Source organism: Pseudomonas sp. Z4-7 (assembly GCF_051131965.1).
GTDB lineage: Bacteria > Pseudomonadota > Gammaproteobacteria > Pseudomonadales > Pseudomonadaceae > Aquipseudomonas.
Map to the genome: position 1 here is coordinate 2823935 of NZ_CP071642.1, position 230686 is coordinate 3054620.

A 230686-nucleotide genomic window follows, 5' to 3' on the forward strand; every position below is an offset into this window, starting at 1 on the left:
CGCTGAGCCTGCGTCAGGCCATGCAGGTACAAGGACAGGGCTGATCGCCCACAACCGAGTGGTTACTCAGGGAGTCAAAATGGAAAGTGTCCAGCCCCGTTCATCCTCCAGCGCAACCTTCACGCTGGAGCAGTTTCGCCAGCAAGCGCCGCGTGAACTGAACACCAACCCGTATCTGCAACGCCAGGCGGCCCGGGAGTCGAACGCCCGTTCTTACCCGCGGCGCATTCCGTTGGCCTTGCAAGAAGCCCATGGTCTTTATGTGCGCGATACCCAAGGCCAATTGTTCATGGACTGCCTCGCGGGTGCGGGGACATTGGCGCTGGGCCATAACCATCCGGTGGCCATCGCGGCCATGCGCCAGACACTCGATTCCGGTCTGCCCTTGCACACCCTGGACCTGACGACACCGGTCAAGGATCGTTTTGTCGAGGACCTGTTCAACGCCTTGCCGGAAAACTTCGCCCGTCACGCGCGCATCCAGTTCTGCGGACCGACCGGTGCCGACGGCATCGAGGCGGCCTTGAAGCTGGCGCGGATCGCCACCGGGCGCAAACCGATCCTGACGTTCTCCGGCGGTTACCACGGCATGACCCTGGGGACCCTGAGCCTGATGGGCAACCTGGGGCCAAAACAGGGGCTGGGCTCGTTGATGGCCGACGTGCAGTTCCTGCCGTACCCCTATGACTACCGCTGTCCGTTCGGCATCGGCGGCGAAGCCGGCATCGATGCCGGGCTGCACTTTATCGAACAACTGTTGAGCGACCCGGAGTCGGGTGTGCTACCACCGGCAGCGGTGGTCGTGGAAGTCGTGCAGGGCGAGGGTGGGGTGATTCCGGCACCGGTTCGTTGGCTCCAGGGCTTGCGCCAATTGACCCGCAAACACGGCGTGGCACTGATCATCGATGAAGTACAGACCGGCCTGGGACGTACCGGCAAGCTGTTCGCTTTCCAGCACGCCGACATCGAGCCGGACATTCTGGTCTTGTCCAAAGCTATCGGCGGCGGCCTGCCACTGGCGGTGATGGTGTATCGCGAAGAGCTGGACACCTGGAAACCCGGTGCCCATGCCGGCACGTTCCGTGGCAATCAGATGGCGATGGCAGCGGGCGCCGCGACGTTGCGCCATATCATCAGCGAACACCTGTCAGCGCACGCCGAGGTCATGGGGCAGCGCCTGATGGAACAGTTGCGTCAGTTGCAGGGCGAATACCCTTGCCTGGGCCAGGTGCGTGGTCGTGGCTTGATGGTGGGCGTAGAGGTTGTCAGCGATACGCCGAGCGATACCCGTGTGCCCGCCGCGGATACGGCACTGGCCCAGGCCATCCAGCGCCAGTGCCTGCGCTTGGGCGTCATCCTGGAGTTGGGCGGGCGCCATGGCGCCGTTGTGCGATTCCTGCCACCGCTGATCATCCAGGCTGAGGAAATCGATGTGCTGGTCGAGCTGTTCCGGGTGGCCTTGAACAATGCCATCGCCGAGACCAAGGGCAGGGCGTTGCACATCGCGTAAGCAGGCGCTGGCTGTTGACGTGAGGCAATCGACCCGTGGCGAGGGAGCTTGCTCCCGCTGGGCTGCGCAGCGGCCCCAGAAATCTTGCGGCTGCTACGCAACCGAGCGGGAGCAAGCTCCCTCGCCACGATCACGCGTCTCTGCTACTTGTAGCGCTGCTCGAACACCGCCAGTTGCTCAGGCTTGATCAACTGGAACGGCACCCAGACCTCCGGTTCAACCGGCTCGCCCTTGATCATCTTGAGCGCTGCCTGCACCGCGCTGGTCGCCTGGGCCTTGGGGTCCTGGAATACCGACGCGACTAGCATCCCGCGTTTGATCGCCGCCAGGCCATCAGGCAAACCGTCAATGCCGACAATCGAAATCTCGCCCTTGGCTTTGCCGGCTTGCTGCAAGGCCATGGCCGCACCGATGGCCATCTCGTCATTGTTGGCGACGATGGCATCGAAACGGCTGCCGGCGAGCAGCCAGTTGCTGGTCAGGTCCATCCCTTTGCTGCGCTGCCATTCGGCGCTCTGCTGCTCGACGATCCTGATGTCGGGAAAGTCCTTGAGCACCTGCTTGACCCCTTCGGTGCGGTCATGGGTGGCGTTTTGCGCGAGGTCGCCCATGATGATCGCGAGGTTGCCCTTGCCGCCGAGTTTTTCCGCCAGGTAGCGCATCTGCAGTTGGCCGGCCTCGATGTCGTTGGACGCCACCGTAACCACGCCTTTGGGCAAGGTGCGCTCGTCCGGGTGGCGATTGACGTAGACCAGCGGCGTCTTGGCTTCGACGGCGGCGCGGGTGATGTTGGCCGTGGCGGAAGTGTCTACCGGCAGGACAATGACCGCATCGACTTTCTGATTGATGAAGCCCTGGACCTGATTGAGCTGGCGGACCACGTCGCCCTGGGCATCCTCGAACTGGATCTGGACGTTATCCTTCCTGGCGGCCTCGTCCAGGCCGTTACGCACGTAGGTCATGAAGTTGTCGTCAACCCTGGCGATGCTGACGCCGATGCGATAATCGGCGGCGGCCCATTGGCTGAACAGCACGAGCAGTGTGGCGAAAAGCACTGTGCAACGACGCATGATGGTTTTCCTTTTGTTGTTATGGAGTGAACGTCATCAAGTGATGGAAATATTGCCGCGCGTCTGGAGTCCGCGAGGTGCTCACCCATCCAGGGTGAAAGCCTGTCTGAAACGCTCCAGTGCTGTTTCGCTGTCACCGCTGGCCCAGCCTTCAAGGCCGACGACACCGCTGTATCCCATGCCGAACAGCGCCCGGGCAATGGCCGGATAGTGAATTTCACCGGTGCCGGGCTCCATGCGACCCGGAACATCGGCGACCTGGATTTCGCCGATGGCGTCACCGGCGCGCTGGATCAGCTCGATCAGGTTTCCTTCGCCGATTTGCGCGTGATAAAGGTCCAGGTTCATTTTCAGGTGCGGGCTGCCCACGGCTTCGATCAGCGCCAGGGTATCGTCGGCGCGGGCGAACGGTGTGCCGGGATGGTCGACTTCGGTGTTGAGATTTTCCAGCAGGAACACCCGGCCGGCGTCTTCGCCCAGGCGGGCGATCTTTTCCAGGGTCTTGCAGGCGCTCAACCACATGCGTCCGGTGGTACGGGCAACCGGTTTGACCGGCAAGCCCTGATCACCCAGGCCGGTGCCGTGCAGGTTCAGGCTCGGGCAGTTCAACCGGGCTGCGACGGCCAAGGATTCCCCGGCGCTGTCGAGCAGTTGCCGGACGGCCTCGGGATCGGTCAGGTTGCCCGAGATGTAACCTGTCATCGAGGTGAAATCCGCGCCAGTCGCCGCGAGGGCCTGGATGTCCTTGCTCGACCAGTTCCATATCTCGACGCTGAAACCCTGCGCGTGGATGCGTTTGACCCGTTCGAGAAAGGGCAGGTCGAGAAAGACCATCTCGGCGCTGACCGCCAGCTTGAAGGGGATGAAACTCATGACGAGGCTCCTTGCACACGTACCGCTTTACCCTGCTGGAAGGACTCGATGCAAGCCCGTGCAATGGCCAGGGCGGCCCGGGCATCTTCACCGCTGGCCAGCGGTTTCTCGCCGCTGCGCACGCAACTGACGAAGTGATTGAGCTCGGCCACGTACGCATCACGCAGCAAGTCGGTGTCCAGGCGTTGGGTATCGGCCTGGACCCCATTGGCCAGATACCGCAGCAAGTCGGAGTCGTTGACGCTGCCCATGGTCAGCATGCCGGCACTGCCGAACACTTCGCCCCGGACGTCGTAGCCATAGACGGCCTGGAAGTTGGCCTCCGCGGTGGCAATGGCGCCATTGTCGAAACGGATCGTGACCACTGCCGTGTCGAGGAAGCCTTTCTCTTTGTAGGCGGGTGCAATCAAGGCATCGGCCATCACGAACACCTCGACCGCCTCGGCGCCCGGATTCAGGTAGCGCAGGGTATCGAAGTCATGGATCAGCGTTTCCAGGAAGATCACCCATTGCGGCGAGGCGGCGGGGCTGTTCAGCGCCGGGTCGCGGGTCAGCGAGCGCAGCAGTTGTGGGGTGCCGATCCGGCCGGCGACCACGTCCAGATGAGCTGTGCGGAAACTCCTGGCGAAGCGCCGGTTGAAACCGACCTGGAGCGTCACCCGGGCATCGGCAGTGGCGGCTATGGCGCGGTCGGCTTCGTCCAGCGTGATCGCCATGGGTTTTTCACAGAACACCCCTTTGCCGGCCCGGGCCGCGCTGATCACCAGCTCGGCATGGCTGCGTGCCGGGGCGGCGATCAGCACGGCGTCGATGTCCGGGTCCTCCAGCAGTTGCTGCGGGTCGGCGTAGGTCTTGCGCACATCCAGCTCCGCCGCCAGGCGCGCGGCCTGGCCGGGAGTAGGGTCGGCGATGGCGGCGAGGCAGGCGCCGGGGATGTGCCGGGCGGCGGTCAGGCCGTGAAAACTGCCCATGCGGCCAGCGCCGATAAGACCCAGGCGGATGGTTTTCGAGGTGCTCATGAAATGACTCCCTTTTATTGTTGTTCGCGACGCGATGGCTGGAACGCCGGTGTCGCTATACAGCGGGGAGCAACTGCTGTGCCAATATTCAACGAGCTGAATTTAAAGGTTTTTTTCTGCGATCTTGAAAGAGGGATGTTCATTTCATGGACATGTCTACACTGACATGTCGAAAACCTGAACATAGAGCCGACAATGAATGCACAAACCATGTCCCTGAGCGTTGAAGACCGGGACTATCTGACCGCCCTCGGCCCCGCGTCGTTGAATGGAGGATCAAACGCTGCGCTGGAAGAGGCCTGGCGAGCATGCCTGAACGCCAGCACCGAGCGTCCCGCCGGTGTCAGGCAAGTGATCTGGAATTCCTGGCGGCGCAGCGTCGATGCCAGGCTGGATCCGGAGGACGGCGAGTACCGTTTTGTCGCGCCCGCCGAGCTGACCGCCACGCTGACGGCGAATCGCCTGTTGATCGCCGCCGCCGCACAGGTCATGCGCGGCTTGCTCGCCTACAACCCCAACGGGCATATCAACCTGACCGATGCCGAAGGCACGACCCTGTATTTCTGCGGGCTGGACCTCACGCCCATCGGCAGCCGATTGCTCGAATCGGTGCAGGGCACCAATTGCACCGGGCTGGCGCTGGTCGAGGACCGGCTGGTGTATGTGCTGGCCGAGGAAAATTTCGGCATAGGCCTGCGCCAGCGGCGTATGCATTGTGCCGCCGCGCCTATCCGCGATGCTCATGGCCGGACCCTGGCGATGCTTACCCTGACCGCCGAGCCCGGCTGGTTTCACTTCCATACCCTGGGCACCGTCCAGGCCGCGGCTGAAGCGGTCTCCCGGCAAATGGCGCTGCAGGCACTGCTGGAAGAACAACAGACAGTGCTTGAAGTGCTCAACGAGGGCTTGGTGGTACTCGATGAAACGGGTTGCATCAAGGCCCTCAACCATTACGCCCGGCAATTGTTCCGCGTCGATCGTGACTGGTTGGGCAAGCCGTTCCAGAGCCTTGGGCAGACCGAGCAAAGCGGCCAGATCCTGCGCAGGGATGGCGAAGGGGCAAGGGACCTGGATTGCACCTTCGAGCTGCATGACCGCAGTCATCTGGCCTGCCTGGTGTCTGTCTGCCCTCTGGAGCAGGGCGGTCGTATCGTTTCGCTGCGCGAGAATCGGCGCATCCGTGAGATTACCCGGCGCATCATCGGCACCCAGGCCAGCTACACCTTCGAAATCATCCAGGGTCGTTCACGGGCCATTCAGGACGCCTTGCAACTGGGCCGGATCGCCAGTCGCAGTGACTCGACCACGCTGATTCTCGGTGAGAGTGGCACCGGAAAGGAGCTGTTTGCCCAGGCCATCCATAACGCCAGCGACCGCAGTGGCGGTCCGTTCGTGGCGGTCAATTGCGGGGCCATTCCCCGGGATCTGGTGCAGAGCGAACTGTTCGGCCATGTCGAAGGTGCGTTCACCGGATCGGCTCGCGGCGGCTCGGCGGGCAAATTCGAACTGGCCGATGGCGGGACGATCTTCCTCGACGAGATCGGTGATATGGCCTTTGATGCGCAGGTCAGCCTGCTGCGCGTCCTGCAGGAAGGCGAAGTGACGCGGGTGGGGGCGAAAAAATCGCTGCGGGTCAACGTGCGCATCATTGCCGCCACTCACCGCAACCTGAGCCAGGCCGTCGCCGACGGGGCCTTTCGCGAGGACCTTTATTACCGCCTCAATGTGCTGAGCCTGACGGTGCCGCCGCTGCGGATGCGGCGGGAGGATGTGCCCTTGCTGGCGCGGCATTTCCTCGCGCGGTGTGCCCGGTCGCTGCGAAAGCCGATACGAGACCTGTCACCACAGGCGCTGGAGGTTCTCGATGCCTATCATTGGCCGGGGAACGTCCGTGAGCTGGAAAACGTCATTGAGCGCGCGACCAACCTGGCAACCACCGAACTCATCCAGGCGAATGACCTGGCCCTGGAAGTCAGGAAGGGCGGACGGCCCTCGGCCCGCGAGGCTACTCCGGAACCCAGGGCGGCCGTTGATCTGGATACCCACGAAATAAATGCGATCATCGCCGCCCTGCGGGACACACGCGGCAATATCCGCCTGGCCGCCCGACAGTTGAATGTGTCCCGGGGCGGGCTGTACAACAAGATGAGCCGGTTCGGGCTCAACGTCGAAGCGTTCCGCTCGGCGCAGGACTGACCCGATCGCCTCGCTGTGCGGTCACCTGCGGTCACGCTCTCGACCCAATGCCACCAGGCACCCGCCAAGCAACAGCGCCGCGCCCGCCACCAGCACGGGCGATGGCCGTCGCGCAGGCTTGCGCCAGCCGCCTTCGATTTTACGCGGCCCGCTGGGCGGGTTGAACAGGTTGCCCGAGGATGAAGCCAACGCCGGACTGCGGTTCAGGGCCAGACGCGTCAACCAACCGGACAGTTGCGGGAAGCCGGGCAAGAGGACATGGGCGACTCTCGCCAGTACCGCCGCGCTGCCCACGGTGGTGCTGGGCTTGGGGTTGAGCGCACAGCTGACCATCGCTTCGGCAACCCGCTGCGGGTCGTAGACGGGAGGCGGTGGCTTGAGCGCATGGCCGGTGTAATTGGCGCCGTCGCGAAAGCCCGGCGTGTCGATGACGGCGGGGTAGATGTCGCAGACATGGATGTCCCGGTATTCGCCGAGTTCACCGCGCAAGGCTTCGGACAAGCCGCGCAAGCCGTATTTGCTTGCCGAGTAGGCAGCGGCATAGGGCTGGGCGACCCAACTGCCCAGCGACAGGGTGTTGATCAGGATCCCGCGCTTCTGCGCCTTGAAATAGGGCCATGCCACATAGGCGCCCCGCAGGTAGCCGAGCAGGTCGGTTTGCAGAACCTGTTCATGTACCTCAAGCGGCGTTTGCTCGAAACTGCCCACCGCGCCGACGCCGGCATTGTTGATCCAGATGTCGATGCGGCCGTCGCCAAACGCGGCGGCCTCGGCGGCTAGCGCCTGCATCTGTTCGCTGCGGGTGACATCGGTGCACACCGCCAATGCGGCGACGCCCTGGGCCTGGCATTCGTCGACAACTTCGGCGAGCGCCTCCCGATCACGTGCCGCCAGCACCAGGCGCGCCCGTTGCCGGGCAAACGCCAGGGCGGTGGCACGGCCGATTCCGCTGGACGCTCCGGTGATAACCACGAGTTTTTCCGCCAAGGGATACGACTTTGTCTGAGCGGAGGTAGCGGCGGGGCCCGTGGGCCGGTCGATGTCGGGCTGCAAGGGGGTCAGCTTGAGGCGCACGCCATCGGCCATTATCAGCGTCAGGTCCTCGATGGTGCCGGCCACTCTGCCGGGGTACACCGGCTCGCCCTCGGGGTCGAGCTGGTCGTAGAGGAAGGTCTGGCCTTCCAGCCAGCCCACTGCCGTATTCAATTCAGGGCCCAGGTAATACTTTCCATCAAGGAAAAAACCCGGGAAGTGAGGCGCGCGCTCGATGCTTTCAACGGCGTAACGCTCACCGTGCCGCATGCCGGTTGCTGGGGCAATCATGATCAACACCTCCGTCCTGTTGGTCCTGCGATAGAGAGCAGGGGTCAGGCAGGGGTTCCGTCGAGGTGAGGAAAGGCATTTCGAGTGAACCGCGCTCCACCTCGTTCTGTCACTCGTTGGTCAGGAACGACAAATGATGGAGCCGCCGATGCGACCACTGTATTTCCCCAGCCTGTCTCTCGCTGTCGTGCTGTGCACGGCCTGTTCAAGCCAACCTGCCGCCATATGGAGTTATGCCGACGCCCGGGACCGGGCCAATCAGCCGCCCGACCAGATGTACCCCGAACTGTTCGAAGCCGTGCAGCGTCAGCAGGTGTTCACCGACCAGAAGCATTTCGTCGATGCGTTGCCCAAGCGTGACCCGGCGAAGATCCGTGCCGATTACCTGGCCCGTCGGGAGGGCGCCGATTTCGATCTCGATGCCTTCATAAAGGACAACTTCATCGAATCCGGCCAGGCTGAAAGTCCTGCCCCCGAACCGGGTGCGCCGATCAAGGAGCACATCGATAATCTCTGGCCCGTGCTCAGCCGAACCTACACCCACGTGCCGCCCTACAGCAGCCTGCTGCCGTTGCCGCAACCGTATGTAGTTCCGGGCGGACGTTTCCGCGAAATGTATTACTGGGACTCGTATTTCACCATGCTCGGTCTGGAGCAAAGCGGCGACAAGGCGCAGGTTCGCCAGATGACCGACAATTTTGCCTACATGATCGACACCTACGGCCATATCCCCAATGGCAACCGCAGCTACTACCTGAGCCGCTCGCAGCCACCGTTCTTTGCTTACATGGTCGAGTTGCAGGCGCACATCGAAGGCGAGCAGGCCTACGGGCGCTACCTTCCCCAGCTGCAAAAGGAATATGCCTACTGGATGGACGGGGCGCAGGCCCTCAAGGCCGGTGAGGCGGTGCAGCATGTCGTCAAGCTCGCCGATGGCAGTGTGCTCAACCGTTATTGGGATGCCGACGCTACGCCTCGGCAGGAGTCATGGCTGCAAGACACGAAGACCGCCGAACAGGCGCCACAGCGACCCAAGGAGGAGGTCTGGCGCGACTTGCGCGCCGGGGCCGAAAGCGGCTGGGATTTCAGCTCCCGCTGGCTGGGGGACGGCAAGAACCTGGCGACCATCCGAACCACGTCGATTGTGCCGGTGGACCTCAACAGCCTGATGTTCCACCTGGAGCGCACCATCGCCAAGGCCTGTGAGACGGTGGCGAACACGCCTTGCGTCCAGGCCTATGGGCAGCGTGCCGAGCAACGCCAGCGCGCCATCGAGACGCACTTGTGGAACGCCGAGGGTGGTTATTACGTGGACTACGACTGGCAGCAGAACCGGCAACGGCCGGGATTGACTGCCGCAACGCTGTTCCCGCTGTACACCGGCCTGGCCTCTGCCGAACGCGCCGATCGTACCGCCGATGCGGTGCGTCGAGGTTTGTTGCGTCCGGGCGGCATCGCCACCACCCAAGTCAATAACGGCCAGCAGTGGGACGAGCCCAATGGCTGGGCGCCGTTGCAATGGGTGGCGGTCGAAGGATTGGACCGCTACGGACAAACGGAACTGGCCCGGGAAGTTGGCAACCGCTTTCTGAAGCAGGTCCAAGACCTTTATCTCAAAGAGGACAAATTGGTCGAGAAGTACGACGTGTCCGGACAGGGCGACGGCGGTGGGGGCGGCGAATACGAACTGCAGGACGGCTTCGGCTGGACGAACGGGGTAACACTGAAGCTGATGAATAAATACGACGGTTGAGCCGGGCGGGATCGATGCTATTCTTCGCAAAATCTGCGAAGAATAGCGCTGCCGTGGGGCTTATGAACACGAGTCGTGATCAGTTTCCATTACCGGAGGACCTGAAGGTCTTTCTCACCGTCGTTCGAAAAAACGGCTTTGCCAGTGCCGCGCAAGCGCTGGGTTATTCACCGGCCTATATCAGCAAGCGCATTTCGGTACTGGAAGCAACGCTCGCCACGCGCTTGCTGCACCGTACCACCCGGCGCATCGCCCTGACCGACGATGGCGAGCGCGTGCGGGTCTGGGCCGAAAAGCTATTGGGGGATTTCGAGGAGTTTGTCGGTGAAATCGCCCAGGCGCGACATCAGCCCAGCGGCGCTCTGCACATCTGCAGCAGTTTCGGTTTTGGCCGCAACCACGTCGCACCGGCCATCGGCAAACTGTCGCAGGCGTACCCACGGCTCGACATCCGCCTGGACGTATTCGACCGCGTCGTCGATATCGTCGGCGAAGGCTTCGACCTGGAGATCCGCGTCGGTGATGACCTGCCGGACCAACACCTGGGGCGCAAGCTGGCGAGCAATCGGCGGATACTCTGCGCAAGCCCGGAGTATCTGCAACGGCGGGGCATCCCGCATTCGCTGGAAGAGCTTGACGCCCATGATTGCCTGGTGCTCAAAGAGCGCAATAACGCGTTCGGCCTATGGACGCTGACCCGGGATGGCGAGGAGGCAACGGTACGCGTCGGCGGCCCGTTATCATCCAACAGTGGCGAGATCGTTCTGGAGTGGGCGTTGAGCGGCGGCGGGATCCTGCTGCGCTCGATGTGGGACGTCAAGCCGCTGCTGGAGCAGGGGCGGCTGGTCCAGGTGCTGCCAGACTATTCGCAAAGCGCCAATGTCTGGGCCGTATACCCGACCCGGCTCAGCCAGTCGGCCAAATTGCGGGTATGTGTCGAGTTTCTCGAGGAGTGCTTCCGGGATTTGTCGATTGGTCAGACATAGTGGCGTCCTCTGTGGGAGCGAGCCTGCTCGCGAAGGGGCCGGCTCATCCAACATCTTCAGCGGCTGACACGCCGCCTTCGCGAGCAGGCTCGCTCCCACACTGTAATATTCGACAGACACAGACCTCACGATATATACGGACCCCCTGTGGGAGCGAGCTTGCTCGCGATAGGGCCAGCCCATCCAACATCTTCAGTGGCTGACACGCCGCCATCGCGAGCAAGCTCGCTCCCACATTGGATTTTCGACAGACACAGACCTCACGTATACACGGACCCCCTGTGGGAGCGAGCCTGCTCGCGAAGGGGCCAGCCTAACCAACATCTTCAGCGGCTGACACGCCGCCTTCGCGAGCAGGCTCGCTCCCACATTGGATTTCGACAGGCGCAGATTTCTCAGCCCACAGGGGAAGCCCGGACCTACCAAAATCAGGTCAAACCCAACCCCTACAACCAGGGATTCTCCGCCAGATGCCGACGCTCGAACCGGCGAATCTGCTCGGCACGCTGGAGCGTTGCGCCAATGGCATCCAACCCCAGCAGCAACGACTCCTTGCGCAGTCTGTCGATCTCGAACGCCATAACGCTGCCGTCCGCCAGCTCAATGCGCTGCTCGGGAAGGTTGACGCTGATAGCGGCCGTATCCGCACGGCCAACGAGTTCGGCAATCTTTTTCCACTGGGCCTCGGCAAGCTCAATCAGCAGCACCCCGTTTCGCTGGCAATTGTCGTAGAAGATCCCGGCGAAACTCGTACCGATCAGCGCCCTGATCCCTACCTGCTTCAAGCCCCAAACCGCATGCTCACGGCTTGAGCCACAGCCGAAGTTTTCGCCCACCACCAGGAAGGTCGCATCGCGCCAGCCAGGTTGATTGAGCACGAAATCCGGATTGGCAACGCCAGGCTCGCGCCATCTCAGGTCAAAGAACAGGCCCCGGTCCAGCCCCTGGCGGTCGATGCCCTTGAGGAACTGCTTGGGCATGATGACGTCGGTGTCGATGTTGGCGGCCAGCAGCGGGGCGGCGATGCCGGTTACGGTGTCAAAGGGTTGCATCTTCAGGCCTCCGGGAGCAGTGAGCGGACGTCGGTCAGGTGACCGGTTATCGCGGCGGCGGCCACCATGGCCGGACTCATCAGGTGAGTGCGCGCGCCCGCGCCCTGGCGTCCTTCGAAATTGCGATTGGTGCTGGATGCGCAGCGATCACCTGGTGCAAGCACGTCGTCGTTCATCGCCAGGCACATCGAGCAGCCGGACTGGCGCCATTCGAAACCCGCGTCGCGGAAGATCGCAGCCAGTCCTTCCTCTTCGGCCTGGTCGCGCACCGCGGTGGAGCCGGGCACGATCATCGCCCGCACATGGGCCGCGACCCGCTTGCCGCGGACGACCCGTGCCGCGTCGCGCAGGTCTTCGATGCGCGCATTGGTGCAGGAGCCGATGAAGGCATGGCTGATCTGCACTTCGCCAAGGGGCATCCCTGGCGTCAGCCCCATGTAGTCCAGCGCCCGCTGCAGGCCCTGGCGCAGGATCGGGTCGGGCTGCGCCGCCGGATCCGGTACCTGGCCGCCAATCGGCGCTGCCTGGTCGGGGCTGGTGCCCCAGGTCACCATCGGCTCCAGCGCAGCGACATCGAGGCTCACTTCCCGATCGAATACCGCATCCTCATCGCTGCGCAGGTCTTGCCACTTGGCCACGGCCTGTTCCCACAGCTCGCCCCGAGGCGCACGGGGTTTGCTTTGCAAGTAGTTAAAGACTTTGTCATCGGGGGCCATGAACGCGCCTCTCGCACCCGCTTCCACGGCCATGTTGCAGATGGTCATCCGCGCTTCGACGCTCAGTGCGCTGATGACCGGGCCGGTGAATTCGATTGCGTAGCCCGTAGCGCCCGAGGCGCCGATTTTTTCGATCAGCGCCATGATGACGTCCTTGGCGGTGACGCCCGCGCCGAGGGCGCCATTGACCGTGACGCGCAGGGTTTTCAGACGCTTGTAGACCAGCGTCTGGGTGGCCAGCAAATGTTCGATTTCAGAAGTGCCGATGCCGAAACCGAACGCCCCGAGCGCACCGTAGGTGGTGGTATGGCTGTCGCCGGCGGCGATGACCATGCCCGGCAGGATGAAGCCTTGCTCGGGAGCGACGACGTGCTCGATGCCCTGGCGCTTGTCGAGCACATCCAACAGTTCGATGCCGAAGTCTCGGCAGTTTTCGGCGAAGTAGGACACCTGCCGGGCGCCGCCCGCATCCGGCATGGCCGCGATGCGTTGAGGCGTGGTCGGGTTGACGTGGTCAACCACCGCGAGGGTTGCGCTGGGGCGCCAGACGCTGCGGTGGGCTTCGCGCAGGCCGCTGAACGCTTGCGGGCTGGTGTATTCGTTGGCGACCTGACGGTCGATGTACAGCAGCACGTGGCCCTTATCATCCAGCGGGCAAACGGTATGGCTGTCGATATGTTTCTGATAAAGCGTTCTCGGGCTGTTCATTTTCGCGCGCTTCTTGTCCTGGCGGGGCTTGCTGTGAACAGCATATGCCCCGCCCTGAAAGCATCAAGCGGGCAAAAGTGAAGGCGTTGCACACGAGTCGTGATCAATCACCCAAGGGGCGGCCATCAACGTCGTCCAGTCCGGGTGCTGACGTCTACCCATACGGCCAGGACCAGAATGCTGCCTTTGACAATCATCTGCCAGTAGCTGTCGACGTCGAGCATCGACATGCCGTTGTCCAGGCTGGTGATGACCAGCGCGCCTAGCAGCGCACCGTAGACCGTCCCGGAGCCGCCGCGCATGGAGGTGCCGCCGATGAAACAGGCAGCGATGGCGTCCAGTTCGCCCATGTTGCCGGCCGAGGGGGAGCCGGCCGCCAGGCGCGCGGTGTTGACCATGCCGGCGAGGGCGCACATCACGCCCATGATGCCGAAGATCCAGAGTTTCACCGCTTGCACGTTGATGCCGGACAGGCGGGTGGCTTCCATGTTGCTGCCCACGGAATAGACGCGCCGGCCGAACACGGTCTGGCTGGTCACGTAGCTGAACACCCCCAGCAGGACCAACAGCAGCAGCACCGGAACCGGAATCCCGTCGTAGCTGTTCAACGTATAGACGAAACCGGCGAGCACTGCGCCGATCAACACCACCCGCACCACGTCGCGCACCAATGAATGGGCGGCCAGGCCGTGCAAGGCGCGATTGCGGCGTTGTTTCCAGGTCAGGAACAACGTCAGGGCAAACAGCACCACGCCAAGGCCCGTGCCGACCGCATGGGGCAGATAACCCTGGCCGACATAAACCAGCTCCGGCGATACCGGGGCGATGGTGGTGCCGCCGGTGATGCCCAGCAGAATTCCGCGAAACGCCAGCATGCCGCCCAAGCCGACGATGAACGAGGGGATGCGCAGGTAGGCGGTCATGTAGCCGTTGGCGAGGCCGATGACCAGCCCGCACAGGGCGACCAGGCTCAGGTTCGCCAGTAGCGGAATGTGATAGACCACATCGAGAATCGCCGCGAGCCCGCCGAGCAAGCCCAGCAGCGAGCCCACCGACAGGTCGATCTCGCCGCTGATGATCACCAGCACCATGCCGCAGGCCAGGATTCCGGTGATGGACATCTGCCGCAGCAGGTTGGAGAGGTTGCGCGGAGTCAGGAATCCGCCCTCGGTCTGCCAGCTGAAGAACAGCCAGATGACCGCCACGGCAATCACCAGGGCGAGCATTTTGTAGCGGGTGAACACTTGTTTGACCTGATTCATCTACGCGGATTTCCGATCATTGTTGTCAGGGGCTTCGGGATGGCTGAGCGCGGCCGCAAGCACCTGCTCCTGGGTCAGTTCACGATTGACGAAATCGCCGCGCAACTGGCCGTCGCCAATCACCAGCACGCGGTCGGACACCCCGAGCACTTCGGCCAGCTCCGAGGACACCATGATGATCGACACGCCTTCGGCCGCCAGCGCGCCCATCAGCTTGTAGATCTCGTACTTGGCACCCACATCCACGCCTCGGGTGGGCTCGTCGAGAATCAACACCCGTGGCTTGGTCAGGAGCATCTTCGCCAACACGGCTTTTTGCTGGTTGCCGCCGGACAGGCTGGTGATCGGCAGGAACGGGCTTGCGGTCTTCAGATGCATGCGCGAGATCTCCCGGTCGATGCTGCCCAGTTCGGCCTCGGCATCGATCCGGGTCATCTTCGAGAAGTTCTCCAGCACCGCCAGGGTGATGTTCTGGCCGACGCCCAGGTCCGGGATGATGCCTTGGCGCTTGCGGTCTTCGGGGACCATGCACAGGCCGGCGCGGATCGATTTGAGCGGTGTGCTGCTGTCGATCCGCTGGCCGTCCAGCCAGACCTCGCCTTCATGGCGTCCGGGGTAGGCGCCGAACAGGGCTGACACCAGTTCCGTGCGACCGGCGCCCACCAGCCCGGCGATGCCGAGGATTTCCCCGCGCTTGAGCGCAAACGAAATATCGTCGACCCGTTTGCGCCTGGGGTTGTCGACGTCGTAGCAGGTGATGTGGCGCGCCTCGAAAATCACCTCGCCGATCTCGTGGGGTTCGGTGGGGTAGAGGTTGCTCATTTCCCGCCCGACCATCTGCGTGATGATTTTCGGGATATCCATATCGGCCATGGCGGTGGTCGCGATGTGTTTGCCATCGCGGATGACGGAAATGGTGTCGCACACCGCCGCCACTTCATCGAGCTTGTGGGAGATGTACACGCAGGCCACGCCCTTGGCCTTGAGGTCGCGGATGATGTCCAGCAGCACCTCGATTTCCGAGCGGGTCAGGGCCGAGGAGGGCTCGTCGAGGATCAGCAGACGCGCCTGTTTATTCAGCGCCTTGGCGATCTCGACCAGTTGCTGGTAGCCACCGCCGTACTGCGAAACCGGCAGCGAGACGTTCATGTCCGGCACTTTGAGCTCACGCATCAGGGCTTCGGCGCGATGGATCATCGCCGGATAGTTCATGCGCCCGCCGGGCAGGGTCAGCTCGTGGCCCATGAAGATATTTTCGGCCACTGACAGGTCGGGGACCAGCGTCAGTTCCTGATGGATGATGACGATCCCGGCGGCCTCGGTTTCGCTGATCGATTGGGCTTTCAGCGGCTGGCCGTCCCAGAGGATTTCGCCCTCCCAGGTGCCATAGGGGTAGACCGCCGAGAGGACTTTCATCAACGTGGATTTGCCCGCGCCGTTTTCACCGCACAGGCCGACACATTCCCCGGGCCGGACCTTGATGTCGATGCCGTTGAGGGCTTTGACACCGCCAAAGGTCTTGACGATGCCGTTCATTTGCAACAGGTATTCGGACATGGCGAGGGCTCGTAAAAAAGGGCTCACAGGCAGCGTTGAGGAGCACCACCCAGCCCTGTGGGAGCGAGCTTGCTCGCGATGAGGCCGTCACATCCGACACCAATGTTGACTGTCAGGCCGCCATCGCGAGCAAGCTCGCTCCCACAGGGACTGTTTGGCAAAAAGTCCCGGGGTGCGCTTTGATCACTGCCCGGCAATCTGCGCCTTGGTGTAGAACCCGTCCTTTTCCAGCAGGTCGATGTTGTCCTTGGTCAGCGCGGTGGGCGTGAGCAGGATGGTGTCGACCTTCTTGTTGCCGTTGTCGTACTGCGAGCTGTAGGTGGGCTTCTCGTTGCGCGCCAGTTGTACCGAGAGCTTGGCGGCTTCGGAAGCGATCAGTTTCAGCGGCTTGTAGACCGTCATGGTCTGCGTGCCGTCGATCACGCGCTTGACCGCCGCCAGGTCGGCGTCCTGGCCCGAGATCGGTACCTTGCCGGCCAGCTTCTGCGCGGCCAGGGCCTGGATGGCGCCGCCGGCGGTGGCGTCGTTGGAGGCGACGATGCCATCGATCTTGTTGTTGTTCCGGGTCAGGGCGTTTTCAACGATGCTCAGGGCTTCGGTGGGGTTCCATTCCTTCACCCATTGCTGGCCGACAATCTTGATGTCGCCCTTGTCGATGGCCGGTTGCAGCACCTTCATCTGGCCTTCGCGCAGGATCTTGGCGTTGTTGTCCGTAGGGGCGCCGCCCAGCAGGAAGTAGTTACCCTTCGGCGCTGCCTTCAGGACACCGCCGGCCTGCATCTCGCCGACTTTTTCGTTATCGAAGGAAATGTAGGCGTCGATGTCGGCGTTGAGGATCAGCCGGTCATAGGACACCACCTTGATCCCGGCCTTCTTGGCTTCAGCGACGGCGTTGGTCAGCACGGTAGCGTTGAACGGCACGATGACGATCACATCGACGCCCCGGGAAATGAGGTTTTCGATCTGGGAAATCTGCTTCTGCTCGTTGGCGTCCGCCGATTGCACGTAGACCTTGGCGTCGAGTTTTTCCGCCGCCGCGACAAAGTAGTCACGGTCGCGCGACCAGCGTTCCAGGCGCAGGTCATCAATGGAAAAACCGATTTTCGGGTGGGTCGCGTCGGCCATGGCCGGAAGCGACAGCAGGGCGAGGGCGCCGGCGAGCAGGGTACGTTTGAAGGTTTTCATGGTGGTGCGTCCTTTTATTGTTTTTTGAAAGACACTGCCTGACGATGAACATGATGCCGGTAGAACTGTAGAGACTTGTTCGACGTTCCGGGCGCAGATTTGTCGCGCGAATGTAACAACCTCCCTGCGCCCACGGAGGTTGCCTGTGGTCAGGGGTAAATGAACCGGTTGACGACGTTTTCCAGCATCTCCTGCCGACCGCTGACGGCCTGCGGATTCAGCTCGTTGGTGAACGCATGCTCAGCCAGTGATTCGAGGCTGAAGTCCCCCGCCAGAACCGCTTTGCCGAACGGCTGCTGCCAGCCCGCGTAGCGCTGGTCCTTGAATTTCTGCAGTTGATCGTTCTGCACCATGGCCGCCGCGCGCTCCAGGGACAGGGCGAGCACGTCCATGGCGGCAACATGACCGTGGAACAGATCGACGTCGTCGACGCTCTGGCGGCGGACTTTGGAGTCGAAGTTGAACCCGCCGTTGCCGAAGCCCCCGGCCTTGAGGATTTCATAGGTGGCGAGGGTCATTTCCTCGACGCTGTTGGGAAACTGGTCGGTGTCCCAGCCGTTCTGCGGATCGCCACGGTTGGCATCGATGCTGCCGAAGATTCCCAGGGAGACCGCCGTGGCGATTTCATGATGGAAACTGTGCCCGGCCAGGGTCGCGTGGTTGGCCTCGATGTTGACCTTGATTTCGTTCTCCAGGCCGAACTGTTGCAGGAAGCCGAACACGGTGGCGCTGTCGTAGTCGTATTGGTGCTTGGTCGGCTCCTGGGGCTTGGGCTCGATCAGCAGGTCGCCCTTGAAGCCGATCTTGTGCTTGTGCTCGACCACCATGCGCATGAAGCGGCCCAACTGTTCGCGTTCGCGCGCAAGGTCGGTATTGAGCAGGGTTTCATAGCCTTCACGGCCGCCCCACAATACGTAGTTGGAACCCTTCAAACGCTGAGTGGCGTTCATGGCGCTGAACACCTGGGCGGCGGCGCAGGCGAAGACCTGTGGGTCCGGGTTGCTGGCGGCGCCGGCGGCAAAACGCGGGTTGCTGAAGCAATTGGCGGTGCCCCACAACAGCTTGATTCCGCTTTGTTCCTGATGGCGCTCCAGGTGATCGACCATCTGCGCGAAGTTGTTGCGGTACTCCTTCAACGATTGTCCTTCCGGCGCGACGTCGGTGTCGTGGAAGCAGTAGTAGTCGATGCCCAGCTTGGAGAAAAACTCGAACGCCGCCTCGGCCTTGCCGATCGCCAGTTCCAGCGGATCGCCGGCGTGCTGCCACGGGCGCTTGAAGGTCCCGGCACCGAACACATCGGACCCTGGCCAGACAAACGTATGCCAGTAGCAGACGGCCATGCGCAGGTGCTCGCGCATGGGTTTGCCGAGCACCAGTTTGTTGGCGTCGTAATGGCGGAAGGCGAGCGGCGAGTCGCTGCCGGGGCCTTCATAACGAATCGGCTCGACATCGGGGAAGTACGACATGGGCGGGTTTCCTTTTTATTCTTGGCGGTGTCCCGATACTACCGCCGGCCCGCAGGCTGCTGATTATGAAAATCACCAATCGGCAGTTCGATTTTGAGTATTGAGATTCGCCGTTCGCGCGCCTAGTCTGTGTCCATCGGCCCAGGGTAAAAACAATGAAAATCGTCCCGCCCGTTCACCGCATCGCCCTGCTGTTCAACGGCAGCAAGATCTACGACCGCGGCATCATCAGCGGCATCGGCAACTACCTGAGCAGCACGCGCGCGTCCTGGGACCTGTTTCTCGAGGAGGATTTTCACTGCCGGTTGAAAGGGATCGAGCGCTGGCAGGGCGATGGAATCATCGCCGACTTCGATGACCCGCTGATCGGCGAGGCGCTGGCCGGGATCAAGCTGCCCGTGGTGGCGGTGGGGGGCTCGTATCAGGACGAGCGCGCCTATCCGAAGGGTATTCCATATGTCGCTACGGATAATCACGCGCTGATCAAGTTGGCCTACGCGCATCTGATCGAAGCCGGGTTGACACAGTTCGCCTGTTTCAGCCTGCCCGAAGCCCAGGCCAATCGCTGGGCCCAGGAACGGGAAAAGGCCTTTCGTCAGTTGATGCAGCGCGATGGCCTGCCGGCGCAGGTGTACCGCGGCATGGGCACCAGCGCGCCGCTTTGGGACAGCGCGGTCGAGCAGCAGATCGCCTGGCTGCAGAGCCTGCCCAAACCCATCGGCATCATCGCTGTCAGCGACGCGCGGGCCCGGCAGTTGCTGCAAGCTTGCCTGACAGCCGGGATCGCCGTGCCGGAGCAAGTCGCGTTGATCGGCATCGACAACGACCCGCTGACCCGCAGCCTGACCCGGGTGCCGCTCAGTTCGGTGGTGCAGGGCACCGAAACCATGGGCCGGACCGCCGCGCGCCTGCTTCATCAGATGCTGCACGGCATGCCTTCCACCGGCACCCAGGTGTTGATACCGCCCGAGGCGATCAACGTGCAAGCGTCGAGCCTGCACCAGCCACTGGGCAATCCTTATGTCATGCAGGCTTTGTTGTTCATTCGCCAATACGCCTGCCAGGGCATCAAGACCGCGCAAGTGGCGGCGTATGTCGGCGTGTCGCGTTCATCCCTGGAGTCGCATTTTCGCAAGGAGCGTGGTTGCAGCGTTCACGACGAGATCCTGCGCTTCAAGCTGGCGGCGGCGGCCAGCGGGTTGGAGAACACCGAGCTGGCAATTGCCGATATCGCCCGCGATTGCGGCTTCAAGTCGGCGCAGTACCTGCACACGGTGTTTCGCCGCGAATTCGGCTGTACGCCTCGGGGATTTCGCCAGTCAGTCGGATAGCCAGGTACTCATCACCCGCCGATCCAGTTCCTCCCAGTCCGCCATGCCCAACACCCGGGTAGTGTTCAACCCGCGCAGGTAACCGCGCAGTTGATTGGCCGTGTCCCGCTTGAGCTGGGGGGCGATTTCGGCATTGCTCAACAGCACGCTTTCGTACTGGACCAGGTACTCAGCCACCCGCTCACGGAAGTCGGGCAGTACCGCGTCACGAATCAAGTCAAACGTTCTCATCCGTTCCTCATCATTCCGGCTTGCAACTATTGCTATGAGTAATAGTGACCATTAGCAAATGCAAGTTCTGCTTTGCGGGCAATCATTGGAAAATCAGCGCCATCGAGACGCAGCCCAACGTTTTTATTTTCAGGACCGATCCATGCGCCCTTTATTTCTACTGTCCCTGGCGTTTTCCCCGCTGTTATTGGCGGGATGTGCCTCGGCACCGAACGATCCGACCCTGACCTTGCAGACCAGCAAGACCCCGGCCGAATACGCTGAATGCGTCGTGCCGAAGTTGCAAGGCAGCGCTTTGCACCCGATGGTCTCGCAGAGCCAGCGCAGCTACCGCATCGTCGTGCCAAGCAAGATTTCGGCGGACAACGTGCTGGAAGCCTACAAGGCCGGCAGTGGCGGCAAGGTGTTTGTCTACGAGCGCCACCTGCTGGCGTCCAATCTCCTGCCTTCGAGTTTCGAGCGCGCCGCACAGGAGTGCATCTGACCGGCCCGTAAACGCTTTTCTCCGTGCTCCTTTGGTTGGCCGCAACCAACCAATTCCCTTGCCCCGCACCGTCTTCGGTCGCGGGGCTTTTTTTGTCCGGGGACCTCACATACCTTGGTGTGAGAGGATGGCGGACGCAAATCCGCCGCAGAAAAAAGGACCGAAATGACCATGCTCCCAGCGTACTCCGCGCCATTGGCCCTGGCGCTTGCAGCCTTTTGCGCACCGGCGCAGGCCGCGACGTGGCAGATCTGCGATATCCAGCTGCATGTCACCGAAGTGGTGAAACGGCCCACGCCGAAGCTCCAGGCCCAAGTCCTGAAGGCGCGCCCGGCCTCGCCCAGTGTGGAATGCCCGGAAGAGGGCGCGGTGATCAGCTTCATTCCGGAAACCGCCGACTACCAGGCCACGCTGCCACGCCGCAAATGGCCCGGGAAAGGCCAGGCGATACGGATCAAGTACCGCTATCTGGATGGAATCTGCAAGGGCGACGGCAACGACTATCCTTGCCGTATCGAGCATTATCCGTTTGTGGCTCGATGAAAAAGTCGCTCATGGACGTCCAGAACTACCGGGGCTGGATTAAAAGCGAATACCAATGATGCTGCCCGTTGGCCTCCGGCTGGGTAGGCTCCACCATAAAACCACAACGCTTGAGCACTTTCACCGAGCCGGCATTTTGTACATAGACATCGGCTAGCAACCGTTCGAGTCGCCAGTGTGACCGGGCCTGCTCGATCAAGTGCTTCACTGCCAGCGTCGCCAGTCCCTTGCCACAAGCGTGTTGGGCGATTCGATAGCCGACCTGCGCCGTTCGCTCGCTGGTGTCGATGTCCTTGAGGTTCGCTCGCCCGATAATCGCTCCGCCGGCGTCCTCTATGACAAACGGGTGCCAGGTCCCGGCGGCGAAGCCGGACAGGTAATCGCCGATGTGCTCGCTGACCCCCTGCAACGAATAAAACGCCGAGGCGCGCGCATCGATGTGCTGCTCGAACCACTGGCGATTATCCACTTCAAACGCCAGCAACGCCTCGGTGTCGGCGAGTTGCAGGGTACGAATCCTGATGGCTTCCTTGTCCACGTTTCCCATCCTTGTCAGTCGAAGCATTCACAACGCCAGGTCCGGGTCGGAATCGCTGTTTTTCTGCCCCACGGGATCGCTGTTGGTCGGGGCCTTCGATTCGGCGTTTCCACGGATGTCCGGCGGCGGCGCCAGTTTTAGCACATCGCTGGTGTATTTCCATTCCTCATAGACACGATCAGGATCATCGTTTAGCCGTGTGCCATAGCTGGGAACGATCTGGTGCAGTTTTTCCTGCCAGGCCGGCGAGGCCACCTTGTCCTTGAAGACCCGCTGCATCACTTCCAGCATGATCGGGGCTGCCGTCGAGGCACCAGGGGATGCGCCAAGCAGGCCGGCAATGCTGCCGTCCTGGGAGGCGACTACTTCGGTGCCCAGCTTGAGCACGCCACCTTTTTCCTCGTCGCGCTTGATAACCTGCACGCGCTGGCCGGCTTGCCAGAGGCGCCAGTCTTCCTTCCTGGCCTGGGGAAAATATTCCTGCAGGGCCTTGAACCGATCATCGTCGGAAAGCATCAGTTGGCCGGCCAGGTATTCAACCAGCGGGTATTGTTCGATGCCTACTTTGGTCATCGGCCAGATATTGTGCGGGGTCATGCTGGTGAAAAGGTCGAAGTACGAGCCTTCCTTGAGGAATTTGGTGGAGAAGGTCGCAAACGGACCAAAGAGGATGACGCGCTTGCCATCCAGTACGCGGGTGTCCAGGTGCGGCACCGACATCGGTGGCGCGCCAGTGGAAGCGATGCCGTACGCCTTGGCCATGTGTCGCTCGGCAATGCCTGGGTTCTCGGCGACCAGGAACGAGCCGCCGACCGGGAACCCGGCGTAGTCGTCTGCCTCCGGGATGCCCGATTCCTGTAGCAGATGCAGTGCGCCGCCGCCGGCGCCAATGAATACGAACCTGGCGTCGGTGGTGGTCGTTTCGCCGTCCTTGAGGTTCTTGTATTCAACGCGCCAGGTACCGTCGTCATTGCGGGTGATGTCGCGCACCTCGCTGGAAAGCTTCAGGCTGAAGTTGGGCCGGCTCTGCAAGTAGCTGACGTACTGGCGGGTGATTTCGCCAAAATTCACATCGGTGCCGATCGGCGTCCAGGTGGCCGCGAGCTTCTGGTTCGGATCGCGGCCTTCCATCATCAAGGGTACCCACTTCCTGATCTGCTCCGGGTCCTCTGAATACTGCATCGGCCGGAATAACGGGCTCGCTTGCAGCGCCTCGTAGCGTTTTTTCAGGAATTTGATGTTGTCGTCGCCCCAGACAAAACTCATGTGGGGGGTGGAATTGATGAATGAAGGCGGATTCTTCAACACGTTGTTGCGCACCTGCCAGGCCAGGAACTGGCGAGTGATCTGGAAGGCTTCGTTGATCTCGATGGCCTTGGAAATGTTGACGTTGCCCTGGTCATCCATCGGCGTGTAATTGAGCTCCGCCAGTGCCGAATGCCCGGTGCCGGCGTTGTTCCAGCCGTTGGAGCTTTCTTCGGCTACCGCATCCAGGCGTTCGACCATTTCCATCGACCAGCCAGGCTCAAGCTCGTTTAGCCAGATGCCCAGCGTCGAACTCATGATGCCGCCGCCTACCAGCAGCACGTCGACCTTCTTCGTTTCCGCCGCCTGGGCCCCGTTGACGCCTGATAAGAGCGCAGCGCCCAGCAGGACCGCGATAATGATTCTGTTCATAGTTCCATCCTCGGCGACCCGAGGAGTCGCTCGTTGACCAATTGACGCTACCGACCTTGTGTTGACCTGCATGAAGAAAAGACTGTTCAGCGACCTGGCGGCGGAGAGTGACGAAAGGCAGCCTTGCCCTTGGGCAACGTCGAGGGTTTGACGACCCGAGGGAGACGCGGCATATTGTGCTCGGTTGTGTATATTCATGCTCGTTTATGCAGGTTCAGCTGTCATGAGTGCTACCCACGAAGTGTTTCCCGGCGGACGCCAACGCTTGATCAGCGAGCGGCTTGCCCTGTATGGCCGGGTCATCGCGGCTGATCTGGCGATTGAATTCAACGTTTCTGAACATTCGATACGCCGAGACCTGGGCACATTGGCGGCGGCGGGCTTGTGCAAGCGCGTCTATGGCGGCGCGATTCGCCTGCCGGCCGCCGAAGCGCCGATTGATGTGCGGATCCACCAGGATCCTGCGCGCAAGGATAATCTTGGCCAGGCGGCAGCCGCGCTGCTTAGCGCAGGCCAGCATGTATTCCTGGATGCCGGCTCGACCAACCTGGCCATTGCCCGTGCCATCGACCCGGGGCTGCAATTGACGCTCAGCACCAACTCCCCGCTGATCGCGGTAGAGCTGATGAAGCTGCCCCGCGCCGAGGTCATCCTGCTCGGCGGTCGCATGAACCGCGTCGCGGGCGGGGCGATCGGTCTGGCCGCCGTCCAGCAATTGCGCCAGTTCAATTTCGACTTGTGCTTTGTCGGGGCCTGCGCCATCGACCCGGACAATGGTGTCACGGCGTTTGGCCTGGACGACGCCGAGTTCAAGCGCGCGGTGGTCGCGGCCAGCGGTCAGGTGGTGGTGGCGGTGACCAACCAGAAGCTGTCCAGCGTCGCTCATTATCAAGTGGCTTCTTGTGAAGAGGTGACCACGCTGGTGGTGGAGCAGGACGCGCCGCAAGAGCGACTCGGCCCCTTTTTCGAGCGAATCTCCAAAGTCGTGAGGGCGGTCGAACAGCAATAACGCAAGGCAAGGGGATTCGACCCATTGTCCGCCAGACGATTTACGTCTAGTTTGCTGGCCCATCATAAGTACAAAAGTCAGGAGTCATCGATGCAACCGATTCGTCTCGGCCTGGTGGGCTACGGCAAGATCGCCCAGGATCAACACGTTCCCGCCATCCAGGCCAACCCCGCGTTCGAACTGGTAGCGGTCGCCACGCAAGGCAAGCCCTGCGCCGGTGTGGAGAATTTCCAGTCCTTGGGTGAGTTGCTGGAAAACGGCCCGCACGTCGATGCAATTGCCTTTTGCACGCCGCCACAAGGGCGATTCGGTCTGGTCCGGCAGGCGCTGGCTGCCGGCAAGCATGTGCTGGTGGAGAAACCGCCCTGTGCCACCCTGGGCGAAGCGATGGCGCTGGTGGAGCAGGCGAGCGAGCAAGGCGTCAGCGGCCTGTTCGCCTGGCATTCGCGTTTCGCCCCGGGCATCGAGGTTGCCCGGGACTGGCTCGCCAGTCGCACGCTGCAAAGCGTCCGGATCGATTGGAAGGAAGACGTGCGCAAATGGCACCCCGGCCAGGCGTGGATCTGGCAACCGGGCGGCCTCGGGGTCTTTGATCCGGGCATCAATGCCCTGTCGATCGTCACCCATCTGCTGCCGCTGTCGCTGTTCGTCGAGTCGGCCGAGTTGCGCGTTCCCGACAATTGCCAGTCACCGATTGCCGCGAGCATCAGGATGTCGGATGCCCGCCATCTCGATATCCGCGCCGAATTCGATTTCGACCATGGTCATGATGAGCTCTGGAGCATCGAGATTTGCTGCGCCGAAGGCGTTTTGCGACTGGACAACGGTGGTGCGTTGTTGAGCATCGACGGCGTGCGCCAGTCAGTGTCGGAGGAGGGCGAGTACGCGGCGGTGTACCGGCACTTCCAGCAGTTGATCGGTAACAAGGCCAGTGACCTGGACCTGCAACCGCTGCGCCTGGTTGCGGACAGCTTTTTCGTCGGCAGCCGGACCTTGGTCGAGCCGTTCTACGACTGAATGGCGAGCGGGCCCATCTTCATGGGGGATGGGCCCGCGGCCTGCCTATTGATGTATTTCGGCAACCGACATGGTGAAGATCAGCTTCGACTTGCCGGCGTTGGAATACGTGTGTGCCACGTCGGTTTTCGCGACCGCCGAGCTACCGGCGGGGACGACCAGTTCCGTTTCTCCCACCACACATTTCAGTGTGCCTTTTTCTACATGGAACAGCTCAAGCGTGCCTTGAGGGTGTCCGGCCGAGGCGAAGGTTTCGCCGGGAAACATTTCCCAGCGCCACAGCTCGATCATGTTCGGGCCTGGCGTACCGGCCAGCAGGCGCGCGCTGCCTCCCAGCTCTCCGGTCCAGAGCGTGGGAATATCCTGGCTGTCGATGACATGGGCCGAGGGAGCTTCCGCCACGTTGACAATGTCGGCCACCGAAAGGCCCAGCGCCGCGGCGATCTTGCACAGGATGCCAATGCTCGGGTTGGCCGTGCATTTCTCGATTTCCACTACCATCCCTTTGCTCACGCCCGAGCGCCGGGACAGTTCGTCCAGCGTGATTTTCTGAGCCTTGCGCGCCTGCTTGAGCGTGCGCGCAACGGCCAGGCTCACCGCGTGGGCGTCCGCGCCAGGGACGGTCGATAGGGGGCTGTTCAGGGGCATCACCAAGGATCGCGACAAATGTGCCAGGGATTCTCGGCGTTTGCCGGGGACGGCGTCAATCGGCTCATCGCACTTTGCTGACTAAAAAGTCGATATATTGACTTTGGCGGTCGGCGGTGACTAGCATGAAAACCGATTTTGAATTGCTGGAGAATGCTGATGCTGTCGGTACAGCCGTTGATCGACCAAGCCGTTGCCGAGCTGGCGCCGGGGTTCAGGGCCCTGAGCATCGTCGCACAGGCTGCGCCGCTCACCGATCCCGACGTCGCCCGCGCGGCGCTGGAGCGGGCCTGTCAATCGGTGCTGGCGGGCGGGCCGGCCTGGGCGGAGGCCCATTTGCAGCAGTGGGCCCAAACGTTCCGACTGTTCGGTGCCAAGCCGCAACGCACACCTTGTTCAGCCGAAGCGTTGCGCAAGCGGGTGCTGCGCGACGGCGGTTTGCCGAGCCTTGATCCGGTCGTTGACCTCTACAACGCCATCAGTCTCGAATATGCGATCCCGGTGGGCGGGGAAAATATCGAGGCGTACACAGGCTCGCCGCGACTGGTGATTGCCGAGGGTGGCGAACCGTTCGATACGATGAAAGAGGGCGCGCCTGCCCATGAATATCCCGACGCCGGCGAAGTGGTCTGGCGCGACGACCAGGGCGTGACGTGCCGTCGCTGGAATTGGCGCCAGGGCGTCAGGACCCGCTTGGACGCGGAGGCCCGGCAGATGTGGTTCATCCTCGAAAGCTTGCCGGCGATGCCGCTCGAAGCGCTGACCGAAGCGGGCGACAGGCTGATAGAAGGGTTGCAGTCGATGATGCCCGGCGTGCAGATCGAGAGCGTGCTGATCGGGCCCGGAAGCTAACGCGCTGGCGAAAGCTCTCGTGGCGAGGGAGCTCGCTCCCGCTGGTCTGCGCAGCAGACCCAACCCAGCCAACGCAGTCATTCAGGCATATCGCATTGACCGGCTGACGACTGCTGCGCAGCCGAGCGGGAGCAAGCTCCCTCGCCACAGGAGGTTGCGCGCGTCATTCAGTCCAGGTCTTGCGCGCTATGCCGCTCTGGCACCTGGCTCGTTTCGTCGCCCCAGGTCCGGTTGACACGCTGTCCGCGCGCCACGGCGGGACGCTTGGCGATTTCCTCCGCCCAACGCTGCACGTGGGTGTATTCGTGGGCCGCCAGGAACTCGGCCGCCGAGTACACGTTGTTCCGCACCAACTGGCCATACCAGGGCCAAACCGCGATGTCGGCAATGGTGTACTGGTCGCCGGCCAGGTAGCGGTTTTCAGCCAGGCGACGATCCAGCACATCCAGTTGCCGCTTGGCTTCCATGGTGAAGCGATTGATCGGGTATTCCAGTTTCTCCGGCGCGTAGGCGTAGAAATGTCCGAAGCCGCCACCCAGGTAAGGCGCCGAGCCCATCTGCCAGAACAGCCAGTTCAAGGTTTCGGTGCGCCCGGCCGGATCGCTCGGCAGCAGCGCAGAAAATTTTTCCGCCAGGTACAGCAGGATCGAACCGGACTCGAACACCCGGATCGCAGGTTCGACGCTGCGGTCCAGCAGGGCCGGGATCTTGGAATTCGGATTGACCTCGACGAAACCGCTGGAGAACTGGTCGCCTTCGCCGATGCGAATCAGCCAGGCGTCGTATTCCGCGCCGGTGTGCCCGAGCGCCAGTAGCTCTTCGAGCAGGATGGTCACTTTCACGCCATTGGGCGTTGCCAGCGAATAGAGCTGCAACGGATGCTCGCCGATCGGCAGGGTTTTTTCATGGGTCGGCCCGGCGACAGGGCGGTTGATGCTGGCGAAATGGCCGCCCGAGGGGGCTTCGTGCTTCCAGACTTTGGGCGGGACGTAAGACGCTTGGCTCATGGGACGTACCTTATCGTTTGAATGCGCTGATCCTGAAGCGAAGCCATAGCACATTTGCGCTATGGCTCAGGTCGGGGACATGGACTCTAATCTATGGGCGCTCTGTCAGGCAGACAAGGGCCGTCGAAAATAATGCCGAGGGTCAACGGTCATTTCATTTGATGAAACAATGGATTTCAATCCGTGCGTATTCCTGCGCCAGCGCATTGGGCAGAAGATGACTCCACCCGCCCACACACCCAGTCAAAGGGGGTGACGGACGAACCCTGACCGTAGCGCACTGGCCCAGGCAGCGATGCCGCAGGCGCAAGGAGTGATCGATGAACGAAGCCTCGAAAGTAGCCCCTTCGCCCTGGCATGAAGGCGAGTTGGCCTTGCAGCGCACCGTCGGGGCAGTAGAAATGATGGCGGGTGTCGGCCAGCGGCAACTGGCGCGTAGCTGGATGCCGGATCAGCACCGCGAGTTCTACGCTCAGTTGCCTTTCGTGGTGCTGGGCGCGGTGGATCGCCAGGGTGATGTCTGGGCGACCCTGCGTACCGGGCAGCCCGGTTTCATGAATTCACCGGACCCGGAAACGCTGCACATCCACTTCGACCCGGAGCCCGAAGACCCGGCCCAGCAAGGCATGGGCGAGGGCGATGCCATCGGCATGCTCGGCATCGAGTTGCATACCCGTCGCCGCAACCGCATGAACGGCGTCGTGCGCCGCCGGCTTGAGCGCGGGCTGGAGATCTCGGTGAGCCAGGCCTATGGCAACTGCCCCCGCTACATCAACCTGCGCCAGTACCGTTTCGTCGATGAGCAACCCGCCGAATCGCGCCAACTGGTGGCGGCCGACCCGTTGGTCCGGCAGTTGGTCACCGCGGCCGATTCGTTCTACATCGCCACCTACGTGGTACGCGACGGCGAGCGGCAAGTCGATGCGTCCCATCGCGGCGGCAAGTCAGGTTTTGTGCGCATGGACGAGGACGGCACGCTGACCATTCCGGATTTTTCCGGAAACCTGTTCTTCAACACGCTGGGCAATATCCTGCTGAACCCGCGTGCGGGCCTGGTCTTCGTTGATTTCCAAACGGGCGATTTGCTGCAGATGAGCGGTTCGGCGCAAGTGTTGCTGGACGATCCGCAGATCGCCGCGTTCCAGGGCGCCGAGCGGCTGTTGCGTTTTACTCCGCAGCGCATTGTCCATCGTCCGGCGGCGCTGCCGTTGCGCTGGAAAGATCAGGAAGAGGGTGACTCGCCCAATTCATTGATGACCGGCAGTTGGGAGCAGACCGCCGAGCGCTTGCAGGCCGAGGCCCTGCGCAGCCAATGGCGGGCGCTGCAGGTCACCCGGGTGGTGGACGAAAGCCACGATATTCGATCCTTCTACCTGCAAACCAACGACGGCGTCGGTTTACCCCGGTTCGAAGCCGGGCAGCATCTACCCGTACGGATAACGCTGGAAGGACAGCAAGTGCCGTCGATCCGGACCTATAGCGTGTCCAGCGCACCGTCGGACGATTTTCTGCGCATCAGCGTCAAGCGTGACGGCGCGGTATCTTCGCACCTGCATGAGCAGATCCAGGCGCTCCACCAGATTGACGCCCGGGCGCCTCAGGGCCATTTCACGGTGAATCCGACTGAGCGCCGGCCTTTGGTACTGCTGGCGGCGGGCGTCGGTATCACACCGCTGTTGTCGATGCTGCGCGAAGTGGTCTATCAGGGGAAACGCATCAGCCGGATGCGCCCGGTCTGGCTGGTGCAAAGCGCTCGCCACGTGGCCGACCTGGCCTTTCGCGAGGAGATCGACGAATTGGTAGCCCGTGCCGATGACAAGTTGCGAGTGCTACGCATGGTCAGCCAGCCGCCCAGCGACGGGACGGTCGGGCAAGGCTACGACGTGGCCGGCAGAATCGAAGTGACGCTGCTCAAGCAACTGTTGCCCCTCGATGATTACGATTACTACCTGTGCGGGCCGGGCAGCTTTACCCAGGCGCTGTACGACGGCTTGCGCAAGCTGCGCATTCCCGATGATCGCATTCACGCCGAAACCTTCGGTCCGTCCACGCTGGTGCGCGACGTCGAAGTCAGCGTACCGGCGCCCGAGCAAGTGCCGGCGGCCACCGAAGCGGTAAAGGTGCTGTTCGCCGGTTCGGCCAAGGAGGCCCGCTGGGAACCGGAAAGCGGGACGCTGCTGGAATTGGCCGAGGCGCGGGGCCTGAATCCGGAGTTCAGTTGCCGCGGTGGATCCTGCGGCACCTGCAAGACCCGCATGACCCAGGGCCAGGCGCATTACCTGACCCAGCCGGCCGAGCCCGTGGCCGCCGGCGAGGTGCTGATCTGCTGCGCCGTACCGGCCCAGGGCAGCGAGCCTTTGGTGCTAGAGGTCTAGCGTGCGGCGCTGGCGCTTGTTCCTTCGCCAGCACATTCAATATCCTCACTGCCTGACACTCCGCCTTCGCGAGCAGGCTCGCTCCCACATGGGCCCTGCGGCGCATACACATCCAACGCCTGGCCCGTTCCAGTGTGGGAGCGAGCCTGCTCGCGAAGGGGCCTGTATGTTCAATACCCAGGACAGTGAGTTTATTCCTCAGCCGGTCTCATATGAAAAATGGTATAGGGCAGGATCAGCGTATCGGCGACGAAGCTGAGGGGTAGATCGATGACTGCAAACGGCGCCAGTGCGCGTGCGATGGTCGCGTTATCTTCGGTCGTCGCCTTGAGCACCTGGAGATCGACGGACACGCCGCAATAAGGATGAATACCGCAAAGCTGCCCGGTGCCAAAGGTTTCGTTGGCCGTCGCGCACCCTGTCAGCAGTGCGATGGTCAGAGCAATTCCCACGATGCGCATGGCGGTCCCTCGTAATTGGTGCGCGACTGTAGCACTATGATCGGGCTCAAATTGATTTATCCGCCCGACTCAGCGAACTCGCGATGACTCCTGCCGATTTTCAGTACGTCGCGTCTCTCGGCTTTCGTCACGCACCACCAGCCAGATCCCGATGGCGGAAACCGCCATCCCCAGTGCCATCTGCCATGAAAGCGGTTCGTCGAACATCGCCCAGGCCCACAGCATCGTGATCGGTGGGCTCAGGTACAGGACGCTGGCGACGCGGGTGGTGGACGCCCGGCGCAGACACAGCCAATAGAGCCCGTAACCGCCCATTGTCGACAAACCTGCCGTCCACAACACACTCAGCGCAAACCCCGTACTCGGTATCGGCGCCAGGCTGCCTTGCGTGCCCTCGATCACGGCGAATGCCAGGCCAGAGACGCCAGATTGCAGCCAGAGGTTAGGCAGCAGGCCGAGCGATTGCGAGGCAGGCAGCTGCTTTTGCCAGAGGGTCGCGATAGCCAGCGAAAACATTCCCAGCAATGGCAGCCCGTACGCCCACAGTGGCGCGTGGCCCCAAGCCAGCGCGCCGTGGGTGCCAAGCGCAACGCCGATCAGGCCGACCATCAGCCCGGCCCAGACTCGCGGCGCCAAGCGCTGTCCCAGCGCACCGGCGGCCAGCAACGCCAGGCCTATCGGCAACAGATCGGCGAACAACGCCGCCAGCCCGGCCGGCACGCCCAACGCGATGCCCTGGGTGATGCCAGCCAGGTACCCAGCCATCGCGAGCAGGCCGATGCCGGCGTTTTTCAACAAAGTGACCCGCGAGGCTCGCCGCAACTGCCCGGCGACAAAAGGAAACAGCACCAGTGTGACTACCAGGCAGCGCCAGAACACCACCAGCAATGGCGGCGCGTAATCAATGGAGAATCGCGCACCGACAAACCCGGAGCTCCAGGCCAGAAGCAGGGCGGCCTCCAGCAAAGGCAAGGGGATCAGCCAATAAACGCTGGACGGCAAAGGGCAAGTGATCGATTTGGGCAGGTTCATGGTCACAGGCTACGAAAGCAGCCTAATCTAATAAATCAAAATATCTTGCAGCATTCGTTCAGGAAAGATGAATCATGCCCGCCATTTTGGATATCGAGCTGATACGGACCTTTCACGCCGTCGCCCGCATCGGCAAATTCAGCGCCGCAGCCGAGCAGCTGCACAAAAGCCCGGCGGCGGTGAGCGTGCATATCCAGCGATTGGAAGCGGTCGCTGGCGGCCGTTTGCTGAACCGCGACAATCAGGCGGTATCCCTGACCGCACTGGGCAAACGCTTGCTGCTTTCCACCACCGAGTTGCTCACCACCCACGATCGGGTGCTGGCCGACCTGCACGGCACGCGGCTGGCGGGTCGCATCACGTTAGGCGTGCCGGACGAGTACGCCGACCACGTCATCCGCGACATCCTGCCGACATTCACCGCAGCCTGGCCTAACGTGATCCTCGAGCTCAGGACGGCCCCCAGTTATGCCCTGCGTGAGCAGGTGCAGCGCGGGAAACTGCAAGCGGCCGTGCTCGCTCAGCCGATGGATCAGCCAAGGGAGGAAACCGAGGTGTTGACTACCACGACGCCGGTCTGGGTCGGCGCGATTCACGCGATGGCCAACCCGGCGCAGCCGCTCGCGTTGGCTGTGCATGCAGCGCAGTGCCCTTATCGGCAAGCCATGATGCAGGCGCTCAGGGAGAGCGGTTACCGGCTGCGCGTAGTTCTGGAAAGCCCGTCCAACCAGGCCGTCAAGGCCTGTGTCGAGGCCGGCCTGGCGATCAGCCTGATCGACCGTGCTCGCGTGACCGAGCACATGCGGATCCTTGATGGCCTGCCGGTGATCGCCGACCATGCAGTGGTGTTCATGCGCTCCCAGGCATCACGCGGCAATGAAGCGGTAGACCTGCTTGGCCAGGCCATGCAGCAGCGTTTTCGACTGTAGGCGGGCTGTTTCAGGTGGCGTTGGCCTTGCAGGTCGAGGCCTGGTCGGGCTGCGCCGAAAGCGGAACATCAAACACCCGGTCGAATGCCCACTGAAAAACCAGGGCGTAGAAAAAGAAAAACACGAAGAGCCCCAGGTTTGTCGCCAAAGCCTGCCACAGGCTGATACCCAGCCACGCGGCAATCACTGGCGTGAGGATCAGCGTCAGGCCGCCTTCGAATCCCAGCGAATGCCACAGGCGCCGCCGCCAGTTGCGCTGGCGATTGTCCTGGCGCCGCTCCCAGGCTTCGAACAAACCATTGAACAGCATGTTCCAGGCCAGCGCGACGAAAGAAATCAGCAACGACAGCAGGGTCGAATAACCCATGCCCTGCTGGTAGATCAGCGCCAGTGCGGGGGCCACGAACAGCACGCCGCCGGCTTCGTAGAGGATGGCTTGAAGGATTTTTCGAGGTGCGCCTTGCATCGGTGGTCTCCTGGGAAGGGGGGCAGGACCACAGCCTGGCGAGTTGAGCGGCGGCGCACAATTGAGCTAAATTGAGCCTCGCTCAACCTGAGTAATGCTTGCCGCCATGTTTGCCAGACAGCCCCTGACCGCCTTGCGCGGCTTCGAGTCCGCCGCACGGCTGGGCAGCTTCAAGGCGGCGGCCCAAGAGCTGAGTATCAGCGCCGCGGCGATCTCCCATCAGGTCAAGAGCCTCGAAGCGTTTCTGGGTGTGCGGTTGTTCGAACGCTCCAGCCAGAGCGTACGCCTGAGCCTCGATGGCGAGCGGCTTTATCCGCATATCCACCGGGCCTTGGCGGAGATCCAGCACGGCTTGCAGACGTTGGCGCCGCCTTGTGTCGCGCAATCACTGGTGGTGAGCACGACGCCGGCCTTCGCCAGCCTGTGGCTGATCCCGCGGCTCGGTGATTTTTATCGAGCGCACCCGGACATCAGCGTCCGACTGCACAGCAGCAATGACGTCGTCGACCTGCAGCGTGACGCCAGCATCGACCTGGCGATTCGCGCCGTGTTCACCTCGGATCCGCAACTGTTCGAGCAGCCATTGCTGGATGAATATTTTGCCGTCTACTGCCACCCCGGCTGGCAGCCGCCCGCAATGGGGGCTCCCGTCGAGTTGATCGACGTGCCGTGGCTGAGCAGTTCCGATGTCGCGGTCGATTGGCCGGCCTGGTGCGCCCGGGCCGGCACTTCGGTCTGGCTGGATAATGCCCGCGTGCGGGGCTATGACGAAGAGCAACACGCGCTGCAGGCAGCAATCGTCGGCCACGGTCTGGTGCTCGCCAGCCAGGTCCTGGTTGCAGAGGCTGTGGCCCGTGGGCAGTTAGTGCCTTATCGGCCGGAGGTTCGCCTGGCGGGCGCGCGCTATACCCTGGTGTGCGTACCGGGACGGGAGCGGCAGCCAGCGGTGCGGGCATTCAGTGAATGGTTGCTGGGGCAGGGCGCCTGCTGAAACGAGGCGTCAAACGGCTGGGCCATGGAAAACCCGACTGGCGCGGGAACAGGTTCGAGGTCAAGGCTGTCCCTGAACTTTGGTCGAGACGAGACTCTCGTAACTTTCCGGATGCGGCGCCTCGGTGAAAATCACGTTGGAACGCTCGCTGCGGCACTTGAACTTCACGCCCTTGCGCGGCGTCATCTCCCTGGCCGTCTCAAGGCAGATCTGCCTTGAAGCGTAGGTCGGCCCCGGTCTGCGTTCTTCAACGCAGCCCTCGAAGCCACTGCAAATCGTCATAACGACAAAATATACGGTCATCATCCTTGTATTGCTCCGCTGGGCGATGCGATTGACTACCTCAGCGCCTGCCGCTGTTCAGTTGAACAGGCAGGGCCGATGAGGCGGATGATGAGCGCTTCATCGAACCTTCAGCAATGGCACGCCAGTGCCATTTGTCGGAATATTGTCGCTTTTTCGAATGTTTTTAAAACTGCCGTTTCTGTCGCCAATATATTGGCGAAAACGCCGTTATCGATAGTTTTTGCCAGGGGTCAAAAAGGCCTAGCTCCGCGCCGAGAAATACCATGCAACCAGCGCCGCTAGGCTGATGGAGGCGCCCAGTAAACTCACCGCCTGCCAGCCCCAAAGCGCATACACCTGAGTGGCAGCTGCCGCCCCCAGCGCGCTGCCGACCGAGTAGCAACACATGTACGCGCCAACCATGCGGCTCTGGGCGTCGGGCCGCGCGGCGAAAAGAAAACTCTGGTTGGTGACATGCACCGCCTGCACGGCGAAATCGAGCAGGATCACCCCCACGACCAGCGCGATCAACGACGACTCGGCAAAGGCGATGGGCAACCAGGAGAGCGCCAGCAGCCCCAGGGAAAGGCCGGTCACCCGTTGCCCCCAGCCTCGGTCAGCCCAACGGCCAGCCCTCCTGGCGGCGAGCGCTCCGGCAACGCCGGCCAGGCCGAACAGGCCGATAGCGCTGTGTGAAAGCGACAGCGGCGCGGCACTGAGGGGCAATACCATGGCGGTCCATAGCACGGAAAAAGCCGCGAAGATCAGCAGGGCGAACAGGCCTCTGCTGCGCAGGACCGGTTCAGTCCGGAACAGTTTGAACAGCGATCGAATGAGCCCTGGGTAGGTATGCTGGTTACGTAGCGGTTTGGCGGGTGGAGCTATTTTCCATAACACTGCCGCGATCGTCAGCATCAGTCCTGACGAAACGAAATAAACCGCACGCCAGCCCGCCAGGTCGGCGATCAGCCCTGAAGTGAACCGAGCCATGAGAATGCCCAGCACAATCGCGCTGGTCAGGGCTCCCACGGCCTGCCCGCGTTGGGCGGGTGGAGACAGCAGCGCGGCGTAGGCGACCAGTACCTGCACGACCACCGCCATCAAGCCCGTGAGGCTCATGGCTGCCAGCAGGACCAGCCAGTGCCGGGAAGCGCCGACGGCCGCCAGCGCCAGCACCGATAACGTCACGAGCGTCAGGATCAGCCGCCGGCTGTCGACCTTGTCGCCCAATGGCACGATGAACAGCAACCCCAGCGCGTATCCAGCCTGAATGGCCGTCACCACGATGCCGATCGATCCGGGCGTCACGCCGAGGCTTTGTGCGATGGAGGCGAGTAACGGCTGGGCAAAATAGACATTGGCAACGGCCAGTGCGCAAGTCACCGAAAACAATAACGTCAGCGTTTTGGACAAGCCTCGTTCCAGGGGGGTAAATGCGCTCATGTTCCTCTCCGTGGGCTATGCTGGTTTCAATTTAAAACCTGTCTGCGATTTATGCGGGATTGGGTTTTAAATTGCAACCACATGGGCGAGACTGACCGACGAGTAAACGGCGTACCGCAGCCCCGTCCGAAGGTAAACAAGATGGTTGAGAACGATGTGTCGCATAACCGCGAATGCCCCGTGGCACGCACGCTGGAAGTCATCGGCGATCGCTGGTCGCTGATGATCATCCGCGACGCCTTCGATGGGCTTCGCCGCTTCAGCGAGTTTCAGAAGAACCTGGGGGTGGCCAAGAACATCCTGGCGTCGCGACTCAAGGCCCTGGTCGGGGTCGGCGTGTTCGAGGTGCGGCCCGCCTCGGATGGGAGCGCCTACAAGGAGTACGTCCTGACGGAAAAAGGCCAGGCGACTTTTGCGCTGGTGGTCAGCTTGAGGCAGTGGGGCGAAAGGTTCCTGTTCACCCCGCAGGAGACAAGGTCGCTGTTGGTAGACAACGAGTCGGGGCAGCCGCTGATGCCGATCGAGGTTCGCTCATCAAGCGGCCGGAAACTCGAACCGTGGGATTGTCACCGGGTCAGGCGGGTTGCCGGCGCGTCGTGAAGCCGATGTGCTTCAGCGTTCGGCAGGTTGCTCGTAGCGTTGCTGGATGCGCGCCAGTTCACCGGACCGGCGCAGATGCTCAAGCGCGCTGGCCCACTTGGCAATCACCTGCTCGTCGCTGTCGACGCTGAAGGCGATGTACAGCGAGGAGCGGTAGAGTTCGATGGGAATCCTGCGCAATGTTCCGGCGGGTATTTTCAACTGGCGGCTGTAATACGCCACTCCCGCATCGGTATCGCCGACGATGATATTCGTCCGCCCGGCCAGCAACATGCGGTAGAGCAGCTTGCTCTCGGTGGCGCTCTTGTCCAGGTTGTTGAAGCCCAGCGATTTCAGCATCTGGGGCACCAGGCCGGCATGGCGGGTGGTGATTTGCGGGGCGCGCAGCAGTTGTTCCAGCGAAGTGATCGGCGGCGCGTCTGCCAATTGATAGGCGTGGATGGATTCTTCGACGATCGGCCCGACCCACTTGTACAACGGTTCGCGCTCCGGCGTGCGGAACAGCGAGTACATGATGGTCTTGGGCCGGGTCCGCAATATTTGCGTGGCCCGCATGCTGGGCTGCAGCACTACTTCGAAGTCGTCCCCGGTCTGGGCCATGATGGCTCGGACGATTTCCGTGGTCATACCGGTGAGCTGACTGTTTTCGACGTAGTTGTAGGGTGCCCATTCCTCGGTCACGACCTGATATGGCTCAGCCGCGGCCCCTGAACCGAGCAATATACATAGCAGCGCTGCGGCAGGCATCGAATGCTTCACATGTTCTCCTGATAGGCGGTTCGCCGTTCCTGAGCGAACCCAAGACAAGCATAGACCCAAACACGTGGCTGACGACGGCTGCGGCTCCGTTATGAGAACGATCCCTCAGTTGCGTGCCGTGCCGGGCCGGCTGCGCGAGGGTTCACAAGCCTGGCTGCCTCCGTCGCTGGTACAGTGTCGCGCCTGACCGTGGCTACAGACGCCGGGCCTGCCTGGCGAGAATAGGACTGGAAGTTTGAACGAACAGACATTATCCATGCGCCTGGAGCGCGTGGCAGCGCATGTGCCGGCGGGTGCCCGGCTTGCCGATATCGGCTCCGATCACGGCTACCTGCCGGTGGCATTGCTACGTCGTGGTGTGATCAGCGCCGCTGTGGCCGGGGAGGTGGCGTTGACGCCGTTCCGCTCGGCCGAACGCACGGTGTGCGAAAGCGGCCTGGAACACACGATTGCCGTGCGCCTGGCCAGCGGCCTGGGGGCGATCGAACCCGGCGACGACATAACGGCGATCAGCCTGTGCGGCATGGGGGGCGAGACGATTCGCGACATTCTCGAGGCCGGCAAGTCCCGCCTGAACGGCCGGGAACGGCTGATCCTGCAGCCCAACGGCGGCGAGCAGCCACTGCGCCAATGGTTGGTGGCCCACGACTACCGCATCCTTCATGAGGAAATGCTGCGGGAAAACCGCTTCTACTACGAAATCATCGTCGCCGAGCGCGATGGGCCGGTGACGTACAGCGCCGAGGAACTGTACTTCGGCCCGCTGCAGATGCAGGCTCGCAGCCCGGTATTCCTGGACAAGTGGGAGCGCATGCTGCGCTTCAAACACAAAAACCTGGCTAACCTCACCCGGGCGCAGCAGGGCGTAGCGCAGGAAAAGGTGCAGGAGATCGCACGGCAAATTCGCTGGATCAGCGAATTGTTGGCGTGAGCCGCTCGAGCTGTTCCGCGACTGGCTGACAAGGCGCATCCGCCGCCGTTACATCGAATGGCGGATGCGCTTTTACTTCAACGTTGCGCTGCACCGCGCTCGACCATCGCTCGCCATTGCTGGACGCTGGGTCTTGCCTGCATCTTCGAATGCCATGCCAGCAACGCCTGGCATTCCTCGGGCACTGGCAACTTGACCAGCGAGGCGAAGATCATGCCGCCCAGTACCGCGATGTCTGCCATCGAAAAACGCTCGCCTGCAACAAAAGGGCGTTGGCTCAGCAGGTCGTTGAAATAACGCATGCCCCTGACCGCCTTGTCGCGCATGCGCATGCCCCACTCAGCGTTCTGGTACAACTCGACTTCCGGCCCTAGACCCGGCGTCGCATGGTGGAAGTACACGCTGACCGCATCGAGGAATTCTATTTCGGCGCGCTTGGTCATCATCTGGATCAGGCCTTTCTCCAAAGGCGTTTCACCGGTCAGGGCAGGGGGGCCAACCAGGGCGTCCAGGTACTGCGTGATCGCCGTGCATTCGGCGATGAGCGTGCCGTCTTCCAGCTCCAATACCGGCAGCGTTCCCGAATAATTTATCGCGAGGAACGCCGGCTTCTTGTGTTCGCCTGTCCATAGATTGACCGAGACGAATTCGGTTTTCGAGAGTAGACCTTTCTCTGCCAGGGCGATGCGTACTCGCGCCGGATAGGGGCCGTCAAACCAGTCATGGATTTTCATCATTGGGAGTTCGGAAACGTCGTGGTGGGAGTGGGGAAGAGTCATGATCAAGTTACCTGCCTGTCAATTGGTAGGTAAAAGATTGGGCGACAATTCTTCGGCTGTCAACCCCTACCTGTCACTTGGCAGGTAAACTGGCTGCGGGTACAATCAGCCAGGTTTCAGCCATTCAGAATGAGGAACGGGACGTGAGCGAAAACGCTCGGGAAGCCATCCTGGCAGCCGCTAAAAGCGCTGCGCAGACCCATGGCTACAGCGGAATCAACTTTCGAAGCATTGCCGAAGCGGTGGGGATCAAGAACGCGAGTATCTACTACCACTTCCCCAGCAAGGCCGATCTGGGCGCGGCGGTAGCTGAACGCTACTGGCAGGACGCGGTCGCCGTTCTGAAGACGATCCGTGAGGAGAACCCCGACCCACATGGTTGCTTGCGGCTGTACCCCTCGATCTTTCGCAAGTCACTGGAAGACGGCAACAGACTCTGCCTGTCCAGCTTCATGGCGGCCGAACACGAAGACTTGCCTGAGCCGGTGAAGCGCGAGGTCAAGGCCTTCGCCGACGCCAACGTGGCGTGGCTGGCCGAGGTGCTGGCAGCCGCCGGCACGGGTAGCGTGGAAAAGTGTGAACGCCGCGCCCTGGCCATTTACACCGCGGTCGCCGGTGCCCAGTTGATTGCCCGGACGCGGCTCGACATCAACCTGTTCGACGAACTGATCCTCAGCTACCAGGAGGCCGGACTGATCCCGGCTTGAGCTACTGTTTCAGCACCAGTAATCGATAAGTGCCCGCTTCGCTTTCAATTCCATGGGTGTCATGGGTGAACCCGGGGAACGATCGGTCAAAGCTTTCCAGCGCCTTGAGGTAGGTCAGCACCGGTCCTTCCGATGGCCCTGCATTTTCTCCCGGCATCAGCAAGGGAATCCCTGGTGGGTACGGCACGATACCCGTCGCGGCGATGCGTCCGGCCGCTTCTTCGAGGGTGACTTGCTCGATCTCGTTCTTGACCAGTTTCTCGTACGCCTCCACCGGGCTGAAGTGCGCCTCAGGCAGTGTGCCGAACGCCTGGGCCATGGCGGCAGTGGTCCTGGTTTGTTTCATGGCGGCGAAAATTTCCTCGGCGAGGTCCTTGAGCCCCATGCCGGAATAACGTTGTTGGTTGGCGCTCAACAGGTCGGGCAGGCAGAGTTCCAGTTCCAGGTTGGCGTCGTAGTCGCGCTTGAAGTCGAGCAACGCGTTGACCAGCGTGCCCCACTTGCCCTTGGTGATGCCGATGGAAAACAGGAACAGGATGGTGAAGTCGGTGGTCTTTTCCACCACGATGCCTTGCGTGCCCAGGTAGGCACTGAGCACACACGCCGGAATACCGAAGTCCAGCAGGTTGCCGTCGTCGCCCATCCCGGGGCTGAGGATCGAGACCTTGATCGGGTCGAGCATGCAGTAGCCGTCTTCAATGTCACCGAAGCCGTGCCAGACCTCATTGGGGTGCAGGACCCAGCAGCCTGGATCGACCTTGAGCCTGGCCGGGTCGGCTTCGTGGAACGCAATCGACAACCCGTCGACCTGCACCGACGGCGGCTGCCAGCAGGAAAAGAACCAGTCGTCATGGCTGCGCATCTCGTTCTGCATATGCGAGATGACCTGACGGAAAGCGATGGCCTCCTCGATCGCCTCGCTGGTGAGGATCTGCCCGCTGGGCGCCTCCATCATCGCCGAGCTGACGTCGCAGGAGGCCATGATTGCGTAATTCGGCGAAGTCGAGGCGTGCATCATGTACGACTCGTTGAAGCGCCCGTGGGGGATCGGATTGCGGCCGTTGCGCACATGGATCATCGAGGCCTGGGACAGCGCCGCCAACAGCTTATGCGTGGACTGGGTGGCGAACACGGTCGGTTTCGACGGGTCGTGGTCGTCCGGGCTGCCATGCATCGCAAAGCGATCCTTGTACAGCGGATTAAAACGCGCGTAGCCATACCAGGCTTCGTCGAAATGCAGGCGGTCGACGCTTTGCCCCAACAACTCTTCGACGCGAGTGACGTTGTAGGTCAGGCCGTCATAGGTGGAGTTGGTGATGATCGCATGCACCGGCGTCGGGTCGATGTGACTCTTGACCAGCGGATTGCTCGCGATGGCGGCCTTCACCCCCTCGGCGCTGAGGGTCCGCGGCAGGATCGGGCCGATGATGCCGAAGCGGTTGCGGGTCGGCACCAGGTAGGTCGGAATGGCCCCGGAGAGGGTCATCGCATGCTCGGCGGATTTGTGGCAGTTGCGGTCGCAAAGTGCAATCTGGTCGCGGGTCACACTGGCCATCAGGATGACGCGGTTGGACATCGATGAGCCGTTGGTGACGTAATAGGTGCGGTGCGCGCCGAACACTTTGGCGGCATAACGCTCGCCCTGTCCGATGGGGCCGCTGTGGTCGAGCAAGGAACCCAGCTCGCCGACGGAAATCGACAGGTCCGAACGCAGCAGGTTCTCCCCGAAAAATTCATAGAATGCCCGGCCAGCGGTGCTTTTCAAGAACGCCGTGCCGCCCGCATGGCCCGGTGTGTGCCAGGAATATTCGTAGCTGCGGGCAAACTTCAGCAGCGCGCCGAACATCGGCGGCAGCACCGCCTGGCGATAGCGCTCGATAGCCGCCAGTATCCGCCCGCTGAGGAAACGGCTGGTGTCTTCAGGCAGCCAGATGAAGTCATCGGCATGTTGCATGACGATCAACGGCACATTGGACGCCGTGCTGCGATCACTGATCAGGAACACTGGTACGCGGGTGTTGCGCTCGCGTAGCGCGGTGAGCAGGTCGATGCATTCGCGGTGGTCGTCGCTGGTGTCGATTTCCCAACTGAGCAACACGCATTGGATGGCCGGGTCGGAACTCAGGATCGACTTGGCATCACTCAGGGTTTCGGAGGTCAGCACGCTCACGGCGCGGTCCTCCACGTCGCTGATCAGCTGGATCAGGGCACGACCGAATACGCTGCGTTTGTCGGGCGCATTGGAGACCAGCAAGGCCAGCATCCCCAACAGATTTCGATGTTCCGTCATGGCAAGGGCTCCAGGTTAGCTGCCTTCAGGTGGTTGACGGGAACGGGCTCGCCAACGATGTGCTGCGCCGCGACGGTCTGGGTCGGTACGCTGTTGTTCAACGCCTCCAGGCGGATCAGGCGGGTGTTGACGAAACCGAACAGCGTGTAGCCGACGATGACCGCCACGCCGCCGAGCATCAGCGCCTGTTCGCCTGAGCTGTAGAGCGCGAGGTAGCTGTAGGCCGCCGCGACGCCCGCGACGATGTTGGTGACCAGGGCTTTGTTCGCCGGGACATTCGAAACCTTTTGCAGGGTCACCAGTGTCGCCATGGAGAGAATGTAGGGAACCAGGTTGGTCACCACGGCGAGATTCACCAGCGTATCGAACTGCTTGGCCAGGTCCGGGCTGATGGTCAGCAGCGCCATGGTTGTCTGCATCGCCAGCAGGATCAGCATGCTGATGATCGGCACGCCATGTTTGTTGGCCTTGGCGAAGATCGGCAGGAAATAGCCGGTATCCGCCGAACTCTTGAAGACCTGTGCCACGGTGAATTGCCAGCCGAGCAACGAGCCGATGCAGGCCAGCACCATCAGGCCCATGACGATGTCACCCACCAGCGGCGTGAACATCTTGGCGAACACCAGGCCGAACGGCGCGGTGGAGGAGACCAGCTCGGCGTTGTCGACGATGCCGGCGATGACGTTGGTGGAAACAATGTAGATCACTGCGGCACCAAGGGTCCCGCCGAGGACCGCAATCGGCACGTTTTTTTCGGGATTCTCCACCGCGTCACCGTTGGCGCAGGCCGATTCGAGCCCGAGAAATGCCCAGAGCGTGATCGCCACCGAAGCGCCTGCCGCTTCGTACCAGGTCTTGTCGTGAGGGTTCCAGCCGGCGGCATAAACGCTGCTGTCGAACCAGAACCAACCGACGGTGGAAACCAGCACCACCGGGGCAATGACTCCCCACACCGTCACGGCGCCGATCTTGCCGGTGATGCCTGCGCCGCCGAAATTGGCGAAGGTGGTCAGCCACAACAAAGCGATGGTCGCCAGGCCGACTTGCAGGGAATCCAGCTTGATATCGAACAACGTCTGGATATAGCCGACCGCGGTAATGCTGATCGCCACGTTGGCAATCAACAGCGAAAGGCCGTAGGTGTAGTTGGTGATGTAGTTGCCGGATTTGCCGAAGGTATATTCGGCGTAACCGCCCATGCCGCCGGTCTTGCGGCTGAGCATGCCGCAGCGGGCGAACGCGTAGGCCAATGCCAGCGAGCCCGTGGCGGTGATCAGCCAGGACAGAATGGAGATGCCGCCGACTTCGGCGAGTTTGGTCGGCAGCAATATGATGCCGGACCCCAGCATGTTGACGGCGGTCAGCATGGTCAGCTGGCTCACACTCATCTTCTTGGCGACTGACATTCCCTTGCCTCACATGCATGAAGTGAAGGGCTTAAGCTATAGCAGAGGATTCGCAGTAAGCCAGAATATCGCAGCGGGATTTGGCGCCGCTGGTCAAGAATCGGATCGAAAACTGCCGGGGTGGCACGGGGGACGAATGTCCCCGGTGCCGTTGCTGGTAAAAAGCCCGGCCTGATCAGCCGTCGAGCAAGGTCATCACCTCGGCGCTGTAGCGTTCGCCGGCCACCGCGCCTCGGGCGCCGAAAATCGCATCCAGCTGAGCCAGCTCCTCGGCGCTCAGGAACACGCTGGCGGCAGCGACGTTGGTTTCCAAGTACTTGCGCTGCTTGGTGCCCGGGATCGGGATCACATTGCTGCCCTGGGCCAGGACCCAGCCCAAGGCCAGTTGCGAGGCGCTGATCTGCTTCTGCTCAGCCATCGCCTTGACCCGTTCGACCAAGGCCAGGTTGCGCTGGAAATTGTCGGCCAGGAAACGCGGGTTGAAGCGGCGGTAGTCGTCTTCGGCAAAATCGTCCGGGGTCTTCAGCTCCCCCGTCAGGAAGCCGCGGCCCAAGGGGCTGTAAGCGACAAAAGCGATCCCCAGGCGTCGGCACGTGTCGAGCACGCCGTTGTGTTCCGGCTCCCTGGACCACAGCGAGTATTCGCTTTGCACCGCTGCCAACGGATGCACGGCATGGGCCCGCTGGATGGTCTCGGCGCTGGCCTCCGAAATCCCGATGTGGCGGACCTTGCCGGCCTTGACCAGCTCGGCCATGGCGCCGATGGTTTCTTCGACGGGTACCTGTGGGTCGATACGATGCTGATAGTAGAGGTCGAGGTAATCGGTACCCAGGCGCTTGAGGCTGCCGTCGATCGACTGCCGAACGTATTCGGGGTGACCATTGACGCTCCGGGCATGCGGATCATCGCTGCGCACCAGGCCGAACTTGCTCGCCAGATAGATACCTTCACGCTTGCCGCGCAAGGCGCGTCCGAGCAGTTCTTCGTTGGTGTGCGGGCCGTACATGTCGGCCGTGTCGAACAGGGTCACGCCCAGCTCGACGGCGCGGTGGAGCGTGGCGATGGATTCGCGCTCGTCGGTGCCCGTGGTGTAGAAATCCGACATGCCCATGCAGCCCAGGCCGATGGCGCTGACGTGTGGACCTAGATGGCCAAGTTGACGAGTGATCATGACGTTGTTCCTTTGGGTTGAAGTGACGCGATCAGTCTCCGTAAAACGGTTTTCTGGATAAAGCCGCTGTTTTTGGTTTAACTATTCGTGATTTCTGAATAGTGAGTAAGAACCATGGATCGATTTCAGGCTATGCAGGTGTTCCGGCGCATCGTCGAACTGGGCGGTTTCGGCAAGGCGGCCGACGATCTGGGTTTGCCCCGGGCTACCGTCAGCCTGTTGATCCAGCAACTGGAGGGGCATCTGGGGGTGCAACTGCTACAGCGCACCACGCGGCAGGTGCGCGCAACCCTGGATGGCGAAGCCTATTACCAGCGCTGCGGCCAGTTGCTGGATGAACTGGACGACCTGGAAACCTCGCTGTCCGCGCAACGCAGCCAACCTCGCGGCACCCTGCGCGTTGACATGCCCATCGCCTTCGGCTGCACATGGATCGTGCCGAACCTGGCGGACTTCTATCGGCGCTATCCGCAATTGAAACTGGACCTGGGGTTTCATGACCGGTTGGTTCATCTGCAGCGTGAAGGCGTCGATTGCGCCATCCGGGCCGGCGTCATCAGCGACCAGGCGCTGGTTGCGAGACCGATCGTGCGGTTGTGCCAAGTGACTTGCGCCAGCCCTGGCTACCTGGCCCGTTCAGGTACGCCTGTGGCGCTGGAGGACCTGGCGGAGCACCGCGCCATCGGTTTCGCGTCCGGTAACGGTCGCTATTTCCCGTTCGAATTCGAAGTGGCAGGGCAGGTCCGAGAGCTGCAAATGTCATCCGAGCTGACCGTCAACAACGCCGACGGCTACGTGACGGCTTGCGAGGCGGGATTCGGCCTGATCCAGGCGCCGCGTTACCACGTGCAACGGCAACTCGCCGAGGGGCGGTTGGTCGAGGTATTGAGCGGTCATCCGGTGCCGTCATGGCCGATTTCAGTGGTCTACCCGCCTCATCGACAGTTGTCGCCGAGGGTGAGGGTGTTCATCGATTGGCTGATCGAGTTGCTGCATGGCGCGGCGGATGCGGACGAGGCCCTGATGGTGCGGGTTTAACACGAACCATCTCGAACACCGGTCCCCCGTGGTGGACTGACCCCAAAATGTTGGACGGTCTACTGCCACATGCCCACGGATTGAGTCCTGTATTCCACAGGGCTCAGTCCACCGAGCTTCGATTTGATCCGCTCATGATTGTAATAACTGATGTACTCGTCCAGCCCTACATTCAGCTCTTCCAGATTTTCAAAGCGTTTTAGGTAGAAAAACTCGGATTTCAGGGTGCCAAAAAAACTCTCCATCGCCGCGTTGTCGAGGCAATTTCCCTTACGTGACATGCTCTGCTTTATGCCGCGTTGCTTCAGTGCATGCTGATAGCGAGGTTGCTGATACTGCCAGCCCTGGTCAGAGTGCAGCAGCAGATGAGACGGCCCTTGCAGGCGCTCGAAGGCCTTTTCCAGCATTCCGGTCACCAAGGCAAAGCATGGGCGCGGGGCGGTTTCATAGGCGATGATCTCGCCGTTGTACAAATCCATTACCGGCGATAAATAGAGCTTCTTTGATCCGACTTTGAATTCGGTGACGTCCGTTACCCATTTCTGATTGGGCCGTTGCGCGACGAAATTACGCTCCAGAAGATTCGCCGCGACGGTTCCAACTTGCCCTCTATAAGATCGATACTTTTTTGGGCGCACCAAGGATTTAAGGCCCATGCGGTCCATCAGGCGCTGAATCATTTTTTCACTGACCGACTCTTTCTTTTGAAGTGCCAAAGCGATGCGGCGATAGCCAAATCGCCCTTCGTGCTGGTCGTAGAGGTCGCGGATCTTCGTTTTCAGCGAGGCATATTTGTCAGGTTTCTGAAGGGCGCTGACCTGGTAATAGAACGTGCTGCGGGCCAGGTTGGCTAACTTCAGCAGACTGTCCAGAGGAAACCTGGATCTCAACGCCATTACGGAGATGGTTTTTTCCCGGGGCGACTCCTCTTCGAAGCCTCCCTTACCTCTTCGAGCTTTTTTAGGTAAGCGTTCTCCATACGTAGGTATTCGAGTTCGGCCTTCAGTTGCTCTCGGCTCTTCGAATCGTCGTCCACGGGTTGGGAGTGATCAGGGACAGGCGTTTTTTTGGGCATGACAACAGCCTTTTTTCTCTTGGGTACGATCAGGGCAGGAAGACTGCCACTGTAGTACTGCCGCTCCCAAATGCCCACCTGCGAGGACTGACCGAGCCCGAACCGCGCGGCGACTTCCCGATGTGAGAGCCGCTCTTTTTGCATGCATTGGATGACTGAGCGTTTAAAGGCCGCGCTGTAATGGTGACCATGCGATTGCAGCCCAGCACTGCCTCGAGCCTGATAGGTGGCGACCCAGCGCCGAAGCAGGCTGCAGTCGATCAAGTAGCGGTGAGCTACCTTTCGAAAGCCTTCATTGCCATTGATATAAGCCTCAATCGCCGTAATTTTGAACTGAAGCGAAAATTTGCCCATGGAAACACCGCCAAAAGTCAGGTTGGTGTCCAACTTTTGGGGTGCAGTCCATGGCGAGGGAGCTTGCTCCCGCTGGATTGCGCAGCAATCCCAGAAAGGCTGTTCGGGATCAGTCTGGCACACCTTGGTGATTAGGCTTGGGGCCGCTACGCAGCCCAGCGGGAGCAAGCTCCCTCGCCACAGTTTGTATCGGCATACCCCGTACTCCTTGTCATTGGGAACTGCCGCCTTATCCCAAGCGAAAAATCGGAACTATCGCTTTGGCGGCACGATCATTTCCTAGGCGTTAATCAACGCGACCCCGACGGCCCGGATCTCATGGAATCCGCCACGGGACGCTGAACGATAAGGAGCTGTCATGACCGTTACCACCCATCCCCTCTACCGAAGCACGCCAGGTCCGCTTCACGCGGTCCTGCTCGCCGGCACCGTTCCGTTGTTTCTCGGGGCGCTGTTCAATGACATCGCGTACTACAAGACCTACCAGATCCAATGGAGCAATTTCGCCTCCTGGCTGATTGCCGGCGGACTGCTGTTCTGTGGGTTGGCATTGCTGTTTGCGCTGGTCAATCTGATCCGTGCGGAGCGCAAGGGCGGGCGTCCGGTGGTGTATTTCCTGCTATTGCTGGTGACCTGGGTACTCGGGCTGATCAATGCCTTCGAACATGCCAAGGACGCCTGGGCCATCATGCCCCAGGGCCTGGTTCTGTCGGTCGTCGTAACCGTGTTGGCCTGCGCTGCGGCGTGGGTCGGGCTGACCAATCTGCGTTCCGGAGGTGAGCAATGAAACCGCGCATCGCATTGACAGCCTTGAGCCTGGCGTTGTTGCTGAGCGCCTGCGGAGGAGAAGGGGACGCCACTCAGGCACGCGGTCCGGACCCCAAATTGCCGGAGCCCCAGCGCGGGTTGTTGCCCAGCATGAAAATCGCCGAGCCGGTGCCCTGGGGCGAGCAGAAACCGACGGTGCCGCAAGGCTACGACATCACCGCTATCGCCACCGACCTGAAGATTCCGCGCCAGACCCTGGTACTGCCCAACGGCGATATCCTGGTGGCCGAAGGCCGTGGCGGAAACGCTGCGAAGCTCAAGCCCAAGGACGTCATCGCCAGTGTCATCAAGGCCAAGGGCAACACCCAGGTCAAGGGCGGCAACCGCCTGACGCTGTTGCGCGACGCTGACGGTGACGGCACCTACGAGCTCAAGACGGTCTTCGCCGAAAACCTCAACGCACCCTATGGCCTGGCGTTTGCCGACGGCAAGCTGTACGTCGCCAACCAGGACGCACTGGTGCGCTTCGATTATGAAGAGGGCCAGACCAAGGCCAGCGGGTCACCCACGAAAGTCACCGACCTGCCGTCCGAGATCAACCACCACTGGACCAAGGCGCTGGCCATCAGTCCCGACGGACGCTCGCTGTACGTGGGCATCGGTTCGAACAGCAACGTCACCGAGCGCGGCATGGAAGTCGAAATCGACCGGGCCATGGTCTGGCAGATCGACGCCGAGACAGGCGCCCACAAACCCTATGCGACCGGTCTGCGCAACCCGACGGCGTTGAAGGTCGAGCCTGGCTCCGGACAGTTGTGGGCGGTGGTCAACGAGCGCGACGAGTTGGGTCCCGACCTGGTGCCGGATTACCTGACATCGGTGCGCGAAGGTGCGTTTTATGGCTGGCCCTATAGCTATTGGGGGCAAAACGTCGATCCGCGCGCACAACCGCAGGATCCGCAAAAAGTCGCCGCTGCGGTCAAACCCGACTACAGCCTCGGGTCCCACGTCGCGGCACTCGGTGTCGATTTCTCCATCCCGGCCATGGGCGAGCAATTTGCCGAAGGCGCCTTCGTGGGTGAGCACGGCAGTTGGAACCGCGACCAGCCGGTGGGCTACAAGGTCATTTTTGTGCCGTTTCGCAACGGTCGTCCCGCTGGTGAGCCGGTGGACTTCGCCACGGGTTTCCGCGGCGACGATGGCAAGACCCGTGGGCGGCCCGTGGGTGTGACCGTTGATCCGCGCGGTGCGTTGATCATCGCCGATGACCTGGCGAACACCGTGTGGCGGGTGACTCGCAAGCCATGAACCCGATGCCCGGGACGCGCTGCCGTCCCGGGTAATCCCGCCGGTTTTGCACGTTCGCGCAAAACCCCGACAGTCCCCGCAACATCACCAAAGCCCGGTAACCCTCGTTGCGCGACAGTGAAGCCGTCAATCACGACAGCGCACCGGCGAATGTCTCGTCGGTCGGTCAACGAGGAGAGCTACCATGAGCGATATCAAAAACAACATTCCCCACGAAGTCGAAGGCAAGGTCGCCCTGGTCACCGGCGCCGCCAGCGGTATCGGCAAGGCCATTTCCCTGTTGCTGCATGCCCGTGGCGCCAAGGTGATCGCCGAGGACATCAACCCCGCCGTCAATGAGCTGGCCCGCCCGGGACTGGTGCCGCTGGTGGCTGACATTACCGAGGACGGCGCCGCCGAGCGCGCGGTGGGCCTGGCGGTCGAGCAGTTCGGCCGGTTGGACATCCTGGTCAATAACGCCGGCATCATCATCAACAAACTGGTGGTCGACATGACGCGCCAGGATTGGGAACGCATCCAGGCCGTCAACGCCACCGCGGCGTTCCTGCACTCACGCGAAGCGGTCAAGGCGATGATGCCCAACAAGTCCGGGGCCATCGTCAACATCGCCTCCTATGCATCCTATTTCGCTTTCCCGACCATCGCCGCCTACACCGCGTCCAAGGGCGCCCTGGCGCAGTTGACCCGCACGCTGGCGCTGGAAGCCATCGAGCATGGCATCCGAGTCAATGCGGTCGGCGTTGGCGATGTGGTCACCAATATCCTCAATGACGTGGTCGAGGACGGCCCGCAGTTTCTCGCCCAGCACGGCGAAGCCGCCCCCATCGGCCGGGCCGCGAAACCTGAAGAAATCGCCGAGGTGGTCGCCTTCCTGGCCTCGGACCGCGCCAGCTTCATGGTCGGCTCGGTGGTCATGGCTGATGGCGGCATGACTGTCACCGCTGGCTGAGCCAACAGAGGAGAACCGTCATGAACAATCGTAAAACCTGGCTGGTCACCGGCTGTTCCACTGGTTTTGGTCGATACATTGCCGAGCATCTGCTCAAGCAGGGTGAGCGCGTAGTCGTCACCGCCCGCAAAGTCGAGCAAGTGCACGACCTGGGCCGCCTCGGCGAAGCCCTGGTGCTGCCGCTCGATGTCACTGACCCACAGCAGGCCCGCGACGCAGTGGCCGCCACCGAGCGAGTCTTTGGTACGGTCGACGTGTTGATCAACAACGCCGGTATCGGTTACTTCGCCGCGGTCGAGGAGACCGATCCGCAGGCAGCGCGTCGGCTGCTGGAGGTCAACCTGTTCGGTACCGCGAACATGATCCACGCGGTGCTGCCAGGCATGCGTCGGCGGCGGCAGGGGATGATCGTCAACCTGACGTCCATCGGCGGGCTCGCCGGCTTTCCTGCGGTGGGTTATTACTGCGCGAGCAAGTTTGCCGTGGAAGGGCTCAGCGATGCCTTGCGGGGCGAAGTCGAACCGCTCGGCATCCGAGTCATGACCGTGCAACCCAGCGCGTTTCGCACCGAGTGGGCCGGCTCGGCAGCCGAGGTAAGCGAGCCGATCGATGACTATGGCACCACCGCAGGCGCCGCCCGCCGCGCTTACCACGCCTCGGTCGGCAGGCAGGAAGGCGACCCGGCGCGTGCGGCCGCGGCGATCTATACCGCGGTCAATGCCGAGCAGCCGCCTCAGCGGTTGCTATTGGGCAATCGCGCGTTCGAAGTGGCGATGGCCAAGCTGTCCGCCATGGAGGAAGAGTTTCGCGCGTGGGAGGCCACGGCGCGTGGAGCTGATTTTCCTAGTCTGGAGCGCTGAGGTGGTTTACCTGTGGCTACTCTGGGGGCGAGCCTGGGTTCAGCAGTGCACGTGAATGTTATGTCCGCTGGAAATCATTGTGGGAGCGAGCTTGCTCGCGATGGCGGCAAGTCAGTTGATGAAGATGTCGGATGTACCGGCCCCTTCGCGAGCAAGCTCGCTCCCACATGGGTTCTGCAGTGCACGTGAATGTTATGTCCGCTGGAAATCATTGTGGGAGCGAGCTTGCTCGCGATGGCGGCAAGTCAGTTGATGAGGATGTCGGACGTACCGGCCCCTTCGCGAGCAGGCTCGCTCCCACATGGGTTCTGCAGTGCAGGTGAATTTTATGTCCGCTGGAAATCATTGTGGGAGCGAGCCTGCTCGCGATGGGGGCAAGACAGTCGATGAAGATATCGGACGTACCGGCCGCTTCGCGAGCAGGCTCGCTCCCACATGGGTTCTGCAGTGCATATGAATTTTTTGTCCGCTGGAAATCATTGTGGGAGCGAGCCTGCTCGCGATGGGGGCAAGACAGTCGATGAAGATATCGGACGTACCGGCCCCTTCGCGAGCAGGCTCGCTCCCACATGGGTTCTGCAGTGCATGTGAATTTTATGTCCGCTGGAAATCATTGTGGGAGCGAGCCTGCTCGCGATGGGGGCAAGTCAGTCGATGAAGATGTCGGACGTACCGGCCGCTTCGCGAGCAGGCTCGCTCCCACAGAGGGGGGCTTCAGAACGGCCCGAGCTTCAGCGGGTACTGGATGACGACGTACAGCCTGTCAATGTCATCGCCGGCCTGGGCGCTGTTGGCGCGGTGGGTGACGTGGGACAGTTGCAGCGACAGGTCCTTGGCCGGCCCTGATTGCACGACGTAATGCAGGTCCAGGTCGCGCTCCCAATGACGGCCGCCGTCCCCCTGCTGCGGGCTGTAGGTTCCGGTGTCGCTGTCGAACGGGTTGTAGGCGCCGCCCCGTGGCGCATGGCTGCCATCTATCCCGTCGCCGGTTACATAGCGGGCCATGAAACTCAAGCCGGGGATGCCCAACGTGCCCAGGTCGAGGTCATAACGAGCCTGCCAGGAGCGCTCTCCCGGGCCATTGAAATCAGCGTATTTGATCGAGTTGGCGAGGTAAATGGAGTCGCCACCGACGAAATCGAAAGGCGTGTCGCCGTTGATTTTCTGGTACGCCAAGGTGAATGCCTGGGCTTCATGTCGATATTTGCCGGACAGGCTGAAGGCCGTGTTGTCGATGGCGCCTGCGCTGGCCTGGCCATGGTCGCGGGTGTAGTAGACGTTACCGTCGAGGAACAGCTGGCCCAGCGTCGAATGCAGATTGGCGTAGTACTGGCGCCAGGTGTCGCTCAGCTCGGAAGCATAGAGCGCGCCGCCCACCGTGCGGCCGCTGAACAGGTCGGCGCCGATGAAGTCGATACTGCCGTGGCGGGTACTTGCGCCATATCCGGAGAAATCACCTTTGGCGGTGGAGGCATCCTGATTTTTGAAGGCGTTGAAATGACCCGCCTGCACATCGACCTCATCGAATTCGTGGCTCGACAGCCACACGCCGCTGGCGTATTCCGGTTGCAGGCGCTTGTCAGCCGTATCGAATACTGGTGTCGCCACGGCCATTTCGCCGAGCGCCAGGGTGGTTCGCGAGGTGTTGAATTTCAGCGCAGCGCCGGCGCTGGAGTATTCGTCCTCACTGCGCCCGTCGTCGTCCAGCGGCAGCAGTCCCGTCCCCGAGTGGCCCTTGCCGCCGTCCAGTTTCAAACCGACGAACCCATGGGCGTCGATACCTGCACCGACGATGCCGGGCGTGAAGCCGGACTCGAACGTGGCGATGAAGCCCTGGGCCCATTCCGCCTTGTAGCTCTTGCCCGCCGGGGTCGGGGACCGGTAGTCATTGTTGAGGTAGAAGTTGCGGCTCAACACCTCAAATGTTGCCCCTTGCAAGAAACCCTCGGCGGTTTGTCCTGCCAGCGCGGGTGCGCTTCCCGCTAGCAAAGCCAGCAGCCAGATCGGCTTCAGGGCGACCGGTGCTGGCCCGGGGACAATCATGTTTGTGAATGCGGGCGACATGCGTCTTTTCCGTGTGAACCAAGGCCTGGGCAGAGCGCCATTCTTGGTGAGGTCGCGCGCAGGGGCGAGTTAAACGTTGTTAATTGCGTAACGCGGGCCCGACCGCACTCCAGAAAGCGCGACCCGTGCCGATTCAAGGGAGATTGCCTATAGTTTCTGCAACACAGGGACACCCGCTGCCGCGACGGAACACTGATATGACCGCATCTTCTTCTCCTCAAACGTTCAAATCCCTTGGTTGCGCCGAGTGTCGCGACCATTCGGCGTTGGGATTTGATTTCACCATGGCGTTCCAACCGATCTTCAATGTCCGCACGCGCACGGCCTTTGCCTATGAGGCACTGGTCAGAGGCGTGAACGGCGAATCCGCAGGTTATATCCTCGGGCTTGTGAATGACGGCAACCGCTACCGGTTCGACCAGGCCTGCCGAGTGAAAGCGATCGAGGAGGCTGCCAGGCTGGGTATCCTCGACATCCCCGATTGCCTGCTCAGCATCAACTTCCTGCCCAACGCCGTGTACCGGGCCGAGACCTGTATACGGGCGACATTGGAGGCTGCGCGTCAAAGCCGCTTTCCGCCGGACAGGCTCATGTTCGAGGTCACGGAAGGCGAAAGGGTGGACGACCCCGAGCACCTCAAGTCGATCTTCCTGGAATACGAACGCCAGGGTTTCACTACCGCAATCGATGATTTCGGTTCTGGCTACTCGGGGCTCAATCTGCTGGCGCTGTTCCAGCCCCAGGTGCTGAAGATCGACATGGCGTTGACCCGAGGCATCGACCAGGATCCGGTCAGACGCGCGATTGTCGAGGGGATCATCCTGGTCGCCGGCCGGCTGGGGATTACCGTCATCGCCGAGGGCGTCGAGACGCGAGAAGAAAGCGCGACGCTGCTGGAGTTGGGCATCGAGCTGATGCAGGGGTATCTCTACGCGCGGCCCGAGACGGGGCGGCTTGCGGTGGGCAGGTTCGATTAGCCAGCAGCAGGCGCTGATGACGCAGGCCTCACAGCTATTGAAGCGGTGGGCCTGCTTTTTTGTTTCATGTACCCGCCGCGATCAGGCGCGTGGATGGTCACCAGACAACGGCGGAGTCCGCGGCGGGATCATCCGTTTCGAGCCCGTCGACTCGAATGCCGAGGCCAGTTGCAGCAGTTTCGAATCGTCATAGGCACGGCCCGCGAACGTCAGCCCGACCGGCATGCCGATGTCCGCCATGACGCCCATCGGCACGGTGACGGTTGGCACGCCGAGGTGGCGGATGGCGAGGTTGCCGTTGGCGACCCATACGCCATTGCTCCAGGCAATGTCGGCTGACTCCGGGTTGACGTCCGCGTCGGCGGGCCCGACGTCCGCCACGGTAGGGAAGATCACCGCATCCAGCCCGAGCCGCTCCATCCAGTCTTCAAGATCGATCCGGCGTGTCTCTTCGAGGCCGCGCAAGCCATCGGGCAACGTCGGGATCTGATCCCACGGCGTGATGCCGCGCTGGGCCATCTTCACGTATTCGTCCATGCCGGCGGCAAGATCATCCTCGCGATTAGGCAGGGTGCCCGGGTCGTGAGGGAAAATCAGCGGTCCGTCGACGTCGGCCAGGCGATTGAGTTTCGGATCGCCGTTGGCCCGCAGGAAATCGTCGAACGCCCAGGCCGACAGGTCCCAGAGTTCATGGTGCAGGAACTCCTTGGACACCAGGCCGCGGGTGAACACCGTCGGCGCGCCAGGACGATCGCCCTCGCAGTTGGATACCAGCGGGAAATCCACCTCGATCACTTCGGCGCCCTGGGCCTCCAAGGCTTTGCGCGCGGCTTCCCAGAGGGCAATGACCGACGGGCGAGTGATGATTCGTTGCCCGGTCGGGCCGCCAATGCCTGGTTTTTCAGCGGTGCCGGCCTCGGGGTCGGCATTGATGTACATGCGCGGCACGCCGAAACGGATGCCGGCCAGCGCTTCGGGTTTGGCGGCAAGGCTCCGGTACGAGGCGGGACGGACCGAATCGACGGACGGAATCGGCACCCAGGGTTGCAGGCGCCACAGGTCGCCACGAGGGTCGGGGTCGTTCGCCACCACCACGTCGAGCACTTCCAGCAGGTCGGCCATGGTCCTGGCATAGGGCACCACAACGTCCATCGTCGGCGTCAACGGCCAGTTGCCGCGCACCGAGATCACTCCGCGCGAGGGCGTGTAGGCACACAAGCCATTGTTGGAGGCCGGGCCGCGTCCGCTGGACCAGGTTTCTTCAGCAAGGCCGAAGACGGCGAAACTGGCAGCGGTGGCAGTGCCCGCGCCGTTCGACGAACCGGAGGCAAAAGGCGCGGTGAGGTAATCCGCGTTATAAGGGCTTTCGGCGCGGCCATAAACACCGCGCTGCATGCCGCCGTTCGCCATCGGCGGCATATTGGTCTTGCCCAGGCAGATCGCCCCGGCGGCACGCAGGCGTTCGATAGTGAAGGCGTCGCGATGGGCAACCAGGTCCTTGAAGGCCGGGCTTCCAGACGCAGCGGTCAGCCCCTTCACCAGATAACTGTCCTTGGCGGTATAAGGAATGCCATCGAGGGGGCCCAGAGTCTGGCCTTTGGCCCGCCGGGCATCGGACGCCTTGGCCTCGTCCAGCGCAGAAGGGTTGCGAACCACCACCGCGTTGAGGGCGGTAGGCGTGTCGGGACCGTCATAGGCGTCGATCCGGGCGAGATAGGCCTGGACCAGCTCGACCGCCGTGGTCTGGCCGGATTCCAGCGCAGCCCGGAGCTGGGCAATGGAGACTTCGGTGATTTCAATCATGCTGTTACCGCTTCGGCTGACGAAGAACATGAGGCACGGGTCTGTTCAAGCAAAATTCCCCGGACACCTGATGTCGTTCAAATTGGGGCTGATATCGGGTGCAGACTGTACTACGAGAGCGTGATCGGAACACTCTCCCTTCTGAAATAACAACGGACTCCGTGGCGAGGGAGCTTGCTCCCGCTGGGCCGGTCCGACGCTTCGGGCGTAGCGGCCCCAATCCCAGCAGACAGTTGTTACGCCTGCTGCGCAGCCGAGCGGGAGCAAGCTCCCTCGCCACGGGGGGCGCCACTTTCGATTTCCTCTTGTATTCGCAAACACATATATTCGACTGAACACCAATAGACGGCCCCTTCAAAATGACGATCAAAGTAGGCATCAACGGTTTCGGACGCATCGGTCGCCTCGCCTTGCGTGCGGCCTGGGGCTGGCCGGAATTCCAGTTCGTGCAGGTCAACGATCCGGCGGGCGACGCGGCGACCCATGCGCATCTGTTGAACTTCGATTCGGTGCATGGCCGCTGGAACCGCCAGGCCGACGCCGATGGCGCCAGCATGATCATCGAGGGGCAGCGCATCAAGGTCACAGCCAACAAAGCGATTGACGACACCGACTGGTCGGGCTGCGATGTGGTGATCGAGGCCAGCGGCAAGATGAAGACGGTCGCGGTGCTCCAGGCGTATCTCGATCAGGGCGTGAAGCGCGTGGTGGTCAGTGCCCCGGTGAAAGAGCAGGGCGCGTTGAATATCGTCATGGGCGTCAATCACCAGCAGTTCGAGCCGGACCGGCATCGCATCGTGACGGCGGCTTCCTGCACCACCAACTGCCTGGCTCCCGTGGTCAAGGTAATTCACGAAAAGCTCGGCATCCGTCACGGCTCGATCACCACCATTCATGACCTGACCAATACCCAGAGCATCCTCGACCAGCCGCACAAGGACCTGCGTCGCGCCCGGGCCTCGGGTATGAGTTTGATTCCCACCAGCACCGGATCGGCCACCGCCATCGCCGAAATTTTTCCCGAGCTGCGCGGGCGCCTCAATGGCCACGCCGTGCGGGTGCCGTTGGCCAATGCGTCGCTGACCGATTGCGTGTTCGAGGTCGAGCGAGCCACCACGGCGGAGCAAGTGAACCGTTTTCTCAAGGACGCAGCCGAGCACGAGCTCAAGGACATCCTCGGTTTCGAGGAGCGCCCTCTGGTGTCCATCGACTACCGCACCGATCCGCGCTCGTCGATCATCGATGCGCTGTCGACCCTGGTTGTCAACGGCACCCAGGTCAAGCTTTATGCCTGGTACGACAACGAATGGGGCTACGCCAACCGCACCGTCGAACTGGCCCGGATGGTTGGCCTGGCCGGCTGAGGAATCGTGATGAGTGCCTTGTCAGCCATAGCGCCGCAAGTGCGACAGTACCTGCTCGTCACCGGTAATTACTGGGCTTTTACCCTGACCGACGGCGCCCTGCGCATGCTGGTGGTGTTGCACTTCCACGCGTTGGGCTACAGCCCGTTGCAGATTGCCGCGCTGTTCCTGTTCTACGAACTCTTCGGCGTGATCACCAACCTGCTGGGCGGCTACCTCGGTGCCCGGCTGGGCCTGAATCGGACGATGAATATCGGCCTGGGCCTGCAAGTGGTGGCGCTGCTGATGCTGACCGTTCCGTCCGCCTGGCTGACCATCGCCTGGGTGATGATGGCCCAGGCGCTTTCGGGAATCGCCAAGGACCTGAACAAGATGAGCGCCAAGAGCTCCATCAAGCTCCTGGTGCCTGACGGTGAACAGGGCAGGCTTTATCGCTGGATAGCGATCCTCACCGGCTCGAAGAACGCGCTCAAGGGCGTCGGCTTTTTCCTCGGCGGGGCGTTGCTCGCATGGATCGGTTTCCAGGGCGCATTGTTGGCGATGGCTGTCGTGTTGGCACTGATCTGGGGCGGCAGCCTGATCCTGCTGAAGAAGGACCTGGGCAAGGCCAAGGCCAAACCCCGGTTTCGCGACATCCTTTCCAAGAGCCGGGCGATCAATATTTTGTCGGCCGCGCGAATGTTCCTGTTCGGCGCCCGGGATGTCTGGTTCGTGGTGGCCCTGCCGGTCTACCTGAGCAGTGTCTACGGCTGGAATTTCTCGACCGTGGGCGGATTTCTCGCCGCGTGGGTCATCGGCTACGGCATCGTGCAATCCCTGGCGCCGAACATGACCGGCAAGAAACGCGGGCAGGTGCCGGATGGACGCGCCGCGTTCCTCTGGGCGCTGGCGTTGGCGGGCTTGCCAGCGGCGATGGCCCTGGGGCTGTCACAACAGGCGATGCTGTTGGGCGGGCTGATGGTCTTTGGCGTGCTGTTCGCGGTGAATTCTTCCCTGCACAGTTATCTGATCGTGTCGTACGCCAAGGAGGACGGCGTGTCGCTGGACGTGGGTTTCTATTACATGTCCAACGCCATCGGCCGGCTGGCCGGGACGCTGCTTTCCGGTTGGGTCTACCAGGGGTACGGGCTGGCGGCGTGCCTGTGGATTTCCAGTGCATTCGTGTTGCTCGCTGCCCTGATTTCGTTGGCATTGCCTCGTCACGCAACGCACTGATTCGCTGCGCTTGCTGTTTCCGTTGGTCTGCAAAGTATCAGGCCCCGTCTTGACAATACGGCGGGTCGAAGCAAATACTCGGCTCAAATTCATATAGATGACTAGATAACAAGGTGAATATAGTCCTATGAACGCCCTGTCCAGCGACGCCCGCCTGCCGCTTTATCAACGTTTGCGTGACCAGTTGGCGGAGCAGATCGCCAACAATCGCTGGCGTCCGGGGGAGGCGATTCCCACCGAGGCGGCGTTGTCAGCCGAATACCAGCTGTCCACCGGAACCGTGCGCAAGGCAATTGATGCCTTGGTCAGCGAGGGCATCCTGGAGCGCCAGCAAGGGCGGGGCACCTTCATTCGTCGTCCCCAGTTCCAGTCATCGTTGTTTCGTTTCTTTCGCTTTCAGTCGGCGTCCGGTGAACGCCGGGTTCCGGAGAGTCGCATTCTGTCTGTCGAGCCGGTGGCGGCGCCATCGGCGGTCGCACAGGCCTTGGGGTTGCCGGTCGATGCGCCGGTGATCCGCATCGTCCGGGTGCGTCTGCTGGAAGTCGAGCCGGTGCTCGCCGAAGAAATCTGGCTGCCACGTGGCCGATTCCAGCCGTTGCTGGAGATCGACCTGAACCAGAAAGGGCCGTTGCTCTATCCCATCTACGAGGAAATCTGCGGGCAGGTGGTTGCCTATGCGCAGGAAACCCTCACGGCCGAATCGGTCAACGAGGTGCATGCGCGCTTGTTGCAGGTTCCGGTCCACAGCCCGGTGGTGGTGATCGAGCGCCTGGCCCGCGATTACGCCGGCAACCCGCTGGAATGGCGCCGTTCGCGCGGGCATGCCGAGCATTTCCGCTACAGCGTCGAAATCCGCTGACTTCGGCGGGCTAGCGGCGTCTCGAACGCCGCTGCCCTTGCCCTGTGTGTTTTTCCTGACTGGCCCTGTAGCGGCGCGGTTCGCTCTCGGCTGCCTTTTGTTCCACTCATAAGGATAAGAATCATGTTCAGTTGGTATCGCCAGATCACTTCGCGGGAGCGCAAGACGTTTTGGGCGTGTTTTGGCGGCTGGTCGCTCGACGCGCTGGAAGTCCAGATGTTCGGCCTGGCGATACCGGCGTTGATCGCCGCGTTCGCCTTGTCCAAGGGCGATGCGGGGCTGATCAGCGGCGTTACGCTGGTGACCTCGGCCCTGGGTGGCTGGGTCGGCGGGACGCTGTCCGACCGTTATGGCCGGGTGCGCACGCTGCAATGGATGATCCTGTGGTTCTCGTTCTTCACCTTCCTGTCGGCGTTCGTCACGGGCTTCCACCAACTGTTGATCGTCAAGGCATTGCAGGGCTTTGGCATTGGCGGAGAGTGGGCCGCCGGCGCGGTGCTGATGGCCGAGACGATCAACCCGAAATACCGCGGCAAGGTCATGGGCACGGTCCAGAGCGCCTGGGCGGTGGGTTGGGGGCTGGCTGTCGGGGTCTTTACGCTGATCTACTCCCTGGTGCCGCAGGACATGGCCTGGCGGGTAATGTTCATCGTCGGCCTGCTGCCATCGTTCCTGATCATCTGGGTGCGGCGTAACGTCGAGGAGCCGGACAGTTTCCAGCGCCTGCAAAAGGAACAGGCAATTGCGCAGAGCTTCTTCAAGTCCCTGGGCGGCATTTTTCGCCCGGAACTGATTCGCGTGACGCTGTTCGGCGGTTTGCTCGGGTTGGGTGCCCACGGCGGTTATCACGCGGTGATGACCTGGCTGCCGACCTTCCTCAAGACCGAGCGCAACCTGTCGGTGCTCAATTCCGGCGGCTACCTGGCGGTGATCATCTTTGCCTTCTGGTGCGGTTGTGTCGTCAGTGGCTTGCTGATCGATCGCATCGGCCGGCGCAAGAACATCCTGTTGTTCGCGCTGTGCTGTGTGGTGACCGTGCAGTGCTACGTATTCCTGCCGCTGAGCAATACGCAGATGTTGTTCCTGGGCTTCCCGCTCGGCTTTTTCGCAGCCGGCATTCCGGCCAGCCTCGGGGCGTTCTTCAACGAGTTGTACCCGGCGGATGTACGCGGTGCCGGCGTCGGTTTCTGCTACAACTTCGGCCGGGTGCTGTCGGCGGTATTCCCGTTCCTGGTGGGGCACATGAGCGATTCCATGTCCCTGGGATCAGCCATCGGCATCGACGCCGGCATCGCCTACGGCGTGGCTGTGCTCGCGGCGCTTTGCCTGCCGGAAACCCGCGGCCGTAGCCTTGAGGCATCTGCGTCACCGGCGCCCGCCGTGGCATCTGCCAGCGAGAGCGCCCGGGCCTGATCACTTTAATTTTGATAGATGAGAACCATGGTTGATTCCTGTACTACGTCGATGACCGGCATCGACTGCCATGCCCACGTGTTCAGCCGTGAGCTGGAGCTGGCTGCCGTGCGGCGTTACACACCGGACTATGACGCTACGCTTGCGCAATACCTGGACCATCTGCAGACCCATGGCTTGAGCCATGGGGTTCTGGTCCAGCCGAGCTTTCTCGGCACCGATAACCGCTACCTGCTCGCCGCGCTGGAACAGGCGCCGGAGCAACTGCGCGGGGTCGTGGTGGTGGAACCGGATATCAGCCGAGTCGAGCTGGAGGAGATGGCGCGGCTGGGCGTGGTCGGCGTTCGCTTGAACCTGATGGGCACGGCCTCGCCCGACTTTCGCGAAACCCTGTGGAAAGACTTCCTTGGCCACCTTGCCGAATTGGATTGGCATGTCGAATTGCATGCCCCGGTAGCACATCTGCCGGGACTGATTCGCCAGTTGATGCCGTTCGGCGTGCGCTTGGTGGTCGACCACTTCGGTCGCCCCGATGCCCGTTCGGGCCTTGATCAACCGGGATATCCCGAGCTGATGACGCTGGGCGCCAGTGGGCAAGTCTGGATGAAAGTTTCCGGCATCTATCGGCTGGCGGGCACCGAGCAGCAGAATCTGGCATTCGCCAGGTCCGCACTGGGCCTGCTGGAGCAGAGTTTCGGCGCCCATCGCCTGGTATGGGGCAGTGATTGGCCGCATACACAACACGAGGCAGTCATCGGCTTCGATACGGTGATGCGCCAGCTGCAGGATTTGCAGATTTCTTTGCCGTTTATGCGCGCGCTTATGGTAGAAACGCCCCGCGCGTTGTTCCGATTTTGAGACTGACGTGCCATGTCACCGAATTTTCCTGAACTCGCAGGATGAATAAGGATCTAGTATCCATTGCAGCTGCATGAAAAAATCCGCTCCGGCATGTAAAGGAATAGTCCGGGCTGGGATCGCCGACTCAGGGGATACCGGGTCGTTGTGTAGCAGGCGCATTCAGCCAGGCGGATTGGGGATAGAAATGTCGAATATTGAAGCGTTTCCCAGGGAGACGCGTACACCGAGCGAATATGAAGGGCTCTTGGCAATGGGCGCAAACGCGCTCGACGCCATTCCTGGCGCGGTGTATCTGTGTGATCACAACGGCTGGCTGGTCCGCTACAACAGCGAGGCGGCCACTTTGTGGGGACGAGCGCCGATATTGGGAGAGGGCGGCGACCGTTTCTGCGGTTCCTATCGCCTGTTCCTGGCCGACGGTACGCCGTTGGCATTGGAGGACTGCCCGATGGCCTGGGCGCTGGAGTCGGGTACGGCGACGCGCAACCAGGAAGTATTCATCGAGCGTCCGGACGGCTCGCGGATCGTCGCGCTGGTGAACATCCGGGCCCTGAGGGATGAGCAGGGCACTATCCAAGGGGCTATCAACTGTTTTCAGGACGTCTCGGCGCACCACGCGATGGCCGAAGAGCTACGGCGCAAGAATGCCGACCTGGAAGACTTCTTCGAAAACAGTGCGGTGGGCCTGCACATCGTCAGCGGCGAAGGCACTATTGTGCGTGCCAACAAGGCTGAGTTGGCCTTGCTCGGTTATTCGGCGCAGGAGTACATCGGCCGCCACATCACCGAGTTCCATGTCGATGAGCCGGTCATCGGCGACATCCTGAGCAAATTGAGCAACGGCGAATGCCTGGAAGACTATCCGGCTCGCCTTCGAGCCAAGGATGGTTCGATCAAGCATGTCACCATCACCTCCAACGGGCGGTTCGAGGACGGCAAGCTTTTCAACACCCGGTGCTTCACCGTGGACGTGACCTCGGTCCATGCGGCCGAGACGGCGCGCCAGGAGAGCGACGACCGGTTGTCCGCGACCTACGAGGCGGCGACGATCGGCATTGCCGAAGCCGGGGCGGATGGCCGTCTGTTGCGGGTCAACGATGCGCTCTGCAACATGCTCGGGCGCTCGCGCGAAGAACTGCTGAACATGACTTTCCTGGGGTATACCCACTCCGACAGCACAGACGAAGACGCCGCGCTGTATGCTCGCCAGGTGGCGGGCGAGCTTGATAACTACGTGCTGCGCAAACGCGCCTTCAAGCCTGACGGCGAAACCGTCTACCTGGACATCCACAGCTCATCGGTCCGGGACTCCCAAGGCGTGTTTCGTTATGGCGTGCGGGTTATCCAGGACGTCACGCAGGCGCGGCGCATGGAAAACCAGATCCTCGAAAGCGAACGGCACATGCGCAACCTGCTCGAGGCGCTGCCCGCGGCGGTCTATACCACGGACGCGCAAGGCCGGATCAATTTTTTCAACCGGGCAGCGGTCGAGTTGTCGGGGCGTACGCCTGAACTGGGCGACCTTTGGTGCGTGACCTGGAAACTGTTCACCACCGATGGCAATTTCCTGCCCCACGACCAGTGCCCGATGGCAGTGGCCTTGAAGGAAAACCGGCCGATACGCGGGGTCGAGGCAGTCGCGGAGCGTCCCGACGGCAGCCGGGTCCCGTTCGCGCCTTATCCCACGCCGCTACACGACGCGGAGGGCAACCTGGTTGGCGCCATCAACATGCTGGTGGACATCTCCGAGCGCAAGCAGGCCGAAGACCGGCAGAAAACCCTGATCGACGAGCTCAACCACCGGGTCAAGAATACCCTGGCCACGGTGCAATCCCTGGCAGCCCAGACCGCCCGCAACGCGGTGGATGCCAAGGACGGTTACAACCGTTTCGAAGCCCGGCTTCTCGCGTTGTCCCGCGCCCACGATCTGTTGACGAGGCGGCATTGGGGCCAGACCCCACTGGCCTCCCTGGCCCGGGAAGTGCTGGTGCCGATATTCGGGGCCGACCCTGGCCGTATCACCATCGAGGGTGATGCCATCGACGTCGATACCCGGGTCGCGCTCGGCCTGACCATGACCCTCAACGAACTGGCGATCAATGCGCTCAAGTACGGCGCGATGTCGGTCGAGACGGGCAGGCTTTCGCTGAACTGGAACGTCCAGCCGCAATCGAACGGCACCTTGCTGACCTTGGATTGGCGCGAGCAGGGCGGCCCCCCGGTGTTTCCGCCGGAACGGGAAGGGCTCGGTTCGCGGTTGATGAAGCGCTGTATCGAGCGCGATCTTGGCGGAATTTTTGTCCTGACTTTTGCACCTGAGGGCGTTCTCTGTCGCTTCTCGTTCATGGTCGTTGAGCAATCTGCATGACCCGGTTTGCTGGTATCAGGGTTCTGCTTGTCGAGGACGAAGGCGCGGTCGCCATGCTGATCGAGGAAATGCTCGAAGAGCTGGGCTGCACGGTGGTGGCGTCAGTCCCACGACTCGCCCAGGCTCGAGAAAAAGCGGACACCCTGGAGGTTGACCTGGCAATCCTGGACGTCAATCTGGCTGGTGAACGGGTGTTCCCGGTGGCTGATATCCTGCGCGCTCGTAACGTTCCTTTCCTGTTCAGCACCGGATACGGCGTCAGCGGCCTGCCCGCTGACTTCGCCCAGTGTCCGGTTCTGCACAAGCCCTTTTCCGAAAACGAATTGCAGCTGAAGATAGCGCTGACGCTGAAAAACTGAAGTATTTGCGAGGAGCAACCATGAGCTTGTACGGCCAATACGATCCGCAGAACATCTTTGCGCTGATTCTTCGCGGCGAAGCGCCCTGCTATAAAATCTACGAAGACGCTGATGTACTGGCCTTCCTCGATATTTTTCCGCAGTCGCGCGGTCATGTGCTCGTCATCCCGAAGGCGGCCCAGGCGCGCAACATTCTTGATGTCGACCCCGCGGTGCTGGGCAAGATGATGTCGGCGACGCAACGCCTCACTCGCATCCTCGTCGACGAGCTGCAGCCGGATGGCGTGCAGATCGCGCAGTTCAACGGCGCGCCCGCCGGGCAAACGGTCTTCCATATCCACGTCCACATCATCCCGCGCTGGAACGGCGAGGCGCCCGAGGCTCATGGACGGGGCAAGGCCGATCCGCAGGAGCTTGAAGCGTTGCAGGCGCGGCTGGTGGAGCGTATTCGTTCGCAAGAGTGATGGCTTAGACTTCCAAGGGGGCACCGAGTGTGCGCCCCACCGCAAAACCCATGACAAATCGTCACCAACCTCCAGTCCAGACGCTAATATCCGCGCCAATCCTTGGACATCGCGGACCCACCTTATGAAATTGCGCCTGCTGACCGCTGCCTTGTTTTTCATCTGCACCCTGGCTCAAGCCGAAGAACCGAAACCCATTCCGCAAGCCTTGGAGGCGCAGATCGGGCATCTGGTGGCGCTCCTCAAGGACAGCTATGCCACCGGCTACCCCGACGCGGCGCTGGTGCAAACGCTCGATACCGGCGAGGACAGCCAGGTCACGCTCGCGGTCTTCACTATCGAGGGCTTTGGGATGGGCAACAATTACAGTCAGTACCTGGCGGCCTTTACCCCTGAGGAGAACGAAGAGGGCGTGCCGCATTACAGCCTGCTGGATGTGATGCGAATCGGCGGAGACAGCTGGCGAGCGATCGATAAGATGGACGCCAGGCTGGTCAGCGACCCGGCGGGTGAGCAGACCCTGATCGACATCGCGGCAATGGAAAACACCGACGACGATGCGCCGAACTTCCCTAGCAGAGCGGCAGTTATTCATCTGTCCTTGGCTGGTGCACAATCCCTGCGGTTGGTAGAGATAAAGTAGGGCGCTTTCGGTAGCGGGCGTTTATCCGCTATTGCAGCGGGACATACACATCGGTTTGCCATTGATCCTGTGGCGTCTCGGGATAGGCGCTCAGGTAGTGGAAAAACAGTGGCTGATCACGCAGCTCCTCACCGCTCGCGGGGAGCCAGTCGCGGTAGATCGGGTAGATCGTCTCGCCGATATGATCGGGCGACCCCGCATGGCGTACCACGACGTAGCGGCCGCCGGGAATGACGAGTGGGCCTACGCCGAACTCATTCGGCGTCACGTCTTCGTGAATCTCACCGCAGATCGCAAATCGGAAGGCGTGCGCAGGTGTCGTATCGGGATTGCCATAAGGAATACCGAACGTGCGGCTTGATGCCACCGGCGACTGCCCGCTGCGCATCCGCCACTCGATGAACTGGCGGACGCTCGCATTGACGAGCCCGGGCGGCCCGCGGTGCTCAAGGGCCGCTACGTTGATTTCAGTGAGTTCGATAATGCGTACTTGCATGAGAAGAGTCCTGGAAAAATGTGGGACGGCGAATACCGTGTTCCAGACCTGCCAGTTTGCATTCTTCCTGAACGCGCTTGGCGCGGCGCCGAACGCCCGGCTGAACGCCCTGGAGAACGCCTCGGGGCTCCTGAAGCCCGCATCCAGCGCGGCGTCCAGTACCGAATAATCGGCAACTGCGACCAGGCGATGTGCCGCGCGTCGTAGCCGCATCAGCTGGACGTAGCGCGAAACAGGCACGCCCATGAACGCCGTGAACTGGCGATGGAAGTGAAACGCCGAGAAGTTCGCCACATGACTTAACGTCCTCACCGACAGATCATCTTCCAGATTGGCATCGATATACGCCAGTACAGCGTCGAAGCGTTTTTTGTAGGCGTAATCGTTTGGTAGCTCAGGCACGGGGGAAGGCTCTTGGAGGTGCGGTCGGCGTCAGAGTCGACTATACGCGCAGAGCATGCCTAGCCGCGTTTGCTCAAAAGCGCGCAGTCAGGCCCTGAATTGGGCTGACGCTCCGATGCCAATACACTCCCTCGCCACGGTTGATGCATTCGTCCGCGTAGATAGGGCCGCCCGCCGCTCTCGTACTGGCTTATTTATGTGATTTCGATATGAGTCCTATGTCATTGCCATGGTTTATCGATCAATGATGCCCGGGTAGTTTGCTTCTCAAGGATATCCATAGAGAGGCAAACCCAATGAAGGCAAGCACCTTTTATCTTGCGTTATGCGCGGCGGCGCCTTTTGCCGACGCCGCCGGCCCGGAAAGCGCCAGCGAGTCGCGCAATTCACAACAGATCAGCCGGGCGGGCAGCCAGGCTTCCGCCGTAGGACCGGCGGATTATTTCACCGGAAAAGTGCGTGTGGGCCCGCTGTTCCCAGCAACGGAAGAGATCAATGTGTCTGGCGCCTGCGTCACTTTCGAACCGGGCGCGCGCTCGGCCTGGCATACCCATCCCGCCGGTCAGCGATTGGTAGTGGTCTCCGGCGTGGGCCTGACGCAGGAATGGGGCAAGCCGGTGCAGCAAATCCATCCCGGCGACGTGGTCGTTTGTCCTGCGGGCGTCAAGCACTGGCATGGCGCGGCGCCGGACAGCGCCATGACTCATCTGGCCGTGACCGGCACGGTGGAGGGCAAGAATGTGCAGTGGTTGGAGAAGGTCAGCGAGGAGCAATACGGCGCCGGTGGAACGCTGACATCATCGGCCAAGCCAGATGCTGCGGCGGTTTCACAAACCCTGTCGGCCAAACAGCGAGCCATTCCGCTGATCGCCGCCGCCATGGCCACAAGCAACATGCCGGCTCTCGATAGCGCCTTGAATAAAGGGCTGGATGCGGGTCTCAGCGTCAGCGAGGCGAAGGAAATCCTGGTGCAGCTCTACGCTTACAGCGGGTTTCCCCGCAGCCTCAACGCGCTGGGCGAATTGATGAAAGTCGTGGAGGCCCGAAAGCAACGCGGCGTGCAGGATGCTCCGGGGCGCGCGCCGACTCGCCCGATTCCTACCGGCGATGCATTACTGGCGGCGGGCAAGGCCAACCAGACACGGATCGCCGGTGCGCCTGTCCAAGGGCCGCTGTTCGACTTCGCCCCGGTCATCAACCAATATCTACAGACGCACCTGTTCGGCGATATTTTCGAGCGCGACAACCTTGACTGGCAAAGCCGGGAGCTGGCGACGGTCGCCGCGCTGGCCGTGACCCCAGGGGTGGAGTCACAATTGCGTTCACACATGGCTGCGAGCTTGCGGGTCGGATTGAGCGCTGCGCAATTGCGCCAATTGATCCAGCTGCTGGACGAGCAGGGCGAGGCCGCTGCGGCCAAGCGTGCCGCTGAGGCACTGGATGCCAGTCAGTCCTCGTAACGCAAGGCTTCGCGCAGCAGCGTGAAGGCCGGAGAGGTCTGGCGGCGACTCGGGTAGTACAGATGATAGCCGAAGAACGGCTCGCACCAATCGTCCAGTACCCGGATCAGCCGGCCTTGCGCGACAGCATCCAGCACCAGATCTTCCGGCATGAAGGCCAACCCCAAACCCTGGAGCGTCGCCTCCAGGCGCATGGCGATCGTGTTGAAAACCAGTTGGCCTTCTACCCGGACTTGCAGTTCCTTACCGCTTTTTTCGAATTCCCAGACATACAGGCCGCCATGAGTCGGCATGCGCAAGTTGATGCAATTGTGCGCCGTCAGGTCGTTTGGAATCAGCGGCTTGGGATGTTGGGCGAAGTACGCCGGCGAGCCGACGACCGCCATGCGCATGTCGGGGCCAATGCGCATGGCGATCATGTCCTTGGCGACCTGCGGGCCCAGCCGCACGCCGGCATCGAACCCCTCAGCGACGATATCGGTAAAAGCGTAGTCTGCGATGATCTCGATGCTCAGGTCGGGATTGTCCGGCAACAGCTTGGCGAGAACCGGCTGGAGCACGGTGATTGCAGAATGCTCGCCAGCGGTGATGCGCAATTTTCCGGCCGGTTTGTCGCGAAACTCACTGAGCATCGCCATCTCCTGATCGATCTCTTCAAACCGCGGCGCAACCACCTGCAACAGGCGTTCGCCCGCTTGGGTCGGGGCAACACTTCGCGTGGTACGCGACAACAGCCGGACTCCCAGCCGTTCTTCCAGTTGTCGCATCGCCCGACTCAGTGCCGGTTGCGACATGCCAAGCCTGGCCGCCGCCCGAGTGAAGCTGCGCTCCTGGGCCACGACTGAGAAGATGGCGAGTTGGTCGTAGCGTTCGGTGGTCATTGAGCTGTCTCTGGATTTTTTCGGGGGACTGCTACTCGCGCCCAATCAAGACGCGATACCTGATATCCCGATCAAACGTGTCTTCCGGGTTCTCGTAGGCTTCAAGCAGTTCCAGAAACCCCGCGCGCTCAAGACTCGCCAGATCCTCCAGGGTCCAATCGGCAGGAAAGTCGCCGGAAAAATCCTTTCCTCGATGTTCAACCCATCGGAAAACCGGGAAGGGCATGTAACCGAGCCACTCAGAGCGATAGGTGATCTCGTCAGAATCGCTGGTTTCTACTGCGGCGCGGATCTTGTTCTTGATGGCTTCCTGGTGTTCATCCATGGTGTTTTGGTCCTGGTTGGATCATGCCGTGCCACTCGCCTGGGAGTCGAAAATGATGCGCACCTCCGAACTTTGAAGCAAGCTTTCCGGGGTGACGGTACGACGTTGCCAAGGAATTCGGCCGAAGAACCACAGCCGCCAGAAGGCGAGATTCGGCTCGGCGTTATCTTGTAGTAACGTCGCGAACGTTTCCACTTTACCGACTTGGATGTTCGCCCCTTCATCGATGACTTCACGAACGAAACGGGAGCAGAACTGGCGTCGCGAGGCCAGGTTGAAGCCTGTGTCATAAAATCGGCCCAGCCGATGATCAGCTGCATTCCTGAGCGCCTTGCGTTGCGTGTCGGTAAGAGGGTGCGTGAGCCTGGCGACGGCGCAGCGTCCCTGTTCGGAGCGCTTGAGGAAGCGGCTGAGCGAGGTGGTTCGTGAAAGCGGAAAGGTACTCTCTGCGATCAGCGGCTCATCGCCATGGTCGTCGACCACCACACCGACATGGTTCGTCCAAGAGTTTGTCGCGCTGGCAACCTCTCGGAAGGGCCGTGCGGGGACCCGGATGAACACCATATCGCCAATCCGCAGATCTCCGGCGAAGGATTCGCCTGCTGTTGGGGAAACGGGCGTCACGCTTTTGATAAACATGCTGAGCTCTCGGTTTTTTTGAGAGCCAAGCATGCGGAGCAGGTGGCGTGATTCGCAACGTCTTCGTCGATTTTTCGCTAAACTGATACCAAAGGTATCGGATATTAATACTCGTGAACCAGATTTCTCAACTCACTATCACCATTAAGCAACGTCTGAAAGCCGCCGGCCTGACCTATCGTGATGTTGCCCAGGCGCTTGATCTGTCAGAGCCTAGCGTGAAGCGCCTGCTGGCGAGCGGTCGCCTGACGGTCGAACGCCTTGCCCAGCTTTGTGAGTTGCTGGGCATGACGATGGCTGAATTGCTCCAGGAGGCGGAGCGTTTAACCCCGCGCTTGCACATGCTGACGCGTGAACAGGAAGCGCAACTGGTTTCAAACGAAAAGCTGTTGTTGGTAGCGGTGTGTGCGGTGAATCACTGGACGCTGGAAGACATTGTGTCTGCCTACTGCATATCGAAAGCCGAGTGCATCGGCCACTTGATCGTCCTGGAGCGGATGGGCCTGGCAGACCTGAAACCGGGAAATCGCATCAGGTTGCTGGTGGCGCGGGATTTCGACTGGCTACCGGACGGCCCTATCCGAGGGTTCTTCCTGAAACAGGGCCTGCCGGACTTCATGGCCAGTCGATTCGACCTTGCTGATGAAACCCTGCATTTCACCCATGGGATGCTGACCCAGGCCGCTTACGCCCAGTTGCAAGGCGAGATCCAAAAGCTGCGCAGCAAACTGGCGGCGCTCCACAACGAATCGTTGAGCGCGCCACTGTCCGAGAAGCGCGGTACTGCGCTGTTGCTGGCAATGCGAGTGTGGGAGCCGCTGGCGTTCAGCAAGCTTAAGCGGGGCTAGCCGACAAGGACGGTCGAGCAAATATCATCACTTCAGATTGCTCTTGAAGAAACTCGTCAACTTATCGAAAGGAATCAGATCGACCCGGTCATAAAGATCGACATGCCCGGCGCCTGGAATGATGACCAGTTCCTTGGGTTGACCGGCAAGCTTGTAGGCCTCTTCGCTGAACTCCCTGGAATGCGCATCGGCGCCGGCAATGAACAGCATCGGATGAGGCGAGATAGTCTCGATGTCATTGAGCGGATAGAAATTCATGAACTTGATGTTGCTGGTCAGCGTCGGGTGCGTGGTCAGGTCCCTGGAAGAGCTGGCGGGCGTGAATTCGCCGCGGGGTGTGCGGTAGAAATCGAAGAACTCACGCTGGATAGGATGGGTGTTTTCATCCAGTTGATGCACGGTGCCGCTGGTGTAGAGCGTTTCGCCACCGGCGAATTCGACATTACGCTGCTGGGTGGCTTGGGCGATGATGGCGCGGCGTTGGTCCAGCGTTTGGGAATGCTTCAATCCGTTGCGATTGACGCCGCCCATGTCGTACATGCTCACGGTAGCGATGGCTTTCATACGCGGATCGATCTTGGCGGCGCTGATCACGAAGCTGCCGCTGCCACAGATGCCGAGAGCGCCAATGCGTTCCTTGTCGACAAAGGGCTGGGCACTGAGAAAGTCCACCGCCGCGCTGAAGTCCTCGGCATAGATATCCGGCGAGACTGCATTGCGCGGTCGTCCCTCGCTTTCGCCCCAGAACGACAGATCCAGGGAAAGGGTCACGAAGCCTTTTTCCGCCAGCTTGGTGGCATACAGATTGGCGCTTTGCTCCTTCACCGCTCCCATCGGATGGCCGACGACGATCGCCGGATTGCGGGTCTTGCCATTGAGCTTTTTCGGAATGAACAGGTTGCCCGCCACGTTCATTTGATATTGGTTCCTGAAGCTGACCTTCTGTACGGTCACTTCATCACTGCTATAAAAATTGTCTGCGCCGTGGGACATATCGGCTCCTATCGCTGAGAGCGAACTGACGAGAAGGGTCAATAAAACGAGGATCTTTTTCATGGGGGGTCCTGTCGATGCGTTGGCATCAATCGTGGGAGAACGTTACTTGCACCGTCCCCAGGCCCAGCGCTTGAGCCAGTCTTGAGGTGTCGTTCACGTGGCCCAGGCGCGTGTACGCGTAGGTTGAGTTGAAGTCCTTGTAGAAGACGACCAGGGTGTCCTTGCCGTACAGCATCAGGTCGCCGTTGCGGATTGTTCCCGGCCGGCTCGCCTTGACGGGCAGCGCTCGGGGGAGGGTGGCGTATTTTTCGTTGCGGTTGAGATCGCTCATCTCCAGTGTCAGCGGGGCTAACGCGGCAAGCGATTGGGCTGCGGTGGCATCGGCCAGAGTGATGCCAAAGCGTTGTTCGCCGACGATCATCCACATGTCAGGTTTCTCCGCTGTCAAAGAGGCCGATGCGGCATCGCTCCCGGCCATGCAGCTGCCCAGCATGAGCAAAGAGGCAAGCAAACCAAGGCTGGCAGAGCGCATCGGGGTTCTGTGTCGGGTTCTGTTCATGGGGCCATGGTGACGCGCGAGCACTGATGCGACTAGCTAATGAGTACTTAACAAGGCTATAAGCCTGGCTAATCAATAGCTCTTGAAGTGCTTCGCCATGGTCAAACGCAATCTCAACGATCTGCTGTCTTTCGTCACCGTGGCGAGGGAGGGCAGTTTTACTCGTGCTGCCGGTGCATTAGGCGTCACCCAGTCGGCGCTGAGCCAGGCGATCAGTGGCCTGGAGGCGCGTTTGCAGATCCGCTTGCTGACGCGAACCACCCGCAGCGTATCGCCAACCATCGCTGGCGAACGGTTGCTGCAAGCCATCGGTAATCGTTTCGATGAAATAGAAACCGAGCTGGACAGGCTTACGGAAATGCGCGACAAGCCCGCTGGCACCGTGCGCATCACCTGTGGCGATCACGTATTACGCACGACCTTGCTCCCCAAGCTGACCGGATTGCTGCACGAGTACCCGGACATCAACGTCGAGTTCGATGTGTGTTACGGGTTCCGGGACATCGTCGCGGATCGCTTTGATGCGGGGGTGCGCCTGGGCGATACCATCGACAAAGACATGGTGGCCGTGCCGATAGGCCCTGCGTTGCGGATGGCGGCTGTCGCTTCACCTGAATACTTCGCCAGTCGCGCCATTCCGAAGAGCCCGCGCGACCTGCTCGGCCATCGCTGCATCAATCAGCGTATGCCGACGTCGGGCGGGCTATATGTCTGGGATTTCGAGCGGCGCGGCAAGGAAGTGAACGTCCGGGTGGATGGGCAGTTGATCTTCAACACATCGACCCACATCGTCGAAGCCGCGCTGGCCGGATTGGGGGTGGCGTACCTGCCTGAAGAAGAATTCGAACCGCACCTCCAGGCGGGCCGGCTGGTGCGCGTACTGGAGGATTGGTGCCCGCCGTTTCCCGGGTACTACCTTTATTACCCCAGCCGACGGCAACCGTCGCCCGCGTTTACCCTGGTTGCCAATGCATTGCGTAATATCAACTGACACTGGCAGGCGCTCGGGTCCGTCAGAGAGTCGTTGCATCGTCTATCTTGTCAGGAACGGTTTTTTCGAAAAGCAAGCTAACCAATAGTCGCTTTCAGGACACGTTTCGTCGTCCACGTGCAATCGCCGCCCCCCGGGAGTGGCAAGCTGTGAAGATGCCCCGGACCAGGTGCGTCAAAGACACCTGGCCGGAGAGCAGGAATGGCGATCGGATTTGCCACGCTACCGTGACGTGGGCCGCACGCCCTAGCCAAGACTCCGGACGACTACCGCCACGCGGCGGTGTCGTTCGAGATGCCGAGGTACGTTTATGCCTGATGAGACGCTTCACCTGCCTCTGATTCACAGCGTGCTGGCGCGCAAGAAGGACACCCCCGGTGCCTTGTTGCCCATCCTTCATGCCATCCAGGAAGGTTGCGGGTACATTCCCGACGCCGCGGTCCCTGAAATCGCCCATGCCCTCAATCTCAGCCAGGCTGAAGTGCGCGGGGTAATCAGCTTCTACCATGACTTTCGCACCACGCCTCCGGCGCGCCATACCCTGCGCCTGTGCCGGGCGGAGTCATGCCAGAGCATGGGGGCCGAAGGCCTGGCTGCGCAGTTGCGCGAACAACTGGCGCTGGACGATCACGGCACCAGTGCCGACGGGGCGATCAGCCTGCGACCGGTCTATTGCCTGGGCGCCTGCGTGTGCTCGCCGGCCCTGGAGCTGGATGGGGAGCTGCACGCACGGCTGACCCCAGAACGCCTGCGCCAGTTGGTGAACGGTTGCCTGGAGGATGGCCCATGCTGACCCTCTGCATTTCCCGTGATTCAGTGGCCCGCGCCGTCGGTGCGGACAAGGTGGCGGATGCGCTGGTGCGCGAGGCCGAGCGTCGTCAATTGCCGCTTGAGGTGCTGCGCACCAGCTCTCGCGGGCTGTATTGGCTGGAACCCCTGGTAGAGCTTGAAACGCCCGAAGGGCGGTTGGGGTTTGGCCCGGTCACCGCGCAAGACGTGCCAGGCCTGCTCGATGCACTTGGCCACGACCCGGGCGGGCATCCTTCAGCCTTGGGGCTGGTGGAGAACATTGCGTATCTGAAAAGCCAGCAGCGCCTGTTGTTTGCGCGTGCCGGCATCACCCGGCCCTTGTCCCTCGACGACTATCGGGCCAAAGGCGGGTTCCTCGGCCTGGCCCGGGCGATCCGGATGGACGGCGCCGAGGTGGTTGCCCAAGTACTCGATTCCGGCCTGCGCGGCCGGGGCGGCGCGGCGTTCCCGGCGGGCATCAAGTGGCGCACCGTGCGCGACGCGCAGGGCCCGCAAAAATACGTGGTCTGCAATGCCGACGAAGGCGACTCCGGCACGTTCGCCGACCGCATGCTGATGGAAGGCGATCCGTTCCTGCTGATCGAAGGCATGGTCATCGCCGGGATCTGCGTTGGCGCCACCATGGGCTACATCTATGTGCGCTCGGAATACCCGGACGCCGTCAGCACGCTGAACGAAGCGCTGCACATCGCCCGCGAGGCCGGTTACCTGGGCGCCGATGTCGGCGGCAGTGGCCGCGCCTTCGAGCTGGAAGTGCGAGTGGGCGCCGGCGCCTATATCTGTGGCGAAGAAACAGCGCTGCTGGAATCTCTCGAAGGCAAGCGCGGGATGGTGCGTGCCAAGCCGCCGCTGCCGGCGTTGCAGGGCCTGTTCGGCTTGCCGACGCTGGTTCATAACGTGGTGACCCTGGCCTCGGTGCCGGTAATTCTGGAGAAGGGCGCGCAGTTCTACCGCGACTTCGGCATGGGCCGTTCATTGGGCACCATGCCGTTCCAGCTGGCCGGCAACGTTCGTCGCGGCGGGCTGGTGGAGCGGGCATTTGGCCTGAGCCTGCGCGAGTTGGTGGAGGAGTATGGCGGCGGCACCGCCAGCGGTCGTCCATTGAAGGCCGCGCAAGTCGGCGGCCCGCTGGGCGCGTGGGTCCCACCCGCGCAGTTCGACACGCCGCTGGACTACGAAGCGTTCGCCGCCATGGGCGCGATGCTCGGGCACGGTGGCGTGGTGGTTGCCGACGACAGCCTGGACATGGCCCGGATGGCCCGGTTCGCCTTGCAATTCTGCGCCGAGGAATCCTGTGGCAAATGCACGCCGTGTCGCATCGGTTCGACCCGTGGCGTCGAGGTGGTGGATCGCTTGATCGCCAGCACCGATGCCAACGCGCGCCAGGAACAGGCGGCATTGCTGCAAGACCTTTGCGACACCCTGCAATACGGCTCGCTCTGTGCCCTCGGTGGGATGACGTCCTACCCCGTCGCCAGCGCCCTCAAGTACTTCCCCGTCGACTTCGGTCTGGCGACCACGGAGGCCGACCAATGATCAACATCTTCGATCCCGCCAGCGACATCGACCTGGGCACCCCGGCCCGAGTAAGCGACGTGCAGGTCAGCCTGACCATCGATGGCCGTGAAATCAGCGTTCCCTCCGGCACGTCGGTGATGCGCGCGGCGGCCTTGCTCGGTACCACCATCCCGAAACTGTGCGCCACCGACAGCATGGAAGCCTTCGGCTCCTGCCGTATGTGCCTGGTGGAGATCGACGGGATGCGCGGTTACCCGGCCTCGTGCACCACGCCGGTGACCGACGGCATGGTGGTCCGCACCCAGACCTCAAAGCTCGCCACTCTGCGTCGCGACGTGATGGAACTGTACATCTCCGATCACCCGCTGGACTGCCTGACATGCCCGGCCAACGGCAACTGCGAGTTGCAGACCGTGGCCGGGCAGGTGGGCTTGCGGGAGGTGCGCTACGGCTACGAAGGCGCCAATCACCTGGCCGAAGCCAAGGACGTGTCCAACCCTTATTTCGACTACGACCCGAGCAAATGCATCGTTTGCAGCCGCTGTGTGCGTGCCTGCGAGGAAATCCAGGGCACCTTCGCCCTGACCATCAGCGGACGCGGCTTTGATTCCCGTGTCGAAGCGGCCGGCGGTGACAACTTCCTCGACTCCGAATGCGTGTCCTGCGGCGCCTGCGTCCAGGCCTGCCCGACAGCGACGCTGATCGACAAGAGCGTCGTCGAAATCGGCCAGCCGGAGCGCAGCGTCGTCACCACCTGCGCCTATTGCGGCGTGGGCTGCTCGTTCCGCGCCGAGATGAAAGGCGAACAACTGGTGCGCATGGTCCCGGACAAGAACGGCCAGGCCAACCACGGCCACTCGTGCGTCAAGGGCCGCTTCGCCTGGGGCTACGCGACGCATCCGGACCGCATCACCAAGCCGATGATCCGCAAGCACATCAACGACCCGTGGCAGGAAGTCAGCTGGGAGGAGGCGGTCACCTACGCCGCCAGCGAACTGCGGCGCATCCAGCTCAAGTACGGGCGCGATTCCATCGGCGGTATCACCTCCAGCCGCTGCACCAACGAAGAAACCTACCTGGTGCAGAAACTGGTGCGCACGGCGTTCGGCAACAACAATGTCGACACCTGCGCGCGGGTCTGCCATTCGCCGACCGGTTATGGCCTCAAGCAAACGCTCGGCGAGTCGGCCGGTACGCAGAATTTCGACTCGGTGATGAAAGCCGACGTGATCATGGTGATGGGCGCCAACCCCACCGATGCGCACCCGGTGTTCGGCTCCCAGCTCAAGCGCCGCCTGCGCCAAGGCGCGCGGTTGATTGTCATCGACCCGCGGCGCATCGACCTGGTGAATTCGCCTCACGCCCGTGCCGAGCTGCATCTGCAGCTGCGTCCGGGCACCAACGTGGCGATGCTCAACGCGTTGGCCCACGTGATTGTCACCGAGGGGCTGGTTGACGAGCCTTTCGTCAAAGAGCGTTGCGAGGCGACAGATTTTGCCCGTTGGCGCGATTTCGTCAGCCTGCCGGAAAATGCGCCCGAGATCCTCGGCCCGGTGTGCGGCGTGCCCGCCGAGCAGATCCGCGCCGCCGCGCGGCTCTACGCCACCGGCGGCAACGCGGCCATCTACTACGGCCTCGGTGTCACCGAACACAGCCAGGGCAGCACCTCGGTGATGGGCATCGCCAACCTCGCCATGGCCACCGGCAATATCGGCCGCGAGGGCGTCGGGGTGAACCCGCTGCGTGGGCAGAACAACGTCCAGGGTTCCTGCGACATGGGCTCGTTCCCCCATGAGCTGCCGGGCTATCGGCACATCTCCAATGAAGCGGTGCGGGCCCAGTTCGAGCAGGCCTGGAACGTGACGTTGCAACCCGACCCGGGCCTGCGCATCCCGAACATGTTCGAGGCAGCGCTGGACGGCACCTTCAAGGCGCTTTACTGCCAGGGCGAGGACATCGCCCAGAGCGATCCCAACACCCAGCATGTGACAGCGGCGCTGACCGCTTTGGAATGCGTGATCGTGCAGGACATCTTCCTCAACGAAACGGCCAAGTTCGCCCACGTGTTCCTGCCGGGCAGCTCGTTCCTCGAGAAGGACGGCACATTCACCAACGCCGAACGCCGTATCTCCCGCGTTCGCAAGGTCATGGACCCGCTGGCCGGAAAGGCCGACTGGGAAGCCACCATTGCCCTGGCTGGCGCCCTGGGCTACCAGATGCACTACAACCACCCTTCGGAAATCATGGATGAAATCGCCCGCCTGACGCCGACCTTCAGTCGTGTCAGCTACGCTGAACTGGAGCGTCACGGCAGCTTGCAGTGGCCGTGCAACGATGCCGCGCCGGACGGCACGCCGACCATGCACATCGACCAATTTGTGCGCGGCAAAGGGCGCTTCATGCTCACCGGCTATGTGCCCACCGAGGAGAAGGTCAATGGCCGTTATCCGCTGCTGCTGACCACCGGACGGATACTCAGCCAGTACAACGTCGGCGCACAGACCCGGCGCACCGACAACGTGGCGTGGCACGAGGAGGATCGCCTGGAAATCCACCCGACCGACGCTGAGAATCGCGGCATCGCTGAGGACGATTGGGTCGGTATCAGCAGTCGCGCCGGGCAGACGGTGCTGCGCGCCAGGGTCACCGAGCGGGTGGCGCCGGGGGTGGTCTACACCACCTTCCACTTTCCCGAGTCCGGGGCCAACGTGATCACCACCGACAACTCGGACTGGGCCACCAACTGCCCGGAATACAAAGTCACGGCGGTGGAAATCGTGCGGGTCAGCCAGCCTTCGGAATGGCAGAAGCGTTATCAGGCCTTCAGCGATGAACAGCGGCGCCTGCTGAAGGAACGTCGTCACGCCGAGAAAGCCGAGGTGCGCCGATGAGCTCGCAGAACCTGATCAAGATGGCCAACGAGATTGCCCGCTACTTCGCCACGGAGCCTGATCAGTCGCTGGCGGTGAGCGGCATCCGCCAGCACATCAAGAACTTCTGGACGCCGGGCATGCGCAGGGATTTGCAGGGTTGGGAGGAGAAGCATCCGGATGCGGTTTTGCATCCGTTGGTGTTGGCGGCGTTGAAGGAGCCGGAGGGGGTTACCTGGTAGCCGACCTGGTTCTTGCTGTCGTACTCCGATCCAACTGTGGGAGCGAGCCTGCTCGCGAAGGCGCACTGTCAGCCAATTAAGATGCTGAATGTGCCGGCGCCTTCGCGAGCAGGCTCGCTCCCACAGGAATTCTATGTGTACCTTGAGATCTGTGTCTGTCGAAGATCCAGTGTGGGAGCGAGCTTGCTCGCGATGGCGGTATGTCAGGCAATGAAGATGTTGGATGGGCTGGCCTCTTCGCGGGCAAGCCCGCTCCCACAGGGTCCTATGTGTACCGTGAGATCTGTGTCTGTCGAAAATCCAGTGTGGGAGCGAGCTTGCTCGCGATAGCGGTCGTTCAGTGACGAAAGTGTCTGACTTGGCACCGTCATCGCGAGCAAGCTCGCTCCCACAATGGAATCAGCCTTCGAGACCGCGTCGTTCAATGACGCCGAACACGTCGGCCACGTCCTGCACGAGGATCCGGGCAACGTTGGTCAGAGTGTTGATATCACTGATGGATGAGTCCCGCAGGCTGGAGCAAGCCACCAGCGTCAGGTAATCGAGCGTGGCGTGCAGCCGCTCGCTGACGCAGGCGTGGAGCTCGGGCAGTGGCGCGTGAGTGTCGATCAGCAGGACAGGGTAGGTAGTGGCGATCGGGGTGAGGGGGGTGTAGCGGGAAGATGCATGATTAGCGGTCATAAGGTTACTTCCTTCAAGAAAAAAGAAATGCCACCTTTTCGCTGCGAAACAAACGGGTGGCAGTTGCGCGCGGGTTCGCAGACCGAGGAAGGAAAACCCGGCAGACCCGAAGATCTCCCGCGCGCAACCGCCATAAAATGAACGCGGGCAAGTTTGCCTGAATTTCATTCGACGGTGCATTTCCTTTGCAGTCGGGCTGCGAAACCCAGCCACCAGCCAAAACCAGTGACGACCCAACTATAGAAGTCGATCCCAGCCCTCACAACCGACCTGTAGGACGCACACCGACCCCGTGGCGAGGGAGCTTGCTCCTGCTCGGTGGCGAAGCCGCCGCAAAACCAGGCGATGCGGCGTGCCTGACGAAATGGTGTAGCTGATTTGGGTCTGCTTCGCAGCCCAGCGGGAGCAAGCTCCCTCGCCACGGGTAGTCATTTCCTACAGGATTTGCAGACGGTCTTTTAGCTCAGCGCAAATCCCGAAAAAACGCCCGAATATCCTCCGCCAGCAACTCCGGCTGCTCCAACGCAGCAAAGTGACCACCGCGCGGCATCGGCGTCCAGCGCTTGACGTTATAGCCACGCTCCACCCAACTGCGTGGCGGCAGCGGCAGTTCCCTGGGAAACAGCGCGACCCCAAGCGGTGGTTTCACCCGCTCGCCGCTGTTGAACAGCAAGGGCCGCTTGCTGCCTTCCACATACGGGCGAAACGACGAACCGATGCAGTTCGTCAGCCAATAGAGCGTCACATTGGTCAGCAGCCATTCATGACTGATGGCGGGGCTCGTATCGCACCACGAGAGAATCTTTTCTCCCATCCAGGCCAGCAACCCCGCCGGAGAGTCGCTGAGGCCCACGGCCAGGGTTTGCGGTTTGGTCCGTTGGATGTGCGCATAGGCGCCTTCGGCTTCGCTGAAGGCCGCGGCGCGTTGCAGGTAAGCGGTTTCTTCTTCGCTCAACGGCGGATCGGTTTCGCCCAGGGGCGGGCGGTAGGCGCCGGGAATGTAGTTGAGGTGGATGCCGGTCAGTCGCTCGGGAAAGCGCATGCCCAACCAACTGGTTACAGCCGCGCCGACATCGCCGCCCTGGGCTCCGAACCGCTCATAGCCGAGCCCCGTCATCAGCTCGCTCCACAAACCCGCCGCCTCGAAAGGCCCGCAACCCGCCTGTTTGAACGGCGCGGAAAAGGTGTAGCCGGGCAAGGACGGCACCACCACATCGAACGCATCGGCTGGATCACCGCCATGGCTGGCCGGATCCGTCAGCAGTTCGATGATGCGCTGCATCTCGATGAACGACCCGGGCCAGCCGTGGGTGAGCACAAGCGGCATCGGATTGGGCCCGACGCCGCGCTGATGGACGAAATGAACCTGCTGCTCGCCGAGCGTGGCGACAAATTGCGGCAGGCGATTGAGCGCGGCTTCCTGGGCACGCCAGTCGAAGGTTATTGACCACTGGCGGAGGAGTTCTCCAAGCACGTCCATGTCCATGCCTTCGCTCCAGCCCTGACCGGCCAGTGGCACCGGCAGCCGAGTGTTTTGCAGGCGATGGCGCAGGTCATCAAGTGCGCTTTCAGGAATGTCGATGGAAAAAGGTCTGGCGAACATTTCTTGCTCCCAAGTGGGTGGCAGCTGCCCGCCCAGTCATGGGCCTAGCGTAGGCGATTTGCCGGATTCGCGGCAATTGATCGCGCCTGGCCCAGCGCTCAACCTTCCTTCCTGATACAACTGCCCCGAACGCGTTGAATTTTTACCAAGGCCAGCGAGTCTTTGAGAAGGACATGGCGATGAATCGCAACCAATCGCTGCCGATCATGCTCACCCCTCGACAACTGACCCCAGCCAAGGACGCCCAATGACCTTCTTTATTTTCCTCCTCGCCTGCTGCGCTGCGGCAAGCACCGGTGTCATTTTCAAACCGGGCCAGTGGTACGAATCCCTCGTCAAACCCCGCTTCACACCCCCCAACTGGTTGTTTCCCGTGGCCTGGACTGTCATCTACCTGCTGCTTGCCTGGGCCGGATATCGCTTGAGCCTGATCCCGGGGAGCCAATTCGTATTGGCTTTATGGGCGGCGCAGATTGCGCTCAATACTCTGTGGACTCCGGTGTTTTTCGGCGCCCATCAGGTCCTGGCCGGTATGGTGGTGATCACGCTGCTCTGGCTGGTCGTGGCCGTGATGGTGGTGTTGGCGTTGCGCCTGGACGTGATCACCGGGTTGATTCTGTTTCCTTACCTGGCGTGGCTTTGCGTAGCCGCTGCCTTGAATTTCTCGATCCTGCGCAATAACCGCTGATGAGCAGTCGCCCGTTGAACACCGCAAAGCTATGGCCAGCGGACGAAAATGAGCTGGCGCAGGTGCGCAGTTTCAACAGGAAACTGGCGTGGCTGCCACGCTTTCGCATCCGCAATCGTGTCACCCCGCGCCTCATTCAAGCGCTGTTGCGTGCCAGTCAGATCAACGGCGACGGCAAGTTGAACAAGCATGGGCTGGTGGCTGAAAAACGCCGGATAGGCAAGGGCGACGTCGCGGTCCCAGTGCGGATAATCCGGCCGAAAGGAAAAGCCAGAGGCGTCGTGCTGGATTTCCACGGTGGCGGCTGGGTCATCGGCAATGCCCAGATGAATGACCCGTTCAACATCGCCATGGTCCAAGAATGCGGGGTCGCGGTGGTCTCGGTGGATTATCGGCTCGCGGTCAGCACACCGGTGGAAGGCCTGATGGAGGATTGCCTCTCAGCAGCACGTTGGCTGTTGGGCGAGCAGGAGGAATTCGCCGATCTGCCGGTGATCGTCGTGGGTGAATCGGCTGGAGGCCACTTGGCCGTGGCAACGCTGCTGGCGCTCAAGCAATGGCCGGATTTGCTTGGGCGCATACGCGGTGCGGTGCTGTACTACGGCGTCTACGATCTGGCCGGGACCCCCAGCGTCCACGCCGCCGGCGCTGAGACGCTGGTGTTGGACGGGCCCGGTATGGTCGATGCCTTGCGCCTGCTGACGCCGGGCCTGAGCGATGAGGAGCGACGCCAGGCGCCGCTGTCGCCGCTCTATGGTGACTTCACGGGGATGCCAGCGGCGCTGCTGTTCACTGGCGAGTTGGACCCGCTCAGGGACGACACGCTTGGCCTGGCTGAGTTGTGGGGCAAGGCCGCTACGGTTGAAGCGCATCTTCTACCATCCTGCCCCCACGGGTTCATTCATTTCCCGACGGCGATCGCCGAGCGCGTGCTCAAGCACAGTCGGGACTGGATCACGGCCCGGCTCAACGCTGCTTCGACCCCCCACCAATCTGCCAGACATACGGCGGCTCCGTCCCGTTGATCTCCCAGTCGCCAATGATGCGTTCCTTGTAGATCAGCGGGTTGTGCGAAGCCGCCGTCCGGGCGTTACGCCAGTGGCGGTCGAGGGCTTTGCTGGTGCTGGTGGCGGAAGCGCCCAGTGCGTTGAACAGGTCGCTGGTGGCGCGCAGTGTCAGGTCGGCGACCGCCACCTGGGCCTGGGCCGATTCCAGTTCGGCGAGGAGGTTAGCGGTGTGTTCCTTCTCGGCGTCCAGGTCGAAGCGACTTTGATAGGCCCGCTGCGAGGCATCGGCGGCGCGCAGGGTGGTGGCTTCGGCGGCGTAGACCTGGGCCGAGGCCCTGCCGATGACTTGCTGAACTTGCACATCCTGGCTCACTTCACTGGCGTTGCCGGTGCTGAACACCCGCGTGCGCTGGCGCACCTGTTCGCTGATGTCGCGGACGGCGGCGCGCCCGGCGCCGGTCTGCACGGCGAGCAATACCAACTGGTAAAACGCGGTCTGATATTTGAAGCGGGTGGAGAAGTCGATGAGGTTTTCGTCTTCTACCACTGCGTTCTCGAATACTGACGTGCCGCTGCCCGTGGTCCGTTGACCGAAACCATCCCAGTCATCGCTTTGCCTGACGCCCGGCTGATGGACGCTGACGGCGGCGATCACGTCGGCGCCGGTGTCGTCGCGTTGGGCATACAGGTCGATCCAGTCGGCAAAGATGCTGCCGGTGCTGTAGTACTTGGTGCCGTTGACCACCCATTGGTCACCCTGGCGGGAAACCCGGGTGATGACCTGGCCAAGTTTCACCGCGCCGATTTCGGTCCAGGCGTTGCCCACCAGGTCACCGTCGACGAAGCGCTTGAACCAGACATCCTGTGGGCGGGTGGCATGGGCGTTGAGGCGATCCTCGACAAAGGCGAAGTGTCCGCGCAGCGCCTGGGGCAGGTTGGAGTCGGCTTCGGCCAGTTCGATCAGCAGTTGCAACAATTGCGGCAGCGAGGCGCCTGCGCCGCCATATTCGACCGGCACCCTTACGGCGCCGAAGCCCGCTTCCTTTAGCCATTTCACTTGTTCGAAAGGCAGGCTGCGGGTCTGTTCGCGTTCCAGCGCCCCGGCGTGGATACGCGCGAAAATCGGCCGAAAGCGCTCGGCCAGGGCTTCGTAGTGGGTGCCGGTGGACAGGACATGCGGCAGGTATTGTTGCTGTGCGGTCATGGCGGTGTTCCTTCTGAGGAAATGAGGGCGGGCAAGGCCAAGGCCTGCCGTTGCCGACAGCCATTGCACGCTCCATGCCGCTGCTCGAAGCCAATGAAAACAAGGGGTTTGCCGGGTTTCCCGGCATAAATGCTGTCGTCCCGCGGGCAATCTGTCCGGCGGCTGTTCGGCAGGCAACAGTCCACCTTTTGCGCGGCAGTACGCCGGGTGTTGGCTGTGCAACAGCGATCCAGCAGCTTGCTCGCCGCACGACAGTGGCAAAACTTAGCAGGCGAATTAAGTGACTGGAAATAAAGGGAAAAACCAAGTGGCACGGTTGCTGCTCTAGCCGTTGTACAAAGGCGACGACGCCTATATCTCAACGAGCCGGGAGTACACGCAATGAGCCAGGACACGATCAAGTTTGCCTACTGGGTGCCCAACGTCAGCGGCGGGCTGGTGGTCAGCAAGATCCCGCAGCGCACCGACTGGGGGATCGATTACAACCGCAAGCTGGCGCAAATCGCCGAGGATGCCGGCTTCGACTATGCCCTGACCCAGATCCGTTTTACCGCCGGTTATGGCGCCGAATACCAGCACGAATCGGTGGCGTTCAGTCACGCGTTGCTGGCGGCCACCACGCGCCTGAAAGTCATCGCGGCGGTCTTGCCAGGGCCGTGGACGCCTTCGGTGCTGGGCAAGCAGATCGCAACCATCGACCAGCTCACCGGCGGCCGCGTGGCGATCAACGTGGTGTCCGGCTGGTTCAAGGGCGAATTCACCGCCATCGGCGAGCCCTGGCTGGAGCACGATGAACGCTATCGCCGTTCCGAGGAATTCATCACCACGCTCAAGGGCATCTGGACCACCGACAACTACACCTTCGCCGGTGATTTCTATCGCTTTCGCGACTACACGCTCAAGCCCAAGCCGCTGCAGCAGCATCCGGAAATTTTCCAGGGCGGCAGCTCACGGGCGGCGCGGGACATGGCTGCGCGGGTGTCCGACTGGTACTTCACCAACGGCAACACAGTGGAAGGGGTCAAGGCCCAGGTCGATGACCTGCGGACCAAAGCGGCGGCCAACAACCACAAGGTGAAGGTCGGCGTGAACGCCTTCATCATTGCCCGCGATACCGAGGAAGAGGCCCGCGCGGTGCTGGCCCAGATCATCGACCAGGCCGACCCGGAAGCCGTCAACGCTTTTGGCGACGCGGCAAAACAGGCCGGCAAGGCCAGCCCCGAAGGCGAGGGTAACTGGGCCAAGTCCAGCTTCGAAGACCTGGTGCAATACAACGACGGTTTCAAGACCAACCTGATCGGCACACCCCAGCAGATTGCCGAGCGCATCGTCGCCTTGAAAGCCGTGGGAGTGGACCTGGTACTGGCCGCGTTCCTGCATTTCCAGGAGGAAGTCGAGTATTTCGGCAAGCGGGTCCTGCCGCTGGTGCGTGAGCTGGAGCAGGGGAAATTGACGGTCAAGACGGCGGCGGTCGCTTAGGCGGGGAGGCAGCATGGGCACGCTCACTGAATCCTTCGACACGTTGCCTCATTGGCTGCATCGACAGGCGCTGGAGCACGGTACGGACGTCGCCCTGCGCCACAAGCACCTTGGCGTCTGGCAGGTGCGGACCTGGCGGCAGCTGGCCGATGAGGTGCAGCGCCTGGCGAGTGCTCTGCAAACTCGGGGATTCTCGGTGGGCGCGACCCTGACGATCAACAGTCGCCCGACACCACAGGCGATCGTGGCGGCGTTGGCGGCGCAATGGCTGGGTGGTACGGCGAGCCTGTTCGATCCGTTGGACGGAGTCGCGGGGCAGGTCGAACTGCTCGGCGAATTGCAGCCGGATTTTGTGCTGGCCGAGGGGTGCGACGAATTGTCGCGTCTAGGCGCGGCGCAGGTGGCCCCCGGCGTGGTGATTTACCTGGACAAGCGCGGACTGTCAGGCTCGGTCGCGTTTGATCAGGCGCTGGATTACGCCACGTTGATCGAGGCGAGGACGCTCGATGAACGCGTCCCGCTGGCACATGCGCAGCAAACGGCGTTCGTTTTCTATCGCCGGGGGCCACAAGCCATCGAGCAACAATGCATCAGCCACGCCGAGCTGTTGCAACACGGGCAGCAACTGGTACAGCGCGAAGGACTGCGACGGCAGGAGGAAGCATTGGCGGCGCGCGGTTTCGCCTCGGGCGACCAGGCGCGGTATCTGCTCGCGCCCTGGCTGATCGCCGGTTTTCGCTTGAACTTCCCGGAAAACCTGGCGACCCGTGACCGCGACCGACGTGAGTTGGGCCCGACGCTGGTGGCCGGTACCCCGGAAACCTACGAGCGTCTGCACGGCTATGTGCTGGAGCGCCTGCCGGCACCGGGCGATGGGGCACGCAGACTGGTGGATTGGGCCCTGGCGGCACGTCCGGGGCCGTTGCGAAGGTTCATCGGTCATTGGCTGGTGCGCCGGCCTCTGCGCGACGTGCTTGGGTTTTCACGAATCCACGCACCGTTGCTTGTGGGTGATGCGCTAAAGCCTGAGACCCAGGCATTTTTTGACGCCCTGGGTATCAACGTCCGCCAGTGGGAGGGTGCGGCCCATTGGGAGGTGCCGACGATTTCGCTGGCGTCCACTACCAACGAACGGGACGAACGCCAATCAAAACGCGCCTGGAAGGAGGCGACCACATGACCCGAACGGCCGCCACGCAGCTCCTGGAGCTGGACAACATTTCGCTCTCATTCAAAGGCGTCAAAGCGATCACCGACATCAGCTTCAGCGTTGCCGCCGGCGAGATCTGCGCCTTGATCGGTCCCAACGGCGCCGGCAAGAGTTCATTGCTCAACATCATCAGCGGGGTCTACCAACCCCAGCAAGGGCGCATACGTTTCGACAATCGCGAGCGCCGCGGCATGCGCGCCCACGACGTGGCGGTGCGGGGCGTCGCCCGGACGTTCCAGAACATCGCGCTGTTCAAGGGCATGAGCGTGCTCGACAACGTGCTCACCGGGCGCAACCTCAAGCGTCGCAGTACCTGGATCGAGCAGGCGTTGCGTATCGGGCGGGCCGGTAAGGAGGACGACAGCCAGCGCGAAGCGGCCGAGCGGGTCATTGAGTTCTTGCGTTTGCAGCCGTGGCGCGAAGCATGGGTGGGCACCTTGCCTTACGGTTTGCAGAAGCGCGTGGAGCTGGCCCGCGCCCTGGCGGCGGAGCCGCGGTTGTTGCTCCTCGACGAGCCCATGGCGGGCATGAACGCCGAGGAGAAACAGCTGATGAGCCGATTCATTGTCGACATCAACCGTGAGCTGGGCACTACGGTGGTGTTGATCGAGCACGACATCGGCGTGGTCATGGACATCAGCGACCACGTGGTGGTGCTCGATTACGGTCGCAAGATCGGCGACGGCGCCCCGGATGTGGTGCGGCAGAACCCCGAAGTCATTTCGGCTTACCTCGGCACCCGACACTGATTTTTGCAATTCGACGCCTTTCCGTCAGGAAGGGTCGGCAAGCTGCGCCCGCAAAACAGGAAACGCTATGGAATTTTTCTTTGAAGTATTGATTGGCGGGCTGCTGGCCGGGGTGATGTACGCCTTGGTGGCCATCGGTTTTGTGCTGATCTACAAGGCCTCCGGGGTGTTCAACTTCGCCCAGGGGGCGATGGTGCTGTTCTCGGCGCTGACCTTCGTCAGCCTGCTGGAGCGCGGCGTGCCGTTCTGGCTGGCGTTCCTCATCAGCCTGGCGGCCATGCTGCTGATCGCCGTGGCAGTGGAGCGTGTGGTGTTGCGCCCGTTGGTCAATCGATCGCCGATCACGCTGTTCATGGCCACCCTTGGGCTTTCCTATGTCATCGAAGGGTTCGCCCAGGGGCTGTGGGGTGCCCAGGTGCATGGCCTGGATCTGGGCATCAGTGATGAACCGTTGGAACTGGGCGGAATGCTGCTGTCGCAGTTCGATATTTTCGCCGCACTGACCGCCGCGTCACTGGTGGCGCTGCTGTCCTGGCTGTTCAACAAGACCCGCTTGGGCCTGGCGCTACGGGCGGTGGCGGATGACCCGCTGGCGGCGCTGGCCGTGGGTATTCGCTTGCAGCGGGTCTGGGTCGTGGTGTGGACGGTGGCGGGGTTCGTCGGGCTGGTCGCCGGCCTGCTCTGGGGCGCTCGCCTGGGGGTGCAGTTCTCGTTGTCGCTGGTGGTGCTCAAGGCCTTGCCGGTGTTGATCATCGGCGGGTTCACCTCGATCAGCGGGGCGATTGTCGGCGGGCTGATCATCGGCGCTTCGGAAAAATTGGCGGAGGTATATCTCGGGCCGTTCATCGGCAGCGGCATTGAAAACTGGTTTCCCTACGCACTGGCGCTGCTGTTCCTGCTGGTGCGTCCGGCCGGGCTGTTTGGCGAACGCGCCATCGAACGGGTCTAGGAGAACAGCATGTTTTATCGAGAAGCAGGCCAGTTCAACACCCGTTATGCCGAAGACCGCCGGATCTTTGCCTTGCGCCAGGATCGCCACGGGCTGGCGGCGCTGCTGTTGGTTGCATTCGTCGTGGTGCCGTGGCTGGGCAATGACTACTGGCTCAGCGCGATATTGATTCCGTTTCTGGTGCTGTCCCTGGCCGGGTTGGGGCTCAATCTGCTCACCGGTTACGCCGGGCAGTTGTCCCTGGGTTCTGCGGCGTTCATGGCCGTGGGGGCGTTCGCCACCTACAACCTTGAAGTGCGTGTCGGCGGTTTGCCGTTGTTGTTCAGCATTGCCTTGGGCGGGCTGACGGCGGCGCTGGTGTCGCTCCTGTTCGGCCTGCCGAGCCTGCGCATCAAGGGCTTCTATCTGCTGGTCTCGACATTGGCGGCGCAGTTCTTCGTGACCTGGACGCTGACCCGCTTTGGCTGGTTTTCCAACGACAGCGCGTCGGGGGTGATCAGCGCGCCGCGCCTGGATATTTTCGGCGTGAACCTGGACGCGCCGGCCGGCCGTTATCTGCTGACCCTGACGGTGGTGGTGGCGCTGTTCTGGCTGGGCAAGAACCTGGTAAGCAGTGAGTTGGGACGCCAGTGGATGGCCGTGCGCGACATGGACACGGCCGCGGCGGTGATCGGCATTCCCCTGGCGAAAACCAAGCTGCTGGCCTTTGCCATCAGCGGCTTTTACCTCGGCGTGGCCGGCGCGCTCTGGGCCTTCGCCTATCTGGGCACCGTCGAACCCCATGGCTTCGATCTCAATCGCTCATTCCAGATCCTGTTCATCATCATTATCGGCGGGCTCGGCAGCTTGCTGGGCAACTTCCTCGGGGCGGCCTTCATCGTGCTGTTTCCGGTGCTGCTTTCCAACCTGGTGTCGCTGCTGCCCGGCGGGCTGATCGATGCCGGCCAGGTGGAAAACCTGCAAAAAATGTTTTTCGGCGCGCTGATCATCCTGTTCCTGATCAAGGAACCGGAGGGCCTTGCGCGCCTCTGGCAGCGACTTCGCCAGCGTGCGCGGCTGTGGCCGCTGCGCTACTGAACAGCGCCACCGTTGACTTCTCTATGGCTTCATAACAAGGAAAATCCGATGTTCAAACGATCAATCGCCAGCACCCTCGCACTGGCCCTGAGCCTCACCGCCGCCGCGTTCACCGTGCAGGCGGACAACGAGCAATATTTCCCGCTGCAAAGCTATCGCGTCGGTCCCTATGCGGCCGGCGGCACGGGGTTTTTTGGCGGGTTCATCGACTACCTCAAGTACGTCAACGCCAACGGCGGCGTGAACGGGGTGAGGCTGACCTGGAGCGAATGCGAAACCGAGTACGTGGTAGAGAAGGGCGTCGAGTGCTACGAGCGCCTGAAGAAAGGTTTGAATGGCGCACCGGCGGCTGCGACCAACCCGCTGTCAGTGGGCATTGCCTACGCCACGCTGGAGCGCTCCACCGCCGACAAACTGCCGCTGATCACCATCAACCACGGCCGCACCGACTCCACCGATGGCAGCGTGTTTCCCTATGTCTTCCCGCTGCAATTGAACCCGTACTCCGAGGTGTCGGCGATCATCAACTACATCGGCCAGCGCGCCGGTGGGCTGGACAAGCTCAAGGGCCTGAAGATCGCCACCCTGTACCACGGCTCGCCGTACGGCAAGGAAACCAACGAGGTGTTGCAGACCCTGGCGGATAAATACGGTTTTGCGCTGACCTTGCTCGAAGTGCCGCATCCGGGCAACGAGCAACAGTCGCAGTGGCTGAATATCCGACGGGAAAAACCCGACTGGGTAATCCTGCGCGGCTGGGGCGTGATGAACCCGGTGGCGCTGAAAACCGCGCAGAAAGTCGGGTTCCCGGCCGATCACATCATCGGCAACATCTGGAGCAACTCCGAGGATGACGCCGCGCCGGCCGGTGCTGCGGCCAAGGGTTTCATCGCGATCACGACGCACCCGTCAGGCACCGGTTTCCCGGTGCTGCAAGGCATCAAGAAGGACGTGGTCGACGCCGGCCATGGCGACCTGGCTGATCCCAAGCGTTTCGGCACGGTGTATTACAACCTCGGCGTGGTCAACGGCATCCTCAACGTCGAGGCGCTGCGCATTGCCCAGCAGAAGTTCGGCCAGCAACCGTTGACCGGCGAGCAGGTGCGCTGGGGCTTCGAGAATCTCAAGCTCGATGATGCACGTCTCCAGGAGCTGGGGGCGCTGGGGTTGGTGCAGCCGTTGCAATTGTCCTGCTCGGACCACGAGGGCGGCGGCGCGGTGCGCTTCCAGCAGTGGGACGGCACGCAGTGGAAGCTGATCAGTGACTGGGTGCAGGCCGACCGCGCGTTGCTGCGGCCGATCATCGAAGCGTCTTCGCAGCAATACGCCAAGGAAAAAGGCATCACGCCGCGCGATTGCAGCAAGGAATCCTGACGACTTGGGTCGCTTTTTGCGAAAGCCGCCCGGCGTGGTGATGGCCTTTCGTCCAGACAGCGAACCCGTGGCGAGGGAGCTTGCTCCCGCTGGGGCGCATAGCGCCCCCAATGCAGCTGATTGAGTGGATCTGACATCACAGCGACAGGTTGGGGCTGCTTCGCAGCCCAGCGGGAGCAAGCTCCCTCGCCACAGGTGAACGTTGGCTCAGGTTGAAAGGTTGACCACCCGACCATCGCGCGTACTCAGCGCCGGGCGCCGTTTGTTGACCACCAGCTCGCCGATCCGGATCAGCAGGCTGCGGGTGACGTTGCGGCTCAGGCCCAACAGGCTTGCGGTGTGGACCTGGTTGCAACTGGCGTAGCGGTAGGCGGTGCGCAGCAGGGCCGCTTCGACTTTTTCATAGACATCGCCGTGCGCTTGCTCAAGCAGTTGCTCGAAGGCCTTTTCCAGCAGTGCCTCGGTGGTTTGCGGCGTGTTGTCCTGGGACGCGTCCTGGCGCTCGATGCGAAAGTTCGAAAGGTGCAGATCCTGCACGCCGATCACCTTGTTGCGGCAGATCAGCAAGGTGTGATGGATGACGTTTTCCAGTTCGCGAATATTGCCCGGCCACGAGTAGTCGAGCAGTTTGCGCTGGGCCTGGGCATCCAGCGTCACCTCGCCATGACCGAGCCTGCGGCTGTACTCGGCGACGAAATGGCGAATCAGCGGCAGGATGTCGCCGGGACGCTCGCGCAACGGCTTGAGCACCAGGCTGACCACACTCAGTCGGTAATACAGGTCTTCGCGAAAATGCCCGGCGTTGATGGCTTTTTCCAGTTGCACGTTGGTGGCCGCCAGCACCCGCACATTGATCCTGATAGGCTTGCGCGAGCCGAGGCGGACCACTTCGCGCTCCTGTAGAACGCGCAGCAGCTTGACCTGGATCGGCAATGGCAGGTCACCGATTTCATCGAGGAACAGCGTGCCGCCGTCGGCTTCTTCGAACCACCCGGCCTTGGCGGTCAAGGCGCCGGTGAACGCGCCTTTTTCATGGCCGAACAACTCGGCCTCCACCAGCGTCTCGGAAAACGCCCCGCAGTTCACCGCCACGAACGGTTTGTCGCGTCGAGCACTGAGGTTATGGACGTGGCGGGCGACCAGCTCCTTGCCAGTACCGGTCTGGCCAATGATCAACACGCTGGCGTCACTGGGCGCGACTTGCTGCAAGTGCGTCAGCAGTGCCTGGGAGCTGGGATCGGCGAACACTTGGGCCGTGGCGCGGATCGAGGTAGCCAGGCCGGGGGAGGGAGGAAGCGTAAGAAGCTGCATGACGGTGGCCCGTTTATGAGAGTGCGGTGATGATTGGGTGAGGACCAACGCTCCTTGGTGGTATCACCGTGCGAAGCCATTGGGCTTAAGGCTTAATCTAAATGATCTAAAAAAAATAAAACAAATAACATAGAGTTATATGCTTAAGGCGATGAGCCGCCTTCGTCGTCAGCCGCAGAGCCTTACGCAGGACCGGGTTTGGCGAGATCAGGCAAAAAGGCGGCGCTCACAGGTAACTAACTCGGGAGTGTAGGCGGGTAACGTGGCTCAACTTTACTGCAGAGCCCAATTCGCGAGGGACGGATCAGACATCCAGGGTGTGCCGCTTTGAGGAGGAGCGAAACCAGCAGCACCGACGGTCCCTCGACACGCCTCAATGTCGACAAGAGAATAAAAAACCATGACCAGCCCGAGCTTCAAGGATTCGAACGGCCACTTGGCGCAGGGCTTCAAGCCTCGTCACGTCACCATGCTTTCAATCGCCGGGATCATCGGCGCCGGCCTGTTTGTCGGCTCAGGCCATGCGATCGCCGCTGCCGGTCCGGCCGTCATGTTGGCCTATCTTTTTTCCGGTCTGCTGGTGGTGCTCGTCATGCGCATGCTTGGCGAAATGGCGGTAGCCCGGCCAGACACCGGCTCGTTCTCCACCTACGCCGACCAGGCGATCGGACGCTGGGCAGGCTTCACCATCGGTTGGCTGTACTGGTGGTTCTGGGTGCTGGTGATTCCCATCGAGGCGCTCGCCGCGGGTCATGTACTCAACCAGTGGTTTCCCTCCGTTGATGCCTGGCTGTTTGCCTCGGTGTCGATCATTGCCCTGGCCGTGACCAATCTGTTCAGCGTCTCCAAATACGGCGAGTTCGAGTTCTGGTTCGCCATGGCCAAGGTGATCGCGATCATCGGTTTCATCTCCCTGGGATTCGCCGTGCTGATGGGCTGGATTCCCGAGCGCGAAGCCAGCGGCTTGAGTCGCTTGATGGAGGAGCATGGCGGGTTCGCGCCCAATGGCTTTTCCGCCGTGGTCGGGGCATTCATCACCATCATGTTCAGTTTCATTGGCACGGAGGCGGTAACGATTGCCGCCGCCGAATCCAGCAACCCGGCACAGAACATCGCCAAGGCCACGCGCTCGGTGATCTGGCGCATCGGCGTGTTTTATCTGCTGTCGATCTTCGTGGTGATTTCCGTGGTGCCCTGGGACGATCCGCTCCTGGCCTCGGTGGGCTCCTACCAGCGGGCACTGGAGTTGATGAACATTCCCCACGCCAAATTCATGGTGGACGTGGTGGTATTGATTGCCGTGGCCAGTTGCATGAACTCCTCGATCTACATTGCTTCACGCATGCTCTATTCCCTCGGCCGGCGTGGTGATGCGCCGAGGGTGGTGGAAGTGACTTCGTCCGCTGGCGTGCCCCGGGCAGCGGTGATAGCCAGTACGGTACTGGGCTTGGGCATCACCTTGTTCAGCTACTTCATGCCGGCCGGGTTGTTCCAGTTCCTGCTCGCCAGCTCCGGCGCCATCGCCTTGCTGGTGTACCTGGCGATCGCCGTGTCCCAGTTGCGTATGCGCCGCAAGCTGCTTCGCCAAGGCGTCGAGCTGGGCTTTCGCATGTGGCTGTTTCCCTGGCTCACCTGGGCGGTGATCGTGTTCATCTGCGCGGCCCTGGCGGTGATGATGGTGACTCCCGAGCACCGCAGCGAAGTGAGCACCACCCTAGGCCTGGCCTTGGTCATTTCCTTTGTCGGCCTGGTGACTTCGCGGCAATCGCCGCAGCCTGAAGAGGCGGTTTCCCTCGGCTAGCGTCCCTAGACTCTCGGCCTAAGACATTCCCGTGGCGAGGGAGCTTGCTCCCGCTGGGCTGCGCAGCAGCCCCTTCCTTTACTGATCCCTAAAAACCCAAACTCCCTCCAGCAACTAACCCTTGCTTACGTTGTCAGTACTTGGCGCCCGTAGCGCCGACGTTCGCCACCGATGGCGACAATGTCAGCTACATGGCGCTTTTTTTCTGACGCCTCAAGGCAAATAGCTCGCAATGGATTGCGCCGGGACCGTTTATTCCTTTTGCGGGTTGATTCTCTATGGGTTTTTTTCTTGATCCTCGGCATGACATCGACGCCGCTTTGTTGAGTTATCGCCGGGTATTCTGGTCCCTGGCCCTCTTCAGCGGCGTGATCAATCTGCTGGTGCTGGTGCCATCGCTGTACATGATGCAGGTCTACGATCGGGTCCTCACCAGTCGCAACGAAACCACGCTGTTCATGCTCACCTTGATCGCTCTCGGGCTGTTCATGTTCAGCGCGTTGATCGAGTGGGTGCGTGGCGAAGTGATGATCCGCATGAGCGCCGGGCTGGACGATGCCTTGGGCGAGCGGATTTTCGATGCAGCGTTCGCCCGCAGCCTGCGCGAGCACAACGCCAACCCGGCGCAGGTGCTGAGTGACCTGGCCACCTTGCGCCAACTGATTACCGGCCAGGGGCTGATCGCCTTGCTCGATGCACCGTGGTTGCCGATTTTCCTGCTGGTGGCGTTCATCATCCACCCCTGGTTCGGCGTGCTGACCCTGATCCTTGCAGCGTTGCTGGTCGGCCTGGCACTGTGGGGCGAGCTGGCGACCCGCACGCGCCTGGGGGAGGCCAATCGGCTGGGCGTGCAATCGTCCATCTACGTCAACAGCACCCTGCAGAATGCCGAGGTCATCCAGGCCCTGGGCATGCTCGGGCCGCTGCGCCAGCGCTGGAGCCTGCTGCAGCAACGGATCATCGCGGCGCAGGCGCATGCCAGTGATCGCGGTGCGCGTATCACCTCGGCGACCCGTTTCGTGCGGATTTCCGGCCAGTCCCTGGCCTTGGGGCTGGGGGCGCTGCTGGTACTCGAAGGGCAATTGTCGGCGGGCATGATGATTGCCATGTCGTTGTTGCTGGGGCGTGCCCTGGCGCCGGTGGAAATCGCCATTGGTTCGTGGAAGCAATTCAACGCCGGTCGCCAGAGTTACCAGCGTCTGAGCCAGTTGCTCGCGCAACATCCTCGCGATCGCCTGCGCATGCCGTTGCCACCGCCAACGGGCGCGGTGCGCCTGGAGCAACTCTACGTGGGGCCACCCGGCGCGACGCAGCCGCTCCTGCGCGGCATCAATTTCAGCCTGGACAAGGGCGAGGTACTGGCGGTGGTCGGGCCCAGCGCCAGCGGCAAATCGACCCTGGCTCGGGCATTGGTTGGCGTGTGGCCGGCCATGGGTGGCTCGGTGCGGCTGGACGATGCCGAGATCAGCCAGTGGTCCCACGACGCCTTGGGCCCGTACCTCGGTTATCTGCCCCAGGACATCGAACTGTTCGATGGCAGTGTCGCCGACAATATCGCCCGTTTCGGCGAGCAGGACGCCGACAAGATCATCGCCGCCAGCCGTCACGCGGGCATTCACGAAATGATCCTGCGGTTCCCCAAGGGCTACGACACGCCGCTGGGTCCCGGCGGGCTTGGCCTGTCCGGCGGACAGAAGCAACGCCTGGGCCTGGCCCGTGCGCTTTATGGCAGCCCTTCGCTGATCGTCCTCGACGAGCCCAACTCGAACCTCGACGAAGCCGGCGAACTCGCGCTGGTGCAGGCCATCGGCGTGCTCAAGGCCGCCGGCAGCACGGTGGTGTTGATCACCCACCGGCCCAACGTTCTGGCGGTTGTGGATCACATTCTGGTGCTGAAGGACGGCACCCAGCAGGCGTTTGGCCCGCGCGACCGGGTGCTCAAGGCGCTGATGCCAGGCCCGAGGCCGACGGCCGTGCGGGAGGCGGGTAAAGATGCGTGATTTGAAACCGGCGACTCCGGCCCACGGCGACCACGGCTTGAGCGTGCTCAGCAGCAACACGCTACCCAGCGCCAGTACCGATGCCGGCGGCGCGGCGCGCTACGGCGTGGTCTTTCTGGCCCTGACCTTGGGCGGTTTCCTGCTTTGGGCGTGCCTGGCGCCGCTCGACCAGGGTGTGGTCGGCAGCGGCACCGTGGTGGTGGCGGGCGAGCGCAAGGCGGTGCAATCGCTGGTGGGCGGGGTCGTGGAAAAGCTGCTGGTCAGCGACGGCGACCGCGTCAGCCAGGGCCAGTTGTTGGTGCAGCTCAACACCGTGCAGGCCCAAGCGCAGTTGGACGTGACCCTGGGCAAGCTGCTCAATGACCGCAGCATCGAGGCGCGCTTGATGGCCGAGCGCCTCGGCGCCGAGGAAATCCAGTGGCCGGCGCAATTGCTGGAGCGCGCCGAGGAGCCGCGCGTCAAGGCGGCCATGGCGCTGCAGAAGCAACTGTTCCTGACACGCCGTGCCGAACTGGGCAGCCGCCTGCAGATCATCGAGCATGAAGTCGGCGCCTTGCAGCAACAGTTGCAGGGCTATGAAGGGGTCAAGCGCAACTACGACGCGCAGATGCGATTTCAGCAGCAAGAGCTTGAAGGTTTGCGCGAATTGGCCCGGGAAGGCTACGTGCCGCGCAACAAACTCTTCGAGGCCGAGCGCAACGCGGCGCAACTGGCCGGGCAGATCGCTTCCGGCATTGGCGATGTCGGCCGCACGCGCCAGGCAATCAACGAAAGCCGGCTCAAGGCCTTGCAGGCGCAGCAGGAATTCCGGCGCGATGCCGAAACCCAACTCAGCGAGGTTTCGGCCGAGGCCGCCGGTTATGCCGATCAGATCCGCGCCTTGCAGTTTGAGGTGGATAACGGGGCGATCCGCGCGCCGGTGGCGGGGCAGGTCATGGACGTGTCGATCCATACGGTCGGCGGGGTCGCCCAGGCTGGGCAGACGCTGATGCAGGTGGTGCCGCTGGATGCGCCGATGGCCATCACCGCGCGTTTTGATCCGCTGATGGCCAACAAGCTCAGCCCGGGGCTGCCGGTGCACGTGCATTTTACTGCGTTGCAACGGGTGGACACGCCGACGGTGACCGGCACGATCACCACCGTGTCGGCGGACCAGTTGATCGACCAGCAGACCCACCAGCCGTACTTCTCCGCCAAGGTCGAGATTCCCGCCGACACCGTCGTTTCGCTGCAGGGCGCCGGGCTGCTGGTGCGCCCCGGCATGCTTGCCGATGTCACCGTGGTGACCGGCGAGCGGACCTTGATGAACTACCTGATGAAACCTTTGCGCGAACGCTTGCTGGCGGCCTTCAAAGAGGAATGAGCATGACCGACCGTTGCCGTTATGGCGTCCGTGTGCTGTTGAGCCTGTGCACCAGTTGGGCGGTGATCGGCCCCGTCTGGGCGGCGGAGGGCGGGCTGAGCCTGATCGCCGCCTACGATGCCTCGCGCCTCAACGACCCGACCTTGCAGGCAGCGACCCACGCCTACGATGCGTCGCGGCAGGAGGAGGCGATCGGCCGTGGCGGTCTTTATCCGCAAGTGTCGCTGTCGTCGCGTTATGGCTATGGCGGGCGTACCGATGGCGGCGACGACAGCAGTTACGTCAACAGCAACGATTACCAGGCGAACAGTGTGACCCTGGCGGCGCAGCAGGCGCTGTATGACAAGGGGCGTTGGGCGGCTTATCAGGAAGGCAAGGCGCGGGGGGCGCTGGGTAGCCAGCAATTCGACGTGGCCGGCCAGACCCTGTTTGATCGGGTCGCCAAGGGCTATTTCGACGTGGCCCGGGCGGAGAACGAACTCAAGCTGATCGCCCAGCAGAAAACCGCTATCAGTGGCTTGGTCCTCCAGAGCAAAAAGCTCTATGAGGGCGGCCAGGGGGCGATCACCGATATCGACGAGGCCCAGGCCCGGCTCGATCTGGTCGAGGCTCAGGAAACCGAAGCCCAGGCCCGCCGCGTGGCTGCGCTGCGAGCACTGTCGGGGCGGGCCAGCGTGCCGATCGACGACATCCAGGCGATGCGCGAAGAACTCCCCGCCGGCAGCCCGATCCCGCCGGAGCAGGATCTGCCGTATTGGACAACCATTGCCCGTGAGGCCAGTCCGGAGCTGGCGGCGCGGTTGGCGGCGGTGAAAGTCGCCGAGGCCCAGGCCGACAGCCAGCGCGCCGGGCATTATCCGACGTTGTCGCTCACCACTCAGTTGACCCGTCGGGAAACCCGCCAGTACCAGGAGCTTGACCCGCGCCAGGACACTTACTACGTCGGGGTGCAGCTGGATATCCCGTTGTATCGCGGCGGCGCGGTGCGTGCATCGGTGGCCAAGGCCGAGGCCCAGCTGGCCGGGGCCCAGTCCGATTACGATGTGCAGCGTCAGGAACTGGCCGAGGCTATCGAAACCGACTACCTGGGCGTGGTGGCGGGCTTCGCCAAGAGCAAGGCGATGCTACGGGCGGTGGAATCCAACCAGCGGGCGCTGACGTCGACCGAGAAGGGTTTCCAGGGCGGCGTGCGCTCGACGGTCGACATCCTCGATGCTCAGCAACGCCTGTTCCAGGCACGCCGCGACCTGCTCGATACCAAGCTGGACATGCTCGAAAGTTATGTAAGCCTGCACACCCACACCGGCCAGATGAACCGCGCGGTGCTGGAACAGGTGCAAAGCCTGTTCTAAGGAACCGGCCGAGCCGCATCGCTTCTGTGGCGAGGGAGCTTGCTCCCGCTGGGCTGCGCAGCAGCCCCCAAAGCCAATCACCGCGCGGTGTCAGGCTGGACCCCATCAACCTTTTTGGGGCTGCTGCGCACCCCAGCGGGAGCAAGCTCCCTCGCCACGGATGTATTGGCAAGCGCCGTGTGGGAGCGAGCCTGCTCGCGATGACGGCAGTACATTCAATGTCGTTCAGCCTGGCACACCGCTTTCGCGAGCAGGCTCGCTCCCACAAGGGGCACTGCCCTGGGGCCCGATGCTTCCTGCCCACACGGTTTGCTTCATCAGTGCTGTTGTGGCGAGGGAGCTTGCTCCCGCTGGGCTGCGCAGCGCCCCCAAAGCCAATCACCGCGCTGTGTCAGGCTGGACCCCATCAACCTTTTTGGGGCTGCTGCGCACCCCAGCGGGAGCAAGCTCCCTCGCCACGGAAGCACCGTGTGGGAGCGAGCCTGCTCGCGATGACGGCAGTACATTCAATGTCGTTCAGCCTGGCACACCGCTTTCGCGAGCAGGCTCGCTCCCACAAGGGGCACTGCCCTGGGGCCCAATGCCTCCTGCCCACAAGGATTTGCTTCATCAGTGCTGTTGTGGCGAGGGAGCTTGCTCCCGCTGGGGTGCGAAGCGCCCCCAAAGCCAATCACCGCGCTGTGTCAGGCTGGACCCCATCAACCTTTTTGGGGCTGCTGCGCACCCCAGCGGGAGCAAGCTCCCTCGCCACGGATGTATTGGCATGCACCGTGTGGGAGCGAGCCTGCTCGCGATGACGGCAGTACATTCAATGTCGTTCAGCCTGGCACACCGCTTTCGCGAGCAGGCTCGCTCCCACAAGGGGCACTGCCCTGGGGCCCAATGCCTCCTGCCCACAAGGATTTGCTTCATCAGTGCTGTTGTGGCGAGGGAGCTTGCTCCCGCTGGGCTGCGCAGCAGCCCCCTCGTTCGCTCAGGCGGTGAAGTCGCTGGCGTGCAGCTCCTTGACGCCCACCAGTTCGAACTCGAACTCGGCGGTGGCGTCGGCATTGACGCTGCCGTAGAGGATGCCATCGACAAAACGCAGCTGGCCGGTGGCGTTGGTGGCGTCGAAGGCGTTGCTGCCGATGAAGGTAAAGGCATCGATGCTGGCGGTCAGCGGGTTGGCGTCCAGGCCGGTGAAGTCCAGTTTATCCAGCTCAGCCGTCTTGAAGCCGTTGATCACATCCCGCGCGGCGCCGACGCCCATGTCCGACAGCGCAGTAAACGCGTAGGTATCCGCGCCAGTACCGCCGGTGAGGTTATCAGTGCCGGCGCCGCCGATCAGCCGGTCATCGCCCGAGCCGCCCACCAGTGTGTCATTGCCGGCACCGCCGTTGAGGATGTTCCCGGCGCTGTTGCCCGACAGCGTATCAGCGTAGGCACTGCCGGTCAGGTTCTCGATGAACTTCAGCGTGTCGAGCCCGGAACCCACGGTGTTCTGTTGCGCGGACGTCGACAGGTTCACGGTCACCCCGGCCAGGGCCCGGTCGTAGGAGACAGTGTCGTTACCATCGCGTCCGTCCAGGATGTTGTCGCCCGTACCTGCGAACAGCGTGTTGTTCAGCGCATTGCCGATCCCGTTGGCGGCCCCGGCGCTGTCGATGTACAGATTCTCCACGTTGTTGCCCAGCGTGTAGGTAGCGAGGCTGCTGTGGACGCCGTCGATGCCGCCGGACACCGGGTTGCTGCTGGTCTCGATCACGGTATCGCTGGCGTTGTCGACGTAGTAGGTGTCGTTGCCGTCGCCGCCGCTCATGCTGTCCGCTCCCACCGCGCCATCGAGCACGTTGTTGGCGGCGTTACCGGTGATGAAGTTGCGCCGTTCGTTACCGGTGCCGTCGATGTCCGACACGCCGGTCAGCACCAGGTTTTCCAGGTTGGCGCCCAGGGTCCAACTGACCGAGGCCTGTACCGTATCGATCTGCGAAGTCGAGGTGTTGGTTTCCACCACGCTGTCGAACGCGTTGTCGACGACGTAGATGTCGTTACCATCGCCGCCGGTCAACGAGTCGGCACCCAGGTCACCGTCCAGTATGTCGTTGCCGGAACTGCCTACCAGGGTGTCGGCCTGGTCGGTGCCGGAAATCTTCCCGCCCTCATTCTGCGCGCCGTCGAAAATATCCTGCACGCTGTTGTTGTCGTTGGGGTTGCCCTGAAAGCCAAGGTCATTGGCGATGTAGTCCGCCAGGCGCTGGCCGACGATTTCCGCCGACTCCTCGTGCAGGTGCCAGACATCGTCGGGATACACCAACGGATCGACTTCATAACGCAAGGGCAGGTCGTTGTAGTCCACCGCCAGTTTCACATCGGCGCGCTCGGCGGCGATGGCTTCCTGGACGGCGCGGACGTAGCCCACACCCTCGACGATGGAAGCAATCTTTTCCTCCGAGTAACCACGGGCGCGCGCGGCGTCCTGCTCGTAGTGACCGGTTTCCATCAGGTACACGTTGAAATTGCCGAGTTGGGCGTGCAGGTAATCGAAGACTTTCAGCGTCGACGCCTTGTAGGCCGCCGCAGCCGCTGCCTTGTCGGTGGAGCGGGCGATTTCCTGGGCGGCTTCCTCGCCCTGGCCCCAGATGATCCCCATGGTCACGTTGTCGATGGCCTTGAGTTCCGTGAGCTGGTCGCGCAACAACGTCACGGCGCGCAGCAATGCCGGCCCGGGTTGGTTGGTGTCGGTCAGCCACCAGCACAACTTCAGCTCCTCGGCGCCGAGGGTCGACAAGCCGTTGACCGTGCTGCCACCCACTGCGATGTCAATGCCGTTGCCGTCGGCGTCGCTGAACTGGCTGCGCACGTCATAGGTGGTGTACTTGTTCAGGTCATTGACCAGCATCGAGGTGCCGGACTGATCGTCATCCTCGCTCATGCGCAGCAGGCGTGCGTTGGATTGGCCGAGCGTGGGCAGGTAGAGGATGTCTTGCTGGGCGCGTTCGCCGAAGACGAAATCATTGGCGGTCAGGGTGTTGAGGTAGTTGCCGTTCAGGGCGATCTCGAAACGGTTGCCATCGGCATCAGCCTGGCTGGACTTGACATAGGTCTTGTCGCCTGCCGCATTCAACGTCATGTAGAGCGTGCCGTTGCTACCGTCGCCGAGGCCGAGGAAACCCAGCCCGGAGACGTCGATCTTGTCGACGCCGACGGTGAAGTCATAAATCGTGTCCGTGGCCGTGACGCCACCGGTGTCGTAGTCCCGGTAGCTGTCGGACAGGTTGCTGTAGCGGAACGTGTCAGCGCCGTCGCCGCCATACAGCGAGTCCCTTCCGGCGCCACCGTCGATGATGTCGGCACCGGTCCCAGCCTTGATGGTGTCGTTGCCACCCAGGCCGAGGATCAGGTCGGCGCCTGCCGTACCGTTGAGGCTTTCGGCATTGGCCGTGCCGGTGATGGTGTTGGCGGGCGCATCGGCGACCACCAGGGCAAAGCTGTCGCTGACCGATGCGCCGGACGGATCGGTGGCCTTGACCAGCACGTCGTAGTTGCCGGATGCAGTGCTGGTGGGCGTGCCGCTGAAGGTCAGCGTGCTGGCGTTGAAGCTCAGCCACGAGGGCAGGGCGCTGCCATTGGCCAGGGTCGCGGTGTAGGTCAGTACGTCCTGGTTGGCGTCGCTGAAGCTGTTGTTCGCCACCGTGTAGCTGAACGGCGTGCTTTCGCTGGCGTTCTGGTCGAGCAGCGGAGTGACCACCACCGGCGCCACGTTGGTCGGGGTGTTCTGGTCGGCAAAGACAAAGTGATTGGCGGTCAGGCTGCTGACGAAATTTCCCGCCAAGGAGATTTCAAAGCGGTTGCCGTTGGCATCGACCGTGAGGTCCTTCAGGTACGTGCGGTTGGTTGACGAGCTGTAACTGACTTGCAGCGTCCCGTTGAGCCCGTTGCCCAGGCCGGTGTAGCCCAGCGCCGCGACATCGATCTTGTCGGCGGCCACGTCGAAATCGAGGATCTGGTCACTGGCGCTGGTGGAACCGGTGCGGTAGCTGTCGAGCTTGGAGGTGTAGCGAAACACATCGGCGCCCGTGCCGCCGGTGAGTTTGTCCACACCCGTGCCGCCCACCAGGATGTCGTTGCCCGCTGCGCCATTGAGGGTGTCGTTGCCCGCGCCGCCGAAAATCTGTTCGTTGGCGACGGTGCCGGTCAGCGTGTCGTTGTTTGGCGTGCCGTTGATTACCACCGAGCCGGGCACGTCCTGCACCGCCAGGGTAAAGCTGTCACTGACGGTCGCGTTGCTGCCGTCGGTCGCGGTGACGCGGATCGAGTAAGTGCCCGATGCCGTGTCGGGTGGCGTGCCGCTGAAGGTGCGCGTGGCGGCGTCGAACGTCAGCCAGCTGGGCAGGGCGCTGCCATCGGCCAGCTTGGCGGTGTAGCTGAGGCTGTCATTGTCCGGATCGGTGAAACTGGTGGCCGGCACCACGTAGCTGAAGGGCGTCTTTTCACTGGCGTTCTGGTCCAGCAATGGCGTGGCCAGCACCGGTGCCTGGTTGGTCGGCGATGTTGTCGCGAAGACGAAGTTGGCGCTGGTCAGGGTGTTGAGGTAATTGCCGTCCAGTGCCACTTCGAAGCGGTTGCCGTTGGCATCGGCCTCCAGGGATTTGATGTAGGTCTTGGTGCCGGCGCTGTTGAGCACAAGGTAGACGGTATTGTTCTTGCCGTCGCCCAGGCCGCTGAAGCCCATGGCGGAAAGGTCGATCTTGTCGGCAGCGATGTTGAAGTCGGTGATCAAATCGCCCAGGTTGGCGCCACCGGTGTTGTAGTTGCGGTAGCTGTCCAGCCGGTTGGCGAACACGAAGGTGTCCGCCCCGGCGCCGCCCGTGAGGGTGTCCATGCCGGCGCCACCGTCGAGCTTGTCGTCGCCCGCGCCACCGCTGAGGCTGTCGTTGCCGGCCAGGCCGAGCAAGGTATCGGCGGCGTCGCTGCCCAACAATGAGTCGCTGCCGGTGGTGCCTGTGATGACCCGATTGAAGATGAAGTTGCTCGCGGTCAGGGTGCTCGCCAGGTTGCCCGAGAGAATCAGTTCGAAGCGATTGCCGCTGGCATCGGCGTCGTAGTCCTTGATATAGGTGCGGTCGCTGCTGGCGTTGTAGCTGACTTGCAGGGTGCCGCCGCGACCGTTACCCAGGCCGGTGAAGCCGAGGCCGGCAAGATCGATCTTGTCCTGGGTCACGTCGAAATCGGTGATGGTGTCGTCGAAGCTTGCCGTTGCATTGCGATAGCTGTCGGACTGGCTGGTGAAGCGGAACGTATCGGCGCCCGTGCCACCGGTGAGTTTGTCGACGCCCGCGCCGCCCACCAGGATATCGCTCCCGGCCGCGCCATTGATGGTGTCGTTGCCGGCCGCGCCGTAGAAAATTTCGCTGGCGGCGGTGCCCGTGAGGACGTCGTTGCCCGCCGTGCCTTGCACGGTGGTCATCGGCACGGTGGCGCTGACATAGCTGCCATCGCCATAGACCAGCGTGGCGCCCTTGCTGGTGTGGCTGATGGTGTTGGCGATGATCGCGTTGCGATCGGTGCCGTCTTCGTTGCGCTCGGCGACGCCGTAGGTAGACAGGTTGCTGCCACTGATGACGTTGCCCTGGATCAGGTTGTCGCTGCCGTTGAAGTACTTGCCGGACACACCGAGGGTGTCGTCGTAGGACTGGATGATGATTTCCGGCACCGCGCCGCCCAACGAGTTGTTGTTGAGGGTGTTGTCGATGACCTCGACATGGTTGCTGCCGTAGATGCGGATCCCGGCGCTGGCGTTGTCATGGATATCGACGCCTGTAACGGTCACGTCGCTGGACAGCTTGACCAGCACGCCTTCGGCGCCGTTGCCGTAGACCTCGCCACCGGTGATGGTGATGTTGCTGGGAGAGGGAATATCTTCGCTGCCGCGCTGCACCACGATGCCGTTGCCGCCGTTGTTGTAGGCGACGTTGTTGGTCAGGGTGAAATCGTGGGTGCTGGTGACGACGTTGAAACCGTGGCGGTCGTTGTCGTAGGCAATATTGTTTTCGAAGGTGCTGTCGCTGAGGAAGTCGGCGACGAAGCCATCCAGGCCGTTGCCGTGGGACACGCTGTTCTTGATGACCATGTTGACGGTCTGCTCATGCGGGTCGAAGCCGTACCCGGAGCAGTCCTTGATCTCGACGCTGTCGAGGGTGACGTTGGAGTCGTAGCCTTCCTCGCCGGGAATATAACCGTTGAACCAGCCATCCACCTTGCCGGTGGTGGCGTCGCGGTTACCGTCGATGGTGAGGTTGCTGACGCCGAAGTCGTGGGTTTCCTCGCCATAGGCCGAGCGGATGATGCCGGTGATCTTGGTGTCCGATCCGTCGGCCAGCTTGACCGTGGTGTCGCCCATGCCGTCGCCGTACAGGTAGACGTTGCTTTTGAGCATCAGGCAGCCATCGGAGGGTTCCTCGCCTCCCGAAACGATGTAGGTGCCGGTGGGCATGTACACCTGGCCACCGCCTGCGGCCGCTGCCGCATCGATCGCGCTTTGAATGGCCGCCGTGTCGTCGGTGACGCCATCTCCTTTGGCGCCAAAATCTTGTACGTTGAAAATCATGGACTTATCTCCGTATCAGGCTAAAAACCTAAGTGACTGCCAATATTCCATCGGCGACCACCGTGTTATGACCCAGCGGAGCGAAAAAGTTGTGACCGCATATCGGTGAAGTGTCAAAAAACTGATAAACGGTTGTGTGTATTGTCGATGTGTAACGTTTCATTGACGCTTTTTGGAGCGAACGATGATCCCTGTGGGAGCGAGCCTGCTCGCGAAAAGCGGTATTCCATACCCTTCGATGCAAGCTGACAGACCGCTTTCGCGAGCAGGCTCGCTCCCACAGGCAGATGAGGCGCTAGCTGCGCCATGTGAAGAGTGCTTTCGTGGCGAGGGAGCTTGCTCCCGCTCGGTGGCGCAGCCGCCGCAAACCAGGCGCTGCGGTGTGTCTGGCGAAATGAAGTGATTGCCTGTGGGGCTGCTTTGCAGCCCAGCGGGAGCAAGCTCCCTCGCCACGGTTCATCGTGCGGGTTGCAGAGCTCTTTTCAGGAACGGCGCGGTACGGCTTTCGTCACAGTCCGCAACGACCTCTGGCGCACCGCACACCACCACGTTCCCGCCCTGTGTCCCGGCTCCCGGGCCGATGTCGATGACCCAGTCGCTCTGCGCCACCACGCGCATGTCGTGCTCCACCACAACCACCGTATGGCCTTCATCCACCAGGCGATTCAACTGCACCAGCAGGCGATCCACGTCCTGGGGGTGCAGACCGTTGGTAGGCTCATCCAATACATAAAGGGTCGCGCCCCGAGCCTTGCGTTGCAGCTCGGTGGCCAGCTTGATCCGCTGCGCCTCGCCGCCGGACAGCTCGGTGGCCGGTTGGCCAAGGCGCAGATAACCCAGGCCGATGTCTTGCAAGACTTGCAACGAGCGCCTGGCCGACGCTTGTTCGGCGAACACTTCCAGAGCCTGGTTCACCGTCAGTTGCAGCACTTGGGAAATGTCCAGCCCCTGCCAGGTCACGTCCAGGGTCTGCGGGTTGTAGCGGGCCCCATGACAGGTCGGGCAGGGCGCATACACGCTGGGCATGAACAACAGCTCGACGCTGACGAAGCCTTCGCCTTCACAGGTTTCACAACGACCCTTGGCGACGTTGAAGGAAAACCGTCCGGCATCGAATCCCAGCGCCTGCGCCTGTTCGGTGGCGGCGAAGAGTTTGCGTACGTGGTCGAACAGCCCCGTGTAGGTGGCGAGGTTGGAGCGCGGCGTGCGGCCGATGGGTTTCTGGTCGACCTGGACCAGTCGCTTGATTGCGTCGAGCCCGGCGGTGACGTGGCCGCCACTGGTTTGCGCCGGTTCGTCTTCCAGGCTCTGCTCCTCGGCTTCCGCGTTGGGGCTGGCCTGGCCCAGATGGGCACCGACCAGGTCCAGCAGGGCCTGGCTGACCAGGCTGGACTTGCCCGACCCGGAAATGCCGGTCACCGCCGTGAAGCAACCGAGTGGAAACGCTGCGCTCAGGTTGTCGAGGTTGTTGCGGGTGATGCCTACCAGGCGCAGCCAATCCTCGGGTTCGCGGGGGATGCGCGCGGTGGCGCGGTCTTCGCCGAACAGGTAGGCGCGGGTCCGGGACTCGGGCACTTGACCGAGGCCATCGGGTGGTCCGCTGTAGAGGACCTTGCCGCCCTGCTCACCGGCGTCCGGGCCGACGTCGATCAGCCAGTCGGCGCGACGCATGGTGTCGAGGTCGTGTTCGACCACGAACACGGAATTGCCTGCGGCCTTCAGGCGTTGCAAGGCGCCGAACAGCGCCTCGCTGTCGGCCGGGTGTAGGCCGGCGGAAGGTTCGTCCAGGACATAGATGACGCCGAACAGCTGGGAATTGAGCTGGGTGGCCAGGCGCAGGCGCTGCAATTCGCCGGAGGACAGCGTCGGCGTGCTGCGCTCCAGGGCCAGGTAGCCAAGGCCCAGGTCGATCAGCGTGACGATCCGCTCCAACAATTCGGCGGCGATGCGTTGGGCCGCCAGGCGCTTTTCCAGGGACAGGTTCGGCGTGTGGCGCGCATCCGGCCCGCCGGCGTGCGGGTTGTCGCCGCGGGCGGCGCGTTGCTCGCGGGCCTCTCGGGTCTGGCTGTGGGTGAGCACATCGCCCGGCTCTTCGGGTTGCTCCAGATAGTCGGGGGCCGCGACGGTCTTGAGCACTTCGGCCAGTTCCAGCAGCGTCAGGTTGGACAACTGCGCTATGTCCAGGCCCGCGAAGGTGACGGTCAATGCCTGACGCTTGAGGCGCTTGCCTTCGCACATCGGGCAGGGGCTGGCGCGCATGTATTGCGCCACGCGCTTGCGCATCTGCGCGCTTTGCGAATGCATGAAGGTGTGCAACAGATAGCGTCGGGCCCCGCTGAAGGTGCCTTGATAGCTGGGTTCGAGCTTGCGCTTGAGCGCTTCGCGGGTCTGGGCTGGGGTCAGCCCTGCATATACCGGGACGGTGGGGGTCTCTTCGGTAAACAGAATCCAGTCGCGCTGCTTTTTCGGCAGGTCGCGCCACGGAACGTCGACGTCATAACCCAGGGTCACCAGGATGTCGCGAAGGTTCTGGCCTTGCCAGGCCATGGGCCAGGCCGCCACGGCGCGTTCGCGGATGGTCAGCGACGGATCGGGGACCATGGACGCCTCGGTCACCTCATGGACCCGTCCCAGCCCGTGGCACTCCGGGCAGGCGCCCTGCGGGGTGTTGGGCGAGAAGTCCTCGGCGTACAGCATCGGCTGGTCCGCCGGGTAGCTGCCGGCGCGGGAGTAGAGCATGCGGATCAGGCTCGACAGCGTGGTGACGCTGCCCACCGAGGAACGTGCGCTGGGCGTGCCGCGTTGCTGTTGCAAGGCAACCGCCGGCGGCAAGCCCTCGATGCTGTCCACGTCCGGCACGCCCACCTGGTCGATCAAACGCCGCGCGTACGGCGCGACCGACTCGAAATAGCGGCGCTGGGCTTCGGCATAAACCGTGGAGAAGGCCAGCGATGACTTGCCGGAACCCGACACGCCGGTGAACACCACCAGGGCATCGCGGGGGATGTCCACGTCGACGTTCTTGAGGTTGTGTTCGCGGGCGCCACGCACCCGGACGAAACCGGTTCCCGCGGGCAAGGCAGCAACTGAAGCGGGGGCAGAGCGTGGCGGCATCGGGTATTCCTTGAGTATGTCGTGGTGCGCTTCGGGGCGTTGTGGTGTGGCGAGTGGGAGTGAGCTTGCTTGCGAAAAGCGCTGGCTCAGCTTGAACGATCAAGGAGAACCCCGTGGCGAGGGAGCTTGCTCCCGCTGGGCTGCGCAGCAGCCCCAAAAATCTTGCGGTCGCTGCGCAACCGAGCGGGAGCAAGCTCCCTCGCCACGCATCTTTAGAGCTTCGGCAACTGCCCGATCCGCCCCATCATCTCGGTCACGACCTGCAGGTCCAGCAGGAACTGCTCGACGGTCTTGAACTCGTTATCGTTGTGCCCGGTGTACTTGACGTCGGGCATGGCCAGGCCGAACTGTACGCCGTTGGGCAGATCATGAACCGAGGTGGCGCCGGCAGACGTGCCGAACTTGTGTTCCATGCCGAGATTCTCGGTGGCAACGGCGAGCAGCGCCTTGACCCATTCACCTTCGGGATTGCGGTACATCGGCTCATCGATGGAGTTTTCGAAGGCCACGGCAACCTTGGATTTCTTCGCCCAGGCCGAAAATCTGTCGTCAATTTCAGTCTTCAGCGCTTGCGTCGGCTTGCCCACGGGCACCCGCAGGTTGACCGCGAGCTTGAAGGCCTTGTCATCCATCCCGACGTAGGTCAGCGAGGCGGTCAGCGGACCCATGAACGCGTCGGAAAAACCGATGCCGAGTTTTTTCCCCAGGTAATCCAGGCCCCAGTTGTCGGCGGCATAGCGGGCGGCGTCGGTGATGTGATTGTGCTTGAGTCCAACGGTGCCGTTCAGGCCATTGATGAATATCAGCATCCTGGCGACCGGGTTGACGCCTGACTCGGGCTCGGAGGAGTGTGCCGAAACGCCGGTGAAGGTCAGCTTGACTGTGTTATCGACGACCTCGCTGGCCACTTGAAAGTCGCCGCCATTGGCCTTGGCAAAGTCCGTGCCCGCCTTGACCAGGCTGGCAGCCAGCTCGGCGGGCTTGTCCGTGGTAAAGGTTGCCACCGAAGTCGACGGGATCTGGTTGGTCGCCATGCCGCCCGTCAACGCCGTGATCTCGGCACCTTGACCCTGTGCCGCCCGGCGCGGGAAATTCGCCATGACCGTGCCATAGCCTTTCTCGGCAATCACCACCGGGTAGCTGCCGTCCAGCGCCAGGTTGTAGTTCGGGGTCGGGTTACGCTCGAAGTAATAAGGAATGGCGTCGCCGGTGGTTTCCTCGGTGGTATCGACCAGCAGCTTGAAGTCGCGCGCCAGTGGCAGTTTTTCTTCCTTGATGATCTTCATGGCGTAGAGCGCCACGACGATGCCGTTCTTGTCGTCTTCGGTGCCGCGGCCATACATGCGGTCACCCACCAAGGTGACCTTGAAGGGATCAAGCTTGGTGCCGTCCTTGAGCACCCAGTTTTCCGGCGTGACCGGCACTACATCGGCATGGGCGTGAATGCCCACTACTTCGTCACCCGAGCCTTCGAGGGATATCTCGTAGACGCGGTTGTCGATGTTGCGAAAGTTCAGGTTGAAGGACTCGGCCAGGCTCTTGATCTTGTCGGCGATCTTGAGAAATTCAGGGTTTTCATGCTGGGCAACGCCGTCCTTGCGATAGGTCGGGATTTCCACCAATTGGCGCAAGGTTTCGGTGGCGGCTTTGCCGTACTTTACCCGGGCGTAGATACCCAGCAGGCGATGAATTTCGTTCTGCTGTTCCGCCGAGAGGGTCTTGTTGCCCTGGAAGGCGCTGATGGCCGGGCCTAGGTTGGCGGTTTTTGCCACCTCGCTATTGGCGACGCTTGCGAGGAACTGGCGGAAATCGTTGACCGAGCTATCAGTGAAATTTTTGACCAGGGTCGCGCTCTGTTGCGCGGAAATGTTGGCGTAGGCCGACATCGAGAAAGACGACAGGCTGGACAGGACGAGGGTGGCGATAGCGAGACGCTTGAACGGGAAGTTCATGGTGGGAGGCATTCCTTTGCAGGGAAAAAGTGACGGTATGAAACAATCACTTACAACCTAGCATCATGAATGCGCGATAGGGGAGCCCTTTGAACAGAATCTGTCGCCCGACAAAGCGAAAACGGCGCAGAAATGAAAATCCCCTGTGGGAGCGTAACGCTGTTCACTTAAGAAAAAATGATGGACCTGTGGCGAGGGAGCTTGCTCCCGCTCGGCTGCGAAGCAGTCGTAAAGCCGGCGGGTGCGGTGTGTCTGATGCTCCGCATTTGGCAGGTTTTGGGGCCGCTTCGCGGCCCAGCGGGAGCAAGCTCCCTCGCCACGGGTTTGTGAACAGCGTTACTTGTGGGAGCGAGCCTGCTCGCGAAGAGGGACAGCACAGTCAATCGAGATCCATCTGGCTCAATGCGCTCCACGCACAATCGTCTTGAGCAAGTCTTCCGGACTGATATGACCGACCACCGGCTGCGCCGTGCTACCGGGCAACGGCAGGTCAAGGATGTGCCCCTTGATCTTGCCCACCACATGCATCTCGCAGGGTTTGCAGTCGAACTTCAGCGTCAGCACTTCATCACCATGGATCAACTGCATCGGCGCAACCTTGGTGCGTACGCCGGTGACGCCCTTGGCCTGCTTGGGGCAAAGGTTGAAGGAAAACCGCAGGCAGTGCTTGGTGATCATCACCGGGACTTCGCCGGTTTCCTCATGGGCTTCGAACGCCGCGTCGATCAGCTTGACCCCGTGGCGGTGGTAGAAGTCCCGGGCCTTCTGGTTGTAGACGTTGGCCAGGAATGACAAATGCGACTCCGGGTATACCGGCGGCGGCGTGGTCTCGGCCTTGCGTCCGCCCCGTGGGTGCGCCGCGACACGCGCTACGGTCAAAGCTTCGATGACTTCGCGGCGCAACGCCTTGAGCTGGGAGTTGGGAATGAAATAAGCCCGGGGCGCATCCAGTTTGATCGATGTTGCGTGGTATTCGGTGGTGCCCAACTGGCCGAGCAGGTCTTGCAATTGCTCCAGGGCCTGCTCCGGCTTGTTCGCCAGGCCGAAGGGACCGTCCAGGGCGACGCTGGCGCTGATGCCTTCTTCGCTGGTGGCGGTCAACTCCAGGCGTTCCTCGCTCAGACGAGCGACCCAGGCCAGGCCGACGCGACGCTCGGCGGAGGTCTTGAGCAGTGCTTGCTGCCAGTTGTGATCGAGGTTGCGGCTCAGCGCATGGTTGGGGCGCAACTGGTACAGGCCGGCCGGCATCTCGTTGGGCTCGACGCGGTAGCGGTAGCGCTGCTTGCCGTCCTCGTCGAGGAATTCACCCTTGGGTTCGGCGATGTTGGCCCGGAAGCCAACCACTTCGCGCTTGACCAGCACGTTGAGGCCGTCACCGTTGGACAGCGGATCAAAGGTCACCACTTGCAGGTCGCGCTTGCCGACTTTTTCCACCACGCCCACCGGCACGCCGGTGAACGTCGGGGAGTCGAAGGCGCCGATGTCGATCTTGCGCTCGCTGACGAAATAATCGGTGCTGCCACGGTGGAAGGTCTTGTCCGGGTCCGGCACGAAGAAATGCGCGGTGCGGCCGCTGGAGGCGCGGGCCAGGTCCGGGCGGTCTTCGAGGACATCGTCGAGGCGCTGGCGATAGTAGGCGGTGATGTTCTTCACATAGCCCATGTCCTTGTAGCGACCTTCGATCTTGAACGAGCGCACGCCCGCTTCGACCAGGGCGCGGATGTTCGCGCTCTGGTTGTTGTCCTTCATCGACAGCAGGTGTTTTTCATAGGCGACAACCCGGCCCTGGTCATCCTTGAGGGTGTAGGGCAGGCGGCAGGCCTGGGAGCAATCGCCGCGGTTGGCGCTGCGCCCGTTCTGGGCATGGGAAATGTTGCACTGGCCGGAAAACGCCACGCACAGCGCGCCGTGAATGAAGAACTCGATGGCCGCATCGGTCTCGTCGGCAATGGCGCGGATTTCCTGCAGGTTCAGCTCGCGGGCCAATACCAGCTGCGAGAAACCGGCCTGGTCGAGAAACTTTGCCCGGGCCAGGGTGCGGATGTCGGTCTGGGTGCTGGCGTGCAGCTCGATCGGTGGGATGTCCAGCTCCATCACGCCCAGGTCCTGGACGATCAGCGCATCGACGCCGGCGTCGTAGAGCTGATGGATCAACTGGCGGGCCGGCTCCAGCTCGTTGTCGTGCAGGATCGTATTGATCGTGGTGAACACCCGGGCATGGTAGCGATGGGCGAATTCCACCAGCCCGGCGATATTGCTCACCTCGTTGCAGGCGTTGTGACGCGCGCCGAAACTCGGGCCACCGATGTACACGGCATCGGCGCCATGCAGAATGGCCTCGCGGGCGATGGTTACGTCGCGGGCGGGGCTAAGCAATTCCAGATGATGTTTAGGCAAGGACATGTTTTTTTAGTCAGGCTGGTCACGGTCGAAGCGCGCATTGTAGCCGCCAGGCGCCGGATCGGCACCTGTGCAGGCCAGTGTTGGCTGAAATCAACCGATATGCGGTCAGGCCTGGGAGGCGCCGGCGCTGCACCAGCGGTTTCGCCCGGTGTTCTTCGCCAGGTACAGGAAGGCGTCGGCGGCCTTGATCAGCATCGCAGGGCTGACGTCCTCGCTGCTCGGCTGGCAGGTGGTGATGCCGGCACTGATCGTCACGATCCCCAGCGGGTGGTCACCGTGCTCAATGTTCAAGGCCCTGACGGATTCAAGGATTTGCTGCGCCACTTTGGCCGCACCTGCGCTGTCCGTGTTCGGTAGCAGCACGGTGAATTCTTCACCGCCGTAGCGGACGGCCAGGTCTCCCGGTCGCTTGATGGTCTGTCCGATCGCGCCGGCAATCGCCCGCAAGCAATCGTCGCCAGCGGCATGGCCGTACTTGTCGTTGTAGCGTTTGAAGTAATCGACGTCGAGCATGATCAGGGCCAGGGACGAGCCTTGGCGTTTGGCCAGGCGTAGCTCGTCGGCCAGGGCAATGTCCAGCCGCCGGCGATTGCCCAGCCCGGTCAGGCTGTCGGTCAACGCCATGTCACGCATGGCCTGGTGGGCGCTGCGAATCTGCGTTTCCATGGTCATGCGGTAGCGCAACTGGCTCAGGACGATGAGCCCGAAGCCGACCAGGATCGCGATCAGGAATACCAGTACCAGGCCGGTCTTGAGCAGGTCACGACGCCACGGGGCAATGATCGATTCCCGCGACAGGCCGGCTTCCACCACCAGCGGGTAGGTGGTCAGGGCCCGGTAGCCATACAGACGCTCGGTGTCGTCGACGACGGCCCTGGCTTCGGCGACGCCCTGGTTGGAAGTCGGCAGATGCTCCCGGAAGATCACGCTGTTGACGAGGCTCTTGCCGATCACCGCCGCGACGAAAGGCCGGCGGACCAGGATCGTACCGCTGCGCTTGGCCAGGACCAGCGCGCCTTTGCCGTCGATCTTGAAGTCGCCGTAGTAGTCGACGAAATAACTGACCTTGACCGTCCCGAGCATTACCCCGGCGAACGAGCCATCGGGGTTGTTCAAGCGGCGGGAGATGGGGATGATCAGGTCGTTGGTGGATCGGCTCTTGACCACATCGCCAATACGTACGCCTCGATCCTCGTGGGTGCGGTGGTACTGGAAGTAGTCGCGGTCGGCGTTGTTCGCCATTTCCGGAATCACTTCCTTGTCCGTCACCAGCCATTGGCCGTCCGGGCCGTAGATGAACAGTCCGTGCAACTGCGGCATGATCGCGGCCTGCTGCACCAGCAGCCGATGAATGCGCGGGATGTCCATGTTCTGCAGGCCGTCGCCTTCCACGCGTTCGGCGAGGGCGGCGGTGACCACGTCCACTTGTCGGATGGTGTCTTCGGCGTGTTGGGCCGTCGCCCGCGCCAGGTTCGTCACCGAATCGCGGGCAGATGCAAAAGCCGCCCGATAGTCTCGCCAGGTGCGCCAGCCTTCGACCGCGAGGAAAGCCACGATTACCACGAGCATGAAACTCACGGTCAGCCGAAATGCAGCCCCGGCCCGCACAGCTTGCGGGGAAAAGGCTTGATCGGGGCTTTCAATCCCGGGCTCCGGCCGTTTGCGTCCGAGCATTGATATATCCTTCTACACGACAGGGCTTGGCGCTTCAGCGCGCAGCCTATCCTATTCGATTTCAGCACGTTAGCTAACTGCGACGAGGCAGCTACAGCTGACGACACACCGTAGGGGAGGAAGGTTTCATGAAAGTGGGCGTGATTTCAGATACCCATGGCCTGCTGCGCCCCGAAGCAATGGCCGCGCTGCAAGGCTGCGAGCGGATTATTCATGCCGGTGATATCGGCAGCCCGGAGATCCTCGAGACGTTGGCCGCCATTGGCGAGCTGCACGTAGTGCGGGGCAACAACGACCTCGGCGCCGATTGGGCAGGGAATATCGCCGACAGCCTGCAATTCGAACTCGGCGGGTGGCAGGTGATGTTGATCCATGACATCGCCGATGTGCCGGCGCTGCTTGATGCCGATGTGAGGCTGGTGATCACCGGCCATTCGCACAAGCCCTTGATCGAATGGCGCGGCGAGCGGCTTTACCTCAACCCTGGCAGCGCCGGCCGGCGGCGGTTCAAGCTGCCGGTGACGCTGGCGTTGCTGGAGGTAAGCGAACAGGCGATCGAGCCGCGTATCGTGCCGTTGCTCGCCTGATCGGCCCGGACTACTTGAAGTACTTGTCCACGTACGCCTGGATTTCCTGGCGCATGAACCGCCCCGAGTCATCCGCGCGTTCTTCCCAGCCGAACACGCACGCTGTAACGATGCCGTCGAAGCCGGTCTTGGCCAACTCGCCGAAGAACAGGTCCCAGTCGATCTCGCCCTGGTGCATGTCCATGTGCTGGTGCACGGTCACTTTCGCCCCGGGCGGGTTGACGATGTAGCGCAGCCCCGACGAAGCCTTGTGGTTGTAGGTATCAGCGATGTGCACATGGGCGATCATCGATCCGGCTTCGGCGATCATGGCTTTCATGTCGTCGCCGAAATAGAACGTGTGCGGCGTGCAATAGAGGAACTTGACGTTGTCCGAGCCGAGGGTCTTGAGCATGTCCAGGGCCGGGTGCAGCGTCTCGCACCAGTCTTCCGGATGAGGCTCGACGTTTAATGTGACCCCCTCCGATTCCAGGATCGGCACCAATTCTTCCATGGAGCGCCACCAGGCCGCTTCGCTGGACTCATGGCTGTGTACGCCGCCGCAGCAACTGACCTTGTGCCCGCGATCCGGCGACGGTCCGCGCCCGAACTCCGAGTTCATCGTCGTGCACCCCATCTCCACGGCGACCTGGATCGCTTCCTTCCAGTAGTTCACTGCGGCCCGGCGCTCATCCTCGTGAGGGCTGGCCCAGCGGTACATCGGCAGCAGCGAAGCCAGTTGCAGATCATGGTCGCGCAAGGCTTTCTTGAATTCGGCGATGCGCTCCTTGTGGGCGCGTGGGCGGACCCACCACGGCAGGAAGTCTTCCCGGGGCGACAGTTCAAGGTATTCGAAGCCGAGCTCGGCGGTCTTGCGGCACAGGTCCGGCAGGCTCAGGTGACGGTGCATGTAGGGATCAAGGGCGATTTTCATTGTTGTTCTCCATGAGATAAAACCGGTTGCCCGTGGCGAGGGAGCTTGCTCCCGCTGGGCTGCGCAGCGGCCCTTTTTTTTGCGATTGCTGCGCAATCGAGCGGGAGCAAGCTCCCTCGCCACGGGGGGTTAATAGGCAACCCAGGCTGAATCCTGGTTGGCTGATTCCACGCAGCGTTCGACCCAGCGCACGCCGTCCACGCCGGCGTCGATGCCGGGGTAGCGCAGGGCGGCGAGCGCCTCGGCGTCGCCACGGTCGGCGGCGTCCATGGCCAGGGCGAACCGCCGATAAAGGTTCGACCAGGCCTCGAACAATCCTTCGGGATGGCCACCGCCGATACGGTCATCCAGCAGGGCATCGGGGTGCAGGTAGCCCATGCCGCGCTCCAGGGTTTGTGCGGGTTGGCCCTGGATCTCGAAGCTGAGCTGGTTGGGGCGTTCATCCCACCATTCCAGGCTCGCCCGCGAGCCGATCACGCGGATCTTCTGGCCGTGCATGGACCCGGCATTGACCGCGCTTGACCAGACCATGCCCATGGCGCCGCCTTCGTATTCCATCAAGGTGTAGGCGTTGTCTTCCAGCGGCGCGCGGCTGGCGACGAAGCTTTGCCGACTGCACATCAGGCGCTTGATCCTGAGCTCGGGCAGCATCACCTTCGCCAGGTACAGCGGATGAGTGCCGACATCCCCCAGCACATAGCTGGGCCCGGCCTGGCGCGGGTCGACGCGCCACTGGGTCGCCGGGTTCTGCGCCTCCACCGGTGCGCTGTGAAAACCGTGGGCGAACTGCATGTGCACCATGCGAATCTCACCCAGCTCCTGTGCGGCGATCAGCGCCCGGGCCTGTTCGATCAACTGGTGCCCGGCATAGCCATAGGTGAGGCCGACGATGCGTCCTCTGGATCGCGCCAGGGTTCGCAACGCTTCGGCCTCTTCCAGGGTAAAGCACAGCGGTTTCTCGCAGACCACATGCAAACCGGCTTCAAGCGCGGCGCGGGTGATGGCGTAATGCGTGCCGTTGGGTGTTGCGATCGATACCGCCTGAATGCCATCGGGCCGTTGCGCCTCAAGTTCGAACAGGCTCAGGTAGTCGGCGTAGCAGCGCGCTGGGTCGATGCCCAACTGTTCGCCAAAGGCCCGGCCACGGTCGGGGTCGATGTCCAGCGCGGCGGCAACCAGCTCGAAGTGGCGATCACGCAGGGCGGCCGAGCGGTGGATGTAGCCGATCTGGCTGTGCTCGCCGCCGCCGACCATGGCCCAGCGGATAGGCCGTGCAAGGGTTTTGCTGCCGTTGATCATGAGAGAAGTCCTTGTGCGGGTCAGAAGCCGATGTTGGCGAGATAGGCGCGACTGGCTGCCACGTCGTCCAGGCTGGCCGCGGCGTTGCGCGGGTCGCGTTCCTGTTCGACGGTGATGCAGCCGTGGTAACCCAGCTCTTGCACCAGGCTGTGCAACGCCGGGTAATCGATGACGCCACGCCCGATGGGGCACATCACGCCACGGGCGCAGGCGGCAAAAAAACGGATGTGTTCGTTCAGCACCTGATCGAAAACCGTCGGGTCGATATCCTTGAAGTGCAGGTAGTCCAGGCGATGGGCGTAGGTGCGCAGCGATGCGACCGGGTCCATCCCTGCGTAATAGAGATGACCGGTATCCAGGCACAGCCCGGCGGTTTCATGGGGAATGTCATCCACCAGGCGCGCCAGTTCATCGGCAAATTCGATATGGCCGCCAGCGTGAGGATGGATGACGGCACGGATGCCGTAGGTGTGCCAGGCGATCTCGGCGATGGCGCGAATGTGCGTCATCATTGCGCTCCAGCGGGCATCGTCCAGGCGGGGCGCGCGGTCCGAGTGGCCGGCGGCGTAGTCGCGGGCGTCGTGGCCCCAATCGATAATCACCAGGTAGGGACCGGCAAAGCGCTGGCCTGCTTGCTGCTTCATCGGCGGCAATTGTTTGAGCAGCGTGCAGATGCCATGGGTCTGGCGCAGCAGTTCGGGCAGGTTGGCCGGGCTCACCAGATCATCGAAAATCGTTCCCGCGACCACTTGCAGGCCAGTCTTGGACAAGGCTGGTTCGAGGATGCCGGCGTCCAGCGGCAGAAATCCGTAGGGCCCAAGCTCGATACCGCGATAACCGGCCTTGGCGGCCTCGTCGAGCACGCGTTGCCATGGCGGCAGGAACGGGTTGCTGACGTCGTCGACGCCCCAGCAGCAAGGCGCGGTGCAGATGTGGATCGTCATGGAGCACTCCGGCGACATTGTTTTTATTGGCTTGGCCCTGATGCTATTGGGTTGCCGGAAGGGCGGCCATGGGGGCGTGGCTTAATCTGTCAAAACCCCTCATGATGCCGGGCAGAGGTGTCAAGACATGTCAGAAAATCCACGGCGCAAACTGCGTCCCACCATGGCCGATGTCGCTCGCGAAGCCGGGGTCAGCCTGTCTACCGTCGATCGGGTGCTGAACCTGCGTGCCGATGTGCGGGCCGATACCGCCCAGCGCATCGCCACCGCCGCCGCACGACTGGGCTTCCATGCCAAGGGCGTGATCGAGCAGCGTGTGCTCAACGACCGTCCCACGTTGCGTCTGGGGTTCTTGTTGCAAAAAAGCGGCGTGCCCTTTTACCAGGGGCTGGCTCACGCGCTGTCAAACGCCGCCGCGACTTGCACCCGCGCGCGGATTCGCGTGGTCATCGGTTATCTCGACGATCTCGACCCGGTCAACGTGGCGCAACGCATCCTGGCGCTGCGCGATCAGGTGGACGGCCTGGGGGTGGTGGCAGTCGACCATCCTCGGGTACGCGAGGCCGTTGGCCAGCTGCGCGAGACGGGCATTGCGGTGGTTGCGCTGCTGTCGGAATTGTCGAGTACCGCCGGCACCGGTTATGCCGGTCTCGATAACCGCCTCACGGGCCGTACGGCGGGCTGGTTCATCAGCCGCCTCGCCAGGCAGCCCGGACCGGCGGTGGTCATGCTCAGCAGCCAGCGCTTCCAGTGCCAGGAACTCTGCGAGCTGAGCTTTCGCAGCTATCTGGTGGAGCATTCGAGCGAATGGGAACTGCTGGCCTCGCGCCTGACCCTGGAAGACGATGAGTTCGCCTATGGCAACACCCTCGACTTGCTCACGGCTGAGCCCGATCTGACGGGGCTTTATGTGGCGGGCGGCGGCATTGCCGGAGTGCTGCGGGCTTTGCGCAGCTTCCAGGCACAGCAACAGCGCCTGCCCGTCGTGGTGTGTCATGACCTCACGCCGCTCACGCGCGAAGCGTTGAAAACCGGCTTGGTCCAGGCAGTGTTGTCCCACCCGGTGGTGACGCTGGCCGAACAGGCTGTCGATGCCTTGGTCGATGCCTTGGTCGAGGCCGCAACGACCGCGCCGACAGGGCCGGTGACCAGGAGAGTGGTTCCGCTTCAGGTTGATGTGCAGGAAAGCGTTTAGCGAAGCGTCCTGCAATTTTTATACAGTATCTGTACAAGTTGTGCATTTTGTACAATTATCGGAGGCCTCTGAGAATCCGGAAATTCGTCAATGCACAGCTTTTTCGCAGCCGACAGAGGGCTGCTCGCTATCGTAAGTCTCGCCTTGGCGTTGTGCGCCAACCACGCCGCCGCGGATTGGCGGGCTGAGTTGCCCCAAGCCCGTCTGGTCGGTGAGGCGGAGTTTCGCTGGTATGGTTTTGATCTCTATCAGGCCCGGCTCTGGAGCGCGGCGCCTACTCCGAGCCTGGACACTCCTTTTGCCTTGGAACTGGTTTACCGACGCACGATCCCCCGGCACGCCCTGGTTGAAACCAGTCTCGAAGAAATCCAGCGCGTCAGCGCTACGCCCTTCGGGGCGCAGCGCCTGGACGCCTGGGCGGCGCATATGCGGCGGGCCTTTGTCGACGTCAAGCCTGGCACCCGAATCACCGGGCTGAACCTGCCTGGAAAAGGGGCACGCTTTTATGTCGATGGGCGCCTATCTCACGAGGTCAACGATCCGCTGTTTGCCCGACATTTTTTTGCCATCTGGCTTGATCCTCGTACCCGTGAACCCGAACTGCGTCAGCGTTTGCTCGGGCTTGATCCAACCCGCGCCAGGAGCAGTACGCCATGACCCTGAAGGATCTGGTTGCGCTGGCTGTGGAGGGGCGAGTCGTCGGGCTGGAGCTGCTGTCGCTGGAGGGCGGCATCTACCTGCTGCGAGCTCAGCTGGATGGACAAACACGCACATTGCTCGATGAGTCGGGGCGTACGTTGCATGTGCGCTCCACGACGCATCTGCGCGAGCTGCTGCGTGACGTTCCACGCTTGCCTTGCATGCTGGTGCAGCAGGTCGTCCATGATGAAATGTGCGGCCAGCGTGAAGAGCCGATCGCGCCGTTACGGTTGCCGATTTTCCTCGATGAGCCTTGGTAAGAACCGCCGCGCCGGATCAGCGCGGGTCGGCCAGACGCACGGCCAATGGCAGCCACATCGCCCATAACGGTGCCAGGATCAACGCGGTGCCGGTTACGCCCAGCGGCAGCGTCACGCCAGCCAGCGGAGCGCCGGCACAATAGGCGAGAGGGCCACCGAGCATGCCCGCCAGGGCGCCACGCCATACGGGTCTTCCTGCCCAGGCCAGGCTATGCCGTAAACCCGTGGCGAAGACCAGCCAGAGCAGGGCCAGCCACAAGGGCAAGGGGCTCTCGTTGAACCCGAACAGGCCCAGGGCGCCGAGGCTCCCGTCCAACAGCATCCCGCTCGCCCCGACACGCAACAGCGCCTGGCACTCGCTTTTCGGATCGGGACACAACCCAAGGTGGACGCCTAACCCGGCGACGACCGCCAGCAGCCATGCGGGCTGTTGCGCACCCAATACACAGCCCCACCAGCCCAATTGCAGCCAGAGCGCATTGCCTATCAACCAGCTGCGGCTCTTCATCCTTGCAGGTGTTCCTGCAAGGGCACCGGGCGAGCCGCTGGCGCAGCGAACAGCAGTTGCGCGACACCGATCGCACGCTCCTGGAATCCGCCTTCGCAGTAGCACAGGTAGAACTCCCACAGGCGCTGGAACGTCTCGTCATAACCCAGCTCCAGCAAGGCCTGGCGCGATTGCCGGAAGTTGTCGTGCCAGTGCCGTAGCGTGCGCGCGTAGTGCTCGCCGAAGTCCTCCAGGTGCAACAGGTTGAGCGGCGTCTGGGAGCTGGCGGTTTGCAACAACACCGACAGCGAGGGCAACGCGCCCCCTGGAAAAATGTGGCGCTGGATGAAATCCACCGAGCGGCGGGCCTGCTCGTAGCGTTGGTCACGGATGGTGATGGCTTGCAACAGCATCAACCCGTCGTCCTTGAGTAGCGCGGCGCAGCAGCGGAAGTATTCGGGCAGGTAGCGATGGCCGACCGCTTCGATCATCTCGATCGACACCAGTTTGTCGAAGCGTCCCTCCAGGTCGCGGTAGTCCTTGCGCAGCACTTCGATGCGCTGTTGCAGGCCGAGCGCCTCGACACGTTGGCACGTGTGCGCGTACTGCTCCTCGGAAAGCGTCGTGGTGGTGACCCGACAGCCATAGTGGGTGGCGGCATGGATAGCCAGGCTGCCCCAACCGGTGCCGATCTCCAACAGATGGTCACCTGGGCGCAGGTCGAGCTTGCGGCAAATGCGTTGGAGTTTGTTGATCTGCGCCTGTTCGAGGCTCTGGTCGGGATTTTCGAACATGGCCGCCGAATACATCATGGTCGGGTCGAGCAAGCGTTCGAACAGGCTGTTGCCCAGGTCGTAGTGGGCCATGATGTTGCGCCGCGAGCCTTTGCGACTGTTGCGGTTGAGCCAGTGCAACCCGCGCAGCAACGGCCGCCCCAGGCGAGCGAGGCCGCTGTCCATCGCGTCGAGCACGCTGAGATTGGCGACGAACAGGCGAGTGACGGCAGTCAAGTCATTGCTGCGCCAGTAACCCTGAATGTAAGCCTCGGCGGCACCGATCGAACCGTTGCCAGCGACCATGCCCCAAACGGCGTTGTCGAGTATCTCGATGTCGGCCACCAATGGGCTGGTCGCGTCGCCGAAGCTCAGGGGCTCGCCCTCCAGCATCAGGCGCAGGTGGCCATGACGCAAACGGCGCAGTTGCGCGAGTACGGCCTGTTTGAACAGACCGCCGCTCAATGGGCAGGTACCGCCGGCCTTAGTGACGCTCAGGGTGGGTTCGGACATCGTCAGGATCCTCATGGACAGGTTCGCCGACACTCAGGTCGCCATGGCTGGCCTGGTGGTCGTGCAGGGGCGTGCGTTTGAAAAGCAGGCGCAGCGCCTGCCAGTAAATGGCGCTAACGGTGCGCAGGCTCATCCACGGGAAGGCCAGGAAATAACGACGCAATGCCGGCGCGTCCAGGGGCGCACGTTGCAAGGCAAGGTCGGCCTCGAACACCTTGTTGCCGGCACGCCAGTTCTCCATGCGTACAAGGATGCAGGTGTCCTGGATCAAAAAGCGCATGCGGTAATCCATGTCCCGTGGCAGGAAGGGTGAAACATGGAACGCCTTGGCGACCTGGAACGCATGGGCCTCGCCAGGGCTTGCCGGCAACACATAATGGTGGCGCTCGCGCCAGGGGGTGTTGCGCACTTCGCAGAGAATTGCCGCCAGGCGCCCGTCGGCTTCGTGGCAGAAATAGAAGCTCACCGGGTTGAACGACAGGCCCCAGCTGCGCGGTTGGGTCAGCAGGTGGATCGCGCCTTTGGGAGCCGATCCCAGAGCCTGCTCGATGATCGTCCGCACCGCTTGGATCAGCGGAATACCTTCACGGGTCAGGGCCGGCAGGTAATCACGTTCACGCCAGCACAATGGGGCCATGCGCCACGGGCGCAGCAAGCGCGACAGGCCGAGCACCTGTTCCTGCTCGGCGAGGTCCAGGTAAAGCATGCCGATCGGGTAGCGGAACGCGTGCACCCGTGGCGTCTGGCGCCGGTGGCCGATCCAGCCGTGACACAGACTGCTGTTCAAAGGGTTTCTCCGAAATGCCGCGCCACGGCAAGCGCGCTGACCACGCCATCCTCATGAAAACCGTTGGCCCAGTAGGCACCGCAGAAATAGCTGTGCTGGCGTCCTTGCAGATCGCCCTGGCGTGCCTGTGCGGCCACGCCGGCGAGGCTGTATTGGGGATGGGCGTAGTCGAAGCGCGCGAGTACCTGGGCCGGGTCCACCGACTCGCTTTGGTTGAGGCTCACGCAAAACGTCACGGGGGCATCCAGGCCCTGGAGGATGTTCATGTTGTAGGTCAGCGCGGCCGGCGCCTCGGGCGGGCCGCCAAGCCGATAGTTCCAGCTCGCCCAGGCATTTCGGCGCTGCGGCAACAGGCGGGTATCGGTATGCAGCAGCACCTCGTTGCGGGCGTAGGCCAGCGCACCGAGCACCTCGGCTTCAGCGACGCTGGCTGTTTCCAGCAAAGCCAGGGCCTGGTCGCTGTGGCAGGCGAATACCACCTTGTCGAACCGTTCGATACCACGACGGCTGTGCACGGTGACCCCATCGGCGTCGCGGCTTACCCGGCGCACCGGGCAATCGAGGTGGATATGCTCGCGAAAACCCGCGCACAACGGCTCGATATAGCCGCGCGAGCCGCCTTCGATCACCCGCCATTGCGGACGCTGATCAACCGACAGCAGGCCGTGGTTGTGACAGAAACGCAGGAAAAACTGCAGCGGGAATTCCATCATCCCAGCCGGTGACATCGACCAGATCGCCGATCCCATGGGTAGGATGTATTGCTCGATGAAACGTCCGCCGTAACCTTGCGCGTGCAGGTAATCTCCCAGCCGGGTCGAGGCATCGATGCGCTGCGCCAGCAGGTCTGCGGTCGCCTGCCGGTTGAACCTGAGGATATCCAGGAGCATGCCCCAGAACCCCGGCGACAGCAGGTTGCGTCGTTGGGCAAACAGGCTGCCCAGGGTGTGGCCCTTGTATTCCAGGCCGCTGGCCGGGTCATGCACCGAAAAGCTCATCTCCGTCGGGCGCGAAGCCACGCCCAACTGGTCCATCAGGCGAATGAAGTTGCGGTAGGTCCAGTCGTTGTACACGATGAAGCCGGTGTCTACGCCATAGCGCTGGCCCGCCCATTCGACATCCACCGTATGGGTATGCCCGCCGATCCGGTTGTCGGCTTCGAACAGGCTGACCTGATGCTGGCGAGACAATAGATAGGCGCAGGTGAGGCCCGAGATACCGCTGCCGATAATTGCGATGCGCATGCTTCAAGCCTCCCCGGATTTGCGCGCCAGGCGCCGGCCGAGCGCCAGCCGCCAGCGTGCGGGCAGATGCCCGAGCAGACGCATGACCACGATGAACAACCCCGGAAACGCGATTTCCAGTGGGCGGGCAGGCAGTCGCCGTGCGATGTGCCGGGCCGCGCGTTCGGCCGGCCAGCACATGGGCATCGCGAAGTCATTGCGCTGGGTCAGCGGCGTATCAACGAATCCGGGGCTCACCAGCGTGACGTCGATGCCCTCGTCGGCCAGGTCGATGCGCAACGATTCAAACAGGTAGCGCAACGCGGCCTTGGATGCGCCGTAGGCACCGGCGCGCGGCAGGGCCAGCCAGGTCACTGCGCTGCACACCGCGACCAGATGCGGGTTCTGGCCTCGACGCAACAAGGGCAGGGCGACGTCCAGGCAGTGGCAGGTGCCGAGCAGGTTGGTATTGAGCACCCGTTCCACCAGGCGCGCGTCGAAGTGTCCCGGCTCCAGGTATTCGCACGTGCCGGCGTTGAGAATCACCTGATCGAGGGCGCCCCATTCCCGGTCGATGTGCTGGATGATCGCGACTACCTGATCCCGGTCGGTCAAGTCGCCCGGGAGCACCAGGACCTGATCCTGATAGCGGTCGGCCAATGCTTGCAGCGGGCCGGCTTGCCGCGCGCTCAACGCCAGGCGATGACCTTGTTCAAGCAACACCTTCGCCAGTTCGGCACCGATGCCGCTGCTGGCGCCGGTCAGCCAGATGCGGCTCATGCCAGCCTCCGCTTGAGCCAGCGAATGAGCGGCCCGAACACGGGCAAGTGCTCGTAGAGCAGGGCGCCGGCATCAAAGAAGTCCCGGTGCGAATAGACCCGATCATTCCAGCGCAGGTAGCTGCAGCCGGGCAATTCAACCGGCGCGCCGGCGTTCAAGCGTGGGTGCCGAAAGCGCAGGGTCCAGCGCAGGTAACCTTCGCCGGGAGCGGTTTCGTCATATCCATGGAAGTCGTAGTGCAGGTCGCTGACATTGGCGTAGAGCTGGGCGAAATATTCGCGCAGGGCAGGCAGGCCTTCGATCCGGTGCAACGGATCCTGGAACAGCACGTCGGCGCTGTAGAGCCTGTCGAGCTGGTCCAGGCGACTGGCGTCCAATGCGGCGAAGGCGTGGGCGAAACCCTTGAGAAATGCAGACATGTCAGGCTCCGAAAGTTGTACATAATGTTGTTCGTGTACAAGTTTTTCGGAGCGTACTGCATGGATTGTACGAGTTAAAGCATTTTGTATAAGTATTTTGCGATTTTGTACAATTTGCTCAGGCGTGGCTGGATACCTAGCCGTTCAACGCCAACACGAGAAACCGAGCTCAAGGCGTTTGCGGCTCGACCGGTCTGAATGCACCGTTAAAGCGCTTTTATCTGCCCGTTTTTTTGCCCGCGCCGCCCTTGCTTGGCGCAGTTTTTTGCCTGCCAGTTTTTTCCTTCCCAGCCGCAATAAAAAGCCTCGTTTCGCAAATCCCCACCTGCCAACACAATCGCCTCGACAGCTCGTTTCGAACAACAAGAAACCAGAACCCGAGGCGGCGCCATGCCGACCTGAACCAGACCCTCTGCCGGAAGTGCCCAGACATGCCCGTTGAAACCCTACTTATCGATACGCTTGTAATAGGCGCCGGCCAGGCCGGTGTCGCCATGAGTGAACATTTGAGCCGCCAGGGCGTGCCGCATCTGGTGGTGGAGCGCAACCGCATTGCCGAAGCCTGGCGCACGGCGCGCTGGGATTCGCTGGTTGCCAATGGCCCGGCCTGGCATGACCGCTTTCCAGGACTGGAATTCGAAGGGCTCGATCCGGACGCCTTTGCTTCCAAGGACCAGGTGGCCGAGTACTTCGAAGCCTATGCGCGCAAATTCGACGCACCGATCCGCACCGGCGTGGAGGTGCGCAGCGTCGAGCGCAATGCCGGTCGCCCGGGCTTCGCCATTGAAACGTCGGACGGCCGGATCGAGGCTACCAACGTGGTGGTCGCCACCGGGCCATTTCAGCGGCCCGTCATCCCGCCCATCGCGCCTGACATGGCCACGGTGACGCAGATCCATTCGGCGCAATATCGCAACCCCGCGCAGTTGGCCGAAGGCGCTGTGCTGGTGGTCGGCGCCGGGTCGTCGGGGGTGCAGATCGCCGATGAATTGCAGCGCGCCGGCAAGCGGGTCTACCTCTCGGTGGGCGCCCATGATCGTCCGCCGCGGGCCTATCGCAACCGCGATTTCTGCTGGTGGCTGGGGGTGCTGGGCGAGTGGGACGCCGAAGCGGTCAAGCCGGGCAAGGAGCACGTGACCATCGCCGTGAGTGGCGCGCGGGGCGGGCAAACCGTGGATTTCCGGCGGCTGGCCCATGAGGGCATCACGCTGGTGGGACTCACCCGCGCGTTCAACGGCAGCACGGTGAGTTTTGAACCCAACCTCAATGAAAACATTGCCCGTGGCGATGAAAACTACCTGGCACTGCTTGACGCCGCCGATGCCTACATCGCGCGCAACGGCCTGGACCTGCCGCCCGAGCCCGAGGCACGTCGGTTGTTGCCCGACCCCGAATGCATGACCCAGCCGATCCTGGAACTGGATCTGATCGAGGCGGGCATCAGCACCATCATCTGGGCCACCGGGTATTCGGTGGATTACAGCTGGCTGAAAGTCGATGCGTTCAAAGCCGACGGCAAGCCACGGCATCAGCGCGGGGTCTGCAGCGAGCCGGGCCTCTATTTTGTCGGCCTGCCATGGCTGTCGCGGCGGGGCTCGGCGTTTATCTGGGGCGTATGGCACGACGCCCGGCACATCAGCGACCACATCATCAAGCAGCGCACGTATCTCGATTACCGGGATGCCTCCCAGCGCCAGTCGCAACCTTCGAAAACCAGCCTCATGGGAGTCCGTTGATGCCTACTCATACTCGCATCCGCATGTTCAACACCAAAGACACCTATCCGAACCAGACGCTGGACAACGACCTGTGCCAAGCGGTTCGCGCCGGCAATACCGTGTACGTGCGCGGTCAGGTCGGCACCGACTTCAACGGCCAACTGGTGGGCCTCGGCGACCCACGGGCCCAGGCCGAACAGGCCATGCGCAACGTCAAGCAACTGCTGGAGGAAGCCGGCAGCGACCTGAGCCATATCGTCAAGACCACCACCTACCTGATCGACCCGCGCTACCGCGAGCCGGTGTACCAGGAGGTCGGCAAATGGCTCAAGGGCGTGTTCCCGATTTCCACCGGGCTGGTGGTCAGCGCCCTCGGCCAGCCGCAGTGGCTGATGGAAATCGACGTGATTGCGGTCATTCCCGAATGAGGAGCACGACATGACGTTTTCCATCGTTGGGCGCTGCGCCGAGACCGGCCAGCTGGGCATCGCCATCAGCTCATCGAGCATCGCCGTCGGCGCCCGTTGCCCCTGGCTGCGGGCCGGTGCCGGTGCCGTGTCGAGCCAGAACATCACTTTGCCGGCCCTGGGGCCGCTGATTCTTGATGAACTGGCCGCCGGCCAGACGGCGCAAGAGGCGCTGGATCATGCCTTGGCGCGTAACGGCTATAGCGAATATCGCCAGGTCGCGGTGGTGGATGCCCAGGGACGTACGGCGGTCTTCAGCGGTCGCCACGCGTTGGGTATTCACGGCGCCCAGCCAGGTGAGCAGTGTGTGGCGGCCGGCAATCTGCTGGCGAGCGACGGGGTCATCGCGGCCATGGTCGCGGCGTTCGAGCAGGGCGAGGGCAGTCTCGCGTCACGCCTGCTTGGGGCGTTGCAGGCTGGGCAGGCCGCAGGTGGAGAGGCCGGTGCGGTGCATTCGGCAGCGCTGTCGGTGGTGGATGACCTGACCTGGCCCATCGTCGATCTGCGGGTGGACTGGGCCGACGAAAATCCCATCGGCGAACTGGAAAAACTCTGGCTCGCCTATCAACCGCAACTGCAGGACTACCTGACCCGCGCGCTCAACCCGACCCTGGCACCAAGCTACGGGGTGCCGGGCGATGAGTGAGTTGCGCAGTCGCGCATTGCTCGCCGAGCTGGTGGGCTTTGCCACGGTCAGTCGTGATTCGAACCTGGCGCTGATCGAGTTCGTGGGCAATTACCTGCAAGGCCTGGGGGTAAGCAGCGAGCTGATCTACAACGCCGAGCGCACCAAGGCCAACCTGTTGGCGAGCATCGGCCCGTCGGTGCCTGGCGGTGTGGTGTTGTCCGGGCATACCGACGTGGTGCCGGTGGACGGCCAGGCCTGGACGGTTGATCCGTTCTGCCTGAGCGAGATGGACGGCAAGCTGTTCGGGCGCGGTACGGCGGACATGAAAGGCTACCTGGCCTCGATGCTGGCGGCGGTGCCGACATTCCTGTCCAGCCCGCTCAGACGCCCGCTGCACCTGGCGTTTTCCTATGACGAAGAAGTTGGGTGCCTGGGCGTGCGCAGTCTGCTGGAGGTGCTGCCGCAACGCATCCCGCAACCGGCCTTGTGCCTGATCGGTGAGCCCACCGAGCTGCAACCGGTGCTCGGTCATAAAGGCAAATTGGCGATGCGTTGCCACGTCCGAGGCGCACCGTGTCACTCGGCCTACGCGCCTTATGGGGTCAACGCCATCGAGCAGGCGGCGCGCCTGATCGGTCGGCTGGGAGAGATCGGCGCAGAGCTGGCCGAACCGTCGCGACACGATGGGCGCTTTGATCCGGCTTACTCGACCGTGCAGGTCGGCGTGATCCAGGGCGGGACCGCATTGAACATCGTTCCGGCCGACTGCCGCTTCGATTTCGAGGTGCGCGCCTTGCCGGATTTTGCCCCGCAGGGGGTGGTCGAGAAATTGCAGGATTACGCCGAACAGGCGCTGCTGCCGAGGATGCGCGCGGTTAGCGCCGACACCGCGATTCGTTTCGAACACCTGTCCGCCTACCCGGGCCTGGCGACTGCGCCGGACAGCGAAGCCGCGCGTCTCATAGCCCGGCTGTGCGGCAGCGAGGCCTTCGGCACCGTGGCGTTCGGCACCGAAGGTGGGCTGTTTGATCAGGCCGGTATCCCGACGGTGGTTTGCGGGCCCGGCAGCATGGACCAGGGGCACAAGCCCGACGAATACGTGAGCGTTGAGCAAATGGCTGCCTGCGACCGGTTGATGGACCGCCTGGCGATTTACCTCAGCGAACCCAATGACGTTTGATCCAAGGAATTACCCGTGAACGAATTTAATGACTGGAAGGCTCGGGCCGCCCAACTGCGTCTGCGTGACAAGGCGCTGATTGACGGCGTACCGCACGAAGCTATCGGCGGTGGACGGTTCGAGGTGATCAACCCGGCCAATGGCGCGCTGCTGGCGACGGTCGCCGCCTGCGCCGAGGCGGACGTCGACCTTGCGGTACTCAGTGCACGCAAGGCATTCGAGCAAGGCCCTTGGACGCGCATGGCGCCGAGCGAGCGCAAAGCGGTGCTTCTGCGTCTATCGCAACTGATGCTCGCCCATCGCGAGGAATTGGCGCTGCTCGACTCCGTCAGCATGGGCAAGCCGGTGATGGACGCGTGGAATATCGACGTGCCTGGCGCCGCCCATGTGTTCGCCTGGTATGGCGAAAGCCTCGACAAACTCTACGATCAGGTGGCTCCCTCGGCGTCGAATGTCCTGGCCACCATTACCCGCGTACCGCTTGGCGTGATCGCGGCGGTAGTGCCATGGAATTTTCCGTTGGACATGGCCGCCTGGAAGCTTGCGCCGGCTCTGGCAGCGGGCAATAGCGTGGTGCTCAAGCCCGCCGAGCAGTCACCTTTTTCGGCCTTGCGCCTGGCTGAACTGGCCCTTGAAGCGGGAGTGCCGCCGGGGGTTCTCAACGTCTTGCCGGGCCTGGGCGAGCAGGCGGGAAGGGCACTCGGCTTGCATCCGGACGTGGATTCGCTGGTGTTCACCGGCTCCACGGAGGTCGGCAAGTGCTTCATGCAGTACTCGGCGCAATCGAACCTCAAGCAAGTCTGGCTGGAGTGTGGTGGCAAGAGCCCGAACCTGGTGTTCGCCGATTGCCAGGACCTGGATCTGGCCGCGCAAAAAGCCGCGTTTGGCATCTTTTTCAACCAGGGCGAAGTCTGTTCGGCCAATTCGCGGCTGCTGGTGGAACGGTCGATTCACGACGAATTCGTCGAGCGCCTGATCGATCAGGCGCGGCAGTGGCACCCCGGCAACCCCCTCGATCCCGCGAGCCGCGCCGGGGCCATCGTAGATACGCGCCAGACCGCGCGAATCATGCAATACATCCAGCAGGCCCAGGCTGATGGGGCAAAGCTGGTTTGCGGCGGACGCCAGTTGAGTATCGACGGCTCGCGCAATTTCATTGAGCCGACAATTTTTACCCACGTGCAACCCGCCATGCAGCTGGCCCGGGAGGAAGTGTTCGGGCCGGTGCTGGCGATCAGCGTATTCGATGACGAAGAGCAGGCCATCGCCCTGGCCAACCAACATATCTATGGGCTGGCAGCCTCGGTGTGGACCGACGATCTGAACCGCGCCCATCGCGTAGCGCGACGCTTGAACGCCGGCACTGTTTCGGTGAACACGGTGGATGCGCTGGACGTCAGCGTGCCCTTTGGCGGCGGCAAACAGTCGGGCTTTGGCCGTGATCTGTCGTTGCATGCTTTCGACAAGTACACGCAACTCAAGACCACCTGGATCCAGTTGCGCGATTGACCGCACCCAGGTCTCCAGCGCAATCGATTTGTTCTTCCTAAAAACAACAAAACGGAGCAACCGATGGACAGTTCCTCGAGCGTGCCGCTACACACCGTTACTCCCGCCGTGACCGGCCCGCGCAAACGGCTGGGCCTGAGTGCCCTGCTGGCGGTGGCCGTGGGCCTGGTGGTTTCCCAAGGCGTCATGGTGCTGATGTTGCAGGGCGCCGGGATCGCCGGCTTGGGGTTTGTGATCCCGTTGACCCTGGCCTGGCTGCTGGCCCTGAGTTACGCCTGCTCGTTTTCCGAACTGGCGCTGATGATCCCTCGCGCTGGCAGCCTGAGCAGCTACACCGAAGTCGCCATCGGCCAGTTCCCGGCCATTCTGGCGACCTTCTCCGGGTATGTGGTGGTGGCGATGTTTGCTTTGTCGGCAGAGCTGCTGCTGATGGAGTTCATCATTGACAAGGTCTACCCGCATTCGATGCCGTCGCTGAGTGTCGCGCTTGGCGTTTTATGTCTGTTCACCGTGCTCAACCTGTTCAACATCGACATTTTCTCGCGGCTGCAGACCGTTCTGGCGCTGGTCATGACCGTGATGTTGTTGGTGATGGGGCTCGGCGCCCTGACAAGTGACGGTGCCAGCAGCGTGTCTACGCTGGTCGCGCCTTCCGGCTGGAATCCCATGGGCCTCGGGGTAATTGCCCTGGCGGCGATGGCGGTGTGGGGCTTCGTCGGGGCGGAGTTCGTCTGTCCGCTGGTGGAGGATACGCGGCGTCCGGAGCGCAACATTCCTGCTTCGATGATGATCGGCCTCACCGTGATCTTCGTCGTCATTTGCTTGTACTGCCTGGGGGCGCTGCTCACTGTTCCCCAGGCTGAGCTGGCCAGTAACGGGCTGCCACATTACCTGTTCGCGACCAGCGTTTTCGGCGAGGCTGGACAGGTGTTCCTGGTGACCGCCGCCATCACTGCGACGTGCAGCACGCTCAACAGTTCACTTGCCGCCATCCCACGTATGTTGCTGGGCATGGCCCGTAGCGGCCAGGCGTTCGGCGTCTTCAAACGCCAGGGCAAACGCAGCGGCGCGCCCTGGGTCGCGGTGCTGTTCGTGGCGCTGGTTACCGGCTTGCCGTTGTTGCTGATGCACGACAGCCCCGACGCCATCAACCTTCTGCTACTGGCTGCCGCCCTGGCCTGGCTGCTGGCTTACATCATCACCCACATCAACGTGATCGCCCTTCGTCGCCGCTATCCCGATGCGCATCGGCCGTTCCGTACGCCGTTTTACCCGCTGCCCCAACTGTTCGGCATCGCCGGCATGCTCTTCGCCATCTGGCATGTATCTCCCAGCCCCGAGATGACGATTCCGATCTTTACCAGCGCCGGCGTGGTGCTGGGCATCGTTTCGTTGATCGCGGTGGTTTGGATCAAGTGCGTGATGGGCAAACCACTGTTCAAGCCCGAGCCGTTGGCATCTGCCCAAGGCATCGCAACCGACAAGATCAACAAGCAAGGAGACCTTCAATGAACGCGCCACTGAACCCAACCCGCAGCACCCGCGAATATCAGGCGCTGGATGCGGCGCACCACATTCACGCGTTTCTCGACCAGAAAGCCCTCAATGCCGAAGGGCCGCGGGTGATCGTCCGCGGTGAAGGCCTGGCGCTTTGGGACAACGACGGCAAGCGTTACCTGGACGGCATGTCGGGCCTTTGGTGCACCAACCTCGGGTACGGCCGCAAGGACCTGGCGGCCGCGGCCAGCCGTCAGTTGGAGCAATTGCCGTACTACAACATGTTCTTCCACACCACCCATCCGGCGGTGGTGGAACTGTCCGAGTTGCTGTTCAGCCTGCTGCCGGATCACTACAGCCACGCCATCTACACCAACTCCGGCTCCGAGGCCAACGAGGTGCTGATTCGGACCGTGCGCCGTTACTGGCAGATTCTTGGCAAGTCGCAGAAAAAAATCATGATCGGTCGCTGGAATGGCTATCACGGTTCGACCCTGGGCGCCTCGGCCCTGGGCGGCATGAAATTCATGCACGAGATGGGCGGGGTGATTCCGGATGTGGCGCATATCGATGAGCCTTACTGGTTCGCCCATGAAGGTAACCTGACGCCCGCCGAATTCGGCCTGCGCGCGGCCCGGCAGCTGGAAGAAAAAATCCTTGAGCTGGGCGCCGAAAATGTCGCGGCGTTCGTGGCCGAACCGTTCCAGGGCGCCGGCGGGATGATCTTTCCGCCAGAAAGCTACTGGCCGGAAATCCAGCGCATCTGTCGTCAATACGATGTGCTGTTGTGCGCCGACGAGGTGATCGGCGGCTTCGGTCGAACCGGCGAATGGTTTGCCCATGAATACTTCGGCTTCCAGCCCGACACCTTGTCCATCGCCAAGGGCCTCACCAGCGGCTACATCCCCATGGGCGGCCTGATCCTGTCCAGACGCATGGCCGAGGTGCTGGTCGAGCAGGGCGGGGTGTTTGCCCACGGCTTGACCTATTCCGGGCACCCGGTGGCGGCGGCGGTGGCGATAGCCAACCTCAAGGCCCTGCGCGACGAAGGCATCGTTGCCCAGGTCAAGGAAGACACCGGCCCGTACTTGCAGCGTTGTTTGCGGGAAATCTTCGATGGCCATCCGCTGATTGGCGAGATCCAGGGCGCCGGCCTGGTCGCGGCCCTGCAACTGGCCGAAGACAAGGCCAGCCGCAAGCGCTTCGCCAATGAAAACGAAATGGCCTGGCAATGTCGCACCTTCGGTTTCGAGGAAGGCCTGATCATCCGCTCCACCCTGGGCCGGATGATCATGGCGCCGGCGCTGGTGGCCAGCCATGCCGACATCAATGAACTGGTCGACAAGACCCGTATTGCTGTAGACCGCACCGCCCGCGCTTACGGTCGCCTCTGAGCCCCATCGCCGGCTCGTGCGGGCGAGCCGGCATTTTCGAGGAACCGCTTCATGTCCATATCCTTGCGTTGCAACATTGCGTGTGCCCTGGCGTTGCTGAGCAGCAGCGTCCTGGCCGCGCCACCAAGCCTGACCGTGATCTCATTCGGCGGCGCCACCAAGTTGGCCCAGGACAAGGCCTACTTCCAACCCTTCAACGCCAGCGGTGCAGGAAACATCGTCGCCGGCGAATATAACGGCGAGTTGTCGAAGATTAAGGCCATGGTCGCGGCCGGGCACACCAGTTGGGATGTGGTCGAGGTGGAAAGTCCCGAGCTGCTGCGCGGTTGTGAGGAAGGTCTGTTCGAAAAACTCGACCCGGCGGCGATCGGAAAAGCTGCGGATTTTGTTCCGGGTGCGCTTACTGAATGCGGCGTGGCGACGTATGTCTGGTCGATGGTCCTGGCCTACGACCAGAGCAAACTCGCCAAGGCGCCCCAATCCTGGGCGGATTTCTGGAACGTGAGCGAGTACCCGGGTAAACGCGGATTGCGCAAGGGTGCCAAGTACACCCTGGAAATCGCCTTGCTGGCGGATGGCGTCAAGTCCGAGGACCTGTACAAGGTGTTGAACACCCCTGAAGGGGTAACACGTGCATTCGCCAAGCTCGACCAGATCAAGCCGAACATCCAGTGGTGGGAGGCGGGTGCGCAGCCGGCGCAATGGCTGGTGGCCGGGGACGTTGCCATGAGCGCCGCCTACAACGGGCGCATCGCCTCGGCACAGAAGGAAGGCATGAAACTGAGCATCGTCTGGCCGCAAAGCCTGTATGACCCAGAGTACTGGGCGGTGGTCAAAGGTACGCCGAACAAGGCCCTGGCCGAGAAATTCATTGCCTTTGCCAGCCAGCCGCAGACGCAGAAAGTCTTCTCGGAAAACATTCCCTACGGACCGGTGCATCGCCAGACGCTGGCCTTGCTGCCCGCCGAAATACGCGAGCAACTGCCCACCGCCGAGGCCAACCTGGCGCAAGCGCGAGCGGTGGATGCCGAGTTCTGGGTGGACCATGGTGAAGAGCTTGAGCAGCGCTTCAATGCCTGGGCGGCTCGCTAGGCACTGAAACCCCTGGCGAACCGCTCTTGTGGCGAGGGAGCTTGCTCCCGCTGGGGTGCGCAGCAGCCCCTTTGTTTGAGCCTGTGGTGTAACAGGTGGACCCTGTCAGGCTTTTTTGGGGCTGCTTCGCAGCCCAGCGGGAGCAAGCTCCCTCGCCACGGGGGAGCGGCTGGGCGCAAGGGTGGGCTACGCCAGCCACTCGCCGAACTGCTCCTTGCAATAATCCACGAACAGCTGCGCCGGCTTGGTCAAGTGCGCGCGCTTGAGCCAGCCGGCCACCAGCGCTGAACCTGTCACGTCCTCGGCGATGTTGACGCACACCACTCGCTGCCCGTCGTAGGTGCAGCTCGATTGCGGTCGCGTGACCAGCACGGCGAAGCCGAATCCCTGGCCGACCATGCCGCGCACCATCTCGATGGAGGGCGAACTGAAGACAATGTTCGGCGTCAGGCCCAGTTCTTCGAAGATACTCACGAAATAGGTCCGGCTGGGCTGCACGTCCAACAGGATCATCGGTTCGAGCGCCAGGTCCCGCAACGACACCTGGCCTTGATCGGCGAAGCGATGCCCCTCCGGCAGCAACGCATAGGGCCGCTGCGGCGCGGTGAGCGCTTCGGTTTCGATGGTGCTGTCCAGATCGTGCTCATAAAAAATCGCCAGGTCGAAACGTCCCCCCGTCAAGCCCTGGACCAGCTCCTGTTGCTCGCCATCCTGCACGCGGATTTCCACCCCGGGAAAACGCTCCCGGAACCCGGCGATCAGCCGTGGCAAGTAGAGCGGGGCGACGGTCTCGAAGCAGCCGATGTCGATCTGCCCGCTGACCACATCGTTGTCCGCCAGCGCGTTCTGTTCGAATTCCCGGGCCATGCGCAGCAGTTCCTGGGCCTTGCGATAGAAACGCGCACCGGCGGGCGTCAGCGAGACGCCCTGGGCGTGATGGCGGATCAGCAATTGCACGCCGAAACTGTCCTCCAGGCCTTTTACCGCCGTGGCAATCGATGGCTGGGCGATGTACAGCTTGCGCGAGGCTTCGGCGACGCTGCCGCATTCCACGGTGGTCACGAAGTACTTCAACTGACGCAGGGAGTAGGACGCCACGACACACCTCGATCCGGATTTTTGCCTACCTTACCGTGTGTCGCTCATGCAGGGCGATGGACGTTGCAACGGATTTTGCTGGGCAGTGGCGATATCCAGGCTGGCTTGCCGCGCGGGTAGAAAAAACGCCCGCCGAAAAAACCTTGGCAGGCGTCTGGGAAAGACCGGCGCGGAAGATGGACTGGCCGGGCCGGGCGCGTGAATCAGGCGAAAGGAGTCAGGCTACCGGAATCGATGGATCGGCCGCCGCCAGGGCGGTTGCCCGATCGGCGGCGGGCGGGTAGATCCACACCGAGTTGATCTGGGTCTTGAGCTCCTTGGCTTCCTCGCCAACCAATTTGAGCTGGCGGTCCCAGCCTTCGGTGTACACCGCGCCCCAGGCGCCCAGGTCCAGGCACGTCACGTACTTGGGCTGGCTGTAGGTCATCGGCGCGACGCCGAGCAGGTCGGCGGCAACGTTGTTGCCCGCATAACGACCCAGGGCGATGGCATGCTGGCAGGACATGACCGCGTAGTTGCCCAAGTCGTCGGTGGCGGCATAGGCCACATCGCCGCTGGCGTAGATATCGTTCTGCCCGAGCACCTTCAAATGCCCGTCGACATGCAGACGGCCCTGGCGGTCGCGGGTTGCGGGCACCTGTTCGGTGAGAGGGCTCGCGCGAAAGCCTACGGTCCAGATGACGGTGTTGGACTCGATACGCTGGCCATCCGAGAGGATGACGCCGCCGGCATCCACCGACTCGACCGAGGCATCGAGGACCCACTCGATGCCCAGGTGATCGGACGCTTCGATGATCGAAGGGCTGATTCCCTCGCCCAGTGCCGCACCGATTTTCGGCCCGCGGTCGACCACGATCACGCGGATATTGGCATCGCTGCCGAGGACGGCGCGCAGGCGGGCGGGCATTTCGGTGGCGGTTTCGATGCCGGTGAAACCGCCGCCGGCGACGACAACGGTATTGCGTGCGGGACTGTCCGGCAGGTTCCCGAGTGAATTGAGGTGGGCTTCGAGGCGTGTTGCCTGTTCGATCTCATCGACATCGAACGCGTGTTCAAGCATGCCTTGCAGGTCAGGGCGAACCAGCTTGCTGCCCGCGGCCAGTACCAGTCGGTCGTAGCCCAGCGTCGCGAGGCTGCCGGACACGTCGCGGTAGCTGATCTGCTTGCGGCTGACATCGATGTTCTCGGCCACGCCCTGGACGAAGTTCACGCCGACCGCATCGAACAGCGTGCCCAACGGCGCCATCATGGTATGGACGTTCGGCTCGTAGAACCGCGGGCGGATACGCAGTTCCGGCTGGGGGGCCAGGACGCTGATCTGTACGTCGTTGCGATCATGCTGGTCGAGCAGGCGGGCGGCGCTGAGTGCGCTCCATACGCCGCCGAAACCGGCGCCGACAATCAAGATGTGCTGTTTCATGATGAGCTCCCGAAGCGAAAATCGATACGTTGAATTGTTTGAGGTTTCAGCGTGACCGTGTTGCGAGGTACCCGAAGCTGTGGGGCCTGATGGTTGAAATCATCGGGCGCATTCAGCTTCGGTTCGCTGTGGGAGATGGTAGGGGGTGGCTTTGGGTTCGACACTTCTACATAGGGTCAGTGGGGGTATGCGTGGGTGTGAGGGGGGTATACGGAGGTATGTGTGTATATCCGTTCTCGCAGTCGCGGCCACTTAGGGTTCCGCCCTTACGGCGGCTCACTTTTGGAGGAGCGCCAAAAGTAAGCAAAAGCGCTTTGCCCCACCACTCGGTGCCTCGCCTAGGCTCGGCATGCCCTCACTCCGGCATTGCTCCGTGGGCCGCCGCGAAGGGCCATCCATGGCCCAGCGCGGCTAACCCGGCATCCATGCCGGGTTACCCACTGCGCAATGCCTGCGTTCGGCCAGCGTGGTTAATGGGGCGCTGAGATCAAAGTCAAAAGCAGAGCAAGAGCGAGAGCAAGAGCAAGAGCAAGAGCAAGAGCAAGAGCAAGAGCAAGAGCGGGGCACATGCTGGCACTTATGCAACTGACCCATCGCCTTCGCGAGCAGGCTCGCTCCCACATTGGATTTTCGGCAGGCGCTGATTCATGGCATACAGAGAACCCCTGTGGGAGCGAGCTTGCTCGCGAAGAGGCCAGCCCATCAACATCTCGATTGGCTGACCCACCGCCATCGCGAGCAAGCTCGCTCCCACATTGGATTTTCGGCAGGCGCTGATTTCATGGCATACAGAGAACCCCTGTGGGAGCGAGCCTGCTCGCGAAGGGGCCAGCCCATCCAACATCTTCATTGGCTGACCTACTGCCATCGCGGGGATATACACACCAATCTAAACCGACCGTTCAAGAATCGACTCGATGCAAGCAACCAACTCCCCGCACCTGAACGGCTTGGGGAAAACCGCCACGGGACCGCATCCCCCCGGTATGGCCAGCGCGGGCACAACAGGCAGGCCCGTGATGAAAACAAGCGGAATGTCGATTCCTCGGGCATAGAGCTCATCGCACAACTGAATGCCCGTCATGCCCGGCATCTGTATGTCCGACAGCACGCACGCGGTGTTTTCAAACCCGGCTGAAGACAGGAAGGCGACGGCACTGGCATAAGTCCTGACGCGATACCCGTGAGAGCGCAGCAAACCATCCAATGCAACTCGAACCGATTCATCGTCATCGATAACAGAAATAATTGCGCTGTCGGACATTTCGAAACCTGGCAGTAATATCAGGTCGCTATTAAAGCGCCCCTATCACTGCAAGATACGCGGTCCAAAAGCCGCGCCTAGTATACGTGGGTATGAACTCTCAACGATCGCGGCTCGGTTCCAGGGCTTGGGCCATGCGCACCAGGTCGGCAAACGAACGCGCAGCCATCTTGCGCATGGCCTGGCCTCGGTGGATCTTGACGGTGATCTCGCTCAGGCCTATTTGCCCGGCGATCTGTTTGTTCATCAGGCCCGACGCTGCCAGTGCCATTACCTGGCGCTCCCGGGCGGTCAACGTGGCGTAACGGTCCTGAAGCGCCCGCTGGCCACGCTCGGCCTCGCGGCGCAGTCGGTCGCGCTGATGGGCGGCGGACACCGCATCGATCAGGTCCTGTTCGCGAAACGGCTTGGTCAGGAAATCCACCGCACCGGCCTTCATGGCCCGCACGGTCATGGCAATGTCGCCATACCCGGTCATGAATACGATCGGCAGATGAATTCCGGCGTTCGCCAACTGCTGCTGGAAGTCCAGCCCGCTGGTGCCGCGAAGGCGCACATCGAGCAACAGGCAACTGGGCGCGTCGGGACGTGGATGGCCCATGAAATCCGTCACCGAGTCGAACAGTTCGACCAACAGGCCAATGGACCGCAGCAGACTGCGAAGGGCTTCGCGTAACGATGCGTCGTCGTCGACCACGTAGACAACCGGTTCATGGGCGAGGGCAGGGGGCATGGCGTGGCTTGGGTTCATGGCAGGGGTCCGCACAGGTCAGGCTTTGGCTAACAACGGCAACGAAAAGGTGAACGAGGTGCCTTGGCCTGCCTCGCTGGTAGCCCAGATCCTGCCGTCATGGAAATCGATGATCGAGCGACAGATCGACAGGCCTATGCCAAGGCCGTTTTCCCTGGTGGTAAAAAACGGGTTGAACAATGAGGGCAGTGTCTCGGCCTTGATGCCGATTCCCCGGTCCGTCACCGCCAGCAGCACCTCGTGCGCGTGCGTCCAGGTGCGCACGTAAAGGATTCGGTCGCGCACCGGGAGCGTTTCCATGGCGTGGCAAGCGTTGGAGACCAGGTTGATGATCACCTGCTGCAGCTGGACCCGATCAGCGTCGACCAGGCTTGCCGCCGTCAGGTCCACCTTCAAGCTGACTTGGTGCTGAGCCAACTGATGGCGCACCAGATCCAGTGCTTCACTGACAATTTCGTCCAGTCGCTCGGGCCGGCGTAGAGGGTCGCATTTGCGCGCCATCGCCCGGGTCCGATTGATGACTTCACTGGCGCGGCACGCGTTGGCGACGATCCGGTCCAGCGAGTCGAGGGCCTCCTTGAGGTCGGGCACCGGACGGTCCAGCCAGCGGCGACAGGCTTCGCCGCTGCTGGTAATGGCCGTCAACGGCTGGTTCACTTCATGGGCGATGGAGGCGGCCATTTCCCCCAGGGACGTCAGCCGCGTGGCATGGGCCAACTGCGCCTGGGCTTCGATCAGGTAGGCCTGGTTATGCCGCAGGCGGTCCGAGGCATGCTTGCTGCGCAGTGCGAGAAACGCGATGGCTGACAGGGCCGTCAGGCAACGGAAGAACCCGGTGATCGATTCCCAGCGGTGGTAACCGCCGTTGTACAGGAACATCGCCGTCAGCAGGAACATGCACAGCAGCGCAACGGTGATCACCAGGTTGATTGAAAACAGGTTGGCCGCCATCAGCAGCAAGGTGATGTACAGCAGCGTCGGTGCCAGGTCGGAATGGGTTTCGGAATTAATGATGACAATCCCGCAGGCCACGACGAGGCCGACCGCCCAGCCCAGGGCGTTGACCAGCGGGTGAGGGCTGATGCCCATAGAAGGTCTCGACGCCTTCGGGGATGGCTGATACCGAAGGCTGTCGTAGATGCTTTTGAACATCATGGCGGGTGTGGGCACGCTGCAACCTTTCTTTTGTCTTGTCGGTCCGGTCCCGGTGGCGGTGGACACGGGGGCATCGTCTTGAATCTTAAAAGCTGCCCCTTGCCTCGGGGTAGGACATAAAACCCTGAAATCCTGCCAGACCCTGGCACTCGTCCTGTATACCCAGGTATCAATCGGTGGACCCAAAGCGTCAACGCAGCGTCCTCCCGTACGACAGACGCCGGTTAGGCCGTGGCATAACCTTCCAGGCACGCCGTCGCTGTCGAGCCGCGCAAAGCGGCCCAGGCACGACGTTTCTTTCCCGCCTCATTGGCCCTGCGCCTGGAATGGCTACCATGATGAACAGAAATGACCTGCGTCGTGCTGACATCAATCTGCTGGTTGTCTTCGAAACCATGATGCATGAGCGAAATGTCACCCGTGTCAGCGAGAAGCTGTTTCTTGGCCAACCGACCGTCAGCGCCGCCCTGGCGCGGTTGCGCCTGATGTTCGACGACCCCTTGTTCATCCGCGCGGGCCGGGTGATGGAACCGACCTCCCGGGCGCAGGAAATCTTTTCCAACCTGTCGCCGGCGCTGGATGGCATCGCGGCTGCCTTGAGCCGCTGCCAGGCGTTCGATCCCGCCACCAGCGACGCGACGTTCCACATCGGCCTGTCCGATGACGTCGAATACGCGCTGCTGCCAGACCTGCTGCACCGACTGCGTATCGAGGCGCCGGGCACGACTCTGGTGGTGCGCCGGGCCGATCAATGGCAGATGTGCCAACTGCTTGCGAGCGGCGAAATTACCATCGGTATCAGCCATACCCTGGAGCTTCCGGCCAATGCCCGGCGCAAGGCGCTGCGTCCGATCCGGCCGATGTTGCTGCGCGCCGATTCGCGTCCGGGCGAGCTGACATTGGATGAATTTTGCCGCCGCCCGCATGCGGTGGTTTCATCCATGGGGCATGTTATCGATGATTCCGATCGGGCCCTGAGCCAGATGGAGCGGCAACGGCGTGTGGTCCTGAGCGTGCCGCAATTCAGCGCCTTGCCGGTGTTGTTGGCGCGCAGCGAGATGATCGCCATCGTGCCCGACTACGTCGCTCGGGCAATGGCCCAAACGACCGGCTTGCGCGCGGAACCGGCGCCGCTCCGGTTGCCCGAGCGCGAGCTGTCGATGGTCTGGCGAGGGACTTCCCATAATGACCCGGGAGAACGCTGGCTCCGTTCACGCTGCTGTGCGTTCATCGGCGAGCAGGCCGAAGCACAGGCTCAAGCCAGGCGCGTAGCCTGACGCGACAGCGCGGTTCAAGCTCAGCGGGAGAACCGGTTGCGATAGTCCCGTGGTGAAATCGAGAGGTGGCGTTGGAAGGTGTAGCGCATCCGTTCCTCGTCGCCGAAACCGCACGAACGGGCAATCTGATCGATGTTGCGCTCGGAGTCCTCCAGCAGTCGTCTGGCCGCTTCGAGCCGGAACATCTCGACGGCCTTGGCCGGGGTGCGTCCGGTCTGGCGCTTGTAGACCCGGGCGAAGTTGCGCGGGCTCATGCGCGCTTGCCGGGCCAGGCGTTCGATGCTCAGGTCGGCCTCATCCAGGTGCTCGGCGAGCCAGGCGTGCAGTTCATCGAATCCGGCGCTGTCCTGGGTCTGTGCCAGCAGCAACTGGCTGAACTGCGCCTGCCCCCCGGGGCGCTTGAGAAACACCACCAGTTCCCGGGCCACTTGCAGCGCGACATCGCGACCACAATCGGCTTCCACCAAGGCCAGGGCCATGTCGATGCCGGCGCTGACGCCCGCCGAGGTCCAGACACTGTCCTGCTGGATAAAAATCGCGTCGAGGTCCACTTCGATCAAGGGGAAGCCACTCTTGAGCATTTCGCACATGGCCCAATGCGTGGCGGCGCGGCGGCCGTCGAGCAAGCCGGCCTGGGCCATGAGGAAGGTCCCGCTGCACACCGAAGCGGTGCGGCGCGCCTTGGTCGAGGCCGCGCGCAGCCAGTCCACCAGCTCGACGCAGTCGATCATCGCCTGACGGATGTTCGGCGCGCCAGGCACGATCAGCGTGTCGATGACGGCATTGTCGAACTCGCCCAGGGCGCAGGTTTGCACGACCAGCCCTTCGGCGGTCTGCATCAGGCCGCCTTCAAGGCTGGCGGTGTGCATCCGGTAGCCGGGCAGGCCACGTTCGGTCATGGCTTTGGTGGCCGCCCAGAACACCGTCTGGGCGCCGGTCAGGTCGAGCAGGCCCATCTGCGGATAGGCGAGGAATACCAGCGCGCGTGGTTGGGATACGGACTCGGCGGCAACGCGGATGTCACAGGTCATCTCGTTCATGGTCGCGCGGCTCGTTTCAAGAATGGGCGGGTTCGGAGGGGGCAGCGGCTGCGCCTCGGTGTCCCTGGGTGATTAATCCTCCGCCCGGACAATGTCAAGTCGGCCGCGTTGAATCTTCAGGTGCTATGTTTATGCGATACAGGTATTTAAATTTTATTTTTTATAGCTTTAAAGTCGGCGCCTGAATTTATCCATAAGAGGCCACGGCCATGGCGTTCAAGCGTCCCGTACTTTTTCTTTCCCTGGCGGCGAGCCTGCTGGTCGGGCCGCTGGCCCATGCCGAAGGCAAGATCAGCATCGCCCAGCAATTCGGCATTGGTTATCTAATCCTGGACGTCGTGCGTGACCAGCAGCTCATCGAGAAACATGGCAAGGCCCAGGGCCTGGATATCAAAGTGGACTGGAACAGCATCTCCGGCGCCACCGCCATGAACGAAGCGTTGCTGACCGGCGCCCTCGACGTGGTGTCGGCCGGGGTGCCGCCGATGCTGACGATCTGGGATCGGACCCGGGGCAAGCAGAACGTCAAGGCCATCGCCTCGCTGGGCTCGATGCCCAACTACCTGTTGACCAACAACCCCGAGATCAAGACGCTCAAGGACTTCACCGACAAGGACCGGATCGCGGTCCCGGCGGCGGGTGTCGGCTTCCAGTCGCGCACATTGCAGATCGAGACGGCCAAGGTGTTCGGCAACGAGCGCTACAAGAAATTCGACGACATCTCGGTCAGCCTCCCGCACCCGGACGCCACGGCCGCGTTGATTGCGGGCAAGTCGGAAATCAATTCGCACTTTTCCAGCCCGCCGTTCCAGTACCAGGCGTTGCAGAACCCCAACGTGCATAAAGTCCTCAGCTCCTATGACGTGCTCGGCGGGCCGGCCACGTTCAACGTGCTCTACACCACGGAGAAATTCCACGACGAAAACCCGAAGACCTACAAGGCGTTCTACGCCGCGCTGGTTGAAGCCCAGAACATCATCAAGGCCGACAAACCTGCCGCCGCCCAGACGTATATCCGGGTAGAGCAATCCAAGCTGCCATTGCCCCTGGTGGAGAAGATTGTCAGCGACCCGGAAATCGATTTCACCGTGGTGCCGCAACGCACCTATATCTACGCCGACAAACTGCATGAGCTGGGTGTGTTGAAGAACAAGGCCGACAGCTGGAAGGACTACTTCTTTGAAGAAGCCCACGGCGGCGCAGGCAGCTGACTAGCCGTTTTCGGCACAATCGAGCGAGTCACCCGGGAGACGGAATGGAACTTGCCTGATCTTCGATCCATAACCCTGGAATCAGCGAAGGTCGGGTGAATGAACGACGACATGGCGGACGGGTTGCCGACGCGGCCGATCAATCGGTTCCGCACCGGCGACATCGACGAGCACGCGCGGAACATGGGCGGCTGGCAAGTGAGCTACGACCAACTGACGCCAGGACGCTTCGAAGGCGAGTTGATCGAGTTCCGTGCAGATTGGATGCAACTGGTGCGCGACCGCTCTAATCAGGCCATGACCAAGCGCGGCATGGCGTGGGAGGGCGCGATTACCTTCAGCGTACCGTTGCGCGCTGACGGGCCGGTGTTCTGCTGCGGGCACCCGATTGTCGAGCCGAGCCTGATGGTCGCCCACGGCCGCAACCTGCCGGACCTGCGCACACCCCAGCACTTGGACCTGCTCGGCGTCGCCGTCAAGGAGCAGGCCCTGGAGCACCTGCTGGAGCGCCAGGGCAGCGACTTTCGAATTACCGATCTTCCCAAGTGTTACCGTCTCGGCGATTCGACCTTGCCCGCTGAGCTGGCGGCACTCTTCGACGAACTCGAAGGGGGCGGCCAGGGGCATGAGTCATTGTTGGGCTTCGAGTCGATCCGCCGTGGCCTGCGCGATACGGTGATGCTGCACCTGCTGGAGCTGGTGGCGCCCGACCAGGCGCCGCCGCTGACCCCGACGGCCCGCAAGCGCATGGTCGACCGGGCCCGGGAATATGCCCTGGCCCATGTCGACGAGCCGCTGTCGATTCTCGACCTGTGCAACCACATTGGCGCCAGCCGGCGTAAATTGCAGTACTGCTTCCAGGAAACCCTGGGCATCAACCCGGTGGCCTATTTAAGGGCGCTGCGCCTCAATGCCGTGCGCCGGGAGCTGCGCGCTGGCGACCAGGCCAGGGGCGTGCAGGAGGTGGCGGCACGCTGGGGCTTCTGGCACCTGAGCCGTTTCTCCAGCGACTATCGGACCCTGTTCGGCGAAACCCCTTCACAAACCCTGCGGCGCACGCATCTGTGCTGAAAACGGATAACGGCTGGCGGACCGGCTCCCTAGGATGACCCCATCACCACATGGTTGGGATGGGGCATTCGATGAATCAGAATAAAAAGAAAAACCTGCGGCATTTTACGTGGCTCACCCTGGGGCTTTTCGGCGCCTGCGCCGTGGCCAACGCTACCGAGAACGGTGCGCCGACCACTGCGTTTGGCGTCTACGACTTCGGTGCCGGCATGATGCCGCCGGCCACGCCCTTCGGGACGGTCGGGCTGCGTACTGCGTTCTATTCGGCCAATGTGCAGAAAGACCGTCATGGTCGCTCGGTGGACAACAACCTGTCCCTCGATGTGCTGTCGATCGGCGTCGCCTACATGCACATGACCGATTACACCGTGCTCGGCGCCAAGTACGGCTATGGCGCGGTAGTGCCGTTCTTCCAGATGGACGCCTCGGTAAGGGTGCAGACGCCGGTCGGTCCGCTGAACCTCGAAGCCGATCCGTTTCGCATGGCCGACATCCAGGTATTGCCCATCATCCTGCAATGGACGTTGTCGCCAAACCTGTTCGTCAACGCGCAATTCCAGATCCAGACCCCGACCGGCGATTACGACGAGGACCGGCTGATCTCGCCGGGCCTGAACCACTGGACGTTCTCGCCGATCCTCAACGCGACCTATATCTCAGACACCGGCTTCGAGGTGTCCTCCAGCTTCGAAGTCGATGTGAACACTCGCAACCCTGCCACCGACTACAAAAGCGGCGTCGAGTATCGCCATGAATTCGCCGTCGGCCAGCATGTCGGCCCCTGGACGCTGGGTGTGGGCGGCTACTACTACCGCCAGTTCACCGACGACGATGCTCCAGGGCTTGAGGCGGGCAATCGAGCCCGGGTACTCGCGGTCGGGCCGGCGGTGAGTTATTTCAAGCCCGGCGTGCCGCCGATCTGGCTGCACGTCTACAAGGAATTCGACGCGCGAAACCGCGCCGAGGGCTACACCACGGCCCTGCGCATTTCTCACAGTTTCTGAAGGGGGCGTCATGAACTCATCAAATTCCATTTCAACGGCGTCGCCGCGTCAGGCAGTTAGCCGGCGCGAAGGCTTGGTGCTGATGCTCGGCAGCAGCCTGACCATCATGGGCTCGGTAATGGTCACGCCGATTCTTCCTCGGCTGGCCGCCGAGTTCGGCCCCGTCGAGCCTCGCGCCGATTTGTTGGTGCCGCTGGCAATCACCGGGCCGGCCCTGGCGATTGCCCTCTGCGCGCCGTTGGCCGGCTGGTTGGCCGACCGGGTCGGGCGCAAGGCCTTGCTGGTGATCGCCACCTTGCTCTATGCGGTGCTCGGCGCGTTGCCGGCGCTGCTCGACAACTTGCCGACGATTGTCGGCGCGCGCTTGCTGTTTGGCTGCGCGGAGGCGGCGGTGATGACCTGCTGCGCGACTTTGATTGCCGACTATTGGCATGGCGAGGAACGCTTGCGCTACGTCAACCGGCAAGTGGTAACGATAGGCCTGGTGGGGGCGCTGTTCTTCGTCGTCGGCGGGGCCCTCGGGGAACATTCGTGGCGCTCGCCGTTCCTGCTGTACCTGCTGCCGTTGTTGCTGGTGCCGGCCATGATGAAAATCCTCTGGGAGCCGCCGGTGGCCAAGCTGCGGACGGTCGACGCGCGCCCCGATGAATCGGCGCCGGGCAAAGTCGCGTTGCTGCAGCTGGTGGTGGGCTACCTGATGATCGTGAGCGGCATGGTCCTGACCTTCGTCATGCCGATCCAGGCCCCCACGCTGTTGGTCGGCCTGGGCGTGACCTCCAGCACTCTGATCGGCCTGGCGGCGGGGTTGAGCCTGTTGGCGACACTCGTTGGCTCGTTGACGTGGCCGTTGCTGCGCCGACGCTTGGGCATTGCCGGTTGCAACGCGCTGTTGCTCGCCCTGATGGGCCTCGGGCTGTGCTTGCTGGTGCGCGCGCAAAGCTACAACGCGGTGCTGTTGGCGGTGTTTGTCCAGGGGTTAGGCGCCGGGTTGCTGGTGCCCAACGTGATGGCGCCGGTGATGAATGCGCTGACCGCCACCACCCGTGGCCGAGGCCTGGGCGGGTTCACCTCGTTTCTCTACATCGGCCAGTTCATCAGTCCGTTGGTGGTGGCATTCGTCGGTGCCTTTGCCGGTGACCTTCGTCAGTCCATCCAATGGCTGGCCTTCGCCAGTCTCGCGGCGGCACTGCTCTGGGTGGCGGTCGGTTTACGCACGCGCGGCCATCGACAGGCGGACGTCGCCGGATCTCGTCAATCGTCATGAACAAGGAATCTGAAACCATGAGTCTGCAAGACATCCACCAATTGATGGACAGTGAAGACGGTACCGCCCTGGCCGAGTGGGTCAGGCGCGGTGAGGTCCAGCCCGGCGAGCTGCTGGAGACGGCTATCGAGCGCCTGGAACGGGTCGAACCGCAGCTTAACGCCGTGGCGGAACGGCTTTACGATTCGGCCCGGGAGGCGGCGCGTGCGCCTCAGGCCGGGCAGGGCCTGTTTGCCGGCGTTCCAACCTTGATCAAGGATCTGTTTTCGCCGGTCCAGGGCGCGGCGATGACCAACGGCTCCCGCTCGCTGGGCGCCTGCCGCGCGGATTTTGAATCGGAAGTGGTGACGCGCCTGAGAAATGCCGGATGCCAGGTGTTGGGGACCAGCACGTCGCCTGAGTTCGGCACGTCTTACTCCACCGAATCGGCGCGCTTCGGCGCCACGCGCAACCCGTGGAATACCGAGCGCAGCGCCGGCGGCTCCAGCGGCGGTGCGGCCGCATTGGTGGCGGCCCGGGTCGTGCCGTTCGCCCACGGCAACGATGGCGGCGGTTCGTTGCGGGTGCCGGCGTCGTGCTGCGGGGTGTTCGGCTTCAAGCCCAGCCGCGGATTGCTGCCGTCGGGGCCGATGATCGGCGAAGGCTGGGCAGGGATGGGCACGCCCCATGCAATCACCCTGTCGGTGCGCGACAGCGCTGCGTTGCTGGATTCCACCGCCGGGATTGATCCGGGCGCGCCGTATGCCGCGCCGGTCCAGGCGCAGCCTTACGTGACGGCGCTGCAGCGCGATCCGAAGCCGTTGCGCATTGCCCTGGTCGAGCAATTCGGCCCCTGGGCCACCTCCGCGCAAAGCCTACAGGCGGTGGGCGAGGTCGCCAGGTTGTGTGAAACCTTGGGCCATCGCGTCGAACCGGTGAGCTTGCCAGTGGTGTTGCCGGAGTTTCTTGATCAGGTCTTCACCATCATTGGTGCGAGTACCCGCCATTACGTCGACCTGCTCGGCCAGATGCGCGGGGCCGCGGTGCAGGCGGAGGAACTGGAAGTGCGCACCCGGATCATCCTGCGGGACAAAGGCAACGTCAGCGGCGCCCAGTACGTCGGCGCAGTGGAATGGATTCATGCGCTGGGCCGCCAGTTGGCGGTGTTCATGCAGGATTACGACGTGATCCTTTCTCCGGTCCTGACCCGCGAACCGGTGATGATTGGCGAGCTCAACGTTGAGGACGTCTGCATGAGCCTTGAAGCGCTCATCGAGCGATTCCACAGCTACTCACCGTTCACGGCGCTGTTCAATGCCAGCGGCCAGCCGGCGATGTCGGTACCGTTGTCCTGGAGCGCAAACGGCCTGCCGCTGGGCGCGCATTTTGCCGGGCGGTTCGGCGAAGAAAGCACCTTGCTGGCCCTGGCCGCCCAACTGGAACGCGCCCAGCCATGGCGCGGGCGTGTACCGCCGGTCAATGCTCACCGAATAAAAACCTGACGCAAAATCTACCGTGGCGAGGGAGCTTGCTCCCGCTGGACTGCGCAGCAGGCCCAAGCTTGCGGTCGCTACGCAACCGAGCGGGAGCAAGCTCCCTCGCCACGGGTATATGCGTCTGTTGGGCGCCGGATTCTATCCGGTGCCCAACATACTCAATACCGAATCATTACCGACTTCAGCTCTGTGTAGTCATCGATGAACGCGCTGCCGAACTCCCTGCCGATACCCGAAGACTTGCTCCCGCCGAATGGCACGGCGGGGTCGAGCAGGGTGTGCATGTTCACCCAGACGGTGCCGGCTTCAATGGCGGGCACCATGCGCAGGGCCTTGCCCAGGTCGTTGGTCCAAAGGCTGGCGCTCAGCCCGTAGGGCGAGTCGTTCATCAGGTCGAGCAGTTCCTCCTCGGTGTCGTAGGGCAGGAAGGTGGCGATCGGGCCGAAGGTTTCTTCATTGAGCAGCGCATCATCTCGATGGTTGGCGAGGATGATGGTCGGCTCGACATAGCAGCCAGGCCTGTCGATCAGCTTGCCACCATGAACAATCCTGTTGTTCTGTGCCCGCGCCCTGGCGAAATACTCGCCGAGTTTCTGCTGATGCTGACGGTTGGTCACCGGGCCGAATTGCGTGGCTTCATCCAGCGGCGAGCCGATGCTGAGCTGACTCAGGCGTTCGGCGAGCTTGCGCATGATCGGTTCGATCTGCGAGCGGTGGACAAAGAACCGCTCGGCCGCCGCGCAAATCTGCCCGGAGTGCAGGAAACCCGCCTCGATGATGCCATTGACCGCCACCTCGGGATCCACATCTGGCAGGAATCCCGCAGCATTCTTGCCACCCAGTTCCAGTGTCGTCCGGGTCAGTCCGGCGCCCATCGCCGCCTGGCCCACGGCGATGCCGGTAGGCACCGAGCCGGTGAACGACACCTTGTTGGTGCCTGGATGCTCGATCAAGCCCTTGCCCACCAGGCCGCCACCCGTCACCACGTTCAACGCGCCAGCCGGCAGACCGGCCTCCATGGCCAGTTCAGCGATGCGCAGGATAGTCAGGGGAGTGAACTCGCTGGGCTTGATGATAATGCTGCAACCGGTCACCAAGGCCGAGGCGAGTTTCCAGATGGCGATCATCGTCGAAAAATTCCACGGCACGATGCCGACCACCACGCCCACCGGTTCGCGCAGGGTGAACGCCGTGTAGCGTTCACCGGCGAAGGAGGGCAGCGACGGGGTGATGGTCTGGCCGCTGATCTTGGTCGCCCAGCCGGCGTAGTAACGCAAGAAGTGCGCAGCCTGGTCGACTTCGAAGGCGCGGGAGATATGGATGATCTTGCCGGATTGGCAGGTTTCGATCTGTGCCAGCTCCTCGCGGTGTTGCTCCATCAGGTCCGCCAGTTTCAGCAATACATGCCCGCGGACCGCCGGGGCGGCCTGGGACCACTGCTTGAAACCGCGCCGGGACGACTCGACCGCCGCATCGATATCGCCAGGAACGGCGTCACAGACCTGGGCGATGACCTGGCCCGTGGCCGGGTTGATCACGTCCAGGGTCTGTCGGCTCTGGCTTTCGACATAAGCACCGTCGATGAATAGCGCGTGGTGTCGGCCAAGGAAGGCTTGGACCTCGGGCAGCAGGGCAATATCGCTCATGGGAAGTTCCTGTTCGCAGGCAAGGGAAAGCCCCGAGACTAACCCTTGGGAGGCCGGGCGGGCTTGACCGTGCCTGCCGCGTCGCATGTCTGTGGCTGCCAATTCCGGGGCTGATGCTCAGAACGGAACCGCCACCACCAACTGGCTGTAGATGTCCATGCCGTCGCGTTGTTTCTGGAAGTCACTGGCGTAGTGCTCATCCACGTCGATGCCATGGATGTAGGTCAGCCCGAGGGTGCCGCGTGCTGCGGTGTATTCCAGGGTGGCGGCGGCCATCTCGGTATCGGCCTGGGCGCGATTGTCGGACTTGAACCACAACAGGCTCCCATGCACGCCGTCCTTGTCGCCCAGGCGCAGCACCGCGGTCTTGTCGAAGGCGTGCCGGGCGGCGAGGTAATAGGCGCCGCCGCGATTGAGTTCGCCATCGGCCACGCCCTTGCCGACGTTCAGGCCGTCGTCGTTGATGATGAAACCGTCGCCAAGGGTAATCACCTGGCGACCGAAGGACAGGTCGACGCCATCCTTGCCCAACAGCGGGAACAGATCGCCGGAGCGCCAACCGGCGAAGGCCTCGTCGAATTTCGTGGTGCGTTCTGAGCCGTCGCTCAGGCCCGCCGCATCGCCATCGCCCCAGGTGCCGGAGCTGACCAGGTTGGCGGTCCCGTAGAGGTTCCCGCGGCCGTCGAGTGTCTGCTCGATACTCAGGCCATACTTGATGAAACCTTCGCGTCAGCTCGAACCGCCGGCGCTGCCGTCGTAGTTCTTGCGGCTGTTGAACAGACCGTAGACCGCGAGGAAGTTGCCGGTGACGGTGGTGTCATCGTCGGCATAAAGCTCGAAGGCCTGGGCCGATGAGCCTGCCGCCAGCAAGGCGATGCCCAGGCCGATGGCCTGGCGTGGCAGGCGTGATTGACGAGTGTGCTGCATGGTGTTTTCCCCAGTGCGATAGGACAGCGGAGCGCGCATTAGGGAGAGCCTGGGCTGCGAAGTCTTTCACCAGCCTGCCAAGGTATTGACCCTGGCCGCCATGGCTGTGGCAGTGGCAGGCAGCTACAAGACCGGCGGCAGGCATGGGCAAGACGCTCGGGGCGAGGCGGCGCACAGTGATCCTGCACGCAACGCCGTTTCAATCAGGGACTGGCTGGGGAAGGCTTGAACGCCAGTGCCCGGACGGCGGTAGCAACCATACTAAAAGTCCGTTTTTCGAGGATCCGCACCATGTCGATCAATGACAGGCTCACCGAGCATCTGAACCGGGGTACGGTGGGTTTTCCCACTGCGTTGGCCAGCACCATTGGCCTGATCATGGCCAGCCCGGTCATCCTGACCGCCACCATGGGGTTCGGCATCGGTGGCAGCGCCTTCGCCATGGCGATGCTGATCGCGGTGGTGATGATGCTGGCCCAGGCGACGACGTTCGCCGAAGCCGCATCGATCTTGCCGACCACCGGCTCGGTCTACGATTACATCAACTGCGGCATGGGGCGCTTCTTCGCGATTACCGGCACTTTGTCGGCGTACCTGATTGTCCATGTGTTTGCCGGAACGGCGGAAACCATCCTGGCCGGGGTCATGGCCCTGGTGAACTTCGAACACCTCAATACCCTGGTCGAATCGGCCGGTGGTTCCTGGCTGCTGGGCGTGGGTTTCGTGGTGGTGTTTGGTGTACTCAACGCATTCGGCGTCAGTGCTTTTGGCCGGGCCGAAATCATCCTGACCTTCGGCATGTGGACCACCCTGATGGTGTTCGGCGTGTTGGGGCTGATCGCCGCGCCGGCGGTAGAACTCGAGGGCTGGTTCGGCGCGTCCGTGGTCGGGACCGACCTGGTCACGGTGCTGTCGCTGGTGGGCATGGCAATGTTCATGTTCGTCGGATGCGAATTTGTCACGCCACTGGCGCCGGACCTGCGCCAGTCAGCCAGGACCATGCCTAGAGCGATGATGCTGGGCCTGTTCAGCGTCGCGGCCTGCATGTTCATTTATGGCGCGGCGATGAAGCGCCAGGTGGAAAACGTGCTGCTAGATGCCACCAGCGGGGTTCACCTGCTGGACACGCCCATGGCGATTCCGCGCTTCGCCGAGCAGGTGATGGGCGACATCGGGCCGATGTGGCTGGGGATCGGCTTCCTGTTTGCCGGCGCCGCGACCATCAATACGCTGATGGCCGGGGTGCCGCGCATTCTCTACGGCATGGCGGTGGATGGCGCGCTGCCCAAGGTCTTCACCTACCTGCATCCCCGTTTCAAGACGCCGTTGCTGTGCATCCTGGTGGCGATGCTGATCCCTTGCCTGCATGCGCTGTGGCTCGGCGGTAACACCGATAACATCATGCATCTGGTACTGGCGGCGGTGTGCGCCTGGAGTTTTGCCTATCTGCTGGTGACGATTTCGGTGATCAGCCTGCGCGTCCGCCGTCCCGATCTGCCCCGGGCCTACCGCTCGCCGTTTTTCCCGCTGCCACAGATCCTGTCCAGCGTCGGCATCGTCCTGGGCATGTGGTTCATCACGCCGCCGGGCATGAATCCGGCGGACATTTATGTGCCCTTCGCCGTGATGCTTGGCGGTACCGCGGCCTACGCCCTGTTCTGGACCCTGGTGGTGCAGAAGGTCAATCCATTCAAGCCGGCGACCGTCGAAGACGTGCTGGCCAAGGAGTTTTCCCATGAGCCAGGGCAACCTGTCGGCGGGTTTATCGAGCCTGCTGCAAAAGCTGTCTGAGCTGTTCAGCGCCCGTCGCGCCCCGGCCGGTTATCGACCCGGGGTAACGCTGGAGCATTTGCGACGCAACCTCGCACTCGCGCGGTTTGCGGTGTCGATGCCGGGGGCGGCGACGGTGGTCACCGACGATGGCGGCCTGCAACTGGAGATCGTCGAGCGCACCGAGTCGCAGTTGTTGATGCACGTGGTAACGACCGAGTTCGTGTTGCACGTGCCTGCGTCGAGCAAGGGCAACGCGCGCCTGCAATTGCACCACGGCGGAGCCATTCGGCGCAGCGGCATTCGTTGCCGCCAGTTGAAGGGAGATGACGCGTTGTCGGTTCGGCTGCGGACGGCCATCGAAGGTGATCGTGCGCTTTACGCCGCCCTGATGCCGCTGGACTTCAAGCGCCTGGACATCGAATTGCAAGGCCGGCAATGGTCTGTGCGACTGGAGCATGTGGGCGGCAGCGAGGTGGTCAACCGGATGCCCGCGTTCCGCCGCTACATCGCGCTGAGCCCATTGCAGCGCGAGGCCTTGTTCGCAACGCTGGGTGGGCTGCGGAGGGTACTCTCGACGTTCTGAGTTTTCGTTTTGCCTGGCATCATTCCTGCTACTGCTCTGGCGATCAGGTACTTGTTGCGCGCATTTAGATAACATGTTAACTATTGCCGCACAAAAACAATAAGCCATTGTGGAGAGCGCCATGAGCATGCAACAGGCTGGGCAAGGCGGGCTGGACACCTGGAATCGGGACCTGCGTGCGACATGCGGCCATTTCGAGACGGAGCTGGCCTTCAATCGCGCGTTGTTCATTGGCGAAGTGTCGACCTTTCAGCGCGGCGGCCTCTCACTCGCTAACCTGCGCACCAATGCCGGTTCCATCCGGCGCCAGCTATGCAAACCGGATCACGATGATGACCAGGACTGTTTCCTGGTCAGCCAGCGCAGCGGTTATTCGCGTATCACCCAAAATGGCACGAGTATCCAGCTGGCTCCCGGCGAGCTGTTGCTGATGGATTCGGTGGGTTCTCTTGAAATCAGCCCGTTCGGCCTGATCGAGCATGCCGTGTTGTCTTTATCTCGGCGCGACGTCGCCAGGCGACTGGGCGGCGACAGCAAGACCTTCGGCAAGATTTCTTCAAGCAAGGCTTGCGGAAGAATGCTGCATGTATTGGTGGACCAGCTCTGCAAGGACACCCCGGAGGGCGAAAGCAGCGCCGGGGAGGGCGAAGCCCTGCAAAACGCCTTTGTCTCGCTGTTGGGATCGGCGCTGGAGCATGAAACCGACCTGTGCGGCGACAGCGTCGGGTTGCAAGGCAGTCATCTGCGCAGCTACGTACAGAAAGTCATTGATGAATGCCTGACCCAACCCGGTCTCAGCCCGGTCGGCCTGGCCAATCGCTTGAACATCTCGGTGCGACACCTGTACCGCTTGTTCGAAGAGCAGGATGACAGCGTGTGCCGCTACATCCAGCGCGCCCGCCTCAAGCGCAGCGCCGATGACCTGGCCAATCCTTTCTTGCGGGACGAGTCGATCACCTCGATTGCCTACAAATGGGGCTTCACCGATTCGGCACACTTCAGCCGTTCGTTCAAGAAACAATTCGAACAGTCGCCCAAGGCGTTCCGCTCCAGCCAGTTGCAGCAGGCGCAAGGGGTGGCCTGATCCACCGCCTTCGCGAGCAGGCTCGCTCCCACAGGTGACCGGGTTGACTCCGGATCAGGTGAACGACACATAACAGTGTGGGAGCGAGCCTGCTCGCGAAGGCGGCGGTTGATTCGGCAACGATGCCAGCTGACCCACCGCTATCGCGAACAGGGCTCAAACCTCCGGCAAGGTTGAGCCGCCATCGACGATCAGGGTCTGGCCGGTGATGTAGGCGGCCAGGTCCGAGGCCAGGAACAGCATGGCTGCGGCGATGTCCGACGGTTTGCCGAGTCGCCCCAGCGGTACTCGGCGGGCGATGTCGTGGTTGACTTGGGCGTCCCCCAGGTTGGCCATGGCCGGTGTTGCGATCATCCCCGGCTCGACGCCATTGACGCGGATATTTTCCGCCGCCAGCTCCAGCGCCGCATTGCGGATGAAGCCGTTGACCCCGGCCTTGGACGCCGCATAGTGGCTGAGGCCCGGGTAGGCTACGCGCGGGCCGGTCACCGAAGAGGTCACCAGCACGCAGCCCTGACCCTGGCGACGGAACATCGGCAGTGCGGCCTGGGTCAGCCAGAACAACGCTGACAGATTCACCGCCAGCGTTCGCTCCAGCACCGCTGGCGTGATTTCGGCGAAGGGCGTCAGGGGGAAATAGCCGGCGTTGTGCACCAGCACATCCAGCCTGCCGGTGCGTTGTTCCAGCTCGGCGATCATTTGCGTAATGGCCGTGGCGTCGGCCAGGTCGACGCCCATGGCATCCACCGGGTAAGCGCTGGCGCGCAGGTCGCTGGATACAGCCTTGGCCCCCGCCAGATCCAGGTCGGCGATGACCACTCGCGCCCCACGCCAGGCAAACCCTTCGACGATGGCCCGGCCGATGCCTTGCGCGCCGCCGGTCACCAGCACTGTCTTGCCGGAGAAATGCAGATCATCAGGCATTTGCTTGCTCCATTCGGCTGAAGGCTAGTGTCGGCACATCGACGATGCTGGATCCGCCATCGGCCACCAGCGTCGCGCCAGTGATGATCGAAGCATCCGGCGAGGCCAGGAAACGACAAACCCGGGCGATTTCCTCGGCGCTGGCGGGCCTGCCCAATGGCACATCGGCGCAGGCCCGGGCATAGGCCTGTTGCAGATTCTCACCGTGGAACTGCATCAAGGCCTGCATCTCTTCATCGGCCATCGGCGTGCGTACCCAACCAGGGCAAACCGCGTTGACGCGCATACCGCGTGGTCCGTAGTCCCGCGCCAGCGAGCGACTGAGGCCGAGCAGCGCATGTTTGGCGGTGGTGTAGCCGCAGACCTGCGGTCCGGCTGCCAGGGAGGCGATGGAGGCGACGAACACGATATTGCCGACGCTCTCCATCAGCAGCGGCAGGCAGGCACGAGCGCTGTAAAAGGCGCTGTCCAGGTTGCTGCGTAGCGCCGCTTCCCACGCCGACGGGCTGGTGTCGGTGGCGCTGCCCTGGCCCAGCCCGCCGGCGCAAGCCAGCAGCACGTCAAGTCGGCCAAAGCGTTGGCGTATCTGTGCGACGAAACCGTCCCACGTCGCCGGGCACGCCGCGTCGCCCACCAGCACCAGGCCGCCGATTTCCTCTGACAGTTGCTCCAGCGGCTCGCGGCGCCGGCCGATCAGCACCAGGTTGGCACCCTCGGCGGCGTACAGGCGGGCGCAAGCGGCACCGATGCCGGTGCCGGCACCCGTGATTACGACGGTGCTTGGCTCAGGCATCGGGGTACTCCGTCTGGTTGAGTACCTGGCAATAGGAGCTGACCGGGAAATTCGAGAACTCGTCGAAGGATGTGCCGGCGTAACCGAAAATCTTGCCGTCGCTACGGTGCTGCTGCAGGTCGATCAGCACCAGGCCCAGGGTCGGGATGATCTTCTCCCGCCAAACGAACAGGTACAGCTGATCGGCAATCTTGTAGGTGTCGCAGCGGTCGGTGTCGCACAGGCCTTGTTCAACGCCCTTGAGGCACTGCCAGGAATAAAACCGCTGATTGAGGTAGATGTGTTCGTAGACTTCACTCGGGCTGTAGCGATACAGGTTGCGCAGCCCCACCAGTTCGCTCGTCGGTGCGTGAGGGCAGAGGCCCGGTTGCCATGGACGATCCAGCGTGCCGTGGAGGAACTCGACTTCCACCGAGGTCAATGGTTTGCCGGCCAATGCGCGGCTGTAGAGGCCTTCGCGCGTTTGCGCCTCGGCGGGCATGCGCCCGATCACGGCGGTGAACGCAGCACTGACGGTATCGAGCACCAGGCTCACCGGCCACGTCTGGCCATCTTCGCGCTTGATGAAGTCGACGAGGTACAGGCCCGGACGCACCGACGTGGCTCGATACGGCGCGGTGCCGGTGGAATGCCCATCGGCTGCTTTCCAGCTCAGCGCGTCCTGTTCGAAGCGATGTTCGATCTGCCAGCCATTGGCAAAGTGCAGGGTAAAGGTCTTGCCGTCCAGGTCGGCGAGGTTCGGCAGGATGAAGGCTTCGGGGGCAAAGCCATCGGCCAGGGCGCCGACGGTGATCCAGTCTGAAGAAGTACTCATTGCAAGGCTCCGGTGGTTGTATGTGCCACTCGGATCATGGCGCCTAGCAGAGCGTCGGCCTATCAACCAAAGGGTTGAGCAAAGCTCTTGTGGCGAGGGAGCTTGCTCCCGCTGGGCCGCGCAGCGGTCCTGAAATCGGTTATCGCGATTTTTCAGAGAGACCGAGTCGCCTTTTCTGGGGCCGCTGCGCAGCCCAGCGGGAGCAAGCTCCCTCGCCACGGGGCGGTGCCACAGGCTCGGTGTTACAGGAAAAGGCTGCTGACCAGCTCGGTACGATTGCTCACGCCGGTCTTGCGGAACAGGTTGATCAGGTGGGTCTTGACCGTCGGCAGGCCGATGTCGAGTGCTCGGGCCAGTTGTTTGTTACTGGCGCCCTCGCGCAGCAACAGCGCAATCTGCCGCTCCTTGGGCGTCAGCTGGCCGAGACCGTCGTCCGCGCAGGGCAACTGGGCCACCGCCAGATGCAGCAACGTTTGCAGCGCGCTGAGCTGGCTCAATTGCTGGCCGGTGAACGCGCCTTGTTCGGCGGTGCGCAGCATTGAAATCGCCGCTTGCGGCTGGCCGGCGCGGTGGACGAACACTTCCACGACATCCACCACGCCATAGCGCTGCAGGAAACGCTGGTAGCAATGATTGTCGCGGACCGGTTGGCGGGCCATGGCCAGGCTCAGCGGGACGACGCTCGGACTGGAGAGACAGTTTCGCGGGCGCAGCGGATCGAACGCGCAGTAATGGTCGAGATAGTCCTGGTGCATCTCGCCACTCATGCCGTGCAAGCTGAAGTCGTAGGCCTGCAAATGCCGGTCTACGCGATAGAACGCCGCCCGGCTGGCGGGAATGAGTTGCGTGAAGGCGTTCAGGCAATGACTTGCGATGTCTTGTACAGCGATGACATTCATTTTCCAGACTCCGCCAGGAGGCTGCCGACGGGGGCCGACAGCCGGAATCGGTCAGGCTACCGCGAAGTAGTGTTTCACGAAACTTTCGCTGACCACTTCCCACAGGACGGGCGTGCCCTTGGTCACGAACCAGCTGTCGCCGGCCTTGTAGCGGGTGCTCAGGCCGGTGGCTTCGTCGGTGAGGACCACTTCGCCGGTGACCACAGTGGCCTGTTCGGCGAACGGATAGACCATGCGGAACTTGCCTTGGGTGGTGCCGAAGTAGGCGCTGCTGACCGGGTCGGTGGGCGCACCGAAGGTCATCTTGCCGAAGGCTTTGACTTCGCCTTCGAGAATCTGCGAACCGAGGTCGGCAACGGTGCCCCAGGCGTCCAGGTCGGACAGTTGGATGTTTTTTTCGAGGGTGGTAAGCGGCATGGGATATCTCCTGATAAAAGTCGGGGTGTATGTTCAATCCGGGTCAAGCGTGCCCTCTGTGGGAGCGAGCCTGCTCGCGAAAGCGTTGAGTCAGGCAACATCAATGTCGACTGTCGTACTGTTTTCGCGAGCAGGCTCGCTCCCACAGTGGCTGTATCAGGGTGTTGTCAACGACGACCATTCCAGTAACCCGACAACTGATGCCAGGACTTGCCGGCGGTCAGCAATAGCGGACGGATCGCGTCCTTGCCGATGATGGTCGGACGGTTGATCGAGCTGACCAGGTCGTAGCGCGCCGAGCCTTCGCTCATGCCTTCGGCCAGCACCTTGCAGATGATGTGGCTCGGCGTGACGCCAAAACCCGAGTAGCCCTGGACGAAAAACGCATTGCTGCGACCGGGCAGGGTGCCGACCTGGGGGAACAGGTTCGGACTGCACGCCATGGGGCCGCCCCAGGCCAGGTCGATCTTCACATCCTTCAGATAAGGGAAAATCTTCAGCATCAGGCGCCGGTTCCACGCCTTCAGATCCTGCGGGATATGCTCGACCAACGGCGTTGCCGCGCCGAACAGCAGGCGGTTCTCGTTGGTAACGCGGTAGTAGTCGATCACCGGCCGGATGTCGCTGTAGGCGCCGCGAATCGGGCTGATGCGCTGGATCAGCTCATCCGACAGCGGCTCGGTCATCATCTGGAACGCGTAGGTGTTGATGGTCGAGCGATGCAGCTCCGGTTCCAGCTTGTTCAGGAAACTGTCGCAGGCCCACAACAGCTTGCTGGCCCTGACCGAGCCACGGCCGGTGCGCACGGTGATGCGTTCGCCATAACTGACCTCCAGCGCCGGGCTGTTCTCGAAGATCCGCACGCCGTGGCTGACGAGTGCCTTGGCTTCGCCCAACAGCAGGTTCAGCGAGTGCACATGCCCACCGCCCATGTGCAGCAATGCGCTGCCGTACGCGTTGGACCCAATGATCTGCTGGACGTCGGAGCCGCCGAGAAAGCGGATCTCGTGCTTGCTGTTGATCGACTTGAAATCTTTTTCCCAGGCCCGCAGGGTCTTTTCCTGGCGGGCGTTGAAACCCATGTAGCCATAGCCATGGCAGAAGTCCGCATCGATATCGTATTTGGCAATGCGGTCCTTGATGATGTCGGCGCCCAGGTCGCTGACTTCGAAGACCTGGCGCAGACCCTCTTCACCGACGTCCTTCTTGATTTTTTCCAGGTCATGACCAATGCCGGCCATGATCTGGCCGCCGTTGCGTCCGGTGCCGCCGAAGCCCAGGTAACGCGCCTCCAGCACCACGATGTTGGTAATGCCTTTCTCCGCCAGCTCCAACGCGGTGTTGATGCCGGAGAAACCGCCACCGATGACCACAACGTCGGCTTCCACGTCCTGTTCCAGGGTCGCAAAACTGAGGTTGTACTTCTTGGTGGCCGTGTAATAGGTGGGCGTTTCGATATTGATCATGACGCAACCTGACAAAGTGAAGGAAAGCTCCGCTTGCAGGGCCTGAGCCAGGCGCTGCGAGGGATGGCTCTATTAAGGGGCCTGGCGGGGGTGGCTGTCTTGATCATCCGTGCCGGTTATTTGACCGAGCGCGCCATCGCGGTATCGCGCACCATGAAAAGTACAATCTTGGATCTGGAAGGTGCATTTTTCAGCGGCTCCGGTGAACCCATACTGGACCGGCCTTAATCATTGATCCCGCTGTTTGTGCAACCGCCTGGCCGGCGGGCAAGGGCGGGATCGGCAGACGCCAGATAATAAAAGAGCCCGTCCATGAAAAAGCCAAACCCGCTGCTCGAAGACCTCAAGCCAATCCTGCCGGTCATCGCCGCCAACGCCTTCCAGGCCGAGAAGGACCGTACCGTTCCCGTCGAGAACATTGCCCTGCTCAAGAGCATAGGCATGCACCGGGCCTTCCAGCCGAAAAAATACGGTGGCATGGAGATTTCCCTGCCGCAGTTCGCCGATTGCATCGCTTTGCTGGCCGGCGCTTGCGCAAGCACCGCCTGGGCCATGAGCCTGTTGTGCACCCACAGTCATCAGTTGGCATTGTTTCCGGCCCAGACCCAGGAGGAGGTCTGGGGTGACGACCCCGACGCCACCGCCAGCAGCAGCATCGCGCCTTTCGGCCGCACCGAGGAAGTCGAGGGCGGCGTGACGTTCAGCGGCGAAATGGGCTGGAGCAGCGGTTGCGACCGCGCCGAATGGGCTATTGTCGGTTTCCGCCGAAAGAATGCCGAAGGCACCCAGGATTACTGCTTTGCGGTGTTGCCTCGCCGCGATTATGAGATCCGCGATGACTGGTACGCGGTCGGCATGCGCGGCAGCGGCAGCAAGACTCTGATCATCAATAACGCCTTAGTGCCGGAACACCGGATCCAGAAAGCCAAGGACATGATGGAAGGCACGTCCGGCGGCTTTGGCCTATACCCCGACAGCAAGATTTTCTACGCGCCGTATCGTCCGTATTTCGCCAGCGGCTTTTCTACCGTCAGCCTGGGCGTCGCCGAGCGCATGCTGGAGGTCTTTCGCGAGAAGACCCGGACCCGCGTGCGGGCCTACACCGGTGCCGCGGTCGGCGCCGCCACGCCAGCGCTGATGCGCCTGGCCGAGTCCACCCACCAGGTGGCCGCGGCTCGGGCTTTCCTCGAAAAAACCTGGGAAGACCACGCCGAGCACAGCGAGCGGCATCAATACCCGAGCCGCGAGACCCTGGCGTTCTGGCGGACCAACCAGGGTTATGCGACCAGGATGTGCATCCAGGCGGTGGATCGCCTGATGGAAGCCGCGGGCGGCGGCGCGTGGTTCGAAACCAATGAACTGCAACGGCTGTTCCGCGATGCGCACCTGACCGGCGCCCATGCCTACACCGACTATGACGTCTGCGCGCAGATCCTGGGCCGGGAGTTGATGGGTCTTGAGCCCGATCCCAGCATGGTCTGATCGTCTGCCCGGCAAACCCGGTTCCAATAACAACAATCGAGGCCGTCGACTGAGGCGGCCGGGAGTCTTGCATGTCCGATATCTGTGAAACTGCTTTCGACACCCGCGCGTTCCGCCGGGCCCTGGGCAACTTTGCCACCGGCGTGACCGTGGTCACCGCCGCGACCGAGGATGGGCGCAAGGTCGGCGTGACGGCCAACAGCTTCAATTCGGTATCCCTCGACCCGCCGCTGATTCTCTGGAGCATCGACAAGCGTTCCAGCAGCCACGGCGTATTCGAAGCCGCGAGCCATTTCGCCGTCAACGTGCTGGCCGCCGACCAGATCGACCTGTCGAACAACTTCGCCCGGCCCAAGGATGACCGCTTCGCCGAAATCCAGTTCGAGGCCGGGGAAGGGGGCGCGCCGGTGTTCATCGATTGCTCGGCGCGTTTCCATTGCGAGAAGTTCCAGCAGGTCGATGGCGGTGATCATTGGATCATGATCGGCAAAGTCGTCGCGTTCGATGATTTCGGGCGCTCGCCGTTGCTCTACCATCAGGGCGCCTATTCGATGGTCCTGCCGCATACGCGCATGACCCAGCGCGGCGAAGGCCAGCCGCCGAGCAGTCATTTCCAGGGTCGCTTGAGTCATAACCTGTATTACCTGATGACCCAGGCTCTACGGGCCTACCAGGCCAGTTACCAGCCGCGTCAGTTGTCCACCGGACTGCGCACCAGCGAGGCGCGGATGTTGATGGTGCTGGAGAACGACGCCGGCCTGAACATGGCCGATCTGCAGCGCGAAGTGGCGATGCCGGTGCGTGAGATTGAAGAGGCGGTGGCCAATCTGCGACGCAAGGGGCTGGTTACCGATGAAGGCGATCGCGTGCGCCTTACCGTCAAGGGCATCGATGAAACCGAAGGCCTCTGGGCGATTGCCAAGGAGCAGCAGGAAAAGGTGTTCGGCCAGTTCAGCGATAAACAACTCGAGAGTTTCAAGACGGTGCTCAAGGGCATCATCCAGGGCGCCTGAGCTGCACCGGGCCAAAAGCCCGGCACAGTCGCGGCGGCGGTCAGTCTTTCAACGGGATCAGCACCGCTTCGTCCTTGCCCATCACCATGAACACCAACAGCTTCGCCGGTTGGGTGGCGCTGGCGTTCTTCGACACCAGGTGCTCGGAGCCGGCGGCTTCGTACCAGAACTCACCGGCCTTGTAGGTGATCGCCGGTTCGCCCTTGACCTGGGAGGTGATGGCGCCCTCAAGCACATAGGCCATGGCCGTGCCGTCATGCTTGTGGGCGATGGAAGACTGGCCCGGCGCATAGTCGACGGCCAGCATCATGGCTTTTTTGTCGGGCAGGTTTTTCAGCAGTTTCTCTTGCAACACCTGGATCTTTTCCGCAGGCGCGGTTTCATGAGCGTAGAGCGGGGCGACGGGAAGCAGGCCAAGGGCAGCGATCAAGTAGAGGGTTTTCATCGAGGCGGGACCTTTGTGGTGGGAGTGGGTTCGCGCTGTGGCGATGGCTCCACCCTAAGCCCCGAGACGTTGCGGACAAACGTCCAATCTTTCGGAAGACAGGTAGACCAATGAGTGCCACACGCGGAGGGCCCCCTGTGGCGAGGGAGCTTGCTCCCGCTGGACTGCGAAGCAGGCCCAGGTTTTTTGGCACAATGCGAAAAGCTGGGGGCCGCTGCGCGACCCAGCGGGAGCAAGCTCCCTCGCCACGAAAGCTTTCAGTGCCACAGGGAGAAGGGATTCACACCAGCGGAAAACTGTTGAAGTCGACGCTGCGAGCCAGGCGGCTTTCGATCAGGCTGATGAAACCCTGGACTTCGGGGCAATTGAAATGGGCCTGCATGGCCGCCTCCGATTGCCAGCGGGCGCTGACGTTCCAACGGTCGCTGTGCTCCGGGCAACGGTCGACCATGTAAGCATCGCAGCCCGGCAAGGCGCGCAGGGTTTCGACGATTTGCTGCAACTGCCGGCCGAGTTCTTCCGAGCGCCCGGCGGCGGCTTGCAGCTGTACGGTGTTGATCACTTGGCGAGACATTGTCCTGGCTCCTGAATCAAGTCGAACGGGAGTGCTTCCGATACGCGATGACACCCGAGCAGAATAGGCCTGCCGGCACCCGGCTAAAACAGCCAATGGGCGGATAAATCCTAGTCCAATCGATCAGGCGACCTGCTGGAGAATGTCGCGCAAACGGTCGAGGGCGACGTCGATGTCGAGCAGTTCGATGGCGCCAAAGCCCAGCATCAGGCCGGAGCGTACCGGTGCGGCATGAAAAAAACCGTCGAGGCTGTAGAGCCCGACCTCGGCTTTTTTCGCCAGCTCGATCACCAGCGGCAGGTCGATTAGCACTTTGCACAACACCGCCATATGGAAACCCGCGGTGGTCGGCACGGCCTCGAACCAAGGCGCCAGATCGTCGCCCATGCGGGCCAGGATTCGCTCGCGCCGGCCTGCGTACAGGGCGTGGCAACGGCGGATGTGCTTGAGCAGGCAGCCCTCGGCAATGAATTTGGCCAGCGCCCATTGGGGCAGGGTGGAGGTGTGCTGGTCGGTGAGGCGCTTGGCGAGGATCACTGCTTCGAGGATCGCCGGTGGCAGGATTGCATAACCGAGCCGCAGCTCCGGCAACAAGGTCTTGGAGAACGTCCCGACGTAGGCGACGATCCCGCGCTCATCCATGCTTTGCAGCGAGTCGGTGGGCCGGCCTTCATAGCGAAATTCACTGTCGTAGTCGTCTTCGATGATGATCGCCCCCAGTTCATAGGCCCGCGACAGCAAGGCCTCGCGCCGGGGCTGACTCATGGGCATGCCTAGGGGGAACTGGTGGGAGGGTGTCACGTAGATCAGCCGTGTGCCATCGGGAATCAAGTCCACGCGCATGCCTTGCTCATCCACCGGCACCCCGGCCACCGTGGCGCCATGGGAACCAAAGAGCAGGCGTGCCGGCGGATACCCGGGATCTTCCATGGCCACCAGGCTGCCGGGGCGGGTCAGCACCCGTGAAATCAGATCCAGCGCCTGCTGCGCGCCGTTGCACACCACCACGTCCTCGTCCTGGCAGTTGACCCCACGAGAGAACGCGATATGCCGGGCGATGGCATTGCGCAGCGCCGCCAACCCTTCGGGCTGGCTGTAGAAACCCTTGGCGTTGGCGAACTGACGCAGGGCATGGGCCGTACACCGGCGCCAGTCATCCAGGGGAAACTGGCCCTTGCCGGTAGCGCCGCCGATGAAGTCATAGCGCAACGCACTTTCGGGGAGCGGGTGACGCAGCAGGTCCGGCATGTTGCGCCAGGTCTCGACGACGTCCGCCCCGGCGAGCTCGCGGTGGCTTTGCTTGCGCACGATGTTGGCCGGCCGGGCGTTGACATAGGTGCCCTTGCCAATGACGCCGGTGAGGAAGTTTTCGTAGGTCAGCTGGGCGTAGGTGTCGGAGACCGTCTTGCGCGAGATGCCCAGTTGCTCGGCCAGCAGACGGCTGGGCGGCAGCTGCGTGCCGGCCGCCAGGCGACCACCTTCGATGGCGCTGCGAAGTTGTCGGTACAACTGGCCCGTCAGGTCCTTGCGGCCGTTGATGACGACATGAAGTTCCATACCCGCGGGCTCCTGGGTGATCGTTTGCGGCAAGGGGAGAACGCGAGATTACTCGCAATGCGCTGTGGCGGAGAAGTTGCGTGGACGTTTTTCGGCGGATTGGACCTGTCACGCGCGGCCTCGACGGCCTACGGTGGATGCATCGATCACTACGGAGCCCGCCATGAGCCCGCGTCTGGATTACTACAGTGCGTCCCCCACGGCCATGAGAGCCATGATTGGCCTGGAGGCGCTGACCAGCCGGCTGAGTATAGAACCGGCGTTATTGCAACTGATCAGGATCCGCGCCTCGCAGCTCAACGGCTGCGCGTTCTGTACCGACATGCATTCGGTGGATGCCCGTCGCCAGGGCGAGACCGAGCGGCGTCTCTACGCGGTGGCGGTGTGGCGCGACAGCGGGTTTTTCAACCCGCGCGAACGAGCCGCCCTGGCCTGGACCGAAGCCGTCACGCTGCTGGCCGAAAGCCAAGTGCCAGACGACGTCTACGCCCTGGCCCGCGCCAGTTTCAGCGAAGAAGAATTGGTGGACCTGACCCTCGCGATCAGCACCATCAACAGCTGGAACCGCCTCGCGGTGAGCTTTCGCCAGAGCCCCGAAGGTTAAAAGGCTATTCATGCGGCGGCCGTCAGACCGCCTTCGCGAGCAGGCTCGCTCCCACCCTGATCACCGGTATTCATTGCATCTGCATACGCAACAAAGCCCCCTGTGGGAGCGAGCCTGCTCGCGAAAGCGGTGGGTCAGTTTGCATCAGCATTGAATGTGCCGACGCCATCGCGAGCAAGCTCGCTCCCACCCTGATCACCGGTATTCACTGCATCTGCATACGCAACAAAGCCCCCTGTGGGAGCGAGCCTGCTCGCGAAAGCGCTGGGTCAGTTTACATCAGTCGTGGATGTGCCGTCGCCTTCGCGAGCAGGCTCGCTCCCACCCTGACCACCGGTATTCATTGCATCTGCATACGCAACAAAGCCCCCTGTGGGAGCGAGCCTGCTCGCGAAAGCGGTGGGTCAGTTTGCATCAGTCGTGAATGTGCCGCCGCCATCGCGAGCAGGCTCGCTCCCACAGAGGCATTCCCAATGCTACAGCCAGCGAGGCGTGGTAAAGAATGAGGCCATTTCCGAGCGGGCCAGGGCTGCGCCGAAATACGGGCCTTGCACATGATCGCAAGCGACGCTGCGCAATTGGCTGAACTGCACGGCGTTCTCGATACCTTCGGCCGTCACCATCAACCCGACGCTGCGACTCAACCGAATCATTGCCAGCACGCCTTCCTTGTCATGTTCCAGGCCCAGTTGCGCCAGGATATTACGATCGAAGCGGATGCCGTCGAATGGCTGGTCAAGCACTTCCCGGAGGGACGCTATGTTGGTGCCGAACTTGTCGATATTGATCCGCACGCCCAGCGCCTTCAAGGCATGAAGGGTTCTGGCGAGCGTCTTATGGTCAGTCAGCAGGACGCCTTCGGCCACTTCCAGGGTCAGCCGTTGGGCGGGCAGGCCGCTTGTTTCCAAAGCCTTGTGCACCTGATTGAACAGGAAACTGCTGCTGAACCAGCGAGGCGAAACAGCGATGGAGACATTGAGCGGGGTGGGCCAACTCATCGCCTCGTCACAGGCGTTGATCAGCATCCAGCTGCCCAGGTCCTCCAGTTGACCGGATGCTTCGGCGACCGGGATGAAGTCGATCCCGCCCAGCTCACCGCGCTCAGGATGGTGCCAGAAGGCCTGTGCTTCAAAACCATACAACTGCTCGGCGCCCACATCGAAACGGGGCAGGTAACGCAATTCGAGCTGGCCCTGCTGCATCGCATCGCGCAACTGCTGCTCATAGCGTCGACGGTCGCGGGCCACATTGCCCATGGCCTCTTCGTATACGCGCCAGGTATTGCGTCCCGCGGCCTTGGCCGCGTACAGGGCGATGTCGGCCTGGCGCAACAGCTCTTCGGCACGCTGCTCAGCGGGCTGCGACCAGGCAACCCCGATACTCACGCCCAGGTACAGCGTATTGCCGTCCAGGTGCATAGGCCGTTGCATGCATTCGATCAGGCGCGAGCACAATTGGTTGAGATCATCGGCGCCGCCCGGGCTCGGCAGGATGATGACGAATTCATCGCCACCCAGGCGCGCCACCAGGTCGCTGCCGCGCACGTTCTGTTGCAGGATATGGGCAACTTCCTTCAGCACCTTGTCGCCGACGGCATGGCCCAGGGAGTCGTTGACCGGTTTGAACCGGTCCATGTCCAGGTTCAGTATTGCCAGTGGCGTATCTCGCGCCTGGTCGAGGTGTTGGCTGAGGCAATCGAACAGGCGGTTGCGGTTGGCCAGCCCGGTCAGCGGATCGTGCAGCGACAGGTGCTTGATCTGCGCCAGCGCCCGCAACTCTTCGGTTATGTCGGTGGCGGTGCCACGAAAGCCCAGGGCGCCGGCTTCAATGGCCCGTACCGAGAGTTTGCAGGTGCGTATGCGCTGGTTGCGCGCGGTGTATTCGCAAAGGAGCGGCGCAGAGCAAGCGCTGTCGGCACCGGCGAGCAGCCAATGGGCGATCGAGATCGATCCGTTGTGCGGATGCAACAGTCGATGCAACGGCTTGCCCAACCACTCGCTGGGGTTGAAGCCCGTGACCTGTTCGAAGCGTTCCGACAGATAGGTCAATGTTCCGTTCGAGTCGACCTCCCACAGCCAGTCGGACGAGACCTCGGCGATGTCCCGGAAGCGCTCCTCGCTGCGCTCCAACGCCTTGCGGTGGGCGAGAAGGCTGGCGTATTGCTGCTCCTGGGCGCGGAGCATGATCAGCGCATGACGCAACACCGCCAGGGCCATGATGGCAAGAAACAGCAATGCGAGCGCTAGCAAGGGCAGCAGCACTTTGCGCAGATCCTTGCCGGGAGTCGCGGGGCGCCAGGCCAAAGCTTCGCGGGTCAGGTCGTTGAGCAAGACCTGGGCGGTGTCCTTGGGTCCTGGCGTGCGGGCAATATGCGCGTCGGGCAGGGCGAAGTCCCGGGACAGGCTTTGCAGCGCGCCACGATCCAGGACTTTGACAAATAAGAGCAGGCTGGGCGGCCCCGGAATTTCGGCCACGCTGTTGTCGGTGCCGGTGGTAATCGCCGAGACGGCGACGAAGGCGGGCGCGTCCTCGTGATGCAACAGCTCGACGATCACTTCATCGCGGTTTTCCGCCGCCCTGGCCTTGCTGGCGAGTGCGCGCAGGTCACCTGTCAACCACGTGTCGGCCGCCATCTGGCTCATCTCGCCATCGATGACCGAATAAACCGTCTTGCCGGCTGGAGAAATGACGAACACGGCCTGGTAGCCATAGAGTGAAAACACGCTGCTGCCGACATTTTCCTGGTCGTAGGCCCAGTCTTTGTCGACCTTTACGTGCAGATGGCGATAAGCGTCGCTCCATTTGGAGTAGTCGCTCAGATCACGACCGATGCCCGTGCGCATGCCTTCGATGGCCCGCTGGGCAAAAAACACGCTTTGTTCTCGGGCCTGCTCGTCCTGGGTCTGGGTAACGTTGAGCAGCACCGCGATGGCCAAAGCGGACATGATGAACAGCAACAGCATGATGGCCGGGAAAGTGCGGCGGGTGAAACTTCGGGTTGGCCGCTCGCCGGAAATCACGGAGGAGCCATTGCCAGCATCTTCAATCATAAAAACAAGCCATCTGCTGAACGCGAGAATACCCCGCACTGGCTTTGTATCGGCTGACTGCCTGATTAACTTAATAAAAGTGAGAAAATGCTGACCAGTTGCACCATTTTTCCGAGGACCGGTCCCTTTCACGTGCTGGCTTTCTTGCGCAGTGCCCATTCCAAGGCAAAGTCCCGTTGCTGGAAATAGTTGACCGCGGCGGCGGCCACCAACGTCAAGCACGCGGCCAAGCCCGCCAGCGCCATGTCCTTTTGCGAGTCCCACGGGTCCTGTTGCGCGCCGACGAAGGCCTTGGCGGTGTCGCCGCCCATATAGGCGCCGCCGATCCATTCGATCAGCTCATAGATGGCCGATGACGACAGGATCAGGTTCCACGCCAGGAAATAACCCGCGAAACCACGGGCCGGGATTACCCGCAGCAGCGCCTCGCGTACCGGATAGGCCAGCAGGAGGCCATAGCTGAAGTGCACCAGGCGATCGAACTGGTTGCGTTGGAAACCCAGGAGCTGGTCCAGCGGCTGGCCACCGGTCAGGGCTTGCCACCATTGGTTGTAGGGGACTTTTGCGTAGGTGTAGTGAGCGCGCCGACCTCATGGATGCAGAGGAAAACGAACACCAGCGTCGCCGACAGACGCGAGAAGCTGAACCGCCGATGGACCGCCACCAGGACGATCAGCAGCGCAAACACCAGCAGATTCTCCGCCAGCCAGTCGCTGCGCTTGACCGGCGCGATGGCCAGCCCCGTCCATAGGGCGATAAAACTTCCCAGCAGGATCAGCTCGTAACGGCTTGCTCGGATCTGCATGCTTACTCTTTGTCCTTGCGCTGGCCGGGCAGCAGTGCGCCCAGCACCTGTTTGGCGGTCTCGACCACGATGCCTCGTTCGTTCGGGTCGCCCTGGAGCAGGGTCGAGGCAAATTTTTTCGCCTGTTCCAGCTTGATGTGTGGCGGCAGCGGCGGCACGTCGGGATCAGTACGGAATTCGATCAGCACCGGGCGTTCGGCGGCAAGTGCCTGTTCCCAGGCGCTGGCCACGTCGCTTTCCTGATCGACGAGGATGCCCTTGAGGCCAATGGATTCGGCGAACAGGTGGTAGGGCACGTCGGGAATGTTCTGCGAGGCCTCGAATTTCGGATCGCCCTCCATGACCCGCTGTTCCCAGGTCACCTGGTTCAAATCCTGATTATTGAACACCGCGCAGATCCAGGTGCTGTCCGTCCAGTTGCGCCAATACTTGGCGACGGTAATCAGCTCGGCCATGTTGTTCATCTGCATGGCACCGTCGCCCACCAGGGCGATGACCGGCCGATCCTGATGGCAGAACTTGGCCGCAATGGCGTAGGGCACGGCGGCGCCCATGGAGGCGAGGCCACCGGACAGCGAACACAGCATGCCCCGACGGATCTGCAGGTCCCGGGCATACCAGTTGGCGCAGGAGCCGGAATCACAGGTGATGATGGCGCGGTCCGGCAACCGTGGCGACAGTTCGAACGTGACCCGTTGCGGATTGATCGGCTTGGCCGAGACCAGCGCGCGTTTTTCCAGGGTCTTGTCCCAGTCCGCACGCCAGTGTTCGATTTTCTTGCGCCAGGCGCGGTCGGTCTTTTCTTCGATCAGCGGCAACAAGGCTCGCAGGGTGTCGGCGCTGTCACCCTGCAGGTTGACTTCCATGGGGTAGCGCAGGCTGAGCATGTCGGGCTGCAGGTCGATCTGCACGCCACGCGCATGGCCCTCCCGGGGCAGGAACTCGGCATAGGGGAAGCCGGACCCGATCATCAGCAGCGTGTCGCAACCGGCCATCAGGTTGTCACTGGGTTCGGTGCCCAACAGGCCGATGGCGCCGGTGACCCACGGCAACTCGTCGGGCACCGCGGCTTTGCCAAGCAAGGCCTTGGCGACGCCGGCACCGAGCTTGTCAGCGATGGCAATCACTTCATCCGTGGCATGCAGCGCCCCGGCGCCCACCAGGATGGCGACCTTCTTGCCAGCGTTGAGGACTTCGGCGGCCCGCTGCAGGTCTTCCTCGTAAGGCACTACCTTGGGTTTGCGATAACCGACGCCAGAATGCAGAGTGCCGTGCTTGTGGGGCGGCGCCGTGTATTCCATGTCCTGCAAATCGTTGGGCAGGATCAGCGCGGTGACCCGGCGCTCGCCCACCGCCGTGCGCACGGCGCGGTCGAGCAGATGGCGCACCTGCGCCGGTGCGCTGGCTTGTTGGACGAACGCGCCGGCTACATCCTTGAACAGGCTGACCAGGTCGAGTTCCTGCTGGTAATGGCCGCCAAGCGCATTTCGCGCTTGTTGGCCGCAGATGGCCAGGACCGGCATGTGGTCCATTCGCGCGTCATACAGGCCGGTGATCAGGTGCGACGCCCCTGGCCCGGAAGTGGCGATACAGACCCCCAGCTCGCCGGTGAACTTGGCATGGGCGCAGGCCATGAACGCGGCCATTTCCTCGTGACGCGCCTGAATGAACTGGATCTTGCCCTTGGCCCGGTTCAAGGCGCCAAACACGCCGTTGATGCCATCGCCCGGGTAGCCGTAGATACGGCGAACCCCCCACTCGTAAAGGCGCTCAACCAGAAAATCGCCGACGGTCATGCTCATGTCTGTTCCTCGTCCTGATGGGCTGTCTTGTCGGGCTGCGACCCTGGGCAGCGGTACGCAGCGCCGTGGCTCATACAGGACTGGACCGACGCAAGCCGCTCAAGGTTTCGATTTTTTTATCGATTGCAGCTTCCTCAGCAAGCCATCCACACTCAATTTTCCGGCGCCCTGCAACAGCAACGGCAGGAGCGCCACCAGGTAAATCAATGGCAGCTTGAAGTTGCCAAAGCCTTTGTTGGTGATGGCGTATCCCTGGGCCAGTTCGCTCAGGCTCGACCACTCCGCCGGCCAGTGCACGGCCGCCGTGGCGACCACCGTGACGATCATCAGCACCAGCGCCGAAACACGTGTGCCCAGGCCCACCAGCAGGGCGATGGCGCAGATCAGCTCCGCCCACATCGACAGTTCCCAGTTCCAACTGGCCGGTACATGGTTGAAAGGGAACGGGAAGGCTGCCTGGATTTCGGCGAACCAGTTCTGGCCGTGCCATTTTTCCAGGCCCGACTCGAAGAACTCCCAGGCCAGGAACAGGCGCAGCCCCAGCGGTGCGAGCCATGAGCCGGCGTGGTCGAGGTTGAGGTGCAGGCCGTTCAAGGCTTTCGAAAAAGACGCGTACATGTTTGATCTCCCTTACTCAGGCTGCACGTTGCAGGGCGTGGCGCTTGTTGGCCTGGGCGAGCTTGCCCACCAGGCGGACCGCCGTGGCGGCGCAGATCAGGCCGAAGGGCAGCACGTACCAGGCGCTCATCGGAATGCGCTTGAAGTTGGAGTAGGCAAAGATCGCCGCCAATACCCACATGCCGGTGGTGTGCAGGCGTTTCCAGGCGGTGGCGCCGATCAGCCGCGTGGTGCTTTTGAACGAGGTCAGGGCCAGTAGCAGGATGAACACGTAGCCCACGCTGCCGGGCAGATTGCCGACGGCGGTGCGGCCCGGCCAGAACTCTGTGTTGAGCTGGCCGTACCAATAGATCAATACCGCGTGAACCAGGTGGGAAAAGGCAAAAGCCAAGCCGATGAAGCGCCGTTCGCGCACCAGGGACTTGCTCAAGGGCGAGGGCACCAGTACGGCAAACGCCGAAGCGGTGAAGGCCAGCAGGAACAGGGCAAAGGATGACCGGGCGGTGGCGCGAATGGCGCTGCGCACGCCTTCGGTGAGGTCCGGGTTGACTGCCAGGGTCAGCGCGGTCATCAATAGCACCAGGGCGGCAATCAGGCTGAACAGCGACCAGCCCTGGAAACGGAAAGCAGGTGGCGTTGCGGTGGTGGCAGGCATGGGTAGGCTCCTTGGATTCATGGCCCGGCCGTCAGGGTGGCCGGGGACACAAGGAGTCTTTCAAGCGGGTGTAAGCGGGGTGTGTCGGGAATGACGCTGGTGTGCAAGTTTGTGTATGTCATGTGCCTGCTGACACACTGATATACAAACCCAACATCAAGCCGAATGCCGAACCCTGTGGGAGCGAGCCTGCTCGCGAAGGCGTCAGGTCAGCCAACAGTGATGTCGACTGTCAAAGCGCTTTCGCGAGCAGGCTCGCTCCCACAGGTTAATGCTGCTCACTTAAGGCAACCCAAAAGGGCCTGATCAGCTTCCTGATGGGGTATTGCAAGCCAACCGCAACTCGGCACACAACCCGCCGCCATCGCGATTGCTCAAGGTCAGCGAGCCGCCCATGGCACTCGCCAGTTGTTGGGCAATGGCCAGTCCCAGGCCTGTGCCGCCGGTTTCCCGATTGCGCGAGCTCTCCACCCGGTAGAACGGCTTGAGCACTTCGGCCAGTTCTGCCTCGCTGATGCCGGGCCCGCGATCCAGCACCTGGATCGCCAGTTGCCCATGGGTGGCAGGCTGGACCTGGATCTGCGCCGCGCCGCCGAATTTCAGCGCGTTGTCCACCAGGTTGACCAACACCCGCCGCAGCGCATGGGGACGGGTGTCGATCACGGCGGCGTTCTTGCCCGACAACTGCACGTCCTGGCCGGTGTCCTGGTAGTCGAACACCAAACTGTCGAGAAACGCATCCAGGCTGATCCGGCAACTGGCCTCGGTGGCGCCATGGATGCTGCGAGCGTAGGCCACGCCCTCACGCACGAGGTGTTCCATCTCGCTCAGATCGCTGCACAATTTGTCCTTTTCGATGCCGTCGTCCATGAATTCGGCGCGCAGTTTCATGCGGGTGATGGGCGTCTGCAAGTCATGGGAAATCGCCGCCAGCAGTTGCATGCGCTCCTTGAGGTAGGCGGCAATGCGGTCCTGCATGGCATTGAACGCCTTTGCCGCGTGTACCACTTCGGTCGGGCCTTTTTCGTCCAGGCGCACGCCGTGGGCGTTGGGGTCGAGGGTTTCCACGGCCTGGGCCAGCCGGGTCAGCGGGCTGACGGCGATGCGCACGGCCAGCCATGTGCAGCCGATCAACAGCGCCAGTTGCCCGAGCAGCACCGCGGGCAGCCAGGGCGAAAGCGGTGCCATGGCCGGACGTACATCAATGGTCAGCGGGTTGCCGTCTTTCAGCCGCAGGTGCGCTTGGTAGTGCATCTTCGGGCCAGGGATCTGGTTATAGGTCAGCGCATAGGCTTCGCCCAGGGCCTGCTGGATCGAACTGACCGATATCGGTGCGTTGTCGGGCAACATCGGCATGCCAGGTTCGCCTTCGTCGAGCACGTAGCCATAGTTGCGCCGGGCCAGTTTCGGCAGCCAGGCCTCTCGCTCGGCGGCTGGCAGGCGATCGAGGATGGCGACGGACGTCGAGACGTCGGTTTCGAGGTTGCCGAGCATGGTGTTCTTCGCGCTCTCGTAGCGTTCGTAATACTGGACGCCAAACGACAGGCCTTGGGCCAGGACCAGGCCGATCAGGAAGATCAACGACAAGCGCGAGGCGAGGGTACGAGGCCAGCGCAGCGACAGCTTCATACCGACGCCTCGAGGATCTCCACCGGCAGCGAGAACACGTAGCCTTCGCTGCGTACGGTCTTGATGTAGGCCGGCTCACGGGCATCGTCCAGCAGGCGCTGGCGCAAGCGGCTGACCAGCAGGTCGATGGAGCGATCGAACAGATCTGCGTCACGGCCTTGGGTCAGGTTCAGCAACTGGTCGCGGTTGAGGACGCGCTGCGGATGATCGAGGAACACCCGCAACAGACGGTACTCCGCGCCGCTCAGGGCGACCATGGTGCCGTCGCTGTCCAGCAGGTGGCGGGCGGTGGTGTCCAGCCGCCAGCGACCGAACGCCAGCAGGCGTCCGCTCTCGGTGACCACCAGATTGGGCGGCAACATCCGGGTGCGGCGCAGCACGGCGTTGATTCGGGCGAGCAGCTCGCGAGCGGCGAAAGGCTTGACCAGATAGTCGTCGGCGCCCATTTCCAGGCCGATGATGCGGTCGGTTTCGTCGTTGCGGGCGGTGAGCATCAGCACCGGCGTGGCCTTGTGCTTGCCGGCGCGCAGTTCCCGACACAACACCAGGCCATCATCGCCGGGCATCATGATATCCAGCACGATCAGGTCCACCGGGGTGGTTTCCAGGAAGGCCCGCATCTGCCGGCCATCGGCGACCACGGTGGTGCGCAGGCCGTTCTTTTTCAGGTAGTTGCCCACCAGCTCTCGAATCTCGCGATCGTCATCGACGATCAACACATGATCGACATGATCCATGCTGTTCTGCCCCTTGGCGTTTTGTTGTTGGCCAGTCTACAGGCACCAGCCGGCCTGGCCCGCGACGGTTTGTATTGCAGTGTATCTGGCGCGCGGCGGATACACAGCGATGCAAAAAGCCCCCTGGCCCGATACAGGCGCGATACCAGGGCGGCATTCAATGGCATCCATCGAGGCAACACAACGGGCCTCTGCGATAAACCATTGAATCGAGGACATCGTCATGAACACCAAAGCCATCTACGCCGCCTGCCTGTTTGCCGCGCTGAACATCTGCACCTTGTCGGCCCGGGCCGAAAGCAACGTTCAGCCGCAGGCCTATAGCTACAGCAGCCACCTGGACGTGCGCAAAGTGCTGTCCCTGACCGAAGACCCGCAACCGGCCTGTGGCGTGGTCAATGCCCACATGACCTATCTGGATTCCGCGGGACACGAGCAGGCGCTGGACTATCGCAAGTTTTCTGATCACTGCACCAACCAGAACTGACGTTCTCTCGTAGCGAGGGAGCTTGCTCCCGCTGGGCCGCGAAGCGGCCCCAAAAACGCATTGACCATTCGGTGTGTCAGGCAGAAACGAGGGGGCGCTCCGCGCCCAGCGGGAGCAAGCTCCCTCGCCACGGGTTCTTCCGCCAACTTTCATTTTGAGGTGTTGCCATGCTTCTGATCGCTTTTCTCGGCGGGGTCCTGACGATCCTCAGCCCTTGCATCCTGCCCGTGGTGCCGTTCCTGTTCGCCCGCGCCAATCAATCGCGTGGCTCGGTGCTGCTGACTCTGGCCGGCATGGTGCTGACCTTCGCCCTGGTGTCGAGCCTGGCGGTGGTCAGCAGCGAGTGGGTCATCCGCGCCAGCAGCGTCGGCCGGCAAGTCGCCCTGGTGGTGATGGTGCTGTTTGCCTTGTCGCTGATGTTCAGCCGGGTCGGCACCTGGCTCGCGCGACCGCTGGTCAGCCTGGGCAATCGCCTCGACGCCGGAGCCGGACGGATGGCTGGGCCGCTGGCGTCGCTGCTGATCGGCGTCGCCACGGGGCTGCTCTGGGCGCCGTGCGCCGGGCCGGTCCTTGGGGTGATCCTGACCGGGGCGATGCTCCAAGGTGCCAGCGCGCAGACCAGCCTGCTGTTGCTTGCTTACGGCCTGGGTAGCGCCTTGTCGCTGGGTACGCTGATTCTGGCCGGGCGTGGCCTGATCGGTCGGCTGAAACCGTCGCTGCCAATCACCGCGTGGCTGCGTCGGGCGACGGGCGGGCTGGTGTTGCTGGCGGCCGTGGCGATCGGCAGCGGGGCAGATGACCGGTTGTTGGCGGCGACGTCCTCCGAACAGTCCGCCAGCCTGGAAAAAAGCCTGCTGGAGAACGTGCCCAAGGCCATCGATTACGTGGTCAGCAAGGCTGACGCCAGCAGCCTGCCGCCCCTGGATGCTCAGGGCGCGATGCCTTCGCTGGCAGGCGCGGTGCAATGGCTCAACTCGCCACCGCTGAACAGCGAGTCACTGCGGGGCAAAGTGGTGCTGGTGGATTTCTGGACCTACGACTGCATCAACTGCCAGCACACGCTGCCGTACGTGAATGGTTGGGCGAAGAAATACGAGAAGGACGGGTTGGTGGTGATCGGCGTGCATACGCCGGAATACGGCTACGAGAAGATCATCGATAACGTCCGCGAACAGGTGCGCAAGCTCGACATCCATTACCCGGTGGCCATCGACAACCAGTATTCGATCTGGCGCGCCTTCAACAACCAGTACTGGCCGGCCCATTACTTCATCGATGCCAAGGGGCAGGTGCGCTACAGCCACTTTGGCGAAGGGCGTTATGCAGAGCAGGAGCAAGTGATTCAACAACTGCTGCAAGAAGCGAAGGCCAGCAACTGACCCGTGGTGAGGGAGCTTGCTGTGGCGAGGGAATAAATCCCCTCGCCACGCTAGAAAGTTGTTTAAAAATAATTGGTTAAAACATGATCCTGCCGGTATTTCCAGGTTACGTCGCAAAGGCCGGGAGCAAAGTGAAAATGCTGGCCCCTTGCTCATCCACACCAAGTCAAACTTCTTTCATTTCAGAGTGTTGGACGACAAACCTATGCGCGTTTCTATATGGATCGCGGCGGCCATGTTGCTGACCGCTGTCTCGCTTGAAGCCCAGGCCAGGGCGCTTACCTCGAACCAGCAGTCGGTGTGTCGCTGGGGTTCGGACATCGCGGCGGGCGCCCAGGCGTCGAAGCTGTCCGGTGTCAGCCTGTATGGGGCGCGCAAGAAGCTGCAAGTGCGCAAGTTTGCGCGGCCATGGATGCGCATGACTGCCCTGGGCATTACCGAGCAGACCTACAACAGCGCATCGCGGCTCAAGCCTGCCGCCGTCAAGCAGACCTATTACGAACAATGCGTGCGTCACGAACTGGCCCGACGATAAGGGTTCAGCCGGGGCTTCTGCCGGGCATTTCGATGCCATGCTGATGCACCCGGCGATACAGCGTCGCACGGGAAATACCCAGGGCCCGGGCCGCCGGGGTGGGTTTCCAGCGGTGACGCACCAGGGCATCGAGCAGCGCCTGGCGTTCCGGGCTGGCGCTGGGTTCTGGCCCCCGAACAGCGGTTTCGCGGCCGTGCAGTGACTCCGGTAAATGACTGAGCTGGACCACGCTCCCTTCGCAGACCGCACAGGCATAACGCAGTACATGTCGCAACTGGCGCACATTGCCCGGCCAGTGGTAACCGAGCAGGCATTCCAGCGCTGGGCCACTCAGCTGCACCGCGCCCCCGCACAGGGTGGATTCCTCGTCGAGGATGCGGATGATCAACGCCAGCCGGTCGGTGCGCTCACGTAACGGCGGCAATTGAAACCGGGCACCGCCGAGGCGGAAGTACAGATCCTCGCGAAACTCGCCGGTCGCCACCAGGGTTTCCAGGTCACGGTGGGTAGCGCAGATCACCTGGATGTCCACCGCCTTGCGCCGCGCGGCCCCCAGCGGCGCCACTTCGCCTTCGGCCAGTACCCGCAACAGGCGGGTCTGCAGGGTCAGGGGCATGTCGCCGATTTCGTCGAGAAACAGTGTGCCGCCATCGGCTTGTTGCAGCAGGCCCTGCATGCCTTTGGCCGAAGCGCCGGTAAAGGCGCCGGCGACATAACCGAACAATTCGCTTTCGATCAGGCTTTCCGGAATCGCCGCGCAGTTCAGGGCCACGAAAGGTCGGTCTCGACGTTGGCTGGCCTGATGCAACTGGCGGGCAAAGACTTCCTTGCCGGAACCGGTCTCGCCCTGGATCAGCACCGGCAGGTTGCGATCCTTGACCCGCACCGCCAGGTTCAGGCTGTCGGCCAGGCGTGGATCGAGCTCGGTCGGGGTCATCGTGGCGCGCTTGCGTGGGGTCGCCCGGCGTCGCGGCGCGCTCAGGCGGCCGTGCAGGAATGGGTCGAGCGGGTAGAGGCTTTCGTCACGGGCGCGGTGCAACAGCTGCGGGTCGAAGACCTGGCTGATATGCCGGGGCATCTGGCCGTAGCGCTCCAGCAGGTAATGGCGCGCCGCCGGGTTAAGCGCTTGCAGGCAACCATCGTCATCCCAGGCGAACAGGAAATCCGGCTGGCTGTCGACGTAGCCGGCGTTGCGATGGGCGCGCAAGACCCAGTAGCCCTGGGCACTGCTCATGAAAAACGCCTGTTCGATCTCCCGTGCGCTTTGCACCACCATTTGCCGGATCAGGTGCTGGGAACGTCGATCGTCTGGCGAACGCACCGCCGAGACGTCCAGCACCCCGAGCAGTTCTCCTTGCGGATCGAAGACCGGCGCGGCGGAGCAGGTCAGGCCGATGAACGCGGCGCGAAAATGGTCGCGCTTGTGTACCGTCACCGCCGTCCTGGCGGTGAGCACGGCCGCCACGCCGCAAGTGCCTTCTTCACCCTCCGACCAGCAGGTGCCCAGGTACAACCCGGCCTTGCGGCATTCGTTGCGCAGGGTGGTTTCCACCCGATAGTCGATGGTCTGGCCCTGGGCATCGGTCAGCAGCACGCAATAGTCGGCATCGCGCACCCGGCCATGCAGGCGCGCCACTTCATCGCTGGCGATGTTGAGAAACAGTTCCGAGCGCTCGCGACATTGCTTGAGCACTTCGTGGGAAAGGATGCGCGGGCCCTGCAATGAACCTGGGTCCAGGTGATGTTGCTCCATGGAGCGGCGCCAGGAGTCGAATATCAGGTCCGGCACCGGCAGTTGCGGCAGCTGCGCGGCGTTCTTCAGCACGCGGCTGACGCAATCCACATGCGCCCGGGAGTGAGCGGAAAGCATTGGGGCCTCCGGTTCAGCTTCTTGTCGTTGTGCGCACATTAAGCGCTGATCACCGGGCGCCGGCAAGCCCGGCGCAGCGCCGGCGTCGAGGTGAGACGCAACGTCTCAGCGTCTCGCCGTCGTCCCGTGCAGGCTGATATGTGGCGTCTCACCAAGCACCGTCCCGGCGCACCCGAATTTACGTTTGAAGCGCTCTATATCGAGGCTTTCCAGCATTCAGCGGGTAACTGGCACCGGCTTTGCTCTTGGGCTAGGACCCACATCAGGTGGGCTTCCAAGAATAAGAAAGAGGTGCCTATGTCTATCTGCCCAGGTCATTTGCCTGTCTACCCCGTGGTGACGACATGAGTCGCCGTCCGCTCACCGTCGGCATCATCGCCAACCCCGCCTCGGGCCGCGACGTACGCCGCCTGACCGCCAACGCCGGGCTGTTTTCCAGTACCGACAAAGTCTCGGTGATCCAGCGCCTGCTGGCCGCGTTCGGCGCCACCGGCATCGAACGGGTGCTGATGCCGACCGACATGATCGGCATGGCCGCCGCCGTGCTGAAGAACAGCCACAGTCGTCAGGCCCGTAGCAGCCGTTGGCCGGCCCTGGAGTTTCTCGACCTGACCCTGCGCCAGACCGTCGAAGACACCCGCCGGGCCGCGCGCCTGATGGCCGAGCGCGAAGTGGCGCTGATCGCGGTGCTCGGCGGTGACGGTACCCACAAGGCAGTGGCCGCCGAAGTCGGTGATATTCCATTGCTGACCCTTTCCACCGGCACCAACAACGCCTTCCCGGAACTGCGCGAGGCCACCAGTGCCGGGCTGGCCGGCGGGTTGTACGCCAGCGGGCGGATTCCAGACCTGATCGGCTTGCGTCGCAACAAACGCCTGCTGGTCTGCGACGCCGGGCGTGGCTTGCGGGAAGTTGCGCTGGTGGATGTCGCCGTGTCGCCGCTGCGCTTTGTCGGCGCCCGGGCCATCAGCCGGGCGCAGGACCTGGCCGAAGTCTTCGTGACCTTTGCCGAACCGCAATCCATCGGCCTGTCAGCGCTGTGCGGCTTGTGGTTGCCGGTGTCCCGCCAGGCCCCGGGCGGCGCCTGGATGCGCCTGGATCCGCAATCGCCCGAAGCGCTGCTGGTGCCACTGGCCCCCGGTCTGCTGCAGGGCTGTGGCGTGCTTGCCGCCGGCCCTTTGGAGCCAGGCGTTGCCCACGGCTTGTCGCTGTCCAGCGGCACGCTGGCCCTGGACGGCGAGCGGGAAATCGAATTCAACGCCCATGACCGACCCACCATAACCCTCGATGCCGGCGGCCCGCTGAGCATCGACGTCAACGCGGTGCTCAGCTACGCCGCGCAACAACGCTTGTTGGCCATCGGTCGCGAGCACCCGCAACACCCCTTGAACCTTCAAGAAGACACCCCTGGAGAATAAAAATGTCGACACCGCTCACCCACGATCAATTGCTGCACGCCTATCAAGTGATGCGCACCATCCGCGCCTTCGAAGAGCGCTTGCACGTGGAGTTCGCCACCGGCGAGATCCCCGGTTTTGTTCACCTTTACGCAGGCGAAGAGGCTTCGGCCGCTGGCGTCATGGCCCATCTGGGCGATGACGATTGCATCGCCTCCAACCACCGGGGCCATGGCCATTGCATTGCCAAGGGCGTCGATGTCTACGGGATGATGGCCGAGATCTACGGCAAGAAAACCGGCGTCTGCCAAGGCAAGGGCGGCTCGATGCACATTGCCGATTTCGAGAAAGGCATGCTCGGTGCCAACGGCATCGTCGGCGCCGGTGCGCCGCTGGTGGTCGGCGCCGCCCTGGCGGCGCGGCTCAAGGGCACCGACAGCGTCGCCGTGGTGTTTTTCGGCGACGGCGGCTCCAACGAAGGCGCGGTTTTCGAAGCCATGAACATGGCCTCGGTGTGGAACCTGCCGTGTCTGTTCATCGCGGAAAACAATGGCTACGCCGAAGCCACCGCGTCGAACTGGTCGGTGGCCTGCGATCACATCGCCGACCGCGCCGCCGGCTTCGGCATGCCCGGGGTGACGGTCGACGGCTTTGACTTCTTCGCCGTGCATGAAGCCGCCGGTGCCGCCGTCGAGCGCGCCCGGGCCGGGGAAGGGCCGTCGCTGATCGAGGTCAAGCTGACCCGCTACTACGGCCACTTCGAGGGCGACGCCCAGACCTATCGAGCGCCGGATGAGGTCAAGCATTTTCGCGAGAACCAGGACTGCCTGATGCAGTTCCGCGAGCGCACGACGCGGGCCGGCCTGCTCACGGTCGAGCAGTTGGACCAGGTCGACAAGGAAGTCGAGCTGTTGATCGAAAACGCCGTGTACAAGGCCAAGTCCGATCCCAAGCCCGCGGCTGCCGACCTGCTGACCGACGTCTACGTCAGCTATCCCTGAATTCCCCTGAAAACAAGAACAGAGAATCCCATCATGGCGAGAAAAATCAGCTATCAGCAGGCAATCAACGAAGCCCTGGCCCAGGAAATGCGCCGCGACTCCAGCGTGTTCATCATGGGCGAGGACGTCGCTGGCGGCGCCGGTGCACCCGGTGAAAACGACGCCTGGGGCGGCGTGCTCGGCGTCACCAAGGGGCTTTACGACCAGTTTCCCGGACGCGTGCTGGATACGCCGCTCTCCGAGATCGGCTACGTCGGCGCGGCGGTCGGCGCGGCCACCTGCGGTGTGCGCCCGGTGTGCGAGCTGATGTTCGTCGACTTCGCCGGGTGCTGCCTGGACCAGATCCTCAACCAGGCGGCGAAATTTCGCTACATGTTCGGCGGCAAGGCCTCCACGCCCCTGGTAATCCGCACCATGGTCGGGGCGGGCCTGCGCGCCGCCGCCCAGCACTCGCAGATGCTCACGTCCTTATGGACGCACATTCCCGGGCTGAAAGTGGTGTGCCCGTCATCGCCGTACGACGCCAAGGGCCTGCTGATCCAGGCGATTCGCGACAACGACCCGGTGATCTTCTGCGAGCACAAGTTGCTCTACAGCATGCAAGGCGAGGTGCCGGAGGAGCTCTACACCGTGCCGTTCGGCGAAGCCAACTTCCTGCGCGACGGCAAAGACATCACGCTGGTGTCCTATGGCCGGCTGGTCAACACCGCGCTGGACGCGGCGCGCAACCTCGCCGGGCGCGGCATCGATTGCGAGGTGATCGACCTGCGCACCACCAGCCCGATGGACGAGGACAGCATCCTTGAAAGTGTCGAGAAGACCGGCCGCCTGGTGGTGATCGACGAGGCCAACCCGCGCTGCTCGATGGCCACCGATATCTCGGCGCTGGTCGCGCAAAAAGCCTTCGGTGCGCTCAAGGCGCCGATTGAAATGGTCACCGCGCCGCATACCCCGGTGCCGTTCTCCGATTCCCTGGAAGACCTGTACATCCCCGACGCGGCGAAGATCGAACAAGCCGTGCTCAACGTGATCGAGTGGAGCAAGCGCTGATGAGCCAGATTTTTACTCTGACCATGCCCAAGTGGGGCCTGTCGATGACCGAGGGCCGGGTCGATGCCTGGCTCAAGGAAGAGGGGCAGGCCATCACCAAGGGCGATGAAGTGATGGACGTCGAGACCGACAAGATCTCCAGCAGCGTGGAGGCGCCGTTTTCCGGCATCCTGCGTCGGCAGGTCGCCCGTCAGGACGAAACCCTGCCGGTCGGCGCCTTGCTCGGTGTCGTCGTCGAAGGCGAGGCCAGCGACGCCGAGATCGATGCGGTTATCGAGCAGTTCCAATCCAATTTCGTGCCGGGCGACGCCGCCGATGAGGACAGCGGTCCGAAACCGCAAAAAATCGAGTTGGACGGGCGGTTGATCCGTTACTTCGAGCGCGGTGAGGGCGCTACGCCCCTGGTGCTGATACATGGTTTTGGCGGCGACCTGAACAACTGGCTGTTCAACCATGAAGCCCTGGCCGCCGGACGGCGGGTCATTGCCCTGGACCTGCCGGGCCATGGTGAATCGGCGAAAACCCTGCAACGCGGCGATCTCGATGAATTGAGTGGCGTGGTGCTGGCCTTGCTCGATCACCTGGATATCAACGCGGCTCACCTGGTGGGGCATTCGATGGGCGGGGCGGTGGCGTTGAACGTCGCACGACTGATGCCGCAACGCTTGCGCTCGCTGACCCTGATCGGCAGCGCCGGCCTGGGCGCGGAGATCAATGGCAGCTACCTGCAGGGCTTCGTCGACGCCGCCAACCGCAATGCCCTCAAGCCGCAGCTCGTGCAACTGTTCTCGAATGCCGAGCTGGTCAACCGCCAGATGCTCGACGACATGCTCAAGTACAAGCGCCTCGAAGGCGTGGACGCGGCCCTGCGCCAACTGGCCGGGAGTGTTTTCAGGGACGGCCGCCAACAGGTGGACCTGCGCGAAGTGGTCCAGGCCGGCCACGTTCCAACCCTGGTGATCTGGGGCAGTGACGACGCGATCATCCCGGCGGCTCATGCCGACGGCTTGGCGGCGCGGGTCGAGGTGCTGCCAGGCCAGGGGCATATGGTGCAGATGGAAGCAGCCGAGCAGGTCAATCGATTGATCCTGGATTTCATTCAGCAGCACTGATCGAGCGGGCGGCGACTGATTCGCCGCCCCGCCAGAATGGGAGACACCGCTATGAACGTTTCAATCAAGCCGCCCCGCAGCATGCGCGCCGCCGTCTGGCATGGCCGCAACGACATCCGCGTCGAAGACGTGCCACTACCTGTTCCACCGCCCGCCGGTTGGGTGCAGATCCGCGTGCAATGGTGCGGCATCTGCGGCTCGGACCTGCACGAATACGTGGCTGGGCCAGTGTTCATCCCGGTGGACGCGCCGCACCCGCTGACCGGCATCAAGGGCCAGTGCATCCTCGGTCATGAATTCTGTGGCGAAATCGTCGAATTGGGCGCCGGCGTCGAAGGCTTCAGCGTCGGCGAGCCGGTGGCGGCCGATGCCTGCCAGCATTGCGGCACCTGTTATTACTGCACTCATGGGCTGTACAACATCTGTGAGAACCTGGCGTTCACCGGATTGATGAACAACGGTGCGTTCGCTGAATTGGTCAACGTCCCGGCCAACCTGATCTACAAGCTACCGGCGAACTTCCCCGCCGAGGCCGGCGCGCTGATCGAGCCGCTGGCGGTGGGCATGCACGCGGTGAAGAAGGCCGGTAGCCTGCTGGGTCAGAACGTGGTGGTGGTCGGCGCCGGCACCATCGGCCTGTGCACCATCATGTGCGCCAAGGCCGCCGGCGCGGCCCAGGTGATCGCTCTGGAAATGTCCGGCGCGCGCAAGGCCAAGGCCCTGGAAGTCGGCGCCAGCCACGTCATCGATCCCAACCAGTGCGATGCCCTGGCCGAAGTACGCCGCCTGACCGGCGGCCTGGGGGCTGACGTCAGTTTCGAATGCATCGGCAACAAGCACACCGCCAAGTTCGCCATCGACCTGATCCGCAAGGCCGGCAAATGCGTGTTGGTGGGCATATTCGAAGAAGCGAGCGAGTTCAACTTCTTCGAGCTGGTGTCCACCGAGAAGCAGGTGCTCGGCGCGCTGGCCTATAACGGCGAGTTCGCCGACGTGATCGCGTTCATCGCTGACGGGCGCCTGGACATTTCACCGCTGGTAACCGGGCGCATCCAGCTGGAGCAGATCGTCGGGCAGGGTTTCGAGGAGTTGGTCAATAACAAGGAGCACAACGTCAAGATTATCGTGTCTCCGGCACGGATCTGAGGGCGCCTGAGATGGGCGATTGGCGATGGCCGGCAGCGGCCGTCGTCTTGTTTTCAGGTATGGCTCAGGTATGGCTCAGGTGTAGGCCAGCAGTCGACCGCAGAGAATCACCGCGATCCATAGCGCGATCGATACCAGTGCCTGGACACGTGCCAGCCCGGGGGCCTTCTGACCGGTATTCCATTGTTCGACCGAACGGTGAGTTCCGACATGAAACAGCAGGGCGTTGATGCCCGCCGCCGCAATCAGACCGAGCTTGAGGATAAAGACGTTATTCCCGGCGAAATCCTGCGGGTGCGCGCTGAACATCATCAGCCCGGCCGGTACGATCAGCAGCAGGGCCCCGACGGCCCAGGTCAGCAGGTGCCGGGCGAGGGCGGTCACGGCGATGGCCTTGGACAGGCCGAGGACGCGCAAGTCGAACATCACCACCGCGCCCACCAGTACTGAAAAGCCGATGATGTGCAGCACCTCCACCAGTGGGTACAGCCACAGCTCGTCGCGCATGGCCAATGCCAGCGACGAGTCGGCTAGCCGGTCCATCCAGCCTTGCGCGGCCGGACCCGCGGCCTGCATCAGCGCAACTCGGTGGTCTTGTCATCAATGGTGATGCGCTCGGCGCGCAGTTCATCGGGTTTGTTGCGGTTGGCATAGCCGACCACGGTGGCTGAGTTACCCGCCTTGAGCATGTCCTTGGTCAGCCCGCGGCTTTCCATGCGTGAGGGCGGCGCCAGCACTACGGTCCAGGTCTTGTCGGTGGTTTGCAGGCGCACGGTGCCGTGGGGATGGGAATAACCGGATTGCTTTATCGTGCCTTCCAGCGTCAAGGGGTTGCTGGCGTCGTATTCGCTCCAGCCATGGTGGGCAAACGCCGCCGTGGCGACCAGCAGCGACGATAAACCAATGCAGCGAAGGGTGAGGTTCATGACAAGCTCTCCGGTTCAATTGGGATGATATTCGCTCCAGACCCGCTGCCCGTCGAGTTGGAGCAGCTGTTCCTCGACCTCGCGGAAACGTCGGTCGCAGTCGAGAAAGAATTCATCGAGTTGCGGCGGCTCGACGTGGGTGGCGCTGAGCATGGTATGGACTTGGCCGCGGTGGTGGATCTGGTGCTCGAACAGGTGCAACAGCAACCGGTCGATCCGCTCGCATACCCTGCCGTCGGAGCGCACCAGGTCGATGGAGCGGGCAAGGTCCGTTTCCCGCAGGGTTTCGCAGAAAGCCACCAGCCGCTGGTCGGTCTTGCCCTGGTTTTCCTTGAGCTCAGCGAAAGCCAGGGTCTGGTAGAAATCCCGTTCCTGGCCGTCAACATCGCCTTCCAGGGCAGTCAGGTAATAACGGTCAACCTCAAGGATGTGGCACAGCGTGGCTTGGATGGAGGGGAAAAAACTGGTGCGGTAGGCTTCGTATTCGGCCGTGTTCAGTTGCGTGCAGGCGCCCAGCAGCCGGTGGTTGGCCCATTGGTTGTTCAGGGCCTGGGCCAGGAAATAGTTCATGGAACGCCTCCCGTTCGCGTCGTTGCGCCGGGCGAAAGCGTAGCAAAGACTGGCGGTGGCGACGTGTTGCTGGTCGGTTGGCCCTACGAACAGAGGGCAACCTTTGTGGGAGCGAGCCTGCTCGCGAAGACGGCGGCACATCCAGCACCTTCGAATCAGGCAGACCGCTTTCGCGAGCAGGCTCGCTCCCACAGGGTTTTCATCGGCTGCGGCTTTACAGCCCCACATCCGGCAACGCCGGCCGATTGGCCAGGGCCTTGGCCATGATCTGCTCCACGTACACGCGGTCTTCTTCCGGCAAGGCCAGGCGCGGTGGGCGGGTGAGGGCGCTGCCGCGACCGGCGATGGCTTCGCACAGCTTGATGCATTGGACCAGGTCGGCGCGGGCGTCCAGGTGCAGGATCGGCATCAGCCATTCGTAGATCGGCATGGCTTCGGCGAACCGTCCGGCGCGGGCCAGGCGGAAGATGGTTTCGCCTTCTTTCGGGAACACGTTGGACATGCCCGAGACCCAGCCCTCGGCGCCGACGGCGAGGCTTTCCAGGACCACGTCATCGAGACCGGCAAACAGCACGAAGCGATCACCGACTTCGTTGCGCACATCGATGAAGCGGCGGGTGTCGCCGGAGGAATCCTTGAAACACACCACGTTGTCGCAGTCGGCCAGGGAAATCAGGATGTCCGGGGTGACATCGTTCTTGTAGATCGGCGGGTTGTTGTAGACCATCAGCGGCACGTCGGCATGCCGGGCCACGTAGCGGAAATGTTCGGCGGTCTCGAACGGCTTGGAGCCGTAGACCAGCGCCGGCATCAGCATGACCCCGTCGACACCGACCTTGCGCACTGCGTTGGCGACCTTGGCGGCCTGCACGCTGGTGAACTCGGCCACGCCGCAGATCACCGGCACCCGGCCACGGGAGGCGTCCACCGCCACTTCGGTCACGGCGATTTTTTCCTCGGCGCTCAGGGATGTGTTTTCCCCCACGGATCCACAGACCACCAGGCCGGAAACGCCATCGCGGATGACGTTGGAAATGACCTGGTGGGTTTTTTCCAGGTTGATGGAAAAGTCGTCGTTGAATTGGGTGGTGACAGCGGGGAATACGCCGCTCCAGTTGATGCGTTTGCTCATGGGTGTCTCCTTTTGGTATTTCGTATACGGATATATGTGGTTGCTTTTGTGGCGAGGGAGCTTGCTCCCGCTGGGTCGCGAAGCGGCCCCCAGGATCTGACTGACACACCGAGTTGTCAGCCTTCAGGACTGCTTCGCAGTCCAGCGGGAGCAAGCTCCCTCGCCACAAGGGTTTTGGGTGAAGCTGGAAATCATGCCCCCGGCCAGGTATCCGAAAGCCGATAGCCCTGCGGCCACGGATCGCTTGGGTCGAGCAACAACTGGTGGGTACCGGTAATCCACGCCCGTCCGGCGATGCACGGGTAGATCGCCGGGCGTCCGGCCACGTCGGTCAGTGAATCGATCCGGCAATGAAATTCGGAGCCGATGATCGAGCGGCCGATAAACCGCTCGCCCAGTTGCATCAAGCCTTTGGCGTGCAGCACCGCCATGCGCGCCGAGCAGCCGGTGCCAGTGGGGGAGCGGTCGATCTTGCCGGGCTGGATGACGACGGCGTTGGCGCCGGTGGCGATGCCGTTTTCCGTCACAAGGGGTGCGGCGATCTGGCAGAAAGATATGTGCGACCAGTCGGCGTTCAACGGGTGCACGAAGCCCAATTGCTCGTTCGCCGCGCGGGTGATTTTCAGCCCCACGGCCACCAGCTCGGCCGCCTCGTCAGGCCGGATGGCGAAGCCCAGGCGCTGGGCGTCGACGATGACGAAGCTATCGCCGCCGTAGGCCGTGTCCACTTGCAGCGAACCCAGGCCTTCGACTTCGATCCAGGCATCGAGGCGGTCGGCGAACGAGGGCACATTCTTGATCTCGACCCGCTGCACCTTGCCGTCGCGGCAGTCGGCCACGGCTTCGATCAGGCCACCCGGTGCTTCCAGCACCAACCGCGTCTGGGGTTCGCTCATCGGCAGGATGCCGCTGTCCAGCAGCACGGTGGCGACGCACAGCGAGTTGGAGCCGGACATCGGCGGCGTGTCGGCCGGCTCCATGATGATCCAGGCCATTTGCGCCCGCGGGTCCTTGGCCGGCACCAGCAGATTGACGTGGCGAAACACACCGCCCCGGGGTTCGTTGAGGACGAAGTTGCGCAGGGTCTGGTCCTGGGCGATCCAGCGTGACTGTTCCCAAACGGTGGCGCCGGGTGGCGGCGCGACGCCGCCGACGATCACATCGCCGACTTCGCCTTCGGCGTGGCAGCTGACTACATGGATGATTTTTGATGAGCGCATGGATCAGATCCTTGTGTTGTCTGGTCGGGCCTCTTCGCGAGCAGGCTCGCTCCCACAGGGTTCAATGGTGTACACGAGTCCGGGTGGGAGCGAGCTTGCTCGCGAAAGGGCCAGTCGCTATTTCACCGATTTCAGAAACGCCGCCGTCTCCGGCTGCTGCGGATTGCCGATCACCTGGTCCGGCGGCCCGATCTCATGAACTCGACCATTGCAAAAGAACGCCACCCGGTCGGAGACGTCGCGGGCGAAGCGGATCTCGTGCGTCACCAGCACCATGGTCATGCCGTCCTCGGCGAGCATGCGCATGGTGTCCAGCACCTCACCCACCAGTTGCGGGTCCAGCGCCGAGGTGGCTTCGTCGAACAGCATGTAGTCGGGTGACATCGCCAGCGCCCGGGCGATGGCCATGCGTTGTTGCTGGCCGCCGGACAGCTTGCCGGGGAAGGCCTTGAGCTTGTCGCCCAGGCCGACGTGCTCAAGCTGCCGCACCGCCAGCGCTTCGGCGTCCTGTTTGCTCTTGCCCAGTACCTTGCGCGGCGCGAGCATGACGTTTTCCAGCACGGTGAGGTGGGGAAAGGCGTTCCATTGCTGGAAGACAATGCCGATCTTCTGTCGCAAGCGATTGAGGTCGGTGGCGCTGTCGTGGACCTCCACGCCGTCCACGCGGATACTGCCTTTCTGGATCGGCTCCAGGCCATTGATGCACATCAGCAGGGTCGATTTGCCGGAGCCGGAGCCGCCGATGATCGAGACGACTTCGCCCTTGTCCACCGTCAGGCTGACACCCTTGACCACCTCCAGGTTGCCGAATGATTTGTGCACGTTTTCGATCTCAATCATTTTCCTGCCACCTTCTTTCCAGGCGCGCGCCGAGGCGGGCGACCACCAGGCTCATGACGTAGTAGATGAGGCCCGCGATGCACAGCACCAGCAGGGGTTCTTGAATCCGCGTGACAATGGTCTGCGAGGCGCGGAGCAATTCGACAATGCCGATCCACATCACCAGGGCGGTGTCTTTCATCACCCCCAGCACCAGGTTCAACCTGCTCCAGCACGGCGCGACCGCAGGTGATCGCCACTGCCACGTCGGGGTGCCTGGTTCGTCCCGCACAAATGTTCGCCAGGGTGGCGAATTCGCTCAGGGAGAAGTGCGGGTTACCCAGGGAAACCACATCCACATGGCTGTGCCGGGCGCTGTTGAGTTCGCGCCAACTGGCGAGCAGTCCCGTCGCGTCCACGGTTTTCACCGATAACACGGCGTCGTGATCCAGGACCTGGGCCGGGTCCATGGCCTCCGGCGTCACCCCAGCGATGTGGAACAACGGTGCCGCGCTGGTGGTGGCGAACGCGGCGCCGAAGGCTTTCAGGTCGTCCAGGGTCGGCGCGGCGTCTTCCAGGCCTCGGATCAGCGGGATGCGCCGCCCCGTTAGGCCGCCAACGTGATAGCCGAGCAGCGGATAGAAGCTGTCGTCTGCTGATTCGATCCTTGGCACCTCGACGATCAGGGCGGCCTTGCGCTGGTCGTCGAGATGACAACCGGCCAGCGGCGCGCGGCCACACAAGGCAATGCAGATATCGAGGAAGTCCGGGTATTTCTGCGTCCGCGCACCGAGCACGCTGTTGGCGTAGACCACCGCGTTGGACTCGGCCCAGACGATTTGTTCACCCGCCGTCGGCGCGGTGTCGAGCAGGTAGGGCGCGCAAGTGAAGCTCAATTGCGCGCCCATCGCCATGTAGGCGTCGCCCAAGGCACTGGCCGGCTCGCCCAGGGCCGGATCGACGCCGAGCTCACGCCAGCGGCGCTGGTCCACGGAAATCGAATTGAGGGTGGTGGGCACGCATACCTTTGCGCCCCACTGCACCAGTTGTTCGGCAAAACGCAGGCTGGCCGGGCCGGTATAAATGCAGCCGTCGATGTGGGCCTGGGTGATGTCCAGCAATTGTTCGGCGCCCTGGATGTCGGCCATGCGCAAGACGATTTGCATCGCCACCTGGGCAGCCTTGCCATGGACCCCGTCAAGCAGCGCCTGGTCCCGTTCGTTCAAACGGACAGTGGAGGGCTGGAACGGCTGCGCGCAAGTATTTTCCCCACGCCATTGGTCGTTGGGCCGACGCCCGGACAAGGTCAGGCGGTTGCCCTCGACACGCCCGAAGCCCTGGCCGCGCAAAGCGCTGAATGCTTCGCTGCCGATGCACAGCACCGGCAGGGAGCGCCGGAAAACCACCTCGGCGACAAGCACGCCCAGGGTCAGGATTTCATCGGCTTCGGCCAGCACCAGTGCCGCCGGTGCATGGCCGTTGCTGATCAGTTCCATCAACACGCTGCTGCCGGTGCAAGAGCCACGCCCGCTGGGAATCGCCAGCACGCGCCCGGCCAGGCGCTCGCCACTGAGCGGGTGGTGTCGGTCGATGACTTCGCCCGTGGCCGGATCAACCCCGCCCCAAAAGCTCAGGCCGACATCGGCGAACAACAGGCTGCCCTCGGCGGCACCCTCGACCAGGCTGCGGCCCTGCAGGCGGATAGGCGTGCTCGGCATGCCGCGATCCTCAGTAATAAACCTGCGGCACGGTCAGGTTGGCCGGCGGTATGTCGCTGCCGACCCACTTCACGAAGAGCTCCTTGTAGCGGCCGGTCCGCACCTGCTGGTTGACGAACAGGTTGAGGTAATTGAGCAGGCCGTATTCGTTGCGTTTGGCGCCGAGGGATACGTAGTCGATGACGTAAGGCGCGTCTCCGGCGATCTTCAGGCCCTTGTACTTGCCCGATTTTATGGTCGCGGCAGCGACGGTGTTGGTCACCACGGTGGCATCGATGTGGCCCTGGGCGACGGCCAGCAGTGTGTCGTTCTGCGATTGATAGGCGCGGAAACTGCCGCTGCCCCAGCTCTTCTGGTCTTTCTCCAGGGCAATGGCTTCATAGGTGCTGCTGGTGTTGCCGAGCTTCTTGCCCTTGAGGTCGGCGTAGCCGTTGATGCCGGTGTCGTCGCGGGTCAGCACGACCATCTGGAAAGCGAAGTAGGGCACGGTCAGGCCGACGGTTTTGGCCCGCTCCAGGGTGTCGGAAGTGGAGGCGACGATGACATCGGCGCGGCCCGAGAGCAGCGCGGGGATTCGGTCGGAGAATGGCGTTTCCACAACCTCCGCGTCGACGCCGAGAACCTTCGCCAGATCGTGGCAATAGTCCACGTCGAATCCTGCCGGTTTATTGCTTTCATCACGAAAGCCCATCGGAGGGAAGTCCAGTGTCACGGCGCAACGCAGTTTCCCCGAGCCGATGATGTCGTCGAGTTTGTCGGCGTGGGCGGGAAGGATGAGCAGGGGAAACAGGGCCACGCCGAGGGCTACGGCCAATGCAGGGTTTTTCATAAATGCCTCGCTGTCGAATAAGTGCTGGGAAATATCGTATTGAGGATTTCGTATACGATATTAAATAAGCAATCGACGTGCCTGTTTTTGTTTTCCCGATAAATCGTCAGTAAGCGCTTGATATACCGAGGGTTGCCGATGCTGCTTGCTGACGTTGGCGAGCAGGCGTGTCAGGTGCGGTGTTACAGATAGGAGCAGTGGTACTCGCGCACGCCCGATAAAGGAACAGCAATCAGCGCTGGTTTTCCCGGTATTGGCTGGGAGACAGGCTGGTCAGGGCGCGGAACTGGCGACTGAACGCACTGTGATCGGTGTAGCCGCAGCGCAGGGCGATCTCGGTGATGGGCAAGTCCTGCTCCAGCAGCAAGCGTGAGGCTTCTTCCAGGCGCGCCTTGTGAATCATTTGCCGGGGCGTGAGCTGGAAGATGCGCTTGCAGTGTCGCTCCAGTTGCGCCACCGACACCCCGGCGATGGCGGTCAGCTCGGCCAGGCTGATGGTACGGGCGAAGTGGCGCTTGATGTGTGCATCCACCGCCGCCAGCTTCTGGAACGCCGGATGGCTCGATTGTGGCAGTTGCAGGTCACGGGAGATTCCGGCCAGGCCGACGATCCGGCCAGTGAGGTCGTGCAGGGCCAGTTTGTGGGTGAGGCACCACACTGGCTGGTTGCCGTAATACAGGTGCAGTTCGAGTTGGTCGGCCAGTTCTCTTCCGCTGGCGAGCACTCGGCGGTCCTGTTCGGTGTACAGCGGGCCGAAGCGTTCCGGGAATACCTGTTCTGCGGTGAGGCCGAGCAGGTCGTTGCGCTCTTTGAAACCGCAGCGTCGGGCCAGGGTCTGGTTGACGAAGGCATAACGGGCCTGGTTGTCCTTGATGAAGAACACTGTGTCGGTGAGGGTGTCGAGCAGCGGCGCGATGGGTTGCAGGCTCTGGAGCAGGGTGTCGAGGTCGCAGGGGGGCAGGGAGGCGAGTGAGGGGTACATGGGCGGTGTCGTTTTTTTGTGAGGCAGGGAGTGTCGGATGGAAGTGATGCGATTGTCACGTGCTCCGTCGTCGGTCTGGCTTTATCTGTCTCGGGCTGTCTATTGGTGTATATCCGTTGCTGTGGTAACGGCCACTTAGGGTTCCGCCCTTACGGCGGCTCACTTTTGGAGGAGCGCCAAAAGTAAGCAAAAGCGCTTTGCCCCACCACTCGGTGCCCTCGCCTAGGCTCGGCATGCCCTCACTCCGGCATTGCTCCGTGGGCCGCCGCGAAGGGCCATCCATGGCCCAGCGCGGCTAACCCGGCATCCATGCCGGGTTACCCACTGCGCAATGCCTGCGTTCGGCCAGCGTGGTTAATGGGGCGCTGCGATCAAAGTCAAAAGCAGAGCAAGAGCAAGAGCAAGAGCAAGAGCAAGAGCAAGAGCAAGAGCCGGGCACATACTGGCACTCACGCGACTGTCCTACCGCCTTCGCGAGCAGGCTCGCTCCCACATTGGATTTTCGGCAAACGCAGATTTCATGGCATACAGAGAACCCCTGTGGGAGCGAGCCTGCTCGCGAAGAGGCCAGCCCATCCAACATCTTCATTGGCTGGCAGTCCGCCATCGCGAGCAAGCTCGCTCCCACAGGGAAACGCGAACCAACCGAAACCAGGTCGGCTACTAGGCCGCCTCGCGGCGGCCCACGGAGCAAGGTCTGCCTTCAGTCATTTGGATCCAAAGAACCTTCGGTCCATTGCTTTGAACTCAGCCACGGCGATCCCTTCTAGATGCACCTCAATCAAGCCGAGGAACCCCCTGCGCAATGCCCAGAATCCTGACTTACCCTACGCCCGAAGAAGATCTGACCGAGCACAATGCCAAGCTGTTTGGCTCACCCAAGGAGCGGCTGGATTTCTACCGGCGGGAAATCCAGTACGAAACCAGTATTCTCGCCAATCGAACCGACGCGTATCTGGCCGCACAGTCTTTCCTGGTGATTGCCTTCGCGTCGTGCATGGCCAACCTGAATCCGGAGTGGGGCAAGCTCTTCACGCTGATCGTGCCGCCATTTCTGGCGCTGCTCGGTTTCCTAAGTTCGCTCAACGCCTGGCCGGGGATTCGGGCTGCCTACGAGATCATCGACCATTGGCATTTCAAACAAAGCGAACTGCTGCGCAGTGAACCGTTGATGGGCCTGGCCTACGATGATTCGCCGCTGTTCAGCGAGCGCGAGTCGACCCACAAGGGCTATCGCAAGTCGCTGCTGTTTTCGGTGCGCACACCGTGGATCTTTGCGGCGTTCTGGGTGTTGCTGGGAGTGTATTCGGTGTTCATCCAAGTGACCGACCCGGGTGGCTGACGGTCACTTTTTTCGGCGCTCATACCACGCCAGTGCGGGTTGGGTGCTCACGCCGTGCACCAGGACGCTCAGTGCCACCACTGACAGCGTAAGATCGATGCACAGCTGCGCCACTTCGGGTTGCAGGTGATGGTTCAAGGCGTAGAACAGGTAAAACAGGCTGCCGATGCCGCGTATGCCGAACCAGCCGATCAATAACCGTTGCGGCCCATCCAGCAATCTCCCCCAAGGCATCGCCAACACGCTCAACGGCCGGATCACCGCGAACAGCAAGGCACCGATGGCCAAGGCCCGCCAATCCCAGTGATGGGCAAGGACCACGCCGAGCAGTGTGACCAGGAACACTTCCATGGAGCGCTCCACCAGGCTGCCGAACGCCAGCATGTCGCTCATCATCACCCCGGCCGCCACCTGGCCGTCGTCCAGGGCCTGGGTGTCGCCGTGCACGGCCTGCTCCGGTTCTACCGCTTCATGGCCCACCAGCGGTTGCACCAGATGCTCGGCCGGCGGCGCGTTTTCATCGGTAGACTCGACTTCCGCCTGACGCAATCCCAGGCCGGCGGCGAACACCGAAAGAAAGCCATAAGCCTGCACCGACTCCGCCGCCACGTAGGCCAGGGCGATCAGGGCCAGGGCCAGGTAATCGTTTGGCGACAGGGTACTGTCGGCGTTCCTGATGCGCATCGACAAGGTCAGCCGGCCGATGCCACGCCCCAGCCAGTAACCGATCAACAGCCCCGCCGGTACGGCCCACAAGACGTTGCGCAAGGCCCACTCGCCGAGGAATCCGCTGCCGTCTTCCTGCAGCATGAGCAAGCCAAGGATGACAAAGGGAAATGCAGTGCCGTCGTTCAGCCCGGCTTCCCCGGACAGGCCGAACCGCACGCGATCATCGTCGCGGGCATCATTGACCTGCACCAGTGCCGCCAGCACCGGGTCGGTGGGTGCGAGCATCGCGCCGATCAGCATGGACACGCCCCATCCGAGCCCAAACAGGTAGTGCAAGGTCAGGCACAGGCCGACGATGGTCAGGATCATCACCGGACCGGCCAGCCCGTAGGCCACGCGCCAGCTGCGGTTCTTCAATGGCAGGCGCAGCTTGAGGCCGCTGACGAACAGCGAGAACACCACGGCAACTTCGGTCAGATGCTCCATCCAGCCTGACGAATCGTCGACCCCCAGCCGCAGCAGTCCCAGCCCCGCCGGACCAATGGCGACGCCCAGCACCAGGCACACGGCCGAGGTGGTGACCGGCATCCAGCGCAGGTAGGACGACGTCAGGGCCAGGGTCAGCAAAACGGCACCGAGCACCGCTACCCACACTGTGAAAATCATCGTTGCTCCTTGGGTTGGGGTCACTCATTTCCTTGTGGCGAGGGAGCTTGCTCCCGCTGGCCGCGCAGCGGCCTTTCTTTGGGGGCCGCTGCGCACTGGAGCGCCAGCCCGACCCAGCGGGAGCAAGCTCCCTCGCCACGAAAAGCAGCCTTGCCTTGCGTTCGAGGGTGTTAGCGAAGCGAGGGTTCCCCGGCATATCGGCAGGCTCCCGTTTATCCGGGCGCTTTTCGATCCAGGGGAATTTTTTCCCGTGCGCGAGGCTCTGCAATGGAAGAGACGTGCTGATCGAGCGTCCCGTCGAGAAACCCAAGAGGCCTTTATGACTGCGCTGACATCCCTCCAATCCAGGCCTGCCACCGCGCAGCCATTCACCACTGCGGGCAACGTTCGTCAATGCTACGAGCGGCTGCTGCAGGGCCCCGACGACAGCGACAAGCAAGCCGATGCCCAAGCCTTTCTCCAGCCTTTGCTGGAGCAGGCCGCGGCGTTGCCCCAGGAGATGCCCGACGATCCGGCGGCGCTGCTTGCCTGGGTAGAACAGCACAGCGCCGGCGTGGCCCGGCAGTACGCCGACTACCTGGAACGACGCAAGAGTGGCGGTCGTCGGGAGTTCTTCCACAGCAAGGCCCAGGCGTTGTACTTCCTGCAGGCCGTGGCGCCGACCAAACTGGTGGATGGCGCCTGGTTGTACGGCGTGCTCAGGCATTGGCATGACCACCGTTTCGAAGGGCTGCTGTGTACCTATCTGGAAGAGCTCGGCGATGGCGTGCCGGCCCAGAACCATGTGGTGCTCTACCGCAAGCTGCTGGCCGAACATGGCCTGTCGGACATGCCCGACATCCACGATGACCGCTACCTGCAAGGTGCGGTGCAACTGGCTTTGGGTTATGCCGGCGACGAGTATCTGCCCGAGGTCATCGGCTACAACCTTGGCTACGAACAACTGCCACTGCATTTGCTGATCAGCGCCTATGAGCTGAGCGAACTCGACATCGACCCGTATTACTTCACGCTCCATGTGACCATCGACAACGCCAGCACCGGCCATGCCCACAAGGCTGTGCAATCGCTGCTGCAACTGATGCCGATGGAGGCGGATCGCGAATCCTTCTGGCGTCGGGTCACCCTGGGCTATCGCCTCAACGACCTGGGGCAGGGCAGCCGGGCGGTCATCGAGTCGTTTGACCTGGAACGCGAGGTCCTCGACATGCTCGAGCGCAAGCGCCCGTTTGGCCAACACATGCATTCCGATTACTGCAAATTCGAAGGCAAGACCGTCAACCAATGGCTGGCGGAGCCGGGGCAGCTGGAAGGTTTCCTCAAGGCCATGCAAGGCAAAGGCTGGATCCGGCGCCACGAAGATCCGCAGAACAGCCGCTTCTGGACCCTCATCGAAGGCGCAGGCGCGGCGATGTTCGGGGTCTTCAGCCCTTTCGAAAAGCAGCTGTTGCACGATTGGATCGCCGGCGACTGGTTGGAGGAGCGCGGTCGCTCCGGTGCCCGCCGCAGCCTTGGCGCGGCGCAGGATACCCAGGCACCGACGCAGGATCCGGACGTGCAGAACCTGCAGCAATTGCTGCGGGGCAAGGCGCCCGATGCGCAGATGCAGATCCTCATGCCCTGGCTTTCGCCGCGCGCCCATAGCCATCCGGCCGGGCTGCTGGCGACCCGCCGGTTCATCGAACTCAAATCCGCCCTTCGTTAGGAGCCCTGCATGAATCAGGAAGATCGCCTGTCAGAACCCGACCTGGCGCTGCTGCAACTGGGTCGCCGCCTGCACGCCGACGGCTACCGTTTCATCACCCCGACACCGTTGACCCATGAGCGGGTCAATAAACGGCCCGGCAACGAGCGCTCGAAGACCCTGCGGGACGTTTTCGGCTGGTCGCGGCCGTTCGCGCCTGGGCTGATTTCCGCCGATGAGCAGCGTCAGTTGCAGGAGGCGCAGGTGCTGGAGGAACGTGACGGCCTGTTATACAGCCGCGTGCGCTGGTCGAGCCTGGACGGGATGCTGTTCGCCCATTCGCAGTTTCCCACCCAGGCCAATGACGCAGTATTTTTCGGCCCGGACAGCTATCGGTTCGCCCATCTTATCCATACCCACCTGCAACAGAACTTCACCGCGGTGCATCGGGCCGTGGACATCGGCTGCGGTGCCGGTGTCGGGGCCATGGTGATTGCCCGCGCCCGGCGCGAGGCCGAGGTGCTCGCCGTGGACATCAATCCCCTGGCCCTGCGCCTGTGCGCGGTCAACGCCGCGCTGGCCGAGGTCGCCAACGTCGAGGTCGCCCACAGTGATGTTCTCGGGGACGTCGAGGGCAGCTTTGACCTGATCGTTGCCAACCCACCGTACATGGCCGACCCGGCCGAGCGTGCCTATCGCCATGGCGGCGGCGCGCTGGGCGCCGGCCTGTCGCTGCGTATCGTCGAGCAGGCGTTGCCCCGGCTTACGCCTGGTGGCTCGCTGGTGCTCTACACCGGCGTGGCGATGGTCGACGGTCGCGATCCGTTCTTGGAGGCGCTTGGCCCTTGGCGCGATTCGGCGCAGTACGCCTGGACTTACCGGGAACTGGACCCGGATGTCTTCGGCGAGGAATTGCTGACCCCGGGTTATCAGGACGTGGAACGGATCGCCGTGGTGGCGTTGGTTGTCACCCGCACGGGTGCGGGTATCGGAGGGAACATCGATGAACAGGCGTCTGAAGTTCGGCATTGAAGAGGAATATTTCGTCACCGACCTGCAAACCCGGCACATGCCCGACCAGCCGCCCGCGGCGGCGATTGCGGCATGCCGGGAGGAGCTGGGTGAGCATTTCGCCCACGAGATGTTTCTGAGCCAGGTGGAGATGGCTTCGCCCATCTTCCAGAACCTGGCGGAGGCCGCCGATTACCTGGCCCAGGTGCGTAGCGGCCTGACGCGGCGCCTGGCACCCCACGGCCTGGGATTGTTGAGCGCCGGTTCACATCCGATGACCACGGTCGGCTTGCAGCCCACCGACGAGCTGCACTTCCAGCAATTGTTCGACGACTACCAGCGAGTGGCGCGCCGCAGCGTGTTATCGGGCCTGCATGTACACGTGGAAGTACCGGGTGATCAGGACCGGGTCAAGGTCATGAACGAAGTGTTGCCGTGGCTGCCGATGTTGTTGGCGCTGAGTGCATCTTCGCCGTTCTGGAACGGCGGCTACAGCGGCTTCAGCAGTTATCGCCAGGTGGCCTGCGATGAATGGCCGCGGATGGGCGTGCCGGAGTTCTTCGCCGACGAGGCCGCGTTCAACGGCTACGTCGACATGCTCACGCGCACCGGCTCCATTCGCCAGCCCAGCGATTGCTGGTGGGTGCTCAGGCCGTCGTCGCGTTACCCGACGCTGGAGCTGCGCATCTGCGATGCCTGCCCGCGGATCGACGACGTCCTGTGCCTGGTTTCGCTGTTTCGCCTGATGGTTGCCCATGCCTGCGCCCAGCCCAAGCCTGGGGCCAATTACAGCCTGATGTCGCAGTGGATCCTCAAGGAAAACCGCTACCGGGCCAAGCGCCACGGCATCCTGGCGGAGTTCATCATTGAGGGGCAGGAACAACCCATGCTCATTGGCGAATGGCTGAACCTGGCCGAGCAGACCTTCGCCGACACCGCCACAGCGCTGGGTGTACAGGACGTGTTCAAGCAGGCCCGCCGGATCGTTCAGGAGGGCACCAGTGCTGATCGCCAGGTCGTGCTGTATGAACAAGGCTTGCTGCTGGGGGACTCCATCGAACAGGCCTTGATGCGGGTGGTTGATCAGTTGCTGTCGGAAACCGCCGGCATGCCCGTGGCCGATCCTACCCTTGCGCAAGTTGCAGGTGGCCCATGACCAGTAAAACTCTTGAAGATTACAACCGCATGCGCGACTTCGCCGCCACCCCGGAACCGGCGGCGAAACGCTCGCGCAAAGCGGCGAAAACCGCCCATGCCTTGCAGTACTGCATCCAGAAGCACGACGCCACGCGGCTGCATTACGATTTTCGCCTGGAGCTGGACGGCGCGCTCAAGAGCTGGGCAGTGCCCAAGGGACCGTCCCTGGATCCGAAGGTCAAGCGCCTGGCCGTGCATGTCGAAGACCATCCGCTCGATTACGCGACCTTCGAGGGCAGCATTCCCGAAGGGCATTACGGCGCCGGTGATGTCATTGTCTGGGACCGGGGCGTGTGGATTCCCCAGGGCGACGTACACGAAGCCTATGAGAAGGGCCGGCTCAAGTTCGAACTGCGCGGAGAGAAACTCGCCGGCCTGTGGAACCTGGTGCGCACCCATATGCCCGGTAAACAGGAGCAATGGTTCCTGATCAAACACCAGGACGACGCGGCCCGTCCGGAGAGCGAGTACGACGTGGTCCAGGCCGAGCCGGACAGCGTGCTCAGCGACCGCACGATCGTGCCCAAGCGTCGAGGCAAGGCCGCTGCCGCCAAAGCGGTAAAACAACCGGAAAAAGCCGCGCCGCCGAAGTCGTCGAAAAAAAATGCGAAGACCACCCTCAGCGGCGCCGTTGCCGGCCCGATTCCCGAGACCCTCAAGCCGGAACTGGCGACGCTGGTGGACAGCGCGCCCGATGGCGACTGGCTCTACGAAATCAAGTTCGACGGCTACCGGGTCATGGCGCGTATCGACGACGGCGATGTGCGCTTGATCACCCGCAACGGCCATGACTGGACCCACAAACTGCCGAAACAGGCCGAGGCCTTGGCCGGGCTCGGATTGGAATCGGCCTGGCTCGACGGTGAAATGGTCGTCGCCAATGAGCAAGGCGTGCCGGACTTCCAGGCCTTGCAGAATGCCTTTGATGTCGGCAGCAGCGGCAAGATCGCCTATTACCTGTTCGATTTGCCCTACCTCAACGGCATGGATCTGCGCAAAGTGCCGGTGGAGGAGCGTCGGGCCGCGCTGGCAGCGGTGCTTGAAGCGAATGAAGATCCGTTGCTGCGTTTTTCCGACGCCTTCGAGGAAACCCCCGAAGCACTGCTCAACAGCGCTTGCCAGATGCGCATGGAAGGATTGATCGGCAAACGCCAGGGCAGCGCCTATGTGTCCCGGCGCAGCAGCGACTGGATCAAGCTCAAATGCAAGAATCGCCAGGAGTTTGTCGTGGTCGGCTTCAGCGAGCCCAAGGGCTCGCGCAGCGCGTTCGGTGCCTTGTTGCTGGGCCTGCATGACGTAGACAGCGGTGAGCTGCGGTATGCCGGCAAGGTCGGCACCGGTTTCAACGAGACGACGCTCAAAAGCATCTACCAGCAGCTGTTGCCCCTGGAAACGAAAAAAGCCGCCGTGGTCAACCCCCCCACTGGTTACGAGGCCAAGGGCGTGCACTGGCTCAAGCCGGAATTACTGGCCGAGGTGGCATTTGCTGAAATGACCAAGGAAGGTTCGGTACGCCACGCGGTGTTCCATGGCTTGCGCAACGACAAGCCGGCCAAGGCGATTACCCAGGAACTGCCGAAACCGATAGAGAAGCCCGCCAGGAAAAAAACCGCCGCCAAGGAGGAGCCGGCACCGGCCAAGCCCAAGACGAAAGCCAAGGCCAAGACCACCCAGGCACCGACTCTGGACGGCAAGGTGCGCATTACCCACCCGGACCGGATCATCGATGCCAGCAGTGGCACGACCAAGATGCAACTGGCCGAATACTACGCCAGCGTTGCCGAGTTCATCCTGCCGGAACTGGCCGACCGTCCGGTGGCCCTGGTGCGCGCGCCGGATGGCATCGCCGGCGAGCTGTTCTTCCAGAAGAACCCCGAGCGCCTGGCGATTCCCGGCATCACCAGCCTGGACAAGGACCTGACCGGGCAACCGGTGATGATCATCAACAACGCCGAAGCGCTCATCGGTGCGGTGCAGATGAGTACCGTGGAGCTGCACACCTGGAACGCCACTTCGGTAGACCTGGACAAGCCCGACCGTTTTGTCCTCGACCTTGACCCGGACCCGGCGCTGCCGTGGAAAAGCATGGTGGAAGCCACCCAACTGACCTTGTCGGTGCTGGATGAACTGGGCCTGAAGGCGTTTCTCAAGACCAGCGGCGGCAAGGGTATCCACGTGGTGGTGCCGCTGACCCGCAAGTTGGGCTGGGACGAGGTCAAGGGCTTCAGCCACGCCATTGTCAGCCACATGGCCAAGCTGTTGCCCGATCGCTTCTCGGCGGTATCGGGACCGAAAAACCGGGTGGGGCGGATTTTCATCGATTACCTGCGCAACGGCCTGGGCGCCACGACCATTTGTGCCTATGCCGCCCGCACCCGTGAAGGGCTGCCAGTGTCGGTACCGATTTATCGCGAAGAAGTGGCCGAGCTCAAGGGCGCCAACCTGTGGAATGTGCACAACGTGCATGAGCGCCTGGCCGAGGTGGGGCATGAGCCTTGGGCGGACCTGAAGAAAACCCGCCAGGGCATCACGGCCGATATGCGTCGGCGGATTGGGATGAAGACCACCGCCAAGTAGCTGAAGGCGGACTCATTATCTGGAGCTGGACTGCCTTCGTGGCGAGGGAGCTTGCTCCCGCTGGGGTGCGCAGCAGCCCTGAGCTTTTTGCGGTCGCTGCGCAACCGAGCGGGAGCAAGCTCCCTCGCCACAAAAGCAGTTGCCACTGGAGAGCGCCTCTAGCCACAAAAAGGCCATTTCCACTAGAGGCATCTCTGATACAAAAGGGATTATCCTGCTGGAAGTCCCATCCCTGGCCGGCCATCTGCCTAGTAAACCCGCGCCCGCCGCAATTGCTCGATCGCTTCGATCAATTCGTCATAAGACACCGGTTTGCCGATGTGCTGGTCAAAACCCGACTGCTGCGACTTGTGCATGTCGACAGACGCACCGTACCCGGTCAGGGCGATGGCCGGGATGTTTTTGATGTGGGGTAACTCGCGCAACGCCTGCATCAGTTCATGGCCATTCATCACCGGCATGCCCAGGTCCGAGATCACCACGTCGTAACGGGCGTCCCGGGCCGCTTCCAGCGCTTGCAACGGTTGATCGAATGCAACGACGTTGGCGTCTTCCATTTCCAGCAGCAGCTTGAGGGTATCGAGCACGTCGGGGGAATCGTCCACCAACAACACCGTCAAGCCGCTCAGGCGTCCGGATTGCTCTTCGCAGGCTTGCGGCTTGGGCGCCAGCTCGGCGCTGCTCAAGGGCAGGCGGATGGTGAACGTACAGCCTTTGCCCAGCCCTTCGGACTTGACCTCGACGCTGCCGCCGTGGGCTTCGGTCAACTGCCGTACCAGCGACAGGCCGATTCCCAGCCCTTCGCGCTGATGGGTCGCATGCTGGGTCTCGGCCTGGCCGAACAGATCGAACACTTCGCTCAAGTGTTCCGCGGCAATACCGACGCCTGAATCCTTGACGTCCAGGCGAGCCATGCGCCCGTCCTGGCTGGCGATCAACTGCACGCGGCCCCCGTTCGGGGTGAATTTCAGCGCGTTGTTCACCAGGTTCCAGATGATCTGCTCCAGCCGGGTCGGATCGGCGTTGACAATCAGCTCGCTGCCGGGCCCTTCGGGCAGTTCCAGAGTGACCTTGTTCGGGTGATTGTCGTTGATCACCACGGTGTAGATGTCTTGCAGCACGCGACCCAGATCGACCGCCAGGCGCTTGAGCTTGAGCTTGCCGGTGCGTACCCGGGCTACGTCCAGCAGGTCGTCGATGATACGCGCCTGGCTGGTGACAGCGTCGCAGATGGTGTTGACCGCCCTGGCAGCCGCAGTGACGCTCTTGGTCACCGGCAGGCGGCGCAGCAATTCGGCGTTGAGCTGGATCAGATTCAGCGGGTGCTTCAGTTCGTGGGACATGACCGCGAAGAACTCATCCTTCAAGTGGCTGTTGTTCTGGGTTTCCATGAGCCGCTGGGTCTGTTCTTCGTGCAGGCGCTTATGCCCGGTGAGATCACGGGCAATCTTCACGTAGCCCTGCAAGTAGTCGCCACTGAGCAGCGTGACCTCGCCGCTGCAGAAGAAGCGGCTGCCGTCCTTGCGTTGATGCCAGCGCTCGTCTTCGCAACGGCCTTTGGCACGAGCGGTGCTCAGTTCGGTTTCAGGAGCGCCGTAGCTACGGTCTTCCGGGGTAAAGAGGAAGTCGTAATAAGCGCCTTCGGCTTCGGCCTTGGTATGGCCGAAAATCAGCTGCGCGCCGGTGTTCCAACTGGTGATCACGCCATGTTCGTCGAGCAGGATGATCGCGTAGTCGCGGGTGCTTTCGGCCACCAGGCGCATGCGCTCTTCGCCCAGGCGCAACTCTTCTTCAGCGGCCCGGCGCTTGGTAATGTCGATAAAGGTCAACACCGTGCCGTCGATGTGGTCTTCGCTGGAGCGATAGGGCAGCAGGCGGGCGATGTACCAGCGGTCATCCTTGCTGCTGACTTCGCGCTCGATCATGTTCAGCGACTCGAACACCTGGGTGGCGTCCGCAGCCATCTCCGCATAGTCCAGGCGGTGAGTGATGTCGAGCAGTGAACGGCCGGTGTCCACCGGGAGCATGCTGAAGATTTCCGTGGCCCGCGGGGTGAACCATTTGATGCGCATGCTGCGGTCGACGAATACCGTGGCGATGTCGGTGGAGGCGATCAGGTTGGTGAGGTAGTCGTTGATCTTGTCGGTTTCCTCGACCTTGGTCTTGAGCTCGTAGTTGACCGTCAGCAACTCTTCGTTGATCGATTGCAGCTCTTCCTTGCTGGTTTCCAGCTCCTCGGTGGCCGAGCGCAGTTCCTCGTTGATGGCCTGCATTTCTTCATTGGAGGCCTTGAGCTCCTCGCTGGAGACCTCGGCCTGCTCGATGGTGTCCTGCAGGTGCGACTTGGTCCGCTGCAGCTCGCGCTCCAGATTGGCCAGCACCTGGTTTTCGGTCTGGCTGGTGATGGCGGTAACCTGCTGGCTGGGGTCGACTTCCTCCTCCTCGAACACGACAAGGACAAAATCGCCATCGGATTCGTCGTCGCGATACGGCTGGACCAGCAGGTCCACCAGGAAGCGTTTGCCATCGCGCTCCATATTGACCTGGCGGGACTTGACCGGCTGGCCGTTCTGGTTCACCTGGAACAAGGCGGTGCGGATTTCCAGGCGCAGCTGCGGGTTGATCAGCGTCAGCAGGTTACGCGACATCTCGCCGCCAACGTGGCGCAGATAGCGGCCGGCGGTTTCGATCATGTGCAGGATGTCGCCATTGCTGTCGACAATTATGCTCGGTGGCGCGGCCCGTTCGATGGCACGCAAGTGGATATCGGCAAACGACACCTTGCGCGGCGCGATGATTTGCGGCGCGGCCAGGGACGAGGTGCTGCGCACGTAACCGCCACGGGGCATGGTCGGGGTTCGGCGGCTGGCGGCAGTGCCATATTTGGCGCGGAAGATCCGGTTGCGCTTGTCCACCGGGCTGAACAGCTCGCTGCAGGCATCGGCCGACTCCGACGAACCGAGGAACAGGTAGCCTCCCGGGCGCAGGGCAAAGTGGAACATCTGCAGGATTTCCCGCTGCACCTCGCGGTCGAGGTAGATCAGCAGGTTGCGGCAGACGATCAGGTCGATCTGCGAGAAGGGCGGGTCCGACAGCAGGCTGTGTTTGGCAAACAGCACGCGCTCGCGGATTTCCTTGCGCACACGGTACGTCGTGCTTTCCTTCAGGAAATATTGGCGCAGGCGAGTGGGCGGCACGTCGGTAATGATCGCTTCCGGGTAGGCGCCGCCGCGCCCCACGGTAATGGCGCGTTCGTCGATGTCGGTGGCGAATATCTGCAGCTTGGCGTTGCTCGAATCGTGCTGTAACTGATCGCTGAGCAACATGGCCAGGGTATAGGCCTCTTCGCCGGTGGAGCAGCCGGCCGACCAGACCCTGATTTCCTCAGGCGGCACGCTACCCGGCTCGACCGGCTTAAACAGGTTGGGCAGGACGTCGCGCTCCAGGGCTTCGAAGGCTTCGCGATCGCGGAAGAAATTGGTCACCCCGATCAGCAGGTCGCCCAGCAGCGCCTTGGTTTCTTCGGGGTGATTCTGCAGATACGCGTAGTAGGCGCCCAGATCTGGCTGGGCGGTGACCTGCATGCGCCGTTCGATACGCCGCAGCACGGTGGCCCGCTTGTAATGCTTGAAGTCATGCCCGGTGCCAGCGCGCAGCTGCACCAGGATGTCATGCAGCGATTGCTCGGCGGCGACTGCTTCGCGTTCGGAGGTTGGCGGTTGGGTCTTGATTTCCGGGTCGTTGGCCGTCGGCAGACGAATATTCTGAGAATTTCGCCACAGCTCCAAGAGCTTTTGCGGCATCTCCACCACGGGAAGCACCAGGTCGACCATCTGGGTGTCGATGGCGGCTTGGGGCATGCCGTCGAATTCGGCGTCCTGGGGCGATTGGGCGATGGTCACGCCGCCCTGTTCCTTGATGCGCGACAGGCCCACGGCTCCGTCGGAGCCGGTGCCCGACAGCACCAGGCAGAATGCCCGCTCCTTGTGTACGTCGGCCAGGTCACGGAAAAACAGGTCGATAGCCACATGCCCGCCGAGGCGCGGCTCGGCCGGCTTGACCTTCAGATATCCGTCGTTCATCGACAAATGATGGGCGGGGGAAATGACATAGACATGGTTTTTCTGGATAGCGACCGTCTCGCTCACCTGGAGCACCGGCATCTTGGTCGATTCCTGGATGATCTTGTCGGCGATGCTTTGATGGTCTGGAGCCAGGTGCAGGACGATCACGAACGCCATGCCATTGTCCTTGGGCATGTGCTCGAAAAATTGCTTGATGGCCTGCAAGCCGCCCGCGGAGGCGCCGATTCCTACTACCGGAAAATCGAGGTTGCTGGGGCTCAACTCTCGTCGCTGTGGCACGTTGGGAGAGCGTTTGCTTGATGAAGACATATGACATTGGCCTTAGGAAGGGCGGCGCAGCGGTCCAGCGCTGTCGCCTCGATATTCAGGGTGCAAAAACTCGCAGGATAGTCGGGTTAGGCGAAGATTGCGAAGTGGATGTTCGCCTGACCGCGGCTTCCGTCATTGTGCGCCTCGACGCGGGCTCAGCCCACCGGCACGCGAAGGTATTCCGGTTGCAGGTAGTTGAACCACAGCAGGATCATTTCCACCAGGATCGTGACCAGCACCAGTAAACCGACGCCCCAGACGCTCGCTGAATACAATAGCCCTTGTTCTTTCTTCAGGCCCATGAACTTGGGTAGACCGACGAACAGCAGGAATGTCGAGTAGACCGAGGCGAGCAACAGGACCACCACCGCCAGCCAGCGGCTGGGGTACAGCCCGAAGATGCCGGCCAGGAAGTACGGGGTTGCGGTGTAGGCGGCAAAACCGATGCACTGGTTGATCGTGGGCCGAGCCTCGAAGGTGCGCGACATCCAGCGGATGAACAGCCCCATCAGCGAGACGCCGATCACGATTGTCAGGTAGAGCAGGGCGCACAGTTGCAAGGCGCTGGCCTGACTCAACCTCACGGTCTCGTTTTCGGCCAGGCTCCAGCCGGTCCAGGTGGTGCCGACGAACAGGCACACCGCCGGAATCAGCGCGAGCAACAGCAGATGGGCCAGGTAATGGTGAGGGTGAGCCTGCTCCTGCTCGCGAATGTCCCCCCAGGCAAATTCCGGATGGGTGAACAGCTTGACGAAAAGCACAGACATGACGACCTCCTGATCAGGACAGCCTCTGCATGAGGCTCATACCGTTATGAGGTACAGGATCGGCCAGGGGTTTCATTTATTTGGCGTGTCCGGGCGACGGCGCGATAAAGGGAATGATTCGAAACCGGGGGGGTCAACCCATCAGCATCCATGAAGGACTGAATGCCATGACTGTTGCCCAATCCCTGGTTGATTATCTGCAAGACCATGAACTGCGCCTGACCACCGCCGAGTCCTGCACCGCCGGGCTGATCGTCACCCTGTTGGCGGAAGTGCCGGGCAGTGGCTCGCTGATCGAAAGCGGCTATGTGGTGTATTCCCCCGAAGCCAAGCAGCGCTTGCTCGGCGTCAAGCCGCGCACCATCGATACCTTCAATCTCACCAGCCGCGAAGTCGCCGAGGAAATGGCCCTGGGCGCGCTGCGCGACGCCAACGCCAACGTCGCGGTCGCTACCACCGGCCTGCTCGGGCCGGACGACAAGGACGGCATACCTGCTGGCACGGTCTGTTTTGCCTGGGCGTTCGAGGTAAACGGCCAGCGTGCGCTGTTCAGCCGCCAGGAGCGATTCTTTGGCGACCGGCGCCAGGTGCAGTTGCTCTCCAGCGAGTACGCCTTGCGGCAATTGCCCGGCTATCACCAGCGTGCTTTGGCCGGTGAACTTCGATAGGAGCGGCCCCATGATCGATCAGCGTGAACAAGACGACCACCGCAGCCGCCAGTTCCCGGTGGAAGAGGACATGGCATTCCAGCACAAGGTCTGGCGCTTCGAGCGGGTCGGCTGGTACGTATTGGTGCTGTTGGTGATCCTGACCCTGCTCGGGCTGTTTTCCCGTGGTCCGCTGAGCAGCCGCGAAGCGCAAAGCGCGGACGGCAGCATTGGCGTCGAATACGAGATGTTCCATCGCAACGGCTCGGTCAATCCGCTGGTCATCCGTCTGCAAGGCGCGTCCAACGCCGTGCTGGAGGTGGAGCTCGGCGGCGATTGGCTGGAGGGGTTCGATGTGCAGAGCGTGCAACCGCAGCCAGTGCGTTCGGCCGCCGCGGGGCAGGGTATGAAGGTCTGGGTCCGGGCCGACGGGCAGGGGCGGGCCAACCTGCACCTGTCACTGCTCGGTGAAGGCCTCGGTAACTATAAAAGCCGCATCGCAACGCCCAATGGCGCCGAGGTCAGGTTCAATCAATTCATCTTTCCATAGGTGACGTATGGATTCGGTATTGCGAGCCGCCGCTATGTACGCGGTATTGTTGGTGTTGTTCAAGATCGCCGGGCGACGTTCGCTGGCGGAGATCACCACCTTCGATTTCGTCCTGTTGATGATCATCGGCGAGGCTACCCAGCAGGCATTGCTGGGGGACGATTTCTCGATGACCAATTCGTTCATGGTCATCGTCACGCTGATTGCCATCGATGTCGGGTTTTCGCTGCTCAAGCTGCGCTCCGACTGGGTTTCGCGGCTGATCGATGGTGGCCCGACCGTCATCGTCGAGGATGGGCGTATCTTGCAGGGACGCATGCGTCACGCTCGGCTGATAGAGGCAGACATCATGGAAGCGGCGCGCTCGAGCCAGGGCATCGAGACCCTGGATCGGATCAAGTTCGCGATCATCGAACGCAACGGGAAGATTTCGGTGATTGCCAAGGAGTGATCCTTGGTAGTGGCGGGGCTTTTGTGGCGAGGGAGCTTGCTCCCGCTGGGCTGCGAAGCGGCCCTGAAATCTTGCGGTCGCTACGCAACCGAGCGGGAGCAAGCTCCCTCGCCACAGAGTCAAAAGCCCGGAGCCCGGAGCCCGGAGCCCGGAGCCCGGGGACCACAGGTCCGCGGGATTGCGACGAGCTTTAAAGGATCGGCTTGCCCCCGGTCACCGCATACCGCGAGCCGGAGATGTAGCTGGACTCATCCGAGGCCAGCAGCACGAAGATCGGCGCCACTTCCACGGGCTGGCCGGGGCGCCCCAGTGGTGTCTGCGAACCGAAGTTCTGCACTTCTTCCTCGGGCATGGTGGCAACGATCAGCGGTGTCCAGATCGGCCCTGGCGCGACGCTGTTCACCCGGATGCCCTTGGGTCCGAGCATCTGCGCCAGGCCACCGGTGAAGTTGGCGATGGCGCCTTTGGTCGTGGCATAGGCCAGCAACGTCGGCTTGGGCATGTCCGAGTTGACCGAGGTGGTGTTGATGATCGATCCCCCGGCCTGCATGTGCGGCACCGCGGCCTGGCAGATCCTGAACATTGCGGTGATGTTGATATCGAACGTGCGCACCCATTCTTCGTCCGGAATCTCTTCCAGGGTTTCGTGAGTCATCTGGAACGCGGCGTTGTTGACGAGGACGTCGATGCGGCCGAAGCGCGCCACGGTTTCATCGACGACCTTGCGGCATTGGGCCTTGTCCGCCAGGTCACCGGGCAGCAACAGGCATTGCCGGCCGGCCTGTTCGACCCAGCGAGCGGTCTCCTTGGCATCCTCGTGCTCGTTCAGGTAGGAAATGGCCACGTCGGCGCCTTCGCGGGCGAAGGCGATGGCTACCGCTCGCCCGATGCCGCTGTCGGCGCCGGTGATCAGGGCAATCTTGTTCGCCAGGCGACCGGAACCCTTGTAGCTTTGTTCACCGCAGTCTGGATACGGGTCCATCTTCTGCTGGCTGCCTGGGACGGGCTGGCTTTGTTTGGGGAAGGGTGGGGTTGGGTAATCGGCCATTTTCATTCTCCATGGCAGGTGGTTGCGATGGAGGGTGGACTGTGGCGTTTCAGGCAGAGTTCGGTCGGACTTTCCCATCGGTCGATGAGCGAGCGTTTTGTCGACCGTGTTCATGTTCGGCTGAACGGGGACACGGTCATGCTCTCCAATGACAACAACGCTTCATAAGGAGAAGGGCATGTTCAGTCACATTCAGATTGGTGCGCGGGATCTACCGAAAATGGTCGCGTTCTACGATGCCGTCCTGGGGTGCCTGGGGTTGGTGCGCATGGACAGCGAAGACGACTCGGGCCCGCCCGGGGAAGGCTGGCATCAACCCGGCAGGCATTGGCCGCAGGTGTTCGTCCAGGTGCCGATCAATGGCCTGCCCGCAACCTGGGGCAATGGCATGCAAGTGAGCTTCGCCGCCGATTCGCCGCAGACCGTGCGCGCCGCCTGGGACATGGCCCTGGCGATGGGCGGTTTCGACGAAGGCGCGCCGGGGCCGAGGCCCCAGTATTCTAAGGATTACTTCGGGGCTTATTGCCGGGACCCGGAGGGCAACAAGTTGTGCTTTGTGCATACGCCGGATATGTGACCTCGGTCTTGAGGTGACCTGCTCTTGATGTGACCCGCTCTTGAGGTGATCCGCTGTTGTGGCGAGGGAGCTTGCTCCCGCTGGGCTGCGTAGCAGCCCCAAAATCTTGCGGTCGCTACGCAACCGAGCGGGAGCAAGCTCCCTCGCCACAAGGGGACCTGGTCAGTTCCGGGTCTTCAGGCTCCGCTCCATCCGCGCAAGACCCTCCTCCAGCAGGGCCCTCGGGCAACCGAAGTTCAGCCTCACGAATTGCCCGGCATCATCGCCAAAATCCATCCCGGCGCTCAAGCCGACCTTGGCTTCCTTCAGGAAAAAGGCTTGCGGATCGTCCAGCCCCAGCCCGGAGCAATCCAGCCACGCCAGGTAGGTCCCCTGGGGCACGGTCATGGTCACGCCCGGCAAGCGGTTCTTCACCGCGTCGACCAGGTAATCCCGGTTGGCTTGCAGGTAGGCCTTCAATGCCTCAAGCCACGGACCCGCTTCGCTGTAGGCGGCACGAGTCGCCTCCAGGCCCAGGGCATTGACGCTGTCGACCATGCCCGCCCTGGCGCTGTTGACCCGCTCGCGCAGCCTGGCGTTCTGGATGATCGCAAAGGAGGTTTTCAGCCCCGCGATGTTGTAGGCCTTGCTGGCCGACATCAGCGTGATGGTGCGCTCGGCAATCTCCGCACCGAGGCTGGCGGTGGGGATGTGCACGCGGCCATCGAAGCACAGTTCGGCATGGATCTCGTCGGAAATGATCCAGGCGTCCTGCTGGACACAAATGTCCGCCACGGCCTTGAGTTCATCGCGCCCGAACACCTTGCCCAGCGGGTTGTGTGGATTGCTCAGCAGCAGCGCGCCGCCGCCCTGCAAGGCGTCGCGCAATGCGCCCAGGGGCGTGTGGAACTCTCCGTCGAGCGGGGTGAAGGGCAGCTCCACCTTGTTCAGGTTCCAATGGCCCGGCGCATGACGCAGCGGCGGGTAGTTGGGCACCTGCACCACAACGTTCTGCTGCGGCTCGACCAACGCATGCAAAGCCATGTTGAAACCTGGCTCGACCCCCGGCAGGAACAGGATCTGCTGGGGCTCGACGCGCCAGCCATACTTGCTCCAGAGATCGGCGACGATGGCGGCGCGCAGGCTGTCCTGGGCCACGCTGTAGCCCAGCATCGGATGCTCAAGGCGCTTGTGCAGCGCATCGATCACCATTGGCGGGGCGGCAAAATCCATGTCGGCCACCCACATCGGCAATACCTCGGCCGGGTAACGGCTCCATTTGGTGCTGCCGGTGCCTTGGCGTTCGAACACCTGGTCGAAATCGAAAGTCATGGTGGTTCCATCAGTCAGGGATACAGAATCGGGCCATCATAAAGCAAAGAGGCTGTACAAAAAGATTGGTAGCTAATTGCCATTAGTTTGCTGCAATGCGCTACAGTTTCGTCCCGAGACGTCGATACGCCGCCGACGGACGCCCCGTTCATGACAAGGACAGCCCGATGAAATCGCCCCTGCGCTTTAACGATCACTACCGCAAAGCCGATCGCATCATGCTCGGGCTGCTCTGGCTCACGCTCCTGTATTCGCTGGGCCTGGCATTTCTCCATTCGACCTTCACCCAGGCGCTGCTGATCGGCGCACCAACGTGCCTGCTGGCGACGCTGCTCTACCGGGGCATCGGCGGCACCCGTGCGATGCGCTGCATCATCGCCATGGCGCTGATGGTCATGGCCGCGCTGCACATCAACCAGACCCGAGGCGTGATCGAGTTCCACTTCGGCATCTTCGTGCTGCTGGCGGTGTTGACGTTCTATCGCGACTGGCTGCCGATCGTCGTGGCCGCCGGTACCATCGCCGTTCACCACGTCGGGTTTCATTGGCTCCAGCATCAGGGCTACCCGGTGTTCGTGATGGATGCCCACGGCGGGTGGACGATGATTTTTGTGCATGCCTTTTATGTTGTCGTCGAAAGCGTGATTCTGATCTACCTGGCGAACCAGAGCCTGGCCGATGCGACGGACAACCAGGACGTGCTCGACAAGGTGCTGGCCGCCGCCGCGCGGTTGAGTCGTGACGCCGACACACAACGCAGCCAGGGCGTGAAAGTCTCATCCGGCGAGCGTTTCGACCATTTCCTCCTGCAAGTGACCAACCTGGTGGACGGTGTGGTGCGCGACACCCGTGACCTGTCGGACCTCGGCCAGGACCTGTCCCAGGTCGGCCAGACCCTGGAAAACGGTGCCCGGCACCAGTTGGACGAAGTGGCGCAGATGAGCGGCGCGATCGGCCAGCTGATGCAGGCCATGGAGAGTATTACCGGCCACGTCGGCCAGACGCTGCAACGCGCTGGGCAGGCCAACGAGCAAGTCAACCGGGGGCGCACCACGGTTGACCAGACCCGGGAAGAAATTCTCGAACTGGCGGGGCGGATCAACCTGACCAATGAAACCGTGCAACTGCTGGCCGAGCAGGCGCAGCAGATCGGCCAGGTGCTGGACGTGATCAACAGCATCGCCGAACAGACCAACCTGCTGGCCCTCAATGCGGCCATCGAGGCGGCCCGGGCCGGCGAGCAGGGGCGTGGGTTCGCCGTGGTGGCCGACGAGGTCCGGACGCTGTCCCAACGGACCTCGACTTCCACCACGGAAATCCAGCAGATCATCGCCAAGCTGCAACAGGGCAGCCGTCAGGCTGCGATCGCCATGCAAGACAGCCGTGAAGGGGTCGAGCGTTGCGTGTCCGCCAGCCAGCAGGCCTCGCAACTGTTGCATGCTGTCGTCGAAGACATCGCGGTGATCAACCATTTCAACGACCTGATCGCTAGCACGACCCAGCAACAGTGCGCGGCGTCGATGGGTATCAATGAGCGCTTGCAAACGGTCCAGGCCGTGGCCGAGCGCAACGCCGACAACATCGGCGTGCTGACCCGCAGCAGCCAATGCCTGCCGCCTTTGGCGGAGCGGCTGGCGGCGCTGGGGCAGGCGTTTCATGGGACCGACCGGCAGCTTCAGCGAAAATAGCCTCGATACCAATGTATCGCTGTGTATCCAGCCCCGCTGTCGATACGAACTGATTCCTTCAAGCCCGTTGCTGACACATCCGGGATACCTCGCCGGCGTCAAATGAGCCCCATCGAGACAGCACAAGCCGTCTCAGGACCTCACTCAAACGCCGGAGACATCGCCATGTACCTGAAGAACCTCAGCCTCGCTTCACTATTTGCCGTCCTCAGCCTCGGCGCCCTGACCGCCAACGCCCAGGACAGCGTCAAGCCACACACCTACATGTACGGCGATCACCTGGACATCGCCAAGGTGCTGTCGGTCAAGCAAGGGTCGGGCTCGGGCTGCGGCGTCGTCGAATCGCGCATGACCTATCTGGACTCCACCGGGACGATCCGGGCGCTGGACTACAGCGCTCTGGCCCAGGGGTGCGACCAGGATAATTGATCGCCGATCACCGCTAACTGTGGCGAGGGAGCTTGCTCCCGCTCGGTTGCGCAGCGACCGCAAAACTTGGGGCCGCTACGCAGCCCAGCGGGAGCAAGCTCCCTCGCCACGGGCTGTCACTTGCTGGCGGTTACGCCAGGTTGAACGGCAACTGCCGCAGCGGTTTGCCCGTCAGGCTGGCAATCGCATTGGCAAACGCCGGGGCGAGGGCGGGCAGGCCGGGTTCGCCCATGCCGGTTGGCGGTTCGGCGCTGGGAACGATGTGCACGGCGATCTGTGGCATGTCGGTGATGCGCGGCACGCTGAAGTCGGCGAAGTTGCTCTGCTGCACGACACCGTCTTTCAGCGTGACGGCACCGCCCGGCAGGCACATCGACAGGCCCATCAGGGCCGCGCCTTGAACCTGGGCTTCGACGCTGCGCGGATTGACCACCAGGTTGCAATGGACCCCGGCGGTCACGTTGTGCAGCACCGCACGCCCATCCTGCACCGAGGCCTCCACCACATAAGCCACCACCGAACTGAACGACTCGTGGACCGCCACGCCCCAGGCCTGGCCGGCGGGCAGTTGACGCTTGCCGTATTCGCTCTTGTCCACCGCCAGTTGCAGCGCGGCGCGATGGCGTGGGCTTTGATCGCCGAACAGGTTCATGCGATACGCCACCGGGTCCTGTTTCGTCGCGCGGGCGATTTCGTCGATCAGCGTTTCCATCACAAAGGCCGTATGGGTGGAACCCACGCTGCGCCACCACAACACCGGCACGTTGAGCTTGGGATGATGCACGGACAATCGCATCGGCAGCGGGTAGGGATCGCGCATGCCTTCGGTCGCGGTGGGGTCGATGCCATTTTTCATCTGCCCACCGAACAGCGTGCCGGTGAGGATGGATTGCCCGACCAGAGCGTGGTCCCAGGCCAGGACTTTGCCGCTGTCGTCAAAACCGATGCGCGCACGGTGCAGGTGCATCGGGCGGTAGTAGCCACCCTTGATGTCATCTTCTCGACTCCACAGCGTGCGCACCGGCGCATCGATGCCGGCAGCACGGGCGGCCTTGGCCACTTCACAAGCCTGCACGACGAAATCGTTGCTGGGCACACCACGCCGGCCGAAGCCGCCGCCCGCCGTCTGTACATTAACTTGGACTTGCTCGGGCTTGAGATTCAGCACCTTGGCCGCCGCCGCACCATCGCCGCCGGGGAATTGCGTGCCGACCCACAACTGGGCGCGACCCTCGGACAACTGGACGGTGCAGTTCAGCGGTTCCATGGGCGCGTGGGCCAGGTAAGGGAAAATGAACTCGGCCTCCAGCTGATGCGGCGCCGTGGCGAGTGGTTTCATGTCGGCATCAAAGTGGACCAGGCCGGGCTTGCCGGCCAGTTCCCGGTACTGAGCCAGCTGTTTTTCCGTGTCCACTTTCTCGACTTTGGCCACGTCCCACTCGACTTTAAGCGCATCGCGCCCCAGCTTCGCCGGCCAGTAACCGTCGGCAACCACCGCAACGCCTTCGGCGCCGCCGTCCAGCGGCACGCGCAAAACCGCTTTCACGCCTTTGGTCGCCCGTGCGGCGCTGTCGTCCAGGGACGCGATCCGGGCACCGAACACCGGTGGCCGGGCGACCACGGCGGTCAGTTGCCCCGGTAGATTCACATCAATGCCAAAATCCTGCTGGCCGCTGCTCTTGGCCTTCGCATCGAGGCGGGTGGTGGCCTGGCCGATGATGCGAAAATCCTTCGGATCCTTGAGCGTGACCTTCTCCGGAACGGGCAATGCCATGGCCGCTTCGGCGAGCTCGCCGTAACTGGCCTTGCGGCCGCCAGGCCCCAACACCGTGCCGTTTTGCGTGGTCAGGCTCGCCGCATCGACGTTCCAGCGCGCGGCGGCAGCGCTGAGCAGCATGGCGCGGGCGCGGGCGCCCAGTTCGCGGTATTGGGTGTAGCTGTTCTTGATCGAATTGGAGCCGCCGGTGAGGTGAATGCCAAACGCCGGGTCCATGTAGGCCGAGTCGTTGCTGCCGTTACGCGTGCGCACCAGGCTCCAGTCGGCGTCGAGCTCTTCGGCGAGGATCATCGGCAGGCCGGTCTGGACACCCTGGCCGAACTCCAGGCGGTTGATCGTTACGGTGACTTCGCCATTCAGCGCGATCTGCACGAAGGCCGAAGGTTGTTGAGTCGGCTTGAGCGCGCCGTCGCCAGCGCCGTTGGCCTGTTGCCCCAAGGCCAGGTGAGGAAACGCGCCCAAGGCCAGGCCGCCGATACCGACGATCTTGAGAAAGCTGCGCCGGGGCAGGGTGGCGGGGCCGTCGCTGTCGTCGCGTTCAAGCAGGTGCTGCAAGGCGCGCGGAAGCTCGTTGGGAAAAATCTCGTTCAGCATGACGAGCTCCTGTCAGGCGAGGGTCTTGGCGGCATCGGCCACCGCGGCGCGAATGCGGGCGTAGGTGCCGCAGCGGCAGATATTGCCGGCCATGGCCGAGTCGATCTCGGCTGGCGTGGGTTGCTTGCCCTTGGGCTGCGCCTTGAGGAACGCCGTGGCGCTCATGATCTGGCCGCTCTGGCAGTAACCGCATTGCGCCACGTCATGTTTGACCCAGGCGTCATGCACGGCACTGCCCACCGGGTCGCTGCCGTCGGTGGCCGCCTCGATGGTGGTGATCTTCTTGCCAAGCGCGGCGGCAACGGGCGTCACGCAGGAGCGAATGGCCTGGCCATCCAGGTGGACGGTACAGGCGCCACACAGGGCTGCGCCGCAGCCGAACTTGGTGCCGGTCATGCCCAGCGTGTCGCGCAGGGCCCAGAGAATCGGGGTGCCGGGATCTACGTCAACCGTGTGTTCACGGCCATTGATATTGAGGGCGCTCATAGTCGGACCAGCTCCAGATGGTTTGGCACCGATTACTATAGAAAGCATCGGCGGGGAAAGCTTGCACGATCCGGTCCGATGATTGCCCAATCTTGCAAATCCACCGTCCTTTCGTTTGAAACGCCCACGCCAAGATGTATGCCGGCCATACCCGCGTATGGTATCGAGCGCGCTGCGCCGCGATGCACACTCGTTCTCCAGGTGATCAGCTGTTTCGTATTGAACAGCGCGATCGCCTCATCGAAAACAGGAGAGCGAGCATGACTATGGTTCTGCAACAGACTGCGCAGAAAGACCCGACAAACCTGAGCAGGTCAGCGACGGAGGAACTGGTGCCTTCGCGCTATGCGCTCAAGGTCGGCGACATCGATGTGCTGGTGGTCAGCGATGGCGTGCTGCCGCTGCCGACCTCGACCATGTCGACCAATGCCGACCCGGCCGCCCGTGCCGCCTGGTTCAAGGATATGTACCTCGGCCCGGATGCGTTCGACTGGGCGTTGAATGTGCTGGTGGTGCGCAGCGGCGAGCAGACGTTGCTGGTCGATGCCGGACTGGGCGGGCAGTTCCCCGGTTTCCCGCGTGCCGGGCAGTTCCCCCGGCGATTGGAGGCTGCCGGGATCGAGCTGTCGTCCATCACCGATGTGGTGATCACCCACATGCACATGGACCACATCGGCGGCCTGCTTGTCGAGGATGTGAAAAACCGCTTGAGTTTCCCTCCGTGGGACGCGTGGCGGTGGACGGGGACGCGTTTCGTTGGGTGGCGGGCTCCTGGGATTATTGATCGGCGGCTATCCCGGCATTCCACAGCCGCAGACATTTCATCGACTGATATACCGCCTTCGCGAGCAAGCTCGCTCCCACACTGGATCCTCGACAGCCGCAGATTTCAGGACTCACATGGAACCCTGTGGGAGCGAGCCTGCTCGCGAAGAGGCTAGTAAATTCAACATTTTCATCGACTGATATACCGCTATCGCGAGCAAGCTCCCTCCCACACTGGATCCTCGACAGCCGCAGATTTCAGGACTCACATGGAACCCTGTGGGAGCGAGCTTGCTCGCGAAGAGGCCAGTAAATTCGACATTTCATCGACTGATATACCGCCTTCGCGAGCAGGCTCGCCCCCACACTGGCCCCCCGACAGCCGCAGATTTCAGGACTCACATGGAACCCTGTGGGAGCGAGCCTGCTCGCGAAGAGGCCAGTAAATTCAACATTTTCATCGACTGATATACCGCTATCGCGAGCAAGCTCGCTCCCACATTGGATCTTAGGCAGCCGCAGGTTTCAGGGTTCACATGGAACCCTGTGGGAGCGAGCTTGCTCGCGAAGAGGCCAGTAAATTCAACATTTTCATCGACTGATATACCGCTATCGCGAGCAAGCTCGCTCCCACATTGGATCCTCGACAGCCGCAGATTTCACGGCACATACAGACCCCTTGTGGGAGCGAGCCTGCTCGCGAAGGGGCCAGTCCATTCAATCTTTTCATCGGCAGACACACCGCCTTCGCGAGCAGGCTCGCTCCCACACTGGACCCTCGGCAGCCGCAGATTTCACGGTTCAGCGAGACAAAAAAAACGACAACCCGGGCTCCGCTCTTTGTGCAATCAAGCTCCACCCGTGGGCCCGGGCAATTTCCTGGCAGATCGTCAGGCCCAGCCCGGCGCCATGATCGCGGCGATGAGCCCCGCGCCAGAAACGGGTGAATATCTGCACCATTTGCTCCTGCGTCACGCCAGGGCCCCAGTCGCGCACAGTCAGCGCATCGCCGCTGAGCTCCAACAATACTTGCGTACCACGAGGGGCATGCTGGATGGCATTTTCCAAAAGGTTTTTCAGCAACGTGAAGAGGGCGCTGCGGTCGGCCTGCCAGGGCGCCGCCACAGCCGTCGGGCCAGTCAGGACGAGGCGCACATCGGCCGCGTCGGCCATGCGTTGCAGATAACCTGCCGCTTGCCGCGCAACCTCCATGACATCCACGGCGGCGAAGCTGTAGTTATGCGCCTCGCTGGTCTCGGCCAGCAGCAGCAGTTGCTGGACCTGACGCGTCATGTGCTCGGCATCGTTGAGCAGCGAGTCGCGGCCTTTGTCTGGCGCCATCAGTTCGAGCTGCGCGCGGATCAGCGCCAGCGGCGTCTTCAGTTCGTGCGCGGCGGTTGCGAGAAATTCCTGCTGGACCCGGTAGCCGTGTTCCAGGCGCTCAAGCGCGCTGTTGAAGCTGGTCACCAGCGGCGCTACCTCGGACGGCACGGTTTTGACATCCAGCCGTGAGTGCAGGGAGCGAGGGGAGATGGCCGCCGCCGACTCCGAGACCTCGCGCAGCGGCTTGAGCGTGTAGCCCAGCGTGAAATAGGCGCAGGTGCCAAAGACGAAGAGCAGCACCAGGCTGAACAGGACGATCCCGGCGCCCATGAAAGGCCAGGCAAAGCCCTTGTGCAGCAGGTCCATCAGGCGTTCGCTGACGGCGAATTGCAGGTACAAGGTGTGGTCGACCTGCTCCACCGGAGCGGTCGCGGCGTACATCGTGATGCCTTTGCGCTCGAACTTAAAGCGCCCCTGTTCCGCGGGGCGAACCGTTGCAGCCGAAGCCCAGAATGCCTCGTCAGTGGAAGCCAGGAGGACGTTTGCCTCTGAATCCAGCACCCGATATCCGATTTCCTCGCCCAGGCTGTTGAAGGTCCAGACGCGATCGCCCTCGCTGTTGTCGAACCCGGTGGGTCGGCCCGCCGCGTCGAACTGCAGCTTGCCGGCCAGCTCATGGGTGCGCTCGGCGACGTCGGTGGTCAGCAGGATATCGCTCTTGGACGTGATGAGCGCGAACGCGCCCAGTGCAATCAGCAGGATGCTCAAGCCCACGCCCGCGACGTAGGCGACCAGTACCTTGAAGCTGATGCTATTGCGCCAGATCGTCTTGCCGAAGGGCATAACCCAGGCCTCTGAGGTTGACTATCCGTTGATGGGAACCGATCGCCAGCAGCTTGCGGCGAATCCGATGCAGGGCCACGTCCAGGGCGTTCGGCGTCACGGCTTCACTCAGGCCCCATGCCGCCGCCTCGATGGCGCTGCGCCGGACGATTTCGCCAGGTTTGCGCAGCAGCAACAGCATGATCTGCATCTCCGCCGGCGCTAGCGGAATGCTACCTTCGACGCTGCACATAAGGCCTGTGTCGGGCTGCACACTGAGGTCGCCATGGGAAGGCGCCAACGAACGCCGCTCTGCGGGGCGACGCAGCAGGGCTCGCACGCGCGCGACCATTTCGTCCATGGCGAACGGCTTGGGCAGGTAATCATCCGCTCCTGCATCGAGGCCTTCGATCCGGTCATGCAGCGCGTCACGCGCGGTCAGGACCAGGCACGGCAGGCCCAGCCCGGCATTACGCAAACGCGCCAGCAACAACAGCCCATCGCCATCCGGCAGGCCGCGATCAAGCACCAGCGCCTGGTAAGGCACTTGCTGGATTGCCGCCCACGCCGCGTCGATGCGGCTGATCACATCGACGGCGATGCCGGCGCTCGCCAGGCCTTTGCACACCAGTTGCGCGAGGCGTTCGTGGTCCTCGACCAGCAGGATGCGGCTCATCAGAAACGGTACAGGTAGCCGAACAGCACGCTGTTCTCGGTGGACTGGTCGACCAGCGGGCTGTCCTTGATTTCATTGGCAAGGCTCGTCGCCTTGAGGTCCAGGAACACGGAGTGATGGTCATCGAGCATATAGTTTCCACGTACGCCAAATTCGGTGTTGATGCCGGACTTTCCATCATAGGCCGCCCGATCGATGCGAGCCTCATTTTCCCGAACGCCGAAGTAGTAATCGACGTATTTCTCGTCCTGCCAGATGGCCGCCAGCCGTGGCGTCAGCATGATGTGTTCACCGATCCGCCAGGATCGCTCCAGGCCCAGGGTGAAACGCTGGCCCTTGCTGTTGCCCGAAACATCGCCCAGCCACTCGGCGCTGACATCGGCCAGGTCATTGCGCCATTGGACCTTGGCGCCCGCCCAGAATCCGCCTTTGCGATCGCTCATGCCCTCCAGGATTCGCGCGTCGTCGTCATCGTAGCCACTGAAATCGTATTCGCCGACGAGGCTGAAATCGAGCTGCTGGGTGTCGCTGATCTCCAGGCCCGGCAGCTTGATTTCGGCGGTGGGGCCGAAGACACGAAGGTATTCATTCTCGAAATAGATCAGCGGCAGGACCTCGCTGTCACGGTCGATGCCTTCGTACGGCTGTTGGCTGCTGACCGCACCCACGCCAAGCCCCCAGGCGGAGCCTTCAGGCTGGTCGGCACTGGCCGCCATCGACGCGCACACGCCCAGCACGAAGGCCGTGCCGGCGGTGGTCAACCGGATCGCAATTGCAGTTTTCGAAATGGACAGGGGCATGGAAGTCTCCGGATCAATGGGATGAAAGCGTCCCTATCGTTGAAAACTTCTTCTTACTGAACACTTACGGTTCGGCCCGGGTAAGCGCCTTTTTGCCGGTAAGACTTGCGCAAGGTTTCCTGGCGGATAGTTGCCGCCTCAAGCAAACGCGGCTTCTTGCGCAGGAATACGAACCCTATGAAAAGAAAAACACGGCATGTCGTGCTGTTTGTCGTGACCATGGCCTGCGCCATCGCCGTCGGGATGATTGCTGTTTCGCCCGGCCCTCGCCAGGCCGAGGTCGAGGTGCCCGCCAGGCCGGCATTGACGGTGGCCGTCACCCGACTGCAATCGTCCATGTTGCCGATCCGTATCCAGGCGAACGGCAACATTGTCGCCTGGCAGGAAGCCAGTGTCGGCACCGAGGCCGATGGCCTGCGGTTGGCCGAGGTCATGGTCAACGTGGGCGATGTGGTCCGGCGCGGCCAGGTACTTGCCACGTTCAGCGCCGAGACGATGACCGCTGAACTCGCCCAGCGTCGCGCCGCCACCGCCGAAGCGCAAGCGACGCTTGCCGAGGCGCGAGCCAATGCGCAGCGCGCCCGTCAATTGCAGTCGAGCGGGGCGCTGTCGAAGCAGGAGGTTCACCAACAGCTGACGGCCGAACGCACGGCTCAGGCGCGGCTGGAGGCGGGCAGGGCGCTGGAGCGCGTCCAGCACCTGCGTCTGGCCCAGACCCAGGTCCTGGCCCCCGATGACGGGGTGATTTCGGCGCGCAGTGCCACGGTGGGCGCGGTACCGCCCGCTGGCCAGGAGCTGTTTCGCTTGATTCGCAACGGACGGCTCGAATGGCGCGCCGAAGTCGCGGCCCCCGACCTTGTCAGATTCAGCCCCGGCCAGCTCGCGCAGGTAACTCCGGTCAATGGCGGGACGATAGAGGGCCGGGTGCGCAGGGTTGCGCCGACGGTCGACCTGCAGACTCGCAACGGCCTGGTCTATGTCGATTTGCCCGCAGGCACGGCGGCGCGTGCCGGAATGTTTGCCCGTGGCGAGTTCGAAGTGGCCGCCGAGCGGATGATGACGCTGCCCCAGAGCGCGGTGCTGCAGCGTGACGGCTTCGATTACGTGTTGCAGGTAGGACCGCACTTGAAGGTGAGCCAGGTCAAGGTGACGGTCGGCCGCCGCGTTGGCGACCGTATCGAGATAACCGCGGGTATCGACGCTGGCGCCGCAGTGGTCGAAGCCGGCGGCGGTTTTCTCGCCGAGGGTGACCTCGTCCGGGTTGTCCAGGCGCGCACCGACCCAATGAACAACCACCCAGCACCTGGGAGTGCGCAATGAGCCTCAACTTGTCGTCCTGGTCGATCCGCAATCCGACGCCTTCGGTCCTGTTGTTCATCCTGCTGACCTTCGCTGGCTTGATGGGCTTCTGGAAGATGAAGGTGCAGAATTTCCCTGACGTCGATCTGCCGATGGTCAGCGTGTCGGCCGAGCTGCCCGGGGCTTCGCCCGCGCAACTGGAAAATGACGTGGCCCGCAAGCTCGAGGACTCGCTCGCAACCGTGCAGCGCGTCAAGCATATCCAGAGCATCCTGACCGACGGCAACGCCGCTATCTCGATCGAGTTCCACCTCGACAAGCCCACGCAGGAAGCGCTTGATGACGTGCGTGATGCGGTCTCCCGGGTCCGGGCCGACCTGCCCGCCGACTTGCGCGACCCGGTGGTCCGCAAGATCGAACTCGCCGGTTCGCCGATCCTGACCTACACGGTTTCGGCCAAGCGGATGGACGACGAAGCGCTGTCCTGGTTTGTCGATAACAACGTCAGCAAGGCCTTGCTGGCGGTGCCTGGCGTGGGGGCCGTCACTCGGGTCGGTGGGGTGGCCCGGGAAATCCGCATTGACCTCGATCCCGCGCGTCTGCTGGCGCTGAACACCTCGGCCCTGGACGTCTCCCGCCAGCTGCGCCTGATTCAGCAAGAGGCATCGGGCGGACGCGTGGACCTGGGCGGCGCCGAGCAGACGGTGCGCACCCTCGCCACGGTGCAGTCGGCCGCGGAAATCGCCTTGCTTGACGTGACCTTGAGCGACGGCCGGCGTGTCCGGCTCGACCAACTGGCCACGGTCTCCGATACCGTCGGCGAACCCCGGTCGGCGGCGTTCCTCGACGGTAAGCCAGTGGTCGGCTTTGAAATCACCCGGGCCAGAGGGGCCGGCGAAATCGAGGTGGATGAAGGCGTACGCGCCGCCCTGGAGTTGCTCAAGACCCGTCACCCCGAAATCACCGTCACCCAGGCTTTCAACTTCGTCGACCCAGTGATCGAGAATTACCAGGGCTCCATGCACCTGCTTTATGAAGGCGCGGCGCTCGCGGTGCTGGTGGTGTTCCTGTTTCTGCCGGATTGGCGCGCGACCTTCGTTTCCGCCGTCGCGTTGCCGCTGTCGGCGATACCGACATTCGCCGTGATGCATTGGATGGGGTTCACCCTCAACACCGTGACGCTATTGTCGCTGTCGCTGGTCATCGGCGTGCTGGTAGACGACGCCATCGTCGAGGTCGAGAACATCGGGCGCCATTTGCAGATGGGCAAGAAACCTTATCAAGCCGCCATGGATGCTTCCGATGAAATCGGCCTGGCGGTAGTCGCCACGGCATTCACGCTGGTCGCGGTGTTCCTGCCCACGGCTTTCATGAGCGGTACGGTTGGTAAGTTCTTCGTCCAGTTTGGCTGGACGGCCGCAACCGCAGTGTTTTTCTCCCTCGTCGTCGCCCGCTTGCTGACGCCCATGATGGCGGCCTACCTGATGCGCGCGCCGAAAAGGCCGGCCCACGATGCGCCCGGGTGGATAAACCGCTACCTGTCCTGGGCGCGCTGGTGCTTGCGCCATCGCGCGGTGACCACACTCGGCGCGGTGGCTTTTTTCGCCGGGGGACTGATGCTCGCGGCCGTGTTGCCGGGCACCTTCATTCCGCCGGATGACGACTGGCAGACCCAGGTCACCCTCACGCTTGCGCCAGGCAGCAAACTGCGCGACACGCTGGCGTTGGCTGAGCAAGCGCGGCAGATAGTCACGCAAAATCAGCACGTCAGAAAGGTCTACACCGCGGTGGGGGATGGCAGCGCCGGCGCGGACCTGATCGAACCGGCCGGCAGTGATGTCGCGAATGTCCGCACGGCGGTGCTGACGCTTAACCTGACGCACCGCAACGAGCGTCCCGGACTGACCCGGCAGCAGCTCGAAAACCAGCTGCGCGAAGCGCTCGCCGTGTTGCCTGGCGCGCGTATCAAGGTCGGTATGGGAGAGTCGGAAAGCTACGTGCTGGTGCTCGCGGGTGAGGACGCTAGCTTGCTCACTCGGCATGCGCAGCAGGTGGAACGAGAGCTGCGTAGCGTGCCAGGCGTGGGGGCGGTGATCTCGACCGCCAGCCTGATGCGCCCCGAACTGGTGGTTCGGCCGGATTTCGCCAGGGCCGCCGACATGGGCGTGACCGCGAGCGCGATTGCCGACACGCTCCGCGTGGCCACCCTGGGAGATTACGACCAGGAGCTTGCCAAACTCAATTTCAGCGACCGCCAGGTGCCTATCGTGGTGCGGCTGAGCGACACCGCCCGCGCGGACTTCGAGACGCTGAAACGTCTGCCGGTGCCCGGCGCGCGTGGTCCGGTAGCGCTGGAAAACGTGGCGACGCTGGAGATCACCAGTGGCCCGGCGCAAATCGAACGGTTCGACCGGATGCGCAATGTCAACATCGAGATCGAGACGAACGGCCAACCGCTGGGCGACATCGAGCAGGCTGTTCTGGCCTTGCCAGGCTTGCAGAATCTGCCGCCAGGCCTGGTGCGAACCTCGGTGGGCGATGCCGAGGCCATGGGCGAACTGGCCTCCGGATTCGGCGTGGCGATGTTGACCGGAGTGTTATGCATCTACATGGTCCTGGTGCTGCTCCTCAAGGATTTCCTGCAACCGCTGACGATCCTCGCCGCCCTGGTGCTCTCGGTGCCTGGGGCCTTCGTGGCGCTGTTCGTGACAGGCTCGACATTGTCCATGCCCTCGATGATCGGCTTGATCATGCTGATGGGCATCGCGACGAAAAATTCGATCCTGCTGGTCGACTACATCATCCTCGCGCGTCGACGCGACGGCCTGAGCCGCCAGGAAGCGATCCTCGACGCCTGCGGCAAACGCGCTCGGCCGATCGTCATGACGACAATCGCGATGGGCGCAGGCATGATGCCTATCGCGCTGGGTCTGGGGGCCGACCCGAGCTTTCGCGCACCGATGGCCATCGTCCTGATTGGCGGGCTTGTCACGTCAACGCTGTTGAGCCTGCTGGTCATACCCGTGGTGTTTTCCTATGTGGACGATGGGGCGCAGTGGTTGTACAAACGCACCGGTAACGTTTCTCGCAGCGAAGCGCTGGAGTGATCAATTGATAGTGTCAGCAAAGATCAGGAATGTGCCGTCGCCTTGGCGCCGGCTCATGCTGGGAGTCGTCGCGACCTTGGCATGCCTTGTAACGGCGGCTGGCTGCGCGCGGCAACCCAGCGCGGCCGATGCCATGACCGAAGCGGAAAATTTCCAGGCGTATGCCCAGGCATCCCGGGCCTGGATCGAGGAAAAGCGCCTGTTCCAGACCGAGAATCACGCCGATGAGCTGGCCTGGAACGCACCTTATGAAGTGCGCCCCGATGTTCCTTCCACCAAGGCCATTCTCTTGCTCCATGGCTTGGGGGACTCACCCTGGTCCTTCGTCGATATCGCCCGGGATCTGGCCGCGCAAGGCTACGTGGTGCGCGTCGCATTGCTGCCCGGGCATGGCACCAAGCCGGCCGACCTGATCGATGTGCAACTGGAACAGTGGCAACAGTTGGTCGAGCAGCAGGTTGCGTTGCTGCACAAGGAGTTCGCGAACGTCTACCTGGGCGGTTTCTCGACCGGCGCCAATCTGGCGCTGGCCTATGCCGCCAGGGACCCGGACATCAAGGGCCTGGTGCTGTTTTCCCCGGCCTTTCGCTCGAGCGAGTCCTACGACTGGGCCACGCCCTGGCTGGCGCATTTCAAGACCTGGATCCTTGCGCCCGACAATTCCCGGCCGCAGCAGTCGCCCGTGCGCTACCACAACGTACCCACCAACGGCTTTGCCCAGTTCTACCGCAGCAGCGTAGCGGTTCGCCGGCTCATCGAGCAGCAAGACTTCGATCGGCCGGTGGTTATCGTGCTGACTGAGCAGGATTCAGTCGTCGACGTGCGCTACGTGCGGGAGCTGTTCCAACGGCGCTTCATCCATGCCGCGAGCCGGTTGATCTGGTATGGCCAGGCGGAGCCGACCGGTGACAAGGGCGCTGCGCAGGAGCGGCGCATCCTGACGCGCAGCGACCGCATCGCCGATGAACGCATCAGCCAGTTTTCCCACATGGGCATCCTCTTCTCGCCAGCCAACCCGCTCTACGGTCGTTCGGGCACCTTGCGGTTCTGCCGCAACAGCCGCAATGCCGACGAAGTGGCCCGGTGCGAAGCGGGGGAAGAGGTCTGGTATTCGGACTGGGGGTACAGCGAGCCGGGGAAGATCCACGCACGGCTGACCTACAATCCTTATTTCGAATGGCAGTCCGGGGTGATTCGTGGGGTTTTACAGGTGGCAAAGCAGGGCAGTTGAGTCGCCCTGACCCTTCAGCCTGTTCCAGAACTCCTCAGCCGCTGCGCTGATCGGCGCGGTTGGGCGGGTGAGATGGATTTCCAATGGAATATCCCAGCTTTCATCCAGGGCCCGGACCAGGCGCCCGTCGGCCATTTCCTGTTCTGTCAGGCTCTTGGGCAGCCAGGCGACGCCCTTGCTTTCCAGTGCCATGGACATCAGCACCGCGGCGAGATGGCTGCTGAAAAGCGGCTTGAGGTGCAGGTATTCCTCCTTGCCGTGGAGTCGGTGAGCGACGATACGCCCGAGCCCCGATTCCTCGGTGTAGGCCAGGTAGGGCAACGTCGCCGGTGAGGTACCGAAATTGGCCGAGGCACTCGCCAAGGGTATGAGGACGTCCTCGCCGACTTTTTTTCCGCTGAATTGATCAGGCGCCAACAGTGGCGGTACGTCGGGGTGCCGATGGCAGAGCAGGAACTGCACCTGGCCATGAATCAGCATCTGTTCGCACACCGCCATGCTGTCGGAGTGCAGGCGCACGGCATCTATCGGCGCGCCATGCTCGGCGCTTCTCAGCCAGCGCGGAAAAAACGTGAACGACAGCGAATGCGTGGCTGCAAATTGCAGCGTCTTGGCGGCCACTCCGGCGACTTCCTGGGCCTCGGTGCGCAGCCTGTAGAGGCGCCTCGCAGCCTCCTGGGCGCCAGGCAGAATCTGCCTTCCAGCCTCGGTCAGCGTCGCGCCTTGAGGCGTGCGCACAAACAGATCCACGCCCATCCAGTTTTCCAGCGAACGGACCCTGCGACTGAAAGCCGGCTGCGTAACGTGGCGCGCTTCGGCGGCGCGAACGAAGCTGCCGTACTCCGCAAGTGCTGAAAAATCTTCTAGCCAGACGAGTTCCAAGGGCAATGCCTCCTGTGCATAGGGCGCGGCATTAATAGCATTGGGCGGGTTTCGTCGCAAAGCATAACGTGGGGTCAACCACAACAAGAGGAACCCCTCATGCGTATCGTCGACATCCGCGAAAAAACCGTTTCCATCGCCTCTCCGATTGCCAATGCCTATATCGATTTTTCGAAAATGACCTGCTCGGTCGTGGCGGTTGTCACCGATGTGATCCGCGATGGCAAACCGGTGATCGGTTACGGTTTTAACTCCAACGGTCGCTACGGCCAGGGCGCGCTGATGCGTGATCGATTCCTGGCGCGAGTCACCGAGGCCGACCCGGAAACGCTGATCGACAAGGAATACGCCAACCTGGATCCGTTCGCCATCTGGAAAACCCTGATGACCAACGAGAAACCGGGTGGCCACGGTGAGCGTTCAGTGGCCGTCGGCACCATCGACATGGCCGTGTGGGATGCTGTCGCCAAGATCGAAGGCAAGCCGCTGTACCGCCTGCTGGCCGACCGTTATCGCGGCGGCGTGGCGGATGACAAGGTCTGGGTCTATGCGGCGGGTGGTTATTACTATCCCGGCAAGGACCAGAGCAAGCTCAAGGCAGAAATGCAGGGTTATCTGGATCGTGGCTATGACGTGGTCAAGATGAAGATCGGCGCGGTGCCACTGGATGAAGACATCCGGCGCATCGAAGCGGTACTTGAAGTGGTCGGGGACGGGCGGCGACTGGCGGTTGATGCCAACGGCCGCTTCGATCTGGAGACCGGTATCGCGTATGCCGAAGCCATCAAGCAGTACAACCTCTTCTGGTACGAGGAAGTCGGCGATCCGTTGGACTACGCGCTCCAGGCCGAGCTCGCCAATCACTATGAACTGCCGATGGCGACCGGTGAGAACCTGTTCTCCCACCAGGACGCGCGCAACCTGCTGCGACACGGCGGCATGCGCCCGGATCGCGATTACCTGCAGTTCGATTGCGCCCTGTCCTACGGGCTCGTGGAGTACATGCGCACCCTGAAAGTCATGGAAGAGATGGGTTGGTCTTCGCGCCGCGTGGTGCCCCACGGCGGCCATCAGATGTCCCTGAACATCGCCGCCGGTTTGCACCTGGGCGGCAACGAATCGTACCCCGATGTGTTCCAGCCGTTCGGTGGTTTTGCCGACGGCATCCGCGTGGAAAACAGCTACGTCGGCCTGCCGGATATTCCTGGCGTCGGTTTCGAAGCCAAGTCCGCCCTGTACGCGGTCATGCGCGAGCTGGGCGAGGGCTGATCGTCCTCATCGCCGCGGCCTCCAACGAGGCTGCGGGATCGGGCGTCGCGCAGACGCCTGCCACATGCCCATCACAACAATAAAATGAGGTGCTCTCGTGGAAATCTCCAAGTCTCGCTGGTATAGCCAGTTGTACGTGCAAGTGCTGATCGGCATCGTGATCGGCGCAGCGATCGGTTACTTCATCCCGAATGTCGGGGCCAAGCTCCAGCCCTTCGCCGATGGCTTTATCAAACTCATCAAGATGCTGTTGGCGCCGATCATCTTCGGCACGGTGGTCGTGGGTATCGCCAAGATGGGCAGCATCAAGGAGGTCGGAAGGATTGGTGTGAAGGCGTTGATCTACTTCGAGATCCTTTCGACCATTGCGCTGGTCGTCGGCCTGGTCGTGGTGAACGTCGTGAAGCCTGGCGTCGGGATGAACATCAATGCCAACTCCCTGGATGGCAGCTCCATCAGCAAGTACAGCCAGGTGGCGAGTGAGCAGGGCGGTACCGTCGAGTTTTTTCTCAACATCATCCCGCAGACGTTCGTCGGCGCGTTCTCCAATGGCGTCATGCTCCAGGTGATTCTGCTGTCGGTGCTGATGGGTGTCGCCCTGGTGCAAATGGGCGAAACCAGCAAGCCGCTGATCAACACCATCGATCTGTTCCTGCAGGGGCTGTTCAGGATAGTCGCGATGGTCATGCGCCTGGCGCCAATCGGCGCGGGCGCCGGCATGGCGTTCACCATTGGCAAATACGGCATCGGCACTTTGCTGTCGCTGGGCCAGTTGCTGGTCGCTCTGTATGTCACGACGCTGATTTTCATCGTCGTCGTGCTGGGCGCGGTCGCCCGATGGTCGGGGATGCCGCTGATGCAGTTCCTTCGTTATTTCAAGGACGAGATCCTCATCACGCTGGGGACCTGCTCGACCGAAGCGGTGCTTCCGCGAATGATGGTCAAGCTTGAAAAACTCGGCTGCAGAAAGTCAGTCGTGGGCATGGTCTTGCCCACCGGGTACACCTTCAATGCCGATGGCACCTGCATCTACCTGACGATGGCGGCGATCTTCATCGCCCAGGCCACCAATACGCCGCTGACGTTCATAGACCAGATGATCCTGCTGGGTGTGTTCCTGCTCACATCAAAAGGTTCGGCGGGTGTCGCCGGTGCCGGTTTCGTGACCCTCGCCGCGACACTCACCACGATTCATTCCATCCCCTTGGTCGGGTTGGTGCTGCTGCTCGGGATCGACCGATTCCTCAATGAAGCACGGGCCGTGACCAACCTGATCGGCAATGGCATCGGCACCCTCGCCATTGCCAAGTGGGACAACTCCTTCGACGTGCAAGCCTGCGAGCGTGAGATCGCGGCGATGAAGCAAGAGAAGGCCGATCGAAAGGCGCTGTTGGCGCCTAAATGACGACGTCGACCGGTCATGCGGTCAGTCCAGTGACCGGTCCGGCGCCTTGTTCTCGACCAGGCAGTTGCCGCCGTCCACCACCATCACTTCACCGGTGATGTAGCTCGCTTCGGCAGAGGCGAGGAAGGCAACCAGCGCGGCGACTTCCTCCGGGCGACCGGCCCGGCGCATCGGGGTGTAGCGCGCGGCATTGGCTTCCTCGGCGGTGGTCGAGCCGGTGGCGATCCAGCCGGGTGCGACGCAGTTCACCGTGATTCCCTGCCAGGCAACTTCCAGCGCCAGGCCCATGCTCATGCCCACCATGGCGGCCTTCGCGGCGCTGTAGGCCGCCTCGCCGGGATTGCTGCACCGGGTGCCGGTGGTGGAGCTGATATTGACGATGCG

195 protein-coding genes and 5 pseudogenes (2 of these 200 cut by a window edge) are annotated in these 230686 nt (G+C 62.5%); 101 read left to right on the top strand and 99 right to left on the bottom strand.

Features of this window, described 5'->3' with window-relative positions:
- Window positions 1–44 carry the 3' end of an MbtH family protein gene (locus tag J3P91_RS12870; RefSeq protein ID WP_186610593.1) on the top strand. 172 nt of this gene lie to the left of the window's left edge, so 44 of the gene's 216 nt are visible here — the last part of the coding sequence; its start codon lies off the left edge, out of view; the stop codon is at window positions 42–44.
- Window positions 45–79: 35 nt separating this feature from the next.
- Complete coding sequence (locus J3P91_RS12875; RefSeq protein WP_434604627.1) at window positions 80–1510, top strand: diaminobutyrate--2-oxoglutarate transaminase; 1431 nt, start codon at window positions 80–82, stop codon at window positions 1508–1510.
- Between the two features lie 143 nt (window positions 1511–1653).
- Here J3P91_RS12875 and J3P91_RS12880 read toward each other — a convergent pair whose 3' ends face one another.
- The 3 genes from J3P91_RS12880 to J3P91_RS12890 form a co-directional block, all read right to left on the bottom strand.
- Window positions 1654–2580 (bottom strand): sugar ABC transporter substrate-binding protein, encoded by a 927-nt coding sequence (locus J3P91_RS12880; RefSeq protein WP_434604629.1) that lies wholly within the window; start codon window positions 2578–2580, stop codon window positions 1654–1656.
- Between the two features lie 81 nt (window positions 2581–2661).
- Window positions 2662–3453 (bottom strand): TIM barrel protein, encoded by a 792-nt coding sequence (locus J3P91_RS12885; RefSeq protein WP_434604631.1) that lies wholly within the window; start codon window positions 3451–3453, stop codon window positions 2662–2664.
- A complete protein-coding gene (locus tag J3P91_RS12890; RefSeq protein ID WP_434604632.1) occupies window positions 3450–4472 on the bottom strand; it encodes a Gfo/Idh/MocA family oxidoreductase in 1023 nt (340 codons plus the stop codon). The genes J3P91_RS12885 and J3P91_RS12890 overlap by 4 nt, the downstream gene beginning before the upstream one ends.
- 195 nt (window positions 4473–4667) lie before the next feature.
- On the opposite strand from J3P91_RS12890, the gene J3P91_RS12895 reads away from it, so the two are divergent.
- Window positions 4668–6668 carry a sigma-54-dependent Fis family transcriptional regulator gene (locus J3P91_RS12895; protein WP_434604634.1) on the top strand — a complete coding sequence of 667 codons (2001 nt, stop codon included), beginning with the start codon at window positions 4668–4670 and terminating at the stop codon, window positions 6666–6668.
- 21 nt (window positions 6669–6689) lie between these two features.
- Here J3P91_RS12895 and J3P91_RS12900 read toward each other — a convergent pair whose 3' ends face one another.
- Window positions 6690–7991, bottom strand: a complete 1302-nt coding sequence (locus J3P91_RS12900) for an SDR family oxidoreductase (RefSeq protein WP_434604636.1) — start codon at window positions 7989–7991, stop codon at window positions 6690–6692.
- Between the two features lie 148 nt (window positions 7992–8139).
- On the opposite strand from J3P91_RS12900, the gene treA reads away from it, so the two are divergent.
- Both treA and J3P91_RS12910 read left to right on the top strand, forming a co-directional pair.
- A complete protein-coding gene (gene treA / locus J3P91_RS12905) occupies window positions 8140–9744 on the top strand; it encodes an alpha,alpha-trehalase TreA (RefSeq protein WP_434604638.1) in 1605 nt (534 codons plus the stop codon).
- Window positions 9745–9806: 62 nt separating this feature from the next.
- Window positions 9807–10730, top strand: a complete 924-nt coding sequence (locus tag J3P91_RS12910) for a LysR substrate-binding domain-containing protein (protein ID WP_434604640.1) — start codon at window positions 9807–9809, stop codon at window positions 10728–10730.
- A gap of 446 nt (window positions 10731–11176) precedes the next feature.
- Here J3P91_RS12910 and leuD read toward each other — a convergent pair whose 3' ends face one another.
- The 6 genes from leuD to xylA all read right to left on the bottom strand — a co-directional run bounded on the left by leuD (window position 11177) and on the right by xylA (window position 18676).
- Window positions 11177–11782: a 3-isopropylmalate dehydratase small subunit gene (gene leuD / locus J3P91_RS12915; RefSeq protein WP_434604642.1), complete on the bottom strand. Its 606-nt coding sequence runs from the start codon at window positions 11780–11782 to the stop codon at window positions 11177–11179.
- A gap of 2 nt (window positions 11783–11784) precedes the next feature.
- On the bottom strand, window positions 11785–13206 hold the full coding sequence (gene leuC / locus J3P91_RS12920; protein ID WP_434604644.1) for a 3-isopropylmalate dehydratase large subunit: 1422 nt from the start codon (window positions 13204–13206) through the stop codon (window positions 11785–11787).
- A gap of 125 nt (window positions 13207–13331) precedes the next feature.
- The gene (locus J3P91_RS12925; RefSeq protein ID WP_434568680.1) at window positions 13332–14468 is read right to left on the bottom strand and encodes a sugar ABC transporter permease; all 1137 of its coding nucleotides are present in this window, start codon (window positions 14466–14468) and stop codon (window positions 13332–13334) included.
- Window positions 14469–16025 (bottom strand): D-xylose ABC transporter ATP-binding protein, encoded by a 1557-nt coding sequence (xylG, locus tag J3P91_RS12930; protein ID WP_434604646.1) that lies wholly within the window; start codon window positions 16023–16025, stop codon window positions 14469–14471. It lies immediately after the preceding gene.
- Between the two features lie 183 nt (window positions 16026–16208).
- Window positions 16209–17210, bottom strand: coding sequence for a D-xylose ABC transporter substrate-binding protein (gene xylF, locus J3P91_RS12935; RefSeq protein ID WP_305494967.1), 1002 nt, complete (start codon window positions 17208–17210; stop codon window positions 16209–16211).
- Between the two features lie 149 nt (window positions 17211–17359).
- On the bottom strand, window positions 17360–18676 hold the full coding sequence (xylA, locus tag J3P91_RS12940; RefSeq protein ID WP_434568678.1) for a xylose isomerase: 1317 nt from the start codon (window positions 18674–18676) through the stop codon (window positions 17360–17362).
- A 155-nt stretch (window positions 18677–18831) separates the two neighbouring features.
- Between xylA and J3P91_RS12945 the strand changes: the two genes are divergently transcribed.
- Window positions 18832–20007, top strand: coding sequence for a XylR family transcriptional regulator (locus tag J3P91_RS12945; RefSeq protein WP_434568677.1), 1176 nt, complete (start codon window positions 18832–18834; stop codon window positions 20005–20007).
- On the opposite strand, the gene J3P91_RS12950 is transcribed toward J3P91_RS12945, so the two are convergent.
- Entirely contained in the window at window positions 19996–20238 is a 243-nt protein-coding gene (locus J3P91_RS12950; protein ID WP_434568676.1) for a hypothetical protein, read from the bottom strand. The two genes, J3P91_RS12945 and J3P91_RS12950, sit on opposite strands and share 12 nt — an antisense overlap.
- Before the next feature lie 142 nt (window positions 20239–20380).
- Between J3P91_RS12950 and J3P91_RS12955 the strand changes: the two genes are divergently transcribed.
- On the top strand, window positions 20381–20722 hold the full coding sequence (locus tag J3P91_RS12955) for a hypothetical protein (RefSeq protein WP_434604648.1): 342 nt from the start codon (window positions 20381–20383) through the stop codon (window positions 20720–20722).
- A 165-nt stretch (window positions 20723–20887) separates the two neighbouring features.
- Window positions 20888–21265 carry a hypothetical protein gene (locus J3P91_RS12960; RefSeq protein WP_434604650.1) on the top strand — a complete coding sequence of 126 codons (378 nt, stop codon included), beginning with the start codon at window positions 20888–20890 and terminating at the stop codon, window positions 21263–21265.
- 25 nt (window positions 21266–21290) lie between these two features.
- Here J3P91_RS12960 and J3P91_RS12965 read toward each other — a convergent pair whose 3' ends face one another.
- Complete coding sequence (locus J3P91_RS12965; RefSeq protein WP_434605121.1) at window positions 21291–21812, bottom strand: GNAT family N-acetyltransferase; 522 nt, start codon at window positions 21810–21812, stop codon at window positions 21291–21293.
- 18 nt (window positions 21813–21830) lie between these two features.
- Window positions 21831–23480: a malate dehydrogenase (quinone) gene (mqo, locus tag J3P91_RS12970; RefSeq protein WP_434604652.1), complete on the bottom strand. Its 1650-nt coding sequence runs from the start codon at window positions 23478–23480 to the stop codon at window positions 21831–21833.
- Window positions 23481–23703: 223 nt separating this feature from the next.
- Between mqo and J3P91_RS12975 the strand changes: the two genes are divergently transcribed.
- Both J3P91_RS12975 and J3P91_RS12980 read left to right on the top strand, forming a co-directional pair.
- Window positions 23704–24489, top strand: a complete 786-nt coding sequence (locus J3P91_RS12975) for a DeoR/GlpR family DNA-binding transcription regulator (protein WP_434604653.1) — start codon at window positions 23704–23706, stop codon at window positions 24487–24489.
- 90 nt (window positions 24490–24579) lie between these two features.
- On the top strand, window positions 24580–25506 hold the full coding sequence (locus tag J3P91_RS12980; protein ID WP_434604655.1) for a Gfo/Idh/MocA family protein: 927 nt from the start codon (window positions 24580–24582) through the stop codon (window positions 25504–25506).
- A gap of 45 nt (window positions 25507–25551) precedes the next feature.
- Here J3P91_RS12980 and J3P91_RS12985 read toward each other — a convergent pair whose 3' ends face one another.
- Window positions 25552–26154, bottom strand: coding sequence for an XRE family transcriptional regulator (locus tag J3P91_RS12985; RefSeq protein WP_434604657.1), 603 nt, complete (start codon window positions 26152–26154; stop codon window positions 25552–25554).
- Between the two features lie 159 nt (window positions 26155–26313).
- Here J3P91_RS12985 and J3P91_RS12990 point away from each other — a divergent pair, with 159 nt between their 5' ends.
- Window positions 26314–27006, top strand: coding sequence for a B3/B4 domain-containing protein (locus tag J3P91_RS12990; protein ID WP_434568669.1), 693 nt, complete (start codon window positions 26314–26316; stop codon window positions 27004–27006).
- Between the two features lie 167 nt (window positions 27007–27173).
- Here the strand turns inward: J3P91_RS12990 and yghU are convergent, their stop codons facing one another.
- Window positions 27174–28013, bottom strand: coding sequence for a glutathione-dependent disulfide-bond oxidoreductase (gene yghU / locus J3P91_RS12995; RefSeq protein ID WP_434568668.1), 840 nt, complete (start codon window positions 28011–28013; stop codon window positions 27174–27176).
- A 320-nt stretch (window positions 28014–28333) separates the two neighbouring features.
- Here yghU and J3P91_RS13000 point away from each other — a divergent pair, with 320 nt between their 5' ends.
- Window positions 28334–30388 carry a 2Fe-2S iron-sulfur cluster-binding protein gene (locus J3P91_RS13000; RefSeq protein ID WP_434604659.1) on the top strand — a complete coding sequence of 685 codons (2055 nt, stop codon included), beginning with the start codon at window positions 28334–28336 and terminating at the stop codon, window positions 30386–30388.
- 191 nt (window positions 30389–30579) lie between these two features.
- Here J3P91_RS13000 and J3P91_RS13005 read toward each other — a convergent pair whose 3' ends face one another.
- Both J3P91_RS13005 and J3P91_RS13010 read right to left on the bottom strand, forming a co-directional pair.
- A complete protein-coding gene (locus J3P91_RS13005; protein ID WP_434568665.1) occupies window positions 30580–30849 on the bottom strand; it encodes a YceK/YidQ family lipoprotein in 270 nt (89 codons plus the stop codon).
- A 69-nt stretch (window positions 30850–30918) separates the two neighbouring features.
- The gene (locus J3P91_RS13010; RefSeq protein WP_434604661.1) at window positions 30919–31881 is read right to left on the bottom strand and encodes a DMT family transporter; all 963 of its coding nucleotides are present in this window, start codon (window positions 31879–31881) and stop codon (window positions 30919–30921) included.
- Between the two features lie 74 nt (window positions 31882–31955).
- Here J3P91_RS13010 and J3P91_RS13015 point away from each other — a divergent pair, with 74 nt between their 5' ends.
- On the top strand, window positions 31956–32810 hold the full coding sequence (locus J3P91_RS13015; RefSeq protein WP_434604662.1) for a LysR family transcriptional regulator: 855 nt from the start codon (window positions 31956–31958) through the stop codon (window positions 32808–32810).
- A 10-nt stretch (window positions 32811–32820) separates the two neighbouring features.
- On the opposite strand, the gene J3P91_RS13020 is transcribed toward J3P91_RS13015, so the two are convergent.
- Window positions 32821–33276, bottom strand: coding sequence for a PACE efflux transporter (locus tag J3P91_RS13020; protein WP_434604664.1), 456 nt, complete (start codon window positions 33274–33276; stop codon window positions 32821–32823).
- Window positions 33277–33382: 106 nt separating this feature from the next.
- Between J3P91_RS13020 and J3P91_RS13025 the strand changes: the two genes are divergently transcribed.
- Window positions 33383–34267: a LysR substrate-binding domain-containing protein gene (locus J3P91_RS13025; RefSeq protein WP_434604665.1), complete on the top strand. Its 885-nt coding sequence runs from the start codon at window positions 33383–33385 to the stop codon at window positions 34265–34267.
- Window positions 34268–34327: 60 nt separating this feature from the next.
- Here J3P91_RS13025 and J3P91_RS13030 read toward each other — a convergent pair whose 3' ends face one another.
- Window positions 34328–34573: a hypothetical protein gene (locus J3P91_RS13030; RefSeq protein ID WP_434568660.1), complete on the bottom strand. Its 246-nt coding sequence runs from the start codon at window positions 34571–34573 to the stop codon at window positions 34328–34330.
- Window positions 34574–34813: 240 nt separating this feature from the next.
- Window positions 34814–35995, bottom strand: a complete 1182-nt coding sequence (locus J3P91_RS13035; protein ID WP_434604667.1) for an MFS transporter — start codon at window positions 35993–35995, stop codon at window positions 34814–34816.
- Window positions 35996–36136: 141 nt separating this feature from the next.
- Between J3P91_RS13035 and J3P91_RS13040 the strand changes: the two genes are divergently transcribed.
- The gene (locus J3P91_RS13040) at window positions 36137–36595 is read left to right on the top strand and encodes a winged helix-turn-helix transcriptional regulator (protein ID WP_434604669.1); all 459 of its coding nucleotides are present in this window, start codon (window positions 36137–36139) and stop codon (window positions 36593–36595) included.
- Between the two features lie 12 nt (window positions 36596–36607).
- On the opposite strand, the gene J3P91_RS13045 is transcribed toward J3P91_RS13040, so the two are convergent.
- Window positions 36608–37342, bottom strand: a complete 735-nt coding sequence (locus tag J3P91_RS13045; RefSeq protein ID WP_434605124.1) for a substrate-binding periplasmic protein — start codon at window positions 37340–37342, stop codon at window positions 36608–36610.
- A gap of 247 nt (window positions 37343–37589) precedes the next feature.
- Here J3P91_RS13045 and J3P91_RS13050 point away from each other — a divergent pair, with 247 nt between their 5' ends.
- Window positions 37590–38285 carry a tRNA (adenine(22)-N(1))-methyltransferase gene (locus J3P91_RS13050; RefSeq protein WP_434604671.1) on the top strand — a complete coding sequence of 232 codons (696 nt, stop codon included), beginning with the start codon at window positions 37590–37592 and terminating at the stop codon, window positions 38283–38285.
- Between the two features lie 77 nt (window positions 38286–38362).
- On the opposite strand, the gene J3P91_RS13055 is transcribed toward J3P91_RS13050, so the two are convergent.
- Window positions 38363–39019 (bottom strand): glutathione S-transferase, encoded by a 657-nt coding sequence (locus J3P91_RS13055; RefSeq protein WP_434605127.1) that lies wholly within the window; start codon window positions 39017–39019, stop codon window positions 38363–38365.
- 188 nt (window positions 39020–39207) lie between these two features.
- Between J3P91_RS13055 and J3P91_RS13060 the strand changes: the two genes are divergently transcribed.
- Window positions 39208–39771: a TetR/AcrR family transcriptional regulator gene (locus J3P91_RS13060; protein ID WP_434604673.1), complete on the top strand. Its 564-nt coding sequence runs from the start codon at window positions 39208–39210 to the stop codon at window positions 39769–39771.
- Window position 39772: 1 nt separating this feature from the next.
- On the opposite strand, the gene J3P91_RS13065 is transcribed toward J3P91_RS13060, so the two are convergent.
- From J3P91_RS13065 to J3P91_RS13075, 3 genes are all read right to left on the bottom strand, one after another.
- On the bottom strand, window positions 39773–42061 hold the full coding sequence (locus J3P91_RS13065; RefSeq protein ID WP_434604675.1) for an Orn/Lys/Arg decarboxylase N-terminal domain-containing protein: 2289 nt from the start codon (window positions 42059–42061) through the stop codon (window positions 39773–39775).
- Entirely contained in the window at window positions 42058–43467 is a 1410-nt protein-coding gene (potE, locus tag J3P91_RS13070) for a putrescine-ornithine antiporter (RefSeq protein WP_434604676.1), read from the bottom strand. Before potE ends, J3P91_RS13065 begins: the two co-directional genes overlap by 4 nt.
- Window positions 43468–43642: 175 nt before the next feature.
- Window positions 43643–44638, bottom strand: coding sequence for an aldo/keto reductase (locus tag J3P91_RS13075; protein ID WP_434604678.1), 996 nt, complete (start codon window positions 44636–44638; stop codon window positions 43643–43645).
- Between the two features lie 114 nt (window positions 44639–44752).
- Here J3P91_RS13075 and J3P91_RS13080 point away from each other — a divergent pair, with 114 nt between their 5' ends.
- Window positions 44753–45676, top strand: coding sequence for a LysR family transcriptional regulator (locus tag J3P91_RS13080; protein ID WP_434604680.1), 924 nt, complete (start codon window positions 44753–44755; stop codon window positions 45674–45676).
- Window positions 45677–45735: 59 nt separating this feature from the next.
- Here J3P91_RS13080 and J3P91_RS13085 read toward each other — a convergent pair.
- A protein-coding gene (locus J3P91_RS13085) for an IS3 family transposase (RefSeq protein ID WP_434605130.1) occupies window positions 45736–47105 on the bottom strand; the annotation gives its coding sequence in 2 pieces (ribosomal slippage) (window positions 45736–46629 and window positions 46632–47105; 1368 coding nt in all).
- Window positions 47106–47463: 358 nt separating this feature from the next.
- Here J3P91_RS13085 and J3P91_RS13090 point away from each other — a divergent pair.
- From J3P91_RS13090 to J3P91_RS13105, 4 genes are all read left to right on the top strand, one after another.
- Window positions 47464–47892 (top strand): DUF2231 domain-containing protein, encoded by a 429-nt coding sequence (locus J3P91_RS13090; protein ID WP_434604681.1) that lies wholly within the window; start codon window positions 47464–47466, stop codon window positions 47890–47892.
- Entirely contained in the window at window positions 47889–49181 is a 1293-nt protein-coding gene (locus tag J3P91_RS13095; protein WP_434604683.1) for a PQQ-dependent sugar dehydrogenase, read from the top strand. The genes J3P91_RS13090 and J3P91_RS13095 overlap by 4 nt, the downstream gene beginning before the upstream one ends.
- 184 nt (window positions 49182–49365) lie before the next feature.
- Window positions 49366–50130, top strand: a complete 765-nt coding sequence (locus J3P91_RS13100) for an SDR family NAD(P)-dependent oxidoreductase (RefSeq protein WP_434604685.1) — start codon at window positions 49366–49368, stop codon at window positions 50128–50130.
- Window positions 50131–50150: 20 nt separating this feature from the next.
- Entirely contained in the window at window positions 50151–50990 is an 840-nt protein-coding gene (locus J3P91_RS13105; protein ID WP_434604687.1) for an oxidoreductase, read from the top strand.
- Between the two features lie 714 nt (window positions 50991–51704).
- Here J3P91_RS13105 and J3P91_RS13110 read toward each other — a convergent pair.
- Window positions 51705–53054: an OprD family porin gene (locus J3P91_RS13110; protein ID WP_434604689.1), complete on the bottom strand. Its 1350-nt coding sequence runs from the start codon at window positions 53052–53054 to the stop codon at window positions 51705–51707.
- Between the two features lie 197 nt (window positions 53055–53251).
- Between J3P91_RS13110 and J3P91_RS13115 the strand changes: the two genes are divergently transcribed.
- Entirely contained in the window at window positions 53252–54031 is a 780-nt protein-coding gene (locus J3P91_RS13115; protein ID WP_434568647.1) for an EAL domain-containing protein, read from the top strand.
- A gap of 81 nt (window positions 54032–54112) precedes the next feature.
- On the opposite strand, the gene J3P91_RS13120 is transcribed toward J3P91_RS13115, so the two are convergent.
- Window positions 54113–55834, bottom strand: a complete 1722-nt coding sequence (locus tag J3P91_RS13120; protein ID WP_434604690.1) for an amidase — start codon at window positions 55832–55834, stop codon at window positions 54113–54115.
- A gap of 359 nt (window positions 55835–56193) precedes the next feature.
- On the opposite strand from J3P91_RS13120, the gene J3P91_RS13125 reads away from it, so the two are divergent.
- The 9 genes from J3P91_RS13125 to J3P91_RS13165 all read left to right on the top strand — a co-directional run bounded on the left by J3P91_RS13125 (window position 56194) and on the right by J3P91_RS13165 (window position 65380).
- A complete protein-coding gene (locus J3P91_RS13125) occupies window positions 56194–57198 on the top strand; it encodes an ArsJ-associated glyceraldehyde-3-phosphate dehydrogenase (RefSeq protein ID WP_434604692.1) in 1005 nt (334 codons plus the stop codon).
- A 9-nt stretch (window positions 57199–57207) separates the two neighbouring features.
- Window positions 57208–58413 (top strand): organoarsenical effux MFS transporter ArsJ, encoded by a 1206-nt coding sequence (gene arsJ, locus J3P91_RS13130; protein ID WP_434604694.1) that lies wholly within the window; start codon window positions 57208–57210, stop codon window positions 58411–58413.
- Between the two features lie 127 nt (window positions 58414–58540).
- A complete protein-coding gene (locus J3P91_RS13135) occupies window positions 58541–59272 on the top strand; it encodes a GntR family transcriptional regulator (RefSeq protein WP_434604696.1) in 732 nt (243 codons plus the stop codon).
- Between the two features lie 123 nt (window positions 59273–59395).
- Window positions 59396–60685 carry an MFS transporter gene (locus J3P91_RS13140; RefSeq protein ID WP_434604698.1) on the top strand — a complete coding sequence of 430 codons (1290 nt, stop codon included), beginning with the start codon at window positions 59396–59398 and terminating at the stop codon, window positions 60683–60685.
- 27 nt (window positions 60686–60712) lie between these two features.
- Window positions 60713–61543 carry an amidohydrolase family protein gene (locus J3P91_RS13145; RefSeq protein ID WP_434604700.1) on the top strand — a complete coding sequence of 277 codons (831 nt, stop codon included), beginning with the start codon at window positions 60713–60715 and terminating at the stop codon, window positions 61541–61543.
- A 253-nt stretch (window positions 61544–61796) separates the two neighbouring features.
- Window positions 61797–63914, top strand: coding sequence for a PAS domain-containing sensor histidine kinase (locus tag J3P91_RS13150; protein ID WP_434604702.1), 2118 nt, complete (start codon window positions 61797–61799; stop codon window positions 63912–63914).
- Entirely contained in the window at window positions 63911–64273 is a 363-nt protein-coding gene (locus J3P91_RS13155; protein WP_434604704.1) for a response regulator, read from the top strand. The genes J3P91_RS13150 and J3P91_RS13155 overlap by 4 nt, the downstream gene beginning before the upstream one ends.
- A gap of 20 nt (window positions 64274–64293) precedes the next feature.
- Window positions 64294–64737: an HIT family protein gene (locus J3P91_RS13160; protein WP_434604706.1), complete on the top strand. Its 444-nt coding sequence runs from the start codon at window positions 64294–64296 to the stop codon at window positions 64735–64737.
- Window positions 64738–64861: 124 nt separating this feature from the next.
- A complete protein-coding gene (locus J3P91_RS13165) occupies window positions 64862–65380 on the top strand; it encodes a hypothetical protein (RefSeq protein ID WP_434604708.1) in 519 nt (172 codons plus the stop codon).
- Between the two features lie 28 nt (window positions 65381–65408).
- Here the strand turns inward: J3P91_RS13165 and J3P91_RS13170 are convergent, their stop codons facing one another.
- Window positions 65409–66278, bottom strand: a complete 870-nt coding sequence (locus J3P91_RS13170; RefSeq protein ID WP_434604710.1) for an AraC family transcriptional regulator — start codon at window positions 66276–66278, stop codon at window positions 65409–65411.
- Between the two features lie 296 nt (window positions 66279–66574).
- Here J3P91_RS13170 and J3P91_RS13175 point away from each other — a divergent pair, with 296 nt between their 5' ends.
- On the top strand, window positions 66575–67738 hold the full coding sequence (locus tag J3P91_RS13175) for a (R)-mandelonitrile lyase (protein WP_434604712.1): 1164 nt from the start codon (window positions 66575–66577) through the stop codon (window positions 67736–67738).
- Here J3P91_RS13175 and J3P91_RS13180 read toward each other — a convergent pair.
- The 3 genes from J3P91_RS13180 to J3P91_RS13190 are packed head-to-tail and all read right to left on the bottom strand — an operon-like array spanning window position 67726 to window position 69583.
- Window positions 67726–68619, bottom strand: coding sequence for a LysR family transcriptional regulator (locus tag J3P91_RS13180; protein WP_434604714.1), 894 nt, complete (start codon window positions 68617–68619; stop codon window positions 67726–67728). The two genes, J3P91_RS13175 and J3P91_RS13180, sit on opposite strands and share 13 nt — an antisense overlap.
- Window positions 68620–68650: 31 nt before the next feature.
- On the bottom strand, window positions 68651–68944 hold the full coding sequence (locus J3P91_RS13185) for a hypothetical protein (RefSeq protein ID WP_434604716.1): 294 nt from the start codon (window positions 68942–68944) through the stop codon (window positions 68651–68653).
- Window positions 68945–68965: 21 nt separating this feature from the next.
- The gene (locus J3P91_RS13190) at window positions 68966–69583 is read right to left on the bottom strand and encodes a YebB family permuted papain-like enzyme (protein WP_434604718.1); all 618 of its coding nucleotides are present in this window, start codon (window positions 69581–69583) and stop codon (window positions 68966–68968) included.
- Between the two features lie 113 nt (window positions 69584–69696).
- Here J3P91_RS13190 and J3P91_RS13195 point away from each other — a divergent pair, with 113 nt between their 5' ends.
- A complete protein-coding gene (locus J3P91_RS13195; RefSeq protein WP_434604720.1) occupies window positions 69697–70431 on the top strand; it encodes a helix-turn-helix domain-containing protein in 735 nt (244 codons plus the stop codon).
- A 27-nt stretch (window positions 70432–70458) separates the two neighbouring features.
- Here the strand turns inward: J3P91_RS13195 and J3P91_RS13200 are convergent, their stop codons facing one another.
- Window positions 70459–71487 (bottom strand): alpha/beta hydrolase, encoded by a 1029-nt coding sequence (locus tag J3P91_RS13200; RefSeq protein WP_434604722.1) that lies wholly within the window; start codon window positions 71485–71487, stop codon window positions 70459–70461.
- Window positions 71488–71512: 25 nt separating this feature from the next.
- Window positions 71513–71959, bottom strand: a complete 447-nt coding sequence (locus tag J3P91_RS13205; protein WP_434604725.1) for a cyclophilin-like fold protein — start codon at window positions 71957–71959, stop codon at window positions 71513–71515.
- Window positions 71960–72083: 124 nt separating this feature from the next.
- Between J3P91_RS13205 and J3P91_RS13210 the strand changes: the two genes are divergently transcribed.
- From J3P91_RS13210 to J3P91_RS13230, 5 genes are all read left to right on the top strand, one after another.
- Window positions 72084–72977, top strand: coding sequence for a LysR family transcriptional regulator (locus J3P91_RS13210; protein ID WP_434604727.1), 894 nt, complete (start codon window positions 72084–72086; stop codon window positions 72975–72977).
- A gap of 310 nt (window positions 72978–73287) precedes the next feature.
- Window positions 73288–73770, top strand: coding sequence for a formate dehydrogenase subunit gamma (locus J3P91_RS13215; protein WP_434604729.1), 483 nt, complete (start codon window positions 73288–73290; stop codon window positions 73768–73770).
- Window positions 73764–75323, top strand: coding sequence for a formate dehydrogenase beta subunit (locus J3P91_RS13220; RefSeq protein ID WP_434604731.1), 1560 nt, complete (start codon window positions 73764–73766; stop codon window positions 75321–75323). The genes J3P91_RS13215 and J3P91_RS13220 overlap by 7 nt, the downstream gene beginning before the upstream one ends.
- Window positions 75320–78196: a formate dehydrogenase subunit alpha gene (gene fdhF, locus J3P91_RS13225; RefSeq protein ID WP_434604733.1), complete on the top strand. Its 2877-nt coding sequence runs from the start codon at window positions 75320–75322 to the stop codon at window positions 78194–78196. Before J3P91_RS13220 ends, fdhF begins: the two co-directional genes overlap by 4 nt.
- Window positions 78193–78417, top strand: a complete 225-nt coding sequence (locus tag J3P91_RS13230; protein WP_434604735.1) for a formate dehydrogenase subunit delta — start codon at window positions 78193–78195, stop codon at window positions 78415–78417. The genes fdhF and J3P91_RS13230 overlap by 4 nt, the downstream gene beginning before the upstream one ends.
- A gap of 399 nt (window positions 78418–78816) precedes the next feature.
- Here the strand turns inward: J3P91_RS13230 and J3P91_RS13235 are convergent, their stop codons facing one another.
- Window positions 78817–79098, bottom strand: coding sequence for a fructose-bisphosphate aldolase (locus J3P91_RS13235; protein ID WP_434604737.1), 282 nt, complete (start codon window positions 79096–79098; stop codon window positions 78817–78819).
- Window positions 79099–79561: 463 nt separating this feature from the next.
- On the bottom strand, window positions 79562–80701 hold the full coding sequence (locus J3P91_RS13240; protein WP_434604739.1) for an epoxide hydrolase family protein: 1140 nt from the start codon (window positions 80699–80701) through the stop codon (window positions 79562–79564).
- Window positions 80702–80948: 247 nt separating this feature from the next.
- Between J3P91_RS13240 and tspO the strand changes: the two genes are divergently transcribed.
- A complete protein-coding gene (gene tspO, locus J3P91_RS13245; protein WP_305494863.1) occupies window positions 80949–81389 on the top strand; it encodes a tryptophan-rich sensory protein TspO in 441 nt (146 codons plus the stop codon).
- Window positions 81389–82414 (top strand): alpha/beta hydrolase, encoded by a 1026-nt coding sequence (locus tag J3P91_RS13250; protein WP_434604741.1) that lies wholly within the window; start codon window positions 81389–81391, stop codon window positions 82412–82414. The genes tspO and J3P91_RS13250 overlap by 1 nt, the downstream gene beginning before the upstream one ends.
- Here J3P91_RS13250 and J3P91_RS13255 read toward each other — a convergent pair.
- On the bottom strand, window positions 82356–83600 hold the full coding sequence (locus J3P91_RS13255) for an acyl-CoA dehydrogenase family protein (protein WP_434568619.1): 1245 nt from the start codon (window positions 83598–83600) through the stop codon (window positions 82356–82358). The two genes, J3P91_RS13250 and J3P91_RS13255, sit on opposite strands and share 59 nt — an antisense overlap.
- Window positions 83601–83981: 381 nt before the next feature.
- Between J3P91_RS13255 and sfnG the strand changes: the two genes are divergently transcribed.
- From sfnG to J3P91_RS13285, 6 genes are all read left to right on the top strand, one after another.
- The gene (gene sfnG / locus J3P91_RS13260) at window positions 83982–85079 is read left to right on the top strand and encodes a dimethylsulfone monooxygenase SfnG (protein WP_434604743.1); all 1098 of its coding nucleotides are present in this window, start codon (window positions 83982–83984) and stop codon (window positions 85077–85079) included.
- Between the two features lie 13 nt (window positions 85080–85092).
- A complete protein-coding gene (locus J3P91_RS13265; protein WP_434604745.1) occupies window positions 85093–86259 on the top strand; it encodes an AMP-binding protein in 1167 nt (388 codons plus the stop codon).
- The gene (locus J3P91_RS13270; protein WP_434604747.1) at window positions 86256–87038 is read left to right on the top strand and encodes an ABC transporter ATP-binding protein; all 783 of its coding nucleotides are present in this window, start codon (window positions 86256–86258) and stop codon (window positions 87036–87038) included. The genes J3P91_RS13265 and J3P91_RS13270 overlap by 4 nt, the downstream gene beginning before the upstream one ends.
- 67 nt (window positions 87039–87105) lie before the next feature.
- On the top strand, window positions 87106–87987 hold the full coding sequence (locus tag J3P91_RS13275) for a branched-chain amino acid ABC transporter permease (RefSeq protein WP_434604748.1): 882 nt from the start codon (window positions 87106–87108) through the stop codon (window positions 87985–87987).
- A 9-nt stretch (window positions 87988–87996) separates the two neighbouring features.
- Window positions 87997–89064, top strand: a complete 1068-nt coding sequence (locus J3P91_RS13280; RefSeq protein WP_434604750.1) for a branched-chain amino acid ABC transporter permease — start codon at window positions 87997–87999, stop codon at window positions 89062–89064.
- Between the two features lie 48 nt (window positions 89065–89112).
- Entirely contained in the window at window positions 89113–90438 is a 1326-nt protein-coding gene (locus tag J3P91_RS13285; RefSeq protein WP_434604752.1) for an ABC transporter substrate-binding protein, read from the top strand.
- A 207-nt stretch (window positions 90439–90645) separates the two neighbouring features.
- Here the strand turns inward: J3P91_RS13285 and J3P91_RS13290 are convergent, their stop codons facing one another.
- Window positions 90646–91749 (bottom strand): sigma-54 interaction domain-containing protein, encoded by a 1104-nt coding sequence (locus tag J3P91_RS13290; protein ID WP_434604754.1) that lies wholly within the window; start codon window positions 91747–91749, stop codon window positions 90646–90648.
- Window positions 91750–92149: 400 nt separating this feature from the next.
- On the opposite strand from J3P91_RS13290, the gene gabP reads away from it, so the two are divergent.
- The 4 genes from gabP (at window position 92150) to J3P91_RS13310 (ending at window position 98265) form a co-directional block, all read left to right on the top strand.
- Window positions 92150–93550, top strand: coding sequence for a GABA permease (gene gabP / locus J3P91_RS13295; protein WP_434604756.1), 1401 nt, complete (start codon window positions 92150–92152; stop codon window positions 93548–93550).
- A 278-nt stretch (window positions 93551–93828) separates the two neighbouring features.
- Window positions 93829–95550 carry a type I secretion system permease/ATPase gene (locus J3P91_RS13300; RefSeq protein ID WP_434604758.1) on the top strand — a complete coding sequence of 574 codons (1722 nt, stop codon included), beginning with the start codon at window positions 93829–93831 and terminating at the stop codon, window positions 95548–95550.
- Window positions 95543–96913, top strand: a complete 1371-nt coding sequence (locus J3P91_RS13305; protein ID WP_434568614.1) for an HlyD family type I secretion periplasmic adaptor subunit — start codon at window positions 95543–95545, stop codon at window positions 96911–96913. Before J3P91_RS13300 ends, J3P91_RS13305 begins: the two co-directional genes overlap by 8 nt.
- Before the next feature lie 2 nt (window positions 96914–96915).
- A complete protein-coding gene (locus J3P91_RS13310) occupies window positions 96916–98265 on the top strand; it encodes a TolC family outer membrane protein (RefSeq protein WP_434568613.1) in 1350 nt (449 codons plus the stop codon).
- A gap of 973 nt (window positions 98266–99238) precedes the next feature.
- Here J3P91_RS13310 and J3P91_RS13315 read toward each other — a convergent pair.
- From J3P91_RS13315 to J3P91_RS13335, 5 genes are all read right to left on the bottom strand, one after another.
- On the bottom strand, window positions 99239–104851 hold the full coding sequence (locus tag J3P91_RS13315; RefSeq protein WP_434604760.1) for a putative Ig domain-containing protein: 5613 nt from the start codon (window positions 104849–104851) through the stop codon (window positions 99239–99241).
- A gap of 456 nt (window positions 104852–105307) precedes the next feature.
- Entirely contained in the window at window positions 105308–107965 is a 2658-nt protein-coding gene (locus J3P91_RS13320) for an excinuclease ABC subunit A (protein ID WP_434604762.1), read from the bottom strand.
- A gap of 212 nt (window positions 107966–108177) precedes the next feature.
- Window positions 108178–109917, bottom strand: coding sequence for a dipeptidase (locus J3P91_RS13325; protein ID WP_434604764.1), 1740 nt, complete (start codon window positions 109915–109917; stop codon window positions 108178–108180).
- A gap of 399 nt (window positions 109918–110316) precedes the next feature.
- Window positions 110317–112320, bottom strand: coding sequence for a peptidase U32 family protein (locus tag J3P91_RS13330; protein WP_434604766.1), 2004 nt, complete (start codon window positions 112318–112320; stop codon window positions 110317–110319).
- A gap of 105 nt (window positions 112321–112425) precedes the next feature.
- Entirely contained in the window at window positions 112426–113994 is a 1569-nt protein-coding gene (locus J3P91_RS13335) for a sensor domain-containing diguanylate cyclase (RefSeq protein WP_434568608.1), read from the bottom strand.
- Window positions 113995–114122: 128 nt separating this feature from the next.
- Here J3P91_RS13335 and J3P91_RS13340 point away from each other — a divergent pair, with 128 nt between their 5' ends.
- Window positions 114123–114581 carry a metallophosphoesterase family protein gene (locus J3P91_RS13340; protein WP_434604767.1) on the top strand — a complete coding sequence of 153 codons (459 nt, stop codon included), beginning with the start codon at window positions 114123–114125 and terminating at the stop codon, window positions 114579–114581.
- A 10-nt stretch (window positions 114582–114591) separates the two neighbouring features.
- Here J3P91_RS13340 and J3P91_RS13345 read toward each other — a convergent pair whose 3' ends face one another.
- The 3 genes from J3P91_RS13345 to J3P91_RS13355 all read right to left on the bottom strand — a co-directional run bounded on the left by J3P91_RS13345 (window position 114592) and on the right by J3P91_RS13355 (window position 117737).
- Window positions 114592–115494, bottom strand: a complete 903-nt coding sequence (locus tag J3P91_RS13345) for a sugar phosphate isomerase/epimerase family protein (protein ID WP_434604769.1) — start codon at window positions 115492–115494, stop codon at window positions 114592–114594.
- A 129-nt stretch (window positions 115495–115623) separates the two neighbouring features.
- Entirely contained in the window at window positions 115624–116793 is a 1170-nt protein-coding gene (locus J3P91_RS13350; protein WP_434604771.1) for a Gfo/Idh/MocA family protein, read from the bottom strand.
- Between the two features lie 20 nt (window positions 116794–116813).
- Entirely contained in the window at window positions 116814–117737 is a 924-nt protein-coding gene (locus J3P91_RS13355) for a TIM barrel protein (RefSeq protein ID WP_434604773.1), read from the bottom strand.
- 127 nt (window positions 117738–117864) lie between these two features.
- Between J3P91_RS13355 and J3P91_RS13360 the strand changes: the two genes are divergently transcribed.
- The 3 genes from J3P91_RS13360 (at window position 117865) to J3P91_RS13370 (ending at window position 119891) form a co-directional block, all read left to right on the top strand.
- Window positions 117865–118932 (top strand): LacI family DNA-binding transcriptional regulator, encoded by a 1068-nt coding sequence (locus J3P91_RS13360; RefSeq protein WP_434604775.1) that lies wholly within the window; start codon window positions 117865–117867, stop codon window positions 118930–118932.
- A gap of 90 nt (window positions 118933–119022) precedes the next feature.
- Window positions 119023–119589 carry a chalcone isomerase family protein gene (locus J3P91_RS13365; RefSeq protein ID WP_434604777.1) on the top strand — a complete coding sequence of 189 codons (567 nt, stop codon included), beginning with the start codon at window positions 119023–119025 and terminating at the stop codon, window positions 119587–119589.
- On the top strand, window positions 119586–119891 hold the full coding sequence (locus J3P91_RS13370; RefSeq protein ID WP_434604779.1) for a DUF6482 family protein: 306 nt from the start codon (window positions 119586–119588) through the stop codon (window positions 119889–119891). Before J3P91_RS13365 ends, J3P91_RS13370 begins: the two co-directional genes overlap by 4 nt.
- Before the next feature lie 16 nt (window positions 119892–119907).
- On the opposite strand, the gene J3P91_RS13375 is transcribed toward J3P91_RS13370, so the two are convergent.
- From J3P91_RS13375 to J3P91_RS13400, 6 genes are read right to left on the bottom strand one after another with little or no spacing between them, the layout of a single operon-like run.
- Complete coding sequence (locus tag J3P91_RS13375) at window positions 119908–120399, bottom strand: DUF2878 domain-containing protein (RefSeq protein WP_434604781.1); 492 nt, start codon at window positions 120397–120399, stop codon at window positions 119908–119910.
- The gene (locus tag J3P91_RS13380; protein ID WP_434604782.1) at window positions 120396–121664 is read right to left on the bottom strand and encodes a class I SAM-dependent methyltransferase; all 1269 of its coding nucleotides are present in this window, start codon (window positions 121662–121664) and stop codon (window positions 120396–120398) included. Before J3P91_RS13380 ends, J3P91_RS13375 begins: the two co-directional genes overlap by 4 nt.
- Window positions 121636–122451: a DUF1365 domain-containing protein gene (locus J3P91_RS13385; RefSeq protein ID WP_434604784.1), complete on the bottom strand. Its 816-nt coding sequence runs from the start codon at window positions 122449–122451 to the stop codon at window positions 121636–121638. The genes J3P91_RS13380 and J3P91_RS13385 overlap by 29 nt, the downstream gene beginning before the upstream one ends.
- Window positions 122448–123695: an NAD(P)/FAD-dependent oxidoreductase gene (locus J3P91_RS13390; protein WP_434604786.1), complete on the bottom strand. Its 1248-nt coding sequence runs from the start codon at window positions 123693–123695 to the stop codon at window positions 122448–122450. The genes J3P91_RS13385 and J3P91_RS13390 overlap by 4 nt, the downstream gene beginning before the upstream one ends.
- 3 nt (window positions 123696–123698) lie before the next feature.
- The gene (locus J3P91_RS13395) at window positions 123699–124454 is read right to left on the bottom strand and encodes an SDR family NAD(P)-dependent oxidoreductase (protein ID WP_434604788.1); all 756 of its coding nucleotides are present in this window, start codon (window positions 124452–124454) and stop codon (window positions 123699–123701) included.
- Complete coding sequence (locus J3P91_RS13400) at window positions 124451–124873, bottom strand: nuclear transport factor 2 family protein (protein WP_434604790.1); 423 nt, start codon at window positions 124871–124873, stop codon at window positions 124451–124453. Before J3P91_RS13400 ends, J3P91_RS13395 begins: the two co-directional genes overlap by 4 nt.
- A 431-nt stretch (window positions 124874–125304) precedes the next feature.
- On the opposite strand from J3P91_RS13400, the gene J3P91_RS13405 reads away from it, so the two are divergent.
- The 8 genes from J3P91_RS13405 (at window position 125305) to J3P91_RS13440 (ending at window position 134358) form a co-directional block, all read left to right on the top strand.
- A complete protein-coding gene (locus J3P91_RS13405) occupies window positions 125305–126609 on the top strand; it encodes a flavin-containing monooxygenase (protein WP_434604792.1) in 1305 nt (434 codons plus the stop codon).
- On the top strand, window positions 126609–127019 hold the full coding sequence (locus J3P91_RS13410) for a RidA family protein (protein WP_003201555.1): 411 nt from the start codon (window positions 126609–126611) through the stop codon (window positions 127017–127019). The genes J3P91_RS13405 and J3P91_RS13410 overlap by 1 nt, the downstream gene beginning before the upstream one ends.
- A gap of 10 nt (window positions 127020–127029) precedes the next feature.
- Complete coding sequence (locus tag J3P91_RS13415) at window positions 127030–127704, top strand: DUF1028 domain-containing protein (protein WP_434604794.1); 675 nt, start codon at window positions 127030–127032, stop codon at window positions 127702–127704.
- Window positions 127697–128866, top strand: a complete 1170-nt coding sequence (gene argE, locus J3P91_RS13420; protein WP_434604796.1) for an acetylornithine deacetylase — start codon at window positions 127697–127699, stop codon at window positions 128864–128866. Before J3P91_RS13415 ends, argE begins: the two co-directional genes overlap by 8 nt.
- Window positions 128867–128881: 15 nt before the next feature.
- Window positions 128882–130375: an aldehyde dehydrogenase gene (locus tag J3P91_RS13425; RefSeq protein WP_434568592.1), complete on the top strand. Its 1494-nt coding sequence runs from the start codon at window positions 128882–128884 to the stop codon at window positions 130373–130375.
- Between the two features lie 63 nt (window positions 130376–130438).
- A complete protein-coding gene (locus J3P91_RS13430; RefSeq protein ID WP_434604798.1) occupies window positions 130439–131887 on the top strand; it encodes an APC family permease in 1449 nt (482 codons plus the stop codon).
- Complete coding sequence (locus J3P91_RS13435; protein WP_434604800.1) at window positions 131884–133266, top strand: aspartate aminotransferase family protein; 1383 nt, start codon at window positions 131884–131886, stop codon at window positions 133264–133266. The genes J3P91_RS13430 and J3P91_RS13435 overlap by 4 nt, the downstream gene beginning before the upstream one ends.
- A gap of 51 nt (window positions 133267–133317) precedes the next feature.
- On the top strand, window positions 133318–134358 hold the full coding sequence (locus tag J3P91_RS13440) for an ABC transporter substrate-binding protein (RefSeq protein WP_434604802.1): 1041 nt from the start codon (window positions 133318–133320) through the stop codon (window positions 134356–134358).
- A 186-nt stretch (window positions 134359–134544) separates the two neighbouring features.
- On the opposite strand, the gene J3P91_RS13445 is transcribed toward J3P91_RS13440, so the two are convergent.
- From J3P91_RS13445 to J3P91_RS13465, 5 genes are all read right to left on the bottom strand, one after another.
- The gene (locus J3P91_RS13445; protein ID WP_434568588.1) at window positions 134545–135456 is read right to left on the bottom strand and encodes a LysR family transcriptional regulator; all 912 of its coding nucleotides are present in this window, start codon (window positions 135454–135456) and stop codon (window positions 134545–134547) included.
- 217 nt (window positions 135457–135673) lie between these two features.
- Window positions 135674–136876, bottom strand: a complete 1203-nt coding sequence (locus tag J3P91_RS13450; RefSeq protein ID WP_434604804.1) for an NAD(P)/FAD-dependent oxidoreductase — start codon at window positions 136874–136876, stop codon at window positions 135674–135676.
- Between the two features lie 889 nt (window positions 136877–137765).
- Entirely contained in the window at window positions 137766–138140 is a 375-nt protein-coding gene (locus tag J3P91_RS13455; protein ID WP_434568585.1) for a response regulator transcription factor, read from the bottom strand.
- A 100-nt stretch (window positions 138141–138240) separates the two neighbouring features.
- Window positions 138241–138891: a response regulator transcription factor gene (locus J3P91_RS13460; RefSeq protein WP_434604806.1), complete on the bottom strand. Its 651-nt coding sequence runs from the start codon at window positions 138889–138891 to the stop codon at window positions 138241–138243.
- 18 nt (window positions 138892–138909) lie between these two features.
- Entirely contained in the window at window positions 138910–139980 is a 1071-nt protein-coding gene (locus J3P91_RS13465; RefSeq protein ID WP_434604808.1) for a sensor histidine kinase, read from the bottom strand.
- A 401-nt stretch (window positions 139981–140381) separates the two neighbouring features.
- Here J3P91_RS13465 and J3P91_RS13470 point away from each other — a divergent pair, with 401 nt between their 5' ends.
- Complete coding sequence (locus J3P91_RS13470) at window positions 140382–141323, top strand: LysR family transcriptional regulator (protein WP_434568583.1); 942 nt, start codon at window positions 140382–140384, stop codon at window positions 141321–141323.
- Between the two features lie 20 nt (window positions 141324–141343).
- Here J3P91_RS13470 and J3P91_RS13475 read toward each other — a convergent pair whose 3' ends face one another.
- Window positions 141344–142363, bottom strand: coding sequence for a GlxA family transcriptional regulator (locus J3P91_RS13475; RefSeq protein WP_434604810.1), 1020 nt, complete (start codon window positions 142361–142363; stop codon window positions 141344–141346).
- Window positions 142364–142572: 209 nt separating this feature from the next.
- Here J3P91_RS13475 and J3P91_RS13480 point away from each other — a divergent pair, with 209 nt between their 5' ends.
- The 5 genes from J3P91_RS13480 (at window position 142573) to J3P91_RS13500 (ending at window position 148394) form a co-directional block, all read left to right on the top strand.
- Complete coding sequence (locus J3P91_RS13480) at window positions 142573–143574, top strand: ABC transporter substrate-binding protein (protein ID WP_434604812.1); 1002 nt, start codon at window positions 142573–142575, stop codon at window positions 143572–143574.
- Window positions 143575–143673: 99 nt separating this feature from the next.
- Window positions 143674–144645 carry a helix-turn-helix domain-containing protein gene (locus tag J3P91_RS13485; RefSeq protein ID WP_434604814.1) on the top strand — a complete coding sequence of 324 codons (972 nt, stop codon included), beginning with the start codon at window positions 143674–143676 and terminating at the stop codon, window positions 144643–144645.
- Window positions 144646–144716: 71 nt separating this feature from the next.
- The gene (locus J3P91_RS13490; RefSeq protein ID WP_434604815.1) at window positions 144717–145649 is read left to right on the top strand and encodes a SphA family protein; all 933 of its coding nucleotides are present in this window, start codon (window positions 144717–144719) and stop codon (window positions 145647–145649) included.
- Window positions 145650–145659: 10 nt separating this feature from the next.
- Complete coding sequence (locus J3P91_RS13495) at window positions 145660–146913, top strand: MFS transporter (RefSeq protein ID WP_434604817.1); 1254 nt, start codon at window positions 145660–145662, stop codon at window positions 146911–146913.
- Window positions 146914–146930: 17 nt separating this feature from the next.
- Window positions 146931–148394 carry an amidase gene (locus tag J3P91_RS13500; RefSeq protein ID WP_434604819.1) on the top strand — a complete coding sequence of 488 codons (1464 nt, stop codon included), beginning with the start codon at window positions 146931–146933 and terminating at the stop codon, window positions 148392–148394.
- 152 nt (window positions 148395–148546) lie between these two features.
- On the opposite strand, the gene J3P91_RS13505 is transcribed toward J3P91_RS13500, so the two are convergent.
- Together J3P91_RS13505 and J3P91_RS13510 are read right to left on the bottom strand one after the other, a co-directional pair.
- Window positions 148547–150034, bottom strand: a complete 1488-nt coding sequence (locus J3P91_RS13505) for an aldehyde dehydrogenase family protein (protein ID WP_434604821.1) — start codon at window positions 150032–150034, stop codon at window positions 148547–148549.
- 144 nt (window positions 150035–150178) lie between these two features.
- Window positions 150179–150961 (bottom strand): annotated as a pseudogene (locus J3P91_RS13510) (hypothetical protein); the annotation flags it as partial.
- A gap of 291 nt (window positions 150962–151252) precedes the next feature.
- On the opposite strand from J3P91_RS13510, the gene J3P91_RS13515 reads away from it, so the two are divergent.
- From J3P91_RS13515 to feaR, 3 genes are all read left to right on the top strand, one after another.
- Window positions 151253–152752 (top strand): APC family permease, encoded by a 1500-nt coding sequence (locus J3P91_RS13515; RefSeq protein WP_434604823.1) that lies wholly within the window; start codon window positions 151253–151255, stop codon window positions 152750–152752.
- Window positions 152697–153317, top strand: a complete 621-nt coding sequence (locus J3P91_RS13520) for a DUF3156 family protein (protein WP_434604825.1) — start codon at window positions 152697–152699, stop codon at window positions 153315–153317. The genes J3P91_RS13515 and J3P91_RS13520 overlap by 56 nt, the downstream gene beginning before the upstream one ends.
- Before the next feature lie 121 nt (window positions 153318–153438).
- Window positions 153439–154401 carry a transcriptional regulator FeaR gene (feaR, locus tag J3P91_RS13525; RefSeq protein WP_434604827.1) on the top strand — a complete coding sequence of 321 codons (963 nt, stop codon included), beginning with the start codon at window positions 153439–153441 and terminating at the stop codon, window positions 154399–154401.
- A gap of 156 nt (window positions 154402–154557) precedes the next feature.
- Here the strand turns inward: feaR and J3P91_RS13530 are convergent, their stop codons facing one another.
- The 6 genes from J3P91_RS13530 to J3P91_RS13555 all read right to left on the bottom strand — a co-directional run bounded on the left by J3P91_RS13530 (window position 154558) and on the right by J3P91_RS13555 (window position 159714).
- Window positions 154558–155325: an SDR family oxidoreductase gene (locus J3P91_RS13530; RefSeq protein WP_434604828.1), complete on the bottom strand. Its 768-nt coding sequence runs from the start codon at window positions 155323–155325 to the stop codon at window positions 154558–154560.
- Window positions 155318–156118, bottom strand: a complete 801-nt coding sequence (locus J3P91_RS13535; RefSeq protein ID WP_434604830.1) for an SDR family NAD(P)-dependent oxidoreductase — start codon at window positions 156116–156118, stop codon at window positions 155318–155320. The genes J3P91_RS13530 and J3P91_RS13535 overlap by 8 nt, the downstream gene beginning before the upstream one ends.
- Window positions 156111–156932 (bottom strand): molybdenum cofactor biosynthesis F family protein, encoded by an 822-nt coding sequence (locus J3P91_RS13540; protein ID WP_434604832.1) that lies wholly within the window; start codon window positions 156930–156932, stop codon window positions 156111–156113. The genes J3P91_RS13535 and J3P91_RS13540 overlap by 8 nt, the downstream gene beginning before the upstream one ends.
- A 242-nt stretch (window positions 156933–157174) precedes the next feature.
- On the bottom strand, window positions 157175–157831 hold the full coding sequence (locus tag J3P91_RS13545; protein ID WP_434604834.1) for a response regulator transcription factor: 657 nt from the start codon (window positions 157829–157831) through the stop codon (window positions 157175–157177).
- A gap of 51 nt (window positions 157832–157882) precedes the next feature.
- Window positions 157883–158248: a cupin domain-containing protein gene (locus J3P91_RS13550; RefSeq protein WP_434604836.1), complete on the bottom strand. Its 366-nt coding sequence runs from the start codon at window positions 158246–158248 to the stop codon at window positions 157883–157885.
- Between the two features lie 167 nt (window positions 158249–158415).
- A complete protein-coding gene (locus tag J3P91_RS13555) occupies window positions 158416–159714 on the bottom strand; it encodes an NAD(P)/FAD-dependent oxidoreductase (RefSeq protein WP_434604838.1) in 1299 nt (432 codons plus the stop codon).
- A 33-nt stretch (window positions 159715–159747) separates the two neighbouring features.
- Here J3P91_RS13555 and J3P91_RS13560 point away from each other — a divergent pair, with 33 nt between their 5' ends.
- From J3P91_RS13560 to J3P91_RS13570, 3 genes are all read left to right on the top strand, one after another.
- Window positions 159748–159942, top strand: a complete 195-nt coding sequence (locus tag J3P91_RS13560; protein ID WP_434604840.1) for a hypothetical protein — start codon at window positions 159748–159750, stop codon at window positions 159940–159942.
- Between the two features lie 84 nt (window positions 159943–160026).
- Window positions 160027–161196 (top strand): p-hydroxyphenylacetate 3-hydroxylase oxygenase component, encoded by a 1170-nt coding sequence (locus J3P91_RS13565; RefSeq protein WP_434604842.1) that lies wholly within the window; start codon window positions 160027–160029, stop codon window positions 161194–161196.
- Window positions 161197–161267: 71 nt separating this feature from the next.
- Window positions 161268–162209: a p-hydroxyphenylacetate 3-hydroxylase reductase component gene (locus tag J3P91_RS13570; RefSeq protein WP_434604844.1), complete on the top strand. Its 942-nt coding sequence runs from the start codon at window positions 161268–161270 to the stop codon at window positions 162207–162209.
- A 40-nt stretch (window positions 162210–162249) separates the two neighbouring features.
- Here the strand turns inward: J3P91_RS13570 and J3P91_RS13575 are convergent, their stop codons facing one another.
- The 3 genes from J3P91_RS13575 to J3P91_RS13585 form a co-directional block, all read right to left on the bottom strand.
- Window positions 162250–162654, bottom strand: a complete 405-nt coding sequence (locus J3P91_RS13575) for a cupin domain-containing protein (RefSeq protein ID WP_434604846.1) — start codon at window positions 162652–162654, stop codon at window positions 162250–162252.
- A gap of 280 nt (window positions 162655–162934) precedes the next feature.
- Window positions 162935–163228 (bottom strand): putative quinol monooxygenase, encoded by a 294-nt coding sequence (locus J3P91_RS13580; protein ID WP_434604848.1) that lies wholly within the window; start codon window positions 163226–163228, stop codon window positions 162935–162937.
- A 123-nt stretch (window positions 163229–163351) separates the two neighbouring features.
- Window positions 163352–164785: a PLP-dependent aminotransferase family protein gene (locus J3P91_RS13585; protein WP_434604850.1), complete on the bottom strand. Its 1434-nt coding sequence runs from the start codon at window positions 164783–164785 to the stop codon at window positions 163352–163354.
- A gap of 163 nt (window positions 164786–164948) precedes the next feature.
- On the opposite strand from J3P91_RS13585, the gene J3P91_RS13590 reads away from it, so the two are divergent.
- Complete coding sequence (locus tag J3P91_RS13590) at window positions 164949–165389, top strand: carboxymuconolactone decarboxylase family protein (RefSeq protein WP_434604852.1); 441 nt, start codon at window positions 164949–164951, stop codon at window positions 165387–165389.
- A gap of 476 nt (window positions 165390–165865) precedes the next feature.
- On the opposite strand, the gene J3P91_RS13595 is transcribed toward J3P91_RS13590, so the two are convergent.
- The 7 genes and pseudogenes from J3P91_RS13595 to J3P91_RS13625 form a co-directional block, all read right to left on the bottom strand.
- Entirely contained in the window at window positions 165866–168439 is a 2574-nt protein-coding gene (locus J3P91_RS13595; RefSeq protein ID WP_434604854.1) for a bifunctional diguanylate cyclase/phosphodiesterase, read from the bottom strand.
- A gap of 128 nt (window positions 168440–168567) precedes the next feature.
- Window positions 168568–169244, bottom strand: a pseudogene (locus J3P91_RS13600) (DUF2238 domain-containing protein).
- Between the two features lie 2 nt (window positions 169245–169246).
- Window positions 169247–171046, bottom strand: a complete 1800-nt coding sequence (locus J3P91_RS13605) for a thiamine pyrophosphate-requiring protein (protein ID WP_434604856.1) — start codon at window positions 171044–171046, stop codon at window positions 169247–169249.
- 99 nt (window positions 171047–171145) lie between these two features.
- Window positions 171146–171664: an HvfX family Cu-binding RiPP maturation protein gene (locus J3P91_RS13610; protein WP_434604858.1), complete on the bottom strand. Its 519-nt coding sequence runs from the start codon at window positions 171662–171664 to the stop codon at window positions 171146–171148.
- A 16-nt stretch (window positions 171665–171680) separates the two neighbouring features.
- On the bottom strand, window positions 171681–172319 hold the full coding sequence (locus J3P91_RS13615; protein WP_434604860.1) for a ferric reductase-like transmembrane domain-containing protein: 639 nt from the start codon (window positions 172317–172319) through the stop codon (window positions 171681–171683).
- Window positions 172320–172625: 306 nt separating this feature from the next.
- A complete protein-coding gene (locus J3P91_RS13620) occupies window positions 172626–173948 on the bottom strand; it encodes an ATP-binding protein (RefSeq protein ID WP_434604862.1) in 1323 nt (440 codons plus the stop codon).
- Entirely contained in the window at window positions 173945–174685 is a 741-nt protein-coding gene (locus J3P91_RS13625) for a response regulator (protein WP_123344949.1), read from the bottom strand. The genes J3P91_RS13620 and J3P91_RS13625 overlap by 4 nt, the downstream gene beginning before the upstream one ends.
- A gap of 223 nt (window positions 174686–174908) precedes the next feature.
- On the opposite strand from J3P91_RS13625, the gene J3P91_RS13630 reads away from it, so the two are divergent.
- The 3 genes from J3P91_RS13630 (at window position 174909) to J3P91_RS13640 (ending at window position 177086) form a co-directional block, all read left to right on the top strand.
- A complete protein-coding gene (locus J3P91_RS13630; RefSeq protein ID WP_434604864.1) occupies window positions 174909–175172 on the top strand; it encodes a DUF2790 domain-containing protein in 264 nt (87 codons plus the stop codon).
- A gap of 167 nt (window positions 175173–175339) precedes the next feature.
- On the top strand, window positions 175340–176551 hold the full coding sequence (locus tag J3P91_RS13635) for a cytochrome c biogenesis protein DipZ (RefSeq protein WP_434568552.1): 1212 nt from the start codon (window positions 175340–175342) through the stop codon (window positions 176549–176551).
- Between the two features lie 205 nt (window positions 176552–176756).
- A complete protein-coding gene (locus tag J3P91_RS13640; protein WP_305494753.1) occupies window positions 176757–177086 on the top strand; it encodes a hypothetical protein in 330 nt (109 codons plus the stop codon).
- 4 nt (window positions 177087–177090) lie between these two features.
- On the opposite strand, the gene J3P91_RS13645 is transcribed toward J3P91_RS13640, so the two are convergent.
- Complete coding sequence (locus tag J3P91_RS13645) at window positions 177091–178956, bottom strand: sigma-54-dependent Fis family transcriptional regulator (RefSeq protein ID WP_434604866.1); 1866 nt, start codon at window positions 178954–178956, stop codon at window positions 177091–177093.
- Window positions 178957–179300: 344 nt separating this feature from the next.
- Between J3P91_RS13645 and J3P91_RS13650 the strand changes: the two genes are divergently transcribed.
- The 5 genes from J3P91_RS13650 (at window position 179301) to J3P91_RS13670 (ending at window position 184662) form a co-directional block, all read left to right on the top strand.
- Window positions 179301–180374, top strand: a complete 1074-nt coding sequence (locus J3P91_RS13650) for an ATP-NAD kinase family protein (RefSeq protein WP_434604868.1) — start codon at window positions 179301–179303, stop codon at window positions 180372–180374.
- A 2-nt stretch (window positions 180375–180376) separates the two neighbouring features.
- Window positions 180377–181354, top strand: coding sequence for a thiamine pyrophosphate-dependent dehydrogenase E1 component subunit alpha (locus J3P91_RS13655; RefSeq protein WP_434604870.1), 978 nt, complete (start codon window positions 180377–180379; stop codon window positions 181352–181354).
- A gap of 33 nt (window positions 181355–181387) precedes the next feature.
- Window positions 181388–182404, top strand: a complete 1017-nt coding sequence (locus J3P91_RS13660; RefSeq protein ID WP_305494746.1) for an alpha-ketoacid dehydrogenase subunit beta — start codon at window positions 181388–181390, stop codon at window positions 182402–182404.
- Window positions 182404–183516 carry an acetoin dehydrogenase dihydrolipoyllysine-residue acetyltransferase subunit gene (locus J3P91_RS13665; protein ID WP_434604872.1) on the top strand — a complete coding sequence of 371 codons (1113 nt, stop codon included), beginning with the start codon at window positions 182404–182406 and terminating at the stop codon, window positions 183514–183516. The genes J3P91_RS13660 and J3P91_RS13665 overlap by 1 nt, the downstream gene beginning before the upstream one ends.
- Window positions 183517–183597: 81 nt before the next feature.
- Window positions 183598–184662, top strand: coding sequence for a 2,3-butanediol dehydrogenase (locus J3P91_RS13670; protein ID WP_434605132.1), 1065 nt, complete (start codon window positions 183598–183600; stop codon window positions 184660–184662).
- A 75-nt stretch (window positions 184663–184737) separates the two neighbouring features.
- Here the strand turns inward: J3P91_RS13670 and J3P91_RS13675 are convergent, their stop codons facing one another.
- The 10 genes and pseudogenes from J3P91_RS13675 to J3P91_RS13720 form a co-directional block, all read right to left on the bottom strand.
- Window positions 184738–185238, bottom strand: a complete 501-nt coding sequence (locus J3P91_RS13675; protein ID WP_434604874.1) for a DUF6644 family protein — start codon at window positions 185236–185238, stop codon at window positions 184738–184740.
- On the bottom strand, window positions 185238–185588 hold the full coding sequence (locus J3P91_RS13680; RefSeq protein ID WP_434568546.1) for a DUF6152 family protein: 351 nt from the start codon (window positions 185586–185588) through the stop codon (window positions 185238–185240). The genes J3P91_RS13675 and J3P91_RS13680 overlap by 1 nt, the downstream gene beginning before the upstream one ends.
- A gap of 15 nt (window positions 185589–185603) precedes the next feature.
- Window positions 185604–186158 (bottom strand): DinB family protein, encoded by a 555-nt coding sequence (locus J3P91_RS13685; RefSeq protein ID WP_434604876.1) that lies wholly within the window; start codon window positions 186156–186158, stop codon window positions 185604–185606.
- 214 nt (window positions 186159–186372) lie between these two features.
- Window positions 186373–187290, bottom strand: a complete 918-nt coding sequence (locus tag J3P91_RS13690) for a dihydrodipicolinate synthase family protein (protein WP_186632069.1) — start codon at window positions 187288–187290, stop codon at window positions 186373–186375.
- A gap of 191 nt (window positions 187291–187481) precedes the next feature.
- The gene (locus J3P91_RS13695; protein WP_434604877.1) at window positions 187482–188510 is read right to left on the bottom strand and encodes a trans-3-hydroxy-L-proline dehydratase; all 1029 of its coding nucleotides are present in this window, start codon (window positions 188508–188510) and stop codon (window positions 187482–187484) included.
- A gap of 117 nt (window positions 188511–188627) precedes the next feature.
- A complete protein-coding gene (locus tag J3P91_RS13700) occupies window positions 188628–189350 on the bottom strand; it encodes an amino acid ABC transporter ATP-binding protein (RefSeq protein ID WP_305494738.1) in 723 nt (240 codons plus the stop codon).
- Window positions 189343–189567 (bottom strand): annotated as a pseudogene (locus J3P91_RS13705) (amino acid ABC transporter permease); the annotation flags it as partial. The gene J3P91_RS13700 and the pseudogene J3P91_RS13705, both read right to left, overlap by 8 nt.
- Window positions 189554–191047 (bottom strand): annotated as a pseudogene (gene lhpI, locus J3P91_RS13710) (cis-3-hydroxy-L-proline dehydratase); the annotation flags it as partial. The pseudogenes lhpI and J3P91_RS13705, both read right to left, overlap by 14 nt.
- A gap of 10 nt (window positions 191048–191057) precedes the next feature.
- On the bottom strand, window positions 191058–191876 hold the full coding sequence (locus J3P91_RS13715; RefSeq protein WP_434568540.1) for an ABC transporter substrate-binding protein: 819 nt from the start codon (window positions 191874–191876) through the stop codon (window positions 191058–191060).
- Between the two features lie 232 nt (window positions 191877–192108).
- Window positions 192109–192858 carry a helix-turn-helix domain-containing protein gene (locus J3P91_RS13720; RefSeq protein ID WP_434604879.1) on the bottom strand — a complete coding sequence of 250 codons (750 nt, stop codon included), beginning with the start codon at window positions 192856–192858 and terminating at the stop codon, window positions 192109–192111.
- An 805-nt stretch (window positions 192859–193663) separates the two neighbouring features.
- On the opposite strand from J3P91_RS13720, the gene J3P91_RS13725 reads away from it, so the two are divergent.
- A complete protein-coding gene (locus J3P91_RS13725) occupies window positions 193664–194200 on the top strand; it encodes a hypothetical protein (RefSeq protein WP_434604881.1) in 537 nt (178 codons plus the stop codon).
- A gap of 3 nt (window positions 194201–194203) precedes the next feature.
- On the opposite strand, the gene J3P91_RS13730 is transcribed toward J3P91_RS13725, so the two are convergent.
- Window positions 194204–195535: a cation:proton antiporter gene (locus J3P91_RS13730; protein ID WP_434604883.1), complete on the bottom strand. Its 1332-nt coding sequence runs from the start codon at window positions 195533–195535 to the stop codon at window positions 194204–194206.
- A 319-nt stretch (window positions 195536–195854) separates the two neighbouring features.
- On the opposite strand from J3P91_RS13730, the gene J3P91_RS13735 reads away from it, so the two are divergent.
- The 4 genes from J3P91_RS13735 to ligD are packed head-to-tail and all read left to right on the top strand — an operon-like array spanning window position 195855 to window position 202004.
- Window positions 195855–197240 carry an iron-containing redox enzyme family protein gene (locus J3P91_RS13735; RefSeq protein WP_434604885.1) on the top strand — a complete coding sequence of 462 codons (1386 nt, stop codon included), beginning with the start codon at window positions 195855–195857 and terminating at the stop codon, window positions 197238–197240.
- A gap of 9 nt (window positions 197241–197249) precedes the next feature.
- Complete coding sequence (locus J3P91_RS13740) at window positions 197250–198251, top strand: methyltransferase (protein WP_434604887.1); 1002 nt, start codon at window positions 197250–197252, stop codon at window positions 198249–198251.
- Window positions 198223–199386: a carboxylate-amine ligase gene (locus tag J3P91_RS13745; RefSeq protein ID WP_434604889.1), complete on the top strand. Its 1164-nt coding sequence runs from the start codon at window positions 198223–198225 to the stop codon at window positions 199384–199386. The genes J3P91_RS13740 and J3P91_RS13745 overlap by 29 nt, the downstream gene beginning before the upstream one ends.
- Window positions 199383–202004, top strand: coding sequence for a DNA ligase D (ligD, locus tag J3P91_RS13750; protein ID WP_434604891.1), 2622 nt, complete (start codon window positions 199383–199385; stop codon window positions 202002–202004). The genes J3P91_RS13745 and ligD overlap by 4 nt, the downstream gene beginning before the upstream one ends.
- 248 nt (window positions 202005–202252) lie before the next feature.
- Here the strand turns inward: ligD and J3P91_RS13755 are convergent, their stop codons facing one another.
- Both J3P91_RS13755 and J3P91_RS13760 read right to left on the bottom strand, forming a co-directional pair.
- Window positions 202253–206398, bottom strand: a complete 4146-nt coding sequence (locus J3P91_RS13755) for a CheR family methyltransferase (RefSeq protein WP_434604893.1) — start codon at window positions 206396–206398, stop codon at window positions 202253–202255.
- Window positions 206399–206553: 155 nt separating this feature from the next.
- Window positions 206554–207165 carry a Yip1 family protein gene (locus tag J3P91_RS13760; protein ID WP_434604895.1) on the bottom strand — a complete coding sequence of 204 codons (612 nt, stop codon included), beginning with the start codon at window positions 207163–207165 and terminating at the stop codon, window positions 206554–206556.
- A gap of 167 nt (window positions 207166–207332) precedes the next feature.
- Between J3P91_RS13760 and J3P91_RS13765 the strand changes: the two genes are divergently transcribed.
- Genes J3P91_RS13765 through J3P91_RS13775 form a run of 3 tightly spaced genes read left to right on the top strand, consistent with a single transcriptional unit; the run spans window position 207333 to window position 208813 of the window.
- Window positions 207333–207833 carry a CinA family protein gene (locus tag J3P91_RS13765; RefSeq protein ID WP_434604896.1) on the top strand — a complete coding sequence of 167 codons (501 nt, stop codon included), beginning with the start codon at window positions 207333–207335 and terminating at the stop codon, window positions 207831–207833.
- 10 nt (window positions 207834–207843) lie between these two features.
- Window positions 207844–208362 carry a hypothetical protein gene (locus tag J3P91_RS13770; protein WP_434604898.1) on the top strand — a complete coding sequence of 173 codons (519 nt, stop codon included), beginning with the start codon at window positions 207844–207846 and terminating at the stop codon, window positions 208360–208362.
- Between the two features lie 7 nt (window positions 208363–208369).
- Window positions 208370–208813 carry a DUF421 domain-containing protein gene (locus J3P91_RS13775; RefSeq protein ID WP_434604900.1) on the top strand — a complete coding sequence of 148 codons (444 nt, stop codon included), beginning with the start codon at window positions 208370–208372 and terminating at the stop codon, window positions 208811–208813.
- 190 nt (window positions 208814–209003) lie between these two features.
- On the opposite strand, the gene J3P91_RS13780 is transcribed toward J3P91_RS13775, so the two are convergent.
- A complete protein-coding gene (locus tag J3P91_RS13780) occupies window positions 209004–209861 on the bottom strand; it encodes an SDR family oxidoreductase (RefSeq protein ID WP_434604902.1) in 858 nt (285 codons plus the stop codon).
- 178 nt (window positions 209862–210039) lie between these two features.
- On the opposite strand from J3P91_RS13780, the gene J3P91_RS13785 reads away from it, so the two are divergent.
- Window positions 210040–210438 (top strand): VOC family protein, encoded by a 399-nt coding sequence (locus J3P91_RS13785; protein ID WP_434604904.1) that lies wholly within the window; start codon window positions 210040–210042, stop codon window positions 210436–210438.
- Window positions 210439–210600: 162 nt separating this feature from the next.
- Here J3P91_RS13785 and J3P91_RS13790 read toward each other — a convergent pair whose 3' ends face one another.
- Window positions 210601–211749 (bottom strand): MalY/PatB family protein, encoded by a 1149-nt coding sequence (locus tag J3P91_RS13790; RefSeq protein WP_434604906.1) that lies wholly within the window; start codon window positions 211747–211749, stop codon window positions 210601–210603.
- Between the two features lie 167 nt (window positions 211750–211916).
- Between J3P91_RS13790 and J3P91_RS13795 the strand changes: the two genes are divergently transcribed.
- Window positions 211917–213437, top strand: coding sequence for a methyl-accepting chemotaxis protein (locus tag J3P91_RS13795; RefSeq protein WP_434604908.1), 1521 nt, complete (start codon window positions 211917–211919; stop codon window positions 213435–213437).
- 165 nt (window positions 213438–213602) lie between these two features.
- On the top strand, window positions 213603–213866 hold the full coding sequence (locus tag J3P91_RS13800; protein WP_434604910.1) for a DUF2790 domain-containing protein: 264 nt from the start codon (window positions 213603–213605) through the stop codon (window positions 213864–213866).
- Between the two features lie 130 nt (window positions 213867–213996).
- Here J3P91_RS13800 and J3P91_RS13805 read toward each other — a convergent pair whose 3' ends face one another.
- Both J3P91_RS13805 and J3P91_RS13810 read right to left on the bottom strand, forming a co-directional pair.
- Window positions 213997–216237, bottom strand: a complete 2241-nt coding sequence (locus tag J3P91_RS13805; RefSeq protein ID WP_434604911.1) for a molybdopterin cofactor-binding domain-containing protein — start codon at window positions 216235–216237, stop codon at window positions 213997–213999.
- Between the two features lie 12 nt (window positions 216238–216249).
- Window positions 216250–216723: a (2Fe-2S)-binding protein gene (locus tag J3P91_RS13810; protein ID WP_305494711.1), complete on the bottom strand. Its 474-nt coding sequence runs from the start codon at window positions 216721–216723 to the stop codon at window positions 216250–216252.
- Between the two features lie 260 nt (window positions 216724–216983).
- Between J3P91_RS13810 and J3P91_RS13815 the strand changes: the two are divergent.
- Window positions 216984–217433 (top strand): annotated as a pseudogene (locus J3P91_RS13815) (MBL fold metallo-hydrolase); the annotation flags it as partial.
- Window positions 217434–218289: 856 nt separating this feature from the next.
- Here J3P91_RS13815 and J3P91_RS13820 read toward each other — a convergent pair.
- From J3P91_RS13820 to J3P91_RS13830, 3 genes are read right to left on the bottom strand one after another with little or no spacing between them, the layout of a single operon-like run.
- On the bottom strand, window positions 218290–219654 hold the full coding sequence (locus J3P91_RS13820) for a sensor histidine kinase (protein ID WP_434604913.1): 1365 nt from the start codon (window positions 219652–219654) through the stop codon (window positions 218290–218292).
- Complete coding sequence (locus tag J3P91_RS13825; RefSeq protein ID WP_434568519.1) at window positions 219623–220309, bottom strand: response regulator transcription factor; 687 nt, start codon at window positions 220307–220309, stop codon at window positions 219623–219625. Before J3P91_RS13825 ends, J3P91_RS13820 begins: the two co-directional genes overlap by 32 nt.
- Window positions 220309–221109: a MipA/OmpV family protein gene (locus tag J3P91_RS13830; RefSeq protein WP_434604915.1), complete on the bottom strand. Its 801-nt coding sequence runs from the start codon at window positions 221107–221109 to the stop codon at window positions 220309–220311. The genes J3P91_RS13825 and J3P91_RS13830 overlap by 1 nt, the downstream gene beginning before the upstream one ends.
- A gap of 177 nt (window positions 221110–221286) precedes the next feature.
- On the opposite strand from J3P91_RS13830, the gene J3P91_RS13835 reads away from it, so the two are divergent.
- The 3 genes from J3P91_RS13835 to J3P91_RS13845 all read left to right on the top strand — a co-directional run bounded on the left by J3P91_RS13835 (window position 221287) and on the right by J3P91_RS13845 (window position 226746).
- The gene (locus J3P91_RS13835) at window positions 221287–222429 is read left to right on the top strand and encodes an efflux RND transporter periplasmic adaptor subunit (protein ID WP_434604917.1); all 1143 of its coding nucleotides are present in this window, start codon (window positions 221287–221289) and stop codon (window positions 222427–222429) included.
- Window positions 222426–225515 carry an efflux RND transporter permease subunit gene (locus tag J3P91_RS13840; RefSeq protein ID WP_434604919.1) on the top strand — a complete coding sequence of 1030 codons (3090 nt, stop codon included), beginning with the start codon at window positions 222426–222428 and terminating at the stop codon, window positions 225513–225515. Before J3P91_RS13835 ends, J3P91_RS13840 begins: the two co-directional genes overlap by 4 nt.
- A 133-nt stretch (window positions 225516–225648) precedes the next feature.
- Window positions 225649–226746, top strand: a complete 1098-nt coding sequence (locus tag J3P91_RS13845) for an alpha/beta hydrolase (protein WP_434604921.1) — start codon at window positions 225649–225651, stop codon at window positions 226744–226746.
- On the opposite strand, the gene J3P91_RS13850 is transcribed toward J3P91_RS13845, so the two are convergent.
- Window positions 226720–227628 (bottom strand): LysR family transcriptional regulator, encoded by a 909-nt coding sequence (locus J3P91_RS13850; protein ID WP_434604923.1) that lies wholly within the window; start codon window positions 227626–227628, stop codon window positions 226720–226722. The genes J3P91_RS13845 and J3P91_RS13850 overlap by 27 nt on opposite strands.
- A 99-nt stretch (window positions 227629–227727) precedes the next feature.
- Here J3P91_RS13850 and J3P91_RS13855 point away from each other — a divergent pair, with 99 nt between their 5' ends.
- Window positions 227728–228897, top strand: coding sequence for a mandelate racemase/muconate lactonizing enzyme family protein (locus J3P91_RS13855; RefSeq protein WP_434604925.1), 1170 nt, complete (start codon window positions 227728–227730; stop codon window positions 228895–228897).
- Between the two features lie 97 nt (window positions 228898–228994).
- Complete coding sequence (gene dctA / locus J3P91_RS13860; RefSeq protein WP_434604926.1) at window positions 228995–230302, top strand: C4-dicarboxylate transporter DctA; 1308 nt, start codon at window positions 228995–228997, stop codon at window positions 230300–230302.
- A 21-nt stretch (window positions 230303–230323) separates the two neighbouring features.
- On the opposite strand, the gene J3P91_RS13865 is transcribed toward dctA, so the two are convergent.
- Window positions 230324–230686, bottom strand: the final stretch of a protein-coding gene (locus J3P91_RS13865) for an SDR family NAD(P)-dependent oxidoreductase (RefSeq protein WP_434604928.1). It continues 432 nt past the right edge of the window; 363 of the gene's 795 nt are visible here — the last part of the coding sequence; its start codon lies off the right edge, out of view; the stop codon is at window positions 230324–230326.

Coding starts and splice junctions, on each gene's coding strand:
- J3P91_RS13105 (WP_434604687.1), top strand. CDS start 50,151: ATGAACAATCGTAAAACCTGGCTGGTCACCGGCTGTTCCACTGGTTTT.
- J3P91_RS13440 (WP_434604802.1), top strand. CDS start 133,318: ATGTCCATATCCTTGCGTTGCAACATTGCGTGTGCCCTGGCGTTGCTG.
- J3P91_RS13210 (WP_434604727.1), top strand. CDS start 72,084: ATGGTCAAACGCAATCTCAACGATCTGCTGTCTTTCGTCACCGTGGCG.
- J3P91_RS13125 (WP_434604692.1), top strand. CDS start 56,194: ATGACGATCAAAGTAGGCATCAACGGTTTCGGACGCATCGGTCGCCTC.
- J3P91_RS13110 (WP_434604689.1), bottom strand. CDS start 53,054: ATGTCGCCCGCATTCACAAACATGATTGTCCCCGGGCCAGCACCGGTC.
- J3P91_RS13090 (WP_434604681.1), top strand. CDS start 47,464: ATGACCGTTACCACCCATCCCCTCTACCGAAGCACGCCAGGTCCGCTT.
- J3P91_RS13020 (WP_434604664.1), bottom strand. CDS start 33,276: ATGCAAGGCGCACCTCGAAAAATCCTTCAAGCCATCCTCTACGAAGCC.
- J3P91_RS13555 (WP_434604838.1), bottom strand. CDS start 159,714: ATGATCAATATCGAAACGCCCACCTATTACACGGCCACCAAGAAGTAC.
- J3P91_RS13005 (WP_434568665.1), bottom strand. CDS start 30,849: ATGCGCATCGTGGGAATTGCTCTGACCATCGCACTGCTGACAGGGTGC.
- J3P91_RS13280 (WP_434604750.1), top strand. CDS start 87,997: ATGTTTTATCGAGAAGCAGGCCAGTTCAACACCCGTTATGCCGAAGAC.
- J3P91_RS13015 (WP_434604662.1), top strand. CDS start 31,956: ATGCCCGCCATTTTGGATATCGAGCTGATACGGACCTTTCACGCCGTC.
- J3P91_RS13140 (WP_434604698.1), top strand. CDS start 59,396: ATGTTCAGTTGGTATCGCCAGATCACTTCGCGGGAGCGCAAGACGTTT.
- J3P91_RS13375 (WP_434604781.1), bottom strand. CDS start 120,399: ATGAAGAGCCGCAGCTGGTTGATAGGCAATGCGCTCTGGCTGCAATTG.
- J3P91_RS13565 (WP_434604842.1), top strand. CDS start 160,027: ATGAAAAAGCCAAACCCGCTGCTCGAAGACCTCAAGCCAATCCTGCCG.
- J3P91_RS13075 (WP_434604678.1), bottom strand. CDS start 44,638: ATGATCACTCGTCAACTTGGCCATCTAGGTCCACACGTCAGCGCCATC.
- J3P91_RS13505 (WP_434604821.1), bottom strand. CDS start 150,034: ATGAGCGATATTGCCCTGCTGCCCGAGGTCCAAGCCTTCCTTGGCCGA.
- J3P91_RS13145 (WP_434604700.1), top strand. CDS start 60,713: ATGGTTGATTCCTGTACTACGTCGATGACCGGCATCGACTGCCATGCC.
- J3P91_RS13585 (WP_434604850.1), bottom strand. CDS start 164,785: ATGGAACTTCATGTCGTCATCAACGGCCGCAAGGACCTGACGGGCCAG.
- J3P91_RS13460 (WP_434604806.1), bottom strand. CDS start 138,891: ATGAACCCAAGCCACGCCATGCCCCCTGCCCTCGCCCATGAACCGGTT.
- mqo (WP_434604652.1), bottom strand. CDS start 23,480: ATGAACAGAATCATTATCGCGGTCCTGCTGGGCGCTGCGCTCTTATCA.
- J3P91_RS13270 (WP_434604747.1), top strand. CDS start 86,256: ATGACCCGAACGGCCGCCACGCAGCTCCTGGAGCTGGACAACATTTCG.
- J3P91_RS13095 (WP_434604683.1), top strand. CDS start 47,889: ATGAAACCGCGCATCGCATTGACAGCCTTGAGCCTGGCGTTGTTGCTG.
- J3P91_RS13620 (WP_434604862.1), bottom strand. CDS start 173,948: ATGAAGCTGTCGCTGCGCTGGCCTCGTACCCTCGCCTCGCGCTTGTCG.
- J3P91_RS12925 (WP_434568680.1), bottom strand. CDS start 14,468: ATGAATCAGGTCAAACAAGTGTTCACCCGCTACAAAATGCTCGCCCTG.
- J3P91_RS13305 (WP_434568614.1), top strand. CDS start 95,543: ATGCGTGATTTGAAACCGGCGACTCCGGCCCACGGCGACCACGGCTTG.
- J3P91_RS13155 (WP_434604704.1), top strand. CDS start 63,911: ATGACCCGGTTTGCTGGTATCAGGGTTCTGCTTGTCGAGGACGAAGGC.
- J3P91_RS13360 (WP_434604775.1), top strand. CDS start 117,865: ATGTCAGAAAATCCACGGCGCAAACTGCGTCCCACCATGGCCGATGTC.
- J3P91_RS13025 (WP_434604665.1), top strand. CDS start 33,383: ATGTTTGCCAGACAGCCCCTGACCGCCTTGCGCGGCTTCGAGTCCGCC.
- J3P91_RS13185 (WP_434604716.1), bottom strand. CDS start 68,944: ATGGATGAACACCAGGAAGCCATCAAGAACAAGATCCGCGCCGCAGTA.
- J3P91_RS12955 (WP_434604648.1), top strand. CDS start 20,381: ATGCGCCCTTTATTTCTACTGTCCCTGGCGTTTTCCCCGCTGTTATTG.
- J3P91_RS13350 (WP_434604771.1), bottom strand. CDS start 116,793: ATGATCAACGGCAGCAAAACCCTTGCACGGCCTATCCGCTGGGCCATG.
- J3P91_RS13495 (WP_434604817.1), top strand. CDS start 145,660: ATGAACTCATCAAATTCCATTTCAACGGCGTCGCCGCGTCAGGCAGTT.
- J3P91_RS13405 (WP_434604792.1), top strand. CDS start 125,305: ATGCCCGTTGAAACCCTACTTATCGATACGCTTGTAATAGGCGCCGGC.
- J3P91_RS13315 (WP_434604760.1), bottom strand. CDS start 104,851: ATGATTTTCAACGTACAAGATTTTGGCGCCAAAGGAGATGGCGTCACC.
- J3P91_RS13770 (WP_434604898.1), top strand. CDS start 207,844: ATGATCGATCAGCGTGAACAAGACGACCACCGCAGCCGCCAGTTCCCG.
- J3P91_RS13135 (WP_434604696.1), top strand. CDS start 58,541: ATGAACGCCCTGTCCAGCGACGCCCGCCTGCCGCTTTATCAACGTTTG.
- xylA (WP_434568678.1), bottom strand. CDS start 18,676: ATGTCGTACTTCCCCGATGTCGAGCCGATTCGTTATGAAGGCCCCGGC.
- J3P91_RS13265 (WP_434604745.1), top strand. CDS start 85,093: ATGGGCACGCTCACTGAATCCTTCGACACGTTGCCTCATTGGCTGCAT.
- ligD (WP_434604891.1), top strand. CDS start 199,383: ATGACCAGTAAAACTCTTGAAGATTACAACCGCATGCGCGACTTCGCC.
- J3P91_RS13545 (WP_434604834.1), bottom strand. CDS start 157,831: ATGAATGTCATCGCTGTACAAGACATCGCAAGTCATTGCCTGAACGCC.
- J3P91_RS13615 (WP_434604860.1), bottom strand. CDS start 172,319: ATGCCTGCCACCACCGCAACGCCACCTGCTTTCCGTTTCCAGGGCTGG.
- J3P91_RS13635 (WP_434568552.1), top strand. CDS start 175,340: ATGCTTCTGATCGCTTTTCTCGGCGGGGTCCTGACGATCCTCAGCCCT.
- J3P91_RS13630 (WP_434604864.1), top strand. CDS start 174,909: ATGAACACCAAAGCCATCTACGCCGCCTGCCTGTTTGCCGCGCTGAAC.
- potE (WP_434604676.1), bottom strand. CDS start 43,467: ATGTCAGTCGCCAAGAAGATGAGTGTGAGCCAGCTGACCATGCTGACC.
- J3P91_RS13040 (WP_434604669.1), top strand. CDS start 36,137: ATGGTTGAGAACGATGTGTCGCATAACCGCGAATGCCCCGTGGCACGC.
- J3P91_RS13220 (WP_434604731.1), top strand. CDS start 73,764: ATGCTGACCCTCTGCATTTCCCGTGATTCAGTGGCCCGCGCCGTCGGT.
- J3P91_RS13410 (WP_003201555.1), top strand. CDS start 126,609: ATGCCTACTCATACTCGCATCCGCATGTTCAACACCAAAGACACCTAT.
- J3P91_RS13610 (WP_434604858.1), bottom strand. CDS start 171,664: ATGTACGCGTCTTTTTCGAAAGCCTTGAACGGCCTGCACCTCAACCTC.
- J3P91_RS13415 (WP_434604794.1), top strand. CDS start 127,030: ATGACGTTTTCCATCGTTGGGCGCTGCGCCGAGACCGGCCAGCTGGGC.
- leuC (WP_434604644.1), bottom strand. CDS start 13,206: ATGAACAGCCCGAGAACGCTTTATCAGAAACATATCGACAGCCATACC.
- J3P91_RS12985 (WP_434604657.1), bottom strand. CDS start 26,154: ATGCCCCTGAACAGCCCCCTATCGACCGTCCCTGGCGCGGACGCCCAC.
- J3P91_RS12895 (WP_434604634.1), top strand. CDS start 4,668: ATGAATGCACAAACCATGTCCCTGAGCGTTGAAGACCGGGACTATCTG.
- J3P91_RS13320 (WP_434604762.1), bottom strand. CDS start 107,965: ATGCCGCCACGCTCTGCCCCCGCTTCAGTTGCTGCCTTGCCCGCGGGA.
- J3P91_RS13240 (WP_434604739.1), bottom strand. CDS start 80,701: ATGTTCGCCAGACCTTTTTCCATCGACATTCCTGAAAGCGCACTTGAT.
- J3P91_RS13835 (WP_434604917.1), top strand. CDS start 221,287: ATGAAAAGAAAAACACGGCATGTCGTGCTGTTTGTCGTGACCATGGCC.
- J3P91_RS13855 (WP_434604925.1), top strand. CDS start 227,728: ATGCGTATCGTCGACATCCGCGAAAAAACCGTTTCCATCGCCTCTCCG.
- J3P91_RS13400 (WP_434604790.1), bottom strand. CDS start 124,873: ATGTCTGCATTTCTCAAGGGTTTCGCCCACGCCTTCGCCGCATTGGAC.
- J3P91_RS13780 (WP_434604902.1), bottom strand. CDS start 209,861: ATGGCCGATTACCCAACCCCACCCTTCCCCAAACAAAGCCAGCCCGTC.
- J3P91_RS13590 (WP_434604852.1), top strand. CDS start 164,949: ATGAGCCCGCGTCTGGATTACTACAGTGCGTCCCCCACGGCCATGAGA.
- J3P91_RS13325 (WP_434604764.1), bottom strand. CDS start 109,917: ATGAACTTCCCGTTCAAGCGTCTCGCTATCGCCACCCTCGTCCTGTCC.
- J3P91_RS12965 (WP_434605121.1), bottom strand. CDS start 21,812: ATGGGAAACGTGGACAAGGAAGCCATCAGGATTCGTACCCTGCAACTC.
- J3P91_RS13180 (WP_434604714.1), bottom strand. CDS start 68,619: ATGACCACCGAACGCTACGACCAACTCGCCATCTTCTCAGTCGTGGCC.
- J3P91_RS12980 (WP_434604655.1), top strand. CDS start 24,580: ATGCAACCGATTCGTCTCGGCCTGGTGGGCTACGGCAAGATCGCCCAG.
- J3P91_RS13275 (WP_434604748.1), top strand. CDS start 87,106: ATGGAATTTTTCTTTGAAGTATTGATTGGCGGGCTGCTGGCCGGGGTG.
- J3P91_RS13575 (WP_434604846.1), bottom strand. CDS start 162,654: ATGAAAACCCTCTACTTGATCGCTGCCCTTGGCCTGCTTCCCGTCGCC.
- J3P91_RS13680 (WP_434568546.1), bottom strand. CDS start 185,588: ATGAACCTCACCCTTCGCTGCATTGGTTTATCGTCGCTGCTGGTCGCC.
- J3P91_RS12900 (WP_434604636.1), bottom strand. CDS start 7,991: ATGATTGCCCCAGCAACCGGCATGCGGCACGGTGAGCGTTACGCCGTT.
- J3P91_RS13675 (WP_434604874.1), bottom strand. CDS start 185,238: ATGCAGGCCGCGGGTCCGGCCGCGCAAGGCTGGATGGACCGGCTAGCC.
- J3P91_RS12945 (WP_434568677.1), top strand. CDS start 18,832: ATGAAAATCGTCCCGCCCGTTCACCGCATCGCCCTGCTGTTCAACGGC.
- J3P91_RS13455 (WP_434568585.1), bottom strand. CDS start 138,140: ATGTCCGACAGCGCAATTATTTCTGTTATCGATGACGATGAATCGGTT.
- J3P91_RS13310 (WP_434568613.1), top strand. CDS start 96,916: ATGACCGACCGTTGCCGTTATGGCGTCCGTGTGCTGTTGAGCCTGTGC.
- J3P91_RS13720 (WP_434604879.1), bottom strand. CDS start 192,858: ATGTACCCCTCACTCGCCTCCCTGCCCCCCTGCGACCTCGACACCCTG.
- J3P91_RS13700 (WP_305494738.1), bottom strand. CDS start 189,350: ATGATTGAGATCGAAAACGTGCACAAATCATTCGGCAACCTGGAGGTG.
- J3P91_RS13010 (WP_434604661.1), bottom strand. CDS start 31,881: ATGAACCTGCCCAAATCGATCACTTGCCCTTTGCCGTCCAGCGTTTAT.
- J3P91_RS13340 (WP_434604767.1), top strand. CDS start 114,123: ATGAAAGTGGGCGTGATTTCAGATACCCATGGCCTGCTGCGCCCCGAA.
- J3P91_RS13760 (WP_434604895.1), bottom strand. CDS start 207,165: ATGTCTGTGCTTTTCGTCAAGCTGTTCACCCATCCGGAATTTGCCTGG.
- J3P91_RS13190 (WP_434604718.1), bottom strand. CDS start 69,583: ATGTTTATCAAAAGCGTGACGCCCGTTTCCCCAACAGCAGGCGAATCC.
- J3P91_RS13790 (WP_434604906.1), bottom strand. CDS start 211,749: ATGACTTTCGATTTCGACCAGGTGTTCGAACGCCAAGGCACCGGCAGC.
- J3P91_RS13660 (WP_305494746.1), top strand. CDS start 181,388: ATGGCGAGAAAAATCAGCTATCAGCAGGCAATCAACGAAGCCCTGGCC.
- J3P91_RS13430 (WP_434604798.1), top strand. CDS start 130,439: ATGGACAGTTCCTCGAGCGTGCCGCTACACACCGTTACTCCCGCCGTG.
- J3P91_RS13345 (WP_434604769.1), bottom strand. CDS start 115,494: ATGAAAATCGCCCTTGATCCCTACATGCACCGTCACCTGAGCCTGCCG.
- J3P91_RS13335 (WP_434568608.1), bottom strand. CDS start 113,994: ATGCTCGGACGCAAACGGCCGGAGCCCGGGATTGAAAGCCCCGATCAA.
- J3P91_RS13255 (WP_434568619.1), bottom strand. CDS start 83,600: ATGACCGCACAGCAACAATACCTGCCGCATGTCCTGTCCACCGGCACC.
- J3P91_RS13035 (WP_434604667.1), bottom strand. CDS start 35,995: ATGAGCGCATTTACCCCCCTGGAACGAGGCTTGTCCAAAACGCTGACG.
- J3P91_RS13740 (WP_434604887.1), top strand. CDS start 197,250: ATGAATCAGGAAGATCGCCTGTCAGAACCCGACCTGGCGCTGCTGCAA.
- feaR (WP_434604827.1), top strand. CDS start 153,439: ATGAGCATGCAACAGGCTGGGCAAGGCGGGCTGGACACCTGGAATCGG.
- J3P91_RS13470 (WP_434568583.1), top strand. CDS start 140,382: ATGATGAACAGAAATGACCTGCGTCGTGCTGACATCAATCTGCTGGTT.
- J3P91_RS13120 (WP_434604690.1), bottom strand. CDS start 55,834: ATGATTGAAATCACCGAAGTCTCCATTGCCCAGCTCCGGGCTGCGCTG.
- J3P91_RS13065 (WP_434604675.1), bottom strand. CDS start 42,061: ATGACGGAACATCGAAATCTGTTGGGGATGCTGGCCTTGCTGGTCTCC.
- J3P91_RS13160 (WP_434604706.1), top strand. CDS start 64,294: ATGAGCTTGTACGGCCAATACGATCCGCAGAACATCTTTGCGCTGATT.
- xylF (WP_305494967.1), bottom strand. CDS start 17,210: ATGAAAACCTTCAAACGTACCCTGCTCGCCGGCGCCCTCGCCCTGCTG.
- J3P91_RS13390 (WP_434604786.1), bottom strand. CDS start 123,695: ATGCGCATCGCAATTATCGGCAGCGGTATCTCGGGCCTCACCTGCGCC.
- J3P91_RS13250 (WP_434604741.1), top strand. CDS start 81,389: ATGAGCAGTCGCCCGTTGAACACCGCAAAGCTATGGCCAGCGGACGAA.
- J3P91_RS13330 (WP_434604766.1), bottom strand. CDS start 112,320: ATGTCCTTGCCTAAACATCATCTGGAATTGCTTAGCCCCGCCCGCGAC.
- J3P91_RS13800 (WP_434604910.1), top strand. CDS start 213,603: ATGTACCTGAAGAACCTCAGCCTCGCTTCACTATTTGCCGTCCTCAGC.
- J3P91_RS13100 (WP_434604685.1), top strand. CDS start 49,366: ATGAGCGATATCAAAAACAACATTCCCCACGAAGTCGAAGGCAAGGTC.
- J3P91_RS13655 (WP_434604870.1), top strand. CDS start 180,377: ATGTCGACACCGCTCACCCACGATCAATTGCTGCACGCCTATCAAGTG.
- J3P91_RS13165 (WP_434604708.1), top strand. CDS start 64,862: ATGAAATTGCGCCTGCTGACCGCTGCCTTGTTTTTCATCTGCACCCTG.
- J3P91_RS13580 (WP_434604848.1), bottom strand. CDS start 163,228: ATGTCTCGCCAAGTGATCAACACCGTACAGCTGCAAGCCGCCGCCGGG.
- J3P91_RS13465 (WP_434604808.1), bottom strand. CDS start 139,980: ATGGGCATCAGCCCTCACCCGCTGGTCAACGCCCTGGGCTGGGCGGTC.
- J3P91_RS13670 (WP_434605132.1), top strand. CDS start 183,598: ATGCGCGCCGCCGTCTGGCATGGCCGCAACGACATCCGCGTCGAAGAC.
- J3P91_RS13820 (WP_434604913.1), bottom strand. CDS start 219,654: ATGCCCTTCGGCAAGACGATCTGGCGCAATAGCATCAGCTTCAAGGTA.
- J3P91_RS13215 (WP_434604729.1), top strand. CDS start 73,288: ATGCCTGATGAGACGCTTCACCTGCCTCTGATTCACAGCGTGCTGGCG.
- J3P91_RS12890 (WP_434604632.1), bottom strand. CDS start 4,472: ATGAGCACCTCGAAAACCATCCGCCTGGGTCTTATCGGCGCTGGCCGC.
- J3P91_RS13665 (WP_434604872.1), top strand. CDS start 182,404: ATGAGCCAGATTTTTACTCTGACCATGCCCAAGTGGGGCCTGTCGATG.
- tspO (WP_305494863.1), top strand. CDS start 80,949: ATGACCTTCTTTATTTTCCTCCTCGCCTGCTGCGCTGCGGCAAGCACC.
- J3P91_RS13355 (WP_434604773.1), bottom strand. CDS start 117,737: ATGACGATCCACATCTGCACCGCGCCTTGCTGCTGGGGCGTCGACGAC.
- J3P91_RS13540 (WP_434604832.1), bottom strand. CDS start 156,932: ATGAGTACTTCTTCAGACTGGATCACCGTCGGCGCCCTGGCCGATGGC.
- J3P91_RS12910 (WP_434604640.1), top strand. CDS start 9,807: ATGAACACGAGTCGTGATCAGTTTCCATTACCGGAGGACCTGAAGGTC.
- sfnG (WP_434604743.1), top strand. CDS start 83,982: ATGAGCCAGGACACGATCAAGTTTGCCTACTGGGTGCCCAACGTCAGC.
- J3P91_RS13480 (WP_434604812.1), top strand. CDS start 142,573: ATGGCGTTCAAGCGTCCCGTACTTTTTCTTTCCCTGGCGGCGAGCCTG.
- J3P91_RS13370 (WP_434604779.1), top strand. CDS start 119,586: ATGACCCTGAAGGATCTGGTTGCGCTGGCTGTGGAGGGGCGAGTCGTC.
- J3P91_RS13775 (WP_434604900.1), top strand. CDS start 208,370: ATGGATTCGGTATTGCGAGCCGCCGCTATGTACGCGGTATTGTTGGTG.
- J3P91_RS13205 (WP_434604725.1), bottom strand. CDS start 71,959: ATGCGCTCTGCCAGCCTTGGTTTGCTTGCCTCTTTGCTCATGCTGGGC.
- J3P91_RS13650 (WP_434604868.1), top strand. CDS start 179,301: ATGAGTCGCCGTCCGCTCACCGTCGGCATCATCGCCAACCCCGCCTCG.
- leuD (WP_434604642.1), bottom strand. CDS start 11,782: ATGCAACCCTTTGACACCGTAACCGGCATCGCCGCCCCGCTGCTGGCC.
- yghU (WP_434568668.1), bottom strand. CDS start 28,013: ATGAGCCAAGCGTCTTACGTCCCGCCCAAAGTCTGGAAGCACGAAGCC.
- J3P91_RS13515 (WP_434604823.1), top strand. CDS start 151,253: ATGTCGATCAATGACAGGCTCACCGAGCATCTGAACCGGGGTACGGTG.
- J3P91_RS13200 (WP_434604722.1), bottom strand. CDS start 71,487: ATGAAAAAGATCCTCGTTTTATTGACCCTTCTCGTCAGTTCGCTCTCA.
- J3P91_RS13840 (WP_434604919.1), top strand. CDS start 222,426: ATGAGCCTCAACTTGTCGTCCTGGTCGATCCGCAATCCGACGCCTTCG.
- J3P91_RS13000 (WP_434604659.1), top strand. CDS start 28,334: ATGAACGAAGCCTCGAAAGTAGCCCCTTCGCCCTGGCATGAAGGCGAG.
- J3P91_RS13450 (WP_434604804.1), bottom strand. CDS start 136,876: ATGAAACAGCACATCTTGATTGTCGGCGCCGGTTTCGGCGGCGTATGG.
- J3P91_RS13730 (WP_434604883.1), bottom strand. CDS start 195,535: ATGATTTTCACAGTGTGGGTAGCGGTGCTCGGTGCCGTTTTGCTGACC.
- J3P91_RS13785 (WP_434604904.1), top strand. CDS start 210,040: ATGTTCAGTCACATTCAGATTGGTGCGCGGGATCTACCGAAAATGGTC.
- J3P91_RS12885 (WP_434604631.1), bottom strand. CDS start 3,453: ATGAGTTTCATCCCCTTCAAGCTGGCGGTCAGCGCCGAGATGGTCTTT.
- J3P91_RS13735 (WP_434604885.1), top strand. CDS start 195,855: ATGACTGCGCTGACATCCCTCCAATCCAGGCCTGCCACCGCGCAGCCA.
- J3P91_RS13285 (WP_434604752.1), top strand. CDS start 89,113: ATGTTCAAACGATCAATCGCCAGCACCCTCGCACTGGCCCTGAGCCTC.
- J3P91_RS13825 (WP_434568519.1), bottom strand. CDS start 220,309: ATGAGCCGCATCCTGCTGGTCGAGGACCACGAACGCCTCGCGCAACTG.
- J3P91_RS13625 (WP_123344949.1), bottom strand. CDS start 174,685: ATGGATCATGTCGATCATGTGTTGATCGTCGATGACGATCGCGAGATT.
- J3P91_RS13150 (WP_434604702.1), top strand. CDS start 61,797: ATGGGCGCAAACGCGCTCGACGCCATTCCTGGCGCGGTGTATCTGTGT.
- J3P91_RS13810 (WP_305494711.1), bottom strand. CDS start 216,723: ATGAGCGCCCTCAATATCAATGGCCGTGAACACACGGTTGACGTAGAT.
- J3P91_RS13175 (WP_434604712.1), top strand. CDS start 66,575: ATGAAGGCAAGCACCTTTTATCTTGCGTTATGCGCGGCGGCGCCTTTT.
- J3P91_RS13535 (WP_434604830.1), bottom strand. CDS start 156,118: ATGCCTGAGCCAAGCACCGTCGTAATCACGGGTGCCGGCACCGGCATC.
- J3P91_RS13715 (WP_434568540.1), bottom strand. CDS start 191,876: ATGAAAAACCCTGCATTGGCCGTAGCCCTCGGCGTGGCCCTGTTTCCC.
- argE (WP_434604796.1), top strand. CDS start 127,697: ATGAGTGAGTTGCGCAGTCGCGCATTGCTCGCCGAGCTGGTGGGCTTT.
- J3P91_RS13380 (WP_434604782.1), bottom strand. CDS start 121,664: ATGTCCGAACCCACCCTGAGCGTCACTAAGGCCGGCGGTACCTGCCCA.
- J3P91_RS13300 (WP_434604758.1), top strand. CDS start 93,829: ATGGGTTTTTTTCTTGATCCTCGGCATGACATCGACGCCGCTTTGTTG.
- J3P91_RS13690 (WP_186632069.1), bottom strand. CDS start 187,290: ATGAGCAAACGCATCAACTGGAGCGGCGTATTCCCCGCTGTCACCACC.
- J3P91_RS13805 (WP_434604911.1), bottom strand. CDS start 216,237: ATGCTGAACGAGATTTTTCCCAACGAGCTTCCGCGCGCCTTGCAGCAC.
- J3P91_RS13755 (WP_434604893.1), bottom strand. CDS start 206,398: ATGTCTTCATCAAGCAAACGCTCTCCCAACGTGCCACAGCGACGAGAG.
- J3P91_RS13845 (WP_434604921.1), top strand. CDS start 225,649: ATGACCGAAGCGGAAAATTTCCAGGCGTATGCCCAGGCATCCCGGGCC.
- J3P91_RS13435 (WP_434604800.1), top strand. CDS start 131,884: ATGAACGCGCCACTGAACCCAACCCGCAGCACCCGCGAATATCAGGCG.
- J3P91_RS13725 (WP_434604881.1), top strand. CDS start 193,664: ATGCCCAGAATCCTGACTTACCCTACGCCCGAAGAAGATCTGACCGAG.
- gabP (WP_434604756.1), top strand. CDS start 92,150: ATGACCAGCCCGAGCTTCAAGGATTCGAACGGCCACTTGGCGCAGGGC.
- J3P91_RS13520 (WP_434604825.1), top strand. CDS start 152,697: ATGAGCCAGGGCAACCTGTCGGCGGGTTTATCGAGCCTGCTGCAAAAG.
- arsJ (WP_434604694.1), top strand. CDS start 57,208: ATGAGTGCCTTGTCAGCCATAGCGCCGCAAGTGCGACAGTACCTGCTC.
- J3P91_RS13045 (WP_434605124.1), bottom strand. CDS start 37,342: ATGCCTGCCGCAGCGCTGCTATGTATATTGCTCGGTTCAGGGGCCGCG.
- J3P91_RS13030 (WP_434568660.1), bottom strand. CDS start 34,573: ATGATGACCGTATATTTTGTCGTTATGACGATTTGCAGTGGCTTCGAG.
- J3P91_RS13500 (WP_434604819.1), top strand. CDS start 146,931: ATGAGTCTGCAAGACATCCACCAATTGATGGACAGTGAAGACGGTACC.
- J3P91_RS13235 (WP_434604737.1), bottom strand. CDS start 79,098: ATGACCGCTAATCATGCATCTTCCCGCTACACCCCCCTCACCCCGATC.
- J3P91_RS13595 (WP_434604854.1), bottom strand. CDS start 168,439: ATGATTGAAGATGCTGGCAATGGCTCCTCCGTGATTTCCGGCGAGCGG.
- J3P91_RS13080 (WP_434604680.1), top strand. CDS start 44,753: ATGGATCGATTTCAGGCTATGCAGGTGTTCCGGCGCATCGTCGAACTG.
- J3P91_RS12880 (WP_434604629.1), bottom strand. CDS start 2,580: ATGCGTCGTTGCACAGTGCTTTTCGCCACACTGCTCGTGCTGTTCAGC.
- xylG (WP_434604646.1), bottom strand. CDS start 16,025: ATGTCCGAATACCTGTTGCAAATGAACGGCATCGTCAAGACCTTTGGC.
- J3P91_RS13395 (WP_434604788.1), bottom strand. CDS start 124,454: ATGAGCCGCATCTGGCTGACCGGCGCCAGCAGCGGCATCGGTGCCGAA.
- J3P91_RS12990 (WP_434568669.1), top strand. CDS start 26,314: ATGCTGTCGGTACAGCCGTTGATCGACCAAGCCGTTGCCGAGCTGGCG.
- treA (WP_434604638.1), top strand. CDS start 8,140: ATGCGACCACTGTATTTCCCCAGCCTGTCTCTCGCTGTCGTGCTGTGC.
- J3P91_RS13695 (WP_434604877.1), bottom strand. CDS start 188,510: ATGCGCTCATCAAAAATCATCCATGTAGTCAGCTGCCACGCCGAAGGC.
- J3P91_RS12875 (WP_434604627.1), top strand. CDS start 80: ATGGAAAGTGTCCAGCCCCGTTCATCCTCCAGCGCAACCTTCACGCTG.
- J3P91_RS13830 (WP_434604915.1), bottom strand. CDS start 221,109: ATGCCCCTGTCCATTTCGAAAACTGCAATTGCGATCCGGTTGACCACC.
- J3P91_RS13685 (WP_434604876.1), bottom strand. CDS start 186,158: ATGAACTATTTCCTGGCCCAGGCCCTGAACAACCAATGGGCCAACCAC.
- J3P91_RS13640 (WP_305494753.1), top strand. CDS start 176,757: ATGCGCGTTTCTATATGGATCGCGGCGGCCATGTTGCTGACCGCTGTC.
- J3P91_RS12950 (WP_434568676.1), bottom strand. CDS start 20,238: ATGAGAACGTTTGACTTGATTCGTGACGCGGTACTGCCCGACTTCCGT.
- fdhF (WP_434604733.1), top strand. CDS start 75,320: ATGATCAACATCTTCGATCCCGCCAGCGACATCGACCTGGGCACCCCG.
- J3P91_RS13485 (WP_434604814.1), top strand. CDS start 143,674: ATGAACGACGACATGGCGGACGGGTTGCCGACGCGGCCGATCAATCGG.
- J3P91_RS13745 (WP_434604889.1), top strand. CDS start 198,223: ATGAACAGGCGTCTGAAGTTCGGCATTGAAGAGGAATATTTCGTCACC.
- J3P91_RS13115 (WP_434568647.1), top strand. CDS start 53,252: ATGACCGCATCTTCTTCTCCTCAAACGTTCAAATCCCTTGGTTGCGCC.
- J3P91_RS13530 (WP_434604828.1), bottom strand. CDS start 155,325: ATGCCTGATGATCTGCATTTCTCCGGCAAGACAGTGCTGGTGACCGGC.
- J3P91_RS13230 (WP_434604735.1), top strand. CDS start 78,193: ATGAGCTCGCAGAACCTGATCAAGATGGCCAACGAGATTGCCCGCTAC.
- J3P91_RS12975 (WP_434604653.1), top strand. CDS start 23,704: ATGAGTGCTACCCACGAAGTGTTTCCCGGCGGACGCCAACGCTTGATC.
- J3P91_RS13570 (WP_434604844.1), top strand. CDS start 161,268: ATGTCCGATATCTGTGAAACTGCTTTCGACACCCGCGCGTTCCGCCGG.
- J3P91_RS13605 (WP_434604856.1), bottom strand. CDS start 171,046: ATGAGCATGACCGTCGGCGATTTTCTGGTTGAGCGCCTTTACGAGTGG.
- J3P91_RS13055 (WP_434605127.1), bottom strand. CDS start 39,019: ATGAAAATCCATGACTGGTTTGACGGCCCCTATCCGGCGCGAGTACGC.
- J3P91_RS13765 (WP_434604896.1), top strand. CDS start 207,333: ATGACTGTTGCCCAATCCCTGGTTGATTATCTGCAAGACCATGAACTG.
- J3P91_RS13475 (WP_434604810.1), bottom strand. CDS start 142,363: ATGAACGAGATGACCTGTGACATCCGCGTTGCCGCCGAGTCCGTATCC.
- J3P91_RS13795 (WP_434604908.1), top strand. CDS start 211,917: ATGAAATCGCCCCTGCGCTTTAACGATCACTACCGCAAAGCCGATCGC.
- J3P91_RS13645 (WP_434604866.1), bottom strand. CDS start 178,956: ATGCTTTCCGCTCACTCCCGGGCGCATGTGGATTGCGTCAGCCGCGTG.
- J3P91_RS13365 (WP_434604777.1), top strand. CDS start 119,023: ATGCACAGCTTTTTCGCAGCCGACAGAGGGCTGCTCGCTATCGTAAGT.
- J3P91_RS13550 (WP_434604836.1), bottom strand. CDS start 158,248: ATGCCGCTTACCACCCTCGAAAAAAACATCCAACTGTCCGACCTGGAC.
- J3P91_RS12960 (WP_434604650.1), top strand. CDS start 20,888: ATGACCATGCTCCCAGCGTACTCCGCGCCATTGGCCCTGGCGCTTGCA.
- J3P91_RS13490 (WP_434604815.1), top strand. CDS start 144,717: ATGAATCAGAATAAAAAGAAAAACCTGCGGCATTTTACGTGGCTCACC.
- J3P91_RS13290 (WP_434604754.1), bottom strand. CDS start 91,749: ATGCAGCTTCTTACGCTTCCTCCCTCCCCCGGCCTGGCTACCTCGATC.